The 225,414-nt window shown below is 66.4% G+C and carries 206 protein-coding genes, 5 tRNA genes, 1 rRNA gene, 1 other RNA gene, 6 pseudogenes, 1 riboswitch and 2 other annotated features (2 of these 222 running past the window's edge); of the genes and pseudogenes, 100 read left to right on the top strand and 119 right to left on the bottom strand.

Annotation, left to right across the window (positions count from 1 at the left end):
* The 5 genes from RSPPHO_RS08480 to putA all read right to left on the bottom strand — a co-directional run.
* Positions 1–526, bottom strand: partial view of a DUF2285 domain-containing protein gene (locus RSPPHO_RS08480; protein ID WP_014414851.1) — the 5' portion only. 62 nt of this gene lie to the left of the window's left edge; the window shows 526 of its 588 coding nt (coding positions 1–526); the start codon lies at positions 524–526; its stop codon lies off the left edge, out of view.
* Complete coding sequence (locus RSPPHO_RS08475) at positions 477–731, bottom strand: transcriptional regulator domain-containing protein (protein WP_069187543.1); 255 nt, start codon at positions 729–731, stop codon at positions 477–479. Before RSPPHO_RS08475 ends, RSPPHO_RS08480 begins: the two co-directional genes overlap by 50 nt.
* A gap of 298 nt (positions 732–1,029) precedes the next feature.
* Positions 1,030–1,872 (bottom strand): DUF932 domain-containing protein, encoded by an 843-nt coding sequence (locus tag RSPPHO_RS08470; RefSeq protein WP_041794782.1) that lies wholly within the window; start codon positions 1,870–1,872, stop codon positions 1,030–1,032.
* A gap of 686 nt (positions 1,873–2,558) precedes the next feature.
* Positions 2,559–3,224 (bottom strand): transposase, encoded by a 666-nt coding sequence (locus RSPPHO_RS08465; protein WP_242390662.1) that lies wholly within the window; start codon positions 3,222–3,224, stop codon positions 2,559–2,561.
* Positions 3,127–6,300, bottom strand: a complete 3,174-nt coding sequence (putA, locus tag RSPPHO_RS08460) for a bifunctional proline dehydrogenase/L-glutamate gamma-semialdehyde dehydrogenase PutA (RefSeq protein ID WP_242390613.1) — start codon at positions 6,298–6,300, stop codon at positions 3,127–3,129. The genes RSPPHO_RS08465 and putA overlap by 98 nt, the downstream gene beginning before the upstream one ends.
* A gap of 137 nt (positions 6,301–6,437) precedes the next feature.
* Here putA and RSPPHO_RS08455 point away from each other — a divergent pair, with 137 nt between their 5' ends.
* Positions 6,438–6,911 carry an Lrp/AsnC ligand binding domain-containing protein gene (locus tag RSPPHO_RS08455; protein ID WP_041794781.1) on the top strand — a complete coding sequence of 158 codons (474 nt, stop codon included), beginning with the start codon at positions 6,438–6,440 and terminating at the stop codon, positions 6,909–6,911.
* 97 nt (positions 6,912–7,008) lie between these two features.
* Here the strand turns inward: RSPPHO_RS08455 and RSPPHO_RS08450 are convergent, their stop codons facing one another.
* Positions 7,009–7,704 carry an orotate phosphoribosyltransferase gene (locus RSPPHO_RS08450; protein ID WP_014414847.1) on the bottom strand — a complete coding sequence of 232 codons (696 nt, stop codon included), beginning with the start codon at positions 7,702–7,704 and terminating at the stop codon, positions 7,009–7,011.
* A 149-nt stretch (positions 7,705–7,853) separates the two neighbouring features.
* Between RSPPHO_RS08450 and RSPPHO_RS08445 the strand changes: the two genes are divergently transcribed.
* Genes RSPPHO_RS08445 through RSPPHO_RS21515 form a run of 3 tightly spaced genes read left to right on the top strand, consistent with a single transcriptional unit; the run spans position 7,854 to position 10,457 of the window.
* Entirely contained in the window at positions 7,854–8,669 is an 816-nt protein-coding gene (locus RSPPHO_RS08445; protein WP_051013766.1) for an enoyl-CoA hydratase-related protein, read from the top strand.
* Between the two features lie 22 nt (positions 8,670–8,691).
* Positions 8,692–9,762 (top strand): AI-2E family transporter, encoded by a 1,071-nt coding sequence (locus tag RSPPHO_RS08440; protein WP_041794780.1) that lies wholly within the window; start codon positions 8,692–8,694, stop codon positions 9,760–9,762.
* A 5-nt stretch (positions 9,763–9,767) separates the two neighbouring features.
* On the top strand, positions 9,768–10,457 hold the full coding sequence (locus RSPPHO_RS21515) for an HdaA/DnaA family protein (RefSeq protein WP_014414844.1): 690 nt from the start codon (positions 9,768–9,770) through the stop codon (positions 10,455–10,457).
* Here RSPPHO_RS21515 and RSPPHO_RS08430 read toward each other — a convergent pair.
* From RSPPHO_RS08430 to cysE, 5 genes are all read right to left on the bottom strand, one after another.
* Complete coding sequence (locus RSPPHO_RS08430) at positions 10,411–11,013, bottom strand: phosphate-starvation-inducible PsiE family protein (protein WP_041794779.1); 603 nt, start codon at positions 11,011–11,013, stop codon at positions 10,411–10,413. The two genes, RSPPHO_RS21515 and RSPPHO_RS08430, sit on opposite strands and share 47 nt — an antisense overlap.
* 200 nt (positions 11,014–11,213) lie before the next feature.
* Positions 11,214–12,617: an FAD-linked oxidase C-terminal domain-containing protein gene (locus tag RSPPHO_RS08425; protein ID WP_041794778.1), complete on the bottom strand. Its 1,404-nt coding sequence runs from the start codon at positions 12,615–12,617 to the stop codon at positions 11,214–11,216.
* Between the two features lie 43 nt (positions 12,618–12,660).
* A complete protein-coding gene (locus RSPPHO_RS08420; RefSeq protein WP_014414842.1) occupies positions 12,661–13,173 on the bottom strand; it encodes a prolyl-tRNA synthetase associated domain-containing protein in 513 nt (170 codons plus the stop codon).
* Between the two features lie 291 nt (positions 13,174–13,464).
* On the bottom strand, positions 13,465–13,941 hold the full coding sequence (locus tag RSPPHO_RS08415) for an Rrf2 family transcriptional regulator (RefSeq protein ID WP_041794777.1): 477 nt from the start codon (positions 13,939–13,941) through the stop codon (positions 13,465–13,467).
* Positions 13,942–13,957: 16 nt separating this feature from the next.
* Positions 13,958–14,728, bottom strand: coding sequence for a serine O-acetyltransferase (cysE, locus tag RSPPHO_RS08410; RefSeq protein ID WP_081581692.1), 771 nt, complete (start codon positions 14,726–14,728; stop codon positions 13,958–13,960).
* A 303-nt stretch (positions 14,729–15,031) separates the two neighbouring features.
* Here cysE and RSPPHO_RS08405 point away from each other — a divergent pair, with 303 nt between their 5' ends.
* Positions 15,032–15,694, top strand: a complete 663-nt coding sequence (locus RSPPHO_RS08405; RefSeq protein ID WP_041794776.1) for an alpha/beta hydrolase — start codon at positions 15,032–15,034, stop codon at positions 15,692–15,694.
* Positions 15,695–15,742: 48 nt separating this feature from the next.
* On the opposite strand, the gene RSPPHO_RS08400 is transcribed toward RSPPHO_RS08405, so the two are convergent.
* A complete protein-coding gene (locus tag RSPPHO_RS08400; protein ID WP_041794775.1) occupies positions 15,743–16,834 on the bottom strand; it encodes an anhydro-N-acetylmuramic acid kinase in 1,092 nt (363 codons plus the stop codon).
* 102 nt (positions 16,835–16,936) lie between these two features.
* Between RSPPHO_RS08400 and tyrS the strand changes: the two genes are divergently transcribed.
* Positions 16,937–18,193 (top strand): tyrosine--tRNA ligase, encoded by a 1,257-nt coding sequence (gene tyrS / locus RSPPHO_RS08395; protein WP_014414837.1) that lies wholly within the window; start codon positions 16,937–16,939, stop codon positions 18,191–18,193.
* A 268-nt stretch (positions 18,194–18,461) separates the two neighbouring features.
* Positions 18,462–19,088 (top strand): LysE family translocator, encoded by a 627-nt coding sequence (locus tag RSPPHO_RS08390; protein ID WP_041794774.1) that lies wholly within the window; start codon positions 18,462–18,464, stop codon positions 19,086–19,088.
* Positions 19,089–19,134: 46 nt separating this feature from the next.
* Here RSPPHO_RS08390 and ureG read toward each other — a convergent pair whose 3' ends face one another.
* The 14 genes from ureG to RSPPHO_RS08325 form a co-directional block, all read right to left on the bottom strand.
* A complete protein-coding gene (gene ureG / locus RSPPHO_RS08385; RefSeq protein WP_014414835.1) occupies positions 19,135–19,743 on the bottom strand; it encodes an urease accessory protein UreG in 609 nt (202 codons plus the stop codon).
* A complete protein-coding gene (locus RSPPHO_RS08380) occupies positions 19,740–20,411 on the bottom strand; it encodes an urease accessory protein UreF (RefSeq protein ID WP_041794773.1) in 672 nt (223 codons plus the stop codon). Before RSPPHO_RS08380 ends, ureG begins: the two co-directional genes overlap by 4 nt.
* Positions 20,404–20,871, bottom strand: coding sequence for an urease accessory protein UreE (locus RSPPHO_RS08375; RefSeq protein WP_014414833.1), 468 nt, complete (start codon positions 20,869–20,871; stop codon positions 20,404–20,406). Before RSPPHO_RS08375 ends, RSPPHO_RS08380 begins: the two co-directional genes overlap by 8 nt.
* Positions 20,872–20,889: 18 nt before the next feature.
* Positions 20,890–22,641 (bottom strand): urease subunit alpha, encoded by a 1,752-nt coding sequence (gene ureC / locus RSPPHO_RS08370; RefSeq protein ID WP_014414832.1) that lies wholly within the window; start codon positions 22,639–22,641, stop codon positions 20,890–20,892.
* Positions 22,642–22,644: 3 nt separating this feature from the next.
* Positions 22,645–22,956 carry an urease subunit beta gene (locus tag RSPPHO_RS08365; RefSeq protein WP_014414831.1) on the bottom strand — a complete coding sequence of 104 codons (312 nt, stop codon included), beginning with the start codon at positions 22,954–22,956 and terminating at the stop codon, positions 22,645–22,647.
* 11 nt (positions 22,957–22,967) lie between these two features.
* The gene (locus tag RSPPHO_RS08360; protein ID WP_014414830.1) at positions 22,968–23,270 is read right to left on the bottom strand and encodes an urease subunit gamma; all 303 of its coding nucleotides are present in this window, start codon (positions 23,268–23,270) and stop codon (positions 22,968–22,970) included.
* A 12-nt stretch (positions 23,271–23,282) separates the two neighbouring features.
* Positions 23,283–24,005: an urease accessory protein UreD gene (locus tag RSPPHO_RS08355; protein WP_242390612.1), complete on the bottom strand. Its 723-nt coding sequence runs from the start codon at positions 24,003–24,005 to the stop codon at positions 23,283–23,285.
* Between the two features lie 217 nt (positions 24,006–24,222).
* The gene (gene urtE / locus RSPPHO_RS08350; protein ID WP_014414828.1) at positions 24,223–24,933 is read right to left on the bottom strand and encodes an urea ABC transporter ATP-binding subunit UrtE; all 711 of its coding nucleotides are present in this window, start codon (positions 24,931–24,933) and stop codon (positions 24,223–24,225) included.
* 190 nt (positions 24,934–25,123) lie between these two features.
* The gene (urtD, locus tag RSPPHO_RS08345) at positions 25,124–25,930 is read right to left on the bottom strand and encodes an urea ABC transporter ATP-binding protein UrtD (RefSeq protein WP_014414827.1); all 807 of its coding nucleotides are present in this window, start codon (positions 25,928–25,930) and stop codon (positions 25,124–25,126) included.
* Entirely contained in the window at positions 25,920–27,032 is a 1,113-nt protein-coding gene (urtC, locus tag RSPPHO_RS08340) for an urea ABC transporter permease subunit UrtC (protein ID WP_041794772.1), read from the bottom strand. The genes urtD and urtC overlap by 11 nt, the downstream gene beginning before the upstream one ends.
* An 11-nt stretch (positions 27,033–27,043) precedes the next feature.
* On the bottom strand, positions 27,044–28,621 hold the full coding sequence (gene urtB, locus RSPPHO_RS08335) for an urea ABC transporter permease subunit UrtB (protein WP_041794771.1): 1,578 nt from the start codon (positions 28,619–28,621) through the stop codon (positions 27,044–27,046).
* A gap of 72 nt (positions 28,622–28,693) precedes the next feature.
* Positions 28,694–29,974, bottom strand: a complete 1,281-nt coding sequence (gene urtA / locus RSPPHO_RS08330) for an urea ABC transporter substrate-binding protein (protein WP_041794770.1) — start codon at positions 29,972–29,974, stop codon at positions 28,694–28,696.
* A 243-nt stretch (positions 29,975–30,217) separates the two neighbouring features.
* Positions 30,218–30,556, bottom strand: coding sequence for a hypothetical protein (locus RSPPHO_RS19835; protein ID WP_157879144.1), 339 nt, complete (start codon positions 30,554–30,556; stop codon positions 30,218–30,220).
* A 163-nt stretch (positions 30,557–30,719) separates the two neighbouring features.
* Positions 30,720–31,421: a response regulator transcription factor gene (locus RSPPHO_RS08325; protein ID WP_041794769.1), complete on the bottom strand. Its 702-nt coding sequence runs from the start codon at positions 31,419–31,421 to the stop codon at positions 30,720–30,722.
* A gap of 187 nt (positions 31,422–31,608) precedes the next feature.
* Between RSPPHO_RS08325 and RSPPHO_RS08320 the strand changes: the two genes are divergently transcribed.
* The 3 genes from RSPPHO_RS08320 to RSPPHO_RS08310 are packed head-to-tail and all read left to right on the top strand — an operon-like array spanning position 31,609 to position 37,219.
* On the top strand, positions 31,609–33,003 hold the full coding sequence (locus RSPPHO_RS08320; protein ID WP_014414822.1) for an efflux transporter outer membrane subunit: 1,395 nt from the start codon (positions 31,609–31,611) through the stop codon (positions 33,001–33,003).
* A complete protein-coding gene (locus tag RSPPHO_RS08315) occupies positions 33,000–34,163 on the top strand; it encodes an efflux RND transporter periplasmic adaptor subunit (RefSeq protein WP_014414821.1) in 1,164 nt (387 codons plus the stop codon). Before RSPPHO_RS08320 ends, RSPPHO_RS08315 begins: the two co-directional genes overlap by 4 nt.
* On the top strand, positions 34,160–37,219 hold the full coding sequence (locus RSPPHO_RS08310; protein ID WP_041794768.1) for an efflux RND transporter permease subunit: 3,060 nt from the start codon (positions 34,160–34,162) through the stop codon (positions 37,217–37,219). Before RSPPHO_RS08315 ends, RSPPHO_RS08310 begins: the two co-directional genes overlap by 4 nt.
* 46 nt (positions 37,220–37,265) lie before the next feature.
* Here the strand turns inward: RSPPHO_RS08310 and RSPPHO_RS21510 are convergent, their stop codons facing one another.
* Positions 37,266–39,233, bottom strand: a complete 1,968-nt coding sequence (locus tag RSPPHO_RS21510) for a methyl-accepting chemotaxis protein (RefSeq protein ID WP_162138091.1) — start codon at positions 39,231–39,233, stop codon at positions 37,266–37,268.
* 363 nt (positions 39,234–39,596) lie between these two features.
* The gene (gene cobT, locus RSPPHO_RS08300; RefSeq protein WP_041794767.1) at positions 39,597–40,625 is read right to left on the bottom strand and encodes a nicotinate-nucleotide--dimethylbenzimidazole phosphoribosyltransferase; all 1,029 of its coding nucleotides are present in this window, start codon (positions 40,623–40,625) and stop codon (positions 39,597–39,599) included.
* Between the two features lie 156 nt (positions 40,626–40,781).
* On the opposite strand from cobT, the gene cobS reads away from it, so the two are divergent.
* The 3 genes and pseudogenes from cobS to cobU form a co-directional block, all read left to right on the top strand.
* Positions 40,782–41,576: an adenosylcobinamide-GDP ribazoletransferase gene (gene cobS, locus RSPPHO_RS08295; RefSeq protein WP_014414817.1), complete on the top strand. Its 795-nt coding sequence runs from the start codon at positions 40,782–40,784 to the stop codon at positions 41,574–41,576.
* Positions 41,573–42,268: a histidine phosphatase family protein gene (locus RSPPHO_RS08290; RefSeq protein WP_014414816.1), complete on the top strand. Its 696-nt coding sequence runs from the start codon at positions 41,573–41,575 to the stop codon at positions 42,266–42,268. Before cobS ends, RSPPHO_RS08290 begins: the two co-directional genes overlap by 4 nt.
* Positions 42,265–42,876: pseudogene (cobU, locus tag RSPPHO_RS18865) on the top strand (bifunctional adenosylcobinamide kinase/adenosylcobinamide-phosphate guanylyltransferase); the annotation flags it as partial. The gene RSPPHO_RS08290 and the pseudogene cobU, both read left to right, overlap by 4 nt.
* A 267-nt stretch (positions 42,877–43,143) precedes the next feature.
* Here the strand turns inward: cobU and RSPPHO_RS08285 are convergent.
* Positions 43,144–44,937 (bottom strand): M3 family oligoendopeptidase, encoded by a 1,794-nt coding sequence (locus RSPPHO_RS08285; RefSeq protein ID WP_014414815.1) that lies wholly within the window; start codon positions 44,935–44,937, stop codon positions 43,144–43,146.
* A gap of 117 nt (positions 44,938–45,054) precedes the next feature.
* Between RSPPHO_RS08285 and RSPPHO_RS08280 the strand changes: the two genes are divergently transcribed.
* The 3 genes from RSPPHO_RS08280 (at position 45,055) to RSPPHO_RS08270 (ending at position 48,932) form a co-directional block, all read left to right on the top strand.
* Positions 45,055–46,878: an AMP-dependent synthetase/ligase gene (locus RSPPHO_RS08280; protein WP_014414814.1), complete on the top strand. Its 1,824-nt coding sequence runs from the start codon at positions 45,055–45,057 to the stop codon at positions 46,876–46,878.
* Between the two features lie 93 nt (positions 46,879–46,971).
* A complete protein-coding gene (locus RSPPHO_RS08275) occupies positions 46,972–48,063 on the top strand; it encodes a quinone-dependent dihydroorotate dehydrogenase (protein ID WP_014414813.1) in 1,092 nt (363 codons plus the stop codon).
* Positions 48,060–48,932, top strand: a complete 873-nt coding sequence (locus RSPPHO_RS08270; RefSeq protein ID WP_014414812.1) for a TIGR01459 family HAD-type hydrolase — start codon at positions 48,060–48,062, stop codon at positions 48,930–48,932. Before RSPPHO_RS08275 ends, RSPPHO_RS08270 begins: the two co-directional genes overlap by 4 nt.
* A gap of 50 nt (positions 48,933–48,982) precedes the next feature.
* Here RSPPHO_RS08270 and RSPPHO_RS17745 read toward each other — a convergent pair whose 3' ends face one another.
* The 6 genes from RSPPHO_RS17745 to RSPPHO_RS08245 form a co-directional block, all read right to left on the bottom strand.
* On the bottom strand, positions 48,983–49,423 hold the full coding sequence (locus RSPPHO_RS17745) for an Hpt domain-containing protein (RefSeq protein WP_051013763.1): 441 nt from the start codon (positions 49,421–49,423) through the stop codon (positions 48,983–48,985).
* Between the two features lie 5 nt (positions 49,424–49,428).
* Positions 49,429–53,037 (bottom strand): PAS domain S-box protein, encoded by a 3,609-nt coding sequence (locus RSPPHO_RS17740; protein WP_157879143.1) that lies wholly within the window; start codon positions 53,035–53,037, stop codon positions 49,429–49,431.
* A gap of 98 nt (positions 53,038–53,135) precedes the next feature.
* Positions 53,136–55,526, bottom strand: coding sequence for an ATP-dependent Clp protease ATP-binding subunit ClpA (clpA, locus tag RSPPHO_RS08260; protein WP_014414810.1), 2,391 nt, complete (start codon positions 55,524–55,526; stop codon positions 53,136–53,138).
* Between the two features lie 118 nt (positions 55,527–55,644).
* Complete coding sequence (gene clpS / locus RSPPHO_RS08255) at positions 55,645–56,013, bottom strand: ATP-dependent Clp protease adapter ClpS (RefSeq protein ID WP_041794765.1); 369 nt, start codon at positions 56,011–56,013, stop codon at positions 55,645–55,647.
* 184 nt (positions 56,014–56,197) lie between these two features.
* Positions 56,198–56,842 carry a hypothetical protein gene (locus RSPPHO_RS08250; protein WP_014414808.1) on the bottom strand — a complete coding sequence of 215 codons (645 nt, stop codon included), beginning with the start codon at positions 56,840–56,842 and terminating at the stop codon, positions 56,198–56,200.
* A gap of 144 nt (positions 56,843–56,986) precedes the next feature.
* Complete coding sequence (locus RSPPHO_RS08245; protein WP_014414807.1) at positions 56,987–57,694, bottom strand: hypothetical protein; 708 nt, start codon at positions 57,692–57,694, stop codon at positions 56,987–56,989.
* Positions 57,695–57,898: 204 nt separating this feature from the next.
* Between RSPPHO_RS08245 and RSPPHO_RS08240 the strand changes: the two genes are divergently transcribed.
* Positions 57,899–59,338 carry a D-alanyl-D-alanine carboxypeptidase gene (locus tag RSPPHO_RS08240; protein WP_014414806.1) on the top strand — a complete coding sequence of 480 codons (1,440 nt, stop codon included), beginning with the start codon at positions 57,899–57,901 and terminating at the stop codon, positions 59,336–59,338.
* A 75-nt stretch (positions 59,339–59,413) separates the two neighbouring features.
* Here the strand turns inward: RSPPHO_RS08240 and RSPPHO_RS08235 are convergent, their stop codons facing one another.
* The 8 genes and pseudogenes from RSPPHO_RS08235 to RSPPHO_RS08210 form a co-directional block, all read right to left on the bottom strand.
* Entirely contained in the window at positions 59,414–60,217 is an 804-nt protein-coding gene (locus RSPPHO_RS08235) for an O-antigen ligase family protein (RefSeq protein ID WP_014414805.1), read from the bottom strand.
* 112 nt (positions 60,218–60,329) lie between these two features.
* The gene (locus RSPPHO_RS21505) at positions 60,330–60,572 is read right to left on the bottom strand and encodes a precorrin-6A/cobalt-precorrin-6A reductase (RefSeq protein ID WP_014414804.1); all 243 of its coding nucleotides are present in this window, start codon (positions 60,570–60,572) and stop codon (positions 60,330–60,332) included.
* Positions 60,573–60,721: 149 nt separating this feature from the next.
* Positions 60,722–61,114 (bottom strand): annotated as a pseudogene (locus tag RSPPHO_RS21500) (precorrin-6A/cobalt-precorrin-6A reductase); the annotation flags it as partial.
* Positions 61,104–62,288, bottom strand: a complete 1,185-nt coding sequence (tcuB, locus tag RSPPHO_RS08225) for a tricarballylate utilization 4Fe-4S protein TcuB (protein ID WP_081581688.1) — start codon at positions 62,286–62,288, stop codon at positions 61,104–61,106. The gene tcuB and the pseudogene RSPPHO_RS21500, both read right to left, overlap by 11 nt.
* A complete protein-coding gene (locus tag RSPPHO_RS20520) occupies positions 62,272–62,457 on the bottom strand; it encodes a hypothetical protein (RefSeq protein ID WP_051013762.1) in 186 nt (61 codons plus the stop codon). The genes tcuB and RSPPHO_RS20520 overlap by 17 nt, the downstream gene beginning before the upstream one ends.
* A gap of 590 nt (positions 62,458–63,047) precedes the next feature.
* Positions 63,048–63,683 carry an FAD-dependent oxidoreductase gene (locus RSPPHO_RS20515; RefSeq protein WP_051013761.1) on the bottom strand — a complete coding sequence of 212 codons (636 nt, stop codon included), beginning with the start codon at positions 63,681–63,683 and terminating at the stop codon, positions 63,048–63,050.
* A gap of 226 nt (positions 63,684–63,909) precedes the next feature.
* Complete coding sequence (locus tag RSPPHO_RS17725) at positions 63,910–65,496, bottom strand: sensor histidine kinase (protein WP_051013760.1); 1,587 nt, start codon at positions 65,494–65,496, stop codon at positions 63,910–63,912.
* Between the two features lie 206 nt (positions 65,497–65,702).
* On the bottom strand, positions 65,703–66,482 hold the full coding sequence (locus RSPPHO_RS08210) for an alpha/beta fold hydrolase (protein WP_041796914.1): 780 nt from the start codon (positions 66,480–66,482) through the stop codon (positions 65,703–65,705).
* 61 nt (positions 66,483–66,543) lie between these two features.
* On the opposite strand from RSPPHO_RS08210, the gene RSPPHO_RS08205 reads away from it, so the two are divergent.
* From RSPPHO_RS08205 to cobM, 4 genes are all read left to right on the top strand, one after another.
* Complete coding sequence (locus tag RSPPHO_RS08205; protein ID WP_242390611.1) at positions 66,544–67,740, top strand: glycosyltransferase family 4 protein; 1,197 nt, start codon at positions 66,544–66,546, stop codon at positions 67,738–67,740.
* Between the two features lie 101 nt (positions 67,741–67,841).
* On the top strand, positions 67,842–68,144 hold the full coding sequence (locus tag RSPPHO_RS08200) for a glycosyltransferase family 9 protein (RefSeq protein ID WP_197535635.1): 303 nt from the start codon (positions 67,842–67,844) through the stop codon (positions 68,142–68,144).
* Between the two features lie 40 nt (positions 68,145–68,184).
* Positions 68,185–68,556 carry a cobalamin biosynthesis protein gene (locus RSPPHO_RS08195; protein WP_014414797.1) on the top strand — a complete coding sequence of 124 codons (372 nt, stop codon included), beginning with the start codon at positions 68,185–68,187 and terminating at the stop codon, positions 68,554–68,556.
* On the top strand, positions 68,553–69,203 hold the full coding sequence (gene cobM / locus RSPPHO_RS08190; RefSeq protein ID WP_014414796.1) for a precorrin-4 C(11)-methyltransferase: 651 nt from the start codon (positions 68,553–68,555) through the stop codon (positions 69,201–69,203). The genes RSPPHO_RS08195 and cobM overlap by 4 nt, the downstream gene beginning before the upstream one ends.
* Positions 69,204–69,368: 165 nt before the next feature.
* On the opposite strand, the gene dcd is transcribed toward cobM, so the two are convergent.
* Entirely contained in the window at positions 69,369–69,965 is a 597-nt protein-coding gene (gene dcd, locus RSPPHO_RS08185; RefSeq protein WP_041794764.1) for a dCTP deaminase, read from the bottom strand.
* 297 nt (positions 69,966–70,262) lie between these two features.
* Between dcd and RSPPHO_RS08180 the strand changes: the two genes are divergently transcribed.
* Positions 70,263–70,766 carry a chemotaxis protein CheW gene (locus tag RSPPHO_RS08180; RefSeq protein ID WP_014414794.1) on the top strand — a complete coding sequence of 168 codons (504 nt, stop codon included), beginning with the start codon at positions 70,263–70,265 and terminating at the stop codon, positions 70,764–70,766.
* A gap of 54 nt (positions 70,767–70,820) precedes the next feature.
* Here RSPPHO_RS08180 and RSPPHO_RS08175 read toward each other — a convergent pair whose 3' ends face one another.
* On the bottom strand, positions 70,821–72,641 hold the full coding sequence (locus RSPPHO_RS08175) for a tetratricopeptide repeat-containing sulfotransferase family protein (RefSeq protein ID WP_157879142.1): 1,821 nt from the start codon (positions 72,639–72,641) through the stop codon (positions 70,821–70,823).
* A 152-nt stretch (positions 72,642–72,793) separates the two neighbouring features.
* Here RSPPHO_RS08175 and mreC point away from each other — a divergent pair, with 152 nt between their 5' ends.
* The 10 genes from mreC (at position 72,794) to RSPPHO_RS08120 (ending at position 82,809) form a co-directional block, all read left to right on the top strand.
* Positions 72,794–73,654: a rod shape-determining protein MreC gene (gene mreC / locus RSPPHO_RS08170; protein WP_041794763.1), complete on the top strand. Its 861-nt coding sequence runs from the start codon at positions 72,794–72,796 to the stop codon at positions 73,652–73,654.
* Complete coding sequence (gene mreD / locus RSPPHO_RS18350) at positions 73,654–74,193, top strand: rod shape-determining protein MreD (protein WP_041794762.1); 540 nt, start codon at positions 73,654–73,656, stop codon at positions 74,191–74,193. The genes mreC and mreD overlap by 1 nt, the downstream gene beginning before the upstream one ends.
* Positions 74,194–74,198: 5 nt before the next feature.
* Positions 74,199–76,250 (top strand): penicillin-binding protein 2, encoded by a 2,052-nt coding sequence (mrdA, locus tag RSPPHO_RS08160; RefSeq protein ID WP_081581687.1) that lies wholly within the window; start codon positions 74,199–74,201, stop codon positions 76,248–76,250.
* Positions 76,247–77,410, top strand: coding sequence for a rod shape-determining protein RodA (gene rodA / locus RSPPHO_RS08155; protein ID WP_014414789.1), 1,164 nt, complete (start codon positions 76,247–76,249; stop codon positions 77,408–77,410). The genes mrdA and rodA overlap by 4 nt, the downstream gene beginning before the upstream one ends.
* Positions 77,411–77,608: 198 nt before the next feature.
* Positions 77,609–77,684: transfer RNA gene (locus RSPPHO_RS08150), tRNA-Lys, on the top strand.
* Positions 77,685–77,708: 24 nt separating this feature from the next.
* Positions 77,709–77,784 (top strand) — tRNA-Lys (locus tag RSPPHO_RS08145).
* 83 nt (positions 77,785–77,867) lie between these two features.
* Positions 77,868–78,362: an MBL fold metallo-hydrolase gene (locus RSPPHO_RS18855; RefSeq protein ID WP_014414788.1), complete on the top strand. Its 495-nt coding sequence runs from the start codon at positions 77,868–77,870 to the stop codon at positions 78,360–78,362.
* Positions 78,363–78,549: 187 nt separating this feature from the next.
* Positions 78,550–81,147, top strand: a complete 2,598-nt coding sequence (gene clpB / locus RSPPHO_RS08130; protein ID WP_041794760.1) for an ATP-dependent chaperone ClpB — start codon at positions 78,550–78,552, stop codon at positions 81,145–81,147.
* A gap of 1 nt (position 81,148) precedes the next feature.
* On the top strand, positions 81,149–82,168 hold the full coding sequence (locus tag RSPPHO_RS08125) for a DUF6635 family protein (RefSeq protein ID WP_014414786.1): 1,020 nt from the start codon (positions 81,149–81,151) through the stop codon (positions 82,166–82,168).
* Between the two features lie 59 nt (positions 82,169–82,227).
* The gene (locus tag RSPPHO_RS08120) at positions 82,228–82,809 is read left to right on the top strand and encodes a TerD family protein (RefSeq protein ID WP_014414785.1); all 582 of its coding nucleotides are present in this window, start codon (positions 82,228–82,230) and stop codon (positions 82,807–82,809) included.
* Positions 82,810–82,851: 42 nt separating this feature from the next.
* Here the strand turns inward: RSPPHO_RS08120 and RSPPHO_RS08115 are convergent, their stop codons facing one another.
* Entirely contained in the window at positions 82,852–84,315 is a 1,464-nt protein-coding gene (locus tag RSPPHO_RS08115) for a sensor domain-containing diguanylate cyclase (protein ID WP_242390610.1), read from the bottom strand.
* Positions 84,316–84,750: 435 nt separating this feature from the next.
* On the opposite strand from RSPPHO_RS08115, the gene RSPPHO_RS08110 reads away from it, so the two are divergent.
* Genes RSPPHO_RS08110 through RSPPHO_RS19830 form a run of 3 tightly spaced genes read left to right on the top strand, consistent with a single transcriptional unit; the run spans position 84,751 to position 87,198 of the window.
* A complete protein-coding gene (locus RSPPHO_RS08110) occupies positions 84,751–85,773 on the top strand; it encodes a flagellar biosynthesis protein FlhF (RefSeq protein ID WP_041794759.1) in 1,023 nt (340 codons plus the stop codon).
* A gap of 5 nt (positions 85,774–85,778) precedes the next feature.
* Positions 85,779–86,594 (top strand): MinD/ParA family protein, encoded by an 816-nt coding sequence (locus RSPPHO_RS18850; RefSeq protein ID WP_051014010.1) that lies wholly within the window; start codon positions 85,779–85,781, stop codon positions 86,592–86,594.
* Positions 86,595–86,619: 25 nt separating this feature from the next.
* Positions 86,620–87,198: a hypothetical protein gene (locus tag RSPPHO_RS19830; protein ID WP_157879141.1), complete on the top strand. Its 579-nt coding sequence runs from the start codon at positions 86,620–86,622 to the stop codon at positions 87,196–87,198.
* A gap of 225 nt (positions 87,199–87,423) precedes the next feature.
* Here RSPPHO_RS19830 and RSPPHO_RS08100 read toward each other — a convergent pair whose 3' ends face one another.
* A complete protein-coding gene (locus tag RSPPHO_RS08100; protein ID WP_041794758.1) occupies positions 87,424–88,473 on the bottom strand; it encodes a methyl-accepting chemotaxis protein in 1,050 nt (349 codons plus the stop codon).
* Positions 88,474–88,879: 406 nt separating this feature from the next.
* Between RSPPHO_RS08100 and pip the strand changes: the two genes are divergently transcribed.
* Together pip and recQ are read left to right on the top strand one after the other, a co-directional pair.
* Positions 88,880–89,968, top strand: coding sequence for a prolyl aminopeptidase (pip, locus tag RSPPHO_RS08095; protein WP_014414780.1), 1,089 nt, complete (start codon positions 88,880–88,882; stop codon positions 89,966–89,968).
* Positions 89,969–90,071: 103 nt separating this feature from the next.
* On the top strand, positions 90,072–91,916 hold the full coding sequence (gene recQ, locus RSPPHO_RS08090; protein ID WP_162138089.1) for a DNA helicase RecQ: 1,845 nt from the start codon (positions 90,072–90,074) through the stop codon (positions 91,914–91,916).
* 117 nt (positions 91,917–92,033) lie between these two features.
* Here the strand turns inward: recQ and RSPPHO_RS08085 are convergent, their stop codons facing one another.
* The 4 genes from RSPPHO_RS08085 to rlmB all read right to left on the bottom strand — a co-directional run bounded on the left by RSPPHO_RS08085 (position 92,034) and on the right by rlmB (position 95,215).
* Positions 92,034–92,786, bottom strand: coding sequence for a Bax inhibitor-1/YccA family protein (locus tag RSPPHO_RS08085; RefSeq protein WP_014414778.1), 753 nt, complete (start codon positions 92,784–92,786; stop codon positions 92,034–92,036).
* Between the two features lie 221 nt (positions 92,787–93,007).
* Entirely contained in the window at positions 93,008–93,718 is a 711-nt protein-coding gene (locus RSPPHO_RS08080) for a prepilin-type cleavage/methylation domain-containing protein (RefSeq protein ID WP_242390608.1), read from the bottom strand.
* A gap of 85 nt (positions 93,719–93,803) precedes the next feature.
* A complete protein-coding gene (locus RSPPHO_RS08075) occupies positions 93,804–94,331 on the bottom strand; it encodes a GNAT family N-acetyltransferase (protein WP_014414776.1) in 528 nt (175 codons plus the stop codon).
* Positions 94,328–95,215, bottom strand: a complete 888-nt coding sequence (gene rlmB, locus RSPPHO_RS08070) for a 23S rRNA (guanosine(2251)-2'-O)-methyltransferase RlmB (protein WP_014414775.1) — start codon at positions 95,213–95,215, stop codon at positions 94,328–94,330. Before rlmB ends, RSPPHO_RS08075 begins: the two co-directional genes overlap by 4 nt.
* Before the next feature lie 144 nt (positions 95,216–95,359).
* On the opposite strand from rlmB, the gene RSPPHO_RS08065 reads away from it, so the two are divergent.
* The 4 genes and pseudogenes from RSPPHO_RS08065 to RSPPHO_RS08050 all read left to right on the top strand — a co-directional run bounded on the left by RSPPHO_RS08065 (position 95,360) and on the right by RSPPHO_RS08050 (position 99,106).
* Positions 95,360–95,445 (top strand) — tRNA-Tyr (locus RSPPHO_RS08065).
* A gap of 34 nt (positions 95,446–95,479) precedes the next feature.
* Positions 95,480–95,553 (top strand) — tRNA-Gly (locus RSPPHO_RS08060).
* Between the two features lie 80 nt (positions 95,554–95,633).
* Positions 95,634–96,233, top strand: a pseudogene (locus RSPPHO_RS21920) (GTP-binding protein); the annotation flags it as partial.
* Between the two features lie 35 nt (positions 96,234–96,268).
* Positions 96,269–96,583: a sequence feature (16S ribosomal RNA rRNA prediction is too short), on the bottom strand.
* A gap of 963 nt (positions 96,584–97,546) precedes the next feature.
* A complete protein-coding gene (locus tag RSPPHO_RS08050) occupies positions 97,547–99,106 on the top strand; it encodes a peptidoglycan DD-metalloendopeptidase family protein (RefSeq protein WP_014414774.1) in 1,560 nt (519 codons plus the stop codon).
* Positions 99,107–99,148: 42 nt separating this feature from the next.
* Here the strand turns inward: RSPPHO_RS08050 and RSPPHO_RS08045 are convergent, their stop codons facing one another.
* From RSPPHO_RS08045 to bluB, 4 genes are all read right to left on the bottom strand, one after another.
* Positions 99,149–99,421: a hypothetical protein gene (locus tag RSPPHO_RS08045; protein WP_014414773.1), complete on the bottom strand. Its 273-nt coding sequence runs from the start codon at positions 99,419–99,421 to the stop codon at positions 99,149–99,151.
* 70 nt (positions 99,422–99,491) lie between these two features.
* Positions 99,492–101,321 (bottom strand): extracellular solute-binding protein, encoded by a 1,830-nt coding sequence (locus tag RSPPHO_RS08040; RefSeq protein WP_014414772.1) that lies wholly within the window; start codon positions 101,319–101,321, stop codon positions 99,492–99,494.
* Positions 101,322–101,335: 14 nt separating this feature from the next.
* The gene (gene hisN / locus RSPPHO_RS08035) at positions 101,336–102,115 is read right to left on the bottom strand and encodes a histidinol-phosphatase (protein WP_041794756.1); all 780 of its coding nucleotides are present in this window, start codon (positions 102,113–102,115) and stop codon (positions 101,336–101,338) included.
* A 165-nt stretch (positions 102,116–102,280) separates the two neighbouring features.
* Positions 102,281–102,949, bottom strand: coding sequence for a 5,6-dimethylbenzimidazole synthase (gene bluB, locus RSPPHO_RS08030; RefSeq protein WP_051013757.1), 669 nt, complete (start codon positions 102,947–102,949; stop codon positions 102,281–102,283).
* Positions 102,950–103,172: 223 nt separating this feature from the next.
* On the opposite strand from bluB, the gene trpS reads away from it, so the two are divergent.
* The 12 genes from trpS to pufC all read left to right on the top strand — a co-directional run bounded on the left by trpS (position 103,173) and on the right by pufC (position 114,678).
* On the top strand, positions 103,173–104,171 hold the full coding sequence (gene trpS, locus RSPPHO_RS08025) for a tryptophan--tRNA ligase (RefSeq protein ID WP_041794755.1): 999 nt from the start codon (positions 103,173–103,175) through the stop codon (positions 104,169–104,171).
* A gap of 21 nt (positions 104,172–104,192) precedes the next feature.
* Positions 104,193–105,461 carry a diaminopimelate decarboxylase gene (gene lysA, locus RSPPHO_RS08020; RefSeq protein WP_014414768.1) on the top strand — a complete coding sequence of 423 codons (1,269 nt, stop codon included), beginning with the start codon at positions 104,193–104,195 and terminating at the stop codon, positions 105,459–105,461.
* A gap of 292 nt (positions 105,462–105,753) precedes the next feature.
* A complete protein-coding gene (locus tag RSPPHO_RS08015; protein WP_014414767.1) occupies positions 105,754–106,158 on the top strand; it encodes a methyltransferase in 405 nt (134 codons plus the stop codon).
* A gap of 105 nt (positions 106,159–106,263) precedes the next feature.
* Entirely contained in the window at positions 106,264–107,202 is a 939-nt protein-coding gene (bchC, locus tag RSPPHO_RS08010) for a chlorophyll synthesis pathway protein BchC (protein ID WP_014414766.1), read from the top strand.
* Positions 107,199–108,191, top strand: coding sequence for a chlorophyllide a reductase iron protein subunit X (locus RSPPHO_RS08005; RefSeq protein WP_014414765.1), 993 nt, complete (start codon positions 107,199–107,201; stop codon positions 108,189–108,191). The genes bchC and RSPPHO_RS08005 overlap by 4 nt, the downstream gene beginning before the upstream one ends.
* Positions 108,192–108,229: 38 nt before the next feature.
* Entirely contained in the window at positions 108,230–109,633 is a 1,404-nt protein-coding gene (gene bchY, locus RSPPHO_RS08000) for a chlorophyllide a reductase subunit Y (protein ID WP_242390606.1), read from the top strand.
* Entirely contained in the window at positions 109,634–111,085 is a 1,452-nt protein-coding gene (gene bchZ, locus RSPPHO_RS07995; protein WP_014414763.1) for a chlorophyllide a reductase subunit Z, read from the top strand.
* 187 nt (positions 111,086–111,272) lie between these two features.
* Complete coding sequence (pufB, locus tag RSPPHO_RS07990) at positions 111,273–111,464, top strand: light-harvesting antenna LH1, beta subunit (protein WP_014414762.1); 192 nt, start codon at positions 111,273–111,275, stop codon at positions 111,462–111,464.
* A gap of 15 nt (positions 111,465–111,479) precedes the next feature.
* A complete protein-coding gene (gene pufA, locus RSPPHO_RS07985) occupies positions 111,480–111,656 on the top strand; it encodes a light-harvesting antenna LH1, alpha subunit (protein ID WP_014414761.1) in 177 nt (58 codons plus the stop codon).
* A gap of 135 nt (positions 111,657–111,791) precedes the next feature.
* A complete protein-coding gene (gene pufL / locus RSPPHO_RS07980) occupies positions 111,792–112,622 on the top strand; it encodes a photosynthetic reaction center subunit L (protein WP_014414760.1) in 831 nt (276 codons plus the stop codon).
* A 19-nt stretch (positions 112,623–112,641) separates the two neighbouring features.
* Entirely contained in the window at positions 112,642–113,610 is a 969-nt protein-coding gene (pufM, locus tag RSPPHO_RS07975) for a photosynthetic reaction center subunit M (RefSeq protein ID WP_014414759.1), read from the top strand.
* A 15-nt stretch (positions 113,611–113,625) separates the two neighbouring features.
* A complete protein-coding gene (gene pufC / locus RSPPHO_RS07970; protein ID WP_014414758.1) occupies positions 113,626–114,678 on the top strand; it encodes a photosynthetic reaction center cytochrome PufC in 1,053 nt (350 codons plus the stop codon).
* A 157-nt stretch (positions 114,679–114,835) separates the two neighbouring features.
* On the opposite strand, the gene RSPPHO_RS07965 is transcribed toward pufC, so the two are convergent.
* Positions 114,836–115,660: a methyltransferase domain-containing protein gene (locus tag RSPPHO_RS07965; protein WP_014414757.1), complete on the bottom strand. Its 825-nt coding sequence runs from the start codon at positions 115,658–115,660 to the stop codon at positions 114,836–114,838.
* Positions 115,661–115,962: 302 nt separating this feature from the next.
* Between RSPPHO_RS07965 and RSPPHO_RS07960 the strand changes: the two genes are divergently transcribed.
* Both RSPPHO_RS07960 and RSPPHO_RS07955 read left to right on the top strand, forming a co-directional pair.
* A complete protein-coding gene (locus RSPPHO_RS07960) occupies positions 115,963–116,844 on the top strand; it encodes a universal stress protein (RefSeq protein ID WP_041794754.1) in 882 nt (293 codons plus the stop codon).
* Positions 116,845–116,936: 92 nt separating this feature from the next.
* Complete coding sequence (locus RSPPHO_RS07955; protein ID WP_014414755.1) at positions 116,937–117,665, top strand: SDR family NAD(P)-dependent oxidoreductase; 729 nt, start codon at positions 116,937–116,939, stop codon at positions 117,663–117,665.
* A gap of 77 nt (positions 117,666–117,742) precedes the next feature.
* Here the strand turns inward: RSPPHO_RS07955 and RSPPHO_RS07950 are convergent, their stop codons facing one another.
* From RSPPHO_RS07950 to ftsE, 7 genes are all read right to left on the bottom strand, one after another.
* A complete protein-coding gene (locus RSPPHO_RS07950) occupies positions 117,743–119,263 on the bottom strand; it encodes a sensor domain-containing diguanylate cyclase (RefSeq protein ID WP_081581845.1) in 1,521 nt (506 codons plus the stop codon).
* Between the two features lie 212 nt (positions 119,264–119,475).
* On the bottom strand, positions 119,476–120,912 hold the full coding sequence (locus RSPPHO_RS17720) for a glycosyltransferase family 9 protein (protein WP_051013756.1): 1,437 nt from the start codon (positions 120,910–120,912) through the stop codon (positions 119,476–119,478).
* A complete protein-coding gene (gene bchI, locus RSPPHO_RS07935; RefSeq protein ID WP_051014006.1) occupies positions 120,909–121,892 on the bottom strand; it encodes a magnesium chelatase ATPase subunit I in 984 nt (327 codons plus the stop codon). Before bchI ends, RSPPHO_RS17720 begins: the two co-directional genes overlap by 4 nt.
* 288 nt (positions 121,893–122,180) lie before the next feature.
* Positions 122,181–122,915 (bottom strand): lysophospholipid acyltransferase family protein, encoded by a 735-nt coding sequence (locus RSPPHO_RS07930; RefSeq protein ID WP_014414751.1) that lies wholly within the window; start codon positions 122,913–122,915, stop codon positions 122,181–122,183.
* A gap of 102 nt (positions 122,916–123,017) precedes the next feature.
* On the bottom strand, positions 123,018–123,536 hold the full coding sequence (locus tag RSPPHO_RS07925; RefSeq protein WP_242390657.1) for a YdcF family protein: 519 nt from the start codon (positions 123,534–123,536) through the stop codon (positions 123,018–123,020).
* Positions 123,537–123,584: 48 nt separating this feature from the next.
* Positions 123,585–124,481: a cell division protein FtsX gene (locus RSPPHO_RS07920; protein WP_014414748.1), complete on the bottom strand. Its 897-nt coding sequence runs from the start codon at positions 124,479–124,481 to the stop codon at positions 123,585–123,587.
* Complete coding sequence (gene ftsE / locus RSPPHO_RS07915; protein ID WP_051014005.1) at positions 124,478–125,245, bottom strand: cell division ATP-binding protein FtsE; 768 nt, start codon at positions 125,243–125,245, stop codon at positions 124,478–124,480. The genes RSPPHO_RS07920 and ftsE overlap by 4 nt, the downstream gene beginning before the upstream one ends.
* Before the next feature lie 161 nt (positions 125,246–125,406).
* Between ftsE and RSPPHO_RS07910 the strand changes: the two genes are divergently transcribed.
* The 5 genes from RSPPHO_RS07910 (at position 125,407) to RSPPHO_RS21495 (ending at position 130,247) form a co-directional block, all read left to right on the top strand.
* Positions 125,407–126,315 carry a DUF3426 domain-containing protein gene (locus RSPPHO_RS07910; protein WP_041794753.1) on the top strand — a complete coding sequence of 303 codons (909 nt, stop codon included), beginning with the start codon at positions 125,407–125,409 and terminating at the stop codon, positions 126,313–126,315.
* Positions 126,316–126,471: 156 nt separating this feature from the next.
* The gene (locus tag RSPPHO_RS07905; protein WP_014414745.1) at positions 126,472–127,188 is read left to right on the top strand and encodes a TspO/MBR family protein; all 717 of its coding nucleotides are present in this window, start codon (positions 126,472–126,474) and stop codon (positions 127,186–127,188) included.
* A 245-nt stretch (positions 127,189–127,433) separates the two neighbouring features.
* The gene (locus RSPPHO_RS07900) at positions 127,434–128,975 is read left to right on the top strand and encodes a phytoene desaturase (RefSeq protein ID WP_041794752.1); all 1,542 of its coding nucleotides are present in this window, start codon (positions 127,434–127,436) and stop codon (positions 128,973–128,975) included.
* Entirely contained in the window at positions 128,956–130,098 is a 1,143-nt protein-coding gene (locus tag RSPPHO_RS07895) for a phytoene/squalene synthase family protein (protein ID WP_041794751.1), read from the top strand. Before RSPPHO_RS07900 ends, RSPPHO_RS07895 begins: the two co-directional genes overlap by 20 nt.
* A gap of 20 nt (positions 130,099–130,118) precedes the next feature.
* A complete protein-coding gene (locus RSPPHO_RS21495; protein WP_277905321.1) occupies positions 130,119–130,247 on the top strand; it encodes a hypothetical protein in 129 nt (42 codons plus the stop codon).
* Positions 130,248–130,722: 475 nt separating this feature from the next.
* On the opposite strand, the gene RSPPHO_RS07890 is transcribed toward RSPPHO_RS21495, so the two are convergent.
* From RSPPHO_RS07890 to RSPPHO_RS20505, 5 genes are all read right to left on the bottom strand, one after another.
* Positions 130,723–131,550: a carbon-nitrogen hydrolase family protein gene (locus RSPPHO_RS07890; RefSeq protein WP_014414742.1), complete on the bottom strand. Its 828-nt coding sequence runs from the start codon at positions 131,548–131,550 to the stop codon at positions 130,723–130,725.
* Entirely contained in the window at positions 131,547–131,810 is a 264-nt protein-coding gene (gene grxC, locus RSPPHO_RS07885; protein ID WP_041794750.1) for a glutaredoxin 3, read from the bottom strand. Before grxC ends, RSPPHO_RS07890 begins: the two co-directional genes overlap by 4 nt.
* Before the next feature lie 107 nt (positions 131,811–131,917).
* Positions 131,918–135,415, bottom strand: a complete 3,498-nt coding sequence (locus RSPPHO_RS21490; RefSeq protein WP_041794749.1) for a YhaN family protein — start codon at positions 135,413–135,415, stop codon at positions 131,918–131,920.
* Positions 135,416–135,424: 9 nt separating this feature from the next.
* Positions 135,425–135,946: a hypothetical protein gene (locus tag RSPPHO_RS20510; RefSeq protein ID WP_197535634.1), complete on the bottom strand. Its 522-nt coding sequence runs from the start codon at positions 135,944–135,946 to the stop codon at positions 135,425–135,427.
* Positions 135,906–136,718 (bottom strand): metallophosphoesterase family protein, encoded by an 813-nt coding sequence (locus RSPPHO_RS20505; RefSeq protein ID WP_197535633.1) that lies wholly within the window; start codon positions 136,716–136,718, stop codon positions 135,906–135,908. The genes RSPPHO_RS20510 and RSPPHO_RS20505 overlap by 41 nt, the downstream gene beginning before the upstream one ends.
* Positions 136,719–137,287: 569 nt before the next feature.
* On the opposite strand from RSPPHO_RS20505, the gene RSPPHO_RS07870 reads away from it, so the two are divergent.
* The gene (locus RSPPHO_RS07870; protein WP_041794748.1) at positions 137,288–138,016 is read left to right on the top strand and encodes a hypothetical protein; all 729 of its coding nucleotides are present in this window, start codon (positions 137,288–137,290) and stop codon (positions 138,014–138,016) included.
* Positions 138,017–138,089: 73 nt separating this feature from the next.
* Here the strand turns inward: RSPPHO_RS07870 and RSPPHO_RS07865 are convergent, their stop codons facing one another.
* From RSPPHO_RS07865 to ffs, 3 genes are all read right to left on the bottom strand, one after another.
* The gene (locus tag RSPPHO_RS07865; protein ID WP_014414737.1) at positions 138,090–138,413 is read right to left on the bottom strand and encodes a YbaB/EbfC family nucleoid-associated protein; all 324 of its coding nucleotides are present in this window, start codon (positions 138,411–138,413) and stop codon (positions 138,090–138,092) included.
* The gene (locus RSPPHO_RS07860) at positions 138,410–140,197 is read right to left on the bottom strand and encodes a DNA polymerase III subunit gamma/tau (protein WP_041794747.1); all 1,788 of its coding nucleotides are present in this window, start codon (positions 140,195–140,197) and stop codon (positions 138,410–138,412) included. Before RSPPHO_RS07860 ends, RSPPHO_RS07865 begins: the two co-directional genes overlap by 4 nt.
* A 22-nt stretch (positions 140,198–140,219) precedes the next feature.
* An RNA gene (gene ffs, locus RSPPHO_RS18345) (signal recognition particle sRNA small type) lies at positions 140,220–140,316 on the bottom strand.
* 236 nt (positions 140,317–140,552) lie between these two features.
* Here ffs and RSPPHO_RS07855 point away from each other — a divergent pair.
* The gene (locus RSPPHO_RS07855) at positions 140,553–140,984 is read left to right on the top strand and encodes a SufE family protein (protein ID WP_041794746.1); all 432 of its coding nucleotides are present in this window, start codon (positions 140,553–140,555) and stop codon (positions 140,982–140,984) included.
* Between the two features lie 36 nt (positions 140,985–141,020).
* Here RSPPHO_RS07855 and thpR read toward each other — a convergent pair whose 3' ends face one another.
* Positions 141,021–141,560: an RNA 2',3'-cyclic phosphodiesterase gene (gene thpR / locus RSPPHO_RS07850; RefSeq protein ID WP_014414734.1), complete on the bottom strand. Its 540-nt coding sequence runs from the start codon at positions 141,558–141,560 to the stop codon at positions 141,021–141,023.
* A complete protein-coding gene (locus RSPPHO_RS07845; protein ID WP_014414733.1) occupies positions 141,557–142,249 on the bottom strand; it encodes an arylesterase in 693 nt (230 codons plus the stop codon). Before RSPPHO_RS07845 ends, thpR begins: the two co-directional genes overlap by 4 nt.
* Between RSPPHO_RS07845 and RSPPHO_RS07840 the strand changes: the two genes are divergently transcribed.
* Both RSPPHO_RS07840 and RSPPHO_RS19825 read left to right on the top strand, forming a co-directional pair.
* A complete protein-coding gene (locus tag RSPPHO_RS07840; RefSeq protein ID WP_081581684.1) occupies positions 142,248–143,096 on the top strand; it encodes an ATP-binding cassette domain-containing protein in 849 nt (282 codons plus the stop codon). The genes RSPPHO_RS07845 and RSPPHO_RS07840 overlap by 2 nt on opposite strands.
* Positions 143,093–143,239 (top strand): hypothetical protein, encoded by a 147-nt coding sequence (locus RSPPHO_RS19825; RefSeq protein WP_157879138.1) that lies wholly within the window; start codon positions 143,093–143,095, stop codon positions 143,237–143,239. Before RSPPHO_RS07840 ends, RSPPHO_RS19825 begins: the two co-directional genes overlap by 4 nt.
* On the opposite strand, the gene purN is transcribed toward RSPPHO_RS19825, so the two are convergent.
* Both purN and purM read right to left on the bottom strand, forming a co-directional pair.
* Positions 143,211–143,870, bottom strand: coding sequence for a phosphoribosylglycinamide formyltransferase (gene purN, locus RSPPHO_RS07835; RefSeq protein ID WP_041794745.1), 660 nt, complete (start codon positions 143,868–143,870; stop codon positions 143,211–143,213). The genes RSPPHO_RS19825 and purN overlap by 29 nt on opposite strands.
* The gene (gene purM / locus RSPPHO_RS07830; protein ID WP_014414731.1) at positions 143,867–145,051 is read right to left on the bottom strand and encodes a phosphoribosylformylglycinamidine cyclo-ligase; all 1,185 of its coding nucleotides are present in this window, start codon (positions 145,049–145,051) and stop codon (positions 143,867–143,869) included. Before purM ends, purN begins: the two co-directional genes overlap by 4 nt.
* Between purM and RSPPHO_RS07825 the strand changes: the two genes are divergently transcribed.
* The 7 genes and pseudogenes from RSPPHO_RS07825 (at position 144,960) to RSPPHO_RS07795 (ending at position 152,168) form a co-directional block, all read left to right on the top strand.
* Positions 144,960–146,039 (top strand): DUF2066 domain-containing protein, encoded by a 1,080-nt coding sequence (locus RSPPHO_RS07825; RefSeq protein ID WP_339325404.1) that lies wholly within the window; start codon positions 144,960–144,962, stop codon positions 146,037–146,039. The two genes, purM and RSPPHO_RS07825, sit on opposite strands and share 92 nt — an antisense overlap.
* Positions 145,936–147,012: pseudogene (gene priA, locus RSPPHO_RS07820) on the top strand (replication restart helicase PriA); the annotation flags it as partial. The gene RSPPHO_RS07825 and the pseudogene priA, both read left to right, overlap by 104 nt.
* Positions 147,013–147,256: 244 nt before the next feature.
* Positions 147,257–147,814 (top strand): F0F1 ATP synthase subunit delta, encoded by a 558-nt coding sequence (locus RSPPHO_RS07815; protein WP_041794744.1) that lies wholly within the window; start codon positions 147,257–147,259, stop codon positions 147,812–147,814.
* Positions 147,814–149,346, top strand: a complete 1,533-nt coding sequence (atpA, locus tag RSPPHO_RS07810) for a F0F1 ATP synthase subunit alpha (protein WP_041794743.1) — start codon at positions 147,814–147,816, stop codon at positions 149,344–149,346. The genes RSPPHO_RS07815 and atpA overlap by 1 nt, the downstream gene beginning before the upstream one ends.
* Before the next feature lie 44 nt (positions 149,347–149,390).
* Positions 149,391–150,284: a F0F1 ATP synthase subunit gamma gene (locus RSPPHO_RS07805; protein ID WP_014414727.1), complete on the top strand. Its 894-nt coding sequence runs from the start codon at positions 149,391–149,393 to the stop codon at positions 150,282–150,284.
* 21 nt (positions 150,285–150,305) lie between these two features.
* Positions 150,306–151,730, top strand: coding sequence for a F0F1 ATP synthase subunit beta (gene atpD / locus RSPPHO_RS07800; protein WP_014414726.1), 1,425 nt, complete (start codon positions 150,306–150,308; stop codon positions 151,728–151,730).
* Positions 151,731–151,763: 33 nt separating this feature from the next.
* Positions 151,764–152,168, top strand: a complete 405-nt coding sequence (locus RSPPHO_RS07795) for a F0F1 ATP synthase subunit epsilon (protein ID WP_014414725.1) — start codon at positions 151,764–151,766, stop codon at positions 152,166–152,168.
* A gap of 186 nt (positions 152,169–152,354) precedes the next feature.
* Here RSPPHO_RS07795 and RSPPHO_RS07790 read toward each other — a convergent pair whose 3' ends face one another.
* From RSPPHO_RS07790 to RSPPHO_RS07755, 8 genes are all read right to left on the bottom strand, one after another.
* Positions 152,355–152,741 (bottom strand): hypothetical protein, encoded by a 387-nt coding sequence (locus RSPPHO_RS07790; protein ID WP_051013754.1) that lies wholly within the window; start codon positions 152,739–152,741, stop codon positions 152,355–152,357.
* A 122-nt stretch (positions 152,742–152,863) separates the two neighbouring features.
* A complete protein-coding gene (gene spbR, locus RSPPHO_RS07785; protein WP_014414723.1) occupies positions 152,864–153,997 on the bottom strand; it encodes a SpbR family protein in 1,134 nt (377 codons plus the stop codon).
* Positions 153,998–154,114: 117 nt separating this feature from the next.
* On the bottom strand, positions 154,115–154,543 hold the full coding sequence (locus RSPPHO_RS07780) for a universal stress protein (RefSeq protein ID WP_014414722.1): 429 nt from the start codon (positions 154,541–154,543) through the stop codon (positions 154,115–154,117).
* Positions 154,544–154,580: 37 nt separating this feature from the next.
* A complete protein-coding gene (locus RSPPHO_RS07775) occupies positions 154,581–155,600 on the bottom strand; it encodes a TAXI family TRAP transporter solute-binding subunit (RefSeq protein WP_041794742.1) in 1,020 nt (339 codons plus the stop codon).
* A gap of 113 nt (positions 155,601–155,713) precedes the next feature.
* Positions 155,714–156,199 (bottom strand): HAD family hydrolase, encoded by a 486-nt coding sequence (locus tag RSPPHO_RS17715; protein WP_051013753.1) that lies wholly within the window; start codon positions 156,197–156,199, stop codon positions 155,714–155,716.
* Positions 156,196–157,338, bottom strand: coding sequence for a phosphoribosyltransferase domain-containing protein (locus RSPPHO_RS07765; RefSeq protein ID WP_242390604.1), 1,143 nt, complete (start codon positions 157,336–157,338; stop codon positions 156,196–156,198). The genes RSPPHO_RS17715 and RSPPHO_RS07765 overlap by 4 nt, the downstream gene beginning before the upstream one ends.
* A 207-nt stretch (positions 157,339–157,545) precedes the next feature.
* Positions 157,546–158,610, bottom strand: a complete 1,065-nt coding sequence (gene fba, locus RSPPHO_RS07760) for a class II fructose-bisphosphate aldolase (protein ID WP_041794740.1) — start codon at positions 158,608–158,610, stop codon at positions 157,546–157,548.
* Positions 158,611–158,766: 156 nt separating this feature from the next.
* A complete protein-coding gene (locus RSPPHO_RS07755) occupies positions 158,767–160,890 on the bottom strand; it encodes a diguanylate cyclase domain-containing protein (protein WP_014414718.1) in 2,124 nt (707 codons plus the stop codon).
* Positions 160,891–161,196: 306 nt separating this feature from the next.
* Here RSPPHO_RS07755 and RSPPHO_RS07750 point away from each other — a divergent pair, with 306 nt between their 5' ends.
* Positions 161,197–163,788, top strand: a complete 2,592-nt coding sequence (locus RSPPHO_RS07750) for an ATP-binding protein (RefSeq protein ID WP_242390602.1) — start codon at positions 161,197–161,199, stop codon at positions 163,786–163,788.
* The gene (locus tag RSPPHO_RS07745) at positions 163,785–164,168 is read left to right on the top strand and encodes a response regulator (protein ID WP_014414716.1); all 384 of its coding nucleotides are present in this window, start codon (positions 163,785–163,787) and stop codon (positions 164,166–164,168) included. Before RSPPHO_RS07750 ends, RSPPHO_RS07745 begins: the two co-directional genes overlap by 4 nt.
* An 80-nt stretch (positions 164,169–164,248) precedes the next feature.
* Here the strand turns inward: RSPPHO_RS07745 and RSPPHO_RS07740 are convergent, their stop codons facing one another.
* The 5 genes from RSPPHO_RS07740 to RSPPHO_RS07720 form a co-directional block, all read right to left on the bottom strand.
* On the bottom strand, positions 164,249–164,989 hold the full coding sequence (locus RSPPHO_RS07740) for a TlyA family RNA methyltransferase (RefSeq protein WP_041794738.1): 741 nt from the start codon (positions 164,987–164,989) through the stop codon (positions 164,249–164,251).
* Positions 164,990–164,993: 4 nt separating this feature from the next.
* Entirely contained in the window at positions 164,994–166,916 is a 1,923-nt protein-coding gene (gene dxs / locus RSPPHO_RS07735) for a 1-deoxy-D-xylulose-5-phosphate synthase (protein WP_014414714.1), read from the bottom strand.
* A gap of 62 nt (positions 166,917–166,978) precedes the next feature.
* Positions 166,979–167,899 (bottom strand): polyprenyl synthetase family protein, encoded by a 921-nt coding sequence (locus tag RSPPHO_RS07730; RefSeq protein WP_041794737.1) that lies wholly within the window; start codon positions 167,897–167,899, stop codon positions 166,979–166,981.
* A 35-nt stretch (positions 167,900–167,934) separates the two neighbouring features.
* Positions 167,935–168,210 (bottom strand): exodeoxyribonuclease VII small subunit, encoded by a 276-nt coding sequence (locus tag RSPPHO_RS07725; RefSeq protein ID WP_014414712.1) that lies wholly within the window; start codon positions 168,208–168,210, stop codon positions 167,935–167,937.
* A 144-nt stretch (positions 168,211–168,354) separates the two neighbouring features.
* Positions 168,355–169,284 (bottom strand): histone deacetylase family protein, encoded by a 930-nt coding sequence (locus RSPPHO_RS07720; protein WP_014414711.1) that lies wholly within the window; start codon positions 169,282–169,284, stop codon positions 168,355–168,357.
* Between the two features lie 178 nt (positions 169,285–169,462).
* On the opposite strand from RSPPHO_RS07720, the gene RSPPHO_RS07715 reads away from it, so the two are divergent.
* From RSPPHO_RS07715 to mtnA, 3 genes are all read left to right on the top strand, one after another.
* Positions 169,463–169,858, top strand: coding sequence for an ArsR/SmtB family transcription factor (locus tag RSPPHO_RS07715; RefSeq protein ID WP_041794736.1), 396 nt, complete (start codon positions 169,463–169,465; stop codon positions 169,856–169,858).
* Positions 169,859–170,024: 166 nt separating this feature from the next.
* Positions 170,025–170,912, top strand: a complete 888-nt coding sequence (locus RSPPHO_RS07710; RefSeq protein WP_041796869.1) for an S-methyl-5'-thioadenosine phosphorylase — start codon at positions 170,025–170,027, stop codon at positions 170,910–170,912.
* Positions 170,913–170,993: 81 nt separating this feature from the next.
* Positions 170,994–172,079, top strand: coding sequence for an S-methyl-5-thioribose-1-phosphate isomerase (gene mtnA / locus RSPPHO_RS07705; protein ID WP_014414708.1), 1,086 nt, complete (start codon positions 170,994–170,996; stop codon positions 172,077–172,079).
* A gap of 84 nt (positions 172,080–172,163) precedes the next feature.
* Here the strand turns inward: mtnA and RSPPHO_RS07700 are convergent, their stop codons facing one another.
* Positions 172,164–172,781: a leucine-rich repeat domain-containing protein gene (locus RSPPHO_RS07700; RefSeq protein ID WP_041794735.1), complete on the bottom strand. Its 618-nt coding sequence runs from the start codon at positions 172,779–172,781 to the stop codon at positions 172,164–172,166.
* 21 nt (positions 172,782–172,802) lie between these two features.
* A complete protein-coding gene (locus tag RSPPHO_RS07695; RefSeq protein WP_014414707.1) occupies positions 172,803–173,228 on the bottom strand; it encodes a hypothetical protein in 426 nt (141 codons plus the stop codon).
* A gap of 276 nt (positions 173,229–173,504) precedes the next feature.
* Between RSPPHO_RS07695 and RSPPHO_RS07690 the strand changes: the two genes are divergently transcribed.
* Positions 173,505–173,780 carry a type II toxin-antitoxin system Phd/YefM family antitoxin gene (locus RSPPHO_RS07690; protein ID WP_081581683.1) on the top strand — a complete coding sequence of 92 codons (276 nt, stop codon included), beginning with the start codon at positions 173,505–173,507 and terminating at the stop codon, positions 173,778–173,780.
* Complete coding sequence (locus RSPPHO_RS07685; RefSeq protein ID WP_014414705.1) at positions 173,777–174,202, top strand: type II toxin-antitoxin system VapC family toxin; 426 nt, start codon at positions 173,777–173,779, stop codon at positions 174,200–174,202. Before RSPPHO_RS07690 ends, RSPPHO_RS07685 begins: the two co-directional genes overlap by 4 nt.
* 93 nt (positions 174,203–174,295) lie before the next feature.
* Here the strand turns inward: RSPPHO_RS07685 and RSPPHO_RS07680 are convergent.
* Both RSPPHO_RS07680 and rrf read right to left on the bottom strand, forming a co-directional pair.
* Positions 174,296–174,372 (bottom strand) — tRNA-Met (locus RSPPHO_RS07680).
* A gap of 52 nt (positions 174,373–174,424) precedes the next feature.
* A 5S ribosomal RNA gene (rrf, locus tag RSPPHO_RS07675) occupies positions 174,425–174,539 on the bottom strand.
* Between the two features lie 82 nt (positions 174,540–174,621).
* Positions 174,622–174,870 (bottom strand) — a sequence feature (23S ribosomal RNA rRNA prediction is too short).
* A gap of 220 nt (positions 174,871–175,090) precedes the next feature.
* Between rrf and RSPPHO_RS18840 the strand changes: the two genes are divergently transcribed.
* The 7 genes from RSPPHO_RS18840 (at position 175,091) to RSPPHO_RS07650 (ending at position 180,646) form a co-directional block, all read left to right on the top strand.
* Positions 175,091–176,173, top strand: coding sequence for a DUF262 domain-containing protein (locus RSPPHO_RS18840; protein WP_081581682.1), 1,083 nt, complete (start codon positions 175,091–175,093; stop codon positions 176,171–176,173).
* Positions 176,166–176,807, top strand: coding sequence for an MAE_28990/MAE_18760 family HEPN-like nuclease (locus tag RSPPHO_RS19820; RefSeq protein WP_157879136.1), 642 nt, complete (start codon positions 176,166–176,168; stop codon positions 176,805–176,807). The genes RSPPHO_RS18840 and RSPPHO_RS19820 overlap by 8 nt, the downstream gene beginning before the upstream one ends.
* A 149-nt stretch (positions 176,808–176,956) precedes the next feature.
* Entirely contained in the window at positions 176,957–177,271 is a 315-nt protein-coding gene (locus RSPPHO_RS07670) for a type II toxin-antitoxin system RelE/ParE family toxin (RefSeq protein WP_277905320.1), read from the top strand.
* A gap of 3 nt (positions 177,272–177,274) precedes the next feature.
* Positions 177,275–177,574: an addiction module antidote protein gene (locus RSPPHO_RS07665; RefSeq protein ID WP_014414704.1), complete on the top strand. Its 300-nt coding sequence runs from the start codon at positions 177,275–177,277 to the stop codon at positions 177,572–177,574.
* 167 nt (positions 177,575–177,741) lie between these two features.
* Positions 177,742–177,860: riboswitch (TPP riboswitch) on the top strand.
* Between the two features lie 53 nt (positions 177,861–177,913).
* Entirely contained in the window at positions 177,914–179,608 is a 1,695-nt protein-coding gene (gene thiC, locus RSPPHO_RS07660; protein ID WP_014414703.1) for a phosphomethylpyrimidine synthase ThiC, read from the top strand.
* A 129-nt stretch (positions 179,609–179,737) separates the two neighbouring features.
* A complete protein-coding gene (locus RSPPHO_RS07655; protein WP_014414701.1) occupies positions 179,738–180,316 on the top strand; it encodes a PadR family transcriptional regulator in 579 nt (192 codons plus the stop codon).
* A 63-nt stretch (positions 180,317–180,379) separates the two neighbouring features.
* Entirely contained in the window at positions 180,380–180,646 is a 267-nt protein-coding gene (locus tag RSPPHO_RS07650; RefSeq protein ID WP_041794733.1) for a DUF3861 domain-containing protein, read from the top strand.
* A gap of 69 nt (positions 180,647–180,715) precedes the next feature.
* Here the strand turns inward: RSPPHO_RS07650 and rplI are convergent, their stop codons facing one another.
* The 6 genes from rplI to RSPPHO_RS07620 form a co-directional block, all read right to left on the bottom strand.
* The gene (gene rplI, locus RSPPHO_RS07645; protein WP_041796865.1) at positions 180,716–181,276 is read right to left on the bottom strand and encodes a 50S ribosomal protein L9; all 561 of its coding nucleotides are present in this window, start codon (positions 181,274–181,276) and stop codon (positions 180,716–180,718) included.
* An 81-nt stretch (positions 181,277–181,357) separates the two neighbouring features.
* Positions 181,358–182,302: a hypothetical protein gene (locus tag RSPPHO_RS07640; RefSeq protein ID WP_041794732.1), complete on the bottom strand. Its 945-nt coding sequence runs from the start codon at positions 182,300–182,302 to the stop codon at positions 181,358–181,360.
* A 38-nt stretch (positions 182,303–182,340) separates the two neighbouring features.
* Positions 182,341–182,577, bottom strand: a complete 237-nt coding sequence (rpsR, locus tag RSPPHO_RS07635; RefSeq protein ID WP_014414697.1) for a 30S ribosomal protein S18 — start codon at positions 182,575–182,577, stop codon at positions 182,341–182,343.
* Positions 182,574–183,041, bottom strand: coding sequence for a 30S ribosomal protein S6 (rpsF, locus tag RSPPHO_RS07630; RefSeq protein WP_041794731.1), 468 nt, complete (start codon positions 183,039–183,041; stop codon positions 182,574–182,576). The genes rpsR and rpsF overlap by 4 nt, the downstream gene beginning before the upstream one ends.
* A 225-nt stretch (positions 183,042–183,266) precedes the next feature.
* Positions 183,267–184,505: a cryptochrome/photolyase family protein gene (locus RSPPHO_RS07625; protein WP_051013752.1), complete on the bottom strand. Its 1,239-nt coding sequence runs from the start codon at positions 184,503–184,505 to the stop codon at positions 183,267–183,269.
* Positions 184,506–184,535: 30 nt separating this feature from the next.
* Positions 184,536–185,324, bottom strand: coding sequence for an MlaA family lipoprotein (locus RSPPHO_RS07620; RefSeq protein ID WP_051013751.1), 789 nt, complete (start codon positions 185,322–185,324; stop codon positions 184,536–184,538).
* A gap of 264 nt (positions 185,325–185,588) precedes the next feature.
* Between RSPPHO_RS07620 and RSPPHO_RS07615 the strand changes: the two genes are divergently transcribed.
* Positions 185,589–186,242 (top strand): ABC transporter substrate-binding protein, encoded by a 654-nt coding sequence (locus RSPPHO_RS07615; RefSeq protein WP_051013750.1) that lies wholly within the window; start codon positions 185,589–185,591, stop codon positions 186,240–186,242.
* A gap of 118 nt (positions 186,243–186,360) precedes the next feature.
* On the opposite strand, the gene RSPPHO_RS07610 is transcribed toward RSPPHO_RS07615, so the two are convergent.
* Positions 186,361–189,516: an NAD-glutamate dehydrogenase domain-containing protein gene (locus RSPPHO_RS07610; RefSeq protein ID WP_277905319.1), complete on the bottom strand. Its 3,156-nt coding sequence runs from the start codon at positions 189,514–189,516 to the stop codon at positions 186,361–186,363.
* Positions 189,517–189,625: 109 nt separating this feature from the next.
* A pseudogene (locus RSPPHO_RS21485) lies at positions 189,626–190,951 on the bottom strand (NAD-glutamate dehydrogenase); the annotation flags it as partial.
* Between the two features lie 261 nt (positions 190,952–191,212).
* Between RSPPHO_RS21485 and RSPPHO_RS07605 the strand changes: the two are divergent.
* From RSPPHO_RS07605 to RSPPHO_RS07560, 10 genes are all read left to right on the top strand, one after another.
* Positions 191,213–191,905, top strand: a complete 693-nt coding sequence (locus RSPPHO_RS07605) for an ABC transporter ATP-binding protein (protein ID WP_041794730.1) — start codon at positions 191,213–191,215, stop codon at positions 191,903–191,905.
* Positions 191,906–192,139: 234 nt separating this feature from the next.
* A complete protein-coding gene (locus RSPPHO_RS07600) occupies positions 192,140–193,414 on the top strand; it encodes a glycosyltransferase (protein WP_041794729.1) in 1,275 nt (424 codons plus the stop codon).
* Positions 193,415–193,557: 143 nt separating this feature from the next.
* On the top strand, positions 193,558–195,093 hold the full coding sequence (locus tag RSPPHO_RS07595; protein WP_014414688.1) for a replicative DNA helicase: 1,536 nt from the start codon (positions 193,558–193,560) through the stop codon (positions 195,091–195,093).
* 11 nt (positions 195,094–195,104) lie between these two features.
* Positions 195,105–196,280 (top strand): alanine racemase, encoded by a 1,176-nt coding sequence (gene alr, locus RSPPHO_RS07590; protein ID WP_051014004.1) that lies wholly within the window; start codon positions 195,105–195,107, stop codon positions 196,278–196,280.
* On the top strand, positions 196,277–197,050 hold the full coding sequence (locus tag RSPPHO_RS07585; RefSeq protein WP_014414686.1) for an MlaE family ABC transporter permease: 774 nt from the start codon (positions 196,277–196,279) through the stop codon (positions 197,048–197,050). Before alr ends, RSPPHO_RS07585 begins: the two co-directional genes overlap by 4 nt.
* On the top strand, positions 197,047–197,814 hold the full coding sequence (locus tag RSPPHO_RS07580) for an ABC transporter ATP-binding protein (protein WP_014414685.1): 768 nt from the start codon (positions 197,047–197,049) through the stop codon (positions 197,812–197,814). The genes RSPPHO_RS07585 and RSPPHO_RS07580 overlap by 4 nt, the downstream gene beginning before the upstream one ends.
* Positions 197,814–199,271 (top strand): DNA repair protein RadA, encoded by a 1,458-nt coding sequence (gene radA, locus RSPPHO_RS07575; protein WP_014414684.1) that lies wholly within the window; start codon positions 197,814–197,816, stop codon positions 199,269–199,271. The genes RSPPHO_RS07580 and radA overlap by 1 nt, the downstream gene beginning before the upstream one ends.
* Complete coding sequence (locus RSPPHO_RS07570) at positions 199,268–199,999, top strand: CvpA family protein (protein WP_014414683.1); 732 nt, start codon at positions 199,268–199,270, stop codon at positions 199,997–199,999. The genes radA and RSPPHO_RS07570 overlap by 4 nt, the downstream gene beginning before the upstream one ends.
* Before the next feature lie 24 nt (positions 200,000–200,023).
* On the top strand, positions 200,024–201,505 hold the full coding sequence (gene purF / locus RSPPHO_RS07565; RefSeq protein ID WP_014414682.1) for an amidophosphoribosyltransferase: 1,482 nt from the start codon (positions 200,024–200,026) through the stop codon (positions 201,503–201,505).
* Positions 201,506–201,638: 133 nt separating this feature from the next.
* On the top strand, positions 201,639–202,352 hold the full coding sequence (locus RSPPHO_RS07560) for an SDR family NAD(P)-dependent oxidoreductase (RefSeq protein ID WP_014414681.1): 714 nt from the start codon (positions 201,639–201,641) through the stop codon (positions 202,350–202,352).
* On the opposite strand, the gene RSPPHO_RS18835 is transcribed toward RSPPHO_RS07560, so the two are convergent.
* Positions 202,235–202,969, bottom strand: a complete 735-nt coding sequence (locus RSPPHO_RS18835) for a chorismate mutase (RefSeq protein ID WP_157879135.1) — start codon at positions 202,967–202,969, stop codon at positions 202,235–202,237. The genes RSPPHO_RS07560 and RSPPHO_RS18835 overlap by 118 nt on opposite strands.
* A 299-nt stretch (positions 202,970–203,268) precedes the next feature.
* Here RSPPHO_RS18835 and metX point away from each other — a divergent pair, with 299 nt between their 5' ends.
* A complete protein-coding gene (gene metX / locus RSPPHO_RS07555) occupies positions 203,269–204,456 on the top strand; it encodes a homoserine O-acetyltransferase MetX (RefSeq protein WP_041796852.1) in 1,188 nt (395 codons plus the stop codon).
* On the top strand, positions 204,453–205,085 hold the full coding sequence (gene metW, locus RSPPHO_RS07550; RefSeq protein ID WP_014414679.1) for a methionine biosynthesis protein MetW: 633 nt from the start codon (positions 204,453–204,455) through the stop codon (positions 205,083–205,085). The genes metX and metW overlap by 4 nt, the downstream gene beginning before the upstream one ends.
* Positions 205,086–205,131: 46 nt before the next feature.
* Here metW and RSPPHO_RS19815 read toward each other — a convergent pair whose 3' ends face one another.
* The 9 genes from RSPPHO_RS19815 to RSPPHO_RS07510 all read right to left on the bottom strand — a co-directional run bounded on the left by RSPPHO_RS19815 (position 205,132) and on the right by RSPPHO_RS07510 (position 213,184).
* A complete protein-coding gene (locus RSPPHO_RS19815; protein WP_157879134.1) occupies positions 205,132–205,365 on the bottom strand; it encodes an acyloxyacyl hydrolase in 234 nt (77 codons plus the stop codon).
* Positions 205,319–205,765: a hypothetical protein gene (locus RSPPHO_RS19810; RefSeq protein ID WP_157879133.1), complete on the bottom strand. Its 447-nt coding sequence runs from the start codon at positions 205,763–205,765 to the stop codon at positions 205,319–205,321. The genes RSPPHO_RS19815 and RSPPHO_RS19810 overlap by 47 nt, the downstream gene beginning before the upstream one ends.
* Before the next feature lie 143 nt (positions 205,766–205,908).
* Positions 205,909–207,225: a phenylacetate--CoA ligase family protein gene (locus RSPPHO_RS07540; RefSeq protein ID WP_041794728.1), complete on the bottom strand. Its 1,317-nt coding sequence runs from the start codon at positions 207,223–207,225 to the stop codon at positions 205,909–205,911.
* 221 nt (positions 207,226–207,446) lie between these two features.
* Positions 207,447–207,851 (bottom strand): thioesterase family protein, encoded by a 405-nt coding sequence (locus RSPPHO_RS07535; protein ID WP_014414676.1) that lies wholly within the window; start codon positions 207,849–207,851, stop codon positions 207,447–207,449.
* A gap of 121 nt (positions 207,852–207,972) precedes the next feature.
* A complete protein-coding gene (locus RSPPHO_RS17705) occupies positions 207,973–210,051 on the bottom strand; it encodes a PAS domain S-box protein (protein ID WP_014414675.1) in 2,079 nt (692 codons plus the stop codon).
* Positions 210,052–210,261: 210 nt separating this feature from the next.
* A complete protein-coding gene (locus RSPPHO_RS07525) occupies positions 210,262–210,873 on the bottom strand; it encodes an energy-coupling factor transporter transmembrane component T family protein (protein WP_014414674.1) in 612 nt (203 codons plus the stop codon).
* On the bottom strand, positions 210,870–211,496 hold the full coding sequence (locus RSPPHO_RS07520) for an energy-coupling factor ABC transporter ATP-binding protein (protein ID WP_014414673.1): 627 nt from the start codon (positions 211,494–211,496) through the stop codon (positions 210,870–210,872). The genes RSPPHO_RS07525 and RSPPHO_RS07520 overlap by 4 nt, the downstream gene beginning before the upstream one ends.
* Before the next feature lie 105 nt (positions 211,497–211,601).
* On the bottom strand, positions 211,602–212,555 hold the full coding sequence (gene gshB / locus RSPPHO_RS07515; protein WP_014414672.1) for a glutathione synthase: 954 nt from the start codon (positions 212,553–212,555) through the stop codon (positions 211,602–211,604).
* Positions 212,552–213,184, bottom strand: coding sequence for a BON domain-containing protein (locus RSPPHO_RS07510; RefSeq protein WP_069187542.1), 633 nt, complete (start codon positions 213,182–213,184; stop codon positions 212,552–212,554). Before RSPPHO_RS07510 ends, gshB begins: the two co-directional genes overlap by 4 nt.
* 175 nt (positions 213,185–213,359) lie before the next feature.
* Between RSPPHO_RS07510 and RSPPHO_RS21915 the strand changes: the two are divergent.
* Positions 213,360–214,238 (top strand): annotated as a pseudogene (locus RSPPHO_RS21915) (glycosyltransferase family 61 protein); the annotation flags it as partial.
* A gap of 321 nt (positions 214,239–214,559) precedes the next feature.
* Here the strand turns inward: RSPPHO_RS21915 and RSPPHO_RS19800 are convergent.
* From RSPPHO_RS19800 to RSPPHO_RS07490, 4 genes are all read right to left on the bottom strand, one after another.
* Positions 214,560–215,465, bottom strand: coding sequence for a 4-(cytidine 5'-diphospho)-2-C-methyl-D-erythritol kinase (locus RSPPHO_RS19800; RefSeq protein WP_041794726.1), 906 nt, complete (start codon positions 215,463–215,465; stop codon positions 214,560–214,562).
* An 8-nt stretch (positions 215,466–215,473) separates the two neighbouring features.
* Positions 215,474–215,965: a tetratricopeptide repeat protein gene (locus RSPPHO_RS20945; RefSeq protein ID WP_014414668.1), complete on the bottom strand. Its 492-nt coding sequence runs from the start codon at positions 215,963–215,965 to the stop codon at positions 215,474–215,476.
* Positions 215,962–217,206: a tetratricopeptide repeat protein gene (locus tag RSPPHO_RS07495; protein WP_242390599.1), complete on the bottom strand. Its 1,245-nt coding sequence runs from the start codon at positions 217,204–217,206 to the stop codon at positions 215,962–215,964. Before RSPPHO_RS07495 ends, RSPPHO_RS20945 begins: the two co-directional genes overlap by 4 nt.
* A gap of 148 nt (positions 217,207–217,354) precedes the next feature.
* Positions 217,355–218,995: an electron transfer flavoprotein-ubiquinone oxidoreductase gene (locus RSPPHO_RS07490; RefSeq protein WP_014414666.1), complete on the bottom strand. Its 1,641-nt coding sequence runs from the start codon at positions 218,993–218,995 to the stop codon at positions 217,355–217,357.
* Positions 218,996–219,139: 144 nt separating this feature from the next.
* On the opposite strand from RSPPHO_RS07490, the gene RSPPHO_RS07485 reads away from it, so the two are divergent.
* On the top strand, positions 219,140–219,940 hold the full coding sequence (locus RSPPHO_RS07485) for a uracil-DNA glycosylase (RefSeq protein WP_157879132.1): 801 nt from the start codon (positions 219,140–219,142) through the stop codon (positions 219,938–219,940).
* Between the two features lie 59 nt (positions 219,941–219,999).
* Here the strand turns inward: RSPPHO_RS07485 and RSPPHO_RS07480 are convergent, their stop codons facing one another.
* The 5 genes from RSPPHO_RS07480 to ccoP all read right to left on the bottom strand — a co-directional run.
* The gene (locus tag RSPPHO_RS07480) at positions 220,000–220,740 is read right to left on the bottom strand and encodes a hypothetical protein (RefSeq protein WP_157879131.1); all 741 of its coding nucleotides are present in this window, start codon (positions 220,738–220,740) and stop codon (positions 220,000–220,002) included.
* A 210-nt stretch (positions 220,741–220,950) separates the two neighbouring features.
* Complete coding sequence (gene arfB, locus RSPPHO_RS07475; RefSeq protein WP_014414663.1) at positions 220,951–221,373, bottom strand: alternative ribosome rescue aminoacyl-tRNA hydrolase ArfB; 423 nt, start codon at positions 221,371–221,373, stop codon at positions 220,951–220,953.
* A gap of 116 nt (positions 221,374–221,489) precedes the next feature.
* Positions 221,490–223,169, bottom strand: coding sequence for a methyl-accepting chemotaxis protein (locus RSPPHO_RS07470; protein WP_014414662.1), 1,680 nt, complete (start codon positions 223,167–223,169; stop codon positions 221,490–221,492).
* Positions 223,170–223,470: 301 nt separating this feature from the next.
* Positions 223,471–225,186 (bottom strand): methyl-accepting chemotaxis protein, encoded by a 1,716-nt coding sequence (locus tag RSPPHO_RS07465; RefSeq protein WP_014414661.1) that lies wholly within the window; start codon positions 225,184–225,186, stop codon positions 223,471–223,473.
* A protein-coding gene (gene ccoP, locus RSPPHO_RS07460) for a cytochrome-c oxidase, cbb3-type subunit III (RefSeq protein WP_041794724.1) crosses the window boundary here: on the bottom strand, positions 225,187–225,414 show its 3' end. Its footprint extends 648 nt past the window's final position; only the last 228 of its 876 coding nucleotides appear in the window; the start codon falls outside the window, past its right edge; the stop codon is at positions 225,187–225,189.

The following is a 225,414-nucleotide window of genomic DNA, read 5'->3' as shown; positions in this document are numbered from 1 at the left end:
AGAACAGGCCATCGTCGACGAGGCGGCGCACCTTATTCTTTAACGAGCTGACTTCCCAATCGCTCTTCGACCGACCGCGAAAGCCGAGCAGCGCTTCGGCGATGACGCGGTAGCTGGCGCCAGCCAGTTTCGCGTCGAGTGCGCGCAGGATCAGGATGTGCCGGTCGCGCGTCTGTTGCGGAAGGTCATGCCGCCGGTCGCCAGGTGGGCGTCCGGCCAGCGCCAGCCAGAAGCGCAATGCGGCTTTGGCGCGCAGCTCAAACAGGGCGTCGAGCGGCAGGATGACGACGAAGCGCGTCGGACCGTTTGGCGGCGGGTTCGTGAGCCAAAAGCGATGCTCCCCACCCGATACGCGCCAGAGACCGTGCCAGTCGCCGTCGATGGCCGATCGTGCCGCGAGGCCGGGAAGTCCCGGCAGCACGATCGGCATGACGAAATCGCCGGGCGGATCGCCTGACGTGCGAAGCTGGAAGGCGTCAGGTTGAAGCGCGGGCGTCCAGAAGAGCGATGCGCGATCGGCGGGCATGTCCGGGTCCGCCGCGAAATCGCAACCCCCATCGGTTCGTGAAGGCGGTCCGCGCCTCGGTGTCATGACGCGGCGTTCGCGTCATGCGCTGGAAGTCGCGGCGATACGCGTCGTCGCGGCGGAGATATTCCCAAGCGAAGCCGGCGGCGGGAATGCTCCGAGCATATCCATAGGCGGCCGGCGCGCGCCAATCGAAACCTGGCATGGCGTCACCTCTTTCTTCCAGCATGGGATCTGCGCTGGAAAGATGAAGTGTCCACAACTTGCGATATACTTTGAAGTCGCAGTTACTGGATATGTAGATCGCGCAATGCGATCAATATTGGTGAATCATGACTTAACATTGCAGAAGTGTTTTGGCGAGCCGGGCGCAGCCCGGCGAGCAGGGGCCGTGGCGACGACACGGCCGCGCCGACGATCCGGGTTCACGGATCGGCGGAAAATCGGACAGCCGCACAAAAGCAAAGCCGTGCAACCGGAAACCCGGCTGCACGGCTTTACGATCATCCGCGCTTCAGGCGCTGCATCCCTTCGGCCAGCGTCCAGAGCGCACGGTTCAGCCCGACATTCTGGTCGATGCCGTTGATGGCACGCGTCTGGCTGCGGCGGATACGACCCTCGGCATTGGTGCGGCGACCGTCCAGCCCGCCGCGTATCAAGTTCTCCTGAATGACGTTGAACGTGCTCCAGAGGCTTTGCCCGACATCCTCGCGGCGCCGCGGGGCGATGATCTGATCGGGGCGGACGGGGCTTTCGTCCTCGCCGTAGCGGGCGACAAGGCTGGCCTCCGCCAATACCCGCTGTTCGTCCGACGACAGGCGCGTGTCCTTCATGGTCTCGGTCGCGTCGATCAGCCGGGGGAAGTCTTCGGCGACCGTATAGACGCCCTCGATGATCCGATCCTGTATGCCGCCCTTGTGGGGCACGCGGACTTCCTCGAAGCGCTCGCCCGCGATCATGCTGTTGGTGCAGACGAAGCGCAGCATCCCGGCGAACATCTGATAGGCCGACGTTCCGTCATGGGAATTGACGATGATGACTTCCGCCGCCTCGGGCTTGCCGATGCCGTCATCCCGGCGCAGGCGCAGCATATGCTTGGCGTGGCCGTGGCGGCTGCCGTCGCGTGGCACGGACTGCACGGCGAAGAACGGAAACCATCCTTCCTTGCGCAGTCCTTCCACGATCTCGATGGTGGGGACGTAGACGTAACGGTCCGACCGGCTGTCATGCGCCTCGCGGGCGAACACGGACGGGACGTGTCGGTAAAGGGCTTCGTTGTCGAGGGCTTCGCGCCCGCTGATCTGGTGGCTGTTGCGGCCGAACCGGGTGGCGAGTCGATGATACATGATCTGTCTCCGTGGGTCTGGGTTGGAGCGCAGCGCTGCGCTGCAACCCTGGCCGTCGCCGAGACCGGGGTAGCAAGGTGCAAGGGCGGCCGGGCCGGAGGGGGAATCACCCGGCCTGCACGGAACGGAGGAACGACGTGGAGGAAGGCCGGGGACACCGGCCCGGACGAGCGGCAGCGATCCCTTGCGCCGCGCGGGGGCAGCGCCCCTAGCCAGACCTACCCCGGCATGAGCACCAGCGGGGCGCCGGGCACGGAAATCCGATCGGGATGTGCAAGGCCGTAGAACCTGAAAACCGCCCATCCTGATCGCCGTATCGCCTGACAGGCGGCGGGTTGGCTTTGGGCACGCGCATACCCACATGCAAGGCGACGATATGGGGAGGGAAATACTTTGGCGGACTATCTCGTAACCTATGATTTCAAGGTCGGCGCGCCTTCGCAGTACAAAGAGTTTGTCGAATGTGCGGAGATCGAAGGCCTCGTTTATGTGTACGATCTGGGCGATGAGCTCGCGCGGCTGACCAATACGACGATTTGGGGCGTGTTTCCTGGACACCTCGAAGAACCGAGTTTTTGGACGGTTTGGATAGGAAAACGGGGCGCCCGAGCTGAGACTGGGGGCTATTTCGGTCTGAATTCCGTGGTATTTGGGCCGTTACGGCCCCCTCTTCGGCCTTTCGGCCGTCATGCGGGCGCAGTTCTCCCGTCCCACCAGACTAGGCGGCGCATGTTGTAGACGAGATTGGCCATGCCGATCTTGGTTTTGGCCCTGGCGATGCCGATGGTGCGGACGAAGAGGGCCATCGGCCCTTTCTGGCACGCGAAGACATGCTCGACGGCCGAGCGCACCTTGGAGCGGGCGGCGTTGGCCTTAGCGTGGGCCTGTGACAGTGGTTTGCCCGGTGCCCGGCGAAAATGGACCTTCGAGCGCAGGCCCCGTTTCGCCATGAACTCCTCGTTCTTGCGCGAGCGATAGGCGGTATCTGCCCAGACGTCGGCACCAGTGTTGCCGCTGTCGAGCACCTCGCGGAAGCGGCGGCTGTCGTGCTCGGCGGCCGAGGACACCGCCCAGCGCCGGATGAAGCCGTGGCGCCGGTCGGTCGAGATGTGGTTCTTGTAACCGAATATCGGGATGGCGATCTCGACGCCCTTGGCGCCTTCCGCCTTCGGCGTCTTCGCTCTGGCCCTTTTCAGGGTCCAGCGAGCATCCCTGTCCTTCTGGGCCAGCTTGTGCGGGGTCTCTTCCCAGCCGTCAGGGATGCGCCCTTCGCGGATCGCCTGCTTCTCGTCGTCGTCGTTGCGCTGACGCGGCGCCGCCACAATGGTGGCGTCGATGATCTGCCCCGACATCGCCAGATAGCCGCCTTCCTTCAGCTTGGCGTCGAACACCGCGAACAGCTTCTCGGGGCCGGGTCCAGTGGTCAGGCGCTCCAAGGTGCCGGGGCCGCCGGCCTTGGGCCCCGTGCCCGACAGGCCCTCGCCGCCGAAGGGCTGCGACCCCGACCACCGCGCCAATCTGGTTGCGGTTGACATAGATGTTGCCCACCCGGGCCCGCCGGCACAGGCGTTCGACCTGGGAGTCGATGCGGCTGTGAATGCCCAGGGTCAGGCCGTAGCCCCGTGCGTTGAGATCGTCAATGAGGCTTTCCAGGGCTTCGGCCTTGAAGCGCACCACGTGCAAGATCGGCCCGAACACCTCGCGCTCCAGGTCGGCCAGCCGGTCGAGGGCAAAGGCTTGCGGGGCGATGAACAGGCCGTCCGGCGTGGCCTCGTGGACGAACAAGCGCCGTCCCGCCGCTGTCAGGACCGTGGCATGAGCGTCGAGGGTGGCGTGGGCCTCGGCGTCGATGACCGGGCCGACATCGGTCGCCGGGTCCCAGGGGTCGCCGACCCGCAGCTCGCGCACCGCGCCCTCCAGCATGCGCAGCAGACCGTCGGCGATGTCTTCTTGCACCAACAGCACCCGCAAGGCGGAGCAGCGCTGACCGGCGCTTTGGAAAGCCCCCGCCACGATATCGCGCACGGCGTGCTCGGGCAGGGCGGTGGAATCAACGATCATGGCGTTGAGGCCGCCGGTCTCGGCCACCAGGGGCGCCGCTCCGGCCCCAGCCGCCGCCTGGGCGCGGTCGATCAGGATCGCCGTCTCGGTCGAGCCGGTGAAGCATACCCCAGCCACTCCGGGCGCTCGGGTGAGGGCGGCGCCTACCCCGGGGCCGTCGCCGGGCAGTAAGGAGAGCACGGCGGGCGGCAGGCCGGCGGCGCGCATCAAGGCCACGGCGCGCGCCGCGATCAGGGGCGTTTGCTCGGCCGGCTTGGCCACCACGGTGTTGCCCGCCGCCAGCGCCGCCGTCACCTGACCGGTGAAGATGGCGAGCGGGAAGTTCCACGGCGAAATGCACACGATGACGCCCCGGCCCTGGCGTCCGGCCAAGGGGCCACCGGGCTCGGTGTCCAGGCGGGCCCGGGCGGCGTAATAACGGCAGAAGTCCACGGCCTCGCGCAGTTCGGCCACCGCGTCGGCCCGGGTCTTGCCGGCCTCGCGGATGACCAGGGCCATCAGTTCGGCGCTGTGGGCCTCGTAGGCGTCGGCGATGGCGTCGAGCAAGGCGGCGCGCTCGCCGGGGGCTCGGTCCCGCCACGCCGGAAAGGCCCGGGCCGCCTCGTCCAGGGCCTGGGCGGCCAGGGTGGCGTCGGCCTCGATCACCGTGCCTACCGTGTCGTCGGGCCGCGCCGGGTTGATCACCGCCTTGGGGGTGCCGGTGATGTCTCGCTCTCCCACCAGGGGCGCGGCGTGCCACTGAATGGCGCGCCATGGCGCCAACGCCGCGTCGAGGGCCTGAGCCATCACTGGAGCGTTGAGGTTCCAGCCCCGGGAGTTACGCCGCTCGGGGGCGAACAGGGCCGGGGGCAGGGGCAGGCGGGCATGGGTCACGCTGCTGGCGGTTTGCAGCACCTGGGCTGGGTCGCGCGCCAACTGGGCCGGTGGCACGCTGGGGTCCAGGGCCTGATTGACAAAGCTGCTGTTGGCCCCGTTTTCCAGGAGCCGGCGCACCAGATAGGCCAGCAGGTCTTTGTGTACGCCGACCGGCGCATAAATCCGGCAGCGGTGGCCGTGGTCCTGGCGCAAGAATTCATGCAGGGTTTCGCCCATGCCATGCAGCCGCTGGAACTCGAAGCGGCCAGCCTCGCCCCCCAGCGCCAGCACGGCGGCCGTGGTGTGGGCGTTGTGCCCGGCGAACATGGGGTAAATCACATCGCGCGCCGCCATCAGCCGACCGGCACAGGCCATGTACGAGACATCGGTCGCCGCCTTGCGGGTGAACACCGGGTAGGCCGGCAGGCCCAGGGCTTGGGCGGCCTTGACCTCGGCGTCCCAGTAGGCGCCCTTGACCAAGCGCACCGCCAGCGGGCGGCCCAGGGCGCGAGCCAGGGCGATCACCCAGTCGATGGTCGGCAGCGCCGTTTTGAGATAGGCCTGGACAACGATGCCAAAGCCGCCCCAGCGCGCGAGGTTGGGGTTGCGCAGCGCCGCTTCCATGACCGACAACGAGAGATCGAGGCGATCGGCCTCCTCGGCGTCCACGGTCAGGCCGATGTTGGCGGCGGCGGCCATTTCGGCCAGGGCCGAGAGGCGCGGCACCAGTTCGGCCATCACCCGCTCGCGTTTAACCTCCTCGTAGCGGGGGTGCAGGGCCGAGAGCTTGACCGACACCCCCGAGTTGGCATGGACATCGCCGGGCCGGGCGTGGGCGCCCACGGCGGCAATAGCGGCGGTGTAGGCCTTGAAGTAGTGGCGGGCGTCGTCGGCGGTGCGGGCCGCCTCGCCCAGCATGTCGAAGGAGTAGACATAGCCCTTGGCTCGCAAGGCGGCGCCGTTGCTCCAGGCTTCGTCGAGGGTGCGGCCCAGCACGAACTGGGCGCCCATGATTTTCATGCACTGGGCCACCGCCGTGCGCACCACGGGCTCGCCGACTCGGCGGATCATCTTGCGGACCGAGCCCAGCAAGGCGTCCTCGGCCCAGCCCTCGTCGTAAAGCTGGCCGGTGAGCATCAGGCCCCAGGTCGAGGCGTTGACCAGCAAGGAGCCGCTTTCGCCGGCATGGCGGGCCCAGTCGCGCCCGCCGATCTTGTCGCGGATCAGGGCGTCGAGGGTGGGGGCGTCGGGAACGCGTAAATAAGCCTCGGCCAGACACATCAGGGCCACGCCCTCGTCGGTCGAGAGGCCATACTCGGCCAGCATGGTGTCCATCATGGTGGCTTGGCCCGAGCCGCGCATCCGCTCGACCATGCGCGCCCCAGCGGCGCTGACCTCGGCCCGGCCGGTCGCATCGAGCGGGAGTTGGGCCAGCCGGTCGGCCACCACGGCCGCTTCCTCGCGGAAGGGTTCCTCGCGCACGCTGTGGCGCAGGGCAGAGAGATCGCTCATTGCGGTCGTCCTTGATTTGGGGCGCTGTTGTCGGGCAGTTTCCCCGAAATACCGGAGGAAGTGTCTCCAATTTTGCCCCATAAACAGGCGCCTTGCCTGAGGGGGTGCTGGAAAAAAGGCAAAAGGACTTCCACCCCATGACCGATCTCGATCGCATCGACCGGCGTATCTTGCGCGAGCTTCAGGCCGACGGCCGTTTGTCGATCGTCGAACTGGCGCGCCGCGTCAACCTGACCAAAACCCCCTGCGCCGAGCGGGTGCGCCGCCTGGAGCGTGAAGGCGTGATCGAGGGCTATCAGGCGCGTCTGGCCTCCGAGGTGCTCGGAGCCGGTCACATCGCCTTTGTTCAGGTTTCGCTGAAAAGTACCACGGAAGCGGAGCTGGAACGCTTCAACGCCGCCGTGCGGGCCCTGCCCGAGGTGCAGTCTTGCCACATGATCGCCGGTGGCTTTGACTACCTGCTCAAAGTTCGCACCCGCGATATCGGGCACTATCGCCATGTGCTCGGCGACAAGATCTCGAGTCTGCCTGCTGTCCTCCAGACTCATACCTTTGTGGTCATGGAAAACGTTAAGGACGAGACGACGGTTACGGTGCCCGATGGGGAGTAAAAGAAAAGGAAGGCTGGGGAGGCTCGCCTCCCCAGGTCCCTCGTCTCTTTAAGGAAGGGAGGGGTCTGGGGAGGCGAGCCTCCCCAGCCTTATTTTTTTATTCCTTCGGCTCGGCGCCGCGCCCGCCGTGGGACGACGACCAGCCCACAGGGTCGGAAAGGAAGGAGCGCACCCCGGCAATGCTCTCGGCGGGGAAGGCGCGGGTCTCCTCGGCGACCATCAAGACATCATGCCACGTGGCCAGCCAGTGCAAGGCGATGCCGCGATCGGCCAAGCTCTTCAGGGCGCCCGGGAACACCCCGTAGAAGAACAGCACAAAGGCATGATCGACACGGGCGCCGGCCTTGCGCAGGGCCTCGGCGAAGGCCAGCTTGGAGCCGCCATCGGTGGTTAGGTCCTCAACCAGCAGCACGCGCTGGCCTTCGGTCAGGGCGCCCTCGATCTGGGCCATGCGGCCAAAGCCCTTGGGCTTCTTGCGCACATAGGTCATGGGCAGGGCCATCTTGTCGGCCAGCCACGCGGCATAGGGGATGCCGGCCGTTTCACCGCCCGCCACGGCATCCAGGCTTTCGCAGCCCACCGCGCGTTCGATCTTGGCCGCCGCCAGTTCAGTGATGCGCCGACGCGCGCGCGGGAACCCGATGACGCGGCGGCAGTCGATGTACACGGGGCTGGCCCAGCCGGCGGTCAGCATATAGGGTTCCTGCGGGCGGAAGTTCACGGCACCGATTTCCAGCAAGATGCTGGCAACGGTGCGCGCGGCCTCGGCATCGGCAAGGGCGCGGGTATCCATGGAACGGCGGCCTTCTTCAGAGGGGAAAGGGTCACAAGGGACGGGGGAGGGGCGTCTTACCCTTCCGGCTGCGGTTATTTACCGGTAAAAGCGTCGTGTCACAAGACTTACCCCATCGCTCTCGCCGTCCCAGCCTGGAGTGTCCCCGCATGACCCCCGCCGATCTGGAAGCGTCCGCCCCGCCGATCCTCTGCGCCCTTGACGGTGCGGTGGCCACGGTCACCCTCAATCGGCCCGAGCGCTTGAATGCGCTTGACCTGCCCATGTGGTCGGCGCTGGGCGACGTGTTCTTGGATCTGGCCCACCAAGCCGCGCCGGCCGGCCCGGTGCGCGCTGTGGTGCTGCGCGGCGCCGGGGGCAAGGCCTTTGCTGCCGGAGCCGATATCGGCGAGTTTGACACCGTGCGCGCCACCCCGGCCCAGGCCCAGGCTTACGATGAGGTGATGCGCCGGGCCTTGAGCGCCGTCGCCGACTGTCCGGCCCCGGTGATTGCCGCCATTGAGGGGGCGTGTGTGGGCGGCGGGCTGGAACTGGCCTGCTTGTGCGACCTGCGCCTCGCCAATGCTTCGGCCCGCTTTGGCGTGCCCATCACTCGCATCGGCGTGGTCATGGCCTATCCCGAAATTCAGGGGATTTTGCGCTTGGCCGGCCCGGCCAACGTGTTGTCCTTGCTGCTGGAGGGGCGTATCGTCGCCGCCGAGGAAGCCTTGCGCCTGGGGCTGGTCAACCGGGTGGTGGCCGACGACACCTTTGCCGGTCATCTGGCCGAGACGATCAAGGCCGTGACCCAGGGCGCCCCCGGGGTCAATGCGTGGCACAAGGCTTTTGTGCGCCGGCTGGCCGATCCCCGGCCCCTCGACGCCGGCGAGATGGAGGAGTGCTACCGTTTCCTTGAGACCGAGGACTACCGGGAAGGGATTGCCGCCTTCAAGGCCAAGCGCAAGCCGGTCTTTACGGGACGCTGAGGTTTCGCCACAGGAGGTCAGGGTGACACGGGCTTCTCAGATCCGCTTCTGGTTGATCGGCATTGGGATCTTTGCCGTTCTGTTGTACCTGCTGCGCTCCGTGCTGGCTCCGTTTGTCGCGGGGATGGCCGTGGCCTATATCCTGGATCCCTTAGCCGACCGTTTGGAGGCTCTGGGATTGTCGCGGCTCTGGGCGACCTTGACCATTACTCTTGGGTTTATTTTTGTCCTGGTGCTGGCCCTGTTGTTTTTGCTGCCGTTGGTCCATGGCCAGATCGTGGCTTTTCTGACCAATGTTCCCAGTTATACGGCGGTGCTGGTGGACAAGGGCCAGGACCTCTTGAGTGTGCTGCGCGAGGCCCTGGGCGACGAGCGCATGGCCCGGGTTACCGAGGGCCTGGAATCGACCGCCGGCGAAGTCACCAAGTGGGTGGTTTCGGTGGTATCCAGGGTCATCACCCAAGGCGCGGCTCTGGTCAGCCTGCTCTCGGTCTTGTTCATTACCCCGGTCATCACCTTCTATATGCTGCGGGACTGGGACCGGATGGTCGCCTCCCTCAACGCCTGTCTGCCCTTGCCCTATGCCGACACCATCCGCACCCAGATGTGCTTGATCGACCGGACCATTGCCGGGTTCGTGCGAGGGCAGTCGGCGGTCTGTCTGTGTCTGGGCACCTTTTATGCCGTGGGCCTGACCCTGGCCGGCCTCGATCTGGGCTTGGTGGTCGGGTTGGCCTCGGGCTTACTGTCGTTCATCCCCTATGTCGGCACGCTGTTTGGGTTTTTCGCGTCACTGGGCTTGGCGTTGGCCCAGTTCGATGACTGGACCCGCATCGCGGTGGTGGTGGGGATCTTTTTGATGGGCCAGATGATCGAGGGCAATGTTCTGACCCCCAAGCTGGTCGGCGATCGCGTTGGCTTGCATCCGGTTTGGATTATTTTCGCCTTGCTGGCCGGCGCCGGCCTGTTTGGCTTTGTCGGCGTGCTGCTCGCCGTGCCGGTGGCGGCGGTAATCGGCGTTGTGGTGCGCTTCTTCCTGGCGCAGTATCTCGCCAGCCCGCTCTATAGCGGCGGGGACAAGGAGAGCGCATAATCCCCATGAGCGTGCCCGAACAGCTATCCCTCGATCTGCCCTGGCGTCCGGCCTTGGGGCGGGACGACTTCATGGTGGCGCCGTGCAACGTGGCCGCCGTCGCCCTGATCGACGCGTGGCCGGCGTGGCCCGGGCCCGTCGTGTGCCTGCATGGGCCGGTGGGCGCGGGGAAAACCCATTTGGCCCATGTCTTTGCCGCCCGCGCCCAGGCCCGCACCCTGCGCCGCGAGGAGCTGGCCGGGGCCGATCCCCTGGCTCCCTTTCCCCACCCCGGCGTGGCCCTGGTGCTGGAGGACGTGGACCAGCCCGGCCTGACCCGTGCCGTCGAAACCGACTTGTTTCACCTGATCAACGCGGCCCGCCAGACCCAGGCGAGCGTGCTGTTCACCGCCTCCCAGATGCCCTCGCGCTGGCCGGTTGGCCTGCCCGACTTGCGCTCGCGCCTCGCCGCCGTGCCCGAGGCCGGCTTGGGCGAGCCCGACGATGCGGTGTTGATGGCGGTGTTGCTCAAGCAGTTTGCCGATCGCGGGCTTGATGTGGGCCCGGGGGCGATCAGCTTTTTGCTGCCGCGTCTGGAGCGGCGCTTTGCCGCCATTCAGGATTTGGTGCGCCGCGCCGATGCCCTGGCGTTGCGCGAGGGTAAGGCCATTACCATTCCCTTGCTGCGCCGGGTGTTGGCCGAGTTGCAAGGCTGAGGCGCAAGACTGGGGAGGCGGGCCTCCCCAGGCCCTTCGGCTCGGTTAGGGCGCCTTTTCTTCGACGGGCGTCGGCTTGTCGGACGGGGGTTCGCGGTCGCCGACCAAGCGGTGGGCGATGGCCACGGCCAGGAGAGCGGCCAGGACCAGGGAGGTATTCCCAAAAACCGGACCAATCCCCCACCTTGACGTCGCCGGCCACCGCCTGGACCGGGCGCACGATCAACTGGCGCAGCAAGGTGATCATGGCCACTTCGAGAAACACCCGCAAATGGAAGCGGCCGGTGCGCACATATTCGATTTCGGCGGAAATCAGGGACGACAAGGTCCACACGATGAACAAGACCCCCAGGGCATGGAGAAAGCCCTGGGCGAGTTTGTCTTGCTGGTAGGCGAGCACGGCTTCATGGAAAAACTCCAACACGACCATGGCGCTGGCCAGCACCAAAGCGACGGCAAGAACGATATGGAGGAGGCCATTAAAGACCCAGAGGCCCCGAACCAGCCATCGTTCCAGGGCCGTGCCCAGGATGGACGCATTAAGGGGGACAGGCATGCGCGATGATCTCCCGATCAGGACCTTATTTACTGTCATGAGCCCTCGCTCTGGTCGCACACAGTCGCAAACACGGGGCGCGCGCGGCCGCTCCGAGGACGCAAAGGGTAAAGGGCGGATCGGGCAAGAAGCAAGAGGCGACTCAGGAAAGGAGGAGACTGGGGAGGCAGCCTCCCCAGCTTTGCAGCAAGGAGCCGGCCTTAAAGGCGCACGATCTTGCCCGGGTTGAGCACGTCATCGGGATCCAGGGCCTGCTTGAGGCGGCGCATCACCGCCAGGGCCTCGCCGTGCTCGTCTTCCAAGGAGGACATTTTGCCATGTCCAATACCGTGCTCGCCGGTACAGGTTCCCTCCATGGCCAGGGCGCGCGCCACAATGCGGCTGTTGAGGCGCTTGGCCTCGGCCATCTCGTCGGGATTGTCGGGATCGACCACGAACAGCACATGAAAGTTGCCGTCGCCCACGTGGCCGACCACCGTGGTCAGCACCGGGCTTTGGTCGAGGTCGGCCTGGGTTTCGACCAGGCAGTCGGCGAGGCGGGAGATGGGCACGCACACGTCGGAGCTGAAGCCCTTGGCGCCCGGGCGCAGGGCCAGGGCTGCGTAGTAGGCCGTGTGGCGGGCCGCCCACAGGCGATCGCGTTCCTCGGGGGTTGCTGTCCACTGGAAGTCGAGGCCACCATGGCCTTCGGCGCAGGCCTTGACCATCTCGACTTGCTCGTCCACATGGGCGGGAGAGCCGTGGAACTCGAAGAACAAGGTGGGGGTCACGGCGTGGTCGAGCTTGGAATAGCGGTTGACCGCCTCCATCTGTCGGGCATTCAGGAACTCGACTCGGGCGATCGGCACCCCGGCCTGGATGGTCTCGATCACCGTGTTGACCGCGTCGGCCACCGTGGGGAAGGGGCAGACCGCTGACATCACCTTTTCCGGGATGCCGTGCAGGCGCACCGTGACCTCGGTGATGATGCCCAGGGTCCCTTCCGAGCCGACATAAAGCCGGGTCAGATCATAGCCGGCCGCGGACTTGCGGGCCCGGCTGCCGGTGCGAATCACTTCGCCTTGGGGGGTGACCACGGTCAGGGCTACCACCGCCTCGCGCATAGTGCCGTAGCGCACCGCATTGGTGCCCGAGGCTCGGGTCGAGGCCATGCCGCCCAAGGTGGCGTCGGCGCCGGGGTCGATGGGGAAAAACAGGCCGGTGGCCCGCAGGTCGTTGTTGAGCTGCTTGCGCGTGACCCCGGCTTGCACCGTCGCATCCATGTCCTCGGCGCGCACGGCCAAGATGGCGTTCATGCCCGAGAGGTCCAGGCACACGCCGCCGCGCAACGCCGCCACGTGGCCTTCGAGAGAGGTCCCGGCGCCAAAGGGAATGATCGGCACGCGCCGTGTCGCGCAGGCCCGCACCACCGCCACCACCTCCTCGGTGGAGCGGACGAAGGCGACCGCGTCGGGGGGCGCGGGGGCGTGATAGCTCTCGTCGCGTCCATGCTGGTCGCGCACCGCCTCGTTGAGGGAGAGGCGCTCGCCCAGCAGGGCGCTCAACTCGCTCAGGAGGTCGGCAGGCAGGAGATCGGCGGGGAGTCCGGGGGAGGCAACAGACATGGGCACCACCTTCAGGAAAGAGAGCGAAACGCGCGATCGGGGGTTAGGCGTCGGGCAGGGGGCTTTCCAGATCAACGATCAGCGGGTCGTGGTCGCAGGCCCGCAAGAAGGTTACCAGATCGGCCCCCGCCACGGTGGTGGTGGCCGTGTTGATCAAGGGGTGAAAATTCACCTGGGGCTGGGCCACCATCCAGGCGTCGAGCACCACTGTGACCGCATTGGTGGTGTCGTTGATCACGCCGAACGGAGTGACCGAACCCGGAATGACCCCCAGCAGTTGGTCGAGCAACTCGGCCCGGCCAAAGGACAAGCGGCCCGAGCCGATGCGCCGGGGCAGGGTTTTGAGGTCCACCGCCCGGTCGTGGGGGCACGACACCAGCCAGACCTTTCCCTTGGCATCCTTGAGGAAGAGGTTTTTGCAATGCACGCCGGGAATGCGGGCATAAAGGGACTCGCTGGCGGCGACGGTAAACACGGCCTCGTGGGTCGTGGTGGTCGCGGCCAGCCCCAGCTCGGCCAAACGGGCCAACAGGGCGTCGGGCAGGACGGGCGCCATGCGTCGAAAGCTCCGGTTTTATCAGTCAAAAGAGGGTCGCCCGGCCGATCTCCCAACAAAAAAAGACCCCGGACATCGTATTGAATGTCCGGGGTAAGGCGAAATAATGGCACAGGCGTGATCAAGCCAAGCGACGAAACCTCCCACGCGGGGCAGGTTTCCATGGCCGAGATCGGTTGTACAAGCCTCTTGGGCTTGATCTCATTGAGGATTCGCAACGCACCCGACTAAGAGCCCGTCTCCCCCAGGAAAAGAGGGTCTGGGGAGGCTCGTCTCCCCAGTTTTGCCGTCTCATTGCACCGTCGTGGGCGCCGCCGCTACCAAGGGCAAATCGGCGATCAGGCCGCTGGTGCCCAAAACTCGACGTTGGGTCACGTCCTCTAGGGAGACGCTGCTCAGGTACAGATAAATCTGGTTGGCCAGTTCTTCCCAAAGATCATGGGTGAGGCAGCGGCCCTTGTTGTTATGGCAGCCGGCGGGCGAGCCCGGGGAGCAGCGGGTGGTCTGGATGGGTTCGTCCACGGCCAGGATAATGTCGGAGATGCGCATGTCGTGGGGGTCGCGTGACAGCAAGTAGCCACCGCCGGGACCCCGCACGCTCTTGACCAGACCGCCTTTGCGCAGGCGACCAAAGAGTTGTTCCAAATAGGATAGGGAAATTTCCTGGCGCTCGGCGATGTCGGCGAGTGCCACCGGCTTTCCCGCCGAGTGGGCGGCCAAATCCGCCATGGCCATGACCGCGTAGCGACCCTTCGTGCTCAGCCTCATCGCGCGTGTTTCCTCTTTAGCCTTTGCGCCCGGCAACGTCCCGGGGGACCGTGACCGGGGCGAGGGGGGCTTGTTCTGTTTTTCTTGTCGGAACCGGAACAATCTCGGCACCCAAGCGCTCGTTTTCCGGCAGCCCGCGGATTTCCAGGGCCACCAAGCGTGCGTTGAGGCGCCGCACTTCGTCCATCAGGCTGGCTAAGGTGCCCGCCACGGGATCCGGTATCCCTTCCGGCGTACCGTAACTACAAAAGGCGTCGCGTTCCGCCGGCCGGGCGCGCCCGGCCAGACGGGCGGGGATGCCCACCATGGTCGCCCCGGCCGGCACGTCGCTCAAAACAACGGCATTGGCGCCGATGCGCGCTCCATCGCCGACCGTGTGCGGGCCAAGAACATGAGCGCCGGCGCCGATGATCACGCCATGTCCCACGGTAGGGTGGCGCTTGCCGGGCAGCAAGGAGGTGCCGCCCAGGGTCACGCCTTGATACAAGGTGACGTCATCGCCGATTTCGGCCGTTTCGCCGATGACAACGCCGGTCCCGTGGTCAATAAACAGACGTCGGCCCAGGCGGGCGCCTGGGTGAATCTCGACCCCGGTGAAGACCTTGGCCACATGGCTCAGAAAACGCGCGAAGGTTCGCCAACCGCGCGCCCAAAGCGGGTGGGACAGGCGGTGGACCAAGACCGCGTGGAGACCAGGATAACACAGCAACACCTCCCAAACGGAATGCGCCGCTGGATCCCGGTGCATGATCGTGTCCACATCTTCCTTCAATCGCTTGAAAACCATCGGCCATCTCGTGATAGTAACGCCCGCTTCCCCCCGAAGCCTGCCCCCGCCCCCAGGGCGCAGGCATGCCGGGAAGAGCGGCTTTGGTGTCAGACTATAGTGTGTCCGAGAAAATCGGTCAAGAATAGCCGGACGCCCTGTCGGGCCATGGCCCGCCACCTTTCGTCGGGCTTCGGCCCGCCAAGTCCCAGTGTGCCACTCCGGGTTTCGCCCCCGGGGGCGGCGGCACTCCGGGAGTCGGACCTGCGGTCCGGCTCTCCCTTGCCGGCCCGCTCAACGAATGGAATCGGAAAAAGCGCCACGATGCCGGAAATCATTTTCAACGGTCCCGAAGGTCGCCTGGAAGGGCGGTATACCCATTCCTCCCAGCCCAATGCCCCCATTGCCTTGATCTTGCATCCCCACCCCAAGCAAGGCGGCACCATGAACAACAAGGTGGTGTACACCTTGTATCACACGTTTGCGAAGCGCGGTTTCTCGGTCATGCGTTTCAATTTCCGGGGGGTCGGGCGCTCCCAGGGGACGTTCGACAACGGCCAGGGCGAGCTTTCCGACGCGGCCAGCGCCCTCGACTGGATGCAGGCCCTCAACGCCAATTCCCAGGAATGCTGGGTGGCCGGCTTTTCCTTTGGCGCCTGGATCGCCATGCAGCTTCTCATGCGCCGCCCCGAGATTTCAGGCTTTATCTCGGTGGCGCCTCCGGCTGGCAGCCATGATTTCACCTTTTTGGCGCCGTGCCCGTCATCGGGCATGATCGTGCACGGGGACAAGGACACCTTGGTCCCAGAGCCCGCAGTGGCCAAGTTGGCTCACAAGCTCTCGCAGCAGAAGAATATTTCGGTAGAGTACACCATCATTCCCGGTGCCAACCACTTTTTCGCCGAGCATCTGCCGGTTCTGTCCCAGGAAGTGGACGGGTATCTGGCGCGCTCCCAGGGGCGCTTGGGGGCGTCGTCGGGAGACTAAAGGGGGCAAGTCTTGGGAAAAGCTGGGGAGGTGGGCCTCCCCAGACCCTCATGCCATCGGGGGGGCGTGAGGGGCGCCGCCGCAGACCGGGTGCGGGACACCGGTGGTCGTGGGCCACGACAAGGGCAGGCGCCGATGAGCGCGCACCGCCAAAAAGGCAAAGGCCTGGGCCTCCAGGGCGTCGCCGTTCCAGCCCTCGGACTCGACCGGCCGCACCGGACAGCCAAGCGCCTCGGCCAGTCCGGCCATCAGCACCGGGTTATGCCGGCCGCCCCCACACACCAGCCAGAGCGCCGGAGGCCTGGGCATCCAGGAGAGGGCCTGCGCCACGGCCGCCACCGTGAAGGCCGCAAGGGTGGCCGCGCCATCCGCATCGCAAAGGCGTGCGACGGCCTGCGCTGAAAAGGCATTGCGATCGAGCGATTTGGGCGGCGGGCGGGTGAAATGGGCGTGCTGGAGCAAGGCCGCCAGGGCTTCTTGATCCACCCGGCCTTGCGCCGCCAGCCGGCCCCCGTCATCGTGGGGCAGGCCCTGGCGGGTGCGCATCCAGTCATCGAGCAGGGCGTTGCCGGGGCCCGTGTCGAAAGCCAACGGCGGTTCCGAACGATCGTCGGAAAGCCAAGTGACATTCCCGACGCCGCCTAGGTTCAAGACCGCGAGCGGCCTGGGGAGGTCGCAGGCCAGAGCGGCGTGCCACGCCGGGGCCAGCGGCGCGCCTTCCCCCCCCGCCGCCACGTCGGCCGAGCGAAAATCGTTGATTACCGCGGTATTGGTCAGGGCGGCCAAACGGGCGCCATCGCCAATCTGAACCGTGATCCCCTGGTCCGGGGCATGAAACAGGGTTTGGCCATGAAAGCCGATCAGCGCTGGGCGCGGGCGGGTCAGGGCCAGCAAGCGGTGGACTGCCTCGGCGTGGGCGTCGGTCAGCAAGCGCTCGACCTCGGCCACGGCGCCTTGGCGTTCGCCGGGTCGGGTGCCCAGCAAGTCCCGCAAGCGTTCTCGCAAGGCGGGCTCGTAGGGCACGGTGAGGGCCGGGCCGATGTCCAAGGCGCGCTCGCCATCGCTCAGGATCATCGCCACGTCGATGCCATCCAGGCTGGTTCCGCTCATCAGGCCCAGGGCCCATACCGCGTCGCTCATGGCCGCGTCCTTCACAGGCATTGTTTGTCGCAAGGCCGCTAATGTGCTAGGCAGGTCCGCTGTTTTGCAAGCGTTCCTCGTCCCCCAACCGGATATGGTGTCATGACCGCCCTGACTTCCGATTTCCTTGCCGTCGTGCGCGAGCGCGGCTTCATCCACCAGTGCACCGACCTGGAGGCCCTGGACACCCTGATGGCGAAGGAGTCGGTTTCAGCGTATATCGGCTTCGATTGCACCGCCGACAGCCTCCATGTGGGCGGCTTGTTGCAGATCATGATGCTGCGCTGGCTGCAAAAGACCGGGCACCGTCCCATCGTGTTGATGGGCGGCGGGACCACGCGCATCGGGGATCCCTCGTTTCGCGACGAAGCCCGGCCGCTGCTGACCGACGAGCAGATTGCGCTCAACATGGCGGGCATCCGCAAGGTGTTCGACCGCTTCCTGACCTTCGGCGACAGCGGCACCGATGCCTTGATGGTTAACAACGCCGAGTGGCTCGACCAGTTGGCCTACATCGACTTCCTGCGCGACTGTGGCCGGCATTTCTCGGTCAACCGCATGCTGACTATGGAATCGGTGCGCCTGCGTCTTGACCGCGAACAGCCCCTGTCCTTCCTGGAATTCAACTACATGATCCTCCAGGCCTATGACTTTGCGGAGCTGTATAAGCGATTGGGTCTGCGCTTGCAGATGGGCGGCTCGGACCAGTGGGGCAACATTGTAAGCGGCGTGGACCTGGGCCGCCGGGTGGCCGGAGCCGAGTTGTATGGTCTGACCAGCCCGCTCATCACCACCGCCTCGGGCGCCAAGATGGGCAAGACCGCCCAGGGCGCGGTCTGGCTCAATGCCGAGCGTTTGTCGCCCTACGATTACTGGCAGTTCTGGCGCAACACCGAGGACGCCGATGTCGGCCGCTTCCTGCGCCTGTTTACCGAACTCTCCCTCGACGAGATCGCCCGTCTGGAAGCCCTGGGCGGCAGCGAGATCAACGAGGCCAAAAAGATCCTGGCCCATCATGCCACCGCCCTGGCCCACGGCGAGGACGCGGCCCAGGCCGCCGCCGAGACCGCCCGCAAGGTTTTTGAGGAAGGGGGTGCCGGCGGCGATCTGCCGACCATGACCGTGAGCCCCGCCGCTCTCGAGGCCGGGGTGGCCCTGGTCGAGATGATGCGCGTCACCGGCCTTGCCTCCAGTGGGAAAGAGGTCAAGCGCCTGATCGCCGAGGGCGGTGTGCGCGTCAATGACCAGCCGGTCGCCGACGCCGGCCGGGTTCTGACCCCGGCCGATCTGGTCGCGGGCGCCGTCAAGGTTTCGGCCGGCAAAAAGCGCCACGCTCTGGTGCGGGTCGAGGCGTCGTAAGGGGGGCGGGGGCGCTGGTCTCGGGTAACGCGGGGCTGCCGCCCCGGACCCCGCCTGGAGGCTGACGCCTCCAGACCTCCGCTTTCTTTTATTAATTGCCCCCCCTCCTCCCCCCTTTTTGAAAAGCACGCTTTTCAAAAAGGGGGGAGGAGGGGGGCATGAACAGAAGAAAAAGGGGGGCTGGGGCATCGCCCCAGGCGGGGCTCGGGGCGGCAGCCCCGTATCACCGAGACGAGCGCCCCCGCCTTTTGCACGGGAGGTCTTGCCCATGGCTTTGGAAATATTTTTGCTTTTTGCTTTGACCAGTGCCATTACCTCGCTGATTCCCGGGCCCAACATGCTTTATGCCATGAGTCTTGGCTTGCGGTTCGGTCCGCGTCGGGCCATGGCGGGGGGCGCCGGGTTGGCGCTGGCTCTGGGCCTGATGGCGTTGGTTTCGGCCTTGGGGCTGGGTGCCTTGGTCAGTACCTCGGTTGTGGCGTTCGAGGTGTTGAAGTGGCTGGGGGTGGCCTATCTGGTGTGGCTTGGGGTGAGCGCGTGGCGCGCGCCTGTGGGCGAGGGGATGCAAGATCGCCATCGTCATGACGATGGCCGGCCGGGGGCGCTGTTCGTGCGGGGGATGTTCGTCACGTTTAGCAATCCCAAGGCGTTGGTGTTCTTGACCGCGTTGTTTCCCCAGTTTCTGGATCCCGGCCGTCCCCTGGCGCCGCAGTTGACCGCCTTGGTGCTGGTGATGATGGTTTTGGAGTTTGCCTCCATCATGCTCTACGCGGTGGGCGGGGGGKTGCTGGCCAGCCGGCTCGCCAATGCGGGCACTGCCCGGTTGGTTAATCGGGTGACGGGGGGGTTATTGATTGGGGCGGGAGGGGTGTTGGCCTTGGCCCGGCGGGTTTAATAGAAAGGAAGGCTGGGGAGGGGGGCCTCCCCAGACCCCTCGTCACTTAGGGGGTTAGGCCGCTGGCGTGCAGGATGAAGGCGATGACGGGGGGCAGGCCGTCACCGTTTTTGAGGTTGGTGAAGACAAAGGGGCGGGTGCCGCGCATGCGCCGGGCGTCGCGGTCCATGACGTCCAGGCTGGCCCCTACCAAAGGCGCTAGGTCGGTTTTGTTGATGACCAGTAGGTCGGAGCGGGTGATGCCCGGGCCGCCCTTGCGCGGGATCTTGTCGCCGGCCGCCACGTCGATCACGTAGATGGTGATGTCGGCCAGTTCGGGGCTGAAGGTCGCTGACAGGTTATCGCCACCCGATTCAATCAAGATCAAGTCGAGGCCGGGGTGGCGTTCCGACATGTCGGCGACGGCGGCCAGATTGATCGAGGCGTCCTCGCGGATCGCCGTATGCGGGCAGCCGCCGGTTTCCACCCCCACAATGCGGTCGGGACTGAGCGCGCCGGAGCGGGTCAGAAACTCGGCGTCCTCGCGGGTGTAGATGTCATTGGTAATGGCGGCGATGTTGTAGTCGGTGCGCAGGGCTTTGCACAGCCGGTCCATCAGGGCCGTCTTGCCCGAGCCCACCGGCCCGCCGATGCCCACGCGAAAAGGCGACGTCATGATCGGAACAACCTCGTGTATTGGGTTTCATGGGTCATGCTGGTCCAGTCCACCATGGGGGCGGCGCTGCCCAGGTCCTCGGGCGGCAAGGCGCGCGCGGCCGCCGCCCAGGAGGGGATGCGGGCGTTGAGGGCCGCTGTGATGCGCTGACCATCGGTCTGGCCCAAGGGCACCAGCCGCACCGCTGCCGAGACCAGGGCGGCGCCCAGGGCGGCCAGGAACAAGATCAAGGCGGTTTCCTCATCCACCCCGGCCTGGGCGCTGGCGGCGCCCACCGCCACCGCGTGGGAGGGCGCCTCCTCCGGGTCGGCAGCCCAGGCGACACAGGCCGGGTCCACCGCCCGCAGCGTGGCAACGAAGGCCCGCCCCTGCGCCGAGGCCTCCAGGGCCATCTCGGCGCTGCCCCGCTGGGCGCGAGCCTGGGCGAGGACCGGCCCCAGATCCGCCCCACCGACACAGGCCCGGTGCGCCGCCAAGAACAAGCCGGCATCGACCCAGCCGGCCCCGTGGCGCAGGATGTGGCCAATCCACGCCTCGGTGTCGGCCCGCCCGGTGAGCAAGCCAGCCTCTACCGCCTGCTCGATGCCGTGGGAGTAGCTGAAGCTCCCGACCGGGAACGCCGGGGACAGCCATGTGACCAGCCGCAGGAGAGCCTGCGGGTTAGTCATGGGCATGGGCGTGTGAAGGGGTCGGCCCGGCATAGGCGCCGCTTTCCGGCTGGAACGGCGCCTGCACCCGGTTCACCGGAGCGCCCAGCCCCGCCAGCATCTCGACCAGCACGTGGTCCCAGGGCAAGCGTAGCCGTCCCCCTTCCAGGACCTGCACGGCCATATGGCGATTGCCGATATGCCAAGCGATGCGCGCCAGCATCTCGGGGGTGGGACAGTAAACCTCGGCGACGTCTTCGGCGGCGGCGATTACCCGGATATAGCCGCCACCGTCGAGGGCGAGACCGTCGCCGTCTTGCAACTGCGCGGCATGGGGCAGGTCGAGGAGGAAATCGTGGCCCGCGTCATCGTCGAGCCGCAGGCGGCGGCGGTGGCGCTCGGCGTAGGGGAGGGTCAAGGTGGCCGTCGCTTCGGCCAGCGGCCATCCGCCGGCTGGATGAACATGATGAGCCCGGCGCATTGTTTGGTCCTTTCATCGTTAAGGGAAGGCCGGGGAGGCTCGCCTCCCCAGCCTTCCTTTTTCGTCAAACAAAAAATACCTCTGCGCCAAGGGCAACTCCCGCGCCGGCTCACACGTCAACAACACCCCATCGGCACGCACCTCATAAGTCTCAGGATCGACCTCGATCACCGGACAGGCATCGTTGTGCACCATCGCCGCCTTGGTCAGACCCCGGGTGCCCTGCACCGCCAGCAACGGCCGGCGCAAGCCCAAGGAGGTGGCAAGGTCGGCCTCCAGCCCAGCCTGACTGACAAAGGTCACGCACGAGGCCTCACGGGCTCGGCCAAAGGCGCCGAACATCGGGCGGGAGTGGACAGGCTGAGGCGTGGGGATCGAGGCGTTGGGATCCCCCATGGCGGCCATGGCGATCGACCCGCTCTTAAGCACCATGTCGGGCTTGACCGCGAAAAAGGCCGGCTTCCACAGCACCAGATCGGCGAGCTTGCCGACCTCGACCGAGCCAACATGGCGGGCGATGCCATGGGTCACGGCCGGGTTAATGGTGTACTTGGCGATGTAGCGCTTGGCGCGCGCATTGTCGTTGTCGCCTTCACCGGGCAGGCGGCCGCGCTGGGTCTTCATCTTGTGGGCGGTCTGCCACGTGCGCAAAATCACTTCGCCGATGCGGCCCATGGCCTGACTGTCGGAGGACATCATGCTCATGGCGCCGAGGTCGTGAAGGATGTCCTCGGCGGCGATGGTCTCGCGGCGGATCCGGCTTTCGGCGAAGGCCACATCCTCGGGAATGCGCGGATCGAGGTGGTGGCAGACCATGAGCATGTCCAGATGCTCATCCAGCGTGTTGACCGTAAAAGGCCGGGTCGGGTTGGTCGAGGACGGCAACACGTTGGCGACGCCGCACAGACGGATGATGTCGGGGGCATGGCCGCCGCCCGCGCCCTCGGTGTGGAAGGCGTGGATGGTGCGGCCCTTGAAGGCGGCCACGGTGTCTTCGCAAAAGCCGGACTCGTTCAGGGTATCGGTGTGGATCGCCACCTGAATGTCGAAGCGCTCGGCCACGTCCAAGCAGGTGTCGATGGCGGCCGGGGTGGTGCCCCAGTCCTCATGCAGCTTGAGGCCACAAGCGCCGGCCCGGATCATCTCTTCCAGGGCGTGGGGCCGGGCGGCGTTGCCCTTGCCGAAAAACCCGAGATTAATCGGCAGGCCCTCGGCGGCTTGCAGCATGCGCCCCAGGTGCCAGGGACCGGGGGTGCAGGTGGTGGCGTTGGTGCCCTCGGCCGGGCCGGTGCCACCGCCGAGCAAGGTGGTGACGCCAGAGGACAGGGCCTCTTCGATCTGCTGCGGGCAGATGAAGTGAATGTGGCTGTCGATGCCGCCGGCCGTCAAAATCCGTCCCTCGCCGGCAATCACCTCGGTGCCGGGGCCAATCACCAGGGTCACGTCGGGCTGGATGTCGGGGTTGCCGGCCTTGCCGATCCCGGCGATACGGCCATCGCGCAGGCCGACATCGGCCTTGACGATGCCCCAGTGGTCGAGGATTAGGGCATTGGTGATGACCGTATCGAGGGCCCCTTCGGCGCGGGAGCGTTGCGACTGGCCCATGCCGTCACGGATCACCTTGCCGCCGCCGAACTTCACTTCCTCGCCGTAGGTGGTGAAGTCCCGCTCCACCTCAATGATCAGATCGGTGTCGGCCAAGCGCACCTTGTCGCCGGTGGTGGGGCCGAACATGGCGGCGTAGGCTTTGCGCTCGAGAAAATGCGCCATGGATCAGTTCTCCAGCCGACCGTTGACCAGGGCATTGAAGCCCCACACCGTGCGCTCTCCTGCGTAGGCCACCAGCGTGACGCTACGGCTTTGCCCGGGCTCGAAGCGGATCGCCGTGCCGGCCGGAATGTCGAGCCGGTAGCCCCGGGCGGCGGCGCGGTCGAAGGAGAGGGCGGTGTTGGTTTCGGCAAAATGGTAGTGGCTGCCCACCTGGATGGGCCGGTCGCCGGTGTTGGCGACGGTGAGGGTCAGGGTGGGACGGCCGGCGTTCATTTCCAGCCGTCCCTCGGCGGTCAGGATTTCTCCGGGGATCATGGCGGCGTGCCCTAGCGGATGGGGTGATGGACGGTGACCAGTTTGGTGCCGTCGGGGAAGGTGGCCTCGACCTGAATGTCGTGGATCATTTCGGCGATGCCCTCCATGACCTGATCGCGGGTCAGGACCTCGGCGCCGGCCTGCATGAGATCGGCGACCGAGCGGCCATCGCGGGCTCCCTCGACCACCGCCTCGGTGATCAGGGCCACCGCCTCGGGGTAGTTGAGCTTGACGCCGCGCTCCAGCCGCCGCCGGGCGACCAGGGCCGCCATGGCCACCAGCAACTTGTCTTTTTCCCTGGGACTCAGGTTCATGTCCGCTCTCCGTCAGATATCCCACAGGCGAGGCAGGCACGCGGCCAGCCCGTGGAGCCTGTGGCGCAGGTCGGCCCAGAGCCGGCCAAAACTGGCGCGCAGGCGGGCGGCATCGTCGTCAAGCCAGCGCGCAACCAACAAGGAATTGACCACGGTGGCCCCGGCCCGACCGCCATACCCGGCGAGACTGGCGCGGGCCCAGGCCAGGGCCTCGCCGGGGTCGGGGGCCACCAGCACCAGGGTCGCCGCCGCCACCGCGCCGTTGAAGCCGGCCGGATGGAGGAGCACCGCCGGGTCATCCACGTGCAGGGCCTCGGTCCACACCAGCCGACCATCGCGCCGGACCTCCCAGGCGTCGCGCACCAAGCCTTGGGTAAAGCGCTCGCCGCGCGCGGTACGGCCAAAAATCAGGATCTCGCCGGCCAGGGCCGAGGCGCCGGCCTCGACATCAAGAACGGTCTGGCGGCGCAGGCGGGCCCCGTCGAACACGATGGTTTCCTGGGGCAAAAACTCCAGCCAGCCGCCTTCGCGCACCGCCAAGTCCACGCTGACGCGGACATCGGCCCCGGTCGAGCGGTAGATCTTTTCGGCGGCGCTGGCGACGATCTGGGCGGCGCCCTCCGTCACCGTGGCCCGCAGATCCAGGCGATCGCCCCCAGTGAGACCGCCCGACGTCGTGACCAGCGCGGCTAGCGGCGGCTCGCCGGTCGGGGGGTCGGGAAAGAGAACCCGCAAGGGCGCTTGCTGCGCTAAATGCGTGAGACCCCGGGGGCCAAAGCCCAGAGCGGCCCGGCCGTGCATGCGGGGTAAAGAGAAGGCTGGGGAGGCTTGCCTCCCCAGACCCCTCGTTCCGTGGGAGGGAAACTGATTTCACGACACCCGCGTCTCTGTCCTAAAGGAATGAGGGGTCTGGGGAGGCAAGCCTCCCCAGCCTTACTTTTTTATCCGGCCTCTAAACGGTCAGATACGGCCGCACTTGGTCCTCCACCATGGCGGCGGCGGCCCCGGCCAGGACCACCTCGCCCCGGTCCATCACCGCGAAATGGTCGGCCAGGTCCCGAGCGAAGTCAAAGTATTGCTCGACCAACACCACCGTTAGCGGCCCCCACTCGGTGAGCTGACCCTCGGCCAGCAGGCGGATGACTCGACCGATGTCCTTGATGATCGAGGGCTGGATGCCTTCGGTTGGTTCATCAAGGATCAGGAGGCGCGGGCGGGTCACCAAGGCGCGGGCGATGGCCAACTGTTGCTGTTGGCCGCCCGAGAGATCGCCGCCCCGACGCCCGAGCATGGTCTTGAGTACCGGAAAGAGGGTGAAGATCTCCTCGGGAATGGTGCGCTTGGCCCTGGGCAGGGGAGCAAAGCCGGTCTCCAGGTTTTCGCGCACGCTGAGACGGGTGAAGATCTCGCGACCCTGAGGCACGAAGCCCAGGCCGCGCCGCGCCCGCTCGTAAGGCGAAAGGCGGGTGATGTCCTCGCCCTCCCACACGATCGCGCCATCGCGTACCGTCTGAAGGCCGAGGATGGCCCGCATCAGGCTGGTCTTGCCGACCCCGTTGCGTCCCAAGACGCAGGTGACGCCAGCGGGAGGCGCGCTCAACGAGACGCCGCGCAGGGCTTGGCTCGCGCCGTAGAACAGGGTGATGTCCTTGATCTCGAGCATGGCGGGTGCCGGTCTCCGGTGTTGGCTGTGCTTGGGAAGGGGGCGGGCTGGCGCCCGATTTTTCTGGGGCGATGCCCCAGGACCCCCTTTGATTTTTGGACCATGAAAGAAAAAAAGGGGGTCTGGGGCATCGCCCCAGGCGGGGCCCGGGGCGGCAGCCCCGCGTTACCAAACCAGTGGCAGCCCCGCGTTACCGCCCCAAATACACCTCGATCACCTTCGGATGGCTCTGCACGAAATCGAGCGAACCATCAGCCAGCACCGAGCCCTCGTGCAACACCGTGACCTTGGCACCAAGCGCACGCACAAAGGTCATGTCGTGCTCGACGACGATCAGGGAATGCTGATGGTCCTCAGCCAGTTCCAAGATCAAGGCGGCGGTGGCCTCGGTCTCGGCGTCGGTCATGCCGGCCACCGGCTCGTCGAGCAGCAGCACGCGCGGCTCCTGAAGCAGGAGCATACCGATCTCCAGCCACTGCTTTTGCCCGTGCGAAAGGGCGCCGGCCGGCTGGGTGGCCTTGTCGGCGAGGCCGATGCGGCGCATCACGGCGGCGATCTTATCCCGCTGCGCCCCACTGAGGCGGGCGCGCAAAGTGGCCCAGGTGCCGCGCGGCGCCTTGAGGGCCAGTTCCAGGTTCTCGAATACGCTGAGGGGCTCGAACACCGTGGGCTTCTGGAACTTGCGCCCGACACCCAAGGTAGCAATGGCCGATTCATCGAGCCGGGTCAGGTCGATGTTTTCATCGAACAGGACATCGCCCTTGTCGGGCCGGGTCTTGCCGGTGATCACGTCCATCATGGTGGTCTTGCCGGCGCCGTTGGGACCGATGATGGTGCGCAGTTCGCCCGGCGCGATGACTAGGGACAGCTCGTTGAGGGCACGAAAGCCATCGAAGCTCACGGTGACCCCGTCGAGGTAGAGCATGGTCCCAGCGGCGAAGCCTCCCGGGCCGCCCGGCTTTTCCTGCATGGGATAAGACAGGTTATTAGGCGCCATGGCCGGACTCCTTCACCCCAAAGCGGCGGCGGACATCGCTCCACACCCCGACGATGCCGCGCGGCATGCCCAAGGTGACGGCGATGAACAAGGCGCCGAGGAAGAACAACCAAAGATCGGGGGCGGCACCGGTCAGCCAGGTCTTGGCACCGTTGACGGCAAACGCGCCAACCAAGGCCCCGACCAGGGTGCCGCGCCCGCCGACCGCGACCCAGATGGCGATTTCGATGGAGTTGGCCGGCGAGAACTCGGAAGGGTTGATGATGCCGACCTGCGGCACATAGAGCGCCCCGGCCAGCCCGGCCATCACCGCCGAGAGCACGAAGACAAACAGCTTCACGCGGGCCGGTGAGTAGCCGAGAAAACGCACCCGGCTTTCGGCGTCGCGCACCGCGACCATGACCCGGCCCAGTTTGGAGCGCACCACCAACCGCGCCACCAGGAAAGCCAGCCCCAAGGCCACGGCCGAGACGAGGTAAAGGCCCATCTTGGTTTCCGGGCGGGCGAGATCAAAGCCCAGGATGTCCTTGAAGTCGGTGAGCCCGTTGTTGCCGCCAAAGCCCATCTCGTTGCGGAAAAAGGCCAGCATCAGGGCAAAGGTCATGGCCTGGGTGATGATCGACAGATACACCCCGGTAATGCGCGAGCGAAAAGCCAAACCACCGAAGACAAAGGCCAGAACCCCCGGCACCACCAGGGCCATGAGGGCGGCAAACCAAAAGTGATCGAAGCCCAGCCAGTACCAGGGCAGTTCGGACCAATTGAGGAAGACCATAAAGTCGGGGAGATCAGGGTTGCCATAGACCCCGCGCGCGCCGATGGCCCGCATCATGGTCATGCCGATGGCATAGCCGCCCAGGGCAAAAAAGGCGCCGTGGCCTAAGGAGAGCACGCCGCAATAGCCCCACACCAGATCCATGGCGAGGGCCAGGATAGCATAGCACAGGTACTTGCCGAGCACGGTGATCACGTAGTTGGGCACGTGAAACACCGAGGTTTCGGGCACCAGGAGATTGAGGGCGGGCACCAGAACCAGGAACACCAGGGCCCCCAGCCCCAGGCCCAGCAGCACGGGACGCGCGCCAACGGTTGAAGAGATCATGGCGGCCCCCGTCACTGATCCACCATGCGGCCCTTCAGGGCGAAGAGACCGCGTGGACGTTTTTGGATGAACAAGATGATGAAGACGAGCACCAGGATCTTGCCCAGCATGGCGCCGGCATAGGGTTCCAGGAGCTTGTTGACGAGGCCCAGCGACAAGGCGCCGACCAAGGTGCCCCACAGGGAACCGACCCCGCCGAACACCACGACCATGAAGGAATCGACGATATAGCCCTGGCCAAGGTTGGGGCTGACGTTGCCGATCTGACTGAGCGCGACCCCGGCAATGCCGGCAATGCCCGAGCCCAAGCCAAAGGTTGCGGCATCAACCCGGCCGGTGGGAATGCCCATGGCCGAGGCCATCGAGCGGTTTTGGGTGACAGCGCGCATGAACAGGCCAAAGCGCGACCAGCGCAGGAGGGCGGCCAGGGCGGCCAGCACGGCAAAGCAAAACACGATGATGACGAGGCGGTTGTAGGTCAAGGTAAAGCCCCCGGCCAGGTCCAGGCCTCCGGTCATCCAGGCCGGGTTGGAGACTTCGCGGTTGCTCGCCCCGAACAAGGTGCGGACCACCTGCTGCAAGATCAGGGACAAGCCCCAGGTCGCCAGCATGGTTTCGAGCGGCCGGCCGTAGAGAAAGCGAATGACCGAGCGCTCCAGCACCACGCCGACCAGGAAGGTGACGACAAAGGCCACGGGCACGGCGACCACCAGATAAAAGCCCTCGAAGGCCGGCGGCAGCAGAGCACGAAAGACCTCCTGAACGACGAAGGTGGTATAGGCGCCCAGCATGATCATCTCGCCGTGCGCCATGTTGATGACGCCCATCACCCCGAAGGTCACGGCGAGGCCAATGGCGGCCAGCAGCAGGACACTGCCCAGGCTCAAGCCCTGGAACACGTTGGCGCCGATCGAGATCAGGGTCAGGCGCAGGTCCATGGCCCGTACCGCTTCCTCGGCGGCGGCCTTGACGCTGGCATCGGTCTCGGTGTCCAGCACACGGCGCAAAGCGCCCCGCGCCTTGGGATCGGAGGAGTCTTCGAGCGCCTTGATGGCGGCCAGCCGCTGTTCGGGAGCGGGCGCCGCTAGATCGGCAAAGGCCACGGCTTCTTGCAAGAGGGCGCGGATGGCGGGTTCGGTCTCGGCGGCGAGAGCGCGGCGCAGGAGGTCGGTGGCGGTTGGATCGGGGGTGGCTTGGGCTGCCTGGGCGGCGCGGCGGCGGATCTCGGGGTCGGGGCTCATCAGGCCCAGGCGGGCCGAGGCGGCGCGCAGAACCCCGCGCAGCCGGTTATTGACGGTCAGCGGCTGGGCCTCGACCGGGGCGGTCGGGCTCAGGGTCAGGGCGTCCAGGGTTTGGCCGCCCTGGTCCACGATCAAGGCACCGTCGGGCGTGGCACGCAGGCGGCCCTCGGCCATGGCATCGAGCACAACGGCGGCCCGGCCATCCCCAAGGGCGGCCAGAGCCTCGACGGCGTTGATTTTTTGGGAGAAGCCGTCGGCATTGAGCGCGCGCACGGCGTCGGCATAGTCGTCGGCAAAGGCCGGAGATCCAACCAGCAGGGCCAGCACGACCAGGACCAGCTTGAGCATGACACCCCCCTTGCTCGGGGAAAACGGCAGGACACCGGGTCCCCGCGCGCAGGGACCCGGCACGACGGCGGTTTAGTCCTTGAACTTGGCTTCCGCGCAGTTGCCGCAGACCCAGGGGTAGGTCCAATCGGCCTTCAGCTTGGCGCTTTCGGGGATGTAGGGGCTCCAGGCGTCGGCCTTGATGACGCCCTTGGTCTTCCACACGGTCTGGATCTGGCCATCGGCCTGGATCTCGCCGATGAACACCGGCTTGGAGAGGTGATGGTTGGTGTTCATCACCGCCACGCCGCCGGTCAGGTTCTTGACCTGCTGGCCGTACATGGCCTGACGCACCGCGTCCACGTCCACTGTGCCGGCCTGACGCACGGCCTGGGTCCACATCTTGAAGCCGATGTAGGTGGCTTCCATCGGGTCATTGGTCACGCGCTTCGGGTTCTTGGTGAAGTCGTGCCACTGGGCGATGAAGGCGTCGTTTTCGGGGGTCTTGACCGACTCGAAGTAGTTCCAGGCGGCGAGGTGGCCGACCAGATTCTTGGTGTCGATACCGGCCAGTTCTTCCTCGCCGACCGAGAAGGCAACCACCGGGATATCGTCAGCCTTGATGCCCTGGTTGGCCAGTTCCTTATAGAAAGGCACGTTGGCGTCGCCGTTGATGGTCGAGACCACGGCGGTCTTCTTGCCCTCGGCGGCGAACTTCTTGATGTTGCCAACAATGGTCTGCCAGTCGCTGTGACCGAACGGCGTGTAGTTGACCATGATATCTTCCGGCGCCACGCCCTTGGCCTTCAGGTAGGCTTCCAGGATCTTGTTGGTGGTGCGGGGATAGACGTAGTCGGTGCCGGCCAGGACCCAGCGCTTCACCGCGCCGCCGTCCTCGCTCATCAGGTAATCGACGGCCGGGATGGCCTGCTGGTTGGGGGCAGCGCCGGTATAGAACACATTGCGCGAGCTTTCCTCGCCCTCGTACTGCACAGGGTAGAACAGCAAGCCGTTCATCTGCTCGAACACTGGCAGCACCGACTTGCGCGACACCGAGGTCCAGCAGCCGAACACAGCGGCTACCTTGTCTTTTTCCAGAAGCTCGCGGGCTTTTTCGGCGAACAGCGGCCAGTTGGAGGCCGGATCGACCACCACGGCCTCGACCTTCTTGCCGAGCAGACCGCCCTTCTTGTTGAGGTCATCGACCATCATCAGGACGGTGTCCTTCAGCGTGGTCTCGGAAATCGCCATGGTGCCGGACAGCGAATGCAAGACGCCAACCTTGATCACCCCGTCGTCGGCGTGGGCAAGGGTGAAGGGCAGCAACGAAGCGGCGGCCAGCAGACCCGCCCCCAGCGACCGAATGAACTTCATGGAACATCCCCCGTGAGACATTGACGATGCCAGGGGGATAGCAAGACGCGGGCCAAAGAACCCCGCCCCTTGAATCACAAAGAATTTTCCAAAAAGCCCGGCCGCCCGACCTTTTCCTTGCGCGATAGATGCCACTTCCATGTTCAGGTGGGGAGTGCGCACTGCAAAAAATTACACCAAAACAATCATTGGGTTAAACAAATGCAGCCTCCCTATCATTAAAAAATTAAAGAAGACAATAACTTAAAGTTGCCTCTCTCTTGGTGTTTTTTTAGGCAGCACCGAGAATTTGTGTTTCCAGACTGTTTCTGGATACATGAATAGGAAGGATTGAGCAAGCGGAATACTTCCGAGGCTCTCCAGAAATGCCTTGGGGATAATTCTTCCAAGGATAAAGGGCGTCTGTTTCTCGAGTTTTTCCCGATGAAGAGAAGGCTGGGGAGGCGGGCCTCCCCAGACCCCTCGTTTCCCGGCGTTCCGTCCCACGAAAGGGCGGACGGGTAACTGGGGACGGCCCGCCTCCCCAGCCTTCCAACGGCGGTACCGGCCGAGGCCGCCGCCAGAAAAATCACGCCGCTTCATCCAACCCCCTCCTTTGATCAAAAAAAAGTGCTCCAGCATACGGGGGGCACACACCGAGGCAAGAGGCAGCCTCAAAAGGAACCGAGGGGTCTGGGGAGGCCGCGCCTCCCCAGCCTTAAAAAAAAGAAAGGCTGGGGAGGCGCGGCCTCCCCAGACCCCTCGATCACTTGAGAGGGCGGGCGGTATCGCACACCAGTTGATAGCCGGCGCCGCGCACTGTTTGGATCCACGAGCGCCCATCCTCGCGCTGGCCGAGCTTTTGCCGGATGGCGCTGATGTGCACGTCGATGCGGCGGTCATACGGGGTCAAGGGACGCCCGAGCGCCCGCTTGGAGAGATCTTGCTTGCTGACCAAGCGCCCGGCTTGGCGGGTTAGGACCTCAAGCAGGCTGAACTCGGTGCCGGTCAGGTCCAGAGGCTGGCCCTGCCATTCGGCCCGGCGGCTGGCCGGCCACAGCACGAGGCTGCCGGCTTGCACCACCACGCCGGCCGGCGTTTCGGCGGCGCCGCTGCGGCGCAAGATGGCCCGCAGGCGCGCCACCAGTTCGCCCGGGGTGCAGGGCTTGGGCACGTAGTCGTCGGCCCCCAGGTCGAGGCCCACGATGCGGTCGATGGGATCGCCGCGCGCCGTGAGCATGAGCACCGGGATACGGCTTTCCTTGCGAATTCGCCGCAAGGTTTCAATGCCGCTCAGGCGCGGCAGCATGACATCGAGAACGACGATGGCATAAAGGCCGCTCAGGGCCTCGGCCACGCCCTCCTCGCCCGAGGCGACGGCGCGCACCGTGAAGTTTTCCTGAGCCAGATACTCAGCGAGCATGGCGGTGAGTTCGGTGTCATCATCGACGAGAAGAACGTGCTGCATGGGAGGGAGTGTGAGAGTTCGTTCTGCCCTGTCAATGGAGATCTGGCCGTCCGTCAAGGCCTGACGGCGGTTGGGGACAAGAGGAGGACAATCTTTACACAACTTTACACCGCCCTGACCTCTCTTGACAGTGGGAACCCTACCATTAAGGCTCATCGCCGGCATCGGCTGAGAGGAAACGGAGATCATGCCCGCAGCGTCGCGCCTTGTCGGACTGTTGGCCCTGGGACTGGTGAGTGCGTGCACCCTGGGCCCGGACTATGCCGGCCCCGAAGCCCCGGTCCCGCCCACCTGGACGGCCCCCCTGCCCCACGGCGGCACCACGGTCAGTTTGGTCGGCTGGTGGGCCCAGTTCAAGGATCCGGTGCTGACGCAGTTGTTGGAGAAGGCCGAGGCGGACAGCCCGTCGCTGGGCCAGGCCTGGGCCGCCATCGACAAGGCCCGGGCCACCGTGACCAGCGATCGGGCCGAGGGTCTGCCCGCCCTCACCGGGGATGCCTCCCTCAAGCGCGCTCGCCAGGACACCATGGGCCAGACGGTGTTTAGCACCACCTACAGCGGCGGCCTGGATGCCTCGTGGGAGCTTGACCTTTGGGGCAAGGTCCGCCGGGGCACCGAAGCGGCCCGCGCCCGCCTGGAGGCCCGGGTCAGCGACTGGCACGATGCCCGGGTGTCTCTGGCCGCCGAAGTGGCCGATACCTATGTGCAGTACCGGGCCTGCAAGGTCCTCGCCCGCCTCTATGCCGACGAGGCCGCCTCGCAAAACGAAACGGCGCGCATCACCCGTGTGGCCGTTACAGCCGGTTTCACCACCCCGGCCGACGGCGCCTTGGTGGCCGCCGGAGCCGCCTCGGCCACCGCGACCCTGACCCAACAGGAAGCGGAGTGCGACGTGCTGGTCAAAAGCCTTGCCGCCCTGACCGGCCTCGACGATCCCACGGTGCGGGCAATGCTGACCCAGGGGCCCGATGTCCTGCCCCAACCGGCGGCGTTCGACGTGGCGGCGGTGCCGACGCGCACCTTGACCCAACGCCCCGATCTGGCGGCGCTGGAACGCGAGATGGCCGCCGCCTCGGCCGAGATCGGTCAGGCCCAGGCCGACCGCCTGCCTAGCGTGTCGCTCACGGGGTCCATCACCAAGTCGGGGACCTCGCTGGAGGGCCTGAAGCTCTCGTGGATTGTTGGCCCGGCGGTGAGCCTGCCGATTTTCGACTGGGGCAAACGCCAAGCCGCCGTGGAAAGCGCCCGCGCCACCTTCGAGCAGCAGCGCGCCAAGTATCTGGAGGCCCTGCGCACCGCCATCAAGGAGGCCGAGCAGGCCCTGGTCCGCCTTGATGGCGCCACCCGGCGCACGGGTGATGCCCAGGCGGCGGCCGCCGGCTACCGCACCTATTTCGAGGCCACCGACCGCAATTGGCGAGCCGGCGGGGCCAGCGTCCTCGACCGCGAGGAGGCACGGCGCAATGCCCTGGGCGCCGAGACCACCTTGGTGACGGTCCAGCGTGACCAGATCCAACAGTGGATCGCTTTATATAAGGCCCTGGGGGGCGGCTGGTCCCCCGCGACGGGAGAGTCTCCGTGAACCGCTGGCTGCGTTTGGGAATCATTGTCGTTGTCGGCCTGGGCCTGGGGGTGGCGGTGTATGCCTTGCTCCCGGCCCCTCCCTCCCCCGAGGCCTCCCCTCCGGCGGCGGCCCCGTCTGCGGGGGCAGCCCAGAGCGTGCTTTCGGTCAGTCTGACCCGGCTGGAACCGCGCGTGTGGCCGGTCAGTGTGACCGCCACCGGCGCGCTGGCGCCTTGGCACGAGGCGGTGATCGGTGTCGAGGTCGGGTCCTTGCGCCTGACCGAGATCCTGGTCGATGTCGGCGCGGTGGTGCGCAAGGGCCAGGAACTGGCGCGTCTGGCCGACGACGCGCCCCGAGCCACCGTGCACAAGCAAGAAGCCCAGGTAGCCCAGGCCGACGCCGCCTTGGCCCAGGCCGAGGCCGAGGCCAAGCGGGCGCGGGCGATCAAGAACAGTGGCGCGCTGTCAGACCAACAGATTTCCGACTATCTGATCAAAGAACGCACGGCGCGCGCCAGCCTCGCCGCCGCCCAGGCCGAGCTGGAAACCGCCCGGATTGATCTCAACCGAACCGTGATCCGGGCCGTGGACGACGGGATCATCACCAAACGCTCGGCCGAGTTGGGCGCGGTGGTCACGGTGGGCACCGAACTGTTCCGACTGCTGCGCCAGGGTCGGGTGGAGTGGCAGGCCGAAGTCGATGCGACGACCTTGCCGCGGATTGCCCCCGGGCAAGAGGCGCGCCTGACCCTGCCCGGGGGCCGCGCGGTCACCGGCACGGTGCGGCTGGTGGCGCCGACCCTCGACAGCAAGACGAGCCGGGCCCTGGTGTACGTGGCCCTGCCGCCCGACAGCGGGGCACGCCCTGGCAGCTATGCCACCGGCGACCTGCTCATTACCTCGCGCGAAACCCCGACCCTGCCGCAAACGGCGGTGGTCCTGCGCGATGGCCGACCGTATGCCTTTGTGGTGGATGGGGAAAACCGGGTGAGCCGGCGGCTTCTGATCACCGGGCAGCGGCGCGAAGGGCGGGTGGAGATCCTGGGCGGCCTGGAGGCCGAGGCCCGGGTGGTGGTGGCGGGCGGCGCCTTCTTGTCCGAGGGGGCCCGGGTGCACGTGGTGGCCGATCCCGCCCCCTCGCCCCCCCAGACCGAGAGCCGCCGGGAGCAAGGGTCATGAACTTCGCCACGTGGTCGATCCGCCAGCCCGTTCCCTCCTTGCTGCTGTTTGCCTTGCTGACCTTGTTTGGCACTGTTGGCTTTTTCAAGCTGGGGGTGCAGCGCTTCCCGGACATGGACCTGCCGACCATCACCGTGAGTGCGGCCCTGGAAGGCACGGCGCCGCAGCAGTTGGAAACCGAGGTCGCACGCAAGATCGAGGATTCCCTGACCTCGCTCCCCCTGCTCGACCACATCCTGACCACCGTCACCGATGGCTCGGTGTCGATCAGCGTGATGTTTGAAATCGAGAAGGACAGCGAGGTCGCGCTCAACGAAGTGCGCAGCGCCGTGGACAGTATCCGGGCCGACCTGCCGGCCGCGCTCAATCCGCCGACGGTGTCCAAGGTCACGAAAATGTCGAGCCCGCTCGTGACCTTCACCATCGCCTCGGGGGTTCTCGACGAAACCGAACTCTCGTGGTTCGTAGACAACGACATGACCCGGGCCTTGATGGCAGTGCCCGGGGTGGCCGAGGTTGCACGCATTGGCGGCATCACCCGCGAGGTCCACATCGATCTCGACCCGGTGCTGATGGCCGGCCTTGGCGTCAGTGCCACCGAACTCTCCAGCGCCCTTAAGAGCATGCAAGAGGATGACTCCGGGGGACTGGGCGAGGTCGGCGGCGGGCGCCAATCCTTGCGTACCCTAGGCGCCGTGCGCACGGCCGAGGAAATCGCCGCGCTGACCTTGCCCCTCAACGACGGCCGGCGCCTGCGCCTCGATCAGGTGGCCCACATCACCGATACCCACGCCGAGCGCGCCTCGCGGGCCTATTTCGATGGCCAGGAGGTGATCGGCATCCAAATCAAGCGCACCCGGGGCTTCTCCGACGTGGCCGTGGCCCAGGCCGCCCGCAAGGCGCTTGCGACCTTTGCCGCCGCCCATCCCGAGGTCAAAATCGTCGAGGCCAGCAACATCATTGATCCCATCCTCGACAACTATCACGGCTCCATGCACCTTCTGCTGGAAGGGGCCTTGTTGACCGTGCTGGTGGTCTGGGGCTTCCTGCGCGACTGGCGCGCCACCTTGCTCTCGGCGGTGGCCCTGCCGCTGTCCATTCTGCCGGCCTTTGGGATCATGCACCTAGCCGGTTTCAGCTTGAACACCATCTCCTTGCTGGCCCTGGCCCTGGTGGTCGGCGTGCTGGTGGACGACGCCATCGTCGAGGTGGAAAACATCGCCCGGCACATGAACATGGGCAAGCCGGCCCGCGAAAGCGCCATGGAGGCCGCCACCGAAATCGGCCTTGCCGTGATCGCCACCACCTTCACCCTGGTCGCGGTGTTTCTGCCCACCGCCTTCATGGGGGGGATTCCCGGGCTGATCTTCTTGCAATTCGGCGTGACCGCCTCGGTGGCGGTGCTGGCCTCCTTGCTGGTCGCCCGCCTGCTCACCCCCATGCTGGCCGCGACCTTCATGCGCCCGGCCGCCCACACCCCGGGCGATGGCTGGCTGATGCGCCGCTATCTCTGGCTGGCCCAGGCCTGCCTCTCTCATCCCTGGCGCACCTTGGGGGTGGCGACGCTCTTCTTTGTGGGCTCGCTGGCGCTCATTCCCCTGGTGCCCACCGGCTTTTTCCCGGCCCGCGACGACGCCATTACCCAAGTTTCCCTGACTCTGCCCCCGGGCAGCACACTCGCCGAAACCAATGCCCTGGCCGTGCGCGCCGCCGACGTGCTGCGAACCCGGCCCGACGTGCGCCATGTGTTCGTGTCGGTGGGCACGGCCACGCAAGGCGGCAACATGAGCCCGGTGTCCACCCTCACCGACCCGCGCAGCGCCACCATGATCGTTGATCTGGTGCCACGCGACCAGCGCGAGCGGCCGCAAAGCGCGATTGAGGCCGATATCCGCGCCATGCTGCGCCAGATCCCCGGAGCCCGCATTGAGGTCGGACGGGGCGGCAACGGCGAGACCCTGCCCATCACCCTAACCAGCGACGACCCGGTGGCCCTTGACGCCGCAGCGGCCGCCGTCGAAGCCGACCTGCGCACCTTGCCCGGCATCGGCGCCGTCATCTCGGATGCCGCCTTGCAGCGCCCGGAAATCCAGATCCGCCCCGATGTGGCCCGGGCCGCCCAGTTGGGCATCACCTCCGCCGACCTCGCGGCCACGGTGCGCATGGCCTCGTATGGTGACTATGCCTCGTCGCTGTCCAAGCTGAACCTGCCGCAGCGTCAGGTGCCCATCCGGGTCCGGCTGGCGCCATCGGTGCGCGACTCCCTGGAGGCCTTGGGCCAGTTGCGGGTGGCCGGCACCAACGGCCAAGTCGCCCTCTCGTCGGTGGCCGACATTGGCTTTGGCAGCGGTCCATCGCAAATCAACCGCCTGGACCGGGCGCGCAACATCACCTTGTCGGTGGAACTGAACGGCCGGGCCTTGGGCGAGGTCATCCGCGAGGCCCGGCAGTTGCCCTCCCTCAAGACGCTGCCGCCCTCGGTGCGCTTGGTCGAGCAAGGCGAGCTTCAGCGCATGAGTGAACTGTTTGCCAGTTTTGGTGTGGCCATGGGGGTGGGTGTCTTCTGCATTTATGCCGTGCTGGTGCTGTTGTTTCACGACTTCTTGCAGCCCTTCACCATTTTGGCGGCCCTGCCGCTGGCGGTGGGCGGTGCCATCTTGGCGTTGCTGATCACCCGCTTCGAGTTTTCCATGCCCTCGGTCATCGGCCTCCTGATGCTGATGGGCATTGTCACCAAGAACTCGATCTTGCTGGTGGAATACGCCGTCATGGCCCGGCGGGAACACAAGATGCCCCGCCTGGAGGCCTTGATGGACGCCTGCCACAAGCGGGCCCGGCCCATTGTCATGACGACCATCGCCATGGGCGCCGGCATGCTGCCCATTGCCTTGGGCTGGGGGGCTGACCCGTCGTTTCGTCAGCCCATGGCGATTGTCGTGATTGGCGGCATCATCACCTCGACCTTCCTCAGCTTGTTGGTCGTGCCGGTGATCTTCTTGTTTGTCGATGACCTGGGCCGCCTGCTGCGACGGATGGTCATGGGGCGGGAGACGTAAGGATTGGAGGGGTCTGGGGAGGCAAGCCTCCCCAGCCTTCCTTTTTTTATGCCCGGTGAACCCCGGCCAAGAACCCTTCGACCGACTCTTTAAGCCCCTGGTTTTCGTGAGTCAGACAGCCCGTCGCCTGGAACACGCCGCGCGCCGCGCGCCCGGTCTCCTGGGCCGCCCGGGATACCTCGGCGATGGTCGAGGCCACGTCGGTGATGCCGGTCGCGGCCTGATCGACGTTGCGGGCAATCTCGGCGGTGGCCGCGCCTTGCTGCTCGATGCCGCCGGCCACCAGCATGGACAGTTCATCGACCCGGGTGATGGTGTCGGTGATCAGGGCGATGGCCGCCACGGCGTCGCGGGTTTCTTGCTGAATGGCGGCGATCTGGGTCGAGATCTCGTCGGTGGCCCGCCCGGTTTGGGTGGCCAGATTTTTGACCTCGCCCGCCACCACGGCGAAGCCCTTGCCGGCGTCGCCGGCCCGCGCCGCCTCGATGGTCGCGTTAAGGGCCAGCAGGTTGGTCTGGCTAGCGATGTCGTGGATCAGGGTCACGATTTCGCCGATGCGGTCGGCCGAGCCGGCCAGAGCGGCGATCTTGGCGTTGGTTTGCGTGGCGTTCTCGACGGCTTGGCGGGCCATGCCGGCGGTTTCGGCCACCTGCCGAGCGATCTCGCGAATGGAGGCGGTGAGTTCGGTGGCGGCGGCCGAGATGGTCTCGACATTGGCGCGGGCCTGTTCGGCGGCGGCGGCCACGCTTTGGCTCTGGCCCGAACTGGCCTCGGCGGCGGCGGTGAGGGTCTCGGCGTTGGTGGTGAGGGTGGTCACGGCCTGGGTCACGGTGGTGATCACGGCGCCGATGGTGTGCTCGAAGTCGTGGGTCAGGCCCTCCAGCCGCTCGCGCCGGGCCTCGCGCGCGGTTTGGGCTTGTTTTTCCCGGGCTTCCAGGGCGGCGCGGGCGATGGCGTTGTCCTTGAACACCTGAACCGCGCGCGCCATCATCCCCAGTTCGTCCTTTTGCCCGGTGCAGGGGATCGGGGTCTCGACGTCGGCGTTGGCAAGGGCGGTCATGGCGGTGGTGAGGGCGGCGACCGGCTGGGCCAGGGCCCGGGTCACGACCAGCCCCAGGGCCACGGTGACGGTCATGATCAAAAGCCCCACCCCGATGAGGTCGCGCAAAATGGCGCCGCGCAGGGCGGTCATGGCGGCCGAGGCCTGGGCAGCGGCGGCGCGCGACTGGCCCAGGACCTGGGTGCCTTGTTCCGCCATGGCGGGGAGGAGGGTGCCGAACAAGGCGGTGTTATGGGTGCCCCACTCCTGGGAGGCCCGCTCGTAGCGCCGGGCGGCGTCCTCCAGGCTCTTCATGAGGGCCTGCTCCTGCTCGCCCCGCGCCGTCTGCTTGAGAACCGAGAGTTTGCTCATCATCGAGGCAAAATCGACCCGAACCCGTTTTAAGGTGTCGGGGTTCTGGGTCAGCATGTAGGTCTTTTCGGTAGCGCGAATGCGATAGGAATACTCAAGTAAAACCGTTGCCTTGGCTGCGGTGCCGGGATCCGTTGTTTCCTTGAGGAAAGCTTTAACCAAAGAGGTCGTCGCCTCGCCCTCCTGGTCCAAGGTGGCGGTCAGACCGGCCAGCTTGTCGAGGGCGGCCACCCCCTGATCATAAAGACTGGCGTAAGCGGTCGTTGCGTCGCGCGCTCCTTGCACCGGCGCCCGGACACTGGCATCCCCGCTTTGGTCCAGGCGGTCTAAGGTGGCGAGAACCCCGGTAATCCCGGCCCGGGCTGCCGTCAACGCCCCCTGGGCCGCCGCCAGATTGGAGGCCTTAGCCCCGATCAGGTAGGTTTTTTCCTGCAAAATGGTTTCATAGGCTTGGCGCTCAACGTCGGTGACCAGGGTCAGGAGATCCAGTTTGGCCCCGATGCCCTGCAACCCCAGGGCAACGATCCCACACATCAGAATTGCTGTAAAAACGGACGCCACGACCAGGGCCATCGCCTTGGTCCGAATACGGAGATTTCTCATCCAGCCCATGGGGGACCACCGAGCCTTTGTAACGATCAAGAAACAACTGGAACAGTCCAGTCTTCAACCGTGGGGCATTGTGGGGAGGGGGCTGGGAAGGCGTCAATAAAAACCTGGGATTTCTTAAGGCTTATACAAAAAAGACCAGGAGTATGCCCGCCTGACCCTCCGAAGGGAGGTCCTCACACCTAGCAGGATCATGAGAGAACGATGATTAACCAAGACTACTGATGATTAAATCAGCTTCTTGCTTAAATAATAATCTTTCCCTTTAACGAACCGAGGGGTCTGGGGAGGCCGCGCCTCCCCAGCCTTCTGCCTTTCCTTCTCCCGAAGGAACACTCCCCTCCCGAGTCGCCACCCTCACACGCGGTCGGTCACCCCCGCCTCGGCAAAGGTCGCCATGCCGGCGTGACACTGGCAGGCCGCGCGCAGGATCGGCACCGCCAAGGTGCTCCCGCTCGCTTCGCCCAGCGCCATGTCCATGCGCACCAAAGGCTCGAAGCCCAGCTTGGCGACCAAAGCCTGATGCCCGGGCTCGCGCGAGACATGGCCGAGGACACAGTGGTCCAGGGCATCGGGAGCAAAGGCCTTGAGGCAAGCGGCGGCGGCGCAGCAAATGAAGCCATCCAGAACCACCGGCACACGGGCCAGACGCGCCGCCACCACGGAGCCGGCCATGGCCGCCAGTTCACGCCCGCCGAGGCGCCGCAGCAGGTCCAGACTGTCGGTCGCCGCCCCGGCATGCAGGGCCACACCCTCAGCCACCACGCGGATCTTGGTATCTAGAGCATGGCCAGCCACCCCGGTGCCGGGTCCGGTCCAGGTTTCGGCCGGGCCGCCGTAAAGGGCCATGGACAAGGCGGCGGCGCTGGTGGTGTTGGCAATGCCCATCTCGCCCGGGCACAGGCAATCCACGCCGTCGAGGGGCTCGGTGAAGCCGGCGTTGAACGCGGCGATGACCTCGTCTTCGTCCATGGCGGCGTCTTGGTGGAACGGCCGGGTCGGACGCTCCAACTCGATCGGCGTCACCTCCAAGGCGACCCCGCTCGCGATGCACAGTTGGTTTATGGCCGCGCCACCATTTTGGAAGTTCTTGACCATCTGCACCGTGACCTCGGGCGGATAGGCCGACACCCCCCACAAGGCCACGCCGTGATTGCCCGCGAACACGTGGGCGCGCGGCGTCTTCATGGTCGGCGGATGGCGGCCCTGCCAGCCCGCAAGCCAGAGCGCCAAGTCTTCCAGCCGCCCCAGCGAGCGCGGCGGCTTGGTCAGGGTCGGTTCGCGCGCAATCACGGCGGCCCGGGCGGTGTCATCGGGACCGGGCAGGGCGCGCAGCACGGCCCGAAGGTCATCAAGGGAGGAAAGGGGCTGGACTTTGTGAGACATGGACGGGTCCTGGACCTGGGAAAATTCGACAAAATCAGCGCCCCCCCTCCCCTGAAACGGGATGCGAGACGCTGGCCACACCGCCTTTGATCCGGTATCACCGTGGATGCGGGCGCGACCGCCCAGACATAGACAAACCTGTCGAGGATTGCATCCGTGAACAGCCAGCCTTCTTCCGCCCGGACGCCCTGGCTCACCCAGCGCAAGAACGAACTCGCCTGTGCCGTCAGTTTCCTGACCCGCCTGCCCCCCGCCCTCAAGGCGGAGCGTCCGGCGCTGGCCGCGTGCGTCTGGGCCTTCCCCGTCGCCGGAGCCCTGGTCGGCCTGATCGGCGGCGTGGTTCTAGCAGGCTCCCATGCCCTGGGCGCCCCCCCCTTGGTCGCCGGCTTCCTGGCCCTGGGCGCTATGGTGCTGGCCAGCGGTGCCCTTCATGAAGATGGCTTGAGCGATACCGCCGATGGCCTGGGCGGCGGCCGCGACCGCGAGCATGCCCTCACCATCATGCGTGACAGCCGCATCGGCGCCTACGGTGCGGCCACCTTGATCGTGGCCCTGGGGCTGCGCGCCGCCGCCCTCGCCGCCCTCGCCGCCACCCCTGTGGCCCTCCTGGCCCCGGTGGTCGGGGGCGCCATTGGTCGCGCCGGCGGCGCCCTCATGCTGGGGCTTTTGGGCCCGGCCCGCCCCGATGGCCTGGGTGCCGGCGCTGGCACCCCCGATCGCCGCGTCCTCGGGGCCGGCTTGGCCCTGACCGTACTCCTGGCCCTGGTCACGCTGCCCGTGCTGCCCGCCGTGGCCGCCCTGGCCCTGGCCGTCCTGCCGGTGCTGGCCGTGGCTCGGCTTGCCCAGCGCAAGGTGGGGGGCCATACCGGTGACATTATCGGCGCCGGCGCCCTGGGGGCCGAAATCACCGCCCTTGTGGTTCTGGCGGCCTGGGTGGGGAGCGTATCGTGACCCCCAAAGGGGTGCTCCCCTTGCGGCCCGCCAAGGCCGCCGAGGCGCCGGGCTCGGCCCAGGCCCCGGCGCCCCCCGGGATCACCCGCTGGTGGTGGGTCCGCCATGGTCCGGTGCCGGGCCTCAAGGGACGCATCCTCGGGCGCTCGGATGTGGCGTGCGATACCTCGGACCTTGATGCCTTGATCATCCTGGCCGATCGCCTGCCGCCGGGCGCCACCTTGCTGGTCAGCCCGCTCCTGCGCGCCCGCCAGACCGCCCAGGCCCTGGAAAACGCCGGCGCCTTGCTCCAGCCGGCCGAAGAGGAAGACGACCTGCGCGAACAAGACTTCGGTACCTGGGAGGGCCACGCCTGGACCGAGCTGATGACCCGCGAGCCCCCCGACCCGGCGGTCACCACCTTCTGGTCCGACCCAGCCCGCGAGGCGCCCCCGGAAGGCGAGAGCTTCGCCCAGGTCATGGCTCGGGTCGCCCACGTCGTCGAAACCTGGAGCGAGCGCATGGATGGCGGCGACGTGGTCGTGGTCGGCCATGCCGGCCCCATCCGCGCCGCCGTGGCCCAGGCCCTGGATCTCAGCCCCGCCGCCGCCTTGCGCCTGGGCATCGATCCCCTGTCGCTGACCCGCATCGACCGCCACGCCGGCCCGCCGCGCGGCTGGAGCGTCCAGTGCGTGAACGAGACTATTCCATGACGTCTTTCGACCCCGATCGCCCGGGGCCGCGCCTTTCCCTGGTCCTGGGCGGGGCGCGCTCGGGCAAGAGCGCCTTGGCCGAACGCCTGACCCTGGCCGCCGGCCCTCAGCCCCTGTATCTGGCCACCGCCCCGGCCCCTGACGGATCCGATCCCGAAATGGCGGCGCGCATCGCCACCCATCGCGCCCGGCGCGGTCCGGCGTGGACCACGGTGGAAGCCGGCGCCGGACTGGCCGAGGCCCTGCGCACCCATGCCCAGGATCCAACGCGGCCCGTGCTCGTCGATTGCCTGATCTTGTGGCTCAGTTCCCTGATGATGGCCGCCGCCGACCCCGACTGGGCCCAGCGCGACCAGCCGCCCTCCCCCCGCGAGGAAGCCGAGGGCGCACGGCGGGCCGAGGCGGTCGTCGCCCCGGCCCTGGCGGCCCTTGATGCCGCGCTGGCCGCTGCCCAGGCGCCGGTCGTTCTGGTCTCGGGCGAGGTGGGCCTGGGCATTGTGCCTATGGCGCCGCTCAGTCGTGCGTTTCGCGATGGCCTGGGCCTCGTCAACCAGCGCCTCGCCCAGCGGGCGGGGCGGGTGATCTTATGCGTGGCCGGGTTGCCCCTTGTGCTTAAGGAAGGCTGGGGAGGCGCGTCGGCCCGGGGTAACGCGGGGCTGTCGCCCGGGCCCCACCTGGGGCGATGCCCAGACCCCTTTTTCTTCTGTTCACTGGCCCCCTTCCCCTCCCCCTCTCTGAAAAGCACGCTTTTCAGAGAGGGGAGGGGAAGGGGGCCAATTAATAAAAAGAAAGCGGAGGTCTGGAGGCGTCAGCCTCCAGGCGGGGCCCGGGGCGGCAGCCCCGCATCGCCGAAGCGAAGCGCCCCCCTCGCGGTCTTATCCCTCCTGTTCGAGCTCGTCGATAAAGCCCTGGAGCACGCCAAGGCCGCGGCGCCAGAACGCGGGGTCGCTGGCGTCGAGCCCGAAGGGGGCGAGCAGCTCGCGGTGGCGCAAGGTGCCGCCGGCCGAGAGCATGTCGAGGTACTTAGCCTGGAAGTCCGGCACGTCGCCCTTTTGATAGGTGGCGTACAGGGCGTTGACCAAGCAATCCCCAAACGCATACGCGTAGACGTAGAACGGCGAATGGATGAAGTGGGGGATATACGACCAATAAACACGGTACTCTGGGTCGAAGCGGAAGGCGGGGCCGAGGCTTTCCTTTTGCACGTCGAGCCAGATTTCGCACAACCGCTCGGGCGACAATTCGCCGTCCTGGCGTTCGTGGTGCACTTTTTCTTCAAAGGTGTGAAAGGCGATTTGCCGCACCACGGTGTTGATCATGTCCTCGACCTTGGAGGCGAGCATGATGCGCCGACGACGCGGGTCGGTGGTGCCGTCGAGCAGAGCGCGGAAGGTCAGCATTTCGCCGAACACCGAGGCCGTCTCGGCCAGGGTCAAGGGGGTGTCGGACAGCAAGGTGCCTTGCTTGGCGGCCAGCAGCTGATGCACGCCGTGGCCCAGTTCATGGGCCAGGGTCATGACATCGCGAGTGCTGCCCATGAAGTTGACCAGCAAGTAAGGATGGGCCGAGGGCACGGTGGGATGGGCGAAGGCGCCGGGAGCCTTGCCCGGACGCACGCCGGCGTCGATCCAGGCGTTGTCAAAAAACCGCTGGCCCAGCGCCGCCAATTCGGGCGAAAAAGCGGCATAGGCGCCCAGGACGGTATCGCGCGCCGCGTCCCAGGTGTAGCGTGTTTGGTCGCTGTCGGGGAGCGGGGCGTTGCGATCCCAGTAGTCCAGGGTGTCCACGCCGAACCACTTCGCCTTCAAGCGGTAGTAGCGATGGGAGAGAACGGGATAACTTTCACGAACCGCTGTCACTAAAGCGTCAACAACCGTATCCTCCACCTTGTTGGAGAGGTTGCGAGAGGCCAGAGGATGGGGGTACCGACGCCACGTGTCCTCGACCCGCTTGTCGAGGGCAAGCGTGTTGGTGATGCGCGAAAACAGGCGAAGCTGGGCCTCCAGGGTTTCCCCGATGGCCTTGGCGGCCGAGCGCCGCCGCTCCCGGTCGGGGTCGGACAGGCGGTCGAACGCCTGAGGCGAGGTGAGGGTTTCGCCGTCCACGGCAAAGGAAAGGTGCGCGATGGTTTCGTCAAAAAGCCGCATCCAGGCGGACCGCCCGGCGACGTCCTTCTCGTTCAGCAGGCGCTCCATGTCGTCGGAGAGCTGATGGTCGCGAAACAAACGCAGATCCCGAATCCACGGCGCGTAGCGTCCCAGGGCTGGGTCCTGGAGGCGCTGGGCCAGGGTGTCCTCGTCGATCAGATTGAGATCCAGGGTAAAGAACAGCATCAAGCTGGAAATCCGCGTGCCGCGCTCGCTCATCGCCTGATGGAACTGGCCGATGGCGACATCGGTCATGTCGCCGGCGTGCAGCAGTTGGGCGTAGCTCAAGACGCGGTAGAGGCGTTCCGAAAGGGCTTCAAAGGCCTGCACGGCTTCGCCCAGCGCCGCGCCGTCCAAGGTCCCGACCTTTCCGAGGTAGCGCGTGCGGAAGGCCTCGGCGTCGTGCTCGATCGCGTCGAGGTCGGCACGCAGCCGCGGCGAGTCGGGTCCGTCGTAGAGATCCGAGAGATCCCAAGCGGGGAGGGCGGCAGGATCGGGCGCCGTCAAGGTCCCGTGCGTCATGAACAGCCTCTCTTCTGGCGTTTAAGGGTGCCCTGCAATATGGGGCGGCATTTGGAAACGGCAAAGAGTCGGTTTATCGTCCATGCTTAAAGAGGTTCGTAAGGGGGGAAAAAAACCGTGCCCAAGGAATGCACTGCGGTGGTCCGCCAGGAAAGCCATACCAGTCTCGTCGCCCTGTTTCTGGCCCAGGCGGCCCGATTCAAGGAGAAGCCGTTTTTGTGGTCGAAACGAGGCGGTGTTTACCGGCCATGGAGCTGGGCGTCGGTGCACGACCAGGTGGCGGCCCTGGCCAATGCCCTGATCGACCACGGCCTTAAGCCCGGCGATCGGGTGGTCTTGGCGTCGGAGAACCGGCCGGACTGGACCATTGCCGATCTGGCCATCCTGGCCGCCGGTGGGATTCCCACCCCGGCCTACGCGACCAATACCGAAGCGGATCACCTGCATATTCTCGACAACGTCGAGGCCGCCATGGCCATCGTCTCGACCCCGCTCGCCCGGCGCTTCTTGCCGGCGGCGGCGCGGGCTCGGCGCACGCCGCTGGTCGTGCTGATGGATCCGGCCGACGACGTGCCGCGCCCGGCCCACGTGCCCGTTGAGTCGTGGAATGCCCTGCTGGCCCAGGGTGAAGGGCGCGAGGTGCCCTCGACCGCCCACCGCATCCGGGCCAATGATCTCGCGGTGATCATCCACACCTCGGGCACCGGTGGCGCGCCCAAGGGGGTGATGTTGAGCCATCGGGCCATTTTGCATAACTGCATGGGGGCCCATGATCTTCTGGCGACCATCGGTTTGTCGCACGAAATTTTCCTGTCGTTCTTGCCGCTGTCCCACTCCTACGAGCACACCACGGGGCTGTTTTTCCCGATCTGCCTGGGGGCCGAGGTGTATTTTGCCGAAGGCGTGGAAACCCTGAGCGCCAACATGCTGGAGGCCCGGCCCACCATCATGACCGCCGTGCCGCGTCTCTATGAGATGATGCGCGCCCGGCTGCTGCGCCAGATCGAAAAAGAAGACGGTTTTAAATCAAAGTTGTTTTATCAGGCGGTCGAGCTGGGCTCCCGGCGCTTGCAAGATCCGGCCGGCCTGTCCTGGCGCGAGCGGATCACCGATGGCGCCTTGGATTATCTGGTTCGACGCAAGGTGTCCCAGCGCTTTGGCGGCCGGCTCAAGGCCATGGTCTCGGGCGGCGGCCCGCTGAGCCCCGAGGTTGGCCTGTTCTTCCGGGCGCTTGGCGTGCCGGTGCTTCAGGGCTATGGCCTGACCGAGGCGGCGCCGGTGGTGTCGTGCAACCTGCCGTGCCGCGTCAAGATCGGGTCGGTGGGGCCGGCGCTCAAGGATGTTGAGGTCCGCATTGGTCTCGATGGCGAGCTTCTGGTGCGCGGCCCCCTGGTCATGGACGGCTACTGGAACGATCCCGACGCCACCGCCCATGCCCTGGACGGCGAGGGCTGGCTCCATACCGGCGACGTGGGCGAGATCGATGCCGATGGCGACATCCGCATCACCGACCGCAAGAAGGATATCATCGTCAACTCGGGCGGCGACAACATCAGCCCGCAGCGCGTTGAGGGCATCTTGTCGCTGGAGCCGGAGATCGGCCAAGTGGTGGTGTTTGGCGATCGCATGCCCCATCTGGTCGCCCTGATCGTGCCCGATCGCGAGTTCTTGCTGCGCTGGTCGCGCGAGACCGGGCGCTCGGACGACCTGTCGCTGGCGGCCAACGATCCGGTGTTGCGCCTCGCCCTGGCTCGCGCCGTGGACCGGGCCAACGCCCGCCTCAGCCCCATCGAGCGGGTGCGGCGCTTTGCCTTGCTTCCCGAGCCGCCCAGCATCGACAACGCCCAGATGACGCCGACCATGAAGGCGCGCCGGCATATCATCCGCGAGACGTATGGCGATCTGATCGACAGCCTCTATAACGCGTCGGTGGCGGCCTGAGCGCCTCGCTGAGGGAAGCAGGGGAAGGCTGGGGAGGCGCGGCCTCCCCAGGCCCCTCGTTCTTTTGAGAGCCTATCTGTTTGGAGATGTTCCATGCCTTCCTGGCTTCCGTCGTGGTACCGCTTGGCTTGGCCGGTGATTTCCCGCCTTGATCCCGAAAAGGCGCACGGGCTGGCCTTGTCCGTGCTGAAAAGCGGCGTGCTCAATGGCGACACGCGGCGCGATCCCCCGATCCTGGCCAGCACGGTGTGGGGGCGCTCCTTCCCCAACCCGGTCGGGCTGGCTGCCGGTTTCGATAAGGATGGCGTGGCCGTGGGGCCGCTGTTTGGCCTGGGCTTTGGCTTCGTCGAGGTCGGGACGGTTACGCCCCGGCCCCAGCCCGGCAACCCGGCGCCTCGGCTGTTTCGCCTCGCCGAGGACAAGGCCCTCATCAACCGGATGGGCTTCAACAACCAGGGCATCGAGCGCCTGAGGGCCCGCTTGTCCCAGCCGCGCCGGCCTGGGATGGTCGGTGTCAACCTGGGCAAGAACAAGGACACCGAGGACGCGGCAGCCGATTATGAGCGGGGCATGGCCTGCCTCGCGCCCGTGGCCGGCTATGTCGTCATCAACGTGTCCTCGCCCAACACCCCGGGACTGCGGGCCCTCCAGGGGCGCGAGCCCTTGCAGGCTCTGGTGGGGCGGGCGCGGCGGGCCCTGGATCTGGCCTGCCCCGATCCGGCCAAGCGGCCGCCCTTGCTGCTCAAGATCGCGCCCGACCTGACCGACGACGATCTGGCCGACATCGCCGCCGTGGCCCGGGGCGATGGGACGGAGCCCGCCCCCCTCGACGGCCTGATCTGCACCAACACCACCTTGGCCCGGCCCGAGTTTCTCAAAAGCCCCCTCAAGGGTGAGGCGGGCGGCCTGTCCGGGGCCCCGCTCCAACGCTCGGCCCTGGACGTGCTGCGCCGGGTCTACTCCCTGACCGAGGGCCGCGTGCCCCTGATCGGTGTGGGCGGCATCACGACCGGCGCCGATGCCTATGCCCGCCTGCGGGCCGGAGCCAGCTTGGTTCAGGTCTACTCGGCCCTGATCTACGAGGGACCGGGCCTCGTGCGCCGGATCAAGGAGGACCTGATCGACTGCTTGAAAAAAGACGGCTTTACCTCGGTCGCCGAGGCCGTGGGGGCCGACCACCGATGACAGCCTTGCGCGTGCTGCCGGGCGTGGCCGCCTTGGCAGAGGAGTACGATGGGTTTTTGCTCGACCTCTGGGGGGTGGTCCACGATGGCGAACGGCCCTACGCCGGCGCCATTGAGACCCTGGAACACCTGCGCGCCTTGGGACGGCCCACGGTGCTGTTAAGCAACGCCCCTCGCCTGGGGGCGTCGGTGGTGCGGACCATGGAGGGCATGGGCATCGCCCGCGCCCTCTATACCAACGTGCTGACCTCGGGGGATGCGGTGCAGGCCGCCCTCCTGGAACGCCGCGACCCGGCCTTTGCCGCGCTGGGCGACGCTTGCGTCTTTATCGGCCCCGAGCGCGATCACGACATCCTGACCGGCACCGGGGTTACCCGCCGCGACGATCCGGCCGAGGCCAGCTTTGTGGTCTGCACCGGTCCGGTGGCCCTCGACGAAACCGAGGACGCCTACCGCGCCGTGCTGGAGGCCTGTGCGGCGCGCGGCCTGCCCATGGTCTGCGCCAACCCCGACCTTGCCGTGATGCGCGCCGGCCGGCGGGTCATGTGCGCCGGCGCCCTGGCCCGGGTCTACGAGGGCTTGGGCCAGTCGGTGATCTATCGTGGCAAGCCCGACCCCGCCGTGTTCTGGGCGGCGCGGGACCGCCTGGGCGGCGCGGCCCGGGTGGCCATGGTCGGCGATGGCCTGCACACCGATTTGCCCGGGGCTGCGGCTGCGGGGATTGATGCCGTGTTCGTGGCCGGGGGGCTCAACGCCGACGCCTTGGGGGTTCAGCATGGCGCTCTGGCCCCGGTCGAGAAGATTACGGCGTTGTTGGCCGGGGTTCGGCCGGGGCCGGTGGCGGTGATTCCGGCGTTTGTGTGGGGGTGAGGTTGCAAGAAAAAAGGCTGGGGAGGCGCGGCCTCCCCAGACCCCTCGGTCTATCGCGTCGCCGACGCTGGCACCTCCCTAGCGAAGAACAGCCCCTCCCCCACCCCTCCAKCTGCCTCCGACGCATCCACAACCGCCTGGGTCAGGCTGTCCAAGAGGGCGGGCAAGGCGTCGGGGGTGTCGGCGGCAGCTTCGATAGCGTGGGTCAGGGTGCAAACGCGGGCCGCGCCGAACTGGCCGGCGAGGCCGCGCAGGGCGTGGGCGCGGCGGCGGATATCCAGGGGATCGGCGGCGGCCACGGCCTGGGCCAAGGCGTCGCGATGGGTGGTCATCCCGGCCTGGGCTTGGTGGACGAGGGAAGCCAGGGCCGTGGCATCAAGGCGGTTGGCCAGGGCCTGAAGGCGGCTGGGGTCGAAGACCGGATCCTCGGGCGTCACGGGCGCGGCGGGTGGTGGCGGCGCGGCCTCGCGGGTGGTCAGGCGCTCGATCACGGTGTTCAGCGAGGCTCAGGCAGGCGGCGCAGAACGCGGGCGGCTTCCATGCCGTCCATTTCCGGCATTTGCAGGTCCATGAGCACGAGGTCGAAGGGCGGCTCGGCGGCGGTGGCGAGGGCGACACCTTCGTAGCCGTTGCCGGCGCCGACGACGTGGTGGCCGCCGCGTTCCAGCACGGTAATTATCAACTGCCGATTGATTTCATTATCCTCAACCAGCAAAATACGCCGCCCTGGCCCGACCGCGCCGGGAAGGTCGGGACCCCCGCGGGGCTCCAGGGTAATGACCCGGGCCGGGTCGCCTTCGCGCAGGGCGACATGGACGGTAAACCGGGAGCCGCGCCCGGGATCGCTTTCCACGGTGATGGAGCCGCCCATCATGTCGAGCAAGCGCTTGCAGATGGTAAGCCCGAGGCCGGTGCCGCCGAAGCGCCGGGTGGTGGAGATGTCGGCTTGGGTGAAGGGATTGAACAGGCGGGCGCGCTGGACGGCGTCCATGCCGACTCCGGTGTCGCTGACGGCGATGGTCAAGCCGATGCGGCCGTCGGCGCGGCGGTCGCACTCGACGACGACCGAGACCTCGCCGGCCTCGGTAAACTTGACGGCATTGCCGACCAGATTGAACAAGATCTGGCGCAGGCGGGCCGGATCGCCGCACAGGGCCTCGGGCAGGTCGGGGGACAGGTGAGCCGACAAGGTGAGCCCCCCCTCGACGGCGCGGGCCAGGAACACGCCGACCACATCCTCAATCACATCAGCCGGCCGGAACTCGACGCACTCCAGCACCATCTGCCCGGCCTCGATCTTGGAAAAGTCCAGCACATCGTCGAGTACGCCCAGCAAAGTGCGGGCCGAGCGTTTGAGGGTGCGCAGGAAGCGGCGCTGTTCCTCGGTGAGATCGGAAGCCAGCAACAGGTCGCCCATGCCGAGGATCCCGGTCATGGGGGTGCGGATTTCGTGGCTCATCATGGCCAGGAACTGGGACTTGGCGAGGTTGGCGGCCTCGGCCTGAGCCTTGGCGGCCTGGAGGGCCTCTTCGTAGCGGCGCATTTCGGTGATGTCGGAATGGGTGCCGACCATGCGCACCGGGCGGTCATCGGCATCGCGCAGGGCCATGCCGCGATCGAGGATCCAGACATAGTGCCCCTGGGCATGGCGCAGGCGCACCACCGTGCGATACTGGAGGGTCAGGCCCTCCAGATGGTCGCGCCGGGCCTTGCGCACCCGGGCGCGGTCGTCGGGATGGATGCGCGCCGCCCAGCGGGCTGGATCCTCGCCCAAGGTGTCCTCGTCCAGCCCCAGGATCTCGCGCGAGCGGGGGGAGAGGTAGAGGCGGTCCAGGCGCAGGTCCCAATCCCAAATGCCATCATTGGTGCCGCGCATGGCGAGGTCGAAGCGCTCCTGGACCCGGAGGATTTCCTGGCGCGAGGTTTCCAAGCTGGTGGCGAGATCGGCCATTTCGCGGGCTTGCAGGGCGAGCTTTTCGTTGGCATCGCGCAAGGCCTGCTCGCGCTGGCGGGACTGGGTGATGTCCATGCAAGCGCCGCGATAGCCCACCCAGTGACCATGGGTATCAAGCACCGGCACCCCGGAGAGGAGTTGCCAGGAATCCCCGCCTTCGGGCAAGGGAACGCGAAAGGCCACGTCGGCGAAGCGCACACTCTTGTCGGCCAAATCGCGCAGCAAGGGCTCGACGCGCAGCCGGTCTTCGGGATGAATCAGGCTGAACAAGGAGCGCCCCAGCACCTCCTCGACGGCCAAGCCCAACTGGTCGGGAGCGCGGCCGGTGATAAAGGTGAAGCGAAAGAAGGCATCGACCTCGTAAATCAGCTCGCCCACCGAATCGGTCACATCACGCAGGCGCAGTTCCGAACGACGCAAGGCCTCCTCGGCGGCGCGACGGCGGGTGACGTCGCGCACCATGATCAACACGCCCGGCCGCCCGCCGAAGTCGAAGGGCATGCCGCGCAACTCGGCCTGAAAAGGCGCCTGGGTGGCATGGTTGCGATGGACGGATTCGGTGGCCAGTTCGCCGATATCGATGATCGCCTCCAGGAATGAGGCCAGATCGCCGCGCCCTTTCTGGTCGAGCCAGTTGACCAGGGGCTGTCCCAACATGTCGGAGGGATCGACGCCATACAAGGCGAAGGCGGCCTTGTTGGCATCGATGATCCGGCCCTGGGGATCGAGCACGAACAAGCCATCGCCGACGCTTTCGAAAATGGCACGGTAGCGGCGTTCGCTGCGCCGCAGGGCCTGCTCGGCCCGCTTGCGGCCGGTCACATCGCGAAAGAACCAGGCGTAGCCCCAGATGTCGCCCGCCTCGTCGGTCAGGCGACGCACGACCCGTTCAAGCACGCGGGTGTCGCGCAGCCTGATCTCGCTGCCGTCGTCCAGGGGCGTGCTGGCCGAGAGAAAAACGACGGCCTCGGCGCGAAACGCCTCGGGATCGACCAGCAAGGGGGTCATGGCGGCGCACACACTCTCGAGGGTGGCCCCGGCCCGCGCCCCTTCGGACAGGCGCCACATCTCCATAAACCGCCGGTTCCACGACAGCACGCGCCCCTCGTCATCGGTGACCATGACGCCATCGGGGGAGTTGTCCTGCTGCACGGTGAGCAGGGCATTTTGCAAGGTCAGGCGGTTTTCGGCCTCGCGCCGGTGACGGAGCTGACGCAGCATCTGCACGGTCAGCCACGTGCCTCCCCCCAAGAGCAGCACCAAAATGCCCCCGGTCACGACGGTGGTGTGCAGCCACCCGGCCAGGGCCTCGCGGGTATCGACCGTGACGATCACAATCAGGGGATAGGCGGGCACCCGACGCTCGGTCACGATGCGCGAGACGCCGTCGAGGGGAGAGGCACGCAGCTGGGTCATCTTGGTCACGACCACCCCAAACCGCCGGGTGACTTCGGACGAAAACTCGCCGATCACCGAGGGAAACGGGGGCTGGCGGACCATGACCATCCCGTCGGCGTGCAGCAACACGGCGGTGGCCAACGGCGTTTCGAGAACGGTTTGCACCAAGGCGGACACGCGGGCCTGATCAACCAGCACCACCATGGCGCCGCGCACCACGCCTCGGGCATCAAGGATGGCCTGCCCCACGGCAAACATCCATTGCTGGCCGTAGGGTTCCCAAACGAAAAGCGGGGTCACGGTGGCCCGGGGCAAATCGCGCGCGCCCAGCAGACGCTCGATCTCCGGCAGGGGCGGCAGGGCCTCGACCGGGGCAAGGCCGGTCCAGGCGACCACTCGGCCCCGGGTATCCACCATCACAACATCGGAGATCAGCGGGTGATTTTCGCGCAAATGGCGCATGGCGTGGCGCAGGCTGACATCGGTCACCGGATCGACAACGGGCGCCATGATGTCGATCAAGTCGGCCACCCCCCCGCCCAACTCATCCATGACCTTGCTGGTCAAGGTGGCGTAGGTCAGGGAGAAGCCCTCGGTCAACGCGCGGGCCCGCGAGAGGGCATCATCGCGCATGTCGAAGACCCAAGCGCCGGTCAGCCCCAGGATGACCAGGGCCAGGGCCAGGGCGGACAAGACCACGACCCTGGCCGCCGGATCGGTTTTTCTGTCCTTGTCCGGCCGGTCGTCCCTCACCCTGGCGCCCTCCAGACGGTCGCGCTCACCCCCGTCCACCCTTTATCGAGGGGTGTGGTGGGGAGGGCGCGCCTCCCCACCACACCTCTTTTCCTGTTCTAGGGCAGAGTCCGTGTCCCCGGATCGTCAGACGGCGCTTCCGGCTTGGCGTCATCGCTGTCGGCGTCCTCTAGATCCTCCAACACCTCGTCTGCGGCCTCCTCATCCTCGCTGGGCGGCAGGTCATGGGCAGGCAGATCGAAGAAGGCGAACTGAGGCTTGCCCTCCTCGATGCCCACCTTGACCCGGCCGCCCTTGACCAGACGGCCGAACAGAAGCTCCTCGGCCAGAGGCTTCTTCAGGGTTTCTTGGATCAGACGGGCCAGGGGACGGGCGCCCATGCGACGATCGTAGCCCTTTTCGGCCAACCACTGGCGAGCCTTGTCGGTGAGCTCGATGGTCACGTTGCGATCGGCCAGCAAGGCCTCCAACTCCATGACGAACTTGTCCACCACCCGGCCGACCACCTCGGTCGAGAGGCTGGAGAAGGGGATGACGGCATCCAGGCGGTTGCGGAACTCGGGCGAGAACGAACGCTCGATTTCCTCCAGATCGTCACCCTCGCGCACGTCGCGGGCAAAGCCCATGACATTGCGGGCCAAGGCCTGGGCGCCGGCGTTGGTGGTCATGATCAAGATGACGTTACGGAAGTCGATGGTCTTGCCGTTGTGGTCGGTCAGCTTGCCGTGATCCATGACCTGCAACAAAATGTTGAACAGGTCCGGGTGGGCCTTCTCGATCTCGTCGAGCAGCAACACGCAATGGGGCTGCTGGTCCACGGCATCGGTGAGCAGGCCGCCTTGATCGAAGCCCACATAGCCCGGGGGCGCGCCAATGAGACGGGAGATGGAGTGACGCTCCATGTACTCGCTCATGTCGAAGCGGATCAGATCGATGCCCAAGATCTTGGCCAACTGGCGCGCAACCTCGGTCTTGCCAACGCCGGTGGGACCGCTGAACAGGTAGTTGCCAATCGGCTTGTCGGGCTCACGCAAGCCGGCGCGGGCCAACTTGATGGCGGTGGCCAGGGCCTCAATGGCCTTGTCCTGGCCGAAGACCAGGGTTTTCAGGTCGCGCTCCAGCGACTTCAGGACCATCTGATCGTCGCGCGACACCGACTTGGCGGGGATGCGGGCGATCTTGGCCACAACCTCCTCAATGTCACGCACCGTCACGGTCTTGCGCCGACGGTTTTCGGGCAGGAGCATGCGGGCCGCGCCCACTTCGTCGATCACATCAATGGCCTTATCGGGCAACTTGCGGTCGTGGATATGCTTGGCCGCCAGTTCAACCGCCGCCCGCACCGCGCCGGCGGTGTAGCGAACCTTGTGGTGATCTTCGTAGTAGGACTTGATGCCGCGCAGGATGCGCACCGCATCCTCGACGCTGGGCTCGTAGACGTCGATCTTCTGGAAGCGGCGGACCAGGGCGCGGTCCTTCTCGAAGTGCGAGCGGAACTCCTTGTAGGTGGTGGAGCCCACGCAACGCAAGGTGCCCTGGGCCAGAACCGGCTTGAGCAGGTTGGAGGCGTCCATGGATCCGCCCGAGGTGGCACCGGCCCCGATCACCGTGTGGATCTCGTCGATGAACAAGACGGCACCGGGGGTGGCTTCCAACTCGCCGATGACGGCCTTCAAGCGCTCCTCGAAGTCGCCGCGATAGCGGGTCCCGGCCAGCAAGGAGCCCATGTCGAGGGAGAAGATCACGGCATCGAACAAGACCTCGGGCACTTCCTTGTGCACGATGCGCCGGGCCAAGCCCTCGACGATGGCCGTCTTGCCCACGCCGGGATCACCGACCAACAGGGGGTTGTTCTTGTTGCGCCGGCACAGGATCTGGATGGTGCGCTCGACCTCGGCGTCGCGCCCGATCAACGGGTCGATGCGGCCTTCGCGGGCCTTGTCATTGAGGTTGACGCAGTAGCTGGAGAGGGCTTCGGCGCCCTTTTTGGCGGCGGCCTCGACTTTGATTTCGTCGTCGGCGCCGCGCGGAATCCGGGGTTGCCCCTGGCCCGGCGCCTTGGCGATGCCATGGCTGATGAAGTTGACCGCGTCGAGACGGGTCATATCTTGCATCTGAAGATAATAAACCGCGTGACTTTCGCGTTCGCTGAACAGCGCCACCAGGATGTTCGCCCCCGTCACCTGATCGCGCCCCGAGGATTGAACATGGATGGCGGCGCGCTGGACGACACGCTGGAAGCCTGCCGTTGGCTTGGGGTCGCCCTCAATGGAGGGACTAATCAGGCCGGTCAGTTCGTTGTTGAGGAAGTCCTCCAACTGACCGCGCAGGCGCTCGGTATCGACCGAGCACGCCTTGAGGACGGTGGTAGCCTCCTGATCATCGACCAGAGCCAGCAACAGATGCTCCAGTGTGGCGTATTCGTGCCGACGCTGCGAAGCAAGGGCGAGGGCCCGGTGGAGTGTCTGTTCAAGATTGCGAGACAGCATGCCCGCTCCTTTCCTTTCGGCCCGTCATCCAGTGCGTGGGGCTTACGCCGCCCCACCGCATGGCCTGGAAGCTCTCGGTCGGTCGCCTGGGTCTTGATGACTTGATCTTTGGCCGCGCTCACTCCTTTTCAAGCGTGCACTGCAAAGGATGTTGGGAGCGCCGTGCCAAGTCCATAACCTGACCGACCTTGGTCTCCGCAACTTCATAGGTGTAAACCCCACACAAACCAACGCCCTTGTGGTGGACGTTAAGCATGATGGTGGTGGCTTCCTCGTTGCTTTTCCCAAAAAAGCGCTCAAGGACATGCACGACGAACTCCATGGGAGTATAGTCGTCGTTGAGCATGAGGACCTTGTACATGGACGGCTTTCGGGTCTTGGGCTTGACCTTGACCACGACGCCCGTTCCCGGCTGACGTCCGTTGTCGTTGTCGTCGTCCCCCTCCGGTCCAAGATGGGGAGCCGTGCTGTTTGTCGTCTGGATCATTGTTGGCTCGGCTTCCTGCTGTGCCAGGGTTGGCTTTGCCATCATATTGGTAAATTCCGCTCGCAATAAAGGGCCAATCACGCGCCCGGGCTCCAGAGGGCCCTCGCTTCAGAGAAGACTGGGGAGGCTTGCCTCCCCAGACCTCTCGGTCCCTCTGGACAGAGGCCCAGGTCCTGGCGGGCGTTCAAACGCGCCCGGCGTGGAAAGGGCTCCAGACTTCCTTCACGGTGGCGCCGACAAGGTCCCAGACGGCGGCCCCTGTTTCAAAGGTGCGATCGACCATCGAGGTCAGCGACGCCAGATGAACGTCAAGCGCGGCCTCGGGCGTCGTGCAGGCCAGCAGATCCTTATTGTAGGTCAGGGCCACGTCGGCCAGATCACCGAAATAGGCCACGGTGCGGGCCGACACCCCGTGTCCGCCTTGCACCAGCACGATGGCCGAGGCCGAAAATGCCTCAATGACCTCATGCGCCTCGGGGAACGCCGGCTCCTCTTCCACCACCTCGGCCGTGAAGACCGTCACAACCGGCTCCGGGGCAGGCTCCGGGGCGACCCATACCGCCTCGGGGACGGCTTCCAGCGCACCACCAGACGGGGGCAGGTCTTCCACGACGGGCGGCTCCTCAAGGTCAGGCGCCTCCACCTCGACGGACACGGCGACGGATCCCTCCACGGGCACGGCGACGGCGTGATCCTCCAAGACCTCCACAGGCTCTTCCTGCGGCGCAGGAGTAGCGGGAGCGGCGCTCACCGCGGCTTCGGGAGCCTGAGCGGCGTGCGGCCGGGAACGAGACGCGGCCTTGGGGGCCGCCTTGCGGGGGGTGGACATGGGCGAAGCTCCTCAAGGGATCCACAGGGACGCCCCGGTGGCGCCCCGGTCTGACCAAGGACCGGACAGGGGCCCCGGCTCAGGCGCCCCTTCCGCTCATATTGCATTGCAGCAAAGGAACTATGCGGCGCCCCCAAGCGGGTGTCAACCGGGATTGCCCAGGGCTGGCAGATCGCGGATCCCGGTGGGGCCCACCCGCAAACGGAACTGGAACTGGCGGCGGCGTTCTTCCTCAAAACTCCGACGCTCGGCCCGACTATACACCGGCCACGGCCCGGCCGGGGGATAGGCCTCCAGCAAGACCGTGGGGAAGGTCAGCGCGGCATAGCGTGCCTCGCCCCGCGCCCAGGCATTGAACACCACCCGCCCGGCCAGACACCCCGAGACCCCCCAATAATGGTCGGCGGAATCGAGCTCAAGACCAGCCGGCGGCGGTTGGTCCAGGCCATCGCGAGCCAACGCCTTGGTCAGCGCCTCCCACGCCTCGGGCGCCAGGGCAACCGTGGTCGCCGCCCCGCGCCAGGGATCGAGCAACGATCCCAGGCCCTCGACGGGCACGGCGGACAGATCGGCCTCCCCAGGAATGATCCGGATGGCCAACCAGCGCCCCTCAGCTCCATTGCGAGCTTCGTAGATGCGAACATGTTCGCTATAAACACCATTGAACACAAGGCGCAGGGTCTCGGGGGCGCCGGGGCGGCAGGCGGCACGCAGATCGTCTCCATTCAGATACGAGAACCACGTCGCCTTACGCACCAGAGGATTGCCAATGTCGCCCCCGGCGGCGCAGCCCCCGAGTCCCAGCGCCACCGCGACCAGAGCAAGCGCCCAGGACCGACCAGATCGCCGCATCAGTGCTTTTCCTTTCCTCTTTGCCCAGTACGAGCAGAGCCTGGAATGTTCATCAAATTATGGAACAAAACGTTGAACAGGGTTGACTAAAATGATTTTTTCCGCACTGCCCACCTGGATTTTCCGTGGACAAGCCCCCAGGGCACGCCCTACCCTCGCCTCTGGCCATGTGCCGCTTTCCCCCCGCAGCCTTATGGGGTCGCGATGTCTTACCTCTCCCGTCCCCTTTCGTCGATCCCTTCCCTGTCGCTTGGGCGTTTGAAACACGCCCGCCGACTGGTTCTGGCGGCGGCCCTGACCTTGCTCACCCTCCTGGCTATTCCCGAAGCCCGGGCCGGTTATTCGGCCCTGGTGGTGGACGCCGCCTCGGGACGGGTCCTCTACGCCCGCAACCCGGACACCCGGAACTACCCGGCCTCCCTGACCAAGATGATGACCTTGTATCTTTTGTTCGAGGCCATTGATCAGGGCAAGATGTCCTTGTCGTCCAGGTTCCCTGTCTCGCCGCGCGCCGCTGCCCAGCCGCCGTCCAAGCTCGGCATGGGCGTAGGCACCACCTTGACCGCCGACCAGTGCATCCGCGCCCTGGTCACGCGCTCGGCCAATGATGTGGCCGTGGTGGTCGCCGAAGCCCTGGCCGGCTCCGAGTCGGCCTTTGCCGCGCGCATGACCGCCAAGGCCCGAGCCCTGGGCATGACGAACACCACGTTTCGCAATGCTTCCGGCCTGCCCAACCCGGGCCAGACCTCCTCGGCCCGCGACATGGTCATGCTCGGCCTCGCCCTGCTGCGTCACCACCCCAAGTATTATCACTATTTTGGGATCACCTCGTTTCGGTTCGGCGAGCGCACCATCACCACCCATAACCACGTCTTGCAGCGCTATCCCGGGGCCGATGGCCTCAAGACCGGCTATATCGCGGCCTCTGGTTTTAACGTGGTCTCCTCGGCCGTGCGCAACGGCAATCGCCTGATGGCCGCCGTCTTCGGCGGCCGCACCGCCTTGGAACGTGACACCCACATGATCTCCCTGCTCGACCAGGGTTTCGCCGAGTTGAACCGCCCGGGCCGGGCCGAGGCCCCGGTGGTCGCCATGGTCTCCCCCAAGCGGGCCGGCGCTGTCCCGATGGGCTCCGCCGACGACGCCCCCGCCCCCGGCACCAAGCCACAAAAGGCCGACAAAAAAGCCCCCAAGGCACTCAAACCCGCCGCCAAGCCGCAAAAGACTGACAAGCGCCCGTCGGCGGCCGAAATCGCCGCAGCTCCGCCGCCGCCCTTCACCGCCCCGCCCCCCTCGGCCAAGGGCCAACAGGTGGCCATGGTCACTCCGCCGGCGCCCCCCCGTTCCCAAACCGGCCCCACCCCCGGCAGCGGAACTTGGGGAATCCAGGTCGGGGCCTACGGCTCCTCCGATGCCGCGAGCGCCTCGGCCAACGACGCCCGGGCTTTCCTCAAGGGCAGCCTCAAACGAACCCTGACCCCCGCCGTGCTTCCCCACACCGCCGCCTCCGGCCCCGTCTATCGCGCCCGCGTGATGGGCTTGAGCACGCAAAACGAGGCCAAAGCCGCCTGCAAGGCCATGTCTCGCGCCAACCGCTCCTGCCTTGTGGTCTTGCCCTCCGGGGCGAGCATGGTTCCTCGTTAAAGTCCTGCCCCCCCCGAACGAGGGGTCTGGGGAGGTGCGCCTCCCCAGACTTTTTCTGTCCTCTGTGAGCCGGGCTCACCCCCTCCATCCAAAGCCCCGGCGATCCACGCCCACGGCCAAGGCCGCACTCAGAAGGATCCACGCCTGCCAAGCCTCGTAACTGGCCAAGGTCAGGGACAGACCGGCGACCACGCCACCAACCCGCACGGCCGTGCTCCAGGAGCGCTCGCGGGATCCGGTCTTGGCCCGGGCGCCGAGGACCAGCAGCCCCGCGCACACCAAGGCCACGCCCACGCCCCCGGTTTCAAGCCAAAGCTGCAAGGGCATGTTGTGGGGATGGATGGGGAGACGCTCAAGGGTCACCTCCTGCCAGCCCACGCCGGGCAGCACCACGGCCACCGTCTCCTTCGCCCCGCGAAAGGCGCGCGCCGCCCCCAGCCCCCAGCCAAAAACCGGATGCTCGGCAATGCGGGCCGCAACAAACTGCCAGATGACCATCCGGTGTTGCAGGGAAAACCCCATCATCGGCGCCAGGGCGCGGAAGGTGGCATCGCTCAGAACAGCCTGGATCGCCCAGGGCATCGCGACAACCACCGGGACGAAGCCCCACAAAACCGCGCGCAGCACCAAGGCCGGTCGGGCCAGGGCCCAAGCGAGGCCAGCCCCCCCGGCCCCAAGGATCAGGGCCAGTTTGGAGGCCTCGGAATCGCCCAGCATGACCGCCGCCGTCACCCCCCCGGCGACGGCCAGGGTCAGACGCGGCTGGCCCTGCTGCAACAAGCCGGCCAGCAGGGGCGCCAGCAGCAAAACCCACACCGACAAGGCGGCGTTGAACGGAACCAAGGACTCCCAGCCCAGCGCCCACGCTGCAAACACCACGCCTGCCCCCGCATTTTTTGTTTTTTTATCCCACCACCTCCCGCCCCGCCCCCCCACCGCCCTGTCGGGTGTCGCACAATTGTCGGGATGGCGACAATGCGGACCCGGTTTTTTACCGGTCGCGCCCCAGCCCGGCGAGCCAAACCCGGGCCTCGGCCTCGGTCGCCACCACCGGCACGGCGGGACGCGGCGGCCGACGCTGCAAGATCACCCGCACCCCCAGCGCCCGTGCCGCCGCCAGCTTGGCATCGGTGGCGCTGCCGCCGCTGTTCTTGCACACGAGGGTGTCAATCGCCCGCTCGCGCAACAGGGCGGTTTCGCCCTCCAGGGTGAAGGGCCCCCGGGCCAACAGCACCTCGCAGCGGGCAAAGGGCGGCAGCGGGTCGGGGGGAGTCCACCGAGCGGATCAGGAACCAGGGCCGCTCCAGGCGGGCAAACGCCAAAAAGCTCCTGGCGCCCCAGGGCGAGCAGCACCCGCTGGGCGCCGCCCTCGTCGAGCCGGCGCACCGCCTCGTCCCAGTCGTCCACCTGATCCCAGCGGTCGCCGGGGCCGGGCGTCCAGGCCGGTCGGTCGAGGCGCAGCAGGGGAACCCCGGCCGCTTGACAGGCAGCGGCGGCGTTCCAGCCCATGCGCCGGGCAAAGGGGTGGGTGGCATCAATAACCGCGCCAATGCCCTCGGCCCGCAGATAGGCCTCCAGGCCGGCCGGTCCGCCGAAGCCACCGACACGCCATTCCCCGGCCGGTTGCCGGGGCGAGGTGGTGCGGCCGGCCAGCGAGGAAATGACCCGCCCGCCCTCGGCGACCAGGGCGTCGGCCAGGGCGTAGGCCTCGGTGGTCCCCCCCAGGATCAGAACAGGCGGCCGTCGGGTCGAAGGGCCGGGGGATCTATCGTTCATGACGTCGTTCCAAAACCGAGCGGAGCAAGGCCGCGAGACGGAAGGGGGCGTGGCGGAACTTGCCCAGTGCCAGGGTCAGGAACAGGCCGACCACGCTGCCCAGGTGAAAGGCCAGCAACAAGCCCATCGCCCCGGTTTCGCGGGCCAGCAGCAAGGCCAGCCCGCTTCCTGCCACAGCGATCAGCAATCCCAGGAAGGCCGTGTCGTCGCGCAGGGTCTCGAGCGCTGTGGGCCGGGGATCCGCCCCTTTTTTGCGCCACAGCAGCCCTAGCGCCCCGACCAGGATCAAAACCCCGCCGGCCGTGCCCGACACAACCGGCAGACTGAACCAGTGATAGGGCGCCACCCAGCCGAACAGGTGGTGGAAGGCGCTGGCCGAGGCGGTGGAGAGCAGGCACAGCCCGACGCCGGCGACCAGGATCTGGTGCAAGCGCCGACGGCTGCCTGAGGCGGTGGCGTCGTGATCGGGGCAGCCCGGGCCGCCGCCCTTGAGGCTGGGCAAGGTGAAGGCCTCGACCACGGCCACCGGCAGCGCCTTGAGCCGGGGGCCCCGGACCCGCCCCCCAATGGCCCGCCAGAACCGCAGCGCCGAGGCCAGCAGCGGCAAGGTCCCGAACGCAAGAGCGGTCACGCCAAGGGCGGTCATCTTGTCGAGGGGGATAATGCGGTAAAAGGCCCCGGGGCCCTGGTGGGTCTCATACAAAATTTCGGGCGGCACGCTGATCCAGGTCATCAGCGGCACCCCCACCACGCACAGCAAGGCGATCAGCACGGCCATGACGCCGCCTTGACCGTCGCGCGTGCCGCAGGCTCCGGGCGGAAAGGCATAAACCCGGTAGGCCCGCTGGCGCACCCGGGCCATCAGGGCCGGGATGTTGATGGCAAAGACATGCGGGGGCGCATACTGGCAGGCATACCAGCACGAGCGGCAGTTATGGCAGAGCACCGCCAGATAATAGAGGTCCACGTCGTGCAAGGACGGGCAGCGCCGGGCCGAGCGAAAGGTCTCGCAATAGCCGGTGCAATACGCGCACACGTTACACAAGGTCAGGGCGCGCCGGGCCTCGGTCAGCAGGGGGTCCTCGGGCCGGGGCGGCGGCGGCGCGGCGGCGCGGCGGTCGTGGCGGCGCGATACGGAAGACGCGCTACGGTGGGGATCAGAAGAGGGGGACATGACTTGCGGCCTCCCGTCCGGCAATGCGACCAAACACGGCCGCGATGGTCAGGGCCACCCCCGAGACATAGCCACTGCCCAGCAGGGCCGGCCCCATGCTCATGCCAGCGGCATAAAGGGTTTGGCAGGAAAAACCATCGGCGCGCAGCACCCGGGCCCGCTCGTCCACCACGAGGCCGTGGCCGGTGAAGGTGATGCCGGGGCCAAAGGGAATGGCGTAAAAACGGCGGTTGGGTCAACGGCAGGGCCGGGGCGGTGCGCGGCGGGGTGAGCCGGCGCCAGGATACCCCCGTCCCCTCGCTCAAGGCTTGATTATACTGCCGCACCGTTTCCACCAAGGTACCGGCCTCTATGCCAAAGCGCCCGGCCAGGGCCGGCAGGGTCGGCGCCTCTACCGGGGGAAACACCGGGGGCAGCAGCGCCGCCTTGCCGCGGGCATCAAGAATGACATAGGCCCGCTGCCCCGGCAGGGCGGCGACCCGATGGCCCCAGGTGCCATAGCGGGTCGAGGCCAGATCTTCGCCCTCGTCGAAAAACCGCCGCCCGCCCGGGGTCACGGCAATGCCTAGGTGCAGGCCATCCAAGCGGGTGACAATGCCGCCATCGGCCTCGGGCGAGCGGGCGTCCACCGCCACCAAATGGCCGCTCCCCGGCTCGCCGGCCTGGGCCGCGCCCTGCTCGAACAACGAGCGCAGCAAGGTGCCGCGGGCAAAGGGGGTGCCGCGCACGATCAGGCGCTCGGCGGTGGCGCCCCAGCTTTCACGCATCCAGGCGCGGTTGGCCTGATAGCCGCCGGTGCATAGGATGGTGGCAAGGGGCGACAACTCCATGACCCGACCCAAAACGCGCACGCGCGCCGCGCCGCTCAGGTCCACGGCCACCCCCTCGGCCTCGTACAAAAAGCGCACGCCCAGGCGCTCGGCGGTGGTGTAAAGCGCCAGCATCATGGCGGTCCCGCCGCCCAGTAAGAAGACGGTCTTGCGCGACCACGGCAAGGTGCCATCCTCGGGGTTTTTGGAACACCACGCCTTGTTGTGCCAGCCACTCCGGCAGGTCGGCGGCGTGGTGGGCCAGGATGTCGATGAGAATGGGGTCGCCCGCCCCGCCCGAGACCCGCTCCAAGTCGGTGCGCAGGGCGGCTTCGTCGTAGCGGCCGGGGCTGAGGGGGGTTGGCACGCTGTGGGGCACCCGGATGTTGCGGGCGTGGCGGGCATTGCCGCCGCGCATCCAGCGCGGGGCCGGATCGACGACCAGAACCGAAGCCCCGGCCCGCCGGGCGGCGATGGCGGCGCACACCCCGGCCATGCCGCCGCCCAACACCAAGATATCGTGTCGGTCATCCGGCAGGGGCAGGGGGCCGGGCAGCAGGATCGAGGGAAAGCTCAAGCGGGGCATGGGGGCCTTTCCAACCGTCGCGGGGACCGGGGCGGCATTGAACGGGAAAGCCGGGGCTGGGAACAAGTTTTTTCGGGCGCGTTCCCAGGGCAATCGGGGGAACGAGTCGTCTAAGGCCGAAGACGCTCAAAAAAAGGCCGGGACGGCTTGGCTTCTCATGAAACCAAGGGGACTGGGGAGGCCGAGCCGGCCCAGCCTTTTTTTGAGCCGATGGTCACGCTCTCCTTCACCCGACAGCCCGGGGGGCAGTGCCGCACGGGGTGTGGCGCAAGGGCAGGGTGAAGGTAAAGGTCGAGCCCCGTCCGGGCCCGTCGGAGGCGGCCTCCAAGGTGCCGCTGTGGCCTTCCAGGATGCGGCGGCATACGGCAAGGCCGATGCCAAAGCCCTCGGGGCCGTCCCCCAGCCCCCCGGTTCCAGGGTTAAGGCGGCCGAACACCCGAAACAACGTGTCCTTTTCCTCGGGTGCGAAACCAAGGCCGTTGTCTTGGAGGCTCACGCTCCACCTCCCCTCGCCAACGGTGCTGGTCAGGGTAAGGACGGGGGCCGTGTTGGGGCAACGGTATTTCAAGGCGTTGCCGATCAGGTTTTGGAACACCCGCACCAGTTCGTCGCGGCGCACACAGGTCCTCGGCCAGGGGCCGATGGTGGTGACGCTGGCCCGGGTTTCCTCGATCACGGGGCGCAGGAAATGCTGGGCCTCGTCCACCAAGGCCCGGGTATCCACCACGAGGCAGGCGGCCCCGCCGCGCCCCACGCGGGAATAATCGAGCAAGGACAGGAGCATCTGGTCCATGCGCACGGCACCGTCCAGGATATAGCCGAGAAACTCCTCCTCCTCGCCGTTCATCCGCCCGGTCAACCGGCGCTCCAGAAGGCCGGCGTAGCTGGCGATCATGCGCAGGGGCTGGCGCAGGTCATGGGAGATGGCGAGGGCGAATTGCTCCAGGTCGGCGTTGGAACGCAGGAGCTCGACCCGGCTGCGCTGAGCGGCTTCTTCGGCCTGCTTGCGCTCGGTGATATCAAGATGGGTGCCGGCCATGCGCAAGGGGCGGCCCTCGGCGGTTTGTTCGATCACCTTGCCCCGGTCCAGCACCCACACCCAGCCCCCGGCGCGATGGCGCAGGCGGTATTCGCATTCGTAGCGGGGGGTTTGCCCTTTGAGGTGCTGGTTGAGAACGTCAAGGACGCGGGGCCGGTCTTCGGGGTGCACCCGCTCCTCCCAGGTGGCGAGGGTGATGGGCTTGAGATCCAGCAAGGTCTCGCCCACCATGGCCGCCCACAGGGAGTTGAAGGCACAGGCGCCGCTGTCGATCTCCCATTCCCACGTCGCGACCTGGGTGCCCTCGATGATGTTTTCCAGGCGGCGGCGCTCGGCTTCCAGCGCCTCGACCAAGGAGCGTTGGCGGGAGATGTCGTGGATGGCCACGAGAAGGAAGGTCCGCCCCCTTTCGTGCAGGACCTCTTTGGTCATTTCGCCCATCAAGACGCCGCCGCCGGGGCTGGACAAGACGACTTCCTTGTGCCGGATGTCCTCACCCCCCAGGAGATCGCGCACGAAGCTGTCGCGCGCCTCGGGGGAGGCGAACAGACCGATCTCGACCGACGTGCGACCGATCACCGCGTCGCGCGTCTGTCCCAGGGCTTTCAGGGCGGCGGTATTGATATCAAGGATGCGTCCCGTTCCAGGATCGGTGAGCAGCATCAAGGTGTCGCTGGTGCGAAAGATCGTCTCGAACGGCTCGGGGCTGCCGGCGCCCGCTCCAGGGGCCCCGTCCAGGGCAGGGGACGCCCGTTTTCTTTGTCCCCGGTTCATCGGGCCACTCCTCTTCCCAGGGAGCCTGTCTGCGCACCACGGGGGAGGCGAGCGTGCCCAGACGCAGGTGTTTTGGGAGAAAGGCGCTTGCCGGGTTGGTCGCAAGAGTGGCGGGGGAAGCGCGGCTGCCCCCGAGCCCTCAGGCCAAGAAAAGACAAAAAAGCGCAGGGAAACGCCTTTCCTCTGAGCAGGATATACCTGTTCGGTCAATAAGTCGCCAGATCCTCAATCAGACCGGCGAGGGTATGGGTCAGCAAGGCAAGGTCGGCGGGGCGCGACAGGCGGTGGGTCCCGTCTTTGACTAGGGTCACGCGCACGTCCTCCGAGGTGAGTCTCTCCTGCACCCGCAACGCGGTTTGCCAGGGCACGGAGGCGTCGCGCATCCCTTGCAGCAAGTGCACGGATCCCTTGAAATCAATCGGTGAGCGCAGCACAAGGTTTCGGCGTCCATCCTCGAACAGGAGGCGGGTCAGGGGGAGGGGTGGCGTGTCGGGATCCTCTCGTTCCAGACTGACGCCCTCGCACTCGATCCGCTGGCGCGATTCGGCCGTGAGGGCGGGCCAGATCAGATCCTCGGTAAAATCGGGCGCGGCGTTGATCCCCAGAAGCCCCGCCACCCGTCCGGGGCGGGCAAGCGCGGTCAGCAGCATCAACCAGCCCCCCATTGAGGAGCCCACGAGAACCTGCGGCCCCTCGGTCAGAATGTCGAGGACGCGGGCGGTGTCAGAGGCCCACAGGCCGATGGTGCCCTCCTCAAAGCGTCCCGAGGACTGACCATGGCCTCGCTGGTCAAAACGCAGGCACGCCCGCCCCGTGGCTTGGCACCACGCCTCGACCGCCAGGGCCTTGTCGCCGCCCATGTCGGAGTGAAACCCATGCAAGAAAACCACGCCCGGCCCCCGGCCCGGGGTCAGGTGATAGGCAAGGGTTGCGCCGTCCGGCAAGGTTAGTATGCTGGGCGGGATTTGTGCCTGATCAGTGGGCATAGACGTCCTCTTTTCCGGTCGGCAGTTGACAGTGAACAGCGAAGGTATCACTCCCGCTTCCGTGCTCCAACCAGCACCGGGCACATCCCCCGTTGTGTTGCAAGTTCTGCCGGCGCTCGTCACCGGCGGGGTGGAACGCGGCACCATCGACATGGCCCTCGCCCTGGTGGACGCGGGCTGGCGGGCCGTGGTGGTCTCGCAGGGCGGGCCCATGACCCGCGACCTGGACCGCGCCGGCGTGCCCCACGTGACCTTGCCCGTGGCCACCAAGAACCCGGCCCGCCTTGCCCTTAATGCCCGGCGTCTCGCCCGGGTGATCAAGGAGCACGAGGTCAGCTTGGTGCATGCCCGCAGCCGCGCCCCGGCTTGGAGCGCCCTGCGCGCAGCCCGCGCGGCGGGACTGCCCTTTATCACCACGTTTCATGGCACCTATACCCTGGGGCCGTTCGACATCAAAAAAGAGTATAACCGCATCATGACCCAGGGCGATCGGGTGATCGCCATTTCCCACTTCATTGCCGATCACGTTCGGGCCGTTTATGGCGTCGAGGACGCGCGGCTGCGGGTGATCCCGCGGGGGATCGACACCCAGGTGTTCGATCCCGAGCGGGTCAGTGCCGAGCGCATGATCCGTCTGGCCCAGCGCTGGCGTTTGCCCGATGGTCTCCCGGTGGTCATGCTGCCCGGTCGTCTGACCCGCTGGAAGGGTCAATCCGTGCTCATTGAGGCCCTGGCCCGCCTGGGCAATCCAAACGTGCGCTGCTTGCTGGTCGGCTCGGACCAAGGGCGCGACGGCTACCGCGCCGCCCTCGAAAATCAGGCCCAGGCCCTGGGGGTTGCCGATCAGGTCCACTTGGTGGACGAGTGCGACGACATGGCCGCCGCCTACATGGTTACCGACGTCGTGGTCTCGGCCTCCACCGACCCGGAAGCCTTTGGCCGCGTGGTCGCCGAGGCCCAGGCCATGGGCCGGCCGGTCATCGCTCCCGCTCATGGCGCCGCCCCCGAGATCTTGGAGCCCGGCCCGGCCCGCTGGCTGGTACCGCCCGGCGATCCGGCTGCCCTGGCCGAGGCCTTGGCCCAAGCCCTGGCGATGGATCCTACGGCCCGGCGCCAAGGCGCCGCCTTGGCCCAGGCCCAGGCCCGCCAGTTGTTCTCCAAGACGCTGATGACCGAGCGGACCTTGGCCGTTTACCGTGAGGTGCTCCTGGGCGAGCCGCCTCGGCCCGATCTGGCACCGCGTCCGCTCGGCGCGTGAGTTCCTCTTTCTTCGGCTGCGGTGCCTCATGGTGATTCCCCCCGTTCCGGCCCGCCCCCCCCGGCCGAATCCTGGTCATCAAGCTCTCGGCCCTGGGCGATGTGGTGCAGGCCCTGGCGGCCTGTGCCGTGGTGCGGCGCCATCATGCCGGCGATCACATCACGGTCCTGACCACCCGGCCTTATGCCGGGCTGCTGGGGCAGAGCCCGTATTTCGACGCCGTGGAAATCGACGATCGGCCCTCGCTCCTGCGCCCGCACGCTTGGCTAGCGTTGCGCCGGCGGTTGCGTGCCCCGGTCTATGACAGGGTCTACGACCTGCAAACCAGCGACCGCTCGGGCTGGTATTTCCGCCTGATGCGTCGTTGCCCCAGCCCCCACACCCGCCGTATGATCCGCCAATGATCAATCCGCGCCCCCCCCGCACACCCCGAGCCCGCGCGCCGTGCTGGGCGTCGGGGTCGCCACCGCCTGCCCGGCGGAACACCTAGCGATCCTGGCCCAAACAACCCTGGCAGAAGCCGGCCTGGACCCCACAGCCCTCAGCGCCCTGGCCACCCTAGCAGCCAAGGGCGCCCATCCGGCCATCCGCGCCCTGGCCCTCGCCTGGGACCGGCCCCTTCTTGGCTTTGCGCCCGAGATCTTGGACGCCCAGCCCATTCAAACGCCCTCAGCTCGGGTACAGGCTCAGATCGGCTGCCGCGCGGTGGCCGAAGGGGCGGCCTTGGCTGGGGCCGGGCCGGGCGCCCGCCTTCTCGTTCCCCGGCGCAGCGCCGGCCTTGCCACCTGCGCCCTGGCGCTCCTGGAGGTTTCATGACCGTGCATTTCATCGGCGCCGGCCCCGGCGCCCCGGACCTGATCACCGTGCGCGGGCTGCGCCTGATCCAGCGCTGCCCGGTGCTGCTTTATGCCGGCAGCCTGATCCCGCGCGCCGTGATCGACGAGGCGCCCCCCGACGCGCGCCTCACCGACACCGCCCCCCTGACCCTTGACGAGATCATCGCCCTGATCGCCGAGGCCCACGCCCAGGGCCTGGACGTGGCCCGCCTGCACTCGGGCGACACCAGCGTGTACAGCGCCATGGCCGAGCAGATCCGCCGCCTCAAGGCCCTGGGCATTCCCTATGACATTTGCCCCGGCGTGCCGTCGTTTGCGGCGGCCGCCGCTGTTTTGGGTCAAGAACTGACGCTGCCCGAGGTGTCGCAAACCCTGGTGCTCACCCGCACCTCGGTGCGCTCCTCGCCCATGCCGGCGCGCGAGAGCCTGGAAATTCTGGGCCAGAGCGGCGCCACCTTGGTGTTGCACCTGTCGATCAGCAACATGGCGAGCGTGGTGGCCAGCCTCAGCCCCTTGTACGGGCCCACCTGCCCCGTGGCCGTGGTGTTTCGCGCCACGTGGCCCGATGAACTGGTGATCCGGGGCTGCCTTGCCGATATCGAGGAAAAATCCACAAGGCCGGTCTGATCCGCACCGCCTTGGTGTTTGTTGGCCCGTCGATGGCCCAAACCTGCTTTGCCGACAGCCACCTTTACGCGCCCGAGCGCGACCGTGGCGCCGGCATTCCCCCCGGCCGCCACCCCCCCAGCACCTGAGGGTCCTGGGGAGCCCCGCCTCCCCAGCCTGCTTTTTTCAGCCCTCCTCCCCGCCAGGCTCCCGGGCAATCCGGCTGGGGAGGGGAAGGTCCTGCCCCTTGTATTTGGCGGTCGGGCTGGAGGCATAGGGCTTGGAGGTCGGTGAGAGCAGCATCTCGAAGGACAGGGCGCAAATCCGCATGCCCGGGCGCAAGGCCAGCGGCAACGGCCCGCAGTTATAGAACTCCAAGGTGATCTTGCCGTCCCAACCGGGATCAATGGTGTGGGCCGTGGCATGGACCATCAGGCCGAGGCGGGCCAGACTGGAGCGGCCATCCAGGCGCCCGGCAATATCAGCCGGCAGACCCACGCGCTGGACGGTGATGCCCAGGGCGAACTCGCCCGGATGAAGATAGAAGGCTTCACCCTGCGCCACCTCGACCGAGCCCATGATGTCCTCGATGTTCTGGCAGGCTTGGCCTTCGGGCGGGGCGAGATCGATATGGCTGGCCTTGCCCGGCTGAAACACCCGAAAGGCGCTGCCTAACTGTAAGTCCACCGACATGGCGCCCAGGCGCGCGGGATCGGGCGGAGGCTCGATGAGAATACGCCCCTCGGCCAGGGCGCGCCGGATATCGGTATCCGAGAGTTTCATGTCGGGAACTCGTGCCGCGAGGGAAAATAGGACCGTGTCTTTTGATCCCATGAACGCGCCTTAAAATCCAGTGTCACGGCGAGAAAGGGAAAAAGAGAAGGCTGGAAAGGCGCGGCCTCCCCAGACCCCTCGCTTCCCGACCGTCCGGGCGTTTTGCAAGGATTCTCTTGATAAGAGCCCCCCCTATGTCTATAAAGGACTCCAAAGTCCCGTTCTCGCGTGTGACCTTCGGCGCTCGCTTTCCAGCGCCTCCCCTAAGGTCCCGGGGAGGGACCGTCTCCAGGGAGAAGGGCGCCCATGAACCAGCTCACACAGACCAGAGAGAGCCGCGCTCTCACCCCTGTCTCCGGGACTGGCGCGCTTTCGACGGTGGACGAGCAGGTGTTCGTGACCATCTACGTCGAAAAGCAGCTGTTCGGCATCCAGGTCGAGCGAGTCCAGGATATCCTGATCCCGGAAAAAATCGCCCGCATCCCCCTCGCCCCCCCCGAAGTCGCCGGTGCCATCAATCTGCGCGGCCGCATCGTCACCGTCATCGAAGTCCGCAAGCGCCTCGGCCTGCGCACCAAGAAGGAGAAGGGCAGCGTGATGTGCGTCACCATCGAGCAGGGCAACGAGCTCTACAGCATGATGGTCGATTCCGTCGGCAACGTCCTCACCTTGCCCCTCTCGCGCATTGAACCCAACCCCACCACCATGGACCCGCGCTGGCGCGCCGTCTCCAATGGCGTGGTCCGGCTGGACGGCGAACTGATGGTGGTCATGGACGTGGACGCCTTCCTGACCTTCAACACCCTGTAGACCTTCGCTCTTCGCACCGAGGGGTCCGGGGAGGCCACGCCTCCCCGGCTTTTTTTAGTCCGCCAACGTCTCCAGCAAGGGCCCCAGGTGGCTCTCATACGCCCGCCAGCGCGCCACCGACCGGGTGGTGATGGGCTGGCGTACCTGCCAGCGGCTGGCCGTGGCCACGGGTTGCACCCGGCGCTGATGAAAGGCCAACACGGCCGGATCCCACGACAGCCCGACAAAATCAAGCAAGCGCCGGCTCTCGGTCTCGGGATCGGCAACCAGGGCAGCATAGTCGAGGGTCAGCAGCGGCAGCGGCAGCACCGTCTCCCAGTGAGCCTTGAGCCGCAACGAGGCCCGGGCATAGCGCCCCAGGGTCCGCAGGTCGTGGCGGTAGGCATGCGCGCCCATAAAATTCTGAAAATGCAAGGACAAGCAGGTGTCAGCGAGATCGCGCTGGCAAAACACCACCCGAGCCCGGGGAAAGGCCAGGGCGATCAAGCCCAGCCGCAGAAAATTGTTGGGCAGCTTGTCCACCACCCGCCGGGCCCCTGCCCCGCCGAAGTGGGCCAGGGTCTCCAGATAGGCCGCAGTGAACGGAGCCAGGGTCTCGGGCCGCAGCCCCGCCACACAGGCGGGATAAGCCTGGGTGCCGTCGCCGGTCAGCCAGGGCAGTTCGGCCTCCAGACGGGGAAAGTGGGTCAGCTCGCCGGCGCCACCGGCCTCGGGATGGCTGGCGATGATCTGCTCGACCAAGGTGGTACCGGAGCGCGGCAGGCCGACCACGAACACCGGCACCTCGGACGGCGAGCCCACCCCGCGCAGGCGCTCGAACAGGGCCGGCGTAAAGGTGTCGATCAGCGCCGCGACCTCGTCGTCATGGGCGTCGGCATCGAAGGGCTGGAGCCGGCCCTTGGTCTGGTTGGCCACGCTGTAGGCGGCAAAGGCGGCGTCCCATTCCTTGCGGTCGTCGTGAACCTTGCCGGCGGCGTAGGCGAGATCGACGCTCAAGCCCCCCTGGGCCCGCGCCTCGGCCTCGCGGGCCAAGATGCGGTCGGCAGCGGGCACATCGGGCCCCATGCGGCCGGTGGTGGTCAGGGCCACGGCAATGGAATCGTCGGCCGGCGCCAGATCCCAGGCCTTTTCCAACGCCGCGCGCCCGGCCTCGAAGCGCCCGGCGCGCACCAGCACGTCCCCCAGCAGGCGCCACGCCCAGGCATCGTCGGGGATGTCGGCGATCCAAGCCCGCACCTCGGCCTCGGCGGCCTCGACCTGCCCCTCGGTCATCAGCACGGTGATCAGGTTGCGCCGGATCAGGCGATCGTCGGGAGCCAGGGCCCGGGCTTTTTGTTGCAGCGCGACCGCCTCGGACAAGCGGTTGTCCTGCATCAAGAAGGTGGCGGCATCGTTGAGAACGCGCGGCGCCTCGGGCGCCTGGGCCACCGCCGCCCGCCATGCGGCACGGGCGGCCGTGTAGTGGTCAAGCCGGGCCAGGGCATGGGCCCGCAGGACCAGGGCCGGAACCAAGCCCGGCGCCAGGGCCAGGGCCTTGTCGGCCGCCGCCAAGGCACGGTGGGGCAAGCCGGCATCCAAGAAGGCCTGGGCCTGACTGAGCAGAACGACCGGCGACCGGGGGGCCAAGGCAGCGGCCCGGGCGAAATGGCGCAGGGCCTCGTCGGTTTCGCCCAGCAGCCCCAGGCAACTGCCGAGGTTGAGGTGGGCGTCGGCGTGGTCCTTATCGAGGCGCAGAACCTTGCGAAACGCCTGGGTCGCGCCCGCCAAATCGCCTTGCTCCCGGCACGCCAAGCCCTGGAGCAGCCAGCCCTCGGCGCTGCGGGGCTTCAGGAAAAAAGGGAAGGCTGGGGAGGCGCGGCCTCCCCAAACCCTCATTCTTTCGGGAAAGGAGGGGTTTGGGGAGGCCGCGCCTCCCCAGCCTTCCCTTTTCTCTCTGCCTGCTGTCGGAAGACCGGCCCTTTTCAAGCAGCCCCCGACATGATCCAATAGCGATCCTTCTTTTCTCCGCCCATCCCCGCGAGGATTGCGTGAAGCCCCCCACGGCCCAATCCCCACGCCTGACCGCGCTGCGCGCCCTTTTGCATAAATCGGCGTTTGTCGCTCTGGCGGCCCTAGCCTTTGCCGTCATGCTGTTGGGCAAAGCCGACACCATCTTGGTGGAACGCATGCGCTCGACCGTGATCGACGCCGCCGCGCCCTTGCTGGACATCATGTCCAAGCCGGCGGAAAACGTCGCGGCCGTGTTCGCCAACCTACGCCAGCTTACCGTGCTCCGGGCTGAAAACGAACGCCTCCTCATGGAAAACGAGCGCCTGATGCGCTGGCAAGCCGCAGCACGCCAGCTTGAGGCGGAAAACGAAGCCCTGCGCGCCCTCTTGAACTATGTCCCCGACCCCAAGGCCCAGTACATCACCACCCGGGTGGTGGCCGATACCGGGGGATCCTTTGCCCGCTCCCTGGTGGTGCTGGCCGGCCAGCGCAACGGCGTGCGTAAGGGACAGGCGGTCCTCTCGGGCGAGGGGCTGGTGGGGACCATTGTGGACTCGGGCCAACGCTCGGCCCGCGTGCTGCTGCTCTCAGACATCAACAGCCGCATTCCGGTGTTGCTGGAAGAAAGCCGGGTGCGGGCCATCTTGGTGGGCGACAACGAGGACATGCCGCAGTTGCGCTTCCTCAAGGAGCGCGCCTTGGTGCGGCCCGGCGACCGGGTGGTGACCAGCGGCGACGCCCGGGTGTTCCCGCCCGGCATTCCCATCGGCGTGGTGGCCAGCGTGGACGAAAAAAACGGCATCCGGGTCGATCTGTTCGTCGAGCAAGGGCGGCTTGACGTGGTGCGCATTGCCGACTTTGGCCTGTCGGGGATCCTCCCTGACCAGGGCGGGATGTGATGGCCCTGCCAGGTGGCGACCTCGGACGCCCGACGCTGTGGCAACGCCTGGACTGGTTGGCGCGGAAGCTGGTTCCGGGCGGCCTGACCTTGATTTTGCTGCTGATGAGCGTTTCACCCTCGCGGCTGCCAGGCTTTGTCCACGTGGCCCCCATGGTGGCCTTGATCAGCGTCTATTACTGGGCGGTCACGCGGCCCGGCGCCATGGGCTATGGCACGGCCTTTCTCCTGGGCTTGGTGGAGGATTGCCTGACCGGGGCGCCGCTTGGGGTGGGAGCCTTGACCTTGCTGGTGGTGCAAGCGGCCGTGGCCTCTCAGGTTCGCTATTTCCTGGGCAAGCCGTTTCCCGTGGGCTGGTGGGCCTTTCTGCTGATGGCTCTTGGGGCCGCGTCCGTCAAGTGGCTTGCCGTTTCGGCTTTTCATGCCCAATTCGTGGATGGCACGGCCTTGATGTTCAGCGTCTTGCTGACCGTCACCATGTTCCCAGCCTTTGCCTGGCTGTTTGGCCGGGTCAGCCATATCGTGTTTCGGGAGTCCTGAGGGTTATGCAGCGCGACGGCGATCGAACGAAGCTGTTCACGCGGCGGGCCGCCATGCTGGGCGGCATCCAGAGTGCCCTGATCGCCACCCTGGTGGGCCGCCTTTATTATCTTCAGGTGGTCGAATCCGATCGCTACAAGACCCTGGCCGAGGACAATCGCTTTAATCTGCGCCTGATTCCCCCGCCGCGCGGTCACATCACCGATCGCTTTGGCGAGCCGCTGGCCATCAACCGCCAGAACTACCGGGTGAGCCTGATCGGCGAGGACATTTACCGCCGGGCCCGCACCTCGGCCCAGCGCGAGGCGGCGGTGGCGGCCATCTTGGACGCGTTGGGCCAGATCGTGCCCCTCTCCGACTACGACCGGGCCCGGGTCCAGCGCGACCTCAAACGGCGCCGGGCCTTTGTGCCGGTGACCATCCGCGAGACTCTGGCCTGGGAGGAGATGGCAAGCATCCAGGTCAACAAGCCCGGCCTCCCCGGCATCATCATTGAGGAAGGCCTGACCCGCTTTTACCCCCAAGGCGCGCTGGCCTCCCACCTGCTGGGCTATGTCTCCAGCGTGTCGGAAGAGGAACTGACCGGCGATCCCCTGCTGGAACTGCCGGGCTTTCGCATCGGCAAGCAGGGCATTGAAAAGGTCTACGACCTCGCCCTGCGCGGCCAAAGCGGCACCACCCGCGTCGAGGTCAACGCCTTTGGCCGGGTCATGGACGAGCAGATGACCGAGGAGGCGCGCTCGGGCGCCGAGGTCGTCTTGACCATCGACATGCGCTTACAGGAATTCGCCTCGCACCGCCTGGGCGAGGAAAGCGCCTCGGTGGTGGTGATGGATGTCCATACCGGCGAGGTGCTGGCCCTGGCCTCGACCCCGGCCTATGATCCCAACGCCTTCACCCGCGGCCTGTCGAGCCAGGAATGGCAGGAGCTGGTCAAAAACCCGCGCTCGCCCCTGACCAACAAGGCTATTGCCGGGCAATACTCGCCGGGATCAACCTTCAAGATGGTGGTGGCCCTGGCCGGCCTGGAAGCCGGGGTGATCAAACCGCAGCAAACGGTGTTTTGCCCCGGCCATATGCAGTTGGGCTCGCACCGCTTCCACTGCTGGAAACGCGGTGGCCACGGCTCGGTCAATCTGGTGGATGCCCTGGCCCAGTCCTGCGACGTCTACTTCTACGAGGTGGCCCGGCGCTGCGGCATCGACCGCATCGCCGACATGGCCAAACGCTTCGGCATCGGCGAGATGCAAAACCTGGGCCTGCCCGGTGAACGCCTGGGCCTGATGCCCAGCCGCGCTTGGAAGACCGCCACCATGGGCGAACCCTGGCACCAGGGCGAAACCCTCAACGCCGGTATCGGTCAGGGCTATGTCCTGACCACCCCGCTGCAACTGGCCGTGATGACAGCCCGCCTTGCCAACGGCGGCCTGCGGGTCAATCCGATTTTGTCGCGCATGCCCACCAAGCCGCCGCCCGGCGGCTTCATGGCCGCCAACGCCGCCCCCGAGCCCCCGCCCCCAGCCTCCATGGGGCTGGCCAAAATGCACCTCGATGTCGTGTGCGCCGGCATGTCGGCGGTGGTCAACGGCCCCCGCGGCACGGCCCGCGCCGCGGCCATCCCGGTTCCGGGCTGGGAAATGAGCGGCAAAACCGGGACCACCCAGGTGCGCCGCATCACCATGCGCGAGCGCGAAACCGGCGTGCGCAAGGAAGAAAGCCTGCCCTGGGAACTGCGCAACCACGCCCTTTTCGTGTGCTTCGCCCCGGAGAACGCCCCCAAATACGCCCTTGCCCTGTGCGTTGAACACGGCGGCGGCGGCTCCAGCGCGGCGGCCCCCATCGCCCGCGACATCATGCTTGAAACCTTGCGGCTCGATCCGGCCCGGCGCCGCCCCGGCGAGGAAACCCCCGTCGCCGCGCTCCCCCCCGAGGCACGCGCCCTTTTGGAACGGGCCTACGCGGCTGCCCAGGTCGCCCTGCCCGATGCCGATGGAGCCGCCGATGGCGACGACAGCGCCGACGAAACCGGCGATACCGGGGAGATCATCGTGCGATGAAATTAGGCCATGAAGTGGCCGGCGCCCGGCTGCGGCGCGGCGACCTCTCGCTCAGTGAAAAATTCTGGCAAATTAGCTGGTCCCTGGTCTTGCTGGTGGCCCTGACCTCGTGCGTCGGCTTGGGCATGCTCTACTCGGCGGCCGGCGGCGACTGGGACCCCTGGGCCGACCGCCAGGCGGTACGCCTTGTTGTCGGCCTGATCGGCATGATCGGCATCGCCCTGGTCGATATCCGCTTTTGGATGCGCTATGCCTACACGTTCTACGTGGTGGTGCTGGTCTTGCTGGTGGCGGTGGAGGTCAAGGGCACCATCGGCATGGGGGCCCAGCGCTGGATCGACCTGGGCTTTTTCCAGCTCCAGCCTTCCGAACTGATGAAAATCGCCCTGGTGCTGTCGCTGGCCCGCTATTTCCACGGCGCCCACCTCGACGACGTGCGCCGCCTGCCTTTCCTGATCCCCCCGCTCCTCATGGCTCTGGTCCCCTTCGCCCTGGTCCTCAAGCAACCCGACCTGGGGACCGGCTTGATGCTCGTCGCCGGCACCGCCGGCATGCTGTGGATGGCCGGGGTTCGCTTGTGGTTGTTCATCGTGGCCGGCCTAGGGGCGCTGGCGGCGATTCCGGTGGCCTGGGAGTTTCTCCACGATTACCAGCGCCAGCGGGTGCTGACCTTCCTCAATCCCGAGCGCGACCCGCTGGGGGCTGGGTACCACATTTTACAATCAAAGATTGCTCTTGGATCGGGGGGCCTGTTCGGCAAGGGCTACATGAGCGGCACCCAGGCCCACCTCAACTTTTTACCGGAAAAGCAGACCGACTTTATCTTCACCATGCTGGCCGAGGAGTTTGGCATGGTCGGCGGGGTTTTGCTGCTTTCGCTGTACGTGGTCTTGCTGGTTTACGGCTTTGCCATCGCCTTTCGCTGTCGTCACCAGTTCGGCCGCCTGACCGCGCTAGGCGTCACCACCACGTTCTTTCTCTATGTGTTCATCAACACCGCCATGGTCATGGGGCTCATCCCGGTGGTTGGGGTGCCCCTGCCCCTCATCAGCTACGGCGGCACCGCCTTGATCAATCTGCTGATGGGCTTTGGCTTGCTGTTGTGCGTGTTTGTCCATCGCGATGTGCAGATTGGGCGGCATGCGGCGTTTGATGATTAAGGGGGAAGGATAGAAAGGAAGGCTGGGGAGGCGGGCCTCCCCAGACCCCTCCTCTCCTTTTTGGGGGGAAAATCGGCTCTCGGGCAAAAAAGGGCTTTACGGGAGGGGCTGAACTTGGTAAATACCCGTCCCTCGGCGCTGGCCACCAACGAAAACAACGACTTCGTCGGTGGGGGCTTCGAGAAACGGTTGGTTTCAGGGCGCATAGCTCAGTTGGTAGAGCAGCTGACTCTTAATCAGCGGGCCGTAGGTTCGAGTCCTACTGCGCCCACCATCGTGAAACCGATCTTGGGGATTGGGGCGCATAGCTCAGTTGGTAGAGCAGCTGACTCTTAATCAGCGGGCCGTAGGTTCGAGTCCTACTGCGCCCACCACTCCCCCCCTTCCCTCCTCTGAGGGCGCATAGCTCAGTTGGTAGAGCAGCTGACTCTTAATCAGCGGGCCGTAGGGGGCTACTTTGGAGCGTCTGCTGGTCACCCATGGCCACGTCGATCACGTGGGGGCCGTTGCCACCTTGCAGCGGCGCCTGGGCCTCCCCGTTGAGGGGCCGCATCAAGACGATGCCTTCTGGATCGAGGCGGTGGCCGATCAGGCCCGGCATTTCGGTCTCGACGAGGGCGAGCCCTTCACCCCCACCCGCTGGCTTGTCCACGGGGACACGGTGACGGTCGGCGAGGAGACCTTGGATGTCTTGCACTGTCCCGGCCATACCCCGGGGCATGTGGTGTACTTCTCCCCCTCCCGTCGCCTAGCCCTGGTCGGGGATGTGCTCTTTCGCGGCTCGGTCGGCCGCACCGATTTTCCGCGCAGCAACCACGCCCAACTTTTGGCCTCCATCCGTGACCGCCTGATGCCGCTGGGCGATGATGTCGCCTTCATCCCCGGCCACGGCCCAGGCTCCACCCTGGGCGAGGAGAGGGCGAGCAATCCGTTCCTGGGCCCCCACTTCTAACCCGGCCCCAACAAGCCGAGGGGTTTGGGGAGGCCGCGCCTCCCCAGCCTTCCCTTTTTTGCTGGCCGTGTCTTAGGTGTTGCGACGCCAGAAAACCCCCCCATATCAACGCCAACAAGGACGCTGCCCAAAGGGTGCCCACGACGGGGCCCGGGGGCATCGGTCCAAAAGACCACCGAGGCGGATCATGGATCTCGAAAAACTGACGGATCGCTCCAAAGGGTTCCTTCAGGCTGCGCAGACCATTGCGTTGCGCGAAACCCACCAGCAGGTCACCCCGGAGCACCTCCTGAAGGCCCTGCTCGACGACAAAGAAGGCATGGCGGCCGGCTTGATCACCGCCGCTGGCGGTGATGCCGAGCGCGCCGGCAAGGCCATCGACCAGGAAGTTCTGCGCCTGCCCAAGGTGGAAGGCGCTACCCAAATGTATTGGGGCCAGCCCCTGGCCCGGGTCCTGGATCAGGCCGGGCAACTGGCCGAGAAAGCCGGCGACAGTGTTGTCACCGTCGAACGCCTGTTGCTCGCCTTGGCCTTGGCCCAGGGGACCCCGGCCCAGCGGGTGCTGGCCGACGCCGGCGTGACCCCGCAAGGCCTGAACCGCGCGATCGAAACCCTGCGCAAGGGCCGCACCGCCACCTCGGCCGGCGCGGAAAACCAGTATGACGCCCTCAAGCGCTACGCCCGTGACCTGACCCAGGCGGCGCACGACGGCAAGCTCGATCCGGTGATTGGTCGCGACGAGGAAATCCGGCGCACCATTCAGGTTCTCTCGCGGCGCACCAAAAACAATCCGGTGCTGATCGGCGAACCCGGCGTGGGCAAGACCGCGATCATTGAAGGCTTGGCCCTGCGCATCGTCAACGGCGACATTCCCGAAAGCCTGCGCCACAAGCGCCTGATGGCCCTCGACCTGGGCGCCCTGGTGGCCGGCGCCAAGTATCGCGGCGAGTTCGAGGAGCGGCTCAAGGCGATCTTGACCGAGGTGAGCGCGCGCGAGGGCGAGATCATCTTGTTCATCGACGAACTGCACACCCTGGTCGGCGCAGGTGCGGCCGAGGGGGCGATGGATGCCTCCAATCTGCTCAAGCCCGCCCTGGCGCGGGGCGAACTGCATTGCGTGGGGGCCACGACCCTGGATGAGTATCGCAAGCACATCGAAAAGGACGCGGCCCTGGCTCGGCGCTTCCAGCCGGTGTTCGTGGCCGAGCCCACGGTGACCGATACCATTTCCATTTTGCGCGGCCTCAAGGAAAAATACGAACTCCACCACGGGATCCGCATCAGCGATTCCGCCTTGGTGGCGGCGGCCACCTTATCAGACCGCTATATTGCCGATCGTTTCTTGCCCGATAAGGCCATCGATCTGATGGACGAGGCGGCAAGCCGCTTGCGCATGCAGGTGGACAGCAAGCCCGAGGCCTTGGATGAACTCGACCGCCGGGTGATCCAGCTCAAGATCGAGCGCGAGGCCCTGCGCAAGGAAACCGACGCGCCGTCGCGCCAGCGCTTGAACGATCTGGAAGGCGAATTGGCTGATCTGGAGTCCCAGGCCCAGGTCCTGCTTGACGCCTGGGAGCGGGAAAAGGGCGGCTTGGCCGATGCCACCCGGCTCAAGGAACGCCTGGAACAGGCCCGGCTCGATCTCGACACCGCCCGCCGTCAGGCCGACTGGGCGCGGGCCGGCGAACTGGAATACGGGATTATTCCGTCCCTGACCCGCGATCTCGCCGAGGCCGAATCCACCGACAAGGGGGGGCGCTTGGTCAACGAGGTGGTGAGCGAGGAGACCATCGCTCAGGTCGTCTCGCGCTGGACTGGCATTCCGGTGGACCGCATGCTGGCCGGCGAGCGGGAGAAGTTGTTGGCCATGGAGGAGGCACTGGCGGCCCGAGTGGTGGGGCAGCGCGAGGCGGTGGTTGCCGTATCCAACGCCGTGCGCCGGGCGCGCGCCGGTCTGGGCGATCCCAACCGGCCCATCGGCTCCTTCTTGTTCCTGGGGCCGACCGGCGTCGGCAAGACCGAACTGACCCGGGCGTTGGCCGCCTTCTTGTTCGACGACGAGCAGGCCATGGTCCGCATCGACATGTCGGAATACATGGAAAAGCACGCGGTCTCGCGGCTGATCGGCGCGCCGCCGGGCTACGTGGGCTATGACGAAGGCGGCGCCTTGACCGAGGCGGTACGCCGTCGGCCCTATCAGGTGATTTTGTTCGACGAGGTGGAAAAAGCTCATCCCGACGTGTTCAATGTCTTGTTGCAGGTCCTCGACGACGGCCGCCTGACCGATGGCCAGGGCCGGACCGTGGACTTTCGCAATACCTTGATCGTCTTGACCTCCAATCTGGGGGCCGAGGTGCTGGCCGGTCAGCCCGAGGGCGAGGACTCCGCCATGGTCCGCGACGCGGTCATGGCCGAGGTGCGGCTGGCTTTTCGGCCCGAGTTTCTCAATCGTTTGGACGAAATCCTGCTCTTCCATCGCCTGTTCCGGGAAAACATGGCCGGCATTGTCGAGATCCAGACCAAACGGTTGGCCGAGCGGCTCAAGGAGCGCAAAATGGCCCTGGAGATCGACCCTCAGGCGCGGGACTGGCTGGCCGAGCACGGCTACGATCCGGCCTACGGCGCGCGCCCGCTCAAGCGGGTGTTGCAGCGTGCCTTGGAGAACCCTTTGGCGACCATGGTGCTCGACGGCCGCTTGGTCGATGGCGATACGGTGCGGGTCTCGGCCAACGAGTGGGGGCTGGTGGTCAACGACCAGTCCTTGGGCCCAGTGAGCGCGTGGTAAGGTGAGCCCGCTGCCCGCCTTGTCTGTTAGTGCGGCCGCGGTAGAAGCCGCCGTTGATTGCGCGGCGGTCCGCTACGTGGCGGCGCGTCGAGAGCGGGTGGAGTCCTTTGTGGACGCCACCTACTCCTGGGGGCCGAGCTTGGATCTCCATCGCCACGCTCTTGGCTGGGATGTGGCCCGCGCCCCCCTCAATGCCTTGCTGGCCGTGCCGCAGGTCTCTTTGATGGCGTCGGCCCGGGGGCTGGAGGCCGTGGGGCGGCACTGGCGTCCGGCCGGGCGGCTGGGGACGCGCCTGGGGCGTCTGACCTTGATGCTGCCCACCGACGTCGGGCGCGAGATCAGCTTTCGGCTGTACCGCGATTTTCTTGAACTGCCCTTTGAGGCCGGGGGCGGGCGGGTGACGACCCGGGACGCGCTGGCCGAGGCCGTTTTGAGCGAACCGCTGCTGGCCGAGCTGGCTTTGAGCGCGGCGCGGGCCGTGGCCGCCCGGGGCGACGATCCGGTCTTTCGGGCCCGGCTGACCGCCGCGCTCAAGGCTTATGTCGGGGGGCGCGCCGCTGCTGCCGACATGGTGAGCACGCTGGCCTGTCTGGGGGCCGGGATGGCCGTGACCCACCATCTGACGCCGGGGACCTGGGGCTTGTCCACGGCCTTGGCCGGGATGGTGGCGCAGAAGCTGGCGGTGGCGAGCTTTCCCTTGGGGCCCGGGGTTGGGGCCTTGTGGCATGGGGTGATGCCGGCAGCTGCCTCGGGGGCGGTGCTGGCGGCCTCGGCGGCCACCGTGATGAGTGCGGCAGCCGTGGTCGGCGCTTTCGCCGGCGTGGTGGCCGATCCGCTCCAGCGCGCCCTGGGGCTGCATCAACGGCGCTTGCACCGGCTGGTCGATACCCTGGAGGCCGATCTCCGAGGCGACGGCGATCGACCACTGGTGTTGCGCGATCACTATGTCGCGCGGGTTTTCGATCTGGTGGATCTATTGGTGGCGGTCCATCGGGTGGCCGGCGGACGGGGCGCGGGGTAGCCCGGTGGGGTTGGGGCCCTGTCGCCGCGCATGAGCAGTGTTTTTATCAAGAGGAGGAGATGATGGCGATTTCGTTGAGCAAGGGCGGTAATGTCAGCCTGTCCAAGAGCGATCCCAGCTTGAAGCGGATCCTGATCGGTCTGGGCTGGGACGTCCGCGCCACCGACGGCGCCGATTTCGACCTGGATGCCTCGGCTTTCCTGCTGGGTGCTACCGGTAAGGTGCCCAATGACTCGGCTTTTATTTTTTACAACAACCTGAAGTCTGCCGATGGCTCGGTCGAGCATACGGGGGACAACCGCACAGGCGTGGGTGACGGCGACGACGAGGCGATCAAGGTCAATCTCGATCAGGTCTCGGCCGAGATCCAGACCATTGCGATTACCGTCACCATTCACGAAGCCCAGGCGCGCCACCAGAGCTTTGGGCAGGTGCGTAACGCTTTCATTCGGGTCGTCAACGACGAAACCGGCGTCGAGATCGCCCGCTTCGATCTCAGCGAGGATTCCAGCACCGAAACGGCCATGGTGTTTGGCGAGGTCTATCGTCACGGCGCCGAATGGAAGTTCCGGGCCGTGGGCCAAGGCTACGCCGGCGGTCTCGCCGCGATGTGCACCCAGTACGGCATTAACGTGGGTTAAGTCTGGCGACGCGGGGCTTGCCGCTGGGGCGGCAGCCCCGCGTCACCTCGTCTGATATCCGTCCTGCGCGGGATCGAGGACCGGTCCTGGGTCCGACAGGCTCACGACCCGATTGCGCCCAGCGGCTTTGGCGGCATAGAGCGCTTTGTCGGCTCGGCCTAACAGATCTTCAAACCCGGTATCGGCCGGTTGCAAGGTGGTCACGCCGATACTGACGGTCAGGCGGACCGGGTGGGCGGTGGTTGAGAGCACGGTTGTTTGCTGCTCCACGGTGGAGCGCAGGCGGTCGGCCAGGATCAAGGCTCCCTGGGCGTCGGTTTCGGGCAAAATGATCGCGAACTCCTCGCCTCCCAGGCGGCCGACCACATCAAGATCGCGCGTTACGGCGGCCATGGTCGAGGCCAGGGCCTGGATGGCGCGATCGCCCGTTGGGTGGCCCCAGGTGTCATTGATGGTCTTGAAGTGGTCGATATCGACCATGAAGACGGCCAAGGTGGCGGTGTAGCGTCGAGCTCGGGCCACCTCATGACTGCCGATGGTCATGAACTGGCGTCGGTTGGCCACCCCCGTGAGGGCATCGGTCGTGGCGAGGATGCGCAAATCCTCACGTTGGCGCACGGCCACCAGATGGGCGTGCAGGGCAAGGGCGGCGAGGATGACCAGGGCCAGCAACCCGCCGGCGAGCTGCCACGCCCGGCGCTCCCACTCCCCCAGGCTGCCCTCGAGATCGAAGCCAACGATCAGGACCATAGGGATGTTTTCGATTTTGCTGAGGGCATAAGTTCGCCGACGGTTGTCCCAAGGCGAGGTGGCCTCGAACGTGATGCTGGAGCGCTGTCGGCCGAAGGCGGGCTGGGGAGGTAGGGGGGCGCGTCGGCCGATGGCGGTGGGCAAAGGGGGGTTGCGTGCAAGCAAGGTTCCCTCGCCATCAACCAGGGCGACCACCTCGCTGGGGTCGATGACGATCGACGAGATCCAGCTTTGGGTAAACGAAAGGTCGATGGCTGCGAGGACGCCCCCTTGGAGGGTTCCATCCGCGGTGATGTTATTGCGCGAGATCAGGATTGAGGGGCGCCGCGACGCTGATTTTTCGGCCGGGATGTACTGGATCGAGGAGTGCTGGTCGAGGGCCGGGTCGGGGGTGTCACAGATTTTTTGGTGGCTTTTGAAACCGATCAGATGGGGGTCGGCGGCGGCGACAAAAACGCAGTCGGCCCCATATACCGAGATGCCGACCACTCCGGGAACGCTGGCCGCCTTTTCCTGGAGCCAGACGCCCAGGGCACGCTGGCGGTCGGGGGAGGGGGCGGGCAGGTCGTCGGGGCCGAGTTTTTCCTGGATATCGCGTAACACATAGTCCACGGCCACCAAGGTGGTGCCGAACCATTGGCTCATGAACTGGCTTTTTTGCAGCGCAAGATCGGAGCGTTCCTGGAGGAGGCGGGTGCGGCTGTCGCGCAAATCCACAGTCAGCCACAAACCAGCCCCGGCCAGGGCCGCAAACATGATTCCATAGATCCCGAGGGCGGCAGGGAAGCGTTTATTCCGTGGGGGGCTTCTGCCCTGGATCATTCCGGCAGCCGTTTGGGGGAGTGTTTAGGGGACAGAGGATCTATAACGTTTAGGATACTCTGGATACTGTTCCAGGGAAAGGGAAAGCATGGTCTTTTCCGGCGAAGCCGGCCTCCGGCCTTGCTAAACGCGCAACTCCTGACCCATATAGTCGAAGCCGCTTCGCTGGGTAGGGGAAGGGGAGACGTGAGCCCCCCCCCTCCTTCGGGAAGGAAGCCTTCGGAAAAGCTCCCCTTCGGAAAATTAAAGTGTTTTGCTCGCTTTCACGGCAAACCTTCGGTAAGAGGAGCTTAACACGCCCCGGCTAAAATCGGCCCCGGCGTCGCAGTCCGGCGCTTGTGGGATCACCCTGGACACACGACAGGTTTCATGCGGCTTAAGTGCTACACCGCTGACAGCATGGCCGAGGCCATGGCCGCCATCCGGGCCGAACTGGGCGACGATGCGATCATCGTTTCGACCCAGCGGGCGTCGGACGGGAACGGTGTGCGCATCACCGCTGCCCTGGAACACGACCCGGTTGAGGATGACATTTATCAAGCCTTGACCGGCGCACGACGCGCCCCCCACGGCGATGCCGTGCGCGAGGCTTTGGAGTTCCATGGGGCGCCAGCGCGCCTGACCGAGCTTTTGGTTAATCTCGCCTCCGCCACTCCGGCCCACGATGCCATTGGGGCCTGCGCCGGGGCCTTGGATCAGGTTTTTCATTTTCTCCCCATGCCACAGGGGGCGGCGTCGCGCCCGGTGTTGCTGGCCGGGCCGCCGGGGACGGGCAAGACCATCGCCGTGGCCAAGCTGGCGGCGCGGGCGCGTCTCACTGGCGGCGCGGTGGGGGTAATCACCGCCGACACCGTGCGGGCCGGCGCCCAGGAGCAATTGGCCGCTTTCACGCGCATTTTGGAGGTCGATCTCAAAAAGGCGCGCGGCCCTGAGGGCTTAGCGACCCTTGTTCCCAACATGCAGCAGCAGTATGGGGTCATTTTCATCGACAGCCCCGGGCTTAATCCTTTTTCCCAGGACGATATGGATTATCTGCGGTCGCTGGTGGCGGCGGTGCCCATGGATGTGGCCCTGGTGCTGAACGCCGGAACCGATCCCATGGAAGCCATCGAAATCGCCGAGGCTTTCGCCGAGGCCGGGGCCTCGCGAATTCTTGCGACCCGCCTGGACATGGCCCGTCGTCTTGGCGGTATACTGGCAGCGGCGGAAGCCGGCGCCCTGGCCTTCGGCGACGTGTCGATCAATCCGCGTGTCGCCAACGGGTTGTGCCCCATCAATCCGGTTTCCCTCGCCCGCCTTATCCTTCCCCTGGAGGAGGACATCCCACCGGAGGACGGGGTGGGTGCCTATGCCGAGGACGACGACGTCTCGCCCTATTCGGAGGCCCTGTGACCGGCATGAGCAGCGAAGCACCCACCCTCGGGACCCCGTTCCCGTCCATGGCGCCGCGCTCCGCCGGGACCAAGGTCCGCATGCGCAATATCCTCGCCATTGCCTCGGGCAAGGGCGGTGTTGGCAAGACGTGGTTCGCCGTCACTTTGTCACACGCGCTGTCCAAGCGTGGGTGCCGCACCTTGCTGTTTGATGGCGATCTGGGACTGGCCAACGTCGATATTCAGTTGGGCCTGATGCCCGCCCACGACCTGGGCAGTGTGATCGCCGGCAAGAAAACCCTGCATCAGGCGACCACTCCCTATCCGGCCGGGGGCTTTGATGTCATTGCCGGGCGCTCCGGGTCGGGCAGTCTTGCCAACATTCCGCCGGGGCGGCTCCAGATCCTGACCGAGGATCTGTTACTCATGAGCCAGAGCTATGATCGGGTGATTTTGGATCTGGGCGCCGGGGTCGGCAAGTCCATTCGCCTGCTCTCGCGTGCCGCTGGGGCCATGCTCGTGGTCACCAGCGACGAACCGACCTCGCTGGCCGATGCTTACGCCTTCATCAAGATCACCGCGATGGAGCGCCGGGACGTGGATATCCGCGTCGTGGTCAACGCCTGCAATTCCACCCGTGAAGGCGAGCGGACCTATCAGACTCTTCTCAAGGCCTGCCAGGGCTTTCTCAAGATCAGCCCACCGCTGGCCGGCATCGTGCGGCGCGACACCCGGGTCCGGGAGTCCATCCGCAACCAGACCCCCATTTTGACCCGGTATCCCAATGCCGAGGCCGCCATGGATGTGGAGGCCATCGCCGAGCGCTTGCTCCAGGGATAGGCCGGCGCCGGAGGGCAGGACCCGCATGAGCACTCCCATCCTCCTCCCGCCGGGTCTCACCTCGTGGACCACCAGCACACCGGCGTCCACCCTGGCCAGCGTGCCCGCCCTGCCGTCGGCGCTGCAAGGAGTGCCGCCGGGCACGGTTCTCGAGGCGAGCGTGCTCACCTCACCCACTCGCGGGGAGGTTCGGCTGGGCACCTCGTTGGGCGAGGTGGTGGTGAAAACCTCTTCTCCCCTTTCGCAGGGAACGCCCTTGACCTTGACCTTGGTCAGTGTTCAAGGCGGGCAGGCTTTGGTGCGCTTGGCTCCGGCACCGACCCCGGGGACGCTTCTTGCGTCTCGACCGGGGAGCGGGGCAGGGGCCCCCCTGGCCCCGGGAGCCCCTGGTCCTCGCCCTGCGGCGCCGGGCGGCGTTGCCGTCGCAACGACAGGGGCCAGCGAGGCGTCCCGGCCCGCGCCGGCGGGCATTGATGCGATGGTTGTGCATGGTTTGCCGACTCGTCGGTCTCACCTGCCGTGGCTTTTGGCGCCGGACACGTCTTTGGCAAGGGAGAGCGCCGTCTCTTCATGTCCGACCCATGCAACCTGCTTCATCTCTTAAGACTTCCCCTTGCCCAGTGGCCCAGGCGCAATCGTTTTGGTGGAGAAACGAGAGATCACCGCCCCTATTCGGTGACTTTCACCAAACCGTAGTCCAACGCCCCGACGTCCCGCAACCGGGTTCGACGTCACAAGGTACCGTAGGAAAAAGGGGGGAAAGGAGCCGTCGCCCTGCCAGGAACAGGGAGGGGTCCGGGGAGGCTCGGCCCTCCCCGCCTTTCACGCCTCAAAACGGCCGTTGCACGACGCAGCCGTACCACCCGAGCCCCTTGTAGGTCTCGTAGCCCGGGGTGAGGTGGAAGCCGACCACGGTCCCGTCGTCTTGGACATAGTGACCAAAGGGCTTGTTTTGGGTTTGGAGGGGAAAGCGCTCTTGCAAGACGCCCTGGCCGTTGGAGGCGGCGAGGATCCGGCCGTTGGCATCGAGCAAAAGGGCCTGGGACGAGCGCTGTTCGCGCGGATCAAAGCGCACGCCTTCGACGATGGCGCGGGCCTGGGGACCCCAGTCGAAGTGAATCCCCAGCACCCCTAAGACCCTGCCCCGGGCGTCGCCCCCCTCGCGGATGGCCGCGGCATAGGTGGCGACGGGCTGGTTGTCCAGAAGGGGTGCCGGAATGATATCGGCCAGCGCGTAGTCATTTCCCGAGGGGGTGCGCAGGGCCTCGCGAAACCAGCGTTCGCCGGCCACCGAGCGTCCGCTCACCGGGTAGCGGTCGGGGCGGCCCGAGGCCACGATGCGCCCCTCCAGGTCACAGATCCACAAGTCGAGATAAACGGTATAGGCCGACAGAATCACGCCCAGGCGCCGGCTGGCGTGGCGGCTGGTTTCGGGGGAGGAGCTGCTGAGGCACTCCACGACGGCGGAGTCGGTGGCCCACCAGCGCACATCGCAGGTTCGTTCATACAAGTTTCGGTCGATCAGCTCGACGGCGTTTAGTGCCAGATCGACAAGGCGCTGGCCTCGCACGTGATCCACGATGCGCCGGCCGATTCGCTCCAAGGTTTCGACTTTGGCGGTGAGTTCGCTCTCAAGAGCGCCGGCGATGTCGGCGATCTCGCGGGAGACTTCCTTGACTTCGTTGGCGACCACGGCGAACCCCCGCCCACTGTCGCCGGCGCGGGCGCTTTCAATCAAGGCATTGAGGGCAAGGATGCGGGTCCGTCCTGTGACGGCCTGGATTTCGGCAATTTTATCCTGTGTCATTTCCCGAACATCTGCCGTCAGAACAATAATGTCCTCTGGCTTGGCGCCCCCGTCCTCTCTTGAGGCAGTCATCTCGATCGTCCTTCGTGACGATGCGGGGAAGGCCTCCGCCGCCCCAACCCATGCGATTTTATTCATGGAACCCCCCGTTCCAAGGGCATTATCCCCGTTAAGGTCGCCCTTTTTTTCCTATAAACCAGACTAAATCATCATCATCCTCGGCACAACCTGCTTCTTTCGTGGGCAAGAGTGTTCTGCTTGGGTATTTGGGACCAAGAGAAGGAAAGTGCAAGCGGAGAGGGGGCAAAGTTTTTAACTGATAAAAAGCGGAACACTGACCTGTAATCTTCGAAGGCGATTGTGCGACGCGACCTCCCTTATTTCGCGCGACTTGGGTTTCGCGGCAGCGCGTGCCCCGAGGCGCGGATGACGCGGTTTCCCTAGGGGCGGGGGCTGGATTGTCAGGCCCAATGGTCTCATGATGTCACGAAGCGATTCCGTGTCCCCGGTTCCGGGATCTGGCACGACCACCACGGGGGACTCCATGGCTGAGGCAAGAGGCGGCGACAGACAGCATTCCATTGAGCGGCACGGCGATTCCGGCGACTCCCCAGTGATCCCGGATGCCCTGGCCGATCTGTATCCCGCCATTGAGGCCCGTCGCACCGGGCGGTTGCGGGTGGGGGGCGCTCATGTCCTGCATTGGGAAGAAAGCGGCGCCCCGGACGGCATCCCGGTGTTGTTTGTGCATGGGGGACCCGGGGCGGGGACAGCCCCTTTTTGCCGCCGCTATTTTGATCCCCAGCGTTACCGGGTCATTTTGCTGGATCAACGCGGGGCCGGGCGCTCGCGTCCTTTTGCCGAGCTTGCCGATAACACCACGGCCGACCTCGTGGCCGACATGGAGCTGTTGCGGGACTACCTGGATGTCGAACGCTGGATGATCTTTGGCGGATCGTGGGGGAGCACCTTGGCGTTGGCCTATGGCGAGGCGCATCCTGAGCGTTGTCTCGGCTTTATCCTGCGCGGGGTGTTTTTGTTCCGGGCGTTTGAGGTGGACTGGTTCTTGAACGGTATGGGCCGCTTCTTTCCCGAGGCGGCCCATGTCTTTTTTGGCTTTTTGCCCGAAGACGAACGCCATGATCCCCTGAGCGCCTACTATCGCCGCCTGACCGATCCTGATCCGTTGGTCCACCTGCCGGCCGCCCGGGTGTGGAGCGGCTACGAGGATGCCTGCGCCCGCTTGCGGCCGCGGCCTTGTGACGAGGGCGATGGCCGTGCCGCCCTTGCGCTCGCTCGCCTCGAATGCCACTACATGCGCCACGCGGGCTTTCTGCGCGAAGGCCAGTTGCTGGAGGACATCGATCGGGTGAAGGGACTGCCGTGCACCATCGTCCAGGGCCGCTACGACGTGGTCTGCCCGCCTGTGTCGGCGTGGGACCTGCATCGCGCCTGGCCGGGCAGCCGCTTGGTGATGGTCCCCGATGCCGGCCATTCGGCCTTGGAGCCGGGGGTGCGGGCTGCCCTGGTCCAGGCCACGCGAGCTTTCGCCGACCAGCACGCCTGACCCCAAGGATCGGAGGGGCTTGGGGAGGCCCTGCCTCCCCAGCCTTTCCTTGTCTCCTCGTTTGATGGAACGCCCTTCTCCCGTGCACTCAGAGCCCCCCCGAATGTCGTTTTCCCCGTCCAACGACCCCCACGGCCTGCTGGCACGCGTGTTTGGCTTTTCCCAGTTCCGCCCCGGCCAGGAAGCGATTGTCTCCGCGGTGCTGGCCGGGCGCGACGTGCTGGCCATCATGCCGACCGGCGCGGGCAAGTCGCTGTGCTACCAACTGCCGGCCCTCATGCGCCCGGGGGTGACCTTGGTGGTGTCGCCGCTCATCGCCTTGATGCGCGATCAGGTGGCCCAGCTTCAGGCCCTGGGGCTTAATGCCGGCACCTTGAATTCGGCCACACCCGTTGCCGAGGCGCGGCGCTTGATCGCCGCCTTGGAGGAGGACGCGCCGCTTCTCCTTTATATAGCGCCGGAGCGTTTGGCCCGTTCCGACACCCTGGGCCTGTTGGAGCGGGCCCGCGTTGTGGCTTTGGTGATCGACGAAGCCCACTGTGTCAGTCAGTGGGGGCATGACTTCCGCCCCGAGTATCTGGTGCTGGGCGAGGTGCGCCACGCCCTGGGCGGGGTGCAGACCCTGGCGTTTACCGCCACGGCGGACGCGGCGACCCGGGCCGACATTCAAGCCCGGCTGTTCCCCGAGACGCCCGAGATCTTTATCGGCGGCTTCGATCGCCCCAACCTGCATCTGGCGATGACGCCCAAGGGCAACACCCGCAAGCGCATTTTGGAGTTTATCCGCGGGCATCAGGGCGAAAACGGCATTTTGTATTGTGCCACTCGCGCCGCTACCGAAACCTGGGCCGAGATCCTCACCGATGCCGGTCACCGCGCGCTTCCCTACCATGCCGGTCTGGAGCCGGCGGTTCGGGCCGCCAACCAGGATGCGTTCGTGGCCGAGGATGGGCTGGTGATGGCGGCCACGGTGGCCTTTGGCATGGGCATCGACAAACCCGACGTGCGCTTTGTCTGCCATGCCGACCTGCCGCGCAGTATCGAGGCTTATTACCAGGAGATCGGCCGCGCCGGCCGCGACGGTCTGCCCGCTGACACCCTGACCTTCTATGGCCTCGACGACATCTTGCTCCATCGCCGCCGCATCGAGGAAAGCCAAGCGAGCGACGACCAGAAGCGGGTGGAGACCCAGCGCCTCAACGCCTTGCTCGCCTTGTGCGAGGCGCCGCGCTGTCGGCGCCAAAGCCTGCTGGCCTATTTCGGCGAGGAGGCGGCGCCGTGCGGCAATTGCGACCTCTGCCGCGATGGCGTGGAAACCCGCGATGGGACCATCGAGGCGCAAAAGCTCATGTCGGCCATGCTGCGCACCGGCCAGCGCTTCGCCACCGAGCACCTGATCAACATCCTGACCGGCACCGCCACCGACAACGTTCTCAACTACGGCCACGACCGCCTGCCGACCTTTGGCGTGGGGCGCGATCAGACGCGGGGGGTGTGGCGGGCGCTGGTTCGCCAGCTTTACGCCGCCGGCCTCATCACCCAGGACCTCACCGCCCATGGCGCTTGGCGGATGACGGCCCGCGGCAACGCGGTGTTGCGCGGCGGCGAGCGCTTTATGGTACGCGCCGATGTGATGAAGGCGGCGGCCAGCCGGGATCCCAAGGGCAAGGCCAGCAAGGCGGCGGCCCAACCCGCCCTCAGTTTGGCGCCGGCCGATCGCGTTATCTTCGATGCCCTGCGGGCCCTGCGCAAGACCTTGGCCAGCCAGGAGGGTGTCCCGCCGTATGTGGTGTTTCCCGACCGGACCTTGGTGGAGATGGCGACCTTACGGCCGCGTCGGCGCGAGGATCTGGAGGGGATTCACGGGGTGGGGGCGAGCAAACTGGCGCGCTATGGCGAGGCGTTTTTGGCGGGGATTGCCGAGGCTTTGGATAAGACGTCGGCCTAGACCCCACCGTGATGCGATCCCCCGAGACCGAGGGGSCTGGGGAGGCCGCGCCTCCCCAGCCTTCAAAAAAAAACCCGGGGGAAATCCCCCGGGCTGAAACCGGCTTAAAAAGGCCGCTTACTCACGCTCGCCCAAGAAGGCCAGCAGGAACTGCATCAGGTTGATGAAGTTCAGGTACAAGGACAGCGCGGAGAACACCGCCAGCTTGGTTTCGTCGTCCGAGCCGAGAGCGTCGTTATAACGCTCCTTGATGGACTGGGTGTCGTAGGCAATCAGGCCCGAGAACACCAGCACGCCAGCGCCGGAAATGACGAACTGCAACAAACTGCTGCCCAGGAAAATGTTGACCACCGCCGCAATGACGATGCCGATCATCCCCATGAACAGGAACTTGCCCATGGCCGACAGGTCGCGGCGCGTGGTGTAGCCATAGAGGGAGAGGGCGGCAAAGGCGGCGGCGGTGATGAAGAACACCCGCACCACGCTTTCGCCGGTGTAGGCCAGCAGCAGGGTCGAGAGGCTGACGCCCTGCAAGGTCACGAACAGCCAGTAGAAGCCCTGGGTGGCGGCGGCGCTCATGCGCTGGGCGGCGAACATAGCGATGAACAGCAAGACCAGCGGCGAGAAGACCGCGATCATGCCCAGGATGTTGAGGCCCTGGAGCTGGCCCAGCTCGTTGACATTATAAAAGACCGCACTGAGCGGGGTGTACACCACGCCCATGGCCACCAGGCCCGACAGAATCAGGCCGGAAGCCAGATAGTTGTAGATCCGCAGCATGTAGCGGCGCAGTCCGGCATCCAGCCGGGCATCAACGCCGACGCCCTCGCGCGTCTTGGTAAGCGTGATGTGCTTGATGTCGTTGACCATCGGTATCCTCTTCCACCGTCGTTTCTGACTGCCTGGCGGTCCATCGGCGATGGAACGGCTCAGAAGTCACCCCAATATGGCTCACAAAACAACGGATTCAACGGAGAGCCGGGGCCACGGCAAGGGATTTTCGTAGCGATCTCCCTAAAAAATGCACGGGCATTCCACCGATCTAGGTCCTTGGTCGGGGGACGGCCGGACTCTGGAGGGGGGCGCCGGCGTCAATGCCCCATTCCTCCCATGGCGCATCCCGCGTTTAAGAGCACCACCCCCGGCGGCCGGGCGCGAACGATGTCGCCCGCCGCGTCGAGCCGGGCCTCGGCGTTGCCGAGGTTGGCCAATTCGGCGGGGCTGGCGCCATCGGCGGGAAAGACCTGTCCTCCGGCCAGAACCGCGCCGCGCCGGTCGGGACCATGGCTGATCACGACATAAGCGGGGAGCAGCGCGGCGGGCGGTTGCGGTCCAGGCAGAAGAGCGAGGGCCGGGTGAATCCGGCTAAACAGCCGCCCAGTCGGCTCACAGGCCAATGGCCCCCAGCCCGGAACCCAGGCGGTGCCCCCTTTGTCCAGGGCCACCAGATTGGGGGCTGGCCGGTAGGAGAGGCGTGCCCCCCAGCCATCGACGACATCTTGGGCCGCCAAACCCAGCGCCCGGTACGGCACCAAGCCCAGGCGCGGGCACCACGCGTCGTCGGGCCAGCCGTCCGGGGCCTCACGGGCATCGGGACACGGCAGGGCGCCATCGCTGGCCACCGCCCGCGCCAGGGCCAACTCAACGCGCTGAAGCGCCGCCGCGGTGCGCAACCGGGCCAAAGGCTCGGCAAGTGCCCGCACCCCTTGCCCCGCCCCCCAGGTCAGGAGCCCCAGAACCGCCAGGGCAAGAGCCATTTCGAGAAGCAAGGTCCCAAGACGCTGCTGACCGACCCAGTTCAAGGGTCCCCCCACTATAAGGAACGAGGGGTCTGGGGAGGCCCGCCTCCCCAGCCTTCCCCTTTAAAGGCCTCGACAGACGCGACGGTCAAGGAGAGGCGACAGGCAGCACCTTGCACATAGCGCAGCGCAAGGCCGTAGGGATGGCGGCCCGCCCCTCGTCCTCCAGAATCCCCCGCAGCCGAGGCGTCAGGGCCGCGTCGTCGAGCATGACAAAACCAAGCCGCTGATAATAAGGCGCGTTCCAGGGAACCTCCCGAAACGTGGTCAGCGTCAAGGCGGTGGCCCCCAGAGCGAGGGCCCGGGGGAGTAGGGCGTCGATCAGTTGCCGTCCGATTCCCCGTCGCTGCTGGTCGCGATGAACCGAAAACTGCCAAATGTGCAGGGCGTCGGCGGTCCTTTCCGCGTTGAGGAACCCGGCGAGGCCCGCCCCCGGCACCTCGGCGACGAGGGCAATCCCGCTGGCGATGAGCGCGCGATGGCGTTGCTCGGATTGAACCTCGTCGTCGGCGATCCATTCCAACCCGGGCCACTGGCGGAAGATCTCCCCCGAACTTCGCTCGATCTCGGGCAGACAGGGGGCATCGTCGAGGAGGGCGGGCCGGATTGTGATCATGAGCCGAGGTCGCCTTGTCGGCGGATCGCGAGATCATAAAAGGCGATGGCGGCCGCATTGGAAACGTTGAGGCTCTCCATGGGGCCGGCCATGGGCAGGCAGACCAGCAAGTCACAATGATCGCGCACCAGCCGGCGCAGCCCGCTGCCCTCGCTGCCCAACACCAAGACGGTGCGGGGATCCAAGGCGGCGTCGCCTAGGGCCTGGGGGGCGCCAGCCTCAAGGCCCGCCACCCAATAGCCGTGTTGCTTCAAGTCCTCCAAGCAGCGCGACAGGTTGGCAACCCGCACCAAGGGCACGCGCTCCAGGGCGCCGCACGCGGCTTTGGCGAGGGTGCCGGTTTCCTCGGGGCTGTGACGGTCCTGGACGACCACGGCGCGCAGGCCAAACGCGGCGGCCGAGCGCAAGACGGCGCCCACGTTATGCGGGTCAGAAACTTGATCTAGAACGGCAATCACGCCGGGGCCAGGGGCGGCGGCCAGGGCGTCGAGATCGGGGGCGGGCAGGGGGGCGACGCTGGCCGCCAAGCCCTGATGGACGGCGCCGGGCGGCAGGAGAGCCTCCAGGGTGTCGCGCTCGACGATCTCGGGCGCCGGTGCCCCTGGGGGCAGGGGGGAGGGCAACAGGCCGACGGCGCCGGGCAGGGCCAGAAGGCGCTTGATTCGCCGGGCCGGGTTGGCGAGGGCCGCCTCGATGGCATGGCGGCCATGGAGCCACAGACCGGAGGGGCGGGGCGCGTCTTCGCAGGGGCGGCCGCTCGGGCGCGCCCCCGTGGGACGCCCGGCCGGGGACCGTCCGGCGGGACGCTCGCCGCGGCGCGGCTTGTCGGACATCGGGCCGGTCGGCGCCTGGGGATCGCGGGCCTTGGGGGGGCGGGGGGGCATGGGAACCTCGCGGGAGGGGAATTAAAGGGGGGCAGGATATCGGATGATTTTTTTCGAGAGCCCATTTTTTTTCCGTTGACACCCCCCGGGGTTTTTTCATAAACCGTGGCCCTCGCCGCTGACGACCGAAACGGTCCGGCAGACGGAGGGGTGGTCGAGTGGTTAATGGCACCGGACTGTAAATCCGGCGGGGAGACCCTACGCTGGTTCGAATCCAGCCCCCTCCACCAATCACCGTTCGTTCGTCGGTGGCGAGAATGACATGCGGGTGTAGCTCAATGGTAGAGCCCCAGCCTTCCAAGCTGGTTGTGTGGGTTCGATTCCCATCACCCGCTCCAGTCTGTGACTTGGGCCTCTGATCGCCTGTCGCGCCCCCACCGGGTGGGCAGCACGCAATTGGGATAAGACGGGACCGACCATGTCGAAGGAAAAGTTTGAGCGCAGTAAGCCGCACTGCAACGTGGGCACGATCGGTCACGTTGACCATGGAAAGACGACCCTGACCGCCGCCATCACCAAGGTGCTGGCCGAGTCGGGCGGCGCTAAGTTCCAGGCTTACGACCAGATCGACAAGGCCCCCGAAGAGCGCGCTCGTGGCATCACGATCTCGACCGCCCACGTTGAGTACGAGACGGCCAACCGTCACTACGCCCACGTGGACTGCCCGGGTCACGCCGACTACGTGAAGAACATGATCACCGGCGCGGCCCAGATGGACGGCGCGATCTTGGTGGTGTCGGCCGCGGACGGCCCGATGCCCCAGACCCGCGAGCACATCTTGCTGGCCCGTCAGGTCGGCGTGCCGGCCCTGGTGGTGTTCCTCAACAAGTGCGACATGGTCGATGACGAGGAGCTGCTGGAGCTGGTGGAACTGGAAGTTCGCGAGCTGCTGTCCTCCTACGACTTCCCGGGCGACGATATTCCCATCGTCAAGGGCTCGGCCCTGTGCGCCCTGGAAGGCACCGACGAGAAGCTGGGTCGCGAGGCGATCAACGCTTTGATGGCCGCCGTGGATGCCTACATTCCGCAGCCGGACCGTCCCAAGGACAAGCCCTTCCTGATGCCGATCGAAGACGTGTTCTCGATCTCGGGTCGTGGCACCGTGGTGACCGGTCGCGTGGAGCGCGGCGTGGTGAAGGTGGGTGAGGAAGTCGAGATCGTCGGCATTCGTCCGACCGTCAAGACGACCTGCACCGGCGTTGAAATGTTCCGCAAGCTGCTTTGGAGCGAAATTCTTTCCCCCGAAGGGCGTATACGGTATTAGTCCTCGTTTCCAAGGATTATTCCGTACTCCAAGGTACGTTCCCACGTGTTACTCACCCGTGCGCCACTCATCCCGAAGGATGCGTTCGACTTGCATGTGTTAGGCCTGCCGCCAGCGTTCGTCCTGAGCCAGGATCAAACTCTCAAGTTAACCTCGAAAGCCGAGCCTTTTCTCAATCACTTATACTTGGCCATAAGAACTTCAAAGGTATCGAACGAGTCGATATTCTTTTCGTCTTACTCAAGATGAGCGGTTGAGGAAGATCTCTCTTCCGACAGCCCCGGTTCCCCGAGAGCCGTCCGCCCATCTCTTTCGATCGCGTTTTCTTTTACAATGTCAAACAGCAGACCGGCGAACCGGCAATATTGACTAAGCACTTAGTTTCGACTACCGTCACATCGTCCGATGCTTCGTTCGTCGTCACCAAGGCGGCGGTTTTTACTAGCACCGCCCCACCGTGTCAACCGCTTTTTTTCAGGACTGCCACACCGGCTGAAGCCAACGAAGCGACCCGGGCGGTCAACCCGGAAGGCAAGGAAACTACTCCCCGCCCCGTTCCAGCGTCAAGGCCTTTTTCCCGGATCCGTTTAGCTGTTGTTTCCAAAAGGAAAAAAGCCGCTACACCACCCGAGGAGCCTGCCCCCGAAACCCCTCGGCGCCGTTGCCAGCGCGTCGGGAGGGCGGGTTATAGAAGGGCCGGGACCAGGATGCAAGCGGAAAACTCCCCTTGCCTCTGCGGCCCTCGTCCCGAATAAATTCAAAACTTCAGAAAAATGCTGCGCATAATATCCCCTCGTTCTTTTCGCCATAAGGAAGGATCCACTGCAACACCTCCTCATAGACAAATGAATAGGTCTCGCGGGATCTTTCCCCACCAAGACAACAGCGGCGCTTCCATTAAAGGGCCGTTTAGGGTTTGACAGGGGGGCAGCCCTTCCGCATTCTCGCGCGGACAGGTCGCTTGGGTCGCTCCCTTCAGAAGGAAGGCATCTTGATGGCGCACCCACACCAGGGCCCCGGCTTTCGGTGCGAAAGACCTGACTTCAAACTGCCTTGGGAGTACCACGATGACACCGACCGCGAGGCCGGTCCTGTATACTCTGCTGGGGTCTGTCGTGGGCGCGACGTGCGGCGCCCTGGTCTTTCTCACCCAGCCTGACACGACCGTCGTCGCGACGACGGCCGATCCGTCGGCTTCCCCTTCCCTGCCCTCGGCCTTCAAGCCGATGCCAGAAGACCAAACCGGCAGCCTTCCCACAGCCTTGCGGGAAGAAGACCACTTGGCGCGTGAGCCCCAGAGCGAGGCGGAGGAAAACACCCCTTCGATCGCCGGCGCAGATTGGGGCAACCCTCCCGAGGCGCCTCCTGGAACCACCGCCTCCGCGACCCCCCCGGTGGAGGCCAGCGGGGATGATCTCTCGGCCGCGGATCCCGGCGACCTTCCGGCCGGCGAACAGACCACAACAGAAACCGCTGACGCCTCGCCTGAAAGTGACACCACCCCTGGTCCGATTGAGGTCACCCTCACCGTTGGCCCCGGGGAAACCCTGATGGGCCTCCTGCTCGACGAGGATGTCCCCTCCCCCGTCGCCCACGCCGCCATCGAAGCTCTGCGCGAAACCTTTGATCCGCGCGACTTCCGGGCCGGACAAGACGTCACCCTGACCTACACCTCGGCCAATAACGACGATCTGACCCTCCAGAGCCTCAGCTTCGAGCCCTCGGTCGGCACCACCATTACGCTGAACCGGGGCAACGACGACAGCTTTAGCGTCGAAAAGCAGCAGGCCCCTCTCGTTCGTCGCGTGGTTCGCTACGACGGTACCATCCATTCCAGCTTTTTCGAGGCCGGCCTGAAGGCCGGGGCCCCGCAGAAAGTCCTGGCCGAGATGATCCGCGTCTTCTCGTATGACATCGACTTCCAGCGTGACCTGCGAGAAAACGATCACTTCGAGATGTTCTACGAGCAGATGGACACCAATGACGGCCGGACTGTCCAGACCGGTGATTTGCTCTATGCGTCCATGACGGTGTCCGGGAAGCGAGTGAGTCTTTACCGTTTCCAGGACTCCTCGGGCAATGTGGACTATTATAACGAAAAAGGTCAGGGCATCCGCAAAGCCCTGCTGCGTACCCCCATCAACGGCGCCCGCCTGACCTCGGGCTTTGGCATGCGCCAGCACCCCATCTTGGGCTACTCCAAGATGCATAAGGGCATCGACTTTGCCGCGCCCACCGGAACGCCCATCTATGCCGCCGGTGACGGCGTTATTGAACGGGCTGAACGAACCAACGGCTATGGCAACTACGTCCGCCTGCGGCACAACGGGGAATTCCAGACGGCCTATGGGCATATGAGCCGCTTTGCCAAGGGGGTCAAGCCCGGGCTTCGGGTCCGCCAGGGCGAGGTGATTGGTTTTGTGGGCAGCACGGGTCGCTCCACGGGACCTCATCTGCATTACGAAATCCTGCGCGATTCGGCTCAGGTGAATCCGATGAATGTGCGCTTTGCCGCCAGCAAGGAGCTGACCGGCAAGGATCTCGCCGCGTTCCAGCGGGAGCGTGAACAGGTTGCGGTGGCTTTCCGCAGCACGCCGTCGGGCACCAAGGTGGCTAGCGCCCACTAAACGACGCGAGGGGTCTGGGGAGGCTAGCCTCCCCAGCCTGTTTTATCGGCGCCCGAGTGCCAGGGCCGTGGCACGATCGAGCCACGCCGGCGGCGTCGCCCGCCGCCAACGCGGCAACCACCACAAAGCGGTGACGGCAAGACCCAGCACTGGCCCCGCCAGCAGCACAAGACGCGGCGGTGCCACGGTCAAACTGAGAGCGACCGTCACCAAGCATCCCAGAACAAACGGGGCCAACATCACCCCCAACACGACCGGCAGCACCGTCACTCGCAAAACCAGCGAGACCAGGGTCTGCACAAAGCGACGCGCCATTCTCTCCTCCCGTGATCAAGGGTGATGAAACGGGAGGCAGGGACACCCCGCCCCCCGGACTCGGGCAGGCCTAGCGCCCGCCTCGCCCCCCCAACGCCGCAACCTTGGCCGGATCAACCCACCACGTCATGAACTGAAGACCGGTGCGCGGGGTTTGGGCCGGACGGCCAAAGATGTTCCAATACGCGACCCGGTCCGCAGGTTGGTACCACTGGGGGATGACCAGGAAGGACCACTGCAGCACCCGATCCAGGGCGCGAACGCGGGTGATCAGATCGGGGCGGGAGGGAGCCTTGATCAGGCTTTCCACCAAGCGGTCCACGGCCGGAGACACGAAGCCGGCGTAATTGCTGCTCCCTGGAGTGGTCGCGGCGGCTTGGCTCCAGAAGTCACGTTGCTCGTTGCCCGGACTTTCGCTTTGCCCCCAGCCACTGACGATCATGTCATAATCGAACTGGGAGAGGCGGTTCATGTATTGGGCGGTATCGACGGTTCGCACGGCGAGTTTGATGCCCAGCCGCTCCAGATTTCGGGCAAACGGCAAGACGACGCGCTCGAACTCCGGCTGAACCAACAGGATCTCGAAGGCAAAGGGCGTGCCGTCAGCGTTGCGTAGCGCGCCATCGCGCACGGTCCAGCCAGCCTCGCCCAACAGGGCCAAGGCGCGGGCGAGATTGCTGCGCAGGCCGCCTTGGGCCTCATCCACGACGGGGGGCTGATAGGCCTCGGTGAAGACGCGCCGGGGAATCTGGTCACGCAACGGCTCCAAGAGCGCCAATTCCGCGGCATCGGGAAGGCCGATGGCCGACAGCTCGGAGTTATCGAAGTAGCTGCGCATCCGGCTGTATTCGGAATGAAACAGAGTCTGATTGGTCCATTCGAAGTCGAAGGCGTAGGCTAGAGCCTCGCGCACACGGGGATCTTGGAACAGTGGACGGCGCAGATTGTAGATAAAGCCCTGCATGCCGGCCGTGCGATGGTGGGGCAGTTTTTCCATCAAAATACGCCCGTCGCGCACGGCGGGCGTATCGTAGCCGGTGGCCCACTGACGGGCGACGTTTTCCAAACGGTAGTCGTAGGCACCGGCCTTGAAGGCTTCCAGCAAGACGGTCGCATCACGATAGGTGTCGTAGCGCACCGAATCGAAGTTGTCCTGACCCCGGTTGACCGGCAGATCGCGGCCCCAGTAGTCGGGCCGGCGAGCGTAGGTGATGGACCGCCCCGGTTCAAAACTCTCGATGCGATAGGGGCCACTGGACACCGGCGCTTCCAAGGTCGGCGCGCTGAAGTCGCGCCCCTGCCAGTAATGCTTGGGCAAAATCGGCATTTCGCCGACAATCAGCGGCAACTCCCGGTTTTGGTTGGTTTTGAAGACAAAACGGACCTGTTTGGGCCCCAGAACCTCCACCTTCGCCACATCGCTATAATACATATTATAGAGGGGCAGCCCCTGGGTCCTGAGCGTCTCCAAGGAGAAGGCCACGTCGTCGGCGGAGACGGGGGTGCCGTCGCTCCAGACGGCCTCGGACCGCAAGGTGAATGTGACCGACGAGCGATCCTCGGGCATCTCGACCGACTGGGCGATCAGGCCATATTTGCTGAAGGGCTCGTCGGCGGCCGCGACCATCAAGGTGTCAAGGGTCAAGGTGAGCCCCGGGGCGGCCTCGCCCTTGAGCGTCAAGGGATTGAGGGTGTCAAAGGCGCCCATGGCCCCCAGCCGCACCGCCCCTCCTTTGGGCGCGTCGGGATTGACGTAGTCAAAGTGCTTGAAGTCGGGCGGGTACTTGAGATCGCCGTGCATGGCGAGGCCATGCGCCGGTCCCGGCTCGGCGGCCAGGGCGGCACCGGCCCCTCCCGAAAGGGCGAGGGCGCCCCACAGGGCATAGGCAACAAAACGCATGCTAGGTCTCCAGATCAGGCGGCAAGCAGGGCCAGGGCATCGGCGTGGGCGGCGGCGTCCCCGGCGGCCAGAACCCGGTCGCCGGATCCGATGTGCAAGGGCCGCCCCTCCCAGTCGGTCATCCGCCCGCCGGCGCCCTCGACCACCGGGGCTAGGGCGGCGTAATCATGGAGCTTGAGCCCGGCCTCGCACACCAGATCGGCGTGCCCCAGGGCCAGCAGGCCATAGGCATAGCAATCGCAGCCATAGCGGCGCAGGTGGGCGCGTTGGCGCAGGCGCTCGAAGGCTGCGCTGTCCTCGGCGCGGTGAAAGAGCTCAACGGCGGTGGTATACAGCGCCGCCTGGGACACGGCGGGGCACGGGCGGGTACGCACCGGCAGACCGTTGAAGGTGGTGCCAAGGCCACGGCCGCCCAGCCAGCGCTCGTTCAAGATTGGCTGATTGATGACCCCGAGAAAGGGCCGGCCCTGATGGCACAAGCCAATCAGGGTGCCAAACGACGGCATGCCGGTGATGAAGGCGCCGGTGCCGTCGATGGGATCAAGCACCCAGACGAACTCGGCCTGCGGGTTCTCGGCCCCGTACTCCTCGCCGATGATCCCGTGGTCGGGGAAGGCCTGACGGATCAGACCGCGCATGGCCTGCTCCGCATCGCGGTCAGCCACGGTGACGGGTGAGGCATCCGCCTTGTCGTCCACGACCAGGGCTGTGCGAAACAAAGGGCGGATGAGGGCGGCCGACGCCTCGGCCAAGGTATGGGCCAAGGCCACAAACGGCTGGGCGGACAGGGTCACAGGACAGCCTCCGGTCCGAAAAAGGATGGGACCGTGAGGGTAGCCAAGGCCGCTGGTCGCCACAAGCGCCGACCCCCCGCAAGACCGAGGGGTCTGGGGAGGCCCCGCCGCCCCAGCCTTCCTTTTTTTCTGACGATTGCCCCGGGGTGCCCCCTGAAAAGGACGCTAGCGCTCGACAACCACCGGCCGCTCGGCCCGATCTTGCCAGCCGGCGGTTTCCAACTCGGGGATACCCAGCGCCTGCTCGGGCCAACCGATGCACAGCCACGCGATAAAGCGCCAGCCAGCGGGCACCTCGAGACTCCGGGTAACGACCTCGGGCGACAAGATGGAGACCCAGCCGACCCCAAGGCCCTGGGCCCGGGCGGCGAGCCACAGGGTATGAATGGCCAGCACCACCGAATAGGCGCGAGTCTCGGGCATGGTGGCTTGGCCCAAGCCGTGGCCCTGGGCCGTGGTGTCGTCGCAGAACACGGCCATCTGGACCGGCGCCTCGCGCAGGCCCTCGACCTTGAGGGCGGCGTAGGCGGCCTGACGCTCGGGGGGCTGGGCGTTTTGTGCACGGGCGTTGCAGGCGGCGAAGTCGGCGGCGACGGCCTCGATGCGCTCCGGGCTGCGCACGCGCACGAAACGCCAGGGCTGGGAGTTGCCAACGCTGGGGGCAAGGTGGGCACGGGCCAGCAGGGCCTCGACCAGGGGTTCGGGCACGGGGTCGGTGCGAAACCGCCGCACATCGCGCCGCCACGTCAGCAAGGTGTCGAGGTCGGCCTGGAAGGCGCCCGCAAAGGACGGGGGAGACGCGGCAGGAGGGGCCAGGGGGAGAAGCTGCGACATGAACGCTCCAGTCATCGAGATCCAAGAGCGATCCTAAAACGAGAGCGCCAGGGGAGGAACCGGTTTTCAACGGCGGCCGCCCCTGCCGAGCCCTCCCCTTTTCCTTGAGAGGGTCCAGGCTCAAAGGCTTGACCGATTCGCATGAATGGTCTACCCCGCCCCGGTTTATGCTCCCCAGGCCGGGGACGGCCCCGGCCTTGTCCCTAGCCGTGAGGCGTTGTCGATGAACCGCATCTTCTCGGGCGTACAGCCCACCGGAAACCTGCACCTGGGCAACTATCTGGGCGCCATCCGCAATTGGGTGCGCCTCCAGAGCGACTACGAGTGCCTGTTTTGCGTCGTCGATCAGCACGCCATCACGGTTTGGCAAGACCCCGCCACCTTGCGCCACGCCATTCGGGAAGTGACGGCCGGCTTGCTGGCGGCCGGTCTGGATCCCAAGAAAAACGTCCTGTTCAACCAGTCCACGGTACCGGCCCACGCCCAGTTGGCCTGGGTGTGCAATTGCGTCGCGCGCATGGGCTGGCTCAACCGGATGACCCAGTTCAAGGAAAAGGCCGGCAAGAACCGCGAGAATGCGTCGGTGGGTTTGTTCGCCTACCCCAATCTGATGGCCGCCGACATCCTGATTTACAAGGCGACCCATGTGCCGGTGGGCGAGGACCAAAAGCAGCATTTGGAACTGACCCGCGACATCGCGCAAAAGTTCAACAATGACTACGGGGTTGATTTCTTCCCGCTGACCGAGCCCTTGATCCTGGGCGAGGCCACCCGGGTGATGTCGCTGCGCGACGGCTCGAAGAAGATGAGCAAGTCCGACGAGTCGGATTTCTCGCGCATCAATATGACGGACACCGCCGACACTATCGCCCAGAAGTTGAAAAAGGCAAAAACCGACCCGGAACCCCTGCCAGAAACGGTGGAAGGACTGGACGGGCGCCCGGAAGCGGCCAATCTGGTGGGAATCTACGCCGCGCTGGCCGACCTCACCCGGGCCGAGGTGCTGGCGCGCGTAGGGGGGCAGCCGTTCAGCGCCTTCAAGAACGAGCTGACGGACCTCGCGGTGTCGGTCTTGCAACCGATCAACACCGAGATGGCCCGCCTGATGGCCGATCCTGGGGCGATTGACGCGGTCTTGCGCGACGGCGCCGAGCGCGCCAACGCCATTGCCCAGCCGATTTTGGCGGACATTTACGATATTGTCGGCCTTTTGCGCCCGTAACCCCGGCCTGCGGACCTGATCATGGACCATTTCACGTACAAGTCCGGCATTTTGCATGCCGAGGATGTTCCCCTGCCCCGCATCGCGGAGTCGGTGGGCACGCCGTTTTATGTGTATTCCAGCGCAACCTTGGAGCATCACTACCGGGTGATCACCGAGGCCTTCACCGGCCAGGATGCGCACGTCTGCTTCGCCACCAAGACCAACGGCAACAAGGCCGTGCTGACCTTGTTGGGCCGACTGGGCGCCGGCGCCGACGTGGTGAGCGTGGGCGAGATGCGCCATGCCATCGCCGCCGGCATTCCGGCCAAGCGGGTGGTGTTCTCCGGGGTGGGCAAGACCCGCGACGAACTGACCGCCGCCTTGTCACTGGGGATCGCCCAGATCAACGTCGAGTCCGAGCCCGAGCTGCGCGCCCTCTCGGAGTTCGCCTCGGCCATGGGAACGCTGGCGCCGGTCGCCCTGCGCATTAATCCCGACGTGACCGCCGACACCCACGACAAGATCTCCACCGGGCGCAAGGAGAACAAGTTCGGCATCGACTGGGCCACGGCGCCGGCCTTGTTCCGCCTCGCCAACACCTTGCCCGGCATTGATCTCAAGGGCGTTGCGGTGCACATCGGCTCGCAGATCCTCGATCTGGCGCCGTTCCGGGCGGCCTTCTTGCGCCTGCGCGAGTTGGTGCTTTCGCTGCGCGGCGAGGGGATTGCCCTGAAGCGGGTGGATCTGGGCGGTGGCCTTGGGGTGCCCTACCACCGCGACGACCCGTCAAGCCCGGCGCCGAGCGCTTATGCCGCCTTGGCCAAGGAGTGCTTTGGCGACCTGGGCGTGACCTTGATCCTGGAGCCCGGCCGCCTGATCGCCGGCAACGCCGGCCTGCTGGTCTCGCGCGTGGTCTATGTGAAGGAAGGGGCGGCGCGCAAGTTCCTGATCCTTGATGCCGGCTTCAACGATCTCGTGCGCCCGGCCATGTACGACGCCTATCATGAGATCCTGCCCGTCGAGCAGCCGGCCCCGGACGCCCCCTACGAGCCGCTGGACGTGGTCGGGCCCATTTGTGAAACCGGCGACCTGTTCGCCCGGCAGCGGCCCCTGCCGCCCCTGGCCCCGGACGCCTTGGTGGCCTTTGCCACGGCGGGCGCTTATGGCGCGGCCATGTCCTCCACCTACAACGGCCGCCCCCTGGTGCCCGAGGTGCTGGTCAAGGGCAACCGCTTCGATGTCGTGCGCCGCCGCCCCACCCTGGCCGAGATGACCGCCCTGGAAAGCGTCCCCGAGTGGCTCAAATAACCTCCTGACCCCCCACCCCCCCTTTTTTCTTGAACCCAAAAAAGAAAAAAGGGGGTCTGGGGCATCGCCCCAGGCGGGGCCCGGGGCGGCAGCCCCGCGTCACCTCGTCTGGCGCCCCCCCCGCTTCCCGACCCGAGCCAGAGGCAACCCCATGAACACCGTCTCCCTTGCCGAATGGGCGGGACGCTTGAGCGAAGCCCGCGTGGTGTGCGCCGGCGACGTCATGCTTGATCGCTTCGTCCACGGCGCGGGTGGAGCGTATCTCCCCGGAAGCCCCCTTGATCTGCCCGCCGTGGCCGCGCGCGCCGAGGCCCGGTTGGCCAAGGTCGGGCTGGGCGAGCGGGTCTGCTGCCTTGGCGGGGATTTTCGGGGCGATCCCGTGCCCCGGGGTGCCGATCTCATTTCCTTGGTCCGGGTGGTGCACGACCACGAGGATGCCACCGTGCGAGTCTTGCTGCGCGCCGCGCGGGAGGCCCTGGAGCCCGGCGGGACGCTGCTGGTGGCCGAGCCCATGGCGGCCGTCGGCGCCGAGTCGGCCACCGCGTACTTCCTGTTTTACCTCCTGGCCATGGGCTCGGGCCGGCCGCGCACCCCCGAGGCCCTGAGCGCTTTGCTGCACGAGGCGGGGTTTTCCCGGGTGCGCAAGGTGCCGACGCGTCGGCCGCTCCTGGTGTGTCTTCTGGCCGCAACGCCTTGAAACCCGCCCCGCAAGGGTAGGCTTGACACGCCCTCGAACGCCGCTACGATGGCGCCACGTTTCGACCAATAACAATCCAGACACAAAGCGGACACCGAGCCACCCATGGACACTCTCGCTGTCGTCATAGAAAAACCACAATCGCTGGGGCTCAAGCGACTACCGCTCACCCCCCCAACCGAGGCCGATGTGGTGGTGGCGATCGAGTGGTCCGGGATCAGCACAGGCACCGAGCGCCTGCTGTGGAGCGGCCGCATGCCGCCGTTTCCCGGCCTGGGCTATCCCTTGGTGCCGGGCTATGAGTCGGTGGGCCGGGTGATCGAGGCGGGCGCCGCCTCGGGGCGGGCGGTGGGCGAGCGGGTGTTCGTGCCCGGCGCTACCTGCTACGGTGAGGTGCGCGGCCTGTTTGGTGGGGCCGCCGCCAAGGTCGTGGTCCCCGGGGCCCGCGTGGTGCCCTTGCCCGAGGGCATGGACGAGACCGGTACCTTGTTTGCGCTGGCCGCGACCGCCCATCATGCGGTGACCCTGCCGGGCAGCGCACTGCCCGACCTGATCATCGGCCATGGGGTCCTGGGCCGTCTGGTGGCCCGGGTGGTGGTGGCCCTTGGCGGGCGGCCGGTGGTCTGGGAGAAGAATCCGGCGCGGTGCGACGGGGCCCTGGGCTACGAGGTGGTCGATCCCGACGCCGATGGGCGCAAAGATTACACGTCGATTTGTGATGTGAGCGGCGATGCGGGCCTGCTCGATACCTTGATTGCCCGTCTGGCCCCCCAGGGCGAGATCGTTTTGGCCGGGTTCTACGAGGCCCCGCTCTCCTTTACCTTCCCCCCCGCCTTCATGCGCGAGGCGCGGCTGCGCGTGGCCGCCCAATGGAAGCCGGCCGACGTGGCCGGGATCTTGGCCCTGCTGGGCGACGGGCGTCTGTCGCTGGCCGGCCTCATTACCCACCACGCTCGTCCCGAAGAGGCCGATGCCGCCTATCGCACGGCGTTTGGCGATCCCGCGTGCTTGAAGATGATTCTTGACTGGAGATCCGCGTCATGACCGGACTGCCCCCCCTCTGTCCCCCGGCCCCGGTGGCCGAGCAGCCCGACCGCGCCGGCGGTTCGACGCTCGGGCCCCGTCCGGGCGAGACGCAGATCATCGCCATTTATGGCAAGGGCGGGATCGGTAAGAGCTTCACGCTCTCCAACCTGTCTTACATGATGGCCCGCCAGGGCAAGCGCGTGTTGCTGATCGGCTGCGATCCTAAGAGCGATACCACTTCCTTGCTGTTTGCCGGCCGGGCCTGCCCCACCATCATTGAGACGGCGGCCAAGAAGCGCCTCGCCGGCGAGGAAGTGCGCATTGAGGATGTTTGCTTCAAGCGCGACGGCGTGTTTGCCATGGAGTTGGGCGGTCCCGAGGTGGGGCGCGGTTGCGGCGGGCGCGGCATTATCCATGGCTTCGAGATTCTGGAAAAGCTGGGCTTCCATGAGTGGGGCTTTGACTACGTCTTGCTCGACTTCCTGGGCGACGTGGTGTGCGGCGGCTTTGGTCTGCCCATTGCCCGCGACCTGTGCCAGAAGGTCATCGTGGTCGGCTCCAACGACCTCCAGTCGCTTTATGTCGTGAACAACGTCTGTTCGGCCGTGGAGTACTTCCGCCGGCTGGGCGGGTCGGTCGGCGTGGCCGGCATGGTCATTAATAAGGAAGATGGCACCGGCGAGGCCCAGGCCTTCGCGGCCAAGGCCGGTGTGCCGGTGCTCGCGACCATTCCCGCCAACGAAGACATCCGGCGCAAGAGCGCGGCCTACGAGATCGTCGCCATGCCGGGCGGCGAGTGGGCCCCCTTGTTTGAGGCCCTGGCCGCCAACGTGGCCGCTGCGCCGCCCATCCATCCCACGGCGCTGACCCAAGAAGAGTTGCTGGGCCTGTTTAAGAGCGAGGACGTAGGGCGCGACGTGGTGTTGGAGCCGGCGACCATGGAGGATATGTGCGGCGGGGTCATTGAGGCCCGTCCGTCCCTCGAGATCGTGTACGAAACCCCGTGAGTGCGCCCCAGTCAGATCGCGCCAAGGATCCGTCCGTCATGACGCCGCTTGATCGTCCGTCCGATCCGACGCCCGCCGCGGGCTCTGCCTGTGGGACCGTGGGCTTTCCCGTCCCGGCGGGGCCCCATGGTCGGGCGCCCACCATGTGTCCGGCCTTTGGCTCGCTGCGCGTCGGTTTGCGCATGCGCCGCACCGCGTCGGTGTTGTGCGGGTCGGCGTGCTGTGTGTATGGCCTGAGCTTCACGGGACATTTTTATGGGGCGCGCCGCACCATTGGCTACGTGCCCTTTACCTCGGAGACCCTGGTCACCGGCAAGCTGTTCGAGGACTTGCGCGAGGCCGTGTATCAGCTCGCTGACCCCGAGCGCTACGACGCCGTGCTTGTGACCAATTTGTGCGTGCCCTCCGCCTCGGGCGTGCCCTTGCGGCTGTTGCCCAAGGAGATCAACGGGGTGCGCATCATCGGCATCGACGTGCCCGGCTTTGGCGTTGGCACCCATGCCGAGGCCAAGGATGTGTTGGCCGGGGCCATGCTGCGCTATGCCCGCACCGAGGCCGAACAAGGCCCGGTGATGGCGCCGCGCGGCGGCCCCAGCGACAAGCCCACGGTTACCTTGATGGGCGAGATGTTCCCGGCCGATCCCATGACCATTGGTGCCATGCTGGCTCCTATGGGGCTGGCGGTGGGGCCGGTGGTGCCGACCCGGGAGTGGCGCGAACTGTACGCCGCCCTCGACTGCGCCGTGGCCGCGGCCATCCATCCGTTCTATGTCGATTCGATTCGCGAGTTCCGACACGCCGGCCGTCCGGTCATCGGCTCGGCTCCCGTGGGCTACCATGGGACGGCGGCGTGGTTGGAATCGGTAGGGAAAGCTTGCGGCGTCGCTTCCGACGCTGTGGCGGCGGCCCAAAACCGCATCCTGCCCGCCATCCAAGGCGCCCTGGCCGGGGCGCCGATCAAGGGCCGCATCACCCTCTCGGGCTATGAGGGCTCGGAACTGCTGGTTGCGCGTCTTCTGATCGAAAGTGGCGCGGAGGTTCCGTATGTCAGCACAGCCTTGCCGCGCACGCCCTGGTCCGAGGAGGACCGGCAGTGGCTGGAGGCCAAGGGGGTGATTGTCGCCTACAGGGCGCCCCTGGAACAAGATATCGGGGCCGTGGAAGCGTTTCGACCCGATCTGGCGATCGGCACCACCCCGGTGGTGCAGGCGGCCAAGGAGCGGGCGATTCCGGCCCTCTATTTCACCAACCTGATCTCGGCACGCCCCCTGATGGGACCAGCTGGCGCGGGTTCTCTCGCTCAGGTTGTTAATGCCGCAGTGGCGAATAAAGGCCGTTTTGAGGCGATGAAGCGCTYTTTTTCTGGCGTTGGGACCGGCGATGTGGCAGGTAACTGGGACGAGGCGCCCCGGTGCCGAGCCGGCCAGAGGGAGGCTTCGTAAATGTTGGTCCTGGATTTGGATCGCGCGGGCGGATACTGGGGAGCCGTTTACGTGTTTACGGCGGTGAAGGGGCTTCAGGTCATGATCGACGGCCCGGTGGGCTGCGAGAACCTGCCGGTCACGGCGGTTCTGCACTACACCGACGCGCTGCCGCCTCATGAGTTGCCCGTCGTCGTCACCGGTCTGGGGGAAGAAGAGTTGGGGCGCGAAGGCACCGAGGGCGCGATGAAGCGGGCCCACGCGGTGCTCGACCCGGCCAAGCCGGCCGTCGTGGTGACCGGCTCCATCGCTGAGATGATCGGCGGCGGCGTGACCCCGGCGGGGACCAACATCCAGCGCTTCTTGCCGCGCACCATCGACGAGGACCAGTGGCAGTCCGCCGACCGGGCCATGACGTGGCTGTGGCAGCAGTACGGCGCCAAGAAGACCGCCAAGCCGGCCCCCCGTCCGGCGGGCGCCAAGCCGCGGGTGAACCTGATTGGCGCCGCCTACGGCACGTTCAACATGTACTCGGATCTGGCCGAGATCCGCCGCTTGGTGGAGGGGATCGGCGCCGAGGTGAACCTCGTGTTCCCGCTGGGCTGCGCGCTCTCCGAGATCGGGCGCTTGGCGGAGGCCGACGCGAGTGTGTGCCTGTACCGCGAGTTTGGCACCGCCGTGTGCGAGGCCATCGGCAAGCCCTGGTTGCGGGCTCCCGTGGGTCTGGGCGCGACGACCAACTTCCTGCGGGCCCTGGGCGCGCATCTGGGACTTGACCCGGAGCCGTTTATCGAGCAGGAAAAGCATACGACCTTGAAGCCCCTGTGGGACCTCTGGCGGTCGGTGACGCAAGACTTCTTTGGCACCGCGTCGTTTGGCGTGGTGGCGACCGAAACCTACGCCCGGGGCCTTCAGGGGTTCCTGGGAGACGAAATGGGCCTGCCCTGCACCTTTGCGATTGCTCGTCGCCCCGGTGGCAAGACGGATAATGATATGGTGCGGGCCTCGGTTCAGGGCAAGACCCCGCTGGTGCTGTTCGGCAGCTATAACGAGCGGATGTACTTGGCCGAGACCGGCGGGCGGGCGATGTATATTCCGGCGTCGTTCCCGGGCGCGGTGGTGCGCCGGCATACGGGAACGCCGTTCATGGGCTACGCAGGCGCGACCTACCTGGTTCAGGAAGTGTGCAACGCGCTCTTCGATGCCCTGTTTGGGATCCTGCCCCTGGGCACGGACCTCGACCGTGTGGAAGCGACCCTGTCGCGTCTGCACCGCGAGCTGCCTTGGGAAGAAGAGGCTCGTCAAGCGCTGGAGCGCTTGGTAGACGCAGAGCCGGTGTTGGTTCGTATTTCCGCCGCCAAGCGGCTTCGCGATACAGCGGAGCGGGCGGCGCGGGATGCCGGAGCCGAAGTGGTCACCGCCGATCTGGTGATCCGGGCTCTGGGTCGTCCCGAGGGGAGGGCGGTTCACTAAGGGCGCCCGCCCTGGGGGGTGAAAGTTTCGTCAGCCTTTCCTCCGCTCCTGGGGGGAGGGGTGTCGGATCCGGTCGTTCGTTCCTGGTCGTTGGGCGAACGAGTCAACGAAGGAGCTTGCTCCTTTAGCGAAACCGGCGCGCTTCGGCGCGGACGACCTAAGTGGGCTAGTATCAGGAGGTAAACACATGGTTGATAATGCTACGCTGAACGAAGAAGAGGCCAAGGAGTTTCACAACACGTTCTCGAGCAGCGCCTCCGGCTTCATCGCCGTTGCCGCCATCGCTCACGTCCTTGCTTGGCTGTGGCGTCCCTGGATTCCGGGCCCGAATGGCTATGCCATGGACCTGGTGAACCAGACCCTGACGTTCCTGTCGTAATTGGAGGACTGAGATATGTGGCGTATTTGGCTGCTTTTTGATCCGCGTCGTGCTCTGGTCGGTCTGTTCGCGTTCCTGGCCGTCCTCGCTCTGCTGATCCACTTCCTGCTGCTCAGCACCGAGCGGTTCAACTGGCTGGAAGGCAACCCCGTCAAGGCTGCTCAGGTCTCTGTGACCTCCGTGCTGTCGTAAGCGGGCGTTTTTCGCTAGTCAGTAGCGTCGCGTGCCGACGGCAGCGGGCGGATCCTGGGGGTTTCCAGGCCGCCCGCTGCCGACCACTCGGCGGGGCGGCGGTCGTTCAAAGACTCCCGACCGGAGGGCCCATAAATGGCCATGCTCAGTTTTGAAAGAAAGTACCGTGTCCGCGGCGGGACGCTGGTGGGAGGAGATCTGTTTGACTTCTGGGTGGGGCCGTTCTACGTCGGCTTCTTCGGAGTCACGACGTGTCTCTTCGCTTCCCTCGGCATCGCCCTGATCCTGTTGGGGACGGCGCTGGGACCGACTTGGAATCCCCTGCGGATTAATATTGCTCCCCCGGATCTTTCCTATGGTCTGGGTTTTGCGCCGTTGATGAAGGGCGGTCTGTGGCAGCTGATCACGATCTGCGCCATTGGCGCTTTTGTGTCGTGGGCGCTGCGTCAGGTCGAAATCGCGCGCAAGCTCGGCATGGGGCTTCACATTCCGTTCGCTTTCTCCTTCGCGATTTTTGCCTATCTTGCGCTGGTGGTGATTCGCCCGCTTCTGCTGGGCGCGTGGGGTCACGGGTTCCCCTACGGCATTTTGAGCCACCTGGACTGGGTGTCGAACATTGGCTACCAGTTCCTGCACTTCCACTATAACCCCGCTCATATGATCGGTATCACCTTCTTCTTCACCAACTGCATGGCGCTCGCGATGCACGGGTCGATCATTCTGTCGGCCTCGAACCCGGGCAAGGGTGAGAAGGTGAAGGGGTCCGAACACGAGAATACCTTCTTCCGGGATGTGGTGGGCTACTCCATCGGCACGCTGGGCATTCACCGCCTTGGTGTTTTCCTGGCTATCAGCGCCGCTTTCTGGAGTGCCGTCTGCATCATTCTCAGCGGCCCCTTCTGGACCCGCGGCTGGCCGGAATGGTGGAACTGGTGGCTCCAGTTCCCGTACAGCTTCGTTGGCTAGTGGGTGAGGGGTAACGACAATGGCCGATTACCAGAACATTTTTAACACCGTGCAGGTTCGCACTGAGCCGCACCATGGTGTTGAGCTCCCCAAGGGGGAACTGGGCCGCGAAGGCAAGCCGATTTTTGTTTGGCTGCTGGGCAAGATTGGTGACGCCCAGTTTGGACCGATCCACTTGGGCGTGGCCGGTACCGTGTCCGCCGTCTTGTTTGCGTTCGCTTTCCTGATCATCGGCGCCAACTTCCTGGCTTCGGTGGACTGGAACCCGATCGAGTTCATCCGTCTGCTTCCGTGGCTTGCCCTGGAGSCCCCCGCGCCCGAACTGGGTCTGGGTCTGGCGCCGATGAACGCGGGCGGCTGGTGGCAGATCACTGGCTTCTTCCTGACCATGTCCCTGCTCGTGTGGTGGTGGCATGTCTACAACCGCGCTCGCGCTCTGGGTCTTGGCACTCACATGGCCTGGGCCTTCGCTTCCGCGCTGTTCTTGTACCTGACCCTGGGCTTCATTCGTCCGCTGCTGCTGGGCAACTGGGGTGAGGCGGTTCCGTTTGGCCTGTTCGCTCACCTGGACTGGACCGCGGCCTTCTCGCTGCGCTACGGCAACCTGTACTACAATCCGTTCCACATGCTGTCGATCGCGTTCCTGTACGGCTCCGCCGTCCTGTTCGCGATGCACGGCGCCACCATTCTGGCCGTGAGCCACCTGGGTGGTGACCGCGAGGTGGAGCAGATCACCGACCGTGGTACGGCCGCCGAGCGCGCCGCCCTGTTCTGGCGCTGGACCATGGGCTTCAATGCGACCATGGAGTCGATCCACCGCTGGGCCTGGTGGTTCGCCGTCTTGACGCCGCTGACCGGTGCCATCGGCATGCTGCTGACCGGTACGGTCGTGGAGAACTGGTACCTCTGGGGTATTGACCATGGCTTGGTGCCGACCTACCCGGCCATTGCCGACCCGGTGGTTACCGACCCCGCGCTGGCCCAGTGACGAAGGAGCTCCACGATGAGTATCTTTAAGCAGAAGGGCCCGACCCCTCTCCTGGTGTCCTACGCCGTGTGGATCATTCTCGGCGTTGGTCTCCTGCACACCGTCCTGTTCTGGGCGGCGGACAACACCGTCTCCGTGCAGGCCGGCTTCCGTGGCACCGGCATGCAGACCATCTCCAAGAAGGACGCGCCGGTTCCGGCCACCTTCGCGGCGCCCGAAGTCCTGCCCACCGTCGAGACGGGCAAGGCTCTGGCCAAGGACATGTATGTCAACGTTCCGGTTCTGGGCCATCTGAAGGTTGAAGAGTTCAACCGTCTGATGGAGCAGATGACCGCCTGGGTGACGCCGAAGGAAGGCTGCTTGTACTGCCACTCCAACGACGGTCTGGACAAGGACAACGTGTACACGAAGGTCGTGTCGCGTCGCATGATCCAGATGACCCAGTACATCAATGCCAACTGGTCGCAGCACGTTCAGCCCTCCGGCGTGAACTGCTACACCTGCCACCGCGGTAAGCCGATCCCGGCCAACTACTTCTGGACCGAGCCGGCCAACACCAAGGTCGGTCTGGGCAACGACGCCGGTCAGAACAAGCCCTCCATCGGCCTGACCGCCATGCAGCGCGACGTGTTCACCCCCTACCTCCTCAACGCGAACTCCATCCGCGTCGAGGGTCTGACCAGCCTGCCCAAGAAGGGCACCGTCGGCGAAGGCCCGAGCCTCCAGGCCACTGAAGGCAGCTATTCGCTGATGATCCACATCTCCAAGGCGCTGGGCGTCAACTGCACCCACTGCCACAACACCCAGTCCACCGCCGACTGGTCCCTCAGCACGCCGCAGCGCGTTATTGCCTGGCACGGTCTGAACATGATCCGCGCCGTCAACAACGAGTACTTGGCCCCGCTGAAGGACGCCATGCCGGAGAAGCGTCTGGATGGGTCGCAGCTGAAGGGCCCCACCGGCGACGCGCCGAAGGCCAACTGCGCCACCTGCCACAATGGCCAGAACAAGCCTCTGGGCGGCGTGAGCCTCCTGGAAACCTACCCGGTCCTGAAGGCGGCGAAGTAAGCTTTCTTTTGGATCGGCCCTCGGGTCGGATCATGAGACGGCGCGGAGAAATCCGCGCCGTTTTTTGTTGGGGGCGTGGCGGCGATCAAGGTGCTTGGAGGGGAGGGGGAGACGAGCCTCCCCAGCCTTTTGCGTAGTGTTTTGTTCCCGCCGGGGATTACACCGGATCCGGCGCCCAGGCTGTCAGGGTAATGACCTGAAACGTCGCGGGCACCCGACCATCGGCGCCGGCATGGTTTTGCTGGTAGAGGGCCAGGGCGGTGGCCAGGGTCGCGCGGCGTAGGAAGGTGCGACGGCGAACGGCGACCGCGTTGCTCTCCCCCATGCCCCGTAGGTCGCGCAGCAGGCGCCAGGGGTCGGCATAATGGACGACCAGGGTGTCGATATCGACGGTGAGGGTGTGAAAGCCGACCCGGGCTAGCAAGTCCCCGATGTCACGGACCCCGGCCAAGGGGCTGAAGCGGGGCGAAAGGCCCCCCTCGACCAGCAATTCGGCTTCCGATAAACAGGAGCGAAGCTCCTTGAGCGTTTCGCCGCCCAGGAGAGAGCCCAGAAGTAGCCCCCCAGGGCGTAAGGCCCGGCGCAGTTGCACCAAGGTCCCGGGGAGATCGTTGACCCAGTGCAAACTGAGGTTGGACAAGACCAAGTCCAGGCACTGCTCGGCCAGGGGCAGCCACTCCTCATCGGCAACGAAGGTCCGACCGGGGGCGTGGGAGGCAGCGCGGCCGGCCAAGCCCGGCGACAGGTCGCACTGAAATAAGGTGCCAATCTTGGGGTGCTCGGCGAGGATCCGGGCGATCTCGCCGCCATGGCACCCGAGATCCAGCGCCAAGGGGAAGGCGCGTGTGATATCCTCCAGGCGCTCGACGAGACGGGCCGCCGTTTCATGCACAAGAAAATCGTGCGCCCCAAAGCCCGCTGCGGCGCGGTCACGATGGCGGCGGACAAGGTTACGATCGAAGACGGAGACGATGGTGCTCATATCCCCTGATATACTGTTCATGGCTCTCCCTTCCCCCTCCTTTTGAAAAGCATGCTTTTCAAAAGGAGGGGGAAGGGAGAGCCAATTAATAAAAGAAAGCGGAGGTCTGGAGGCGTCAGCCTCCAGGCGGGGCCGGGGCGGCAGCCCCGCGTTCCCCTCCCCCTGCGGCAGCGGTGTTCCGTCGTCGCTTGCCCCCGTCAGGGCGTTTTGGAAACGAACCAGAAGTTCAAGGAACGGCTCTTTTCGCCAAGGTTTTCCAGGCGCATACTAGGGCCTTGGAGGAACCTTGGAGGAGAGTATCCATGTCCGGCATTCGCACCCTTCTGTCCGTCATCAGCGACGACCAGACGGGGCAGGCGCCTTTGGCGACCGCCTTGCTGATCGCCCGGACCATGGGCTGCCACGTTGAAGGCTTCCATGTGCTGATTGATGCGGCCTCGGCCGTGCCCTACGTGGGCGAAGCGATGGCCGGCGCCTTGATCGAGGAGATGGTCGAGGCGGCCGAAAAGGATGCCCGCGAGCGCGCTGACCGGGCCCGGGCCATGTTCCTGGGGGTGTGTCAGGCCCACAAGATCCCCCTGGACGTGACCCCTCCCGGCGATTGCACTCTCAACGCGGCGTGGCACGAAGCCCAGGGCCCGGAACCGGAACAGGTTGCCCTGCGCGGCCGGGTGGCCGACTTGCTGGTTTTGGGGCAGCCGGGACCGCGCGGGGCCCCGCCCTCGCTGCTCACCCTCAACGCCGCCCTTCTCGAGAGCGGCCGACCGGTGATCGTTGCTCCGCCCCAGCCGCCAAGCAGCGTGGGCCAGCGCGTGGCGATTGCCTGGAACGGCAGCGCCGAGGCGGCGCGGGCCGTCCTGGGCGCCATGCCCTTCCTGGTCCGGGCCGACGCGGTGACCTTGCTGATTGCCGCAGATGGCGATGGCCAGGACAACGCCCCCATCCGCGCCGCCGAGTTGGAGCGGCATTTGGCTTGGCACGGCGTGGACGCCACCACCCGCTTCCTGGAAGCCGCCTCCGGGGGGCGCACCGGCGAAGCCTTGCTCGACGCCTGCGCCGACGCCGAGGCCGACCTCCTGGTCATGGGCGCCTACACCCATAGTCGTCTGCGGCAGTTGATTTTGGGGGGGGTGACACGCCATGTCCTGGAGCGGGCCACCCTGCCCGTCCTGATGTCGCACTGACCCCTTGGCCCCAGGGGGGACGGGACGGCATGGTGTTTCCCTCCTGACCCCAACGAGGTCGTCCCTCCCCCGCGCCAAGAGGACACTCCTCCATGAACACTGTCATCATTACCGGCGCCAGCCGAGGCATCGGCCACGCCACCGCCGTTCGTTTTCTCCGCGAGGGCTGGCGGGTGATTACCTGTGCCCGCGCCGAGGTGCCCCCCGAGTGCAAGATGGACCGCAACTGGTCCGCCCATTTTCCCGTTGATCTCGCTGACCCCAACGCCATCGACGCCTTTGCCAAGGAGGTGTTGGAGCATCTGGATGGGGCCCCTCTCCATGCCTTGGTCAACAACGCCGGTGTCTCGCCCAAGACCTCGTTTAAAGAGCGCCTGGGCGTGCTCAACGGCGCCATCGACCGCTGGCGATCGGTGTTCGAGCTGAACTTTTTCGCCCCCCTGCGCCTATCGCGGGCCTTCGCCGGGCCGCTGTCGCGCAGCAAGGGGGCGGTGGTCAACATCACCTCCATCGCCGGCCATTATGTGCACCCCTTCGCCGGCTCGGCTTATTCCACCTCCAAGGCCGCCTTGTCGGGCCTGACCCGCGAAATGGCCGTCGAATTCGCCCAGCTGGGCATCCGCGTGAACGCCGTCGCCCCCGGCGAAATCAAAACAGAAATGGTCTCCGCCGAATACGAAGCCCTGATCCCCCGCATCCCCCTCGACCGCATGGGCAGCACAGAAGACGTCGCCTCTTGCGTCTATCGCCTCTGTACCGAAGAATTTTCCTACGTCACCGGAACCGAAATCTTCGTCACCGGCGGCCAGCACTTGCTGTAACGATGCAAGCGCCGAAGGGGTGACGGGGGCTCTTCGCTTCGGCACGCCSSGCGGTTGCCGAAGTGGAGAGCCCCCCGTCACCCCTCCGGCGCCAGTGTCCTTTCGCAGACGCTATCCGGCGAGGCGGCGGCGACGACGCGGTTGCGGCCCCAGGCTTTGGCGACGTACAGAGCCTCGTCGGCGGCGTGCAGCACGCTGTCGATCAGACGGCCATGGGTGACGAGGCCGGCCACTCCCTGGCTGACCGTGAAGGACAGATCCCCGCGCGGGCTTGGCACGACGACGGCAGCCAGGGTCTGGCGCAAGACCTCGGCCAGAAGGAGGGCGTCGGGTAAGGGGGTGCAGGGCAGGACAATGGCGAACTCCTCACCGCCCATGCGCCCCAGGATATCGCTTTCGCGCAAACGACCCTGAACTGTATCAACGAACATCCGCAACGCCAGATCGCCGACCGCGTGGCCGTGGGTATCGTTGATGCGTTTGAAGTGGTCGATATCGGCCAGGATCACCGAGAGGGGCTCGCCGTGGCGCAGGGCGCGGCTGATGTGGCGGCGGGCTTCGTCGAGGAAGGCGCGGCGATTGAGAGCCCCGGTGAGGGAGTCGCGCGTTGCCAGATGGCGCAACTGCTCTTCCAGGTGCTTCTGCTCCGAAATGTCGGTAATGATGCCGACCACCCCGGCGGATGCCCCCGCGTCGTCGGTAAACACGGCTTTGTTGTAGATCAGAACCCGCTCCTCGCCGTCTGGCAGGGTGAAGGTGCGCTCGTACTGCACCGAGCCGCCCCCGAGGAACAAGGCCCGGTCCAACTCGGTGGTCCGCTGGGCAAACTCGGCTGGGGCGAGGTCGTGGACCGTCCTTCCGATCACCTCGGCTTCGCTGTCGGCGCCATAGAGGCGGGCGAACGCCTTATTGCAGCCAAGAACCACCCCCTTGGGGTCTTTGTAATAGAGCGGGCTTGGGATGGTGGCGATCAGGGCATGGAGGAAACGTCGGCCGCGCTCGGCCTCGCGTTGGGCTTCCTCGGCGCGCTCGCGTTCATGGTGGGTGGCCTCGGCCAGAGCGATCATGTCGGCGGCCTGGGCCTCCAGGTTAGACCGATTGAATTCCATTTCTCGCTCGCGCAAAACCTGTTCGGTCATGTCGTGGAGCGAGAACACCAAAACCTCCTGGTCCTCCCACTGGTCGGAGCGGACCATGGTCAAAAACCACCCCGTGCTCAGATCTCCCCGAATGAGTTCCACGGTCAGGGTCCCGGTCGGTTGGAGGCCCGATTGGATCTGGTCCAAAAGAGCCAAAAGCTCGATCTGATCGTTGGGAGGCAAGACGCTGGTCAGGAGCGGCAAGTCCTCCAGGGACGTCTCGGGAGAGAGCCCCAAAATTGTCCGCAAACGGCGGTTGGCGTAGAGCGGGGTGAAAGCCGGCGTGACCACCAAGAGGCCAATTTGTGCGTTATCGGCCAGGGTCCGAAACGGCGTGGCCTCCTCGGCTCGTTTTTTGCGTTTGGCTCCCAGGCGCGGCAGGCGGCGGGCCGTCCAGCCAAAGCCAAGGCCCAAAACCAGCAAGCCCGCCGTCGCTCCCAGAGCCTGGGGGCGGGCCATATCCAAAGCCCAAGCTCCCAGCCCGACGAGGCCACCCACAACAAAGGGAACCGCTCCCAGGAACAGGGCGGGGGCGCGGCGTCGAAGGGGGGAAAGGGGAGCGGAAGGAATGACAGCGTCTCCTGCGGACAAGGCGGGACCAGGGGAGGCACAAACGGATCACGCGTCAAGGGCGGTGCGATGCAAAGGGCGTCCTCCCCTATGGAGTGTCCTCAAGAAACCAGGGCGTCAAGAGCTTCGACATAAATCGGCTCAAATGCGACAGTTTCCAGGGTCTCGGCCCGGAACACCCGGACCCGGGGCCCCCGGGGCGCACACAAGGTCGGATCGGAAGCCGCCGAAAACAAGACCAGGGCCGGGCACCCGGTGGCGGCCAGCAGGTGCATGGGGCCGGTATCATTCCCTACAGCCAGGGCAGCTTGGCGCCCCAAAGCGGCGAGGTCGAGCAGCGAAGTCTGGCCGGTCAGATCCCGGGCCTCGGGGCAGGCGTCGAGGATGACGCGGGCCGCCTTGGCCTCGGCAGACGTCCCCAGCACCACGGGCAGCAGGCCGTCGCGAGCCAGGGCCACGGCCAGGGCCGCGTATCGGGCAGCGGGCCAACGCTTGGCGGGCCGGTGCGGCGCGGCGCCCGGGACCAGCAAGGCCAAACGGGCGGTGGGCGGCGCGGCGAGGGCGGCGGGAACGGGCGTGCGACACCACGAGAGATCGGGCAAGGCCGGGGGCTGCGCCTCGGGCACCCCGGCCTCGGCCAGTTGCTCGGCCTGACGCTCCAGGGTGTGCAAAGCGTCACGCGCCGGGTTGGTATGGGGCAAAGCGCAGCCTGGGGCAATCCCCGACCACAAGGGGCCGCCGTCGCGCCGACGCATCAGGCGGAAATACCAGCCCGAGCGCACCACGTCTTCCTTGTCCACCTCGGTGCGGCCGTCCAGGGCGGCGGCGCAGCGCGCGACCTTGAGGGCCTGCAAGGGCGGCCGCAGCGAATAAACGCCAAGAGCCACGGCGGTGGTCACCAGGGCCTCGATGGCGTCCTCGGGCACGCCGACCTGGGGCAACAAGGCCCGCGCCGCCACAATGGCCTCGCCATCGGCCTCGGTCTCCTCGGCGTCGCGATGCCCGAGGGCGCTGAGGTCGAGATGCAAGCCCAGGCGATCAAGCAAGCCTTCGTCCATGCGCTCGTCGTCATCGCCGCCGCTTTCGTCAAAGGCGATGACCCCAAGCCGGGCTGGGGCCCGCAGGGTCAGGCCCTCGCGCTCGGCCACCACTTCGCCGGTGTCGAGGGTCGCGGACAGCCGGGCGGCCACGCCCGGTTCCACACGCTCGGCCATGGCCAGCAGCAACACGCCGCCATCGCTTTCGGCCAACAGGCCGATGCGGGCCACGGGGCGGCCGGTCTGCAAGGTGGCCGGCAGGTCGAGACCGCCCAGCAGGCGGTCGTCGGTGATGCCAATGGGCACGCGGCGCGGCGGCGTGGGCAGCAGGCCGCTGACATAGGCCTGCCAGCGCTCGCGCACCGGGCCGGGCAGCGCCCGCACACGGATGCCGCCGACGCCCTGGGGATCGACGGCGAACACCGCCGCCGCGATCAGGGCCTCGTCCCAGGGCGAGAGAGCGGCGCCGGCCAGGGAATCGTCGTCGGCGTCGGTGCTCATGACCCCAGCACTTCCTCCATGGCGCGCAGAACGCGGGTGGTGGAGCCGGATTCGTCAAGCGGGTCGCGGCGCAGACGATGGCGCAGGGCCGGCGGTGCCACCCGGCGCAGGTGATCGAGGGTCAAGACGGTGTCCCCCTCCAAGGCGGCAACCGCGCGGGCGGCGCGCATCAGGGTCAATTCGCCGCGCAGGCCATCGGTGCCAAGCGCCATGCACAGGCGAGCGGCCTGCTCCAGCAGGGCATCGGGCACCTCGACGTGGGGCAGGCGGGCCTTGGCGGCCAGCAGGCGCTCACGCACGGCGGCATCGGCCTCGGCCCACTGGGCGACGTAGGCGGCGGGATCGCGCTCGAAGGTGTCGCGACGGCGCACGACCTCGACGCGAACCTTGAGATCGGTCGGCGTGCGCACCTCAACCGAGAGACCAAAGCGGTCAAGGAGCTGGGGCCGCAGTTCGCCCTCTTCCGGGTTGCCCGAGCCGATGAGCACGAAGCGGGCCGGGTGGCGGATGGACAGGCCCTCGCGCTCGACCACGTTTTCGCCCGAGGCGGCCACGTCAAGCAGCAGGTCCACCAGATGGTCTTCGAGCAGGTTCACTTCGTCGATATAAAGGAAGCCGCGGTTGGCGCTGGCCAGCAGGCCGGGCTCGAAGGCCTTTTCGCCACGCGTGAGGGCGCGCTCGAGATCAAGGGCCCCAACGACGCGGTCCTCGGTGGCGCCAAGCGGCAGATCCACGACGGGCACGGGCACGGCGTCCACCTCCAAGGTGCCCTCGGCCTTGTGGCTGGAGCAACCGGCGGGGCAGCGGGTGAGATCGCCCGCCGGATCGCAGCCGTAGGGACAGCCCTTGACGACGGGCATGGGCGGCAGCAACTGGGCCAGACCGCGCACGGCGGTCGATTTGCCGGTGCCGCGATCGCCAAACACCATGACACCGCCGATGGCGGGATCCACGGCGGCGATCAACAGGGCCAGGGTCATCTCCTCCTGACCGACGATGGCGGAAAACGGAAAGACGGCACCGCGCTTGCGTCGTGCGGCTCCGGCCTTTGCGGAGCCCTCGGCCGACGGTGTGCTGTCCTTGTCCATGAGCATTGTGGCGCCTCGACCTAAATTATCCCGGGAAAAAGAGCCGGGAGTATGCCCGCCCCCCCCGCCACGAGGCAACAGGGCTTCGCAAGGTTCCAGACAAGCGGCGCGGGGGGGCTAAGGAACGGAGGGGTCTGGGGAGCCCCGCCTCCCCAGCCTTCCCGTTTCCACCGCCTGCCCTCAAGCGACCTTGGCCGTCGCCACCAATTCCTTGGTGCGGGCTTCGATACGGCCGCGCAGGTCATCGAGAAAGGCCTTGCGCTGGCCGCCCGGCGCGATCGGGGGCAGGAACTCGATGCTGATGACCCCCGGACGCTTCATGAAGCTGTTGCGCGGCCAGAACACGCCGGAATTCAGGGCGATGGGCACGACCGGGGCGCCGGTTTGGGTATAAAGGGCGATGATCCCCGGCTGATAGGGGCGGTCGCTGTCCACGGGAACCCGGGTGCCCTCGGGGAAAATGACAAGCTTCGAGCCCCGATCCAAAGCGGCCCGGGCATCACGCACCATCGACTTCAGCGCCGACGCGCCGGCCTCGCGATCGACCGAAATCATGCCCGTGCCCTGGAAGTACCAGCCCAGCAAGGGAATATCGACCAACTCCTTTTTAAGGACATAGGCCGGATCGTCGAACAGGTGATGAAACAAGAAAGTCTCGAAGGCGCTCTGGTGCTTGGAGGCAAAGATCACCGGCCCCTCGGGGATGTTCTCCAGGCCGCTGACCTCAAAGGTCAGGTTCAAAAGCCAGCGCGCGGCGCCCAGGAACCCCCGCACCCACACCCGGGCCACCCGCTGGACCAACAGGCGGTGGCCGGTCTTGTTACTATAAACGAGCACAGGCAGGCCGACGAGGCCCACAACCACCGTCCAAAGAACGTAGAAGATATTAAAGACAAGCGAACGCACGAGCCTCATGGGGCGTATCTCCTCCCAGCGACAGGGACAGGGCGGGAGCGAAACCGGTGTGCAGGCGCCCCCGGACCCAGGCGACCAGGAATTTGGAGTATTCCTCGGCGATCAGCAACGCCGTCCCACGCCACTTCCACCACTCCCGTTGCTTGACCGCCCCGGAAAGACCGGGTTGGGGATAACCAGAACCTCGGGCATGACGGCGCGGAACTCCACAAGGCTGCGCGGCATGTGGTAAGCCGCCGTGACCAAGCGCAAGGAGCGATAGCCGCACGCCGCCATCCAGCGGGCGGTTTCGTGGGCGTTGCCGATGGTATCGACGGCGGCGTGGCCGAGAACCACCCGCTCACGCAAGGGGCCGGGCACGGTGATGGCGCTGGTGGCATCCAGATCGTTCAAGGTCACATCGGCGCCCACGCCCGACAGAAACAAGGTGCGCCCCATGCCGGCCGACAGCAGGTCAAGCCCAGCCGGCACCCGCCCCGACCCGCCGGTCAGCACAACGATGGCGTCGGTGACGGTCTGGTTGTCGAGGATGCGCGTGGGCAAGGCGGCCGCAAAGAGAGCCAGCCCCACCCCCCAAGCCAGAAACGCCACCACCGCCCCCTTCAGGAGTCCAAGTCCCATCCGGGTCACGAGCCTGCCCATCCCGCTCACGCGCCTTGCCTTCAAAGATCACAACATGCGCGATAACGCGCGCAGCACGGTCAGTCGCGTGGTCAACATCGCCACCCCACCGGCCATCCCCGGCAACGCGGCGACACACAACCAATGCAGCGCCGACAAGCTGACCTCGGGAACGAAGCCGCCTTCGATATTGCGCGCGAGATAGCCGATGCCGACGATGGCCGGAAGGGCCAGCATAAGCCCGACCATGCCGCCCATCAACCCGAGCACCAGGGCCCGCAGGGCAAATTGCTTGGCGATATAGTCGTCGTGCGCCCCGATCAGGTGCAAAACTTCAATAACCGGCCGATGGGTGGCGAGACTAGAGCGGGTGACCTGGACCACGGCGACCGAGGTCGCACCGGTCACAAGCCCGAGGACCACCCACGCCAAGGTAGCCAAGCCCTCGGCCAGATCAACCAGCTTGGCTAGCCACAAGCGATGATCGTCCAGGGTCACCCCGGGGACCATCTGCTTTAGCCGGTTGGCCAAGCCGTCGAGATCGACGGGCAGGCGGTCGTTCAAGGTCACGTCGATCAGGCGGGGCAAGGGCAGGTCCATAACCATGTCGGGCGAGCCCAGCCAGGGCTCCATCAGGGCCTTCAGACGCTCCTCCGACAGGGCTTCGGCCCGGATCACCCCGGGCTCGACCCGCAGCACATCGATGACCTTGGCCACGTCGGCATCGGTGCGGGCCTTGCTTTCCTCCAAGGCGCCCTCGGCGGGCATGACCTGGACGGTGAGGGTCCCCGAGACGTCATGGTTCCAGCGATCGACCACCCGGTGCACGGAAAAGGTCCCGGCCATGGCCAGCGCCGCCAGAAAGACCATGACAGCCACCATGACGGTGAGAAAGTGCCCGGTGCCGTCCTCGGCGACGGGCAGATCGGCGCGGGGCAATCTCACGGCGTGCTCTCCTGGCCATCACGCCCCCCGCGCTCGGGAAAACCGACCCGAGCCGCATCGCGCACGGGGGTGACGCGGTGCATGCGCCCTCCCTCCAGGTGCAGGCGGGGAAAGCGGAAGCGGTCGATCAGAGCCTCGCTGTGGGTGGCGATCAACACCGTGGTCCCCAGCTTGTTCAACTCGATAAACAGATGCAGCAAGCGCATGGCAATGCGATCATCCACGTTGCCGGTGGGCTCGTCGGCCAGCAGCAGGTCGGGGCGGCTGATCACCGCGCGGGCGATGGCAACACGCTGCTTCTGTCCGCCCGACAAGGTTTCGGGCAAGGCGTGCATGTGGTCGCGCAGGCCCACCCAAGCCAGAAGCTCGGGCACGTGGCGCTGGATCTCGTCTTCGGAGATCCCAGCGACGCGCAGCGGCAAGGCGACGTTGTCGAGGGTTGAGAGGTGATCGATCAGGCGAAAATCCTGAAACACCACGCCGATGCGCCGACGAACGATGGGGAGTTGCTGGCGCGGCACCGTGGTGACCTCGCGGCCAAACAGGCGAATGGTGCCCCGGGTCGGGCGCTGGGCGAGATAGAGCAGGCTCAACAGCGAGGACTTGCCCGCCCCCGAGGCCCCAGTCAGAAAATGAAAAGACCCGGCCGGCAGCTCGAAATTAATATCGGTGAAGATTTCCGGCCCGGTGCCATAGCGCAGGCCCACCGCCTCGAATCGGGCTGCCGGGGCCTCCTCGCGCCGGGTACGAAGCCGCTGGGTAATGGTCCTCTCCTCCCCTCGCGCGCGCCCTTGCAAGCCTGGACACAGACGCGCAACCGTCACACCAGTGTTTAACCTTTTTACAGCACACTCATCCTTGCTTGTCACGACAACGCGCGCAACCGTATAACCGGATCAGAGCCCTGTGGCGGATTAGAGAACTCATGATCATCACCTGCCCGAGCTGCGCCGCGAAGTTCAAATTGCCAGACACGGCCCTGGGATCCAAGGGCCGCAAGGTCCGCTGTTCCCGCTGCGAGCATGTCTGGCGTCAAACCGCCCAAGGGGCGTCGCCTTACGAGCCCGACGACGACGACGAGGAGCCGGCCTCGGCCCCGCCGCCGCGCCGACGACCCGAATCAGGAGCCGCCGGCGATCTGCCCTTCGAACGCGATCCCGAGGGGGCGCCTTCGTCGCGCGACAAGGCGTCGGCCTTTGAACAGGAGCTGTCCACCCTGGAGGACATGCTGGGCAAGCTGTCGCCCAGCAGCACCTTCGAGGACAAGGGCCAACGCAACGACTTCGGCCGACGCGATGACGACGACATCGAGGACCTCGATGCTTTGCTCTCGGCCGAGGATCCCGACCCCATCCCCCGCGTCTTCACCGGCCCGCGCCCCACCAAAAAGGGCGGCGCCTCTTCCTTGCTCAAAACCTTGGTGTTCCTCCTGGTCCTGATCTGGGGGATGGCCCTGGCCGGCTTCTTCCTGCGCAATACCTTGGTAAGCTTGGTCCCGGCCCTGGCCCCCGTTTACAGCGCCTTGCGCATCGAGGTGGAGAGCGGGCGCGACGAGGTGATCTTCCAAAACGTCGTGAGCACCCTGGAGGCCCAGGGCGAACGGCGGGTTCTGGTGGTGCGCGGCTTGCTGTTTAACCCCTCCAAGGGCGAGCACCCCTTGCCGGGCCTGCAACTCGTGGTCATGGACGCCGGCGGCAAGGTCTTGCAGAAGGTCAGCGCGCCCGCGCCGCAGCCGGTGTTGGCGCCCGGTGTGCAGGTGCCCTTCCAGATCGCTATGGAGAACCCCTCGCAGTTGGCCCGGGATTTTCGCATTTTGTTCGACACACCGCCCTGATCCGCCGCCCATCCCCCGAGGAGATGGGCGAATCGGGGCCGAATTAGGGCGGCTGGAAGGCTGTCGCGAGGCAAAACTATTCCGGGATGTCGGCAGATCCACTAGAGTGGCAGTCCGTGGTGTCGCAGTGCGACACACAGGCTGGAGGGAAACATCATGTCGCAGCTCGAAGCGGGTCTCGCCCGCCTCAAGCCCTTTTACGAGACGAGCGTGAAGCCCGTCTTGGAAGGGGCCAAGCCGTTTTATGAGCAGAAGGTGAAGCCGGCCCTGGCCAAGGCCAAGCCGTTTTACGACGCACAGCTCAAGCCCCTGATCACCAAGGGCGAGGTGCCTTTCTATCAGACCAGCGTGAAACCGGCCCTGGACGCCGCCGTTGCGCGTTATGTCGCCTGGGTGGGCACGCCGGGCGATCCCAAGCGCGTGGGCATCGCCATTGCGGCGGTGATCTTCTTGGTGGCCTTCCTGGGCTCGGTGGTCACCCGCGCGTCCGTCGATACGTGGTATAATGACCTGAACCATCCGTTCTTCACCCCGCCCAACGCCGCTTTCGGACCGGCGTGGTCCGTCATGTTCATCCTGATGGGCGTGGCCGCGTGGCGGGTGTGGCGGGCGCTGGGTTGGCCGGCCGCCAAGGCGCCGTTCACCCTGTGGGGCATCCAGCTCGGCCTCAATGTGTTGTGGTCCGTTCTGTTCTTCGGCTTCCAGTCCATGGGGCTGGCCCTGGTCGAGTCCTTCATTTTTGTCGCGGTGGCCGCGTTGGCGGCGCGGGCGTTCCTCGCGGTCGACAAGACCGCCGGGTATCTGATGATCCCGGTCGCCATCTGGACGGTGTTTGCCTCCCTGCTCAATTTGGGCATGATTGTGGTCAACTAAGACACCGGGTGATCCGGCGGATGGCGATTCCTCCTGGGAGTCGCCATTCCCTTTCTAGGGGTAAACCCCTTTATCTTGCTTGGTTTAAGCGCAAGATCCCGCACAGAAGAATTCTTTTTTCCTTTGGAAGCCCCTCCTTTTTGTGGTTCCTTCCACCAACGACGTGCGGGCCGGCGAGGGCGTGCGCGCACGGGTAGGATCCTCCTGTTGCCGGAGTTACTTTTCCAATGGTACAGTCCCCAGCCATGAAGTCGTCACAATCTTCCGCGCCGGGAGCCTCCGCGGCCAACGACAAGCGCCCGCACGCCGTGGTGATCGGCAGCGGGTTCGGCGGCTTGGCGGCAGCCGTGCGCTTGGGCGCGCGCGGGTATCGCGTCACTGTTTTGGAAAAGCAGCCGGACATCGGCGGCCGCGCCCGGGTGTTCCACCAAGACGGCCATACCTTCGACGCCGGCCCCACCATTGTGACGGCCCCCTATTTGTTCGAGGAACTGTGGCAGCTCTGCGGTCGCACCTTGGCCGATGACGTGACCCTGGTCCCGCTCAATCCGTTTTACACCGTGCGCTTCGATGATGGCACGACCTTCACCTGCAATGGTGATGCCGACCAGATGCGCGCCGAGGTGGCCCGCCTGTCGCCCGGCGACGTGGAGGGCTATGAGCGATTTTTGAAGGAAAGCGAAGAGATCTTCAAAGTCGGCTTCCAGGGACTCTCGAGCCGGCCCTTCGATGCCTTCACCGACATGCTGAAGGTGGTGCCCGACTTTGTCCGGCTGCGCGCCGACCGCTCGGTGTATAGCCACGTCGCCAAGCACGTGAAGAATGATGCCCTGCGCATGGCGCTGTCCTTCCACCCCCTGTTCGTGGGCGGCAACCCCTTCCAGGTCACCTCGATTTACAGCCTGATCGCCTATCTGGAGCGGCATTGGGGCGTGCACTGGGCCATGGGCGGCACCGGTCGCTTGGCCCAGGGCTTGGCCGACCTGATCACCGGCCAGGGGGGCTCGGTGCGCTGCAACGCCGAGGTCGAGGCTCTGACCTTGGAGGGCACGCGGGCGACGGGCGTGCGCCTGAGCTCGGGCGAGGTCATTCCGGCGGCCATCGTGGTGTCCAACGCCGACTCGGCGGGCACCTACCACAAGCTGCTGCCCTCGGGCTACCCGCGCAGCTACATGAACAACCGCCTGGACGAGGCGCGCCAGTCGATGAGCCTGTTCGTCTGGTACGTCGGCACGCGCAACACCCGGGGTCTGTGGCGCGATATCGGCCATCACACCATCTTGATGGGCCCGCGCTACAAGGGCTTGCTCGACGACATTTTCCACAAGCGGACCCTGGCCGACGACTTCAGCTTGTATGTCCACCGCCCGACGGTGACCGACTGCTGTCTGGCGCCGCCGGGCGGCGACACTTTCTACATCCTCTCGCCGGTCCCCAACATGAAGGGGGACACCCCCTGGCCCCAGGCGGCCGAGGCCTATCGCGACCGCATTGCCGATGCCCTGGAAGCTACCGTGCTGCCGGGTCTGCGCCAGCACATGACCACGTCGCGCATGATCACCCCGGCCTACTTCCGCGATGCCCTACAGTCCTGGGACGGGGCCGCCTTCGGTCCCGAGCCCCTGTTCACCCAAAGCGCCTGGTTCCGGCCGCACAACCGCAGCCAGGATGTGGAGGGCCTGTATTTGGTGGGCGCCGGCACCCATCCTGGGGCTGGCCTGCCCGGCGTGCTTTCCTCTGCCCGCATTCTGGACAAGGTGGTGCCCGATGCTGATGTCTACGCCTGAGCCGGCCCCGGCTGACCTTTCCGAAAGCGCTCCCCTGTCGGCCTCGGCGGAGGATGCCCATGCGTGCCGCCAACTCATTCGCTGTGGCTCGCTGACCTTTCACGCGGCCTCGCTGTTCCTGCCCCAGGATCGGCGAGACCCCTGCTACGCCCTGTATGCCTTCTGCCGCATGGCTGACGATGCCGTGGACAACGAGGAAGGCGCCGCCGCCAAGGCCCTGGGCTGCAAGCGCCTCTATGAGCGCCTTGACCGCATCTATGCCGGCCAGCCCTGGGCCGATCCCGTGGACCGGGCGTTCGCCGAAATGGTGCGCACCCACCACATGCCCCGGGCTCTGCCCGAGGCCTTGCTGGAAGGCATGGCCTGGGACGCCGAGAGCCGGCAGTACGAGACCATTTCCGACCTGCGCGCCTATGCCGCGCGGGTGGCGGCGGTGGTCGGGGCCATGATGACCTTGCTGATGGGCGTGCGCGATGCCCAGGTGCTGGCCCGCGCCTGCGATCTTGGCGTGGCCATGCAGTTGACCAACATCTGCCGCGATGTCGGCGAGGATGCCCGCGCCGGCCGCTTGTTCCTGCCGCGGGCCTGGATGCGCGAGGCCGGGATTGATCCCGACGCGTGGCTGGCCGATCCGCAGTTGACCCCGGCCCTGGCGGGCGTGGTCAAGCGCTTGCTCGACGAGGCGGATGCCCTGTACGACCGTGCCTTGACCGGCATTGTCGGCCTGCCCTGGGGCTGCCGCCCGGCCATTCAGTCGGCGGCGGTGCTCTATCGCGCCATTGGCGCCGAGGTGCGGCGCGCGGGCTACGATTCGGTGTCGCGGCGGGCCTATGTCAGTGCCCGCAAGAAGGCCGTGTTGGCGGCCCGGGCGGCATCGGCGGCGCTTTTGCCCCGGCGAGTGGATCCGGCGCCGGCGCTTGACGAAACCGCGTTCCTGGTCGAGGCGGTGGTGGCTGCTCCTCTCCCCGAGGAACGCCGTCTGTTCGAGGGCGTGTCGGCGACCGAGGCCCTGCCTCTGCCTTCGGCCACCCCGTGGTGGCGGATGGGGGTGCGGGTGGCCTGGACCCTTGACCTGTTCATCGAAATGGACCGCCGCCAACAGGCCGAGCACTTTTACGCCTGAGCGACGAAAGGAGCCCCTCCATGTCGGGTGATGCCCTGGCCTTGGCCGAGTTGCTCCTGGTGCTTGGAGGCGGCCTCGGCTTTTTTGTCTGGCAGGCGTGGTCGGGGCGTCGGGAACGGCAACGGCGCGACGCATCGCCCAAGGAATGAGGACGTTGGGGAGGGGCGCTTCCCCAACCGTTCTCAGAAAAACAAGGCTGGGGAGGCGGGCCTCCCCAGACCCCTCCCTGCCTCGCGGGAAATCGTGGCCTTTTCAGAGGCTCTCCCTATAATCAGCCGCGTTTGCGACGAGCCACCCCCAGGCCCCGCTGGGGGAGGCTGTGCCTTAGGGAGCCTTGTATCGCCTATGTTCTGTGGCCCCGTTAGCGCGCGTGCGACCCCGCACCATCCCTCCCGGTCCCGGCCCTGGTCCTTGGGACGAGTGCCCCCCGTGGCCGGTCTGACGGCAAGCCTGCTGGCGGCCACGGCCCTGACCCCGGCGTTTGCCGGCTATCTCACCGATACCCCCACGACGGCCAGCCCGCTCGCCCTGCCGCTGGTCGGCACGTTGGAGAGCACGCCCTCGACGGCGCCCGGGGCGTTTCACTGGAGGGTCTGGGGAGGCCCGCCTCCCCAGCCTTCCCTTTTACGGCGCCGACAAAGAAAACGCCCGGTCATGCCGCAAGGCCGGAATCATCCCTCGCACGGCGTCAACCCGCTCCAGATCCAGGCCGGCGACGATGATCCCCTCCTCGGTCCCGGCATCGGCCAGCACCTCGCCCCAAGGCGTGACAATCAAGGCGTGACCAAAGGTCTTGCGGCCGTCCTCGTGATCGCCGGTCTGGGCCGGGGCCACAATAAAACAGCCGGTTTCAATGGCCCGCGCCCGCAGCAGAACATGCCAATGCGCCTGCCCCGTGGTCCGGGTAAAGGCGGCTGGCACGGCAATCACCCCGGCCCCCGCTTGCGCGAGGCAGCGAAACAGCGCGGCAAAACGCAGATCGTAGCAAATCGTCAGGCCCAGCCGGACCCAGGGGGTGTCTACCACGACCGCTGTGGATCCGGGGCGATAGGTAGCGCTTTCGCGGTGGCGCTCGCCGCCCGGCAAGTCCACATCGAACATATGAATTTTATCGTAGCGCGCCCGGATCGCCCCCGTGGGGTCCAGAACATAGGTCCGGTTGGCCAGCCGGCCATCGTCCAGCGCCACCGCCAAGGTGCCGCCATGCAGCCAAATCCCCAACTCACGCGCCAGGGCCTGGAGGGTCTGCACCCCGACATGGGTCTCCTCGGGCTGGGCCTTGGCCCGGGCGCCGGGACCGGCGTCCATCATCGCCACGTTTTCCGGCAAGAACACCATGTCGGCGCCCCGGGCGCGGGCCGTGCGGACCAGGGTGCTCACCTTGTCCAGGTTGGGGGCGATCTCGCGCCCCGCCGTGACCTGGACCGCTGCCACGGTTAACGCTGCGCTCATGCCCCGGTCCCTTGCAGCAAGGCATCGAGCGCGCCCTTGGCCTCCAGGGCGTGCAGGTCGTCACAGCCGCCGATTCCCCGACCATTGATGAAAATTTGGGGAACGGTGCGCCGCCCCTGGGCGCGCAGGGCCATCGCCTCGCGCTTGGAGGAGTCCTGGACGTCGATCTCCTCGAAGGCAACTCCCTTCTGGCGCAACAGGCTCTTGGCGCGCTGGCAATAGGGACAAGGCGGCGTCGTATAGATCTCAACCCGAACCATGGCGATCTCCCGATCGGTTGGCGTGTGCCTCTCCCTCATATACGACGGACCCGGGCGGGCCGCCAGGGATCGAGGGGTCTGGGGAGGCCCGCCTCCCCAGCCTTCCCTTATCTCTCGCCCAGCACCTGAAGCGACGGCGCAACGCCCAGCGCCTGGGTCGCCACCTCGATCAAGTGAGTATGGTGGGTGAAGAACAAGACCTGGGTGGAGCGAGCAACCTCGGCCAGCACCCGGAAGCCGGCCGCCGCCCGGCGGTCGTCGAAGGTCAAGAACAGGTCATCGGCAATGAACGGCAGGCCCGGCCCATGGGCCCGCGCCAGTTCCAACGAGGCGAGCCGGAGCGCCAGATAGAGCTGATCCACCGTTCCGGCGCTCAGGCCTTCCAGGCCTACCCGGCTGCCGTCCGGGCGTTGGCCGTGCAGGCTGGCCCGGTCCTGGTCGTCGAACTCCACCTCCAAGCTGGTGAACGAGCCCTCGGTGAGGATCGCGAACAAGGCCCCGGCTCGGCGCAGCAACGGCCCTTGGCGCTCGCGCCGGAAGCGCTCCAGCCCCCAGCGCAGCAAGATCGTCGCGCCCCGGGCCCGGAGATAGGCCCCGGTGACCTGGGCCAGCGTTTCCAGAGCTGCCGCGCGATCGCTGGCCGCCCGCGCCGCGCCGTCATCCCCCCCCAGAGAGGCGAACGCCCTGGCCGCATCGCGGTGCTGCTCGCGGGCCGTGGTCAGGGCCGTGTCAAGGTCGTCGAAGGCTTGGCGCAGCCGCTCTTCCTCGGCGGCCAGGGTATCAGGATCGGCGTCGGCGGCCTCGGCCTGCAAGGTCTCCAGGGGCAGGCCGTCGCCATCGCCGCGCAGCCGCTCCAAGACCGCCGCCCGCTCGCTTTCCACCGCCCGTGCCGTGTCCGAGCGGGCGATGGCTTCTTGCAGCATGGCCACGTTGTCCACCGCGACGCCGGCTTGCTGGAATAAGGGCTCCAGGGCGGCCAGGGCGTGGGCCCGGCTGGCCTCGGCTTGGTCGTGCTGGGCGGTCAGACGGGCCAAGGAGGCATCAAGGTCGCGCCGGCGATCGGTGTCGCGGCGCGCCTGGGCCAGCCGTCCGGCCAGGGCCAGGGCCAGGGCCTGCCCGTCGGCCGGCGGCAGGTCGGGGGCCAGGGCGGCCGCCAAAGCTTGGGCCGCCGTCTCGAAGGCCTGGGCCTCGGCATCGAGCCGCGCCCAATCTTCTTCGCGTTGGCGCCGGAGCGTTTCGCCGGCGGCCAACAGGTGTTCCAGGGTTTCCAGGTCGTGTTCCAAGCGTTCGGCCGGCGTGCTCGGGTCAAGGCCCAGGTGCTCGGCCAGGAGGCGCAAGGTGTGCTCGGTGTCGGCGAGGGCTGTTTGCGCCTCGGTACGGGTCTGGGCCAGCCGGTCAAGGGTTTGGCGGGCCTCGTCCTGGGCCCGGCGCAGCCGCTGGCGGTCATCGCGGCGTCGGGTCAGGGTCTCCAAGGTGGCGCGCGCCGCCTCTAGGATCATCGCCACCGGCTGCCCGGCGAGGCCCGACACGTCGGCCACCGCCGAGAGCGCTGTCAGCAGGCCTTCGCCCAGGCGCTGGAGGTGGGCCTCGTGCACCGCCAGCCGGGCTGCCGCTGCGTCGGCCTGTTCGGCCAGGGCCAACACGGCGGCCCGCTCGGCCAGCCAGTCGAGCAAGGCCTCCGGTCCCCGGGGGGGCTGGGCGCCCTCCGGGCATAGGGTACGCCAATCGGCCTCCAGGCGCCCGGCCTCTTGGCCCAGGGCCGCGACCTCGGCGGCATGGGTGCGGGCTCGGGCCTCCAGGCGGTCTTGGTCGGCTTCCAGGCGGGCCAATCGGGCGGCGGCCTCGGCGTGTTCAAAGCGGCGGTCGGCCAAGGCATCGGCGTTTTCCTGGGCAACCTCCAGGGCTTTGGCCAACAACTCGGGATCCGCGCTGGCGCTGCCATCTCCCCGCCAGTGCGCCTTGACACGTCGCCACAAGGCGTCGCGCTCGGCCCGGGCCTCGGCCAAGGTGGCGGGGGCCACCGCCCCGCCGGTTTGGGTCAAGGCGCGGGCCTCACCCGTCAGGCGCTCGCGCTCGGCCGAGAGGTCGCGCCCCTCGCGCTCCAGATCGCGCCGGCGTTCCTCTAGGGCGCGCACGGCATCGCGATGGACCAGCACCTCGTCGCGGGCCGGGACCCGCAGCGCGGCCAGGGCTGCCACGCCGCCACCCGGATCCAAGGGGGCCAAGCGTCGGGCCAAGGCGCTGGCCGTGGTCCGGGCCTCGGCCGCCAGCGTCTTAAGCGCGCCCACTTCTTCTTCTGCCCGCACGGCGGCGAGCGCGGCGGCCAGCGCGGTGGAGTCGTGGTCGGGGCCAAGGGCCGCCTCATCCCGCGCCAGGGCCGCCAGCCGCTCGTCCGCCTCGGCCCACGCCGTCGCCGCATTAGCCCGGCTGGTCTCCAAGGGGCCCCGCCGGCTTAACAGGGCCCGGGCCCGCTTGAGATCGCTCCGATCCGGCAGCGGCGCCTCGGGCGGGCGGCCCAGGTCCTCGCTCAGACGGCGCACGCTTGCTTCGGCCACGGCGATGTCGTGCAAGAGCGCCGGCAGCCGGTCGCGGTCCGCGGCCCGGGCGATCCGCCGCTCGGCCAGGGCGGTGATATCGTCGGCCCGGGCCAGCAGCCGCGCGTCGGGGGTTAGGGCGTCGCGCTCGGCCTGGAGCGCCGCGCGCTGTACCGCCAGGGTCTCCAGGCTTTGCGCCGCCAGGGCCGCCTCGTGCAAGGCCGCATCCAGCCGGGCGCCGGCGTCGGCCGGCAGGCGGGGCGCCTGGGGTAACGTGGCGCGCTGGGCCTCTAGAGCCTGCCACGTCCGCAGGTCGCGCAGCACCCGCCGTGTGCGCGACACTCGGGCGAGGGCCGTTTGGGTGTCCTTGGCTTGGGTTTCCAGGGTGGCCAGCGCCGCCTGGGCCGCGTCCAGGGCCTTGCGGGCGGCCTGCCAGTCGCGTTCGCTCAGGGTATGGGCCCGGATGGCCTCCTCGGCACTGCGCAGGGCCTCCTCGGCGCGGGTGTGGGCGCGATGGGCGGCGCGGCGCGGCCCCCAGAGGGCGTCGGCCTCTTCCTCCAGGGTTTTGAACATCTGATGCAGCCCGGCCATGCCGCTACCGGCGGCAAATAGGGCTTGTCCCACCTCGTCGCGGGCGTTGAGCAGCATTTCCTCGCCGCCCTGGCGCAGGCGCTCGGCAGTGAGCGTGACCATGCGTTGGACGCTCTCCAGGCTCAGGTCGCCGACCAACGCCGCCACCTTGGCCTCGCCGCCCGGCAGCGCGGTGCCCGCCAGATCAAGCACCGTGTCCTTACGCCCCTTGCGCCGCACCAACTCGAAGGGCGGCTGCCCCGGCATCTCCAGCCGGCCGCCGACTCGCATGTCGGGGTAGGCGTGGCGGAAATTGTGCGGGCTTTGCTGGGGGATACCGAACAGCACGGCCTCGATCGCCGCCAAGGTCGTGGATTTTCCCGCCTCGTTGGCCCCCACCACCACATGAAGATCGGGCGCCCCCGGCATTGGCTCGGGAAACTGTAAGACGTGATCGGTAAAGGCGCCAAAGCGGATCAGATCAAGACGGCCTAGTCGCATGTCCACCTCTTATCTTTTGTCGCCGTCTCCCAGGCGGGCCAGGACAATCTCGCTCAATCCGCTGATCAGGGCTTGGGTGTCCCGGGCGATCAAGGCGCGCAGCAGAGGGTCATCGGTCACCAACGGCGCATCGGGATCGGCGGCGGCAAGCTCCGCCGGCTGGCGACGGCGCATCTCTTCCAAGCTCTCGAGCAGGCTGGCCACCAGGGCCGGGTCGTCGGCCGCCCCGGCCAGCAGGGCGCGCGCCTCGTCCACCCCTTCGCCGGTCGTTGGGGCGGGCGGGCTTTGGGTGGCCAGTTCCACCTTTTCAACCCAGGCCAGACCGCCGCCCAGGCCCAGGGCATGGGCCCGCGCATCGTGGCTGAGGGCCTGGGGGTCGGCCTGGAGCGCGCCGTGCAGGGGGGTTGTCCCCTCCAGCACCACGCGACAAACCAGCATGCGGTCGCTCTCCTCGTTGGTCAGCGCCTGCTCCAGGGCGGCGCGCATACGGTCACCGACTTCGGCCCGGGAGGTCAGGCCATCGACATCCACTCCCACCCGGGCCCAGCGCACCGTCTCGAGCGCCACCGGCTTGGGGTGGGCGTGTCCGTCTTCCACCGTGACCAGCATCACGCCCTTGGGGCCGGTTTCCCGAATGTGCCGCCCCGTGGGGGATGCCGGGGAACACCACGGGGGGATCGGGGTGCACGACCTCGGCTTGATGGACGTGGCCAAGGGCCCAGTAGTTGTAGCCGCGGCCCAGCAGGTCGGCCAGGGTGCACGGGGCGTAGTTCTCGTGCCCGCCGCGTCCGCCCAAGCCCGTGTGCAGCAGGCCAATGTTAAACGCCCCGGGAACTGGCGCCGGGTAGTCGAGGGCCAGATTGGTGGTCACCGCTCGCTCGCGGTAGCTCTGCCCATGCACCACCACGGGCGGCTCGCCCGGGCCCGGGGGCGGCAGGGTCACGCTGGTCGGTCGGCGCGAGGGAAAAATATGCAACCCCGGGGGAAGGGGCAGCTTGTGGGTCAGGCGGCCCTCGGCGTCGTGGTTGCCATGAACCACCAGCGCCGGGATCCCGGCCGCCGCCAGCCGGCCCATCTGTTCGACGAAAAACAAGCCGGTGTTCATGTCGCGCCAGTCGCCGTCGTAGAGGTCTCCGGCCACCAGGACAAAGGCCACCTTCTCGGCCAGCGCCAGATCGACAACGGCGCGGAACGTCTCGCGCGTGGCGCCGCGCACCCGCTCGGCCAAGGTCCCGTCCAGGCCGCTGAGGCCCCGCAAAGGGCTGTCCAGGTGAATGTCGGCGGTATGCAGGAAGCGAAACACGGTGTCCCTCCCCCGGGCGTCCTTCGTTGGGGACGTGACTGTAGCCGGCTCGTCTTGTGGGCTCAAGGCGGCCCGAGCGGGAGTGGTGGGAAGTACACGCAAAAAGATATCTACCACAGATAGAGTGTGCAATGAGGGATAGGAGCAATCAGTCAGAGTTTATATGTTGAAGTAGCCTTTTAGGTCGTGTAACCCTAGGAATGGTTATGGGGTTGATGGTCGTAAAAAGTGTCTCGATCCGGTGGGGTGGAATGATGGGCTGTGGGCTTTCCAGGAAGAGGCGGTGGGGATCATTAGGAGCCGGGGGCTTGGCTCTGGTGGTGGGGACGCTGTTGGTTGTTTCCGGTGGCATGGCACAAGAAAGCCCCCCCGTCTCGGGGCTGTCCGCGGCCTGCTTGCCCAAGGATTGGAACGAGGGCGTGTCGCAGAATCTCGCCCCGTCCCCCTCTTTTTCCCAGGAGCGCCCGCCACGCCAAGTAGATTTGTGGCTGGACGTTTCAGGAAGCATCAAAGGATTTTTACGACCACAAAGCGCAGCTCTGGACCCAAATTTTCCTCTATCCGGAGTTTTGGAGCGTCTTCGTAACTATCTGGTTGTGAGCAATGCGAGCGTCAACTTGGCTTTCTTTGCGCGGGGCATGATCGAGAACGTGGAGCCGGCTTTTTTTATGAGCGCCCGCTTCAGCGATTTCTTTGATCTCCCTGCCGAGGGGCGTCCGGTTGCGCAAACCGTTCCTGTTTCCCCAACGCCGGTCATCACCCGGGCGTTTATTCAAGAGAGCCGACTAGCCGATCCCTTGACCCAGGCTGTGACGCCCGACGATGGGCAAGCCGAGGGCGTTCCTCCCGCCAAAGTCTCGGTGATTGTTACCGACCTGTCGCCCTACGAGCCGGACAGCGCGATTTTGGGGGACGTGGGGGTTTATGTCGAACCGATCCGCGAGATTTTCCAGCAGCCGTCTTGGATGGTCGCGGTGGTGGGGATTCCCAGCCGTTTTGAGGGACGCCTGTTCGACCCCACTCGTCCCCCGCCGGCCGGGCCCAAGCCCAGCAAAGGGAAGCCCCCAGAGAAGAAGGCGATGGGTGACTACGTGAACAGCACGGCATGGTTGCCTTTTTTCTTGGTCGTGGTGGGGCCGGCTCCCGAGGTGCGCTCGACTCTGACGGCCCTAGAACGCGATGTGCTGCCCAAACTTCCCCTCAAGTCGCCCGCTCGCAGGGACGAGAAAAAGGACGACAAAAAAGAGGAGGGGCCGCAGATCGCCCGGTTCGGCGAGCCCATGAACCTGCCCTTCTAACATCAGGGGAGCGCCCCAACGCCTGAACCAAGCGCTCGATTTCGGTTCCCGGCACCGGGGCGCTCCCCTGATGTTAGAAGGGCAGGTTCATGCCTTCGGGCAGCTTGAGGCCGCCGGTCACCTCGGCGATCTTGGCCTTGGCGGCCTGATCGACGCGGGCCTTGGCGTCGGTGAAGGCGGCAACGATCAGGTCCTGGACCATTTCGGCGTCCTCGGGCTTGAGGAGCGACGGATCGAGCTTGAGGGCCTTGAGGTCGCCCTTGCCCGTCAAGGTCAGTTCCACCAGCCCGGCGCCCGAGGTGCCGGTGATCTCCAGGGCCCCCAGGGCCTCTTGAGCCTCGGCCATGCGGCTTTGCATTTGCTGGGCGGCCTTGAGCATCTGACCGATGTTCTTCATGAGTCGTCCTCTGTCGTGAAGGGATCAAAAGCGTCGTGGTCGGCTGATCCAACTGGGGCCTCGTAGGTCACGGCCTCGTCCTCGTCCTCCTCCGGGGCCCGGGTGGTGCGGATGGTCCCCAAGGCGGCGCCGGGAAAGGCGTGCAACAGAGCCTGGATCAGCGGGTGAGCATGGATATCTGCCGTGGTCGTGTCATGCAAGGTCGCCTGACCCGGCTGGTCGCTGACGCTGATCCCCCAACGGCGCCCCGTCCAGCGGGTCAGCAGGGTTCCCACCTGCCCGGCCAGGGTGCGCGGCGCCTGGGGCAGCGGATGGAACTCTAGGACACAGGCCTCGGGATCGTAGCGCACCAGTCGCACGTCGCGGCTCAAGTGGGCGGCTAGAACCACCTCGCGCTTGCTGCGCACCAAGTCCACCAGCCGGGCAAAGGTCTTGGGCACCGCGTCCACCGCCGTGCCACTGACCGCCGCCACCGGAGCGGGCGCAACAGCCTGACTGGCGACCAAGCGCGCCGCCGCCCCACCGCCCAGGGCTCGCGCCCCGCCGCCGCCCCCCCCGCCGCCCGGAGCCGGCGCGGTACCGGCCGAGGGGCCGGACGCGGCAAGACGGCGCAGGGCCTCGTCGGGGGTGGGCAGGTCGGCGCTATAGGCCAGACGGATCAAAGCCATTTCAACGGCGCGCAGGGGCACCGGGGCGGTGCGGGCGTCGTCCAGACCCTTGAGGAGGATCTGCCACGCCCGATTAAGGACAGCCATCGACAAGCGCCCGGCCATGCCGGCGGCGCGCTCGCGCTCGGCCTCGGGCACGGCGGCATCGTCGGTCGAGGCGGGCACGACCTTAACCCGGGTCATCCAGTGGATCAGGTCGAGCAGATCTTGCAAAACCACCAGCGGATCGGCGCCCAGGGCATAGTGCCGGGCGAGCCCTTCCAGAGCGGGGGCGATGCGCCCGGCCAGCAGGTGCTCCAGCAGGTCAAGCACCTGGGCACGGTCGGCGAGGCCTAGCATCTCGGCCACCTGGGCCTCGCTGACCACGCCCGCGGTATGGGCAATGGCTTGGTCGAGCAGGGACAGCCCATCGCGCACCGAGCCATCGGCGGCGCGGGCGATGAGGGCCAGGGCGCCGGCCTCGATGCTGGCGCCTTCGATACCGGCCAGCCGCGCGAAATGCGTGGTGAGCTGCTCGACCCCGACCCGGCGCAGGTCGAAACGCTGGCAGCGCGACAGAACGGTGACCGGCACCTTGCGCAACTCGGTGGTGGCGAAGATGAACTTTACATGGGCGGGCGGCTCTTCCAGCGTCTTGAGCAAGGCGTTGAAGGCCGCCGTCGAGAGCATGTGCACTTCGTCGATGATGTACACCTTGGTCCGGGCCATGGCCGGACGATAGCGCACGCCGTCGAGAATCTCGCGGATATCGTTGACGCCGGTGCGCGACGCCGCGTCCATTTCCAGGACATCGACGTGCCGATCCTCGGCGATGGCGCGGCAATGCTCGCACACGCCGCACGGCGCGATGGTGACGCCCCCAGTGCCGTCCGGCCCCACGCAGTTCAAGGCGCGGGCGATCAAGCGTGCCGTCGTGGTTTTGCCCACGCCACGCACCCCGGTCAACATCCAGGCCTGGGCCAGACGGCCCGACTGAATCGCATTGGTGAGGGTCTGGACCAGGGCATCCTGGCCGATCAGCGCGTCAAACGTCGTGGGACGATACTTGCGCGCCAGAACACGATAAGCCCCGGGATGTTCCAGGGCAGTGCTCTCATCAAGGGAAGTGTCTGTCATGCCGTCGGCCGTTGGCGGCGAGAGGTGGAAGACTGGACGCGACCCGCAACGTCCCACATTGGCTGCTTCCTTCCGGACCTGACCAGGTTTGCGAGGATTACGTCCGCGCCAGCCTTCCGAGGGGGTGTATAGGGGACGGGCGGGGGGCTTGGCAAGAGGTTTTTTTGACGATTTCGTTGCGTCGTGGCAGAGGAGGAGATCCTCGCATCCTCCTGTACCGCTTTGAAAAAGAAGGAAGGCTGGGGAGGCGGCCCTCCCCAGACCCCTCATTCCCTTGGGGGGGAAAGCACGATGAGGCAACGCGACGCTTGTGTGGTATAAGAGGGGGCTTCTGACTCGCATCCTGGAGACCACGGTGACCGATCTTAGTACCCTGACCCTGGAGGGTCTGGCCGACACCTTCGCCCTGTTCGACGACTGGGAGGACCGCTATCGCTATCTCATCGACCTCGGGCGCTCCTTGCCCGAGTTCCCCGAGGCGGCCCGCACCGAAGCGGCCAAGGTTCAGGGCTGCATGAGCCAAGTGTGGCTGGTGCCGGTGGTCCAGCCCGGCCCGCCCAAACGCCTGCATTTTCTCATCGATTCCGATGCCCACATCGTGCGCGGACTGGCGGCGGTGATGGTGGTGCTGTTCTCGGGCAAGACGCCACAGGAGATCTTGGCGGTGGACCCGGACCAAGCCTTGCAGACCCTGGGCCTGGAAAGCCACATCAGCCCCAACCGCCGCAACGGCGTGGCCAGCATGGCCCAGGTCATCAAAAAAGCCGCCCAAGCCGCCCTGGCCTGAGGGGTCTGGGGAGGCCAGCCTCCCCAGCCTTCTTTTTTACCCCTGCAACGGATACACCGCCTCTTCACGATAGTGCGGCGCCTCGTGCCCCAAATGGCTGGAATAGAGCACAAACGCTGGGGCCACAAACCCACCGGCCACCTCCAGACTGTGCCCCTCAATAAACTGCTGCAAGCGCTCCTCGTGCGGCCTCGTCATGCGGGCCAAGGTGACATGCGGGGTAAAGGCCCGAGAGTCGGCCTCCAGCCCGAGGTCGCGTAAGGCAGCATCCACCCGCCCCTTGAGCAGCCCCAACTCGGGCGACGCGGCAACCCCGGCCCACAGAGTATGACGCCGGGCCCCCTTGCCAAACACCCCCAGGCCTTCCAAACGCACCGGCACCGGCGGCGCGCGCAGGGTCTGCAAGGCGGTGTCGATCTCGCGGGCCAGCCCCTCCTCGGTCTCGCCGAGAAAACGCACGGTCAGATGCAAGGAGGCCGGCGGCATCCAGCGCACCCCGGGCATGCCAACCGCCAGCCCCCCCAGGCGCGCCCGCTCCGCGTCGGGCAAACCCAGGCCGATGAACAGGCGAATCACGGCTGCTGTCCTTCCACCAACTTTTCGGCCAGGGGCAGCAGGCGCGCGACCATGACGTCCACACCGGCCGGATTAGGATGGATACCGTCGCTCAGGTTAAGGGCGGGCACCCCGGCCACGCCCTCCAGAAAAAACGGATCGAACAACACCTGATGCTTGGCGGCCAGGGCGGGATAAATGGCGTTGAAGGCCTCGGCATAGTCGCGGCCCATGTTGGGCGGCGCCTGCATGCCGGCCAGCAGCACTTTCTTGCCGGCGCCCTTGAGACGGGTGACCAGGGTGTCCAGGTTGGCGCGGGTGCGCTCGGGATCAAGGCCGCGCAGGCCATCGTTGGCGCCCAGTTCCACAATCACGGCATCGGGACGGTCGCTGAGTGTCCAGTCGAGCCGGGCCAAGCCGCCCGCTGTGGTATCGCCGGATACGCCGGCATTGAGCACCCGCACCTGATGGCCCCGGGCCCGCAAGGCGGCTTCCAAACGGGCGGGAAAGGCCTCCTCGGCGGCGATGTTGTAGCCGGCAACCAAGCTGTCGCCGAGCACGGCGACCACCACCGGGGCGGTTTCGGTGGCCCGGGCCGAGCCGATGGCCAGGGCCAGCAGCAAGACCCCCACATTGATGACGCGCCCGGCCGCCCCATATCGGGAGGACCCCTGCCGTCGGGGCGGGCGCAACCAGGAAAGGACAGGCATGAACGGCTCTCCCCATGCGGATTCGGCCCTCGTGCTGGACCAGATTCATTTGAGCCTGAAAGGTCCGGCCGGCGAGGTCAACATTTTGCGGGGCCTCTCGCTCACGGTCTCGGCCGGCCAGAGCGTTGGCGTCGTTGGACCCAGCGGCTCGGGCAAAACCTCGCTGCTGATGGTCATCGCCGGCCTGGAGCGGCCCAGCCAGGGACGCGTGGTCCTGGCCGGCCGCGACCTGTCGGCCCTGTCCGAGGATGCCCTGGCCCGGGTGCGGCGCGACAGCGTGGGCATTGTCTTCCAGTCCTTCCACCTGATCCCCTCGATGAGCGCGCTGGAGAACGTGGCGGTGCCGCTGGAACTGGCCGGGCGGCGCGATGCCTTTGCCGTGGCGCGCGAGACCTTGGCGGCCGTGGGCCTGGATCACCGCCTTGACCATCGCCCGGGCCAGTTGTCGGGCGGCGAGCAGCAGCGTGTGGCCTTGGCCCGGGCCTTTGCGGTCCAGCCCCGGGTCTTGCTGGCCGACGAGCCGACCGGCAACCTGGATGGCGAGACGGGCCAACGCATCCTCGACCTGATTTTTTCCCTGAAGGCGCGCTTTGGCACCACCTTGATCCTCGTCACCCATGACCTGGGCCTAGCCCGGGCCTGCGAGCGGGTGGTCGCCTTGCGCGATGGCGTGATCGTGGACGACCACCTTGTCAGCCCGGACGCCCCCGCCCCGGCCTGGGCAGCCCTCTTCCCGGGACCTCGCCTATTTCGAAGGCACGCCGTGACCGAGGGGCCGTGGGGACGGCCCCCCTCCCCCAGCCTTCCCCTTTCCCCTCCCCCCGCTTGCCCAGGGAAAACCGCATGACCGTTCTAGACTCTCGTTCGGCCCGCTTCGACCAAGCCCGCGCCCGGGGCTACGACGACACCGTGGCCCGCGCCCTGCCCGGCTATGGGCTGGTCCATGACATCGCCGCCACCGTCACTCACCCGATAGCCCTGCCGGATTGAGCACGGCCATCTCGGGCACCGTCCCTCCCGTGATCACGGCCCGCTCCCCCTCGACCCGCACCCGGCCCTCGGCCAGCAGGCGCAAGGCCAACGGATAGGCTTGGTGCTCCAAGGCCAGCACCCGCCGCCCCAGAGTGTCCGGGGTGTCGTCGGGATGCACGGCCAGGGCCGCCTGGACCAGCAAGGGCCCGGCGTCCATGTCGGCGCGCACCAAGTGAACCGAACAGCCGTGAAAACGCACCCCCGCCGCCAGCGCCCGCTCGTGGGTATCGAGCCCCTTGAAAGACGGCAGCAAGGAAGGGTGAATGTTGACCAGACGATCGCGCCAATGCTCGACAAAGCCCGGGGTCAGCAGACGCATGAAGCCGGCGAGACAGACGAGATCGACGCCCTGCGCCTCCAGGTGGCCGGTCAGGGCCGCCTCGAAGGCCTCTCGGCCGGGAAAGGCCTTGTGGTCGAACACATGGGCCGGAATGTCCGCCTGCCGGGCCTTGTCGAGACCGGCCGCGTCGGGCCGGTTCGACACCACGGTAACGATCCGCGCGGGAAAGGCGGGATCGGCACAGGCATTGATCAGGGCTTCCATGTTGGAGCCCCGACCACTGATGAGAACCCCGACCCGGGCGCTCACCCGAAAGCCTCCGCCAGACGGTCGATGACCACGGCCGGATCCTCGGGGGCACGCGCCTCCACCCGACCCAGGTCGAACACGGCCTCGCCCTCGGCCTCCAAGACGGCACGGGCCTGGGCCACGGCGTCGGCCGGCACCACCACCACCATGCCGATGCCGCAGTTGAAGGTGCGGGCCATCTCGTGCGGGGCAATACCGCCCTGACGGGCCAGCCAGCCGAACACGGGCGGCATGGTCCAGGCCCCCGCGTCCAGGTGAACGGCGCAGGTGTCGGGCAGCACGCGCGGGATGTTCTCCCAGAAGCCGCCGCCGGTGATGTGGGCGAAGGCATGCACCAGCCCGGCCCGATGCAGGGCGAGGCAGGCGCGCACATAGATGCGGGTCGGCTCCAAGAGAGCGTCGGCCAAGGGACGCTCCGGGGCGAAGGGCGCCGGATCCTCCCAGCCCAGGCCGGCGTGCTCGACCACGCGGCGCACCAGCGAAAAGCCGTTGGAGTGCACCCCTGAACTGGCGAGCCCCAGCAGACGATCGCCCGGCGCCACGGCCCCCCCGGTCAGCAGGTTGGCCCGCTCGACCGCCCCGACCGCGAATCCGGCCAGATCGTAGTCGCCGGCTTTGTAGAGCCCTGGCATTTCGGCGGTCTCGCCGCCAACCAGGGCACACCCGGCGTCGCGGCAGCCCGCGGCGATGCCCTTGACCACGGCGGCGGCGACGGGCACCTCCAAACGGCCGGTGGCGTAGTAGTCAAGGAAGAGCAACGGCTCGGCCCCTTGAACCACCAGATCGTTGACACACATGGCGACAAGATCAATACCCACGGTATCATGCCGCCCCGAGTCGAGGGCGATCTTGAGCTTGGTGCCGACACCATCGGTGGCGGTGACCAGCAGCGGGTCGCGGTAGCCGGCAGCGGCAAGATCAAAGACAGCCCCGAACCCGCCCAGGGCCCCATCGGCCCCCGCGCGCGCCGTGGCCGCCGTATAAGGTTTGATCGCTTGCACAAGGGCATTGCCGCTGTCTATGTCAACACCGGCATCCTTGTAGGTCAGGCCGGACGCCTGAGCGCCGGCATCGTGATGGGAAGTGGAAATGGCAGCCTCGTTGATCGCGTTGATCCCGATGATCCCGGGCCTTCGACCCGGACGGCGCCGGACCGCCGACCCCCGGCGTCCTTGGACCATAGCGCATGCGTCGCGCTTTGCAATCCCGCGGGTCCTTTCTGCCCTGGTTCTCGGGCCGATAACCGTGGCGGGAGGCGTTTTTCCGCTGGCCCTGGGGGGGACGGCCGCCCTGGTGAGCCCCGCGCTGGCCCGCGAGCCCTACACGGCGCCGCCGATCCCGGTGGACGTCAGTGCCGACAGCCCGGCGGCCGCGCGCCAAAAAGCCATCGACGAGGGGCAGGTGAAAGCCCTGCGYGCCTTGCTGCAATCCATGGTGCCGGCCGGGGATCAGGCCCGCCTGCCCCCGGTGGACGCGGCGCGGGCCGATGCCATGGTGGTGGACTTCAGCCTGGATAACGAACGCACCACGGCCAAGCGCTATCTCGCTACCATAACCGTGCGCTTCAACGCCGCCAAAGTAGACCAGTTGCTGAGCCAAACCGGCGTTGCCCGGGTGCGCCCGCGCGAAACCCCAGTGCTGATTTTGCCGGTCTATCAGGCCGCCCCCTCGGCGGCGCCTTTGCTGTGGGAGGACACCAACCCCTGGGGCGCCACCTGGGCGCATGCAACCGGCCTCAAGGAAGGGCTGGTGCCGCTGGTCCTGGCCCTGGGCGACATTGAGGACGTGGGGATCATCGACGGCAAGCGGGCGCTTGGTGGCGATAAAACCGCCGCAAGCCGGCTGGCGGCGCGCAACGGCGCCCCCGATGCGGTCATCGTCCACGTGCAAGGCGCGCCGGAAACCGGCCTTACCGTCACCTTGCGCGGCGTGGGGGTCTTCACCGACCTCAAGCCCTTTACCGTGGCGGCGGGTCCCAAGGCCTTCGAAACCGCCCTTGCCAAGGTCCGCACGACCTTGGAGGAAAGCTGGAAGACCCTGAGCACCCAACCCGCCCCCCCCTCCGGGGGCGGTCATGCCCGAGATTCGGCTGGTCGATCTCCGGCGCAACCCGCCGCAAAAGTGGACCCCCGCCGTCGAGGGCGCCCAGCGGGAAACCGCTTGGCTTAGTCCCCCTCTGGTCAGTGCCGTGCGCGACACCCTGGCCGCCGGCGAGCAGGTTTTGTTGTATCTGAACCGGCGCGGGTATGCGCCCTTGACCCTGTGCCGCCACTGCGGCCATCGGCTGGCCTGCCCGCGCTGTACCGCGTGGCTGGTCGAGCACCGCGAGGCCGGACGGCTGCGCTGTCATCATTGTGGGTTTCAACGGCCCTTACCGCCGACCTGTCCCGCCTGCGGCGCCGAGGACGCCCTGGTGGCCTGTGGTCCCGGGGTCGAGCGGGTGGCCATCGAGGCCCGTCACCGTTTTCCCGAGGCAAGGCTGCTGCTGGCGGCCAGCGACACCATCACGACCCCGGCCGAGGCCGCCCGGTTGGCCCAGCAGATTGGCGACAACGAGGTCAACTTGATCGTTGGCACCCAGATCATGGCCAAAGGCCACCACTTCCCCTTGCTGACCTTGGTGGGGGTCGTGGACGGGGACTTGGGACTGGGGGGAGGCGATCCCCGGGCGGCGGAGCGCACCCATCAAATGCTTCATCAGGTGGCCGGCCGGGCGGGGCGGGCCGAGCGCCCGGGGCGGGTGTTGTTGCAGACCACCGACCCCGAGCATCCGGTGATGGTGGCTCTGGCCAGTGGCGATGCCGCCTTGTTCCTGGAAGCCGAGTCCCGCGAGCGCGAGGACCTGGGGATGCCTCCCTTCGGCCGGCTGGTGGCCCTGATCGTTTCTGGTGAGGATCCTGGGGAGGTGCGCGCGGTTGCTGCCGCCCTGGGGCGCGCCGCGCCCACGGCTCGGGGCGTGTCGATTCTCGGCCCGGTGCCGGCGCCGCTGGCCTTGTTGCGTGGCCGGCACCGTCATCGGCTGCTTCTCAAGGCACCTCGCGACGTTCGCGTGCAGCCTTTGGTGGCGTCTTGGCTCGCGTCCGTCTCGATGAGCTCCCGGGTGAAGGTTCAGGTGGACGTGGACCCCGTTTCCTTTTTATAGTCCCGCCCCAAGGATTAAGGGCGTGTCGCTTCCTGGGGGGGGAGCACTGATCCCATGCCGACCGGACCCGACCTCAAGGGGTTCCGAGAGCTGCCCGCTTGTGTTGCAAGCGGGGGAGGTCTGTGCTAATCAACCCGACGCCCTTTGGGGTCAAACGCCTCGCGAGGGGTGTCAATCCAMAAAAATCAAAGGGTTGCGCCGCCCGGCGCACCGCGTTCGAACGACTGTCGTGAGGCTATCGCACGTGTCATCCGAATTGGCTGGAGTAACAGGAGTGGCCGACCGCTATGCGGCTGCCCTCTATGAACTGGCAGAGGAGCGAGGCGCGCTGGACGTCGTGTCCGCCGACCTCGCCACCTTGCAAGCCCTGCTGGACGCCAGCGCCGAGCTGCGTCGGGTGATCGCGAGCCCGGTCGTGGGGCGGGAGGCGCAGCGCAAGGCGCTCGACGCGCTTGTCCAGGCCGCGGGCCTGTCCGAGCTCACGCGCAATTTCGTCGGGCTGGTCAGCTCGAACCGGCGGGCCTTCGCGCTTGCCGCTATGATCAAGGCCTTCCAGGCTCGCCAGGCCCGGGCTCGGGGCGAGGTCACGGCTCACGTGGCCACCGCGACCCCGCTCTCGGCCGACCAGGCCGCCGCCCTGGAGGCCGCTCTCAAGAAAGCCGTGGGGACGGTAAACGTCGCGGCGACGGTCGATCCGTCGTTGCTGGGCGGCATGGTCGTGCGCATCGGGTCGCGCATGATCGACAGTTCCCTGCGCACTAAGCTGAAACGGTTGCACTTCGCCATGAAAGGGGTTGGGTGATGGAAATCCGCGCCGCGGAGATCTCCGCGATCCTCAAGGAGCAGATCGCCAATTTTGGAACCGAGGCCGAATCCGCCGAGGTGGGTCAGGTTCTGGCGGTCGGCGACGGCATCGCCCGCGCCTGGGGCCTGGATGCGGTCCAGGCCGGTGAGATGGTCGAGTTCGACAACGGGGTGAAGGGCATGGCCCTCAACCTCGAGGCCGACAACGTCGGCATCGTGATCTTCGGCGACGACCGAGGCATCAAGGAAGGCTCGATCGTCAAGCGCACCAAGTCCATCGTGGACGTGCCGGTGGGCAAGGGCCTGCTGGGCCGCGTCGTTGATGGTCTGGGCCAGCCGATCGACGGCAAGGGCGATCTGACCGATGTCAAGCGCACCCGCGCCGAGGTCAAGGCCCCCGGGATCATTCCGCGCCAGTCGGTGTTCGAGCCGGTGCAGACCGGCATCAAGGCCATCGACAGCCTGATCCCCATTGGCCGAGGCCAGCGCGAGCTGATCATCGGTGACCGCCAGACCGGTAAGACCGCCCTGATTCTCGACACCATCTTGAATCAGAAGCCGGTCAACGACAAGGCGAAGAACGACAGCGAAAAGCTGTTTTGCATCTACGTGGCCGTGGGTCAGAAGCGCTCCTCGGTGGCCCAGGTCGTCAAGACCCTGGCCGAGCACGGCGCCCTTGACTACACCATCGTGGTTGCCGCCACCGCGTCCGAGCCGGCGCCGTTGCAGTTCATGGCGCCCTACACCGGCTGCGCCATGGGTGAATTCTTCCGCGATAACGGCATGCACTGCGTCATCTTCTATGATGACCTGTCCAAGCAGGCCGTTGCCTACCGTCAGATGTCGCTGCTGCTGCGTCGTCCGCCCGGCCGCGAAGCCTTCCCCGGCGACGTGTTCTATCTCCACTCGCGCCTGCTGGAACGCGCCGCGAAGCTTAATGCCGACAACGGCTCGGGCTCGCTGACCGCGCTGCCGGTCATTGAGACCCAGGCTAACGACGTGGCCGCCTACATTCCGACCAACGTGATCTCGATCACCGACGGTCAGATTTTCCTGGAGACCGAGCTGTTCTTCAAGGGCATCCGCCCGGCCGTGAACGTGGGTCTGTCGGTGTCGCGCGTCGGCTCCGCTGCCCAGATCAAGGCCATGAAGAAGGTTGCGGGCACCATCAAGCTGGAACTGGCTCAGTACCGCGAAATGGCTGCCTTCGCCCAGTTTGCTTCGGATCTGGATCCGGCCACCCAGAAGCTGCTGGCCCGCGGCGCCCGCCTGACCGAGCTGCTTAAGCAGCCCCAGTACTCGCCGCTCAAGGTCGAGGAACAGGTCTGCGTGATCTACGCCGGCACCAAGGGCTACGTGGATGCGGTCAAGCTGACGGACGTCACCCGCTACGAGGCCCAGCTCCTGTCCGAGTTGCGCACCGCCGGGGCCGACATCCTCGACGCCATCCGCACCGAGAAGGCTCTGTCGTCGGAGACGGAAGACAAGCTGGTCCGGTTCCTGGGCGACTTCGGCAAGAAGTTTGCTTGAAGCCCGGCGTCCCCGTGAAGCGATCAGCGAAAGGCTCGTAGCCGATGGCCAGTCTTAAGGACCTAAGGGCCCGGATCTCCTCGGTCAAGTCCACGCGCAAGATCACGTCGGCCATGAAGATGGTCGCCGCCTCGCGCCTGCGACGGGCCCAGGATGCCGCCGAGGCCGCCCGCCCCTATGCCCAGCGCATGGAGCGGATGTTGTCCAATCTTGCGGCGTCGGTTGCCGGTCAGGCGGGGGCTAACCCCCTCCTGGCCGGGACCGGCAAGGACACCGTCCACCTTCTGGTGGTGATGACGGCGAACCGGGGCCTGTGCGGCGGGTTCAATGCCTCGGTCGTCCGGGCCGCCCGCCACAAGGCCCTGGAATTGCAAGGCCAGGGCAAGACGGTGAAGTTCCTGTGCGTCGGGCGCAAAGGCCGCGACGCGCTCAAGCGGGACTTTCCCAACGATATCCTTGCCACCTTCGAGGAGCAGGGCTCCAAGGGCATCACCTACGGCGAAGCCGACAAGGTGGCCCAGGATGTCCTGAAGCGCTTTGAGGCCGGCGAGTTCGACGTCTGCACCCTGATTTACAACCGGTTCCGTTCGGCCATCTCCCAGGTCGTGACCTTGCAGCAGGTGGTGCCCTTCGCGCCGCCGCCCGCCGGAAACGACAACGCCCACGCCGACGACGCCGGGCGGGCGCTGTACGAATACGAACCCTCCGAAGAGGCCATTCTGGCCGACCTGCTGCCCAAGTGCGTCGGCATCCAGGTCTTCCGGGGCCTTCTCGAAAGCTTCGCCTCCGAGCAGGGCGCGCGCATGACGGCGATGGATAACGCCACGCGCAATGCCGGCGAAATGATCAAGAAGTTGACCCTGACCTACAACCGCACCAGACAGGCGCAGATCACCAAGGAGCTGATCGAGATCATCTCCGGTGCCGAGGCCCTCTAAACGATTTCAGGAGCAGTATTCATGGCTAGGAAGACCACCGGAGCGATTACCCAAGTCAAGGGTGCGGTCGTCGATGTCCGGTTCGAGGGCGAGCTTCCGCCCATCCTCTCGGCGCTGGAGACCACTAACAACGGCACCCGTCTGGTGCTGGAAGTGGCGCAGCATCTGGGCCAAAGCGTCGTGCGTACCATCGCCATGGACAGCACCGACGGCCTGACCCGTGGCCAGCCGGTCGAAGCGACCGGTCAGCCCATCGCCGTGCCCGTGGGCCCCGGCGTGCTGGGCCGCATCATGAACGTCATCGGCGAGCCGATCGACAATCGCGGCCCCGTGGACGCCAAGAAGACCCTGCCGATCCACCGCAGCGCGCCTGAGTTCATCGACCAGTCCACCGACACCGAAATCCTGGTCACGGGCATCAAGGTCATCGACCTGCTGGCTCCGTATACCAAGGGCGGCAAGGTCGGCCTGTTCGGCGGCGCCGGCGTGGGCAAGACCGTGTTGATCATGGAACTGATCAACAACATCGCCAAGGGCCACGGCGGTTACTCCGTGTTCGCCGGCGTTGGCGAGCGCACCCGCGAAGGCAACGACCTCTATCACGAAATGATCGAGTCGGGCGTTATTGACCTCGAAGGCAATAACTCCAAGGCCGCTCTGGTCTACGGCCAGATGAACGAGCCCCCCGGCGCCCGTGCCCGCGTCGCCCTGTCCGGCCTGACCCAGGCCGAGTACTTCCGCGACGAAGAAGGCCAGGACGTGCTGTTCTTCGTGGACAACATCTTCCGCTTCACCCAGGCCGGCTCGGAAGTGTCGGCGCTGCTGGGCCGCATTCCTTCGGCCGTGGGCTATCAGCCGACCCTCGCCACCGACATGGGTGCCCTCCAGGAGCGCATCACCTCCACCAAGAAGGGCTCGATCACCTCGGTGCAGGCCATTTACGTGCCTGCTGACGACTTGACCGACCCGGCGCCTGCCACCTCGTTTGCCCACCTCGACGCCACCACGGTGCTCAACCGTGCCATCGCCGAACTCGGCATCTATCCCGCCGTGGATCCTCTGGATTCCACCTCGCGTGCCCTGGATCCGAACGTCGTTGGCGCCGAGCACTACAAGGTGGCCCGCGAAGTCCAGCGTATCCTCCAGACCTACAAGTCGCTCCAGGACATCATCGCCATTCTCGGCATGGACGAACTGTCGGAAGAGGACAAGCTGGTCGTGGCTCGCGCCCGTAAGATCCAGCGCTTCTTGTCCCAGCCCTTCCATGTGGCCGAAGTCTTCACCGGCTCGCCCGGCAAGCTGGTCAGCCTGGAAGATACCGTGCAGGGCTTCAAGGGTCTGGTCGAAGGCGAGTACGACCACCTGCCCGAGCAGGCCTTCTACATGGTCGGCGGCATGGCCGAGGCCATCGAAAAGGCCAAGAAGATGGCGGCCGAAGCCGCGTGATCCTCTTAACGACCGGAGCGGGAGGCGCCTTTCATGGCCGAAACCACGGAGTTTGAACTGGTGTCGCCCGGACGGCTTTTGCTGTCCGAGCCGGTGGAAATGGCCGTCGTGCCGGGCACGGAGGGCGACTTTGGCGCCATGCCGCGTCACGCCCCGATGCTTTCCACCGTTCGCCCCGGGGTCATCAGCATCCACAACGGGGGCAAGGTCACGCGCCGTCTGTTCATCGCCGGCGGGTTCGCCGAGGTGACGGCCGAGCGCTGCACCATCCTTGCCGATGAGGCCATTGATCTGGCCGACCTGACCCCCGCTGCGGTGCAAGAGCGGCTTCAGGCCGCCGATGACCTGGTCAAAGAGGCCCGTACCGAGGATGAAAAGCGCGCCGCCGAGCGTGCCCGCTTCCTCGCCCAGGCCTTGGCCGAGGCCGCGCGCGGGTAATCCCCGCGCCGGTTCCTCCTGGGATGAACGCCGCAGAGTTGGTAATGGCCGCCTTGGTGGCCGTGTTCTATCTTCTGCCGCGCGCGATAGTAAAGGCCGCCCTGCGTTTGATCAGGGCGGCCTTTGCGCTGCGGCGGTCTTAACGGAATGAGGGGGCTGGGGAGGCGAGCCTCCCTGGCCTTCTTTTTACGGCAGGGGACGCTGGCGCAGCATGGGGTCACGGGCCCGCACCGACGACGGTGACCCGGTGATCTCCCGAACCGCGACCTGTTCGGCCGCAATGGCATCGCGCACCGCCTGAAAGGCGTGCTCCAACTCCTCGATCTGCTCGCGCAAGCCCTTCAGTTCCTCCGTGTCCTCGCGGGACGKGGGCTGACGGTTGGTGCAGACCGCCAGGGTCTGGGCCAGATAGCGGGCGCGCAGCAGGGCCAGATGGCGCGCCATGTCCATGACTTCGTCGGCGCCAATATCGCCCACGAAGCGCTCCAGAGCGGAGCGGGTCTGATCCTCCAACTCCGTGGTCATCAAGCGGGTAAACTGGGTGGCGGTCCGGCAGTCGAGGGTGGCACTCATCCGACCGGGGCTCCGCGGGGCAGCGGTGTTATCCAAGGACTCCCCTCCTGCGACCGACCGGGACGACCCAGTGTCCCGGGCCGTTCCAGAAGAGCCAAAGGTGGGTTCACGACGTTCACGGATCATTCGAGGTTTTCAATGTCTGAGGGAAGCTGGTCCATCTTGGCCAACAGGTAATCCAGGTCATCGTTTTCAAACGACACCCCAAGATCGCCATACTGGGTCAAGATGCGTTCGATCATGCGGCGCGCGTAGCGGGCCCGATCGTTTTCCCGGCCATCGTACTCCGTTTCCCCAGCGACGGTCACGGCGGCCAGCATGGCGGGGAAAAATTTGTCGGGCAGACCGGCCCGACGATAAATGCCCTGGAAACCCAGGTTGCCGCTATCGTGGATCAACATGCGGGCATTGACCACAGGGATCCCCGAGCGCTGGGCCAGGGAGTACTCAAAGAACTTGATATCCCCCATGCATAGGGCGCGTACGATGATCGAGGGCGTCAGGCGCTTGCGCTCGGCCAGTTGCTGCACCAGCCGCTCAACCTCTTCCTCGCTGCTGTCGATGGAGTAGGAGAGGGTGGCTTTTTCCCGGCCGGCCAGGATGATGTTGGCGGCCAAATTGGGATCGAGATCGTGACGCGACACGAGGGCGGCGCGCATGTTCTCCGAAACCTTGTCCACCAACTTTTCCGCGACGGTGGCGGGGAGGCGCGGCCGATCGATCAGGGGTTTGGCGACGCGCTCCGAAGAGCCGAATCGTTCAACCGCTTTTTCCAAGGAGGCATCATTGACCCGGGCGCCGGCATTGGCCACCAAGGTGGCGACCACCGACTCGCCCCCCACCTGCACCAGAACCTCGGACAGCTCCTCCGAGACTTCCTTGCGCCGAGCAATGGCTTCCATCTTGGAATCCGTATGCGAGCGCACAATCTCTAGAAGGTCCTGGTCACTGAGCACAGTGGAATATTCGAGAATGGGCAAGGCTACCTCATCGACATCGCCAGCCAAGGTGCAGGCCAGATCGTGGGGTAGCAGCGGAGTTTCCTTGAGGTTCGAGGACAGGGCCTTGCGCACCTGGACCTCGACATCGCGGGCGAAGAGGCGGAAAATTTCCTCCGCCATCATTCGTTCGGCCGGAGACAAGCTCTCGCCTTCAAACTGTCGGGCGAGCTTTTCGGCGGTGTGGGCCCGATTGATCCCAGACGGATCGGTTAGAAGACGATTGACGTCGTCGGCGGTGAGTCTGCTCTCGGCCATATGTGGGTCACCATTGGCGGTTCATCGGTGAAATACGGTAGCCCCTCCTGAATACATACCGCCAAATGCCCTGCCGACGCAACGAAGGCGGGCCAGAGCAGGGCGAGAAAAAGCCTTTTATTCCCGCACGACCAGAACGGAACACGAGGCACGACGGACAACCCGGGCCGCGCGTGGCCCGGGTAACAGGCGACCTAGATCCGTCCCCTTGCCGCCAATCACGATAAGATCCGCTTTGACCTGCTCGGCCATGCGCAACACCGCCTCGTCTCCCTGACCTTCCACCACCATATTCTGGACCGGAATGTCTTCAGGCACGGCGGTGTCGGTGCGCTGCTTTAAGGTCGCCAAAAGGGTGTTTGCGACGTTGCGTTCCATGGCACCGGGAAAAAACTCTCCCACCACGCTCGACCCAAAGGACGATACGACGGTCAGGATATGCAACCGCGCTCCCGTCAAGCGCGCCAGGGACACCGCGCGGGGCAAGGTCACAGTCCAGTCGCTGGGCGTGTCGAGATCGACCGGGACCAAAATATGGCTGTACATGCAAACGCTCCTTGACCGGGGGAGAGCAGGGGGAAACTCAGCGGATCAGGCCCGCCTCCTTGTAATAGGTTTGGGCGCCGGGGTGCAAAGGGGCGGTAAGGCCCACCGCCACCATCTCTTCGCGCCGCAGGGGCGCCAGGACAGGATGCAACTGACGGAAATCGTCAAAGTTATCAAACACGGCTTTCACCAAGGCGTATACCACCGTGTCCGGGGTGGCGCTGGTGGTGACCAAGGTTGCACGCAGGCCCAAGGTGGGCACCTCGGCCTTCGCCCCAGGGTACAGGCCCCCGGGAATGCTGGCCGCTCCCAGGAACGGTTGGCGCTGCGTGAGCGCGCGCACGGTCTCCTCCTCCACGGGGAGGAGGCGGAGTACACACCGCCCCATGGCGTCCTTGAGGGCCCCATTGGGATGGGCCACGGTCAGAAGAACCGCGTCGGCCTTGTTGTCACACAGGGTCTGGGGGTCGGGCGGTTGATCCTGGATGTCCGCCGGGCTAAATCCCTCCAGCGTTCGCCCGCGGGCCGCCAGCAAGGCCTCGGCCGCCAGCCGTCCCGGCGAGCCCGCCGGCCCCAGGGCGAGACGTTTCCCCTTCAGATCCTCGAATCGCTCCGCCGACACGCCCCCTCGGACCACAATTGCCACCGGCTCGGCATGCAGGCTGAACACCGCGCGCAGGGTCTCAAACGCTCCGCGTTCCGTCAGGGGCGGCGCTCCCTCATGGGCCAGATACTGCCAGTCTGACTGGACAATGGCAAAACCAACCTCGCCGGCCCGCATAGCCTCCAGGTTGTCCAGCGAGCCCCCGCTCGGGGCGACCAAGCAGTGAAGGCCATGGGTCGCCCGCGCCAGATTCACCAAGCGGCAGATGGCTCCCCCCACGGGAAAGTAAGCCCCCGTCACCGACCCCGTGGCGATGCTCGCCAAAGAGGCCCCCGAAAACGGACGTGGCGGGGGCGGGGGCGGGGCAGCCCAGGCCCCGACGCTTATTAGGGCAGCCAACAGGCCCAGGGCGGCGGGGAGAGTGTGCGCATAACGCGATAAACGTGGGGGCATTTTCTCTCTTTCGTCGGCGCCGGGCGGCCCCCCGGGGGCTCGGTCAGAGGGGGGTGGGGTCCATGTCGGGGGAAGGAAGAGTTTTCTCAAGAGGCGAAGGGACTTTCCGGCTTTCACCCGTTGCCTGGGCCTTGTACCCTCCGCGCCCGAAGGCTTTCCCCTGTTTGACCGACACCGGAGTCAGCGATGAATCTCAAGGATCTGTGGCGTATCTTGGCGTTGTGCTGGGCGGCAAGCGGGGGCAGCTCGGCCGCCAGGGCCTCCAGGCGGGGGGCGTGCTCGGCCGCCGCCGGGGCCAGGGCGGCGTGCCATGCGGGATCGGGGGTGCCGTCGGGGCCCAGGATCACGCCGCCAAACGAGCAGACGGCTTCGGGGCCCAGGGGCAGGCGCACCCGCCGCAGGGCACTGACGGCGCGGCCGGTGACCGGGATCACCCGCGCCCCCTCGTGCAGCCAAGCCCACAACGCGGCCTGGGAGTCGCTTTGGAAGGAGCGCGGGGCTCCGGTCGCGTCGAGGGCGGCGACCCGGGTGGCCCCGGGGTTCTTGCGTCGAGTCTGGAACAAGGTGTCGTCCAGATCGACCAGGATCAGGCGCTTCATGGCCCGTCGTCCTCCAGGGGGGGGAAGTGCAGGGCGCGGGCCTTCAGATCCGCGAGCAAGGACGCCTGGGCCGTGTGGGGGGGCGTCTCATAGCCAACCAGGATCCGGTCGTAGGCCTCGGGCTGCACGCCATAGAGATAATTCGGGATTTGGTCTTCGTAGGCGTCGGGAAACTCACGCACGCTGGGGAGGGTCGGCCCCACCAGAATGGGCGAGCGCGTTGTGGCTTGAAAATCGACCCTCGCTCCTTGCGCGGCCAAATGCCGGGCCAGCAAGGAAGGGGGATAAACGAACTCGCCGGTGCCCAGCACCAAAATCCTCTCCCCCGGCCGTGCCGTTTCGGCCACAAGGGCGGCGGGCAGCCGACGCGGCCGGCGCAAGCCCAGACGCGCCCCGCCCGTCCCCAGAAGGTGGTCCTTCAAGCAGCCCGTCCCCACCACATTGGGCAGGGCTGGCGGTGGGGCACCGTTGGGGGTGAAGGAGAAGCGTCCCTCCAGCAACGAGATCGCCGACACCTCGATGGGGGCCAAGGTGTCGCGCAGCCGGTCGCGGGCCTCGGGGCTTCGCCAGTCGGTCAGGGTGACGACCACCACCCGGGCCAGCGCCGGCATGTGCGGGCGGCAGGCTTCGACCAGCGCGGCGAAGGTCGCGCCCGTCGAGGCCTCGTCGTCGATCAACACCAGAGTTTGGGTAGCCGCCAGCACCGCCCGATCCGCCACCCGGGCCGGCTGGTAAAGGAGGTGGTCAATGGCGTGGCTGTGGCGCTCCTCAAAGGTCAGCAACACCGGCGCCGACAGGCGGTAGCGGGTGGAGGGCAAGAACAGGGCATCCGTGCGGCCGCTGGTGGTCAGCCACGCACTAAACACGCCTTCGCCCAGGCCGACCGCCGTTTCGGCCATGGCCAGAAACGTGACAGGCCCCGGCACAGCGGGGTCAAGGAGCGCCGCCAGGGCGGCTTCGGTCTCGGCCATGACCCGGGGATCGGTGGGCACATGACGGCCCAACACCCGGCTCACAAACAAGAAGGGGCGGCGAGGGTTGCGCCGGCTGGCAAACCCGCACAAGGCCTCCAAGGGGAGGGAGGCCCGGGTGACGGCGACTTCCAGAACCCCATGCGCCAGGGGGATGGCGTGGTTCACGTCCACCTCTGTGTTGTTCCTGCCCAAAGGGTGAGCCGATGGCGTGTCTCTATGGGAAAAGAAAAAAGGGGGCCTGGGGCATCGCCCCAGAAAAAAACGGGCGTTCGCCCGATGTCTTCCCCCAAGTCTTTGGGGATGAGACAAGAAAAAGGCCGGGGAGGCGCGCCTCCCCAGACCCCTCGTTTCGTGGGTCCCCGGCCTTTGGCCTTACTGGACCTTGGGGGCGAGGCTGCCCGAGGCATAGCGCTTGGCCATCTCGGCCAACGGCACCGGCTTGATCTTGCTCGCCATGCCGACCGCTCCGAACTGCTCGTAACGCTCGCGGCACACCTTCTCCATGGCGTCCATTGAGGGCTTCAGGTACTTACGCGGGTCGAACTCGGCCTTGTTCTCGGCAAAGACCTTGCGGATCGCCCCGGTGATGGCCATGCGGCAATCGGTGTCGATGTTCACCTTGCGCACGCCGTGCTTGATGCCCTCGACGATTTCCTCGACCGGCACGCCGAAGGTCTGGGGCATCTCACCGCCGTACTGGTTGATGATGTCCTGGAGCTCCTGCGGCACGCTCGAGGAGCCGTGCATCACCAAGTGGGTGCCGGGCAGGCGGGCATGAATCGCCTTGACCACGTTCATGGCCAGAATGTCGCCGGTGGGCTTGCGGGTGAACTTGTAGGCGCCGTGGCTGGTGCCAATGGCCACCGCCAAGGCGTCCACCTGGGTGCGCGCCACGAAGTCGGCCGCCTGATCCGGGTCGGTCAGGAGCTGGGAGTGATCGAGCGTGCCCTCGAAGCCGTGGCCGTCCTCCTTTTCGCCGGCGCCGGTCTCCAGCGAGCCCAGGCAGCCCAGTTCTCCTTCCACCGACACGCCCACCAAGTGGGCGCATTCCGCCACCTTGCCGGTCACGGTACAGTTGTACTCATAGGTTGCCGGGGTCTTGGCGTCGGTTTCCAAGGAGCCGTCCATCATCACCGAGGTGAAGTTGGCGCTGATGGCCGACAAGCAGGTGCCCAGCGAGTTGCCATGGTCTTGGTGCATGCACACGGGGATGTCGGGATACATCTCCGCCACCGCCTGGATCATGTGTTTGATCATGATATCGCCGGCATAGGAGCGAGCGCCGCGGCTGGCCTGGAGAATGACCGGGCTGTCGGTCTTCTTGGCCGCGTTCATGATCGACAGGACCTGCTCCATGTTGTTCACGTTGAACGCAGGCATGCCGTACTCATACTCGGCGGCGTGGTCGAGAAGCTGGCGCAGGGAAATCAAGGCCATCGGGACGTCTCCTTGGATGAACCGGGGGGGGGCAGAAGCCCCGAGGGGCTTTGTCCAGGAGACGGGCCGCGGAATCAAGCCACGTCTTCAAGACGACCGCCCTGAAACCGTGCCCGGCATGTGGGTTTGTCCGCCGGGACACGCAAGAGGCGATCGTCAGAAGGACGCGGCCGGGTCATCGCCGCCGGCGAAGACCTCCGGGTCCAGGCTGTCGTCGAACAAGCCCCCAAGGGTTGGCGCGCGCGGGCCATCGGTGTCGCCCTTGGGGAAACGCCATGTGTTTTTCCCCGCCGCCTTGGCGTCCTCCAAGGCCCGGCCGGCCCGGCCAAGAAGAGGGGGAGCCTCCAGGGCATGCACCGGCACCAAGGCCACGCCGATCGAGGCGGTTACCGTGAGGGGGCCCGAGCCCAACAGCACCGGCCGGCTCAGGGTCTCGTGCACCCGCGCCACCACGTGCCGGGCATCGTCAAGACTGCCCAGGTCGTTGAGCAACAGGGCAAACTCGTCGCCATCGAGCCGGGCCACCGTGTCGGAGTCGCGGGCACAGGCCATCAGCCGCCGGGCCAGTTCCAGCAACACGAGGTCGCCGGCATCATGGCCGCGCGTTTCGTTGACCAAGCGGAAATCATCAAGATCGACGATCATCAGGGCCATGATCCAGCCCGAGCGCATGGCGATCGCTACCGCCTTTTGCAGCCGGTCCCGGAACAAGACGCGGTTGACCAGACCGGTCAAGCCGTCGTGGGTCGCTTGGTGCAACAGGCGCTCCTCGTCCTCCTTGAGCCGGGTCACATCGGTGAGCGTCAAGGCCAGCCCCGGCGCGTCGGCCTCGGCGGCGAGGGGGGTCAGTCCCAGGCGCAAAGCCAGCCGGGCACCATCGGGGCGAGTGTGCCAGACTTCGGCGCACCATGCCCGGCGCTCGCTGAACGCGCGGCCGAGGGCCTCGTTCTGTTCGGGCGGACACGACAGCACCGCCGGTCCCGGGGCTCCCACCAGGGCCTCGGTACAATGGCCCGTAAGGGTGGCGAAGGCCGGATTGACCATCACCACCGTGCCCTCGGCATTGCACACCGCCACGCCCTCGCTCGTGGTGTCGAGTAAGGCGCCGGCGAGGCGCAGATCAGCCTTGGCCCGCTCTTCCTCCTGCTCCATGGCCCGGCGCTGCGAGATATCGCGCACACTGACGATCAGCAAGGGGCCGCCCCCCTGGGATAAGGCACTGACCGTCACGAACACGGGGAAGCCGCTGCCATCGCCGCGCCGCCCGGTGTGCTCGCCCGTGCGTCCCAGGTTTCCTTGAGCGTCCAGGGTGCTTGCCCAGGCCGAAAAGCCGGGGATGACGGTGTCGGGAGCCGTGCCCATCACCCGGGCCGCGTCAACCTGGAATAAGCGTTCGGCGGCAAGGTTGAAGGCATCAATGCGCCCGTCGCGGCCCACCGTGAAAATGCCCTCGCCCACGTGGGCCAGGATGGCCGACAGTCGGGCCTCGCGCTCGCGGACTCGCTCCAGGGCCCGCTTGCGTGCGGTGATGTCCCGCGCCTCGATCATGTAATCGTCATGGTCGCCCAGCCGGGTAACGCGGACTTCGGCATCCAAGACGCGGCCCGTCAGGGTCATCAGTCGCACGGGAACCTGCCCCACTTCCCGCGCCAGCAGGTCAAGGCCAGAGTCGAACAAAGGCTGGTAATCGGGGGCGGCTAGGGTTGCCACCGCCAAGCCCAGGGGGGTCGTCCCTGCTCCCGCCTCCAGAAGCTCAAGACCCGCCCGGTTCATGAAAACCACATGCCCCCCCGAAGCCAGACAGATCAGGGCCAGGGACTGGTCGAGAATACTGGACAGGCGGCGTCGTGCCTCCACCATGGTGCGGAAAATCCGTACCGGCGTCTCGATATCCCGTCCAAGGACGACCAAAATCGGGGCTCCGTCCGGGCCGGCGCTTTCCCGGACATGCAAAACCAGACTGCTGCGGCTGCCGTCGCGGCGCTGCACGCGCACCGGAAGACCCTCGGTCTCGTCGAGCAGAACGCGCAGCCCGGGATCAATCACCGCCTGATATTCGGGGGCCAGAAAGTCCCACAGGGCCTGTCCCACGACAGCATCGGGATCGCCGCCTGGGCCGGCCAGAAGGCGTTGCCCCGCGGGGTTGATGTCTTCCAGGCGACCCTCGCGGCATATGCCCATCAGGTTCTGGCTCATCGCGGCAAAATCTTCCAGAACCGGGCCGTCAAGCCCGCTCTGGATCCGCGCACTGCTGGCCTTGCTTTCCAAGTGTGCTTCCATTCCCCGCCTCCGGCGGTTTCCTCCGCCTTCCTCTTCGGCGAACGATAGCAGAAGCCGGGCGTTTCCCGAGAAAAATTCCGCACCTCCCGGGTCAAAGCATCACGGGGCCGGGGGCGTTTGCGACGGCTGGCGCGGCCAAGGCCGATCTCCCCCCATGGGCTTCAGTTCCCTCTTCCTTTTTGCCTCCTTCCCCTCCTTCTTCCCTGGGGGAAGTCTTCTTTTTGGTTGAAAAACAGGCGCGAATGGCGGCTACTCATGGAAGTATGCGTGCCCTCGCGAGAAAGGGTGACGAGGCGGGAGAGGCTGGTGGACGTCCTGTTGTCGAGGTGCGATCGCGATTTGCTTCCCCTGCCGGGAACCATCCAGCCCCATGGCCATCTGCTGGTCGTCGATCCGCTCGAGGATGTGGTCGTGCGTGCCTCCGCCGCCATCGGGCTCGTCGCCGGGGGGCCTGGGCGCACCGTGCTCGGTGCGTCACTCGATACCGTCCTTGACGACGCATCCGCCGCCCGCTGCCGTGCCCACGCCCAGCGGCCCGATAGCCCCCCCCTGATCGATCCCTTTGCCGTGCGCGGGCGATCGGGTCAGTCCTTCGAGGCCCTCGTTCATCTTGGCGATCAGGGGCTCGTCATTGAGCTTTGGCCCACCCCGGCCTGGGGGCGCGGCGAGGGTGGTCTGGGGCCCTTGCCCTCGGCCATCGGTCACGCGGCGCGCGCCGACAGCATCGAAGCCCTGTGTGCCCGCGCCGCCGACACCTTGGCCGATCTCACCGGCTATGAGCGCGTCACCGTCCATCGCTTTACCGAAACCTGGGACAGCGAGGTTGTCGCCGAGGCCCGGCGCGGCTCCTTGCCGTCCTATCTTGGCCAGCGCTTCCCCTCGGGCAACCTCAAGCCCTCGGCCCGGGCCCTGTTCACCTGCAACCCGGTGCGCCTCGTACCCGACGTCGCCTACCGTCCGGTCGATGTGTTGGGCAGTCCCCCCGGCGGCCCCGCCCTTGACATGACGTACTGCACCTTGCGCGGCATCAGTGCCCGCCAGCGCCGCTATCTCGACGCCTTGGACGTCCGCGCCGCCCTCAGCGTCGCCTTGATGGTCGAAGGCAGTTTGTGGGGCCTCATTGCCTGCCACCACGCCCAGCCCCTGTCCCTGTCGCTGGCCGTCCTTGGTGCCTGTCAGGTCTTCGCCGAAACCGTGGCCCAGCAGATCTTTCGCCTGGAAAATCGCAGCCGCGCCCGCGCCCGCGCCCGGGTCGCCGCCGTGGTCGAGGCCGTCTCAGGCCAACTCGCCCAGCGCGCCGGCATGGCCGAGGCCCTGACCCGCGTTCTCGGCGAGATCGAAGGCCTGTTCCAGGCTAACGCCGCCGTCGTGGCTCTCGATGGCCGCCAGGGAACCGTGAGCGGCCCCCTTGATGGCGCCCCCGTGGAGGTCGGTCCCGGCCAAAAACTCCTGGTCAGCGATCAGCGCCCCGCCTCCTTGCGCATCCCCGACCCCCTGGCCGCCGACTACACCGGCATCGTGTTCCTCCCCCTCTCGGAAGACGCCGACAAGGACTTCCTGCTGCTCGGCCGCCCCGAAACCGTGCGCATCCTCGATTGGGTCGGCCATCCCCAGGACCAAGCCCCCCCCGTCGCCGACGACAGCCCCGACAGCGACGATCCCCTCCTACCCGCCTTCGGGGTGTGGCACCAGGAAGTGCGCGGGCGCAGCCTGTCCTTCTCCCCCCTCGATCGCGAGGCCGCCGAGACCTTGCAGCTCTTCCTGGCCGAGCGTCTGGGCGAGTTGCGCCGGCGTCAAGCCGTCGATGCCCTGGAAGAAAGCCGCCAGCGCCTGCGTCACCTCGCCGAGTGTTCCTCCGACTGGTTCTGGGAAACCGACCCACACGGCACCGTGACCAGCGTCTCCGAACTCCTCAAAGGACTGGGCGACCTGCGCGCCGAGGAACTGATCGGCCAGCGTTTCACCGAACTCCTCGGCTCGGGCGACGACGCCGGCGACGAAAGCGAAGTCGGCGATATCGATGTCGCCCTCAGCCAGGGCCACGCCTTCCACGGCCTGACCGCCTTGTTGCAGATTCCAGGGCGCGGCCAGTGGTGGGTCCGTCTCTCCGGCGTTCCCGTTCTCGATGCCAGCGGCGCCGTGCTCGGCTTCCGAGGAACCGGCACTAACGTCACCCAACTCAAGGCCCTGCAAGAAGAACGCCTGCGCGCCCAGCGCCTGGAAGCCCTGGGGCGCATGGCCAGCGGCATCGCCCACGAAATCAACAACGTCCTTCAGCCCATGCTGACCATGTCCTACTATGCCGGCAAACGGATCGACGATACCGCCTTCGTTCAGTCCGCTCTCGCCGATATTGAGGAAAGCGGCCTGCGCGCCCGCGAAATCGTTCGCGCTATCCTCGCCTTCGCCCGCCAGACCCCCTCACGCCGCCAGCCCATCGACATCGCCCGCGAACTCGGCAAAGCCGTCGAGTTCGCCCGCAAAGGCATGCCCCACCTGCGCGTCGTCACCGACATCGAACCCACCCAGGCCCAGGTTCTCGCCAACGTTACCGAACTGTCCCAGGTGATGTTCAACCTCCTCGCCAACGCTAACGACGCCATGGAAAGCCGAGGGCGCGCTACCGTCGCCCTGCGCACCCAGGCCGAAGTGCGCCGAGTGCGTATCACCGTGCGCGACGAAGGCCCCGGCATGGACCTCGATACCCGCAACCGTATCTTCGACCCCTTCTTTACCACCAAGCCCGAAGGACGCGGCACCGGCATGGGACTCGCCGTCGTCCACGGCCTCGTCGAAGCCTGGGGCGGGACCATTGGGGTTGAAAGTGCCCCCGGATTGGGTACAACGTTCTGGATCTCGCTGCCCGTCACCAATGCCCAGCAAACGGAACCCCGATGATGCCGTCCCCCCTGTCGCTTCTGGTCATCGACGATGATACCGAGATTCGCAAGGCCGTCCGTTTTGGCGCCGAGGACCTGGGGTGGACGGTCATCGAGGCCGGCGACGGCGAGGAGGGGATGCAGGTTCTCAGCGAAAAATCCGTCGATCTCGTGGTTTCCGACGTCTGGATGCCCAAGATCGACGGCATCGCCTTCATCAAATCCGCCCTCGAAGCCCGCCCCGATCTGCGCGTCCTCGCCGTTTCCGGGGGCGGCATGGCCCCCGCCGCCCTCAGTCTCAAAATGACCGAGATGTATGGCGCCCTCGATATTCTCTACAAGCCCTTCACTCCCCAGGAACTGACTGAGAAGCTCCAGGCGCTGGCCCGGCGTGGGTAGGGGAGAGAAAAAAGGAAGGCTGGGGAGGCGGGGCCCCCCAGCCTTCCTTTTTCCGAGGAGCCTTACCCACGCTCGGGCCTTTAGGGCGCGTAGCGGCCGGCGATCAGGAACTCGACGTTGCCATCGGGGCCAGTGATCGGGCTGGGGGTGACGCCAAGAACGGTCCAGCCGGGGAGGGCGGCGAGCCATGTGGTGATGGTGTCGCAGACTTCGGCGTGAAGGGCCGGGTCGCGGACCACGCCGCCTTTGCCGACGTTGCCCCGGCCGACCTCGAACTGGGGCTTGATGAGGGCGACCAGGATGGCCTCCGGGGCGGCGAGGGCCAGGGCGGCAGGGAGCACGGTGCGCAGGCCGATGAAGCTGGCATCGCAGACGATGGCGTCCACCGGCTCGGGAACCTGCTCGGCCGAGAGGTAGCGGGCATTGAAGCGTTCGAGCACCACCACCCGGGGATCTTCGCGCAGGCGGTGGGCCAGTTGGCCGTAGCCGACATCCACGGCGTAAACCCGGGCGGCGCCGTGGGTCAGCAAGACATCGGTGAAGCCGCCGGTGGAGGCGCCGACGTCCAGGCCGACGCGGCCCGTGACGTCGAGGCCGAAGTGAGACAAGCCGCCGGCCAGCTTGAGGCCGCCACGCGACACCCAGGGGTGATCCTGGCCGCGCACGGTGAGGGGGGTCTCGTCGGTGACGGGCTGGCCGGCCTTGTCGAGGCGCTTTTCGCCACTAAAGACGAGGCCAGCCAGGATCAGGGCCTGGGCCCGGGAGCGGCTTTCGACCAACCCCCGGTCCACGAGGGCCTGATCCAGGCGGGTGCGCGCCATGGTCTCAGGCCCGGGCCTCGGCACTGAGGTCGCGCCCGAGGGCGGCGAGCACGGTGTCGAGGATAGCCGAGGCGTCGATGCCGGCCTTGGCGCACTGGGCTTCCGGGGTGTCGTGCTCGAAGAAGCGATCCGGGATACACAAGATGCGGGTTTTAAGGCCGTTGTCGAGCAGGCCTCGGTTGGCGAGGCCGGTGACGACCAGGGAGCCGAAGCCGCCGATCGAGCCTTCCTCGACGAGGACCAGGACCTCATGGGTGCGGGCCAGACCCTCGATCAAGTCCCAGTCCAGGGGTTTGGCGAAGCGGGCATCGGCGACGGTGGGCGACAGGCCCCGGGCGGCCAATTGCTCGGCGGCGGCAAGGCAGTCGTGCAGGCGGGTGCCGATGGAGAGTAGGGCGACGCCCTTGCCCTCGCGCACCACGCGGCCCTTGCCGATGGCCAGGGGCTCGGGGGCGTCGGGGATCTCGACGCCAACGCCTTCGCCGCGCGGGTAGCGCAGCACGGTGGGGCCGTCGTCATACAGGGCGGCGGTGGCGACCATGCGAGCCAGTTCGGCCTCGTCGGCGGCGCACATGATCACCAGATTGGGGATGCAACCTAAGAAGGCCATGTCGAAGACGCCGCCATGGGTGGCGCCGTCGGCGCCAACGAAGCCAGCCCGATCCACGGCGATCCGCACGGGCAGGTTCTGCAAGGCGACGTCGTGGACCACTTGGTCAAAGGCGCGTTGCAAGAAGGTGGAGTACATGGCCACGAATGGCCGCAGGCCCTCGCAGGCGAGGCCGGCCGCGAAGGTGACGGCGTGCTGTTCGGCGATGCCCACGTCGTAGGTGCGGTCAGGGAAGGTCTCGGCGAACTTGTCGAGGCCGGTGCCCGAGGGCATGGCGGCGGTGATGGCGACAATCCGCGGGTCGCGGATGGCCTCCGTCAGCAGCGACTTGCCGAAGACGTTGGTGTACGAAGGCGCCTGCGGCTTGCCCTTGTCTTGAACGCCGGTCACAATGTTGAAGCGCGAGACGCCGTGATACTTGTCGGGGGCCGCCTCGGCCGGGGCGTAGCCCTTGCCCTTGCGGGTCACGACATGGATCAGCACAGGGCCGTCGCGGCGGCCGTCGCGGACGTTGCGCAGCACGGGCACGAGGTGGTCCATGCGGTGGCCGTCGATCGGGCCGACGTAATAGAAGCCCAGTTCCTCGAACAAGGTGTTGCCGCCGGTCATGATCGAGCGGGCATACTCCTCGGCGCGACGGGCGGTGCGCTCCAGGGGCGGCGGCAGGTGGGAGGCCACCTCCTTGGCGAGATCGCGGATCGACAGCCAGCTGTTGGAACTGAGCAGGCGCGACAGATAGGCGCTCATGGCGCCGACCGGCGGCGCGATCGACATGTCGTTATCGTTGAGGATGACGATGAGGCGCGACTTCATGGCGCCGGCGTTGTTCATGGCCTCGTAGGCCATGCCGGCGCTCATGGAACCGTCGCCGATCACGGCGATGACAAGGCGGTCATCGCCCAACAACTCGGCGGCGGCGGCCATGCCGAGACCGGCCGAAATGGAGGTCGAGGAGTGGCCGGCGCCGAAGGGGTCGTAGGGGCTCTCCTCGCGCAGGGTAAAACCCGAGATGCCGCCGCCCTGGCGCAAAGAGCGCATGCGCTCGCGCCGTCCGGTGACGATCTTGTGGGGGTAGCTCTGATGGCCCACGTCCCAGATCAGCCGGTCCTCGGGGGTGTTGAACACGTGGTGCAGGGCGACGGTCAACTCGACCACGCCGAGGCCGGCGCTAAGATGCCCCCCGGTGTGGGAGACGATGTCGATCATCTCGGCGCGAACTTCGTGCGCCAATTGCTCCAGTTGTGCCGTCGTCAGTCTCCGGATGTCCGCCGGATCCCGGAGGGTATCCAACAGCGGCGTTTCGGGCGTGGTGCTCACGGGGTGGGACTCCTGGAAGCATGCGAGAGGGGGAAGGGGACCGGGCGCGACACAGGGGATTCTCAGCTCTCGCGCTCGACCACGAAACGCGCAACGTCGCGCAGAAGGTCGGCTTTCTCGTCGAACACGTCGAGATGGCCCACCGCCTGACGGGCGAGAGCCTGGGCCTGATCGCGGGCGCGGTCTAGCCCCAGGAGGGAAACAAAGGTGGACTTGCCGGCCGCCTGATCCTTTCCGGCGGTCTTGCCCAGGGTCTGGGTGTCGCCCTCGACATCCAGGAGGTCATCGGCAATCTGGAAGGCAAGGCCAAGGTCATGGGCATAAGCGGCCAGGGCCTGACGCAGCGGGCGCGGTGCCTTGCCCAGGATCGCGCCGGCGACGCAGGAGAAGCTGATGAGGCGGCCGGTCTTCATGGTGTGCATGCGGGTGATGGCGGCCACGTCCTGAACGCCGTTCAAGAGGCCGCGCTCGGCCATCAGGTCGATCATCTGGCCGCCGACCATGCCGCGCGCGCCCGAGGCCAGGGCCAGTTCCAGCACGAGGTCGGCGCGCACCTGGGGATCGGCGTGGGTGCCGGTGAGGGCCAGGACCTCGAAGGCCTTGGTCAGCAGGGCGTCACCGGCCAGGATGGCGGTGGCTTCGTCGTAGGCGCGGTGGGTGGTGGGGCGGCCCCGGCGCAGGTCGTCGTTGTCCATGGCCGGCAGGTCGTCGTGGACCAGGGAATAGCAATGCACCATCTCAATGGCGGCGGCCACGTTGAGGGCGCAGGAGCGCCCGACCGTGAAAAGCTGGGCCGACTGGAGGACCAGGAAGGGGCGCAGGCGCTTGCCGCCGTCGAGGCTGGCGTAGCGCATGGCCGCGACGACCCGGTCCTCGGGGTCGCCGCTGGTGGGCATCAGGCTGTCCAGGTGCTCGTTCACGGCCTTGGCCTCGGCGGCCATGGTATCCTTCAAGCGGCTCACGGTCCTTGCTTCCCTTGTCATAAAAAAAGGCGTTGGCGCTCGGCGGTCAGGGCGTGTCACCCGGCGTCGAAGGGGCGGGCAACGGGCTCGCCGTCCGGGCCGGCGGCAATGCGTTCGACGGTCATGCGCGCTTCGTTGAGACGCGCCTCGCAGTGGCGGCGCAGGGCGACCCCGCGCTCGTAGGCGCCGACGGCTTTATCCAGCTCGACGGACCCTTGTTCCAGGTCCCGCACGATGGTTTCCAGTTCGGCCAGGGCCTGCTCAAACGACAGGGAGCCGAGGTCGGGGGGGACTGGCGGGCGGGCAGGGGAGGAAGTGGCGGTGGTGGACATGCGGCCCCGAGGCTGGTGGAAAGGGCGKGATTGTAGCGCCTGCCCGCCCGCCCGGCAACTGGCGCCGTTCGGGACGAAACCAAGCCCCCTGACTGGAGGGGGCTGGGGAGGCTCGCCTCCCCAGCCTTCTCTTTGTTCTTTTTCTCAGTGCTCCATCAAAGCCCGCACATGCACCGCCACACACGACGCCAACGCGGTGAGGTCGTACCCCCCCTCCAACACCGAAATGACCCGGCTCTCGCAGGTGCGCTCGGCAATGTCCATGATCTGCTTGGTGGCCCAGGCGAAATCGGCGACCTTGAAGTTAAGGTCGGCCATGGGATCCATGGTGTGGGCATCGAACCCGGCGGAGATCAAGATCAACTCGGGACGAAAGGCCTCCAGGGCCGGCAGCAGGCGCTCGGTGCAGGCGGCGCGAAAGGCATCGCCGCCCGAGCCGGCGGGCAGGGGGCAGTTGACGATGTTGTTGGCCGATCCGGTCTCCTCGACCTTGCCGGTGTAGGGGAAGGCGTTGGCCTCATGGGTAGAGGCAAAAAACAAGTTGGGGTCATCCCAAAAAATGTGCTGGGTGCCGTTGCCGTGGTGCACATCCCAGTCCACAACAGCGATCCGCTCCACTCCCCACTGGGCGCGGGCGTGGAAAGCGCCGACGGCAATGTTGTTGAACAGGCAAAAGCCCATGGCCGTGTGCAGTTCGGCATGGTGGCCGGGCGGACGGATTGCCACAAAGGCGTTGCGGGCGGCTTTGCGCATCACTTCGTCCACCGCCAAAATCACGCCGCCGGCGGCGCGCAAGGCAGCTTCGCCCGACTCTGGTGAAATCAGGGTATCCGCATCAATGTGGTGATGGCCTTCGCGCGGCACCGCGTCCAAAATGGCGTCGATGTGCGAGAGGGGATGGACGCGCTGAAGCTGGTCGCGGGTGACGTGGGGCGCCTCCACCCGGTCCAGGAGCATGAAGTCCTCGCCTTCCAGGGCCCGCTGGATCGCTCGCAACCTTTGCGGGCTCTCGGGGTGGAACGCCCCTGGATCGTGATCGATACAGGCATGGTGCGACACCAGCAGTGTGGACATGGAGGCCTCCCGGGCATTCGTTTTTGGGTCTTGGGCGTCTGACCTGCCTTCTTTTATTTCAGCTTACCCGCCCTTCGCGCAAGGGGTGCGCTTGGTTTGGGGGAATATGATCTTATGTTTAGCTTGCCCTGGGACAGGTCTGTCCGCTAGCGTGAACTGTTTGGCAGGAAAGACGCTCATGAACGCGCAGGATCAAGAGTTTTCGCTGGATATCGAGCACTTTCGCAGCAATGCCCGTCGGGGCAGCGCGTTACTGAAGGCGATGTGCAACGAGCATCGGCTCCTGATTCTCTGTCAACTTCTGCGCGGCGAGATGAGTGTTGGCAAGCTGGAGGGGATCATTGGCCTCTCCCAATCGGCTTTGTCGCAGCATTTGGCGCGCCTGAGACGCGACGAGTTGGTCCAGACCCGGCGTGAAGCCCAGACCATTTATTACTCTTTGCGCGGTCCCGAGGCCCGAGCCGTTTTGCAGGCCCTGCACGACCTTTATTGCGGCGACGGCACCCGCGCCGCCCTCATCGACAGCAAGACCGGTCGCGAGACCGAGGTGGCCCACCCCTCTTTCGGCGCCTAGGAATCGAGGGGTCTGGGGAGGCCGCGCCTCCCCAGTCTTCTCTTTTTAAGGCCGGGGAGGCGCGGTCTCCCCAGACCCCTCGATTCTTGTGCTCCTCCTTTTCACGCGCGCACGCCCCGGGTAAGGTGCCGGCCATTCCATTCCTGCCAAAGAGGGACGTGTGGACATGGCCGACGACTATGTGAAGCCGGTGCTGGGCGTGATCGGGGGCTCCGGGGTTTACGACATCGACGGGTTGGAAAACGCCCGTTGGGAGACCGTGGAGAGCTCCTTTGGGGCGCCCTCCGACCAGCTTCTGTGCGGGACCCTCGATGGGCTCGACATGGTGTTCCTGCCGCGCCACGGTCGGGGGCATCCCTTGCCGCCGTCGGGCATCAACTACCGCGCCAACATCGACGCCCTGAAGCGCAAAGGCGTGACCGAGATCTTGTCGGTTTCGGCCGTGGGCTCCTTGCACGAGAGCCTGCCGCCCGGCACCTTTGTGATCGTCGATCAGTTTATCGACCGCACCTTTGATCGCGAGAAGAGCTTCTTTACCAAGGGGTTGGTGGCCCACGTTGGCATGGCCCATCCGGTCAGCGCCTGGCTGGGCGATCGGGTTGAGAACGCCCTGGCCGAGTTGGACATTCCCTTCAAGCGCGGTGGGACCTACCTCGCCATGGAAGGCCCGCAGTTCTCGACCCTGGCTGAGTCCAACCTGTATCGTCAGTGGGGCTGCCACGTCATCGGCATGACCAACATGCCCGAGGCCAAGCTGGCGCGCGAGGCCGAGATCGCCTACTGCACCGTGGCGATGGTCACTGACTTCGATTGCTGGCACCCCGACCACGACCACGTGACCGTGGACGCCATCGTCAAGGTGCTGCTCGACAATGCCGACAAGGCGCGGGCCCTGGTCAAGGCTATGCCGGATCGCCTCAAGGATCGTCCCTACCCGCTGCCCGATGGCAGCCACCGGTCACTGGACAACGCCCTCATCACTCATCCGAGCCAGCGCGACCCGGCGTTGGTCAAGGCGCTTTCGGCGGTGGCCGGGCGCGTGCTTGGGGCCTGAGGGCGTCTTGGAGGGCCGGCGCGACAGGGGTGTCGGGCCGGCGCTCCGATTGGCTGACCAATTTTAGCGAAGGAATCCCCCATGCGGGTTAACGGAACCGCTTGGCGCACCATTTGGCCCGAGGACGACGGTCGGGCGGTGGGCATTATTGACCAGACGCGCCTGCCCCATGCTTTTGAAACCCTGCGCCTGACCTCAATGGAGGCGGCAGCCCATGCCATCTCGGCCATGCTGGTGCGCGGCGCTCCCCTGATTGGGGCCACGGCGGCTTGGGGCGTCGCCCTGGCCATGGCCGAGGACGCCAGCGATACCGGCCTGGAGCGGGCCTATGCCGTGCTGGTGGCGACCCGCCCCACGGCGATCAACCTGCGCTGGGCGCTGGACACCATGAAGGCGCGTCTGGCTCCCCTGAGCCCGGCCGAGCGTCCGGCGGCGGCGCGGGCCCACGCGGCCGCGATTTGTGACGAGGACGTGGCTCTCAACGAGGCGATTGGCTCCAACGGCCTGGAGGTCATCCGCAGCCTGTATGCCACCAAGGGGGGCACGGGGACCTTCAACATCCTGACCCATTGCAATGCCGGGTGGTTGGCCACCGTGGACTGGGGCACGGCCCTTGCCCCGATCTACAAGGCGCACGACGCCGGGCTGCCGATCCATGTGTGGGTGGACGAGACGCGGCCGCGCAACCAGGGCGCCAGCCTCACCGCCTGGGAACTCAACAGCCATGGCGTGCCGCATACCGTGATCGTCGATAATGCCGGCGGTCATTACATGCAGCACGGTCAGGTCGATATGGTGATCGTCGGCACCGACCGCACCACGGCCCAGGGCGACGTCTGCAACAAGATCGGCACCTACCTGAAGGCCCTGGCCGCCCACGACAACAACGTGCCGTTCTATGTGGCCCTGCCCGGGCCGACCATTGACTGGACGGTCAACGACGGCGTGAAGGAGATTCCCATTGAGGAACGCTCCCAAGCCGAGGTGACGCGCTTGTGGGGCCGAACCGAGGACGGCGCCTTGACGTGGGTTACGGTGACGCCCAAGGGCTCGCCGGCCGCCAATCCGGCTTTTGACGTGACCCCGGCCCGCCTGATTACCGGCCTGATTACCGAGCGCGGCGTCTGTCCCGCCAGTGCCGAGGGCCTGCGCGGCCTGTACGCCTGACCTTTAGGGGACAGAGGGGTCTGGGGGAGGCTCTGGTCGCAGGCGAGGCGCTGGAGAGCGGTGAGACCGGCGAGCGGACTAAGGTCAGACACCGAAGTCCCGCCGCAGCTGAGGCTCTGGAGAGCGGTGAGCCCAGCGAGCGGACCAAGGTCGGACACCGAAGTCCCGCCGCAGCTGAGGCTCTGGAGAGCGGTGAGCCCAGCGAGCGGACCAAGGTCGGACACCAAAATCCAGGTTGCAGTCGAGGCGCTGGAGAGCGGTGAGATCGGCGAGCGGACCAAGGTCGGACACCAAAGTCCGGTCGCAGTCGAGGCGCTGGAGAGCGGTGAGCCCAGCGAGCGGACCAAGGTCGGACACCAAAGTCCAGCCGCAGTCGAGGCTCTGGAGAGCAGTGAGACCGGCGAGCGGACCAAGGTCGGACACCAAAGTCCAGCTGCAGTCGAGGCTCTGGAGAGCGGTGAGACCGGCCAGCGGACCAAGGTCGGACACCCCGCGCCCCCCCACGGTAATTCTTCTCGTCTCATCCCATCCCGTAAACCAAAGGTCTGTCAGCTTGGACAGACCTCCGATGCTGTCGGGAATCCGCTCCAGTCCCTCAATCGCCAAGTCGAGGGGGCGACCGGGGGTCCAGGCCGCGATTCGCTCCTCCGCCTCGCGGAAGGCGTCTTCCGCCCGCATTCTGCCCTCATCCGTGCCGGTCATGGTGAAACCGTCCTCGCGGCGTTACGACGTTCCGGGCGCCGACCCAACGAAACGGGCGAGCAGAACCGCGATTGTCAGCAAGGCGCCATAGAGGGGCGCGACCGACCAGCCGAACAAACCGTCGAGCAGCGTGTGGCGTCTGCGGATTTCCGCGTTCGGGGTCATCAGGAAATCGGTGGGTCCCTCGGCGAGACGAACCTGATCGTAGAGGGCGCGAAACCAGCGTTCTTGCCGGAGATATTGGGCATCGAGCAGCCAGAAGATCACCGTCAGCACCCCAGCGACCCCGGCCAGCGGGGCGGAGCGGGTGGCCACGCAGGTCGAGGCCAACACGCCGATCGCGGTGAGCGCGAATTGCTTCATCCGCGCGCTTTCCCCGGCCATCCGGGCAATCACCTCCTGGATCATGGCCAAATGCCGGATCCGCCCATCGCTGAACTCCGCCATCCACGCCCCTTTCCTGGCATCGCCAGCCGGTTAAGACACTTCAAAGAGCATTCCGCATTTTTCCAGACCGGTCAAATCCTCCGACGGAGGAAACGGGGGGAGCTTTCCGATGAGGTCGGGACGCCCCTGACCGCCCGCCCCCGTCGCAAAACCAGACGTGCCCACTTGGACACCTCCGGCCGCCTTCGGATTGATCCCGTAACGGAGAGAATTAACCACCGCCTGGGATTTCTTTCCACCTTGTCGCCCCGCGTGACGTTGACTATAGTGACTATAATGTCTTTGCCTCGGGAGACCGCGCCGATGGGAACCTGGACCGTCGCCGAAGCGAAAGCCAAATTCAGCGAAGTGATTGAGCAGGCCCGGCAGGGTACACCGCAGACCATCACCCGCAACGGGCGCAGCGCCGCCGTGGTGGTGTCGGTCGAGGAGTGGGACCGCAAGACCCGGCGCTCCGGCACTCTGGCCGAATTCTTCGCCGAATCCCCACTGCACGGGTCGGAACTGACCGTGGAACGCCGCCAGGACGGCCCACGCGAAATCGACCTGTGAGCTACTTGCTCGATACCAACGTCGTCTCGGAATGGGTCAACCCCCGCCCCGACCCCGGGGTGGTGCGATGGCTGGCCGAGATCGACGAGGACCGGGTGTTCCTCAGCGTCATCACCCTGGCCGAACTGCGCCACGGACTCGACCGGATGCCGGAGGGAGCGCGGCGCCACCGCCTCGACGGCTGGCTGACCACCGACCTTCCCCTTCGTTTCGAAGGAAGGCTGCTGCCGATCGACGGCGCGGTGGCTGATACCTGGGGAAAAATCATGGCCCGCGCCCAGGCCGGGGGCCGGCCGATGGGGCCGATGGACGCGTTCGTCGCGGCGACCGCCGAGATTCACCACCTCACCCTGGTCACCCGCAACGCGTCAGACTTCATCGTCCTGGGACAGACGATCGTCAATCCTTGGAGCCAAGCCTGACCTGATCGACCGCCTAAAGGATGCGGCGTTGCTGACGCTAGGGACAAACAAAAACGCCGCAGCGTTTGAGGCTGCGGCGTTTTTTGTTGAACTTGGTTGCGGGGGCCAGATTTGAACTGACGACCTTCAGGTTATGAGCCTGACGAGCTACCGGGCTGCTCCACCCCGCGATAAGGCTATTTGACAGTGCAAAGAGGGTTCTTTTAACAGACGGCTTTGAAGGCCTGGCGGCGACCGACTCTCCCACGCCTTAAGACGCAGTACCATTGGCGCTGAACAGTTTCACGGCCGAGTTCGGGATGGGATCGGGTGTTTCCTGTTCGCCATGACCACCAAGCCATCGAAGCCGTCTGATGATGTCGTTATGGGAATTTACAAGCGCTAGGGCCGGCCTGGCCTCTGCGCGTTTATCAAGCCGATCGGACGATTAGTACCGGTTAGCTTCACGCATTACTGCGCTTCCACACCCGGCCTATCAACGTGGTGGTCTACCACGGTCCTGATAGGGAAACCTGGTTTCGAGGGAGGCTTCCCGCTTAGATGCTTTCAGCGGTTATCCTGTCCATCCTTAGCTACCCAGCGATGCCACGGGCGTGACAACTGGTACACCAGAGGGATGTCCATCCCGGTCCTCTCGTACTAGGGACAGCTCCTCTCAAGTTTCCTACACCCACGGTAGTGCTAGACAACGTTTACAAAAGTGCTACCTTATAGATTATTTGGCAGAGTTATAAAGTTCTATATTTTTGTAAAAATCGACGTTATATAGGATAGAGAATTCCAGCCTCTGAACTCAGGTGGCGACCGGATTTTCAGGGAACTATCACTCCAATGTAATGAAAATAATTTCTGGCGCATAACAAGAACTTAAAAAAAGGAACGTTCTCCATGAATGAAAGAATAGAAAAAAATTACGAGCGAGAGATCAGAACAACCGCTGTCGATTTTTCTTTTGGGGAACTTCTTAATCTCCACAAGGAAAAAGAAATTGTAATTCGACCAGAATACCAGAGGCTATTTCGTTGGTCAACAGAACAAAGATCAAGGCTTATCGAATCAATATTGATGGGACTTCCAATTCCTCCTATTTTTTTAATTGAGAATGACGGCGGCGTCTTAGAGCTTATTGACGGCCTTCAACGGACTAGCTCAGTCTTACAATTTTTAGACAACGAAGCCATAGAACAGCCAGAGCTTACACTTAATGGGTGCGACTTTCTTACAACATTAAACGGAAAGACATTCAGAACGATCGACGTTGCGTCACGACTAAAAATAAAGAGATCCCCTATCCGCGCAACAATAATAAATAAATCTGGAGATGCATTCGTTAAGTATGAGCTGTTTAAGCGATTAAATACAGGCGGATCACTTCTCTCAGCCCAAGAGATTAGAAACTGCTCTTCCCGTATGATTGATGGGGGGACAGAATTTTACGAGCTTATTCAAAGACTATCTAAGGATAGGAATTTTTCTGAATCAACATCTCGATTGCCGGATACATCAATTGAGCAGCGCGCCAATGAGGAGCTTGTCCTTAGATTTTTTGCGCTCATAAACTCAAGAGATACTTTTAAAGGAAATATTGAAGAATGGCTAGATGGATATATGGAGTCTATTCTTTTTAAAAAGGTCAAATTTGATCACAATGAGATGGAAAAGCTATTTACCAAGACATTCTATCTGATAAACAACAAACTTAAAGATCAAGCCTTTACTCGATTCAATTCGCACGGAGAAGCCACTGGCAGACTCGCCCCCGCCTATTTTGAAGCCGTTTGCGCATCTTTTGTTTCTGACTACTCAATCATATCTAATATCAAACCTTGTACCCTCCTGTCTCGTCTGAAGAACGCCTTTGAGAGCGAAAATTTCAAAAATGCAACTGGGCCTGGGGCAAATACCATTGCAAAACTCCACAAAAGAATTGATGTGGTAAGGCGGCATCTTCGAGGTGAGAGTGATGCTTGATTATATGACTTCCGATCTTGATTGGCGGGAAGCAGAGCTGGGTTCTCTCAAGATTTTATTGGCGCGACAAGATCTGACGGACCAACAAAAAGCCGTTCTGCTCCGCGCTTCCTGGGCTTTGCTTTATGCTCATTATGAAGGATTTACGAAAACAGCTTTTACAGTATTTTACGAAAAAGTAACAGAGCGCACTCAGAATTGCAGATCGCTGCCACGAGCAACTAAAGTATTTGCCTTAGACAAGATGCTCAGGGAAATAAAAAAACTAGATCTGCCCGATTTTTTAGATAAAATAGAAAATTTTTTCCCTTCAGAAAAGCCCGCATTTCCCGAAGTTGATACCAAATCAAACCTCTGGCCAAACATTCTCGAGCAACTTCTATATGAGGCCGACGTCAAATTGCAAACTATAGATCAACACCGCGTCACCATCAAATCTTTGGTTGCACGGAGAAATAACATCGCTCATGGCAAGCAAGAAATTATAACCGAATTGTCATTGTATCGATCCCATGAGTTAGCCGTATATGAGGTTATGTATGACCTAGCATTCTCTCTGGATGAAAGAATAAAGCGCCCCCCTTATAGTATAGACCCATGGGACCATTGCCACGATCCGATTGACATGATATAATTAAAGATAATGCCGGAACAATTAGGGGCAGACCACATTTATTCTCTGCCAAGCCTGACACTCCCTCCCGCCCCGCCGCCTGAAAAGGCCACGGGGCTTTTTATCGCCGTCTGGTCAGAGCCGATCTTGCCTTGACAGACATGTTACCCATGGATCACAGTTTGCATATGTTTCAAATCATTCAGAGCGAAACCTTTCAAGGCTGGCTGACTGGCCTGAAAGACCGGCAGGCAGTGGCCCGGATTCATGCCCGGCTTGATCGGGCTGCGGGTGGCAATCTTGGCGATGTGAAGCCTGTGCGTGATGGTGTTGCTGAGATGCGTATTGATCATGGGCCGGGCTACCGCTTGTATTTCATCCGTCGCGGACGATTGGTGATCGTTCTGCTGGCAGGTGGCGACAAGAGCACCCAGGATGCGGATATCGACCGTGCAATTAAAATTGCGCAGGACTGGAGGGATTGAATCATGACTGAGAAATTTTCGCGTTACGACACGGCCGATTACCTCAAGACCGAGGAGGACATAGCGCTTTATCTCGATGCCTGTCTCGAGGAAGACCCCGGCGATGGCAGCCTGATCCGTACCGCGCTTGGCAGCATCGCCCGTGCCAAGGGGATGAGCCAGCTTGCCCGCGATACGGGCATTTCCCGTGAGGGGCTTTATCGTGCGCTGTCCGCCGAGGGTAATCCAGAGTTCAGCACCGTGATGAAGGTGATCCGCGCCCTGGGAGTAAAACTCCACGCGGATATCGCGCACGCTTCCTGATCGTCTGGCCTCCCACCCCAAAAATTTACGGCCACAAGCCAAAACAATCGAGATATCCCCCCTCCATCGCGGGGTCCGGGGAGGCCGCGCCTCCCCGGGCGGGGTCTGGGGCGGCAAGCCCCAGAAACAGCCGCTCTTGACACCCAAAGTCTTTTCGGGTCCGATCCCCCTCGTCCAAGGGGAGCCCCGCGTGAGGGGCTGAGAGACTGCTGTGCCGATGGCCGTGCGGAAACCCTTTGAACCTGATCCGGGTGATGCCGGCGTAGGGATGGATCCATCGGTCAGCGATGAGCGTCTCGCCTCTGGGGTGCCCGGGTCTTCCTTTGAGGGAGATCCTAAATGACAGCCTATCCTTCCTTTTGCGTGACAACGGGACCCTTGCCGGCGAGCCGCAAGGTGTTTTTGGACGTGCCGGGGCGGCCCGAGATGCGGGTGGCGGCGCGAGAGATTGTGTTGAGCCCGGCATCGGGCGAAGCGCCGCTGCGGGTGTATGATACCTCGGGACCGTATACCGACCCGGCGGCGACGGTGGACATCCGCCAGGGCTTGCCGGCCCTGCGCGCGCCGTGGCGTGCGGAGCGCGACGATAGCGAGCCCGTGGCGACGCCGGTGCTGGCGGCGGCGCTGGCCGAGGGCGGCGCGGTGCCGGCGTTTGCGCGCTTGGAGCGGCCGGTCTACCGGGCCCGGGGCGGGCGGGTGGTGACGCAGTTGGCCTATGCCCGGGCTGGGATTATTACGCCGGAAATGGAATACGTGGCGGTGCGCGAGTCGCAGGGGCGCACGGCGGGGCGGCCGGTGGACGACCGGGGCCAGCCGGGACCCTATCCCCTGCCCGATGTGGTGTCGCCGGAGTTTGTGCGGGCCGAGATCGCGGCGGGGCGGGCGGTGTTGCCGGCCAACATCAATCACCCCGAGGCCGAGCCGATGATCATTGGCCGGAACTTCCGGGTGAAGATCAACGCCAACCTGGGAACCTCGGCGCTGGGCTCCTCGGTGGCGGCCGAAGTGGACAAGATGGTGTGGGCGACGCGCTGGGGCGCCGACACGGTGATGGATCTTTCGACCGGGGCCGACATTGCGCGGCTGCGCGAGTGGATTGTGCGCAACTGCCCGGTGCCGCTGGGCACGGTGCCCTTGTATCAGGCGGTGAGCGCGGTGGGCGGGGTGATTGAGGACCTGAGCTGGCCGCTTTACCGCGACATCCTCATCGCCCAGTGCGAGCAGGGCGTGGACTACTTCACCATCCATGCCGGGGTGCGGGCCGACCACTTGCCCTTGGTCGAGCGGCGCTTGATGGGCATTGTCTCGCGCGGCGGGGCGATTATGGCGCGCTGGTGCCGGGCCCATGGCACCGAGAACTTCCTGTACACCCACTTCGAAGAGATCTGCGCGATCTTGCGGGCCTACGACGCGACGGTGTCGCTGGGCGACGGGCTGCGGCCCGGCTGCTTGGCCGATGCCAACGACGCGGCGCAGTTCGCCGAACTGGAAACCCTGGGCGCCTTGGCGCGGCTGGCCGGGACGCACGATGTCCAGGTGCTGATCGAGGGACCTGGGCATGTACCGCTGCACAAGATCCAGGAAAACATGGTGCGCCAGGAACAAGCCTGCGGCCAAGCCCCGTTCTACACCCTGGGTCCTTTGGTGACCGACGCGGCGCCCGGCTACGACCACCTGACCAGCGCGATGGGGGCGGCGCTGATTGGCTGGCAGGGCACGGCCATGCTGTGCGTGGTGACGCCCAAGGAGCACCTGGGCCTGCCCAACCGCGACGACGTGAAGACGGGGGTGATTGCCTACAAGATCGCCGCCCACGCCGCTGATTTGGCCAAGGGCCACCCGGAGGCCCGGCTGCGCGACGATGCCCTGTCGCGGGCCCGGGTGGGGTTCCGCTGGTGCGACCAGTTCGCCCTGGCCTTCGACCCTGAAACGGCGGAACGCCTGCACGCCGAAAGCCTGCCCCCCGGCCGCACCGCCTCTGACCACTGCTCGATGTGCGGCCCAGCCTTCTGCTCCATGCGCGTGAGCCGCTAACCCAGGATCGGCGGGGTCTGGGGAGGCCCGTCTCCCCAGCCTTCCTTTTTTCTCTTTCCCCCTTGCCTCCGACCGTATTTCGATATATCTAAATCTTCGTTATATCGAAACACACACGGAGCTTATCAAATGTCCTTCTTCACTTGGCCCCAACGCTGCCTCACCCGCCGCCACGCACGCGGCCTCTTCGGCCTCGGCGGGGGGCTCGGCCCCGGCGGGGGTCACGGCCGCGGCCGGGGTGGCCGCCTGGGCCGCCTGTTCGCCCACGGCGATCTCCACTTGGTGATTTTGTCCCTGATCGCCGAAAAGCCCCGGCACGGCTACGAGATCATCAAGGCCATCGAGGAGCGGGTGGCCGGCGCCTACAGCCCGAGCCCCGGAACGGTCTACCCCGCCCTCACCTTGTTGGAAGACCAGGGCTATGTCGCCCAGGAGCCTGCGCCCGGTAGCAAGAAGCTCTATGCCATCACCGCCGAGGGCCACGCCTACTTGGCGCAGAACCAAGACGCCCTCGTCGTTCTGTTAAGCCGGATGGATCAGGCCCAGCGCGAGCACCAGCATGCGATTTCGCCGCAAATCCTGCGGGCGATGGAGAGTTTGAAGATGGCCTTGCGGTTCAAGGGCGAGCAGGCGCCGTTGAGTGACGCCGAGTTAGCGCGGATCGTTGAGGCGCTGGATGAGGCGACGCGCAAGATTGAGCAGGGGTGAAAGAAGAAGAAGGCTGGGGAGGCGGGCCTCCCCAGGCCCCTCCATTCTTTTATGAGGAGAGAGATGATGCCGAGTTATTCAATTATTGTGACGCCTCATACGCCGGATCAGGTTCCGTTTCGTTTTGAGGTCAGGACACATGATGATCTTAAAGAGATCATTGGCAAGGTGTCGGCGAAGGGCTGGTTCGACGAGGAGGAGACCAAGGCGTTTTGCGTCGGGCTCAAGCTGTTTTCGGGGGTGATGCTCAAGCATCGCCAGCACTCGCTGTTCGCCGAGTTTCTGGCTCCGTTCGGGGCGTTCATGAAGACGCTCAAGACCTGGTCCTGACGCCCGCCGGCCACGAAAAAGCCCGCCGCGCCGAAAGGCGGGCGGGCTTCGTCGTGAAGCGATGCCGGATCAGGCGTCGTATTCGTCGTCGAACGCCTCGTCGGCGTCCTCGTCGTGCTGATCGGCCTCGAGGACCTCTTCCTCTTCCTCGACCACCTCGGGGGCGGAGAGGGCGCGGGCCTCATCCTCGGTGCGGGCGACGACCAGGGTCAGGGTCACGACCACTTCGGGATGCAAGGACAGGCGGGTCTCGTAGCGGCCCAGGTCCTTGATCGGCTGGTTGAGCAGAACCTGCTGCCGGCTGATCACGTAGCCCTCGGCCTTGAGGGCGTCGGTGATGTCGCGGGCGGACACGGAGCCGTAGAGCTGCCCACCTTCACCGGCCTGACGCACCATGACGAGGGTCAGGTTGTCCATGCGGGTCGCCACCTGCTCGGCTTCGGAGCGCCGCTTCAGGTTGATGGCTTCCAGCTCGGCCCGGCGCGCTTCAAAAACCGCCAGGTTCTCTTTGTTCTTGCGCAGGGCCTTCTTCTGCGGCAACAGGAAGTTGCGCGCATACCCATCCTTGACCTTCACGGTATCGCCCATGAAGCCAAGCTTTTCGATCCGCTCCAGCAGGATCACTTCCATCATTTCTAGCCTCCCCGGGTCCTGCGGGACCCTTGATGCGGCAGCGGGCCGCGTCCAACCACGTTCTTAACCGTTTAACCGTCAGGCGAGCCCCTGGGGTCCGCGCCGTTTGATCATGACTTCCACCACCCCCAGCCCGGCGACAGCGGCCAAAGCGGCCGTTGATCCCAGCACCATGAGCCCATAGAACGCGCCGAGCGCCACCCCGGGATGGGGCAGCAACCGAGCGGCCTGATGGACCAAGACCAGCCCCATGGCGACCAGCGGCATCGCAAGCCCAAAGGCCGCGTTGGCCGCAAGATAGCCGGCATCGCCCCCCAGCCCCACGCCGCCCGCGAGGGCCGCCAGGAACAAGCCGACCTGCCACGAGGGCAGATCGAGGGCGCTGTAGACCGGCGTGGGTCGCGAGGCGACCTTGCGCCGGGCCAAAAGGGCCTGAGCCAGCATGGCACACAAGGTGATGCGGGTGACCCAGGTCGCGAGGAACACGCCGGGCAGGTAGGCGGGCATGGCGGCGAGCACCTGTGCCCGGGCTTCGACCGGTGCCTCGGCGAGCACGCTGGTGAGGGCGTCGTGAACGGCGCCGGCCACCACGGCCTCGAGACTGGCCTCGCCCGTGGGCACGCCGAGCGCGAACAGGGCCAGAAGCCCCAGCGCCGCGGCAGAGAGCCACGCGAGCACATGCCCCGCCGGATACCACGCCGCCGCCCCTTCGGCTGGCAGCGCTCCTCGCCCGAGACCGGGCGCGGACCGCAAGGCCAGGGCGCAGACGAGCACGGCGGGGACCCCGTCGAGCAGGACCTGGACCGGCACCATGGCCCACGGCAAAAAGACCAAGGCGGCACCGGTGGCCACGATCGCCGCCGCCAGGGCGCTGGCCGCGCCGAAGCGCAAGCCGACGACCAGAAGCGGCAGGACCGAGGCCTGCATGATCAAGGCGCCGAGAACGGGCACATAAAGGAAAGCCGCGAACATCAGAACCCCGGCCAGACCGGCAAGGGCCGCATACGGCAGGGTCCTGGACATCAGCGTCTCTCCCGTGCGCCCGGGGCGCAAGCGTCGGGTTACTTCAGCACGTAGGGCAGCAGGGAGAGGAAGCGGGCGCGCTTGATCGCCCGGGCCAACTCCCGCTGCTTCTTCGCGGACACGGCGGTGATGCGGCTGGGCACGATCTTGCCGCGCTCGGAGACGAAGCGGCTCAGCAGCTTGATGTCCTTGTAGTCGATCTTCGGAGCGCTGGCGCCGGAGAACGGGCAGGTCTTACGCCGACGGAAAAACGGACGACGGGGCGCGGCCATCATTCGGCTCCTTCACGCTGGGGGCGACGCTCGGACCGCTCGGGGCGGTCCCCACGGGGGAAGCGATCGCCGCGATCCCCGCGCTCGCCACGCTCCGGCCGATCGCCAAAGCGCTCGCCGCGACGGCCCGGACGCTCCGGACGGTCATTCTTCTGCATCATGGCCGAGGGGGCTTCCTCCAGGGCCTCGACGCGGACCACCATGTGGCGGATCACGTCTTCATTGAGGCGCAGGCGGCGCTCCAACTCGTGCACGGCCGGGGCCGGGGCATCGATGTTGAAGAAGGCGTAATGCCCCTTGCGGTTCTTCTTGATGCGGAAATTCAGGGCGCGCAGACCCCAGTATTCCCGCTTCAGCACCGACCCGCCCCCTTCGGTGACGATGGTCGTCAGATCATCGCCCAGGGTATCCACCTGCGTGGTGGCGATGTCCTGGCGCGCGATGAGTACGCATTCATAAAAGGCCATTCTATGGTCCCTTTTGGCTTTTCTCTTCTCCTCTTGCCGTGGCTTCACGACAAAAGGGCATAGCCGGACCTCCGGGGTGGGGATCCGGCAAGGGTTTCGAGAGGCGCGCACTATAGTCGCTTTGGCGGCGCATGCAAGGCAAACCCGTTGACCTGCGATCGCAGACGGCTCTTTTTTTGAAGCGTGGGCGGATCGTTCCGTCTTCGCTATTATTGCGATTCCGTTTTAAAAAAGCTCACCGTGTTGTTTTTCCTGGCCTTTCCTGCCCTCGTCCAAGGACGCCAGCGCCGCCAGGGCGCGGGCCCGGGCCTGGGGGTGATCCACCTGGGGCCGGGGATAGTTCTGGCCCAACCGAACCCCGGCCGCCGCCAGATCCAGGGCCGAGGCGGTCCAGGGGCGGTGAATCACGGGCGCCGGCAGGCGGGCCAACTCGGGCACCCAGCGCCGGACATAGGCCCCCTCGGGGTCGAAGCGCTCGGCCTGGGTCACGGGATTGAAGATGCGGAAATACGGCGCGGCATCAGAGCCACAGCCCGCCACCCACTGCCAGCCCGCCGGGTTGTTGGCCGGGTCGGCATCCACCAGTGTGTCGTGAAACCACGCGAGCCCGGCCCGCCAGTCCACCAAAAGATGCTTCACCAAAAACGAGGCGACCACCATGCGGACCCGGTTATGCATCCAGCCCGTAGCCCACAGCGCGCGCATCCCAGCATCCACCAGCGGATACCCCGTCAGCCCCCGGCGCCAGCGAGCCAGCGCCGCCTGGCTCTCCTCGGGCCCCGCCCAGGGAAAGCGGGCGAACGGCGCCTTGAGCGGACGCTCGGCCATGTCGGGAAAGCGATGCAGCCCGTGATAACAAAACTCCCGCCAGCCGAGTTGCCGCAAAAACCCCTCGCGCCCCGGCGACGGCGGGCGCATCTGGCAGGCCGACCAGATCTGGCGCGGCGATATCTCGCCCCAGGCCAAGGATGGTGCCAGCTTCGAGGTCGCCGGCCGGTCGGGTCGGTCGCGCAGATCGGCATAGCCCTCCAGCCCTGCCGCCAAAAAAGCATCAAGCCGCTCTTGGGCGCTGGCCTCGCCCGGCGTCCAGGCCGCGCGCAGGCCAGCCGCCCAATCCGGCGCGCTCGGGCGCAGGGCCCAGTCCTCCAGGCGCTCGCTCGCCGGCAGGGTCGGCGGCGCCGGCACCCGGGTCGGAGCGGGCTCGGGACGGCCGGGATCCACGGTCTTGACCAAGGTGTTCCAAAACGGCGTGAACACCCCATACGGGGTTCCGCTGCGAGTGGTCAGCCGCTCGGGATCATGCAGCAGCAGGCCCGCATGACTCTGAAAGGCCACCCCAAGCCCAGCCAGGGCCGCCGCGACCCGAGCCTCGGTCGCCGCCTCGGGCCCCCAGCTCCGCGCAGCCAGGACCGCCTCGGCCCCGGTCGCGCGCGCCAGTTCGGCGCATAAAAAAGGGAGGGACACCGCCCTCCCCATGACCGCCCCCCACGCGGCTTATTTCGCGGGAGCGCCCTCGGAGTAGTAATCAACGGGAGCCGTCTGCCCCTTGCTGCCCTCGATGTTCTTGACCTCGGAACGCCGCATCTGGGTGTAGAGGCTGCGCATGGTGGCATAGTAGTCGAGCGAGGTCTTGCGCAACTCATCCATCTCGTTGACGTGGCCGCCATACTCGCTCGCCAACGTGGCGTAGGTCCGCCCCCCCGACACCATGGTGCCGATGTCGCCGCCGGGCACCCAGAACAGGGGATGGGACACCATGTCGATGCCACTGCCCAAGGCGTCGCGCGGGTTGGAGGGGCCGAGCAGGGGCAGGACCATGTAAGGGCCGTCCCCCATGCCCCAGGCGCCCAGGGTTTGCCCGAAATCCTCGCGATGCTTGGGCAACTGATAGTCCTTGGCCGCGACATCCATGGTGCCGAGCACACCCAAGGTGGTATTGATGAAGAAGCGCTGGGTGGTCACCCAGGCGCGTGTCGCCTCTCCTTGCAACAGATCGTTCAGCAAGATGACCGGCGTTTTGACGTTATGCACCACATTATCGACCGCTTCCTTGCCCTTGTCGGGCAGGACCATGTAGGGCGCGATCCAGGGGCGCAAGAAGGTATAAATCAGGTCATTGACCGCGAACACATAGCGGTTCCACGGTTCCATGGGGTCGCTGACCAACTCGTCCCCCTGAGGGGCGCTGGCGCAAGAGGCTGTCGAGGAAACCGCCACGGCCAGGATCCCGGCCCGGGCCACCTGGCCCCAGAACCCCGATTTCTTTCGATTCACTTGGGTCATCGCCCTTCCCAGTTCCGAGGTTGACACCACAGTCGTGGCCATGGCCCCGCCGCGACCTCTGTTGACGGGTCCTTGGTGCCACGCTACGAACCCCCGCGATGGCGTGGTGCCCGCGCTTTCTGCCTTTTGCAGACTAGGCGTTTCCCCGCAAGGCGGCAACAGGGAAAGCCTGTTTGGTGTGGCCTGAATGTCGCCCTGTTGCCAGATTGCCGCAACCTTCTTGCGGGCATTCATTCCTCGTTTCCTTGGAAAGGGGTCCGTCTGATGAGCCGAGTTTTTATCCCCTTGCGCGGTCGCGGTTTTCTGGCCGGCGCGATTCTTTGCCTGCTTTGCCCCGTGCCGGGAGCGACACTGGCCGCGGATCCATCTAAAATTGAAGCCGCCAGTGTAATCGCCCCTGTCGAGCAGTTCCACGCTGTTTTGCTTCAGGTCATGCGCGACGCGGCCGCGCTGGGTCCCGAGGGCCGGCGAAGCCGCATCGACCCGCAGGCCCGCGCCACCTTTGATTTTGCCCGCATGGCCCGCCTGATCGCCGGCCCCACCGGTCGCGCCGCCAGCGAGGCCCAGCAGGCTCGGTTCGCCGAGGCCTTTGCCACCTTGAGCATTGCCACCTACGCGTCGCGTTTCAAGGGCTGGTCGGGCCAGAGCTTCGAGACCTTGGGCACCGAGTCGGGGCCGCGCGGCACCACCTTGGTGCTCACCCGAATCAACATGCCCCAGGGCGAGCCGGTGGCCCTGACCTATGTTGTGGTGACGGGCGACGACGGCACCCCCCGCGTCACCGACATCTTGCTCAAAGGCTCGGTCAGCGAACTCTCGGTAAAGCGCTCCGACTATGCCGCCTTGCTCCAAGCGGGGGACCTCGATGCCCTGAGCGCTGCTCTGGAGAAACAGGCCCAGGCCCTGTTGGCCCCCTGAGTTTGGGGGAACGGGGGCGAGAGAGTGGAAGAGAAGGCTGGGGAGGCGGGGCCTCCCCAGACCCCTCGGTCATGGTGACCCTTCGCGTTGAGGGACACCCCAGCCTTTTCTTTTGACCTTACCCTCCGGTCAACGCGCGGATCTGGCGGGCGGCCACGGTGAGCATGGCCAAGTCCAAGGTGGGGGCGGCGCGCAAATCTTGCAGGATCTGGTCGGTACGATCGACCACGCGGGCGTGGCGCAACCGCCAGCCGGCCAGGGCCTGGGAGGGATCATCGCTGGGACCGGCGTCGTCAAGAATGGCCTGGGTCAGGGCGCGTTGCTGGATGTCGAGATCCTCCAGGCTGGCCGCGACCGCCATGCGGGTCCAGGGACTGCCGTGGTCCAGGGTCTGGGCCCGGCCGCGCAGGGTGTCGATGCCAAACGCGAGGCCCACCGCGAAATAAAGCCGGGCGACGGTTTCCACCGATAGGGCCCGACTTTGGGCCAAGCGGGCAATGTCGCCGGCAGGCGCGAGCACGTCGAGGGCGGCGATGGACGTGGCCAGATCGTCGGGCACGCCCTGGGCCCGCAAGGCGCCCGCGCGAGTGGTAACGGGGGCCAGGGTTTCCGCCGGCAGCACGGCGGGAAGGCGCTCGCGCAGCACCTGGACCGTGCCGGCCAGGGCCGCTCCCGCGCCATGCAGGTCGAGCGGCCAAGGCTCGTGGCGCAGAACCCACAGCGTGGTGTGGGCCAGCAGGCGGTTGATGGCGCGCAGCATGTCGAGCTGGACGGCGGCCTCGACCTGACCCTCCAGGGCTTCGATGGCGTCCCACAGCACGCGGGCGTCGTGGCCGTCGCGGCTGATGAGGTAGGCGCGGGTGACATCGACGGCATCGAGCCCGGTGCGCTCGGTCATTTGCGAGATGAACACGACGCCGGCCCGATTGATCAGGCTGTTGGTGGTGACGGTCGAGATGATTTCGCGGCGCAGACGATGGGCGCGTAGGGCCTCGGGAAAGCGCTGGCCCAGGGCTTCGGGGAAGTAGCGGACCAGCTCGCCCTCCAAGGCCGGATCGTCGGGAAGGTCGCTCGCCATGATCTGATCGAACAGCCAGATCTTGGCGTAGGAGAGCAGCACGGCGATCTCGGGCCGGGTCAGCCCCTGGCCAGCCGCCAGACGGTTTTGCACCGTGTCGTCGTCGGGCAGGAACTCCAAGGCGCGATCAAGCCGGCCGGCCCGCTCCAGGGCCCGCATCAGGCGGAGTTGGGCGTCCAGGTCCTCGACCCCGCCGACACGGGCCAAACTGATGGCCTGGGTTTGCAACACGTTGTGGCGCAAGACCAGAGCCGCAACCTCGTCGGTCATCTCGGCCAGCAACTGGTTGCGCTGACGCGGGGTCATTTCGTCGGCGGCGACCACGCTGTTGAGCAGGATCTTGATGTTAACCTCGTGGTCCGAGCAATCGACCCCCCCGGCATTGTCGATGGCATCGGTGTTGAGGCGCACACCGCGCAAGCCCAACTCAATGCGGCCGCGCTGGGTAATGCCGAGGTTGGCGCCCTCCCCGACCACGCGGGCGCGCACCAAAGCGGCGTCGAGGCGGACCGCATCGTTGGCGCGATCGCCGACCTGGGCGTGGGATTCGTCGTGAGCCTTGAGGAAGGTGCCGATGCCGCCAAACCACAGGAGATCGACCGGAGCGCCAAGCAGGGCACGGATCAGGGCATCGGGCGTCACCGGGCCATCGGGCAGACCCAAGAGGGCGCGCACCCGCCCGCTCGGATCAAGCCGCTTGGCCGAACGGGAGTAGATTGCGCCGCCCTCGGAAAGCTGGGCCGGGTCGTAGTCGGCCCAGGTCGAGCGCGGCAGGAGAAAAAGGCGGCGACGCTCGGCCAGGGCGCGGGCCGGGTCGGGGTCGGGATCAAGGAAAATATGCTGGTGGTTGAAGGCGCCCACCAGCTTGAGATGGGGCGAGAGCAGCATGGCATTGCCAAACACATCGCCGGCCATGTCGCCCACGCCGACCACGGTGGTGTCGGTGGTCTGGAGGTCGTGGCCCATTTCGCGAAAATGCCGGCGCACCGCCACCCAGGCGCCCCGCGCGGTGATGCCCATGGCCTTGTGGTCGTAGCCGTGCGACCCACCCGAGGCGAAGGCATCGCCCAGCCWGAAGCCGTACTCCAAGGACAGCCGGTTGGCGATGTCCGAGAAGGTGGCCGTGCCCTTGTCGGCGGCCACCACCAGATAGGGGTCGTCGCCGTCGTGACGAACCACCCGGGGCGGCGGCACGACGCGCGCTCCGTCCAAGGTGTCGGTCACGTCGAGCAGGGCGCGGATCATGGTTTCGTAGCAGGCGATACCCTCGGCCTGAAGGGCGTCGCGGCCCCCATCGGCGGGCGGACGGCGCACCACGAAACCGCCCTTGGCCCCCACTGGCACGATGACCGCGTTCTTGACCCGCTGGGCTTTCATCAGCCCCAGGATTTCGGTGCGGAAGTCCTCGCGGCGGTCGGACCAGCGAATGCCGCCCCGGGCGACCGGACCGGTGCGCAGGTGCACGGCCTCGACGCGCGGGCTGTAGACAAAGATTTCCTTCCACGGGCGCGGCTGGGGCAACTGGTCGATGCGCGGGCTGTCGAGCTTGAGGGCCAGGGCCGGCCGGGCCGGAAGCTGGTAGGCATTAGTGCGCACGGTGGCCTCGATCAGCACCAGAAGGCGGCGCAAGATACGATCCTCGTCGGGGCTGCTCACCGCCTCCAAGGCGGCGTGCAGGCGGGCGCGCAACTCTGCTTGGCGGGCTGCGCGTTCGGCCTCCAGGTCGGGGTCAAAGCGGGCCGCGAACAAGGCGACCAGATCAACGGCCATCGCCGGGTGGGCCGCCAGGGTATCGGCCATGGCATTGAGGCTGGAGGGAAAGGCCGCTTGGCGCAAAAACCGGGCATAAGCGCGCAGAATGACCACCTCGCGCCACGTGAGGCCGGCCAGACTGACCAGCCGGTTGAAGCGGTCATTTTCGACCTCGCCTTGCAGCAGGCGGGCAAAGCAGTCCTGAACCGCGTCGCGCAGGGCGCCGACCGCCAGGGGTCGGCCATCGGCACTGACCAGCAACACATCGTGCAGCCACAGCCGGGGCAGGGCCTCGCCGGGGGCACCGGCGGGCTTTACGGCAAAGGGCATTTCCCCAATCACCCGAAAGCCCAGGTTTTCCAGCAACGGCACGGTTTCCGACAAGGGCAGCGGTGCCCCGGGCCGACAGATCTTGAAGCGGACCTCGTGCTCCGCATCCTCCATGGCCCGGTACAAGGTCAGGGAAAAGCCGGGGGCCCTCGGGGGCGCGGGCCTCTTCCAGGCGGTTGATGTCGGCCACGGCCTGCGGCGCGCCAAAGCGCTCACGGTAGCCGGCGGGAAAGGCCTGGGCATAGCGACTAGCGAGCAGGCTGCCGCGCTCCTCGCCGTGCGTCGCCACCAGGGCCTCGGCCAGGGCATCGGTCCAGGCGCGGGCCGCGTCGGCAATGCGGGCCTCCAGAGCGCGGGCATCCACCTGGGCCAAAATCCCCGGTTGGGTTTGCACGCAAACATGCAAGCGGGCCAGCGGGGTGTCGGCCATCTGGGTGGAAAAGGCCAACACCCGACCGTCGAACGCCTCTTCCAAGATGGTTTGAATGCCCAGGCGCAAGGCGGTGTCGTGGCGATCGCGCGGCACGAACACCAAACACGAGACAAAGCGCCCCAACGGCTCGGCGCGCAGGAACAGGGCCGGCCGGGGTCGCTCTTGCACCCGCAACACCCCAAGCGCGATACGCGCCAGCGTGGCGGCATCGGCCTGGAACAGTTCGTCGCGGGGCAGGGTCTCCAAGATGGCCAGCAGCTTGCGGCCGTCGTGGGTTCCCGGCGCGCGGCCGGTCACGGTGATGGCCTGGGTGATCTTGCCGCGCAGCAACGGCACCTCGCGCGGCGAGTCGGTATACACATCGGCGGTGAACAGGCCCAGGAACAGCCAACTCTCGCTGGGCGCACGGACCACTACCACGTCATAGGCCACCGGGCGGTGCACCCGCGCCCGCTCCAGGCTTTTGGTCAGCAACAGGCGTGGGCCATCGGCCGGGAGCCGGGCAGGGTCAAAGCCCAGGAGATCGGCGGGGGCCGTTTCGGGAGCACGCAGCAGGCCCAGGGTTTCCCCGCCTCCCAGGGGCAAGGCGCCCAGAAAGGTGAAATGATCATCGGCCAACCAGCGCAGGAAAGCCCGCTCCTCGTCCGGCAAGGTCTCGCCCAAGGCGGTGCAGGTCTGGCGCATGGCCTGCCAGTCGGTAACGGCCAGCCGGACCAACTCCAAGACCGCCAGCACCGCGTCCTCGGCAGCGGCGAGGCGGGCCGGGTCGGCGGGGGCGACGACCTGAAGATGCATGATCGATTCCGGCGCGCCGCTCGGACTGTCAAGCGGCGCCAGATCGCTCACGCTGCCCGAGGCATCGCGCGTGACTCGCAACACCGGATGCACCAAAAGCCGCACCCCCAGGCCCAGCCGAGTCAGCTCCGCCACCACGGAATCGACCAAAAAGGGGCGGTCATCGGAAACAATCTCCACCACCGCGTGGTCACAGCCCCAGCCGTGTTCCTCCAGGCTCGGGCGATAGGCCCGCACCTTGGGGCGACCCGGCGTGCGGCGCCGGGCAAAGCTCCACAAGGACAAGGTCTGGCCGTAAAGGGTTTCGGCGTCGAAGCCCATCAGGTCCTCCGGCGGCACCCCGGCTAGGCACAAGCGCACGAACTGGCAGGCCGGGCCGCTGGGGGGACCTTCAAGGCGACGACCGACCAGGGCCACCACGGACTCGATCAGGGCGTGGGCACGGGCATCATCGGCTGGGACCATGGGGGAGATCTCCACGAGGAAACGAGGGGCCTGGGGAGGCCAGCCTTCTCTTGTTGTTGCATCGGCCCTGACGCATTTTGGGACGAGCCGCAGGCACAAAGCAAAGAGGTGGGCAGGGTGTTGCACATTGACAATGTCGAGGCCTGTCACGGACCGGCCCAGGTTCTGTTCGGCCTCAGCCTCGCGGTCGGCCCCGGCGAGGGCGTGGCCCTGCTCGGACGCAACGGGGCGGGGAAAAGCGCCACCTTCCTCGCCGTTTTGGGCCTGATCCGAGTCACGGCAGGCGACATCCGCCTGCACGGCCAGTCCGTTCTCGGCAGGCCGCTGCACACCCTGGCCCGCGCCGGTCTTGGCTGGGTGCCCGAGGAGCGCCGCGTGTTCACCGGCCTGTCGGTCGCCGAAAACATTCGGGTCGGCATGTCGGGGCGCCCCGGTCCCTGGAGCGAGGCCCGGCTCCAGGCCTTGTTTCCCGCCCTGGCTCCCCTCTGGCGCCGGCCGGCCGGCCTGCTCTCGGGGGGCGAACAGCAGATGCTCAGTGTCGCACGCACCCTGGCCGGCAATCCCGATGTGTTGCTGCTCGACGAACCCTCGGAGGGCTTGGCGCCGATCGTGGTTCAGGCGCTGGCCGAGGCCGTGGCCGCCATTAAGGCCGAGGGGGTGGCCGTTTTGTTGAGTGAGCAAAACCCCCTGTTTGCCGAGCCGTTGGCCGATCGTTTGGTCCTGATCGAGCGGGGCCGGGCGGTTTGGACGGGCTCGGCCCAGGCGCTGGCGGCCGAGACGGAATTGCGCGAGCGGGTGCTGCTAGGATAAGGCTGGGGAGGCGGGCCTCCCCAGACCCCACATTGATGCAGCTCCTGCGCACGAGGCAGGCCCCAGGAACGCAGCGGTCTGGGGAGGCCCGCCTCCCCAGCCTTCCCTCTCTTCTTGCGACAGCTTGGCGATTGCACCCCCCGCCGCTTCGGCGTAGGGTCCCCCCTTCTCCCGTCCCTCCCATCGCACCCAGAAGGACCAAGCCCCCGGGCGGTCCGTGTCGAGGCTATTTTCATGGATCCCTCCTCCTCCCCGCTGCGGGTCGCCGTCCTTGTGACCCTGTATTGGACGCCCCGGGCGGGCGGGCATGTCAAAACTTGGGAACGCTTGGCCGATGCGGCGGCCGAGGTGCCGGGGCTTGATTTGACCGTCTTCCTCCTGGGAGAGACGGAAAAGGTGGTGGAGCGTTCGCCCCGAGCCCGCTTGCACCTGCTGGCGCCGCGCTTTGGCACCGACCGCCTCGCCTTTCTCGACAGCGGCGCCGGGCACACCGATTTGGCAAGGATTCATCCGCGCTTGGCCGCCTTGCTGACCGGCTTCGATCTGGTGGTCACCACCGACCATTTCGTTTTTGCCCGCACGGCCCGGCGCGTTCTAAGCGGGGGCCCGACAGTGCTGGTGCACTCCATCCATACCGACGTGGAAACCCTCGCCCGCACCTACGCCCCGGCCATCATCCAGCGCCTGCTGGGCGAACGCCTGGGCGCAGCCCTCGATCGCTGGCTGAACATCGGCGCCTGGGCCGCCCGCTCCGAGGCCCGCAAACTGCGCGACCACCTGGGAGCCTGCCAGCATGTGTTTGTCTCACGCCAGGAAGACGCCGATCTGGTCGAGGACGCCCACCCGGGCCTGCCCCACAGCTTCTTGCGCCGGGGGCTGGACCTCACCTTGTTTTCCCCGGCCCGCCGTGACCGCGCGGGGCTGGACCAGACCCTGGGCCTGGGATCGGAGGGCCGGGGATCGGAGCGGCTCTTGGCCCTGTTCGCCGGCCGCGCCGATGGCTCCAAGCGCCTGATGCTGGCGGTCGAGGCCGTGCGCCGGCTGCGCGATCAAGGCCACGAGATTGATCTTGTCATCGCCGGAGCCGGCATGGACCTCCCACGGGCGCAAGCGATCCTCGGGGCCCACTGCCATCTCCTTGGCCTTCTCGCCCAAACCGACTTAGCCCGGGTGATGGCCTCGTGCGACCTGTTCATCTTCCCCAGCGTGTCCGAAACCCTGGGCAATGTGGTTCTGGAAGCCCGGGCCTCGGGACTGCCCGTCGTGCTGTCGGGGCAGCGGGGGGGCACGGGCTGGCTGCTGAACACGCCGGGCGTTGATGGTCTGGTGGTCAGCAGCGACGACCCCGAGGTCTGGGCCCAGGCGGTGGCGTCCTTGCTGTCGCCCGACGTCCGCCATGCCATGGGACATGCGGCGCGCGAGGCGATGGAGGCTAACGCTCAAACCTGGGCCAGGGTGTTGAGCGAAGATCTTGTCGGGCCGTGGCGGGCGCTGGTCGGCCGGGCGTGAAGGGGGGGCTCGGAAAGAGGGGCCGGAGCGGCTCGCTGACGCCCAGAATCTTCCCACCAAACGGAACAAGCAAAGCCCCAGACCCCTCGGTCCCCTTTGACTAAGAGCTACCGGTCGGCGGTCATCGCGGTTAGGATGGCGCCATGACCACGACCTTGCTCCAGAACCTCCCCCAGCCCGCCCCCCTTGGGGCCGGCGAGGGGTCGATCCGTCAGCCGCCCGCCAACCTGGAAGCCGAACAGGCCCTCCTGGGGGCCATCATGACCAACAACCGGGTCATGGAACGGGTCACCGAATTTCTCCAGGCCGACCACTTCTCGCACCCGGCCCACCGGCTGATCTTCGAGACGTGCGCGACGCTAATCGAGCGCGGCCACTTGGCCAACCCGGTGACGCTCAAGCCCTACCTGGACCGGCGGCCCGAGTTAGAAGGGGTGGGCGGTGCCGCCTATCTCGTCGATCTCGTGGCCTCGGTGGTGACCATCATCAACGCCGAGGACTACGGCCGGCTGATCCACGACCTGCACCTGCGCCGCGAGCTAATCGCGCTGGGCGAGGATGTGGTCAACGCCGCCTTTGAAACGACCCTTGAGACCACGGCGGTCGATACCATCGAGAGCACCGAGCGCCGCTTGTTCGAGTTGGCGACCACCGGCCAGCAAGACAGCGGGCCGCGCACCTTCCGTGATGCCTTGATTGGCGCCATTGCCATGGCCGAGAGCGCGCACCGGCGCGAGGGCGAGCTGGCCGGCGTGCCGACTCGGCTGGTCGATCTCGACAAGAAGTTGGGCGGCTTGCACGATTCCGACTTGCTGATTCTGGCCGGCCGCCCCTCCATGGGCAAGACGGCGCTGGCGACCACCATTGCGTTTAACGCCGCCTCTCACTTCCTGGACAAATCGCGCGAGGGCGACCCGCTGCGCTGCGTGGCTTTTTTCTCGCTCGAAATGTCGGCCGAGCAGCTAGCAACGCGTATTTTGTCGGAGCAGGCCGAGGTCTCGTCGCACCGTTTGCGCACGGGCGAGTTGGCCAACGAGGATTTCGACCGGGTGGTCCAGGTGGCGACCGCCTTGCACACCGTGCCCTTGTTCATCGACGACACCCCGGCGCTGACCGTGTCGGCCATGCGCACCCGCTGCCGCCGTCTGGCGCGTTCGATCGGCGGCTCCCAGGGCAATGGCCTGGGCATGATCGTGGTTGACTATCTTCAGTTGTTGCAAGCCGGCAAGAGCGAGCGAGCCGATGGCCGTGTTCAGGAAGTCTCGGCCATCACCCGGGGGCTCAAGGCGCTGGCCAAGGAACTGAACGTGCCGGTGCTGGCCCTCTCGCAGTTGTCACGTCAGGTGGAGCAGCGCGACGATAAGCGCCCGCAGTTGTCCGACTTGCGTGAATCCGGCTCCATCGAGCAGGACGCCGACGTGGTCATGTTCGTGTTCCGCGAGCAGTACTACCTAGAGCGCGCCCAACCCTTGCGCAAGGGCGACGAAAGCGAGGACCGGTTCACGGAACGCACCGCCGCCTGGATGAAGCGTTGCGAGGAGGCCCATAACCGGGCCGAGGTGATCGTCGCCAAGCAACGTCACGGCCCGATTGGCTCGGTCGGTCTGTTCTTTGATGGCAATTATACCCGTTTTGGCAACCTCCAGGGCGGCGAGCCGCCCATGGACATGGATATGTGACCGCTTTCATCATGGAAACCTCCGCTTCTGCCCGACTGGAGGACGCTGACGCCCGCGAGAGCCGCGCCACCGCCCGCCTCACCGTTGACGTGGACGCCATTGTCGCCAACTGGCGGACCGTGGTCTCCCAGGTGCCCCCCGAGGTCCGCGCCGCCGGCGTTCTCAAAAGCGATGCCTACGGCTGCGGTGCCCGCTTGGTGTTGCCGGCTTTGGCCGAGGCCGGGTGCCGCGACTTTTTTGTCGCCCTAATCGACGAAGGCTTGGCCGTGCGCGACCTGCTGCCGTCTGGGGGGCGCCTGTTCGTGCTGTCGGGGCCACCGGCCGGGGTGGAGGAGGCGATGATGGCCACCGGCCTGATCCCCTCGCTCAACAGCGTCCAGCAACTCCAGGCCTGGGCGGCGGCGGGACGCCGGCGCGGCACCCCGGCCCCGGCGGCGTGGCATGTCGATACCGGCATGACCCGCCTGGGCCTGGATCTGCCCGAATTGGCGGCGGCGGCCTGCGATCCCGAGTTGCTGACGTGGGCGCCGCCGCTGCTGCTGATGAGCCATCTGGCATGCGCCGACGAGCCGGCCCATCCTCAAAACGCCGCCCAGGCCGAGGCCTTCCGCCATGCCCGCACCTTGCTACCCGAAGTCGAGGCCTCGCTTGGCAATTCGGCCGGCACCTTCCTGGGTCCAACCTTCCAGGGCGACCTCGTGCGCCCCGGCGCCGCCCTGTACGGGATCAACCCCACCCCGGGCCGTCCCTCCCCCGTGCGCCCGGTGGTGCGCCTGGAGGCCCGGATTCTCCAGGTGCGGCAAATTGACACCCCCCGATGGGTTGGCTATGGTGCGTCCATTCGTCTGCCCGCTGGCCGGCGCATCGCCACTGTCGGGGTGGGATATGCCGACGGCTACCCCCGGGCGGCGGGGAATCAGGGCGTGGGAGTACTCGCCGGAATCCGGGTGCCAGTCATCGGCCGGGTGTCCATGGACCTGATCACCCTTGACGTCAGCGCTGTTCCCGAACACGAAGCGAGGCCGGGGGCCATGATCGACCTGCTGGGAGCCGATTACACCGTCGATGAGCTGGCCGCCGTGGCCGGCACCATCGGCTACGAAATCCTGACCCGTCTGGGGCCGCGCTGCCCGCGTCGGGTGGGGTCCCTCCCTGCCGCCCTTCCCGGATCCGGGAGTTCCGCATGACCCTGCTTGCCCTGATCGGCCGGGTGTTCCTGACCTTTCTGCGCCATGTGGGGCGGCTGACCCTCTTTGCGGGGACGGCGCTTGGCCACTGCGTCCGGCCCCCGTTTTTTCCGCGTCTGATCGTCCGGCAGATGATCGAAATCGGCTACTACTCCTTGCCGGTGGTGGGCCTCACCGCCATCTTCACCGGCATGGTGCTGGCCTTGCAAAGCCATACCGGCTTTGCCCGCTTCTCGGCCGAGGGTGCCATCGCCACCGTGGTGGCGTTGTCCATGACCCGCGAGTTGGGACCGGTGCTGGCCGGCTTGATGGTCGCCGGGCGCATTGGCGCGTCCATGGCCGCCGAGATCGGCACCATGCGCGTCACCGAGCAGATCGACGCCCTGACCACGCTGTCCACCAATCCCTTCAAGTATCTGGTGGTGCCGCGCCTGCTCGCCGGGCTCACCATGCTGCCGATCTTGGTGATGGTCGCCGATATCATCGGCATTTTTGGTGGCTACCTGATTGGCACGACCAAGCTGGGCTTCACCCCGGCCGGTTACATTGGCCGGACCTGGGAGTTTCTGGAGACCATGGACGTGGTCAGCGGTCTGGTGAAGGCGGCGGTGTTCGGCTTCGTCATTGCCCTGATGGGCTGCTACCATGGCAGCCACTCCAACGGCGGCGCCCAGGGCGTGGGCAAGGCGACCACCAACGCTGTGGTTAGCGCCTCGATCCTGATCCTGGTTCTCAACTACCTTCTCACCGAACTGTTCTTCGCCCAATGACGCCCAAAATCGCGCTCTCGGGCCTGCGCAAGGCCTTCGGACCCAAGGTGGTGCTCGACGGGCTGGACCTTGAGGTCAACCCCGGGGAATCCCTGGTCATCATCGGCGGCTCCGGCACGGGAAAGTCGGTGGCCCTCAAGTGCATTCTGGGCCTCTTGCGCCCCGATGGCGGCTCGATCCGTATCGACGGCGAGGAAACCATCACCCTTTCGGGCCGGGCGCGCGAGCGCTTGATGACGCGTTTTGGCATGCTGTTCCAGGGCGCCGCCTTGTTCGACAGCCTGCCGGTCTGGGAAAACGTGGCCTTCGGTCTGATCCAGGGCCACGGCATGCGCCGACGTCTGGCGCGCGACGCGGCGGTGGAAACCCTGGCCCAGGTCGGTCTGAGCGCCGATGTCGCCGACCTCACGCCCTCGGAACTCTCGGGGGGCATGCAAAAGCGCGTGGGACTCGCTCGCGCCATTGCCAGCAAGCCCGAGATCATCTTTTTCGACGAACCGACCACCGGCCTTGATCCCATCATGGCCGACGTGATCAACGACCTGATCTTGAAGTGCGTGCGCACCCTGGGCGCCACCGCCTTGTCGATTACCCATGACATGGCCAGCGCCCGCAAGATCGCCGACCGGGTGGCCATGCTCCACCAGGGCCAGGTGATCTGGGAGGGCCCAGCCGCCGCGGTCAAGGATTCGGGCAACCCCTACGTGGACCAGTTCGTCCACGGCCGGGCCGAGGGGCCCATCCGCATGCGCGTGCGTGCCTGATGGCCCGGCCCAGCACGCGCTATGTCTGCCAGTCCTGCGGTGCCGTATCGCCGCGCTGGATCGGGCGCTGCGAAGCCTGCGGCGAGTGGAACACCTACCAGGAAGAAGCCCCGGCCGAGCCCCTGACCAAGGGCCAAACAGGCGGGCAGGGCGGGCGGCTTGTCTCTCTGGTTGGCCTGGAGGGCAGCGCCCCGCCGCCGCCTCGCCTGCCCACCGGCATGGCCGAACTGGACCGGGTGACCGGCGGCGGCCTTGTCCCGGGCTCGGCCCTGCTGGTCGGCGGCGATCCGGGGATCGGCAAGTCCACCCTCATGCTCCAGGTGACGGCGGCCTTGGCCCGGGGCGGGGCGCGCTGCGCCTATCTCTCGGGCGAAGAGGCGGTGGATCAAGTGCGCCTGCGCGCCCGGCGCCTGGGGCTCACCGACGCGCCGGTCGGGCTGGCCTCCACCACCAATCTGCGCGACATCCTGGCCACCCTCGACAGCGGCACCCCCCCCGAGGTGGTGGTCATCGACTCCATCCAAACCATGGTGCTCGATACCCTGGACTCGGCGCCGGGGACGGTCTCCCAGGTGCGCACCGGGGCCTTGGAGCTGATCCGGGCGGCCAAGCGGCGCTCCTTTGTTTTGTTTCTCATCGGCCACGTCACCAAGGATGGCCAGTTGGCCGGCCCCCGGGTAATGGAGCACATGGTGGACTGTGTGCTCTATTTCGAGGGCGAGCGCGGCCACCAGTTTCGGATTTTGCGCGCGGTCAAAAACCGCTTTGGCGCCACCGACGAAATCGGCGTGTTCGCCATGTCGGACCAGGGCCTGAGCGAGGTGGCCAACCCCTCGGCCCTGTTTCTGGCCGAGCGGCGCGGCAATGTCACGGGATCGTGCGTCTTTGCCGGGGTCGAGGGCACCCGGCCCATGCTGGTGGAAATCCAGGCCCTGGTCGCGCCGGCCAGCCAAGGCACCCCCCGACGCGCCGTGGTCGGCTGGGACAGCGGGCGCCTTGCCATGGTGTTGGCTGTCCTTGACGCCCGGTGCGGCCTTGCGCTCGCCGGCAATGATGTATATCTGAACGTGGCCGGTGGCTTGAGGATCGGCGAACCGGCGGCGGACCTTGCGGTTGCCGCGGCCCTTCTGTCTTCGTTTCTGGGTGTGCCCACCCCCGCCGACATGGTCGTGTTCGGGGAGATCGGCCTTTCGGGCGAGGTGCGGACGGTGGCGCAAACGGACAGCCGCCTCAAGGAAGCCGCCAAATTGGGCTTTACCCAAGCCCTGATGCCCGCCCGCCCCCGCGACGGATCCAGGCGCGCTGGCAGCGGGGCCGGGGTCAGGGAAGGACTCAGCATGCGTGACATTGGGCATCTCCAGGACCTGGTGGTCCTGTTCGGTCCCCCCGAGCCGGGGCGCCCCGCCGCCAAGGCCCCCCACGGCAAGGGAGCCGGGGGCAAGGACACGCCCGCATGAGTGGCTGGCTCATCAACCCCATCGACGTGGCGGTGCTGGCCGTGCTGCTGCTCTCGGCGGCCTTGGCTTTCGTGCGCGGCTTCGTTCACGAGGTGCTGTCCGTGGCCGCCTGGGCCGGCGCTGTCGTGGTGGCGCTTTGGGGCCAGCCGCTGCTCGCCCCCTCGTTTCGCGACCTCATGCCCAAGTTTCCCTGGGCCGGCGAGGCCGCCGCCGCTGCGGTGTTGTTCCTCGTCGCCCTGATCGCGCTTTTTACCCTGACCGCCATGATCGCCAAGCAGGTGCGCAAGACCGCGCTCAACCCGCTCGACCGCTCCTTGGGATTCTTGTTTGGCCTCGTGCGCGGCGCGGTCATCTTGGTGGCGCTGTCCGTGGGCGTGAGCTGGATCATGCCCCCTGATAAGCGTCCCGACTGGATCCGCAGCGCCGCCAGCATGCCGCTTCTGGATCGGGGCACAACGGTCGCCGTCTCAATGCTGCCCGACTCCCTGCGCGGGCGCGAGGAAGACACCCGGGCCAAGGCCCCCGCCGCTCAGGACCAGATCGAAACCCTTCTTGACGCCGGTCGCGCGGTCCAAGACGCCGGGCACGCCGTCCAGAATGCCCAAAGTCACTTCGAGCGACTGGCCGATCCCCAGCCCGTCGCCACGCCCCAGGACCCCACCAGCCCCACCGGCTACGGCAACGGCCAGCGGCGCGAAATGGACCGCCTTATCGAAAGCACCCGGTAGGTTCACCGGGCAAGGAACCCGCCCATGACAACACCCGCCTGTTTTTCCCTGTCCCCTTTCGCCAGCGCCGACGATCTGGAGGGCGATACCCTGCACGAGGAGTGCGGGGTGTTCGGGGTGTACAACGACCCCGACGCGGCGGCCCACGTCGCCCTGGGGCTGCACGCCCTGCAACACCGGGGACAGGAAGCGGCGGGCATCGTCTCCTTCGACGGCACCCAGTTCCACGCCGCCAAGGGCCCCGGCCACGTCTCGGAGAACTTCCGCTCCGACCAGTTGATGACCGAGCTGAAAGGCCGCACCGCCATCGGCCATGTCCGCTATTCCACCAGCGGCGGCGCCGTAATGCGCAACATTCAGCCGCTCTTTGCCGAATTCGCCTTCGGCGGCTTGGCCATCGCCCACAACGGCAACCTGACCAACGCCCTCACCTTGCGTGAGACCCTGGTCAACCGGGGCTGTCTGTTCCAGTCCACCAGCGACACCGAGGTGATCATCCACCTCATCGCCATCTCGATCTGCTCCTCGGTGGAAGAGCGCATCATTGATGCCTTGCGTCAGGTCCAGGGCGCCTACTCCATCGTTGCCCTGACCAACACCGCCTTGATCGGCGTGCGCGACCCCATGGGCATCCGCCCGCTGGTTCTGGGCCACCTTGATGGCGCCTACCTGCTGGCTTCCGAGACCTGCGCCCTCGACATCATCGGCGCCGAGTTCGTGCGCGACATCGAGCCCGGCGAACTGGTGGTCATCACCGAGGCCGGTGTCACCTCCCAGCGGCCCTTCGCCGTGCAGCCGTCCCACTTCTGCGTCTTCGAGTACATCTACTTCGCCCGCCCGGATAGCGTGGTCGAGGGCCGCAGCGTCTACGACGTGCGCAAGGCCATCGGCCGGGAACTGGCCCGCGAAAGCAATGTCGAGGCCGATGTGGTGGTCCCGGTACCGGACTCCGGGGTGCCCAGCGCCCTGGGCTACGCCGCCGAGGCCGGTTTGCCCTTCGAGTACGGCATCATCCGCAACCACTATGTCGGCCGGACCTTCATTCAACCGACCGACAAGACCCGCAATCTGGGCGTCAAGCGCAAGCACAACCCCAACCGCAGCCAGCTTGAGGGCAAGCGGGTCGTCCTGGTCGATGATTCCATCGTGCGCGGCACCACCTCGACCAAGATCGTCGAGATGGTCCGGCAGGCCGGCGCCGTTGAGGTGCACATGCGCATCTCCAGCCCGCCAACGACGTATCCTTGCTTCTATGGGATTGATACCCCAGAGCGGGAAAAGCTGTTGGCCGCCAATTATACCCTTGAGGACATGGCCCGGCTGCTCGGCGTGGACAGTCTCGCGTTCGTCAGCCTGGAGGGGCTCTACCGCGCCGCTGGCTGCCCGGTCCGCGATCCCCATGTTCCCCAGTTCTGCGATGCCTGTTTCTCGGGCAGCTACCCCATCGCCAACAAGGATCGGGCCTTGGCCTCGGCAGCGCGCAAGCCGATTTTGTTTCGCGACTGAGGTAAAAAAGGAAGGCTGGGGAGGCAGAGCCTCCCCAGACCCCTCCCTTTATGACCCACAATTGTCATGGCACAAAGGCGCGGGGCGTGCCACGTCCTGCGGCCCGGGTGTTTAGCAGCAGGAGAGCCTCAGCATGGCCGGCCGTTTGCAAGATCGTCTTTGTTTCATCACCGGCGCCTCACGCGGCATCGGCCGGGCCGTGGCCCGCTTGTTCGCGGCCGAAGGGGCTCACGTCATCGCCATGGCCCGCACCGAGGGCGGGCTGGCCGAGCTGGATGACGAAATCCGCACCGCCGGCGGGATCCCCCCGACCCTGATCAAGGAAGACCTGACCAACTTCGAGGCCCTCGACCAGATCGGCGCCGCCCTGTTCGAGCGCTTCGGCAAGCTCGACGTTCTGGTGGGCAACGGCGGCATGCTGGGCACCCTCACCCCCATGGGCCACATCAAGCCCAAGGAGTGGGACAAGGTTTTGGCCACCAACCTGACCGCCAACTATCGCCTGATCCGCTCTTTCGAGCCGCTGTTGCGCCAGTCCGACGCCGGGCGCGCCATCTTCGTCACCTCCGGCGCCGCCGATGGCCGTCATCCGTTCTGGGCAACCTATGCGGTGTCCAAGGGCGCCTTGGAGGTCATGGTCAAGACCTGGGCCACCGAGATGGAAAAGACCTCCCTTCGCGTCAACCTCATCAACCCGGGGCGCACCCGCACTGGCATGCGCGGTGAAGCCTACCCCGGCGAGGATCCCGAAACCCTCCCGCCCCCGGAAGACATCGCCCCGGCTTTTCTGGCGTTGGCGGTGCCCGAGTGTGCGTGCACCGGTACGGTGGTGAACGCGCAGGGGTAGGGGAAAGGGAAGACTGGGGAGGCAGCGGCCTCCCCAGACCCCTCGGTCGGCAGCGGCCAGGACAAAGGCCTCCAGGCCCTTGCTCGGCCGCCGGTCACGGGCGAGGCGGACGAGTGGACCCGGGGGGTGCCGGGCAGCGAGGACATCAGGGCTGGCCACCACGCCACGGGATCCTCGTGACGGGGCAGGGGCACCACGCCGACCGTGGCCCGCCCTTCGCCCACTTCCTGCACCACTTGCCCGACCGACTGGTGAACCGTGGCCGAGGTGAAGGAGCCGTATTGATTGCGGGCCAGTTCCAGGTAGCCGGCGCCGCGCTCGGGCATCCATACGGCCATGGTGATGCGGCCTTGCATGGAGACGACCACACTGAAAATCTCGCGCCACAGGCGGATCAGCACGCGCCGGGGAAAGGGGCCGCTGTGGCGGGCGACCAGTCGGCGCAACACCGCCGCCTCGCGTCCGGGGCGCAGATAGACGGCCGAGCCCTCGGCCATCTTGGCGATGCGGATCTGGTCGGCCAGTTGGGCCCGACGCATGATCTGGTCGTGGATGGCATCGTCGATGGCATCGATCTCGGCCCGCAGGGGATCCAGCGAGGAAGACGGGTCGGTCATCGGAACTCCGCGAATCTGGAAACGGCGGCCAACCGGACGAGCAGAACCGGCGCGTCCGACGAAGGAAGGGGGGCATTTGGTGTACGCCGATCCGGGGGAGAAAAGCAAAAAGAAAAGGCTGGGGAGGTGCGGCCTCCCCGGACCCCTCGGTCCCTTGGGGGCGAGGCCCGAGGACGGGAGGGGAGGGGGCCCTCGCAAAGAAAGCGTTGACAGGGGGGCGTGCCCTTTCCACCCTGTGCCCCCGGACCCTCGGCCGGCTGCGCCCGGCGGGGGTCCTGTGCCTTTTCGGAGCTTGGCCCTTGACCCCTCTTCCCCCGGGGACTCCCGGATCCGTACCCCTGGAAAACCACCTCGTTACCGTGTGCCAGGACGCCCCCCTGCCGCTCGACAGCGGGGCCACGCTGGGGCCCGTCACCTTGGCCTATCAGACCCAGGGCGTGCTCAACGCCGAGCGTTCCAACGCGATTTTGGTCTGTCACGCCCTCACGGGGGATCACTATATCACCGGCCCCCATCCCGTGACCGGCAAGCCCGGTTGGTGGGAAGATCTGGTGGGGCCGGGCAAGTTGATCGACACCCGGCGCTATTTCGTGGTGTGTGCCAACGTGCTGGGCGGCTGCATGGGCACCACCGGGCCGCGTTCGATCAATCCCGACACCGGCCAGCTCTGGGGGCTCACCTTTCCGGTCATTACCATTGGCGACATGGTGCGGGCCCAGGCGCGGCTGCTGGACCATTTGGGCATTGAGCGCCTGTTTTGTGCCATTGGCGGCTCGATGGGCGCCATGCAGGTTCTGCAATGGTCGGTGGCCTATCCCGAGCGGGTCCAGGCCGCCGTGGTCATTGCCGGGTCGTGGCGCCATTCCGCTCAGAACATCGCCTTTCACGAGGTCGGCCGCCAAGCGATCATGGCCGACCCCGACTGGTGCGGCGGTGATTACCTGAGCCACGGCCGAGTCCCCCAGCGTGGCCTCGCCGTGGCCCGCATGACCGCCCACATTACCTACCTGTCCGAGCCGGCCTTGCACCGCAAATTTGGCCGTAAGCTGCAAAACCCAAGCGAAGGGGTCAGCTATGGCTTCGAGGCCGATTTCCAAGTCGAGAGCTATTTGCGCCACCAGGGCGCCAGCTTCGTGAAGCGCTTCGACGCCAACAGCTACCTCTATATTACCCGGGCCATGGACTACTTCGACCTTGCCGCCCCCCACGACGGCGTGCTGGCCCGGGCCTTCCAGAAGACCCCCACCCGGTTTTGCCTGATTTCCTTCTCGTCCGACTGGCTGTTCCCCACAGCCGAAAGCCGGGCCATCGTGCGTGCCCTGACCGCGGCGGCCGCCAATGTGAGTTTTGTCGAGGTCACGACCGACAAGGGCCACGACGCCTTCTTGCTCGACGAACCCGCCTTTCACGAAACCCTGAGCGGCTTCCTTGAGGGGCTGGCCCAAAAAGCCGGCCTCGCGCCGCGTGTCCCGGAGGCCCGTTCATGACCCCGGCCAGCCCCACCGGCGCCATCCGTTACGACTTGCGGCTGATCGCCGCTATGATTTCCCCTGGTGCTCGCGTGTTGGACGTGGGCTGCGGCGATGGCGAACTCCTGGCCCATCTGGATGCCACCAAGCAGGTGGACGGGCGCGGCATCGAACTGTCCATGGCCGGGGTGGCGGCGGCCGTGGCCCGAGGCGTGTCCGTCATTCAGGGCGACGCCGATACCGACTTGTGCGACTACCCCGCCGGCGCGTTCGATTATGCCATCTTGAGCCAGACCCTCCAGGCCACCGAACGCCCGCGCGAGGTGTTGGAAAACCTGCTGCGCATCGCCGAGCGGGCCATTGTGTCCTTCCCCAACTTTGGCTTCTGGCTCTGGCGCGCCCAAGTGTTCTTCCAGGGGCGCATGCCCAAAAGCGCGGCCCTGCCCTATGAGTGGTGGAGCACGCCGAACATTCATTTTTGTACGTTTCGTGATTTTCTGGCCCTGTGCCACGCCATGGATATCGTGGTCGAGCGGGCCTTGTCCCTGGACGCCAGCGGCCGCCATCAAGGCTTCTCCGCCGTCAGCCCGCTCGCCAACCTGCTGGGAGCCCAGGGGATCTTCGTGCTGCGACGGCCGGGATCTTAAGAAACGAGGGGTCTGGGGAGGCCGCGCCTCCCCAGCCTTGTTTTTTTTACTTCACCAAGCCGGTGACACTGGCCAGGGGAATGGACAGGTTGAGGCTCAGTTCCTCGACCCCCGGGTTGCGGTCGCCGATGTTGGCGTTGGACAGATGGTGCATGGCCACGCCGGCCCGCATGCCGCCGTCGAAGCGCCAGCCGATTTCCAGGCCGGAGCGGAACTCCAGCGGATAGCCCAAGTCACGCCCGCCGCCCCGCTGGTAATACCCCAAGGCGGTGTTGGGCATCACATAGACATGGCGGCCCACCATGATATCGGCCAACAAACCGCCGTACAGGTAAGGTTGAGCCCTCGGTCGAGACTTCAAAACCGGTGAAGGGCCGCAAGAACCACAGAGATTCGTTAGGGCGCCACTCGAAGCGGAACTGGCCGGCGGTGTGCTCATCTTCCTTGAAGTTGAACAAGGTGACGGCGCCGGCCCCGACCACCAGAAGATCGCCCTTATCGGGATTGACGGAGAAAAAGCTCCCCGATGGCGCGCTGGTGCTCGTCCACCATGACGACGAGTTGCCGTTATACAACGACTGCCCCAGGGTCTGGGCGTGGCTCGCGGGGGCCAGCCCGGCCATGACGCCCAGGCCGAGCAGTGCGGCCATCAGTCCGCGTCGAAGGGTGCGCATCGTCATCGTCGTGCCTTCTCCCTGTGTCCGGTCGTGTCCCCGCGGGACCCCAGTCCTTTATGCCGGGAGTTTACACGAGGCGGTGGGGATTTCCCCAGGAGAAAGTAAGAAGGCCGGGGAGGCGCGGCCTCCCCAGCCCCTCGATCTTGCTACTCCTTGCGCCGCAGGTCACGCACGCGCACGGCCTTGCCCTGCGAGCGCGGCAGTTCGCCCGGGCTCAACACCACGACCCGGGTGGTCACGCCGATCAGCGACTTGATGGTGTGGCGCACCTGCTGGCCGACGCTGTCATAGGTGGCGGGGTCCACGCCATCCAGGGCCTCGACCTCGACGGTCAGGCTGTCGAGGTTGCCCTCGCGCTGGAGCACCAGTTGGTAATGGGGCGACAGCCCGGGGCGGCCGATCATCACGGATTCGATCTGCGACGGGTACACGTTGACGCCGCGAATGATCATCATGTCGTCGTTGCGCCCGGTCACGCGCAAGATCCGCACATGGGTGCGGCCGCAGGCGCACGGCGCGTCGGTGAGGCGGGTGATGTCGCGCGTGCGATAGCGGATCATCGGCAGCGCCTGCTTGGACAAGGTGGTGATGACCAACTCGCCCTGTTCCCCAAGCGGCAGCGGCTCCAGGGTTTCGGGGTCGATGACCTCGAACAGGAAATGGTCTTCCCAGCCGTGCAGGCCGTTTTGCTGCACGCACTCCACGGCGACGCCTGGCCCCATGATCTCGGAGAGGCCATACACATCGACGGCGCGGATGCCCAGGCGGTCTTGCAACTCCTGGCGCATGCCCTGCGACCAGGGCTCGGCGCCGAACAGGCCGACGCGCAGCGGGCCGTTTTTGAGGTCAACGCCCTTGCGTTCGGCCTCCTCGGCGATGTTGAGGGCGTAGGACGGCGTGGCGCACAGCACGTTGGCGCCGAAATCCGAGATCAGCATCACCTGCTTTTCGGTGTTGCCGCCCGACATCGGCACCACCGAGCAGCCCAGGCGCTCGGCGCCATAGTGGGCGCCCAGGCCACCGGTAAACAGGCCGTACCCATAGGCGTTGTGCACGATGTCGCCGGGGGTGGCCCCTCCCGACATGAAGCAGCGTGCCATCAGATTCCCCCACAGGGCGAGGTCGTCCGGGGTGTAGCCGACCACGGTCGGGCGGCCGGTCGTGCCCGAGGAGGCATGCAGGCGCACCACCTTTTCGCGCGGCACGGCAAACATGCCAAACGGATAGCCTCGGCGCAGGTCATCCTTCACCGTAAAGGGAAAGCGCGCCAAGTCCTCCAGGCTCTTCAGATCCTCGGGCTTGACGCCCTTGGCATCGAACGCCGCCCGGGTGTGGGGAACGTTGGCATAGGCGTGGGCCAAGGTGGCTTGGAGCCGCGTCAGTTGGAGGGCCGCAATCTGATCACGCGGCATGGTTTCCGCGGGTCTGTCAAAGTACATGCCATCCTCAACCGTGCTGCTCATGCTACTCCCCCTGTCGCCTTGTGGCATCGTGTTGCGGGAAAGGGCCTTGCATAGCCCATTGCGTCCCACGCGTCCACGTGCTCTTGGCAGTCGGGGAAGCTAAGGCTGGGGAGGCGGGGCCTCCCCAGACCCCTCTGTCCATGGGGACAAGGGTCACGCGGAGGGCCATAGGGAACGTGGGGTCTGGGGAGGCCCGCCTCCCCAGCCTTCCCTTTCTCTCGCTAGGAAGCCAACCGGGCCACCTTGGCCTTCAGCCGCTTGTCAAGCGAGGCGACCGGCAGGCAGAACCGCTCGTGGGTGCCGCGCGCCACCACTTCGGCGGTATCACGCACCTCGGCCTCAAAGCGCACCCGAGACCCCTCGATCTCGGCCACCCGCACCGTGATATTGACCCGCGCTCCCAGCGGCGTGGCCGCCACATGCGAGAGCCCCACCGCCGTGCCCACCGAATCCCACCCGGAATCCACGTGGGCCAGCAGGAGGTCTCGGCACGCATATTCGATGTCGCTGATAATCTGGTAGGTCGCGTAGACCCGCAGGGAGTCCCCGAGAAAGGTGATGGTGCGCGCCGCATCGACGCTCAGATGGCGGGTCAGGCAGAGGCCTTCGTGCAGCGTCGTCTTCATGGCCGGTCCTCCCTTGCGTGGTCTTGCCGCCGGGTCTGGTGCCCGGCTGGGGGGGCCAGCTTAGGAGAGTGAAATGCGCACGGCAATGCGGATTATAGACAAAGAATCCGGCCCTCCCTGCTCACTCTCCGTGCGCCGGCAGGAACAACATCACCGTGGTGCCGCGCCCAAGCTCGCTCTCCAACCCGATATCCCAGCCGTGGGTTTCAACAATACGCCGCACCACGGCCAGTCCAATGCCCTGGCCGGGCCGGATCCGCGCGCTCTCCAGCCGCTTGAACACCTGGAACACCACCTCGCGGTCTTCTGGCGCAATCCCTACCCCGTTGTCGGTCACAAGAATGCGCCAGCCCTTGGCCAAGGGCTGGGCGGTGATGCGAAGGACGGGGGSCTGGTCGGGCTTGTGGTATTTGAGGGCGTTGCCCATGAGGTTTTGAAACAAGGAAACCAGTTGGACAAAATCGCCCCGGACTCGGGGCAGGGGAGCCACGCTGACCTGGGCCTTGGTGTCGGCAATGACGGCGCTCAGGTTGCCGAGCGCGCCTTCAACGACCGTGTCGAGGTCGATATCAATCAAGGTCGGTGGAGCGCCGAACACCCGCGACAGTTCCAGCGACGAGTGAATCAGAGTATCCAGGCGGCGCACCCCCTCGGTCATGAAGCCGAGAAACGTGTCGGCCTCCGGGTCAAGGCGTCCCTGATAGCGCCGGTGCAGGAGTTGGGCATAGGCGCCAATGGTCCGCACCGGCTCGTGCAGGTCGTGGGAGACCATGTAGGCAAAGCGTTCCAGGTCGGCGTTGGAGCGGGTCAGGGCTTCGAGCATGCGCAGGCGCTGGGCCTCGTTTTGTTTGCGCTCGCTGATGTCCTGGGCCATCACCAAAATGGCCGGACCGTCGTTTTCCTCAATGACACTGAGCGACAGCGTGACCGGGAACACGGTGCCGTCGCGGCGCCGATGTTGGCTTTCGAAGGTCTGCTCCTCGGGGGTGCGCAAGGTGCGCCAAAATTCGGCGGGATCGGGAAGCCCGCCCACCTTGGGATCCACATCCCAGACGGACAGGTGCAAAAGCTCGTCGCGGGAGTAGCCCAGCTTGGCGCAGGCCCGGGGGTTGACGTCGAGAAAACGCCCCTCGAGATCATGCACGAACAGGCCCCAGGTTGCCTGATCAAACAGGCGGCGGAAGCGGCGCTCCGATTTGGCGTGGGCCTCCTCGGCGCGCTTCTTGGCGTCGATATCCCGGCCCACGCCGATGATGGCCACGAGCGCTCCGGTCGCGTCCACCACCCCGGTATCCTGCCACCCAAACCAGCGCCAGCCCGAGACCGTAAGCGCGCGTTGTTCCATGTAGGCTTGGTGGGGCGGATGCTCCAGGTCGGCCATCGCCGCCAGGGTCGCGGCTTGGTCGTCCTCGTGGACCAGGGGAAGAAAGGGGCGCCCCAGCAGGGCTTCGGGCGGATGGCCGAAGGTTTCGCAGTAGGTGGGATTAACATACAAAAGCCGGCCCTGCCGATCGACCTTGACCACTAGCAGAGATTGGTTTTCAACCAATAAGCGGAACAGGGCTTCGTCGCGCTCGACCTTTTCCCGTCGCTGGTGGGCGCTGTAAAGTTCCACCACCATCATAGCCAGGAGCCGGGCCTGGGTGCGGGTTTCCGCCACCAGATCCAGGGACGTCTCGGCATCGTGCTGCACGATGACCTGATCCAAGGCAGCGGGATCAACGTGGTAGCGCTGGGCGATGGCGCGGCGCTGGGAGGGGTCGGCCGGGGGGCGGCCTTGGGCCAAACACAAAACGCCCAGGATCTCTTCGCCCAGGATCAAGGGGGTGGCATGAAGCAAGAGCCCGCCGGGGCAGGGGGCCAAGTCAACCGGTTGACGTGTGGCCAGGGCCGCACGGGCTGCCCGGGCGCGACAGTCGTTATGGCAGAGCCAGCGCGGGTCGTTTTGGGCCTGACGCCACGACGGCTCCTCGCATAAGGCCAAGGAGGCCTGATCGAGAAACCGGCAATAGGCCCCCGATCGGCTTTCGGTGGCCAGCATGCCATCGGCTTCGAACAGGCTGGCCGAGGTGCCGGACACCCCCACACAGCCTTCCAGCAGGCTTTCCAGACAAGCCATCCCGATCACCGCTCCCAGACGGGGAGACGACGGGGACGAAGGCGGCGGGGAAGGGCCATCGTGCGCCACGGTGTGCGCCATGATTCGCTCCTTTTACGAGTCTCCCCGGTTCCCCCTCCAGAGGAGTCCCCTGCGACGGAAAAAGAACAACTTGTCGGCGATACCGCATCTTCGTTTGTATACCGAAAGGACCGTGAGGGCGTCAATGCCCCAGGTCCCTCCTTTCCTCGGGCATCATCCCCAAGCGACCGAGGGGGCAGGGGAGTTCTCCCCTCCCCAGCCGTCCTTTTTTTATTTCTTGGGCCGCGTTGCCTCCAACCCCCGGGCCTCGACCGCCTCGCTGACCTGGTCGGCCAACCGCAAGGCGCGCAGCAGCAGGGTTTGGACCAAGGCCGTCAGGGCTCGGTCGCGGCCGCGTGCCGCCAGAGCCTCGCGGCTTTCCCGGGCTAACCCGGCCAGAACCGGCACAAAGCGCAAGGTCAGGCTCAAGGCGAAGGCCACCGCGCGGGGCTCCAGCCCAACCACCCGCAGCGGCCGCAGCAGACCCTCCAACACCGCCATCATCGCCGAAAGAGAGGTGGTGTAGGTCACCAAGGTTGCGGCGAGAATCAAGGGGGTGAGCCGAGCACAGACCACGGCCCCCGCCTCGGGCCCCATCACCCAGGCCTGCGACAATCCGATCAGGCCGACCAGAGGCACCAAGCTCCAGAGCAGGCGTCCCAGTCGCCGCCCGACCCCCGCCAGCGGATAGGCCAGCGTCACCGTTGCCAGCCCCCCCAGCAGGAGCCAAAGGTCATCCACCAGCACCAAGCCGGTGCTGAGAGCGGCCAGCCCCGCCAGTTTGAGCCAAGCCGGCAGGCGGTGCAGCCAGGAGCGGCCCGGCACATGCAAGGCGTCGATCACGGCCGCTCCCGCCCCGCGATCAAGGCCTCATAAAAGGCGCAGGCCTCGGCGGGCGGGCCATCGGCCACCACCTGTCCGCCATCCAGCACCAACACCCGGTCAAACGGCGCCAGCAGCTCCAAGTCATGGGTGGCCAGCACCACGCGCTGGGGCAAATCGGCCATCAACCGGGCAAACAGGCGCCGGCCGGCCAGATCCAACTGGGTGGTCGGCTCGTCCATCAAGAGAATCTCGGGCTCCAGGGCCAAGACGGCGGCCAGGGCCAGACGCTGCTTTTCGCCGCCCGACAAGGCATAGGCCGGCCGCTCGGCAAACCCGGCCAGCCCTACCCGGGCCAGCGCCGCCTCGACCCGCGCCGTGGTTTCGGCGCGCCCCAGCTTCAACGGCGCTAGGCCAAAGGCGATGTCCTCGCCCGGGGTCGGCATAACGATCTGCGCCTCGGGCGACTGGAACAAAAACCCCACCTTGCGCCGCACCTGTCGAGTCTCGCGGCCCACCTCCAGGCCATCGACCCACACCGTGCCCTGGCTGGGCCGCATCAAGCCGTTGAACAGCCGCACCAGGGTGCTTTTGCCCGCACCATTGGCGCCGATCAGGCCGACCCGGGGGTCGCGCAGGCACACAGTTCAGGTCGCGCAGCAAAACCCGCCCGTCGTCGGGCAGGACCACGCTGACGCCTTCCAGCACCAGGGCGGGGGCGGCGGGTGGCGGGGGAGGGGCGCGGCGCCTCATCCCAGGCGCGCTTCGATGGCGTCCCACACCCGGGCCTCCAGAACCACGTCGTCGAAGCGGTTGATTTCCTGCAAGCCGGTGGGGGAGGTGACGTTGATCTCGGTCAAAAAGTCGCCGATCACGTCGATGCCCACGAACACCAGCCCACGCTCGCGCAACCGGGGTCCCAGGGCGGCGCAGATCTCGCGCTCGCGCGCTGTCAGGGTGGTTTTTTCCGGTCGCCCACCCACGTGCATGTTGGAGCGTGCCTCGCCCGCTGCCGGCACCCGGTTGACCGCTCCCACCGGCTCGCCCTCAATCAAGATGATGCGCTTGTCGCCCTGGCGTACCGCCGGCACATAGCGCTGGATCATCAGCGGCTCGGGCGAGCGGGCCAAGAACAGGTCGAGCAGGGCGTTGAGGTTTTCATCCCCGGGCCGGAGGTGGAAGACCCCGGCCCCGCCGTTGCCAAACAGCGGCTTGAGGATGATGTCCTCGTGCCGCTCGCGGAAGTCGGCGATGGCGTGGCGATCCGCCGTGATCAAGGTGGGCGGCATCAGGTCGGGAAACTCGGTGGCCACCAGCTTTTCCGGGGCATTGCGCACCGAGGCCGGATCGTTGACCACGAGGGGGTGGGGGTGGATCCGCTCCAGCAGGTGGGTCGCGGTGATGTAGGCCATGTCAAACGGCGGATCTTGGCGCATCAAGATCACGTCCACGTCGCGCGCCAGATCCAGCCGGACCGGCGTCCCCAGCGTGGCATGGTGGCCGCGCTCGCGCCGGAATGTCACCGGATGGGCCCAGGCCGTCAGGCGACCGTCCTCGAAGGCCAGGGCTTGCGGCAGATAATGCCACAGGGGATAGCCGCGCTTTTGCGCTTCTAGCCCAAGCACGAAGGTGCTGTCGCCATCAATGTTGATGGTGGCGACGGGGTCCATCTGGATCGCCACGCGCAAGGGATGCCGGCTCATGAGCGGGGTCCTCCGGCCGGGACGGGTTCGCCCTTGAGGCGGGTGTAATCGACCACCTTGCGCACATGCGGCACCGCCCGGGCGTAGCCCAACACCCGCTCGCGCTCGGTGGCATCTTGCGCCACGCCCATGACGTACACCACGCCGTTGACCACATCGACGGTATAGTTGGCCGAGCGAATGTCGGTGGCAAACAGCAAGGAGGCCTGAAGCCGGTTGGACAACACGAGGTCACGCCCCGAATCCACGGCATCGTTCTTGTCGCGCAGCGTCAACTCGTTGATCACCTCGCGCACGTCGGTGACCTCCCAGGCCAGCCGGGTGGCGGTTAGGCGATCCTCGGCGCGGGGCACCGAGCCGGTCATCAGCACCCGGCCCTCGCGCACCGTCAGGTCCACCGCCGAAAACAAGGCTTCGTTGGTGGTGAAGAGCTTGCCGTTGAGGGCGGTCTGGATCGCGGCGTCATCCACGAACCCGCCCAGGCCCCGTTCCTCCGAGGCGGCACTGGCGGTTTTGGCGCCGGCCCCCAGCAGGGCCACGGGAGCGCAGCCGCTGGTGAGGGCGGTCAACCCCGCGAGACCCGCCAGCAGCAGGAGACCGGGTTTCCAGGCATGCGCGCAGGCCCTCATGATCCCTCCTTCCCTCTTCGGATGATGGTGATGGCGCACTAAAGGACGGAACACGCCTGGAAGGCAAGTCCCTCGTCAGCGCTCCGTTTTCCTCCAGCCGATTGCATCGCTTGCTCCGCTCGCGGCCCACAAGATATCTTGATCTTGCGGGCGCCTCGGTTTTTGGGACAAAGCCATGCCTTCCAATATGACGATGCTCCCCGAGCTTCTGGCCTTGGGTCTGACCGACGAGGCCGGACGTCCCCGGGTTGAGGCCCTGCCGCTGGAACCGGGGCAGTCGGTGCCCTTGCCGCCCCTGGCGTTCGGCACTCAGGCCTTTGACACCCGCCCCGTTGTCGAGCACCCGAACCCCGGGGCTTGGCGCGAAACCGCTTACGACACCCCGCCCACCGTGGCCTATCGTCTGCGCGGCGCCCATGTGCATTCGTCGGCCGGCGTCGTGGTGCTGGAGGGCTATCTGGTGGCCGAGACCTTGTTGCACGTCAACATGGCCGAGCACGCCATGAGCCAAGATCCCGTTACCGGCACCGTGACCTTGCACACCCAAGGGGTGGTCCCCGTCGGCCGGGCCGTTCATCTCCTGGCCGGCGGGGCGAGCAACTATTATCACTGGCATCTGGATATCTTGGCGCGCCTTTCGGTGCTGCCCGAGGCCTGGGCCGCCGATCGTCTCCTGGTGCCACCGCTCGATCAGCGGTTTCAGCGCGAGGCATTGGTCTTGCTGGCCGGCGAGGGGACCCTCACGGTGCAGGCCGTCGCCCCCGGGACTACGCTATGGGTCGAAGACCTGCTCCTGATCCCGGACCTCACCGGGGCCGGGCGCTTTCCCCGTCCCTGCCTGCTCGGTGTTTTCGATCGCTTGCGGGCCGCCGTTGCCCCCGAGCCCCCGCACCGCCGCCTGTACATCAGCCGCATCGACTCTCGCAAGCGGGTCCTGCGCGACGAGGCGGCGTTGGCGGCGCGGCTGGCCGAGGCCGGCTATGAAGTTTTGTCCCTGGGAACCCTCTCCCTGGCCGAGCAGATTCAAGCCTTTGCCGAAGCAACCCATGTCATTGGCGCCCACGGCGCGGGCTTGACCAATCTCCTGTTTTGCTCCCCGGGCACCAGGGTTTGTGAACTCCAGATGGATTGTTATTTGAACTGGCTGTTTCGCCGGCTCGCGGCCTTGCGCGGGCTCTCGTATGGCTGTGTGCTGGGATCCCTGGAAGGCCCCTGGGACCCGCAGTGGCCGCACGACAACGCATGGTCCTTGCCCCAGACACCCCTCTGGCAGACCCTGGCCGAGGCCGGTTTCCTGGCGTGCCCCCCCGCTGAGGGGCCTTGGGAAGGAGGGGGCTGGGGAGGCCCCGCCTCCCCAGCCTACCTTTGGATCATGCTAGAGCACCGGCGTCACCGCACGGGTATCATCCACCAATGGCGACGCGGCCACCCACCACTCGGGATGCGCCGCGCCCAAGGCGAGGGCGGCGGCCTCGGCCTCTTCCAAGCTGGCGTACAGGCCAAAACAGGTCGCCCCGCTGCCCGACATCCGGGCCAGCAAAACTCCGGCCGAGGCTTCCAGCGCCGCCAAAACCGTGTCAATCGCCGGCTCCAGCGCCCGGGCCGGCGCCGCCAGATCGTTGGTGCGCCGGGCCAGGGCGTCGGCGAGGTCCTGGGCTGTTGCCGGCGCCTCGGTGAGCGGCGCGGCCGGCGAGAAGGGGCCGGTGCGCGCCTTGAATACCGCCGGTGTGGCGACGGGCTTGCGCGGATTGACCAGCACCAGGGCGGCCGGGGGCAGGGTCGGGGCGGGGGTCAGAACCTCGCCCACGCCGGTCATGGTGACCGCGCGGCCCTCCAGGCATACCGGCACGTCGGCGCCCAGGTCGCGGGCCAGGGCGTTCAAGGTGTCGGCGGGCAGGGAAATCTGCCAAAGACGCAGCAAGGCGCGCAAGGCCGCCGCCCCATCGGCCGAGCCGCCCCCAATGCCGGCGGCCACCGGCAGGCGCTTGATCAGGCGCAGCCGGGCCACGGGTGGCACACCGCCGGCCCGCGCCAGCATCCGGGCGGCGCGCAGCACGATATTGTCGGCCGGGCTTTCCCCGGCCAGGGCCCCGGCGGTGGGGCCTTCCAGGGTCAGGGTCAGGGTTTCCGAGGTTTCGGCGATCAAGGTGTCGTGGAGGGCGGCGAACACGACGAGGCTTTCCAGGTCGTGGTAGCCATCGGGCCGGCATCCGGTCACATGCAAGGTCAGGTTGACTTTGGCGCACGCGGCCTCGGTCACCAGGGAGGGAGCAAGGCTCATCGATCCACTCACTGCGCGGAAGAGGAAGAGGAAGGGCGGTCGGTCGAGGTCGATACCGGCACCGGGGGCGGCAGGCCCTGATCCAGTTTGCGCTGGATCGTGGCTTTCATTTCCGCTTCGGTGGCCAGCCCCAGGGCCCGTTGCCACTGGAAGCGCGCCTCGCGCTGACGTCCGACCACCCAGTACACGTCACCTAGGTGGTCGTTGATGGTGGGATCATCGGGGGTTTCGTGGATGGCCCGCTCCAGGATGATCACGGCCTCGCCGTATTCGCCCAGGCGGTAATGGGCCCAGCCCAGGCTGTCGATGATGTAGCCGTCCTTGGGCCGCAGGGCCACCGCGCGTTCGATCATGGCCTTGGCCCGGGCGATGTTCTCCCCCTTCTCGACCCAGGAATACCCCAGGTAATTCAAGGCATAGGGTTGGTCCGGGCTCAAGGTTAGGGCGGTCTTGAAGTCTTGTTCCGCCTCGGGCCAGCGGTTGGAGCGCTCCAGGGTCACGCCGCGTCCAAAAACACGGCCCAGTGTCGCTCCTGCGGCGGCCCCAGGCGCTCGATGGCTCGGGAGTAGGCCGTGGCGGCCTCGGGAAAGCGCTCGGCCTGACGCAGCATGTCGCCCAGGTCGATCAGGGGATCGGCGCGTTTGGGGTGGGCCGTGGCCAGACGTTCCAGGGCGGTCACGGCGTCATCCACCCGCTTGGCGGCGCGCAGGCTCTCGGCCTCGGCCAGACCCGCCGCCAGATCCAGTCCCGGTTCGCCGCTCACCTTGCGAAAGGCGGCGATGGCGTCGTCCTGGCGGCCCTGGCCGGCCAGCAACTGGCCCATCAGAAGCTGGGACAGGGCATAGGTCGGGCGAAGATGCAGCGCCAGTCGGTTGAACAGGGCGGCCGAGGTGGCGTCGTTGTCGGCCAGCAGCGAGGCCGTGCCATAAAACAGCTCGGCCATCCCCTCGGCCGCCGTCTTGACCGGCGCCACCGGCCGCCCGCCGGTGAAATCGCGCAGGGTGTTTTCCAGCAGCAAGCTGTCGGGAAAGCGCTTCGCGTAGTCGTCGGCGAGCGCCTTGGCCCGGTCGGTGAGGCCCTGACGGACCAGAAAGCCGCCGGCCAGTTGTACGCCGCGCAGCGACGGGCGGTCATTGCCGGTGAGATAATGCTCATACGCCGTCCGAGCCGCCGCGGTGTTGCCCAGGGCCTCCTGGATCAAGGCGCCGTGCAGGGCCTTGAGCGGGCGGTAGGCCGGGGTGCTGTCCAATTCGTCGAGGGCAGCGAGGGCGCCCGCCGCGTTGCCCGCGCCATGGCGGGCCCAGGCCAGCATCACCGGGACCAGAAAACTGTTGAGTCCCTGGCGATTGAGGCGCCCCAGGCGCTCGGCGGCGGCCTTGGCCTGACCGTGGGCCACCAGATCAGCCGCGACGATCAGCGGTGCCAAGTTCGCTCCTGGCTCGCGCGTCAAAAGGCGCTGGGCCCATTGGGAGGCATTGGCGATGTCGCCCTCGACCGCCGCGAAAAACGTGGCGCGACGCAGCAGGGAAACATTGTCAGGATCCGACGCCAAGGCGATGGGATAGTATGTGGCGGCCGCCACCATGTCGCCGTGGATCTCGGCGTCGCGGGCGGCAAGGTACGCGCCCAGGCCCTTGGGCTGCCAGGACCGGTCGGGAGGCGGGGCCGAGGCAAGGCCCTTGCGGGCGGGCTCGGCGTCCGTTTGTTGGGCACAGCCGGCGAGTGCGCCTACCATCGCCACGATCAGAGCCGCCGTCCTTGCCGACGCCGCGCGCTCCCTTCGCCTGCCTGCCATTGGGTGACTCCACGCATCGGTCCGCGATGTTCGCGGGCCTTGTTGTTCCGGTCGGGAGGGGGGCCGGTCGCCTCCCCTCCCGGGGCCTTTATCGTTACATATTGGGATAATTAGGGCCGTCGCCCCCTTGCGGCACCGCCCAGGTGATATTCTGTGTCGGATCCTTGATGTCGCAGGTCTTGCAGTGCAGACAGTTCTGAGCGTTGATCTGCAAGCGTTGCGCTCCTTCCGGGCCGTTGTCGTCGGGCACGAACTCATACACCCCGGCCGGGCAATAGCGAGCCTCGGGGCCGGCGTAATGAGCCAAGTTGACAGTGACCGGAACCTCGGTGGCGGTCAAGCGCAGGTGGCAGGGCTGGTCCTCGGCGTGGTTGGTGTTGGAAATATACACCGAGGACAGACGGTCGAAGGTCAGCACGCCATCGGGCTTGGGATACTCGATCCGGGGCGCCTCGTTGGCCTTCTTGAGGGTCTCGTGGTCGGCGTGGTTCTTGAGGGTCCAGGGCGAACGACCGCGCAAAACGTAGGTTTCGAGCGCCGAGTAGGCGATGCCGCCCCACAGGCCCCAGCGGAACGACGGGCGGATGTTGCGCACCGCGCTCAGTTCCTCCCACACCCAACTCGCCTTCAGCCGCTCGGGATAGCCCGTGACCTCGCCGGCATGCGGCGCGCTCAGGTGCTCGAAAATGGCCTCGGCCGCCACCATGCCCGACTTCATGGCGGTGTGGGTGCCCTTGATCTTGGGCACATTGAGGAAGCCGGCGGTGTCGCCGACCAGCAGACCGCCCGGGAAGGTCAGCTTGGGCAGGGACTGCAAGCCGCCCTCGGACAGCGCCCGCGCCCCATAGGCAATGCGCCGCCCGCCCTTGAAGAAGCCGCGCACGCTGGGATGGGTCTTGAAGCGCTGGAATTCGTCAAACGGCGACAGCCACGGATTGCTGTAGTCGAGGCCGACCACGAAGCCCACGGCAATCTGGTTGTTCTCCAGGTGATACAAGAACGAGCCGCCATACACATCGGGGCTGACCGGCCAGCCCACGGTATGCAGCACCAAGCCGGGCTTGTGGTTTTCCGCCGGCACTTCCCAAAGTTCCTTGAGGCCGATGCCATAAGCCTGGGGATCGGTGTCGCGGCGCAGGTCAAAGCGCTCGATCAGAGCCTTGGTCAGGGAGCCCCGGCAGCCCTCGGCAAACACCGTGACTTTGGCCAGCAGTTCGACCCCGGGCTGGTAGGCGTCGGTCGGCTCGCCTTCCTTGTCCAGCCCCATGGCCCCGGTCGCCACCCCGCGCACCGCACCGGTCTCGTCGTAGAGCACCTCGGCGGCGGCAAAGCCCGGGAACACCTCAACCCCCAGGGCCTCGGCCTGACCGGCCAGCCAGCGGCAGACATTGCCGAGACTGACCACGTAGTTGCCGCTGTTGTGCATTTGCGGCGGCGTGGGCAGGGCCACGTGGCGCGAGGCGGTCAGGAACCAGAAATGGTCCTCGCCGGCCGGGGTCAGCAACGGGGCGCCGCGCTCGCGCCAGTCGGGGAACAATTCGTTGAGGGCCCGGGGCTCGATCACCGCGCCCGACAGGATGTGGGCGCCAATCTCCGAGCCCTTGTCGATCACGCAGACCGACACCTCGCGACCCGCCTCGACAGCAAGCTGGCGCAGGCGAATGGCCGTCGCCAGCCCCGAGGGGCCTCCGCCTACGATCACAACGTCGAATTCCATCGCCTCGCGTTCGCTCATCGGGTCCTGTTCCTCGCCTGTGGTGAAGGGATCCCCGCCGGTTTGCTCCGGGGGTGCGTTTCGTCCGGGGCTTTCTTAGCACAGTGTGGCCCCAGCCCAAAAGTTCCGCGACCCCGAGGACGGGCCTGTGCTACCGTATGGCGCATGATGACCGCCGATTCCATGGGCCCCGAGGCCTGGACCACCGATCCCGCCGCCGTGCTGCGCTGGTATGTCGAGGCCGGCGTTGATGGGGCCGTGGGCGAGGAGCCACTTGACCGCTTTGCCCTTTCGGCGGTGCGCCTCGCCCAACCGCCCGCCGCGCGCCCGCGTGGGCCCGTCGCCCCGCCGCCCGCCGAGCCCCAGGCCGATGCCCAGGCCCTGGCTCGCCACGCCTCCACCTTGGAGGCCTTGAAGGCCGCCCTCCATGGCTTTCAGTCCTGCCCCTTGCGGCGCACGGCCAGCACCACGGTGTTTGCCGATGGCGAGCCGGCCTCGGGGGTGATGATTGTCGGCGAGGCCCCCGGCGCCGAGGAAGACCGCTTGGGGCTGCCCTTTGTCGGCGCCTCGGGCCGCTTGCTTGATGCCATGCTGGCCTCGATCGGTCTGGACCGCCGAACCTGCTATATCACCAATGTCGTGCCCTGGCGGCCGCCCGGCAACCGCAAGCCGACCACCGACGAGGTGGCGCTATGCCTGCCGTTTTTGCGCCGCCACATCGCCCTGGTCCGTCCCCGGGTTTTACTAGCCTTGGGGGGATTGGCGGCCCAGTCCTTGCTAGAGCGCACCGAGGGGATCAACCGCTTGCGGGGGCAGTGGATGCCCTATGAGGCGCCCGACCTGCCCGGCCCCGTGCCGGTGCTGGCGACCTTTCACCCGGCCTATCTGCTGCGCACCCCGGGCCAAAAGCGCTTGGCGTGGCGCGATCTCCTGAGTTTTCAAGACGCCCTGGACCCGAAGGGCTGAGGCGAAAGCGACCGAGGGGTCTGGGGAGGCCGCGCCTCCCCAGCCTTCCTTGTTCTTTCTTACTTCTTGTTCGGTCCCTTCCCGACCGGCCGCTTGGCCGGGGCCGCAGCGGGAGCCGGTTTGGCCGGCGCCGGCGCCGACGCAGCAGACGCAGGGGCCGGCGAGGGCGCAGCAGGCGCAGGGGCCGGCGCCGGGGTGTTCTCCAAGGTAACCAGTCGGGCCTCCAGGGCCTTGGCGCCGGCCTCAAGGCCTTCAATCCGCTCCGCCAGCGGCGTGGTCACGGCCTGGGTCGCCTTCACGGTCTCTTCCAGGGCGACCACCCGGGTCAGGGATCCTTGGGCGGCTTCGGCCGCAACGCGGGTACCATCAGCGGCGATTTGCGCGGCCCGGGCCGCTTCTTCCACCGACGAGAGCCGCCCTGCCAGCGCTTCGGTGGCACTGCGGGCCGTTTCCAGGGCCTCAAGGCGCTCTTCCAACCGACCCAGGGCGGCGGTCAGCGGCTCCACAAGGCGAGCGACCTGGGCGCTGGTGTCCTCGGCCACCGGCTGGGCCGGCGCGCTCTCGGCCCGCAGCCGGGCCACGGCGGCCTCGGTGGCCAAGCGGGCCTCACGGGCCGCGTCGCGCGAGGTCAGGAATTGATGGGCGTTCAACACAACCAAAACAAGCACAACAGCCGCAACGGCCAGGGCGATTCCCGGACCCGAGGACACGCCATCGGCCGCCATCGCCGGAACCGGCAGGCCCAGCGCGGTTGTGGTCGCGAGAACGCCCAGGATCCCCAGCCGGGGTGAACACCGCATCCGCCGCATAGCTTCTCTCTCCATCAAAGCCGGGGTTTCCTCCCCGGACTGCCACAAAATCGCCTTAAGCCTACTCCGAACGCCAGCCGTGTGTCGCCGGGAAAAAGGGAAGGCGGGCCTCCCCAGACCCCATGTTCCCTTTGGCCCGTCGAGCGAGGCGAAGCCCCCGAAATGGTGGGGTCTGGGGAGGCCCCCCTCCCCAGCCTTCCCTTACTCAGCGTCCGGCCGCTGCCGGCGCTGGGCTTTCAAGGAGCCGTGGTGGGTTTTGCCGTCCAGGCGCCGGGTCTGGCTGGCTCGGGTCGGACGGGTGGGGCGGCGCGGCCGCTCCCGCTCGCTGGCGGCGCGCAGAAGGGTGAGAAGGCGCTCCAAGGCCTCGCGGCGGTTGGCTTCCTGGGTGCGCCACGTCTGCGCCGTGATCACCAACACGCCGTCTTGGGTCAGGCGGCTGCCGGCCAAGGCCTTGAGCCGTTCCTTGACCCGCTCGGGCAGGTTGGGCGAGGCCAGGGCGTTGAAGCGCAACTGCACCGCCGTCGCCACCTTGTTGACGTTCTGCCCTCCTGGCCCCGACGAGCGGATAAACCGTTCCTCGAGTTCGCTGTCGTCGAGATAGATCGCGCCCATCACGGGGATCATGGGGACACTCCGGGGGCTAGAAAAAAGGAAGGCTGGGGAGGCCGCGCCTCCCCAGACCCCTGCGTTCTTGGAGCATAGCGCTGGGGAAGGGGTGGCGTAAACGAGGAGGCGGGGGGTTAGGGCGCGCGCACATGCGACAAGAAGCGATCCACCTCGTCGCGTAGGCGCATGATCTGCTCGAACAAGGTTTCCGAGGCCGAGAGCAGGTCGCCGGCCGCCTGCCGGGTGGCCTGGGCATTGTCGCGCACGCTGTTGATGGTGTGCGAGACTTGGCGGGTGCCCTGGGCCGCTTGATCGACGTTGCGGCTGATGTCGCGGGTGGTCGCCCCTTGCTCCTCGACCGCCGAGGCAATGGCCGAAGACGTGCTATTGATGTCGCGCAAGGTGGAGCCGATCGCTTCGATGGCGCTGGCGGCGCTGGCGCTGGCCTCGCGGATAGCGCCGATCTGGGCCGAGATGTCGCCCGTTGCATGCGCCGTTTGGGTGGCCAGGGTCTTGACCTCGCCGGCGACCACGGCAAAGCCTTTGCCCGCATCCCCGGCCCGCGCCGCCTCGATGGTGGCGTTGAGGGCCAGCAGGTTGGTTTGGGCGGCAATCCCCGAGATCAGGTCCATGACATCGCCAATGCGCCGCGCCGCCTCGGTCAGGCCGCCCATGATGCCCTGGGCCTGGACCATGTCCTCGCTGGCCTTGCCGGCAATGGTGTTGGCCTGGGTGATCTGGCGGGCGATCTCGGCGATGGAGGCGGCCAGTTCCTCGGTGGCGGCGGCCACGGTCTGGACGTTGGCGCTGGCCTGCTCCGAACTGGCGGCGACGTGGGCCGACTGGTCGCCGGTGGTTTCGGCCACCCGGACCAGACCGCTGGCCGCCTCGCGCATGCGCTGGGCGCCGTCGGTTACGGCGCCGACGATGGCCGCCACCGAGCTTTGGAAGCGATCGGCCAGGGCCACCATGGCGGCGCGGCGCTGGGATTCGGTTTGGGTGCGGGCCTCTTCCTGGTCGTGCTTGAGGCGTTCGACCTCGCGGGCGTTGGTGCGGAAGGTTTCCAGGGCGCGGGCCAGACGGCCGATCTCATCCTTGCGGTCGGTTTCGTGGATGCGTACCCCGAGATCCCCGCCGGCGAGGCGCTCCATGGCCCGGGTTACCCGGCCCAGCGGGGCGGTGATGCCGCGGCTGACCAGAAACGCGCCGCTCAAGGTCAAGAGCAAGGCGCCCGTCCCGACCAAGGCCATCAACATCAGGTGATGATAAAACGTGTCGTCAATGTCATCCACGTACACGCCCGTCCCAATGATCCAGTCCCAGGCGGCAAACGGCTTGACAGTGGACATCTTGGGGAGCGGTTGGGTCCCGCCGGCTTTGGGATAATAATAGGTCAGGCTGCCCCCGCCCCCCGCCGCCAGACGGATAATCTCCCGTGTCGGGGTGGCGCCCTTGGAGTCCGTGAAATCAAGACGGTTCTGGCCAATCGCCTTGTCATCGGGCAACGCGATCACCGTGCCCTTGGTGTCATAGACAAAAATATAGTCATTATTGCCAAAGCGAATGGCCCGCAGTTGTTTGACCGCCTGGGCTTTGGCGTCGGCTTCGCTCATTTCTCCGGCGCGGGCGCGCTCAAACAGACTGGCCACCACACTGACCGAGGTCTCGACCACCGCGCGGGTCATGTTTTCCCGCTCGTTTACCAAGCTGTCGCGAATCAAGGTCAGACCGGCGCCGCCCATCAACGTCATGCCAACGATCGTCAGGGCGACAATAACCAGGAGACGATAGGCAATGGGGGTGTTCTTGAGCATGGTGCACCCTTGGTCCCAAGAGAATGTCGGAGCGCGCCACTGCCTGGGAGAGGAGCCAATAAGGAAATGTGGTCGCGTTGCTCTCTCCTTGATCCCTCGTGATGTTTACCATTTCGTTGACAAAGGGCGGATTCCTCTTGGTGGCGTCGCTGTTGTCAGCGCGAGCCACCAGGAAGAGGGGAGGGGTCTCCCTCTTTATGGGGAACGATAAGCCGGCGTCACAGGTCCTTCGGCCGATGCCTTGACCGGGGTGGTGTGGGGCTGCGCCGTCTTTTGGTCTTTCAAGGAAAAACCTTGATCCTCAAGGCGCGCGCACATGGGACAAGAAGCCGTCCACCTCGTCGCGCAGGCGCACGATCTGTTCAAACAAGGTTTCCGAGGCGCTGCGGAGGTCTTCGGCGGCCTGCCGAGTCGCCCAGGTGTTGTCGCGGACATTGCTAATCGTCTGCGAGACCTGGAGTGTTCCCTGGGCTGCTTGATCGACGTTGCGGCTGATGTCGCGGGTGGTCGCCCCTTGCTCCTCGACCGCCGAGGCAATGGCCGAAGACGTGCTGTTGATGTCGCGCAAGGTGGTGCCGATCGCCTCGATGGCGCTGGCGGCGCTGGCGCTGGCCTCGCGGATGGCGCCGATCTGGGCCGAGATGTCGCCCGTCGCATGCGCCGTTTGGGTGGCCAGGGTCTTGACCTCGCCGGCGACGACGGCAAAGCCCTTGCCCGCATCCCCGGCCCGCGCCGCCTCGATGGTGGCGTTGAGGGCCAGCAGGTTGGTTTGGGCGGCAATCCCCGAGATCAGGTCCATGACATCGCCAATGCGCCGCGCCGCCTCGGTCAGCCCGCTCATGATGCCCTGGGCCTGGACCATGTCCTCGCTGGCCTTGCCGGCGATGGTGTTGGCCTGGGTGATCTGGCGGGCGATCTCGGCGATGGAGGCGGCCAGTTCCTCGGTGGCGGCGGCGACGGTCTGGACGTTGGCGCTGGCCTGCTCCGAACTGGCGGCGACGTGGGCCGACTGGTCGCCGGTGGTTTCGGCCACCCGGACCAGACCGCTGGCCGCCTCGCGCATGCGCTGGGCGCCGTCGGTTACGGCGCCGACGATGGCCGCCACCGAGCTTTGGAAGCGATCGGCCAGGGCGCCCATGGCGGCGCGGCGCTGGGATTCGGCGCGTTCGCGGCTTTCTTCTTGCTCGCGTTTGAGGCGCTCAATCTCGCGGGCGTTGGTGCGGAAGGTCTCCAGGGCGCGGGCCAGACGGCCGATCTCATCCTTGCGGTCGGTTTCCGCAATTTGGATGCTCAGATCCCCGCCGGCCAGACGCTCCATGGCCCCAGTGACATGCCCAAGCGGCCCCGTGATGCCCCGGCCAATGAGAAAAGCCCCGCCCAGGGTCAGCAGCAAGGTGCCGGCGCCCACCAAGGACATGAGGCCCAAATGGCGGAAAAAGGCATCGTCAATATCATCCACATAGACGCCGGTGCCGACCACCCAATCCCAGGCTGGATACGGCTTAACATAGGATATTTTTGGTAACGGTTTGGTACCGCCGGCTTTGGGATAAGAATAGGTTGTTCGTCCCCCGCCCGCCATGCCGATGGTGACGATATTTCGGATCAACGGGGTGCCATGGGAGTCCTTCAGGTCGATGCGGTTCTGGCCGATCATCTTTTCGTCGGGGAGAAAAATGACCGTTCCCGTGCTGTCGTAGATAAAAACATAGTCGTTGGCGCCAAAGCGAACCGCCTTGATCTGCTTGACGGCCCGGATCTTGGCTTCCTCTTCGCTCATTTCGCCGCTGCGAGCCCGCTCGTGCAGGCTGGCAATCAGACTGACCGAGGCGTCCACGACCACGCGGGTCATGTTTTCCCGTTCATCGAACAGGCTGTTGCGCACCAGGGTGAGACCCGCCCCCCCCATCAAGACCATACCCACGACCGCCAGGGCGACGATGACGAGCAAACGAGAGGCAATGGGCAGGTTTTTCAGCATGGTGCACCCGATGATCCAAGACAAGGCAGGCGGCACTTAGCGCCCTCCTCCCAGGTCATGAACGTAAACAGCGACCGCTTTGATGTCACTCTCCTTGAGTCGAGTCGCCCACCCTGGCATCACGCTGTTTTGCGGTTGGCGGATCTGGGACAAAATGGCCTCGCGATCGCCCCGGTAGAGCCAGATGGCGTTGTTGAGGGCCGGTCCGCCCAGCATCTGGTTGCCGTCGGGCACCGGTCCCTCGCCAGCCGATGCGTGGCACAG

Source organism: Pararhodospirillum photometricum DSM 122 (genome assembly GCF_000284415.1).
In the GTDB taxonomy this organism is placed as follows: Bacteria; Pseudomonadota; Alphaproteobacteria; order Rhodospirillales; family Rhodospirillaceae; genus Pararhodospirillum; species Pararhodospirillum photometricum.
This window is presented reverse-complemented; position numbering and strand designations above follow the sequence as displayed.

Coding starts and splice junctions, on each gene's coding strand:
- RSPPHO_RS08475 (WP_069187543.1), bottom strand. CDS start 731: ATGCCAGGTTTCGATTGGCGCGCGCCGGCCGCCTATGGATATGCTCGG.
- RSPPHO_RS08470 (WP_041794782.1), bottom strand. CDS start 1,872: ATGTATCATCGACTCGCCACCCGGTTCGGCCGCAACAGCCACCAGATC.
- RSPPHO_RS08465 (WP_242390662.1), bottom strand. CDS start 3,224: ATGTCGGGGCAGATCATCGACGCCACCATTGTGGCGGCGCCGCGTCAG.
- putA (WP_242390613.1), bottom strand. CDS start 6,300: ATGAGCGATCTCTCTGCCCTGCGCCACAGCGTGCGCGAGGAACCCTTC.
- RSPPHO_RS08455 (WP_041794781.1), top strand. CDS start 6,438: ATGACCGATCTCGATCGCATCGACCGGCGTATCTTGCGCGAGCTTCAG.
- RSPPHO_RS08450 (WP_014414847.1), bottom strand. CDS start 7,704: ATGGATACCCGCGCCCTTGCCGATGCCGAGGCCGCGCGCACCGTTGCC.
- RSPPHO_RS08445 (WP_051013766.1), top strand. CDS start 7,854: ATGACCCCCGCCGATCTGGAAGCGTCCGCCCCGCCGATCCTCTGCGCC.
- RSPPHO_RS21515 (WP_014414844.1), top strand. CDS start 9,768: ATGAGCGTGCCCGAACAGCTATCCCTCGATCTGCCCTGGCGTCCGGCC.
- RSPPHO_RS08430 (WP_041794779.1), bottom strand. CDS start 11,013: ATGCCTGTCCCCCTTAATGCGTCCATCCTGGGCACGGCCCTGGAACGA.
- RSPPHO_RS08425 (WP_041794778.1), bottom strand. CDS start 12,617: ATGTCTGTTGCCTCCCCCGGACTCCCCGCCGATCTCCTGCCTGCCGAC.
- RSPPHO_RS08420 (WP_014414842.1), bottom strand. CDS start 13,173: ATGGCGCCCGTCCTGCCCGACGCCCTGTTGGCCCGTTTGGCCGAGCTG.
- RSPPHO_RS08415 (WP_041794777.1), bottom strand. CDS start 13,941: ATGAGGCTGAGCACGAAGGGTCGCTACGCGGTCATGGCCATGGCGGAT.
- cysE (WP_081581692.1), bottom strand. CDS start 14,728: ATGGTTTTCAAGCGATTGAAGGAAGATGTGGACACGATCATGCACCGG.
- RSPPHO_RS08405 (WP_041794776.1), top strand. CDS start 15,032: ATGCCGGAAATCATTTTCAACGGTCCCGAAGGTCGCCTGGAAGGGCGG.
- RSPPHO_RS08400 (WP_041794775.1), bottom strand. CDS start 16,834: ATGAGCGACGCGGTATGGGCCCTGGGCCTGATGAGCGGAACCAGCCTG.
- tyrS (WP_014414837.1), top strand. CDS start 16,937: ATGACCGCCCTGACTTCCGATTTCCTTGCCGTCGTGCGCGAGCGCGGC.
- ureG (WP_014414835.1), bottom strand. CDS start 19,743: ATGACGTCGCCTTTTCGCGTGGGCATCGGCGGGCCGGTGGGCTCGGGC.
- RSPPHO_RS08380 (WP_041794773.1), bottom strand. CDS start 20,411: ATGACTAACCCGCAGGCTCTCCTGCGGCTGGTCACATGGCTGTCCCCG.
- RSPPHO_RS08375 (WP_014414833.1), bottom strand. CDS start 20,871: ATGCGCCGGGCTCATCATGTTCATCCAGCCGGCGGATGGCCGCTGGCC.
- ureC (WP_014414832.1), bottom strand. CDS start 22,641: ATGGCGCATTTTCTCGAGCGCAAAGCCTACGCCGCCATGTTCGGCCCC.
- RSPPHO_RS08365 (WP_014414831.1), bottom strand. CDS start 22,956: ATGATCCCCGGAGAAATCCTGACCGCCGAGGGACGGCTGGAAATGAAC.
- RSPPHO_RS08360 (WP_014414830.1), bottom strand. CDS start 23,270: ATGAACCTGAGTCCCAGGGAAAAAGACAAGTTGCTGGTGGCCATGGCG.
- urtE (WP_014414828.1), bottom strand. CDS start 24,933: ATGCTCGAGATCAAGGACATCACCCTGTTCTACGGCGCGAGCCAAGCC.
- urtD (WP_014414827.1), bottom strand. CDS start 25,930: ATGGCGCCTAATAACCTGTCTTATCCCATGCAGGAAAAGCCGGGCGGC.
- urtC (WP_041794772.1), bottom strand. CDS start 27,032: ATGATCTCTTCAACCGTTGGCGCGCGTCCCGTGCTGCTGGGCCTGGGG.
- urtB (WP_041794771.1), bottom strand. CDS start 28,621: ATGCTCAAGCTGGTCCTGGTCGTGCTGGCCCTGCTGGTTGGATCTCCG.
- urtA (WP_041794770.1), bottom strand. CDS start 29,974: ATGAAGTTCATTCGGTCGCTGGGGGCGGGTCTGCTGGCCGCCGCTTCG.
- RSPPHO_RS19835 (WP_157879144.1), bottom strand. CDS start 30,556: ATGAAGCGGCGTGATTTTTCTGGCGGCGGCCTCGGCCGGTACCGCCGT.
- RSPPHO_RS08325 (WP_041794769.1), bottom strand. CDS start 31,421: ATGCAGCACGTTCTTCTCGTCGATGATGACACCGAACTCACCGCCATG.
- RSPPHO_RS08320 (WP_014414822.1), top strand. CDS start 31,609: ATGCCCGCAGCGTCGCGCCTTGTCGGACTGTTGGCCCTGGGACTGGTG.
- RSPPHO_RS08310 (WP_041794768.1), top strand. CDS start 34,160: ATGAACTTCGCCACGTGGTCGATCCGCCAGCCCGTTCCCTCCTTGCTG.
- RSPPHO_RS21510 (WP_162138091.1), bottom strand. CDS start 39,233: ATGAGAAATCTCCGTATTCGGACCAAGGCGATGGCCCTGGTCGTGGCG.
- cobT (WP_041794767.1), bottom strand. CDS start 40,625: ATGTCTCACAAAGTCCAGCCCCTTTCCTCCCTTGATGACCTTCGGGCC.
- RSPPHO_RS08285 (WP_014414815.1), bottom strand. CDS start 44,937: ATGACGCACGGGACCTTGACGGCGCCCGATCCTGCCGCCCTCCCCGCT.
- RSPPHO_RS08275 (WP_014414813.1), top strand. CDS start 46,972: ATGCCTTCCTGGCTTCCGTCGTGGTACCGCTTGGCTTGGCCGGTGATT.
- RSPPHO_RS08270 (WP_014414812.1), top strand. CDS start 48,060: ATGACAGCCTTGCGCGTGCTGCCGGGCGTGGCCGCCTTGGCAGAGGAG.
- clpA (WP_014414810.1), bottom strand. CDS start 55,526: ATGCTGTCTCGCAATCTTGAACAGACACTCCACCGGGCCCTCGCCCTT.
- clpS (WP_041794765.1), bottom strand. CDS start 56,013: ATGATCCAGACGACAAACAGCACGGCTCCCCATCTTGGACCGGAGGGG.
- RSPPHO_RS08250 (WP_014414808.1), bottom strand. CDS start 56,842: ATGTCCACCCCCCGCAAGGCGGCCCCCAAGGCCGCGTCTCGTTCCCGG.
- RSPPHO_RS08245 (WP_014414807.1), bottom strand. CDS start 57,694: ATGCGGCGATCTGGTCGGTCCTGGGCGCTTGCTCTGGTCGCGGTGGCG.
- RSPPHO_RS08240 (WP_014414806.1), top strand. CDS start 57,899: ATGTCTTACCTCTCCCGTCCCCTTTCGTCGATCCCTTCCCTGTCGCTT.
- tcuB (WP_081581688.1), bottom strand. CDS start 62,288: ATGTCCCCCTCTTCTGATCCCCACCGTAGCGCGTCTTCCGTATCGCGC.
- RSPPHO_RS20515 (WP_051013761.1), bottom strand. CDS start 63,683: ATGCCCCGCTTGAGCTTTCCCTCGATCCTGCTGCCCGGCCCCCTGCCC.
- RSPPHO_RS17725 (WP_051013760.1), bottom strand. CDS start 65,496: ATGAACCGGGGACAAAGAAAACGGGCGTCCCCTGCCCTGGACGGGGCC.
- RSPPHO_RS08210 (WP_041796914.1), bottom strand. CDS start 66,482: ATGCCCACTGATCAGGCACAAATCCCGCCCAGCATACTAACCTTGCCG.
- cobM (WP_014414796.1), top strand. CDS start 68,553: ATGACCGTGCATTTCATCGGCGCCGGCCCCGGCGCCCCGGACCTGATC.
- dcd (WP_041794764.1), bottom strand. CDS start 69,965: ATGAAACTCTCGGATACCGATATCCGGCGCGCCCTGGCCGAGGGGCGT.
- RSPPHO_RS08180 (WP_014414794.1), top strand. CDS start 70,263: ATGAACCAGCTCACACAGACCAGAGAGAGCCGCGCTCTCACCCCTGTC.
- RSPPHO_RS08175 (WP_157879142.1), bottom strand. CDS start 72,641: ATGAGGGTTTGGGGAGGCCGCGCCTCCCCAGCCTTCCCTTTTTTCCTG.
- mreD (WP_041794762.1), top strand. CDS start 73,654: ATGGCCCTGCCAGGTGGCGACCTCGGACGCCCGACGCTGTGGCAACGC.
- mrdA (WP_081581687.1), top strand. CDS start 74,199: ATGCAGCGCGACGGCGATCGAACGAAGCTGTTCACGCGGCGGGCCGCC.
- rodA (WP_014414789.1), top strand. CDS start 76,247: ATGAAATTAGGCCATGAAGTGGCCGGCGCCCGGCTGCGGCGCGGCGAC.
- clpB (WP_041794760.1), top strand. CDS start 78,550: ATGGATCTCGAAAAACTGACGGATCGCTCCAAAGGGTTCCTTCAGGCT.
- RSPPHO_RS08120 (WP_014414785.1), top strand. CDS start 82,228: ATGATGGCGATTTCGTTGAGCAAGGGCGGTAATGTCAGCCTGTCCAAG.
- RSPPHO_RS08115 (WP_242390610.1), bottom strand. CDS start 84,315: ATGTTTGCGGCCCTGGCCGGGGCTGGTTTGTGGCTGACTGTGGATTTG.
- RSPPHO_RS08110 (WP_041794759.1), top strand. CDS start 84,751: ATGCGGCTTAAGTGCTACACCGCTGACAGCATGGCCGAGGCCATGGCC.
- RSPPHO_RS18850 (WP_051014010.1), top strand. CDS start 85,779: ATGAGCAGCGAAGCACCCACCCTCGGGACCCCGTTCCCGTCCATGGCG.
- RSPPHO_RS19830 (WP_157879141.1), top strand. CDS start 86,620: ATGAGCACTCCCATCCTCCTCCCGCCGGGTCTCACCTCGTGGACCACC.
- RSPPHO_RS08100 (WP_041794758.1), bottom strand. CDS start 88,473: ATGACTGCCTCAAGAGAGGACGGGGGCGCCAAGCCAGAGGACATTATT.
- pip (WP_014414780.1), top strand. CDS start 88,880: ATGATGTCACGAAGCGATTCCGTGTCCCCGGTTCCGGGATCTGGCACG.
- recQ (WP_162138089.1), top strand. CDS start 90,072: ATGTCGTTTTCCCCGTCCAACGACCCCCACGGCCTGCTGGCACGCGTG.
- RSPPHO_RS08085 (WP_014414778.1), bottom strand. CDS start 92,786: ATGGTCAACGACATCAAGCACATCACGCTTACCAAGACGCGCGAGGGC.
- RSPPHO_RS08075 (WP_014414776.1), bottom strand. CDS start 94,331: ATGATCACAATCCGGCCCGCCCTCCTCGACGATGCCCCCTGTCTGCCC.
- rlmB (WP_014414775.1), bottom strand. CDS start 95,215: ATGCCCCCCCGCCCCCCCAAGGCCCGCGATCCCCAGGCGCCGACCGGC.
- RSPPHO_RS08050 (WP_014414774.1), top strand. CDS start 97,547: ATGACACCGACCGCGAGGCCGGTCCTGTATACTCTGCTGGGGTCTGTC.
- RSPPHO_RS08045 (WP_014414773.1), bottom strand. CDS start 99,421: ATGGCGCGTCGCTTTGTGCAGACCCTGGTCTCGCTGGTTTTGCGAGTG.
- RSPPHO_RS08040 (WP_014414772.1), bottom strand. CDS start 101,321: ATGCGTTTTGTTGCCTATGCCCTGTGGGGCGCCCTCGCCCTTTCGGGA.
- bluB (WP_051013757.1), bottom strand. CDS start 102,949: ATGTCGCAGCTTCTCCCCCTGGCCCCTCCTGCCGCGTCTCCCCCGTCC.
- trpS (WP_041794755.1), top strand. CDS start 103,173: ATGAACCGCATCTTCTCGGGCGTACAGCCCACCGGAAACCTGCACCTG.
- lysA (WP_014414768.1), top strand. CDS start 104,193: ATGGACCATTTCACGTACAAGTCCGGCATTTTGCATGCCGAGGATGTT.
- bchC (WP_014414766.1), top strand. CDS start 106,264: ATGGACACTCTCGCTGTCGTCATAGAAAAACCACAATCGCTGGGGCTC.
- RSPPHO_RS08005 (WP_014414765.1), top strand. CDS start 107,199: ATGACCGGACTGCCCCCCCTCTGTCCCCCGGCCCCGGTGGCCGAGCAG.
- bchZ (WP_014414763.1), top strand. CDS start 109,634: ATGTTGGTCCTGGATTTGGATCGCGCGGGCGGATACTGGGGAGCCGTT.
- pufB (WP_014414762.1), top strand. CDS start 111,273: ATGGTTGATAATGCTACGCTGAACGAAGAAGAGGCCAAGGAGTTTCAC.
- pufA (WP_014414761.1), top strand. CDS start 111,480: ATGTGGCGTATTTGGCTGCTTTTTGATCCGCGTCGTGCTCTGGTCGGT.
- pufL (WP_014414760.1), top strand. CDS start 111,792: ATGGCCATGCTCAGTTTTGAAAGAAAGTACCGTGTCCGCGGCGGGACG.
- pufC (WP_014414758.1), top strand. CDS start 113,626: ATGAGTATCTTTAAGCAGAAGGGCCCGACCCCTCTCCTGGTGTCCTAC.
- RSPPHO_RS07965 (WP_014414757.1), bottom strand. CDS start 115,660: ATGAGCACCATCGTCTCCGTCTTCGATCGTAACCTTGTCCGCCGCCAT.
- RSPPHO_RS07960 (WP_041794754.1), top strand. CDS start 115,963: ATGTCCGGCATTCGCACCCTTCTGTCCGTCATCAGCGACGACCAGACG.
- RSPPHO_RS07955 (WP_014414755.1), top strand. CDS start 116,937: ATGAACACTGTCATCATTACCGGCGCCAGCCGAGGCATCGGCCACGCC.
- RSPPHO_RS07950 (WP_081581845.1), bottom strand. CDS start 119,263: ATGGCCCGCCCCCAGGCTCTGGGAGCGACGGCGGGCTTGCTGGTTTTG.
- RSPPHO_RS17720 (WP_051013756.1), bottom strand. CDS start 120,912: ATGAGCACCGACGCCGACGACGATTCCCTGGCCGGCGCCGCTCTCTCG.
- bchI (WP_051014006.1), bottom strand. CDS start 121,892: ATGACCCTGGCCCTGTTGATCGCCGCCGTGGATCCCGCCATCGGCGGT.
- RSPPHO_RS07930 (WP_014414751.1), bottom strand. CDS start 122,915: ATGAGGCTCGTGCGTTCGCTTGTCTTTAATATCTTCTACGTTCTTTGG.
- RSPPHO_RS07925 (WP_242390657.1), bottom strand. CDS start 123,536: ATGGGACTTGGACTCCTGAAGGGGGCGGTGGTGGCGTTTCTGGCTTGG.
- RSPPHO_RS07910 (WP_041794753.1), top strand. CDS start 125,407: ATGATCATCACCTGCCCGAGCTGCGCCGCGAAGTTCAAATTGCCAGAC.
- RSPPHO_RS07905 (WP_014414745.1), top strand. CDS start 126,472: ATGTCGCAGCTCGAAGCGGGTCTCGCCCGCCTCAAGCCCTTTTACGAG.
- RSPPHO_RS07900 (WP_041794752.1), top strand. CDS start 127,434: ATGAAGTCGTCACAATCTTCCGCGCCGGGAGCCTCCGCGGCCAACGAC.
- RSPPHO_RS07895 (WP_041794751.1), top strand. CDS start 128,956: ATGCTGATGTCTACGCCTGAGCCGGCCCCGGCTGACCTTTCCGAAAGC.
- RSPPHO_RS21495 (WP_277905321.1), top strand. CDS start 130,119: ATGTCGGGTGATGCCCTGGCCTTGGCCGAGTTGCTCCTGGTGCTTGGA.
- RSPPHO_RS07890 (WP_014414742.1), bottom strand. CDS start 131,550: ATGAGCGCAGCGTTAACCGTGGCAGCGGTCCAGGTCACGGCGGGGCGC.
- grxC (WP_041794750.1), bottom strand. CDS start 131,810: ATGGTTCGGGTTGAGATCTATACGACGCCGCCTTGTCCCTATTGCCAG.
- RSPPHO_RS21490 (WP_041794749.1), bottom strand. CDS start 135,415: ATGCGACTAGGCCGTCTTGATCTGATCCGCTTTGGCGCCTTTACCGAT.
- RSPPHO_RS07865 (WP_014414737.1), bottom strand. CDS start 138,413: ATGAAGAACATCGGTCAGATGCTCAAGGCCGCCCAGCAAATGCAAAGC.
- RSPPHO_RS07860 (WP_041794747.1), bottom strand. CDS start 140,197: ATGACAGACACTTCCCTTGATGAGAGCACTGCCCTGGAACATCCCGGG.
- RSPPHO_RS07840 (WP_081581684.1), top strand. CDS start 142,248: ATGAACGGCTCTCCCCATGCGGATTCGGCCCTCGTGCTGGACCAGATT.
- RSPPHO_RS07845 (WP_014414733.1), bottom strand. CDS start 142,249: ATGCCTGTCCTTTCCTGGTTGCGCCCGCCCCGACGGCAGGGGTCCTCC.
- RSPPHO_RS19825 (WP_157879138.1), top strand. CDS start 143,093: ATGACCGTTCTAGACTCTCGTTCGGCCCGCTTCGACCAAGCCCGCGCC.
- purM (WP_014414731.1), bottom strand. CDS start 145,051: ATGGTCCAAGGACGCCGGGGGTCGGCGGTCCGGCGCCGTCCGGGTCGA.
- atpA (WP_041794743.1), top strand. CDS start 147,814: ATGGAAATCCGCGCCGCGGAGATCTCCGCGATCCTCAAGGAGCAGATC.
- RSPPHO_RS07805 (WP_014414727.1), top strand. CDS start 149,391: ATGGCCAGTCTTAAGGACCTAAGGGCCCGGATCTCCTCGGTCAAGTCC.
- atpD (WP_014414726.1), top strand. CDS start 150,306: ATGGCTAGGAAGACCACCGGAGCGATTACCCAAGTCAAGGGTGCGGTC.
- RSPPHO_RS07795 (WP_014414725.1), top strand. CDS start 151,764: ATGGCCGAAACCACGGAGTTTGAACTGGTGTCGCCCGGACGGCTTTTG.
- spbR (WP_014414723.1), bottom strand. CDS start 153,997: ATGGCCGAGAGCAGACTCACCGCCGACGACGTCAATCGTCTTCTAACC.
- RSPPHO_RS07780 (WP_014414722.1), bottom strand. CDS start 154,543: ATGTACAGCCATATTTTGGTCCCGGTCGATCTCGACACGCCCAGCGAC.
- RSPPHO_RS07775 (WP_041794742.1), bottom strand. CDS start 155,600: ATGCCCCCACGTTTATCGCGTTATGCGCACACTCTCCCCGCCGCCCTG.
- RSPPHO_RS17715 (WP_051013753.1), bottom strand. CDS start 156,199: ATGAAGCGCCTGATCCTGGTCGATCTGGACGACACCTTGTTCCAGACT.
- fba (WP_041794740.1), bottom strand. CDS start 158,610: ATGGCCTTGATTTCCCTGCGCCAGCTTCTCGACCACGCCGCCGAGTAT.
- RSPPHO_RS07755 (WP_014414718.1), bottom strand. CDS start 160,890: ATGGAAGCACACTTGGAAAGCAAGGCCAGCAGTGCGCGGATCCAGAGC.
- RSPPHO_RS07745 (WP_014414716.1), top strand. CDS start 163,785: ATGATGCCGTCCCCCCTGTCGCTTCTGGTCATCGACGATGATACCGAG.
- RSPPHO_RS07740 (WP_041794738.1), bottom strand. CDS start 164,989: ATGGCGCGCACCCGCCTGGATCAGGCCCTCGTGGACCGGGGGTTGGTC.
- RSPPHO_RS07730 (WP_041794737.1), bottom strand. CDS start 167,899: ATGACAAGGGAAGCAAGGACCGTGAGCCGCTTGAAGGATACCATGGCC.
- RSPPHO_RS07725 (WP_014414712.1), bottom strand. CDS start 168,210: ATGTCCACCACCGCCACTTCCTCCCCTGCCCGCCCGCCAGTCCCCCCC.
- RSPPHO_RS07720 (WP_014414711.1), bottom strand. CDS start 169,284: ATGTCCACACTGCTGGTGTCGCACCATGCCTGTATCGATCACGATCCA.
- RSPPHO_RS07715 (WP_041794736.1), top strand. CDS start 169,463: ATGAACGCGCAGGATCAAGAGTTTTCGCTGGATATCGAGCACTTTCGC.
- RSPPHO_RS07710 (WP_041796869.1), top strand. CDS start 170,025: ATGGCCGACGACTATGTGAAGCCGGTGCTGGGCGTGATCGGGGGCTCC.
- mtnA (WP_014414708.1), top strand. CDS start 170,994: ATGCGGGTTAACGGAACCGCTTGGCGCACCATTTGGCCCGAGGACGAC.
- RSPPHO_RS07700 (WP_041794735.1), bottom strand. CDS start 172,781: ATGACCGGCACGGATGAGGGCAGAATGCGGGCGGAAGACGCCTTCCGC.
- RSPPHO_RS07695 (WP_014414707.1), bottom strand. CDS start 173,228: ATGGCGGAGTTCAGCGATGGGCGGATCCGGCATTTGGCCATGATCCAG.
- RSPPHO_RS07690 (WP_081581683.1), top strand. CDS start 173,505: ATGTCTTTGCCTCGGGAGACCGCGCCGATGGGAACCTGGACCGTCGCC.
- RSPPHO_RS18840 (WP_081581682.1), top strand. CDS start 175,091: ATGAATGAAAGAATAGAAAAAAATTACGAGCGAGAGATCAGAACAACC.
- RSPPHO_RS19820 (WP_157879136.1), top strand. CDS start 176,166: ATGCTTGATTATATGACTTCCGATCTTGATTGGCGGGAAGCAGAGCTG.
- RSPPHO_RS07670 (WP_277905320.1), top strand. CDS start 176,957: ATGGATCACAGTTTGCATATGTTTCAAATCATTCAGAGCGAAACCTTT.
- RSPPHO_RS07665 (WP_014414704.1), top strand. CDS start 177,275: ATGACTGAGAAATTTTCGCGTTACGACACGGCCGATTACCTCAAGACC.
- thiC (WP_014414703.1), top strand. CDS start 177,914: ATGACAGCCTATCCTTCCTTTTGCGTGACAACGGGACCCTTGCCGGCG.
- RSPPHO_RS07655 (WP_014414701.1), top strand. CDS start 179,738: ATGTCCTTCTTCACTTGGCCCCAACGCTGCCTCACCCGCCGCCACGCA.
- RSPPHO_RS07650 (WP_041794733.1), top strand. CDS start 180,380: ATGATGCCGAGTTATTCAATTATTGTGACGCCTCATACGCCGGATCAG.
- rplI (WP_041796865.1), bottom strand. CDS start 181,276: ATGGAAGTGATCCTGCTGGAGCGGATCGAAAAGCTTGGCTTCATGGGC.
- RSPPHO_RS07640 (WP_041794732.1), bottom strand. CDS start 182,302: ATGTCCAGGACCCTGCCGTATGCGGCCCTTGCCGGTCTGGCCGGGGTT.
- rpsR (WP_014414697.1), bottom strand. CDS start 182,577: ATGATGGCCGCGCCCCGTCGTCCGTTTTTCCGTCGGCGTAAGACCTGC.
- rpsF (WP_041794731.1), bottom strand. CDS start 183,041: ATGGCCTTTTATGAATGCGTACTCATCGCGCGCCAGGACATCGCCACC.
- RSPPHO_RS07620 (WP_051013751.1), bottom strand. CDS start 185,324: ATGACCCAAGTGAATCGAAAGAAATCGGGGTTCTGGGGCCAGGTGGCC.
- RSPPHO_RS07615 (WP_051013750.1), top strand. CDS start 185,589: ATGAGCCGAGTTTTTATCCCCTTGCGCGGTCGCGGTTTTCTGGCCGGC.
- RSPPHO_RS07600 (WP_041794729.1), top strand. CDS start 192,140: ATGGATCCCTCCTCCTCCCCGCTGCGGGTCGCCGTCCTTGTGACCCTG.
- RSPPHO_RS07595 (WP_014414688.1), top strand. CDS start 193,558: ATGACCACGACCTTGCTCCAGAACCTCCCCCAGCCCGCCCCCCTTGGG.
- alr (WP_051014004.1), top strand. CDS start 195,105: ATGGAAACCTCCGCTTCTGCCCGACTGGAGGACGCTGACGCCCGCGAG.
- RSPPHO_RS07585 (WP_014414686.1), top strand. CDS start 196,277: ATGACCCTGCTTGCCCTGATCGGCCGGGTGTTCCTGACCTTTCTGCGC.
- RSPPHO_RS07580 (WP_014414685.1), top strand. CDS start 197,047: ATGACGCCCAAAATCGCGCTCTCGGGCCTGCGCAAGGCCTTCGGACCC.
- radA (WP_014414684.1), top strand. CDS start 197,814: ATGGCCCGGCCCAGCACGCGCTATGTCTGCCAGTCCTGCGGTGCCGTA.
- RSPPHO_RS07570 (WP_014414683.1), top strand. CDS start 199,268: ATGAGTGGCTGGCTCATCAACCCCATCGACGTGGCGGTGCTGGCCGTG.
- purF (WP_014414682.1), top strand. CDS start 200,024: ATGACAACACCCGCCTGTTTTTCCCTGTCCCCTTTCGCCAGCGCCGAC.
- RSPPHO_RS07560 (WP_014414681.1), top strand. CDS start 201,639: ATGGCCGGCCGTTTGCAAGATCGTCTTTGTTTCATCACCGGCGCCTCA.
- RSPPHO_RS18835 (WP_157879135.1), bottom strand. CDS start 202,969: ATGACCGACCCGTCTTCCTCGCTGGATCCCCTGCGGGCCGAGATCGAT.
- metW (WP_014414679.1), top strand. CDS start 204,453: ATGACCCCGGCCAGCCCCACCGGCGCCATCCGTTACGACTTGCGGCTG.
- RSPPHO_RS19815 (WP_157879134.1), bottom strand. CDS start 205,365: ATGCCCAACACCGCCTTGGGGTATTACCAGCGGGGCGGCGGGCGTGAC.
- RSPPHO_RS19810 (WP_157879133.1), bottom strand. CDS start 205,765: ATGACGATGCGCACCCTTCGACGCGGACTGATGGCCGCACTGCTCGGC.
- RSPPHO_RS07540 (WP_041794728.1), bottom strand. CDS start 207,225: ATGAGCAGCACGGTTGAGGATGGCATGTACTTTGACAGACCCGCGGAA.
- RSPPHO_RS07535 (WP_014414676.1), bottom strand. CDS start 207,851: ATGAAGACGACGCTGCACGAAGGCCTCTGCCTGACCCGCCATCTGAGC.
- gshB (WP_014414672.1), bottom strand. CDS start 212,555: ATGAGCCGGCATCCCTTGCGCGTGGCGATCCAGATGGACCCCGTCGCC.
- RSPPHO_RS07510 (WP_069187542.1), bottom strand. CDS start 213,184: ATGAGGGCCTGCGCGCATGCCTGGAAACCCGGTCTCCTGCTGCTGGCG.
- RSPPHO_RS19800 (WP_041794726.1), bottom strand. CDS start 215,465: ATGAGCCTTGCTCCCTCCCTGGTGACCGAGGCCGCGTGCGCCAAAGTC.
- RSPPHO_RS07490 (WP_014414666.1), bottom strand. CDS start 218,995: ATGAGCGAACGCGAGGCGATGGAATTCGACGTTGTGATCGTAGGCGGA.
- RSPPHO_RS07485 (WP_157879132.1), top strand. CDS start 219,140: ATGATGACCGCCGATTCCATGGGCCCCGAGGCCTGGACCACCGATCCC.
- RSPPHO_RS07480 (WP_157879131.1), bottom strand. CDS start 220,740: ATGCGGTGTTCACCCCGGCTGGGGATCCTGGGCGTTCTCGCGACCACA.
- arfB (WP_014414663.1), bottom strand. CDS start 221,373: ATGATCCCCGTGATGGGCGCGATCTATCTCGACGACAGCGAACTCGAG.
- RSPPHO_RS07470 (WP_014414662.1), bottom strand. CDS start 223,169: ATGCTCAAGAACACCCCCATTGCCTATCGTCTCCTGGTTATTGTCGCC.